We start from the raw sequence: 202,745 nt of genomic DNA, 5'->3' as shown, positions 1-202,745 counted from the left end.
CGATGCGGCACAAGGTGCTGATCACGCTCGGTGCGCTGGACGCCGTGCTGCGTGCCGAGGGCTATGCGCCGCCGCCCGGCGCGGCCATCGATGCCGCCCGCGCTGTTTATGAGGCCGCGTCATGACTGTGCCCTATCCCCGCGACCTTGTCGGCTATGCCGGCAACCCGCCTGATCCGCGCTGGCCCGGCCAGGCGCGGATCGCCGTGCAGTTCGTCATCAATTACGAGGAAGGGGCCGAAAATTCGGTCCTGCATGGCGATGCGGGGTCCGAAGCCTTCCTCTCCGAAATGGTTGGTGCGCGATCGGTGCCCGGCGCGCGGGCAATGGCGATGGAAAGCCTGTACGAATATGGCTCGCGTGCCGGGTTCTGGCGTCTGCGCCGGCTGTTCGTGGAGCGGGGGCTGCCCGTGACGATCTTCGGGGTTGCCGCCGCGATGGCCCGCAACCCCGACGCGGTGGAGGCGATGCTGGATGCGGGGTGGGAGATTGCCAGCCACGGCCTGCGCTGGATCGATTACCAGGACATTCCCGAGGCGCTGGAGTGCGCGCATATCCGCGATTGCATTGCGCTGCACACCCACCTGACCGGGTCGCGCCCGCTGGGCTGGTACCAGGGCCGCACCAGCCCGAACACCGCCCGGTTGATCGTCGAGGAAGGTGGCTTCGTCTATGATGCGGATTCCTACGCCGACGACCTGCCGTACTACGACCGCCGTTATGGGCGGCCGCAACTGATCGTGCCCTATACGCTGGATGTGAACGACATGCGCCATGTGGCGCTGAATGGCTTCACCGAAGGCGAGCAGTTCTTTCGCTATCTGCGCGATACGTTCGATACCTTGTACGATGAAGGTGACGTGGCGCCGAAGATGATGTCCGTCGGGTTGCATTGCCGCATCGCCGGCCGTCCGGGCCGTGCCCGCGCGGTGGCGCGCTTCCTGGATCATGTTCTGGCCCATGAACGGGTCTGGATGGCGACGCGCCTGGATATCGCCCGCCACTGGCTGGAGGTCCATCCTGCATGAGCCTGGTGATGCAGCGCGTGAACGAGATGGAACCCGCGCGGTTCGTCGAACGGTTCGGCGCGCTCTACGAACATTCGCCCTGGGTGGTGGAACGTGCGGCGGCCCTGCGCCCGTTCGCGGACCCGGGCGCGATGCTGGCGGCGATGACCGGTGTGCTGGACCGGGCGACGGTGGAAGAGAAGCTGGCACTGGTGCGTGCGCACCCCGAACTGGCGCGCCGGGCGGGGCTTGACCCTGACCTGACCCGTGCCTCGCAGGCCGAACAGGCTTCGGCGGGGCTGGATCGGCTGACGCCGGAGGAATATGCACGGTTCAACAGGTTGAATGACGGCTATGCCGCGCGTTTCGGCATGCCGTTCGTGATCTGCGTCCGCCTGTCGGACAAGGTGCTGATCCTGTCGGAAATGGAGCGCCGTCTGGCCCAGACGCCCGTGGAGGAACTGGACACCGCGATCGTGGAAATCGGCAAGATCGCGGCCCTGCGCCTGACCGATGCGCTGGGCGTGTTGGCACGGGAGGAGCCGGGATCATGAGCAGTCTGTCGAGCCATGTCCTCGACCTGGTCTCTGGCCGGCCGGCGGCGGGCATGGAGATCGTGCTCTGGTCGGGGGAGGTCTGCCTGTTCCGTGGCCGGACCAATGACGATGGACGGTGCCCGGATCTGGCCGGGGCAGGGGAATTGTCGCCGGGAGCCTATCGGCTGGAATTCGCGGTTGCCGCCTATTTCCGGGCGCAGGGCGTGGCGCTGAGCGACCCGCCCTTTCTGGACGTGGTGCCGATCGCGTTCGGGATTGCGGCTCCGGGGCCGGATGGCAAGGGCGGCCATTACCATGTGCCGCTGCTGGTCTCGCCCTATGGGTTTTCGACCTACAGGGGGAGTTAAAAAAACGCCCCGCCGAGGCGGGGCGCGGGGCCGCCGGTTCTGGGAGAACCGGCGGACGTGGATCAGACCAGGTGCTGCTTCAGCGCGGCGGTGAATTCGCGCGTGCCGCTATTGCCGCCCAGGTCGCGGGTCAGCAGTTCGCGCTTGGTGATCACGGCGCGGATGCCGCTTTCGATGCGCTTGGACAGGTCGTCGCGGCCGACATGCTCCAGCATCATGTTCGCGGCCAGCAGCAGGGCCAGCGGGTTGGCGAGGTTCTTGCCTGCAATGTCGGGGGCAGAGCCGTGGACGGCTTCGAACACCGCGGCCTTCTCGCCGATATTGGCACCCGGGGCCATGCCCAGGCCGCCGACCAGGCCAGCCGTCAGGTCGGACAGGATGTCGCCGAACAGGTTGGTGGTGACGATGACGTCATACTGCCAGGGGTCGATGACCAGCTGCATGGCGCACGCATCGACGATGCGCTCGTTGCATTCCACGCGGCCTTCATATTCCTTGGCGACCTTGCGGCCTTCTTCCAGGAACAGGCCGGTCAGCAGCTTCAGGATGTTGGCCTTGTGGACCAGCGTCACCTTCTTGCGGCCATGCTTGACGGCATATTCGAACGCGAAGCGGACGATGCGGTTACATTCGGCGCGCGAGTTGTAGCCGGCACCCGTCGCGATCCCGTGCGGGTCGTCGCCCACCGGGATGTAGCTTTCCATCGCCGCGTAGTACCCTTCCAGGTTCTCGCGCACCAGGACCAGGTCGATCTTGTCGAAACGGCCACCCGGAACGAATGTCCGCGTCGGGCGCAGGTTGGCATACAGCCCGAATTCCTGGCGCAGGGTCACGTTGATGGACTTGAAGCCGCCACCGACAGGGGTCGTCAGCGGGCTCTTCAGGGCCAGGCCGGTGCGGCGGATGCTGTCGATTGTCTGGGGGGGCAGCGGATTGCCGGTCGCCTCAACCGCCGCCATACCCGCGAGCTGCTTGTCCCAGGCGAACGGCGCGCCAACCGCGTCCAGGATCTCGGTCACGGCATCCATGATTTCCGGGCCGATCCCATCGCCGGGGATCAGGGTAGCCGGAATGGTCTTTTCAGCGGACATTGTCGAACGTCTCCCTCTGTGCTTTGCCAGGCCCGACCTGCCGACCGTGCGTTCGCGAGGCGGGGCAGCCGGGCCGGAACCCGTATGGTCCTAGGCCCGTGGCAGACGGGTGACAATTGCACTCGCCCCCGTCGCAGGGGCTTTCGCAGTCACATTATCTGGCGCTGTCCGGGGAGGTTTCGCGCTATTCCGCCACGATCGGGGCGCAGGCTGTCGCCAGCCATGCACGGGCGTCTGTATCCAGTTGCGGCGCGATAAGATCAAAAACGCGTGCATGGTACGTATCCAGCCATGCCGCCTCCTCGCCGGTCAGCAGCGCGGGGTCGATCAGCCGCCGGTCGAACGGTGCGAGGGTCAGAGTCTCGAACCCCAGGAAGGTCCGTCCGGCCTCGGCCGGGACCGGGTGGACCAGCAGCAGGTTCTCCAGCCGGATGCCGAAGGCGCCCGGCCGGTAATAACCGGGTTCGTCGGACAGGATCATGCCCGCCGCGACCGCCACCGGCCGATGAACGGGCGAGATCGAGCATGGGCCCTCATGCACCGAAAGGTAGCTGCCGATGCCATGGCCGGTCCCGTGATCGTAATCCAGCCCGTCCTGCCACAGCGCGTAGCGCGCCAGGGCATCCAGCGCGTGCCCCGTCGTGCCCACCGGAAAGCGGGCCCGCGCCAGAGCGATATGGCCCTTCAGCACGCGGGTGAAGGGGCCGCGCACGCTGTCGGGCCCCGGCCCCTTGCCGGTCCAGAGGGTGCGCGTCACGTCGGTCGTGCCGAACGGATACTGGCCGCCGCTGTCGATCAGATAGACTTCGTCGGCACCGATCGTGCGGGCGGATTCCGGGGTGACCCGGTAGTGGATGACCGCGCCGTTCGGGCCGGCCCCGGAGATGGCGGGAAAGCTCTCCTCGCGGTAATCGGGGCAAAGCGCGCGGAAGGCATCCAGCTTTGTCGCGGCCTGGAGTTCATTCTGCCCGACGCCCTGTGTATCGACCCAGTGAAGGAAACGGCATAGGGCCACGCCGTCGATCAGGTGCGCCTTGCGTGCGCCGTCCTGCTCCACATCATTCTTGCAGGCGCGGGGCAGCGCGCACGGGTCCGTGGCGCGGGCGATGGTGGCACCGGCGGCTTCCAGCGTCTGGATGAACCAGATTGCCGTGCCCACCGGATCGACCCGTATCGTCTGGCCGGCCAGTGCCGCCAGGGCCGCGTCGAGCCCCGAGGGAGGCACGATCCGCACCTGTGGACCCAGCCAGTCGGCGGCGTTGGGCGACACGCGCGCCGGCTCGATGAACAGATCCACCCGCCCGTCGGCATGCAGGATGGTGAAGGCCAGGCAGGCCGGGGTGTAGGGAATGTCGTTGCCGCGGATGTTCAGCAGCCAGGCGACCGATGTCGGGTCGCCCACGATGGCCGCGTCCTGGCCGGCGGCACGCAGGATGGCGGCCATGCGTGCCCGCTTGTCGGCGCTGTCCTCGCCCGCGAACGACAGGGGGTGGGGCTGGCAGGGCGTGCCGGGGGCGGCCGGCTGGTCGGTCCAGATCCGGTCTACCGGATTGGTCGCCAGCGGCACCATGTCCAGCCCGTGGGCGAGGTAAGGCTGCAGCCCGGCCTCGCCCACCAGACGGGGGTCGTAGCCGATCCGCAGGCCCCGGCCGCCCTGTGCCGCCAGCCATTCCGCCGGTGGGGTGTCGCGCATATGCAGGCGGGCCCAGGCCGTGCCGTCCACCTGCTGGTCCATCTGCGTGATGTATCGCCCGTCGGAGAATACGGCCGCCGGACCGTCGCGCAGCACGACGGCCAGGCCGGCGCTGCCGGTGAAGCCGCTGAGCCACGCCAGGCGTTCGGCGTAGGGGGCGACATATTCGCCCAGATGCTCGTCGCCGCGCAGCAGGACGAAGCCGTCGACATCCATCTCTTCCAGAACGCGGCGCAGCGCAGGAAGGCGGGCTTGGATCTCGGGCATTGTTATCGTCCTTATTGCTTTATAAACAATCTATTCTATCGTTTTTCTGTGGCGACGTACGATCTGTCAGGCGCCGGCGGACCCGTCGGGGCGGCGCAGGACGAGCGTCGACCAGTCGCCTTCGGTCAGGTGCCGTTCCAGGACCAGACCCTGCCGCCGGTGGGCTGCGACCACCATCCGGGCCTGGCTGTTCAGCAGGCCGGCCAGGATGGCGGTGCCACCGGGCGCCAGATGCGCCGCCAGGTCCTTCGCCATCAGGCAGAGCGGGCGGGCCAGGATATTGGCGAAGATCAGGTCGAAGGGGGCATGGCGCTTCAGGCCCGGTGTGCCCCAGCCATTGCCCAGCCGGGCCGTCACGAGTGCCGACAGGCCGTTCAGCGCGGCGTTCTGCCGGGTGGTGCGGACGGACCATGGGTCGATATCCACCGCCAGGACCGGGCGGTGCAGCAATGCTGCGGCGGCCATGGCCAGGATGCCCGAGCCGCAGCCCATGTCCAGGATCCGGTGCGGCCGGCGATGGGCTACCTGTTCCAGGGCGCGGAGGCAGCCGCGGGTCGATCCGTGCTCGCCCGACCCGAAGGCCATGCCGGCATCGAGGGTGATCGCGATGCGACGCGAGGTGGACGGACCTTCCAGATGGGTTCCGCGCACCACGAAACGCTTCCCGACATCCTGCTCGGGGAAGGATTCGTAAGTGCGGGCCAGCCAGCCTTCGGCCTCGGTTCGCGTGCGTTCCAGTTCGGCAGCGTATCCGCTGACGGCAGCGGCCAGGGCCAGGGCGGCCGTCAGTTCGGCCTCGCCGAAGCCGAGATCGCGCACGCCTTCGACCCGCCACAGGATCTGGGTATCGTCGACCTCGAAGATCCCGATTGTGGAACAGACGACCGAGAGCGCGTCCTCGTACGCCATGACGGCGTCGGCGGGGACGGTGACGGCAATGGTTTCCAGTTCCGTCGCGTGGCGACGGGTCAGACTTGTCATGGTGCTTTCTCGACAAAACTGTCCAGGAGACGTTTCGGTCCCGCCTTGTCGAAGGCGACTTCCAGCCGGTTGCCCTCGACGGACGACACCGTCCCGTATCCGAATTTCTGATGGAAGACGCGCGTGCCCACCGGCATCGCCGCTTTGGCGGGGGCCGCCGCGTCGCCCGCATCGGCCGCGCGCGGCCGGCGCGCGGTGATGGGGAAGGCGCTGGAGAAGGCCGGGGTCTGGCCTAAGCTCCGGCTGCGCGCCTGGCTGGCGGCGCCGGTCGTGGTCACGTATTCGTCCGGCAGTTCCTCGATGAAACGGCTGGGCATGGCCGATTGCCAGTTGCCGTAGATGCGGCGGCTGGCGGCATGGCTGATGATGGCCCGATGCCGCGCCCGGGTGATGCCGACATAGGCCAGGCGCCGTTCTTCCTCCAGCCCCTTCTGGCCGCCTTCGTCCAGGGTACGCTGCGAGGGAAACACGCCTTCCTCCCAGCCTGGCAGGAACACGGTGTCGAATTCCAGCCCCTTCGCGCCGTGGAGGGTCATGATGCTCAGGCGTTCGGTGCCCGCGCTTTCCTCGTTTTCCATCACCAGGGCGACATGTTCCAGGAAGTGGCCCAGGCTTTCGAAATCGGCCAGCGCGCGCACCAGTTCCTTCAGATTGTCCAGCCGGCCCGGTGCCTCGACCGAGGTATCGGCCTTCCACATGTCGATATAGCCGCTTTCCTCCAGCAGCGTGTCGACGACCACGACATGGCCTTCGCGCGGCAGGGCCTCGCGGCCTTGTGCGAGGCTGTTCAGCAGTGCAGCCAGGCTGTCGCGGGCCTTGCCCTTGATCTCGCCGCGTTCCAGCATGATGCTGATCGCTTCCGTCAGCGGCACGCCGCCGTCGCGGGCGGCCTGATGGAATTTCTGCATCGCGACGGCGCCGATACCGCGCCGGGGCACGTTGATGATGCGTTCGAACGCCAGATCGTCCGCCGGCTGGTTCAGCACGCGCATATAGGCCAGTGCGTCGCGGATTTCCGCGCGTTCGTAGAAGCGCAGGCCGCCGACGACCCGGTAGGGCAGGCCGAGCGCGATCAATCGCTCTTCGAACGCGCGGGTCTGGAAACCGGCGCGGACCAGGATGGCGATTTCCGACATGCGGTGGCCGCCGGCGCGCAGACGTTCGACTTCCTCGCCGACCAGTCGGGCCTCGTCGTCCGAATCCCAGACCGAGGCCACGCGGACCTTCTCGCCCGACGCGTCGTCGCGGCCGGGGCGCAGGGTCTTGCCCAGCCTGCCGTCGTTATGTGCGATCAGGCCGGAGGCGGCGCCCAGGATCTGGGCGGTGGAGCGATAATTGCGTTCCAGCCGGACGATGGCGGCGCCGGGGAAGTCGCGCTCGAAGCGCAGGATGTTTTCGACCTCCGCGCCGCGCCAGGAATAGATCGACTGGTCGTCGTCGCCGACGCAGCAGATATTCGCCTGCTGCCCTTCGCGCTGGGCCAGCAGGCGCAGCCACAGATACTGGATGGTGTTGGTGTCCTGGTATTCGTCGACCAGGATGTAGCGGAACAGCCGGTGATATTGCGCCAGCACGTCCGGCCGGGTGCGCAGGATCTCGGTGACATGCAGCATCAGGTCGCCGAAATCGCAGGCGTTCAACTGGACCAGCCGCGCCTGGTAGCTGGCATAGATCGCCCGGCACTGGCCATTGGCGAAATCGCAATCCTCGGCCGGGGTGACGCGCTCGGGCGTCAGTCCGCGATCCTTCCAGCGCTGGATCACGCCCAGGATACCCTGGGGGGGCCAGCGTTTGCTGTCGATGCGCAAGGGCTCGATCACCTGCTTGAGCAGGCGGAGCTGGTCGTCGGTATCGAGGATGGTGAAGCCCGAACTCAGCCCGACATATTCGGCATGGCGGCGCAGCATGCGTGCGCACAGGGCGTGGAATGTACCCAGCCACAGCCCTTCGACCGGTTCGCCCAGCAGGCTGCCGATCCGCTCGCGCATTTCGCGCGCGGCCTTGTTGGTGAATGTTACCGCCAGGATCTGGTAGGGCCGCGCGCGGCCCGACAGCAGGATATGGGCGAAGCGGGTGGTCAGGACGCGGGTCTTGCCCGTGCCGGCGCCGGCAAGGACCAGCAGCGGGCCGTCGGTTGTCTCGATCGCCATCCGCTGTTCGGGATTGAGGCGCTGGAGATAATCCGGAGCGTCGGGGGTGGGGGCTGGGGTCTGGTTCACGGTTTCGGTATAGGGCGTCGCGGGACTATGACCAAGCATTGCGACGACGCGTTGCGGACTGATTCCCGCGCCGGGGGGGACTGGTCCATCGGATACGGAGACAGGCAGCGTCATGACGCGGGTGGGCAGGAGCGGCGGAAAGGGCGCGGGGCAGGCAGTTCCCTTCAGGGAAACCGGGCCGAGCGGGCACCGGGCGCGGATGCGCGCGCGGGTTCTGGCCTCCGGCGCCGCGTCGCTCGCGGATTACGAGATCGTGGAGATGCTGCTGTTCATCGGTGTGCCGAGGCGGGACACCAAGCCGCAGGCCAAGGCCCTGCTGAACCGATTCGGCAGCCTGGGTGCGCTGCTGTCGGCCTCGGCCGATGTCCTGCGGGAAGCGGGCCTGTCGGATCGGGCGGCGGCGGCGCTGGGGTTGCCGGCTTCGGTGGCCGATTGCCTGTCGCGTCCCGATCCGTTGACCCGTACCCCGATGGGGGACTGGGATGCCGTGTTGGCCTATTGCGACACGCAACTGGCTGATGCGCCGCCCGGCCAACTGCGTGTTCTCTTCCTCGACAGCATCAACCACATCATCGCGGACGAAGCGGTGGACGATATGTGGGATGAGGGTACGCCCGAACTGACCCAGCGCCATATCCTGCTGCGGGCGCTCGACCTGCATGCCTCGGCGCTGGTCGGCGTCCGCATCGCGCCCTCATGGCCGCCGCCGGTTGCGATGATCGAAGGGGACGCGGTGCTGATGCAGGCCATTTCCTACCACGCGCAGAATCTGTCCCTGACGATCCAGGACCATGTGTTCCTGCGGCAGGGCCAGTGGCTCAGCCTGCGTCAGCAGCGGCGGCTCTAGATATTTTTACTCCGCCGGATGGATGTGCGCTGCCGCAAGCTGGCCCCGGATGGCGGCCATCAGTTCACCCGGATCGGTCACCAGCGCGTCTGCTCCGGCTTCGGTCAGTTCTTCCTCGCCGCCATATCCCCACAGTACGCCCAGCCCCCTGATATGGTTGGCATGCGCCCCGCTGATATCGAACCGGCGATCACCCACCATAATGGCGCGGTTTTTGGCGATCTGGTGTTCTTCCAGCAATTGCGCGATCAGTTCGGGCTTTTCCGCGCCGGTATCGTCGGGCCGTGCGCCGTACAGAGCCGTGAAATAGGGGGTCAGTTCCCGCAATTCCAGGATCGCGCGCGCCAGGTGAACCGGTTTGGAGGTTGCGAGGAACAGGCGGGCGCCTGATGCCGTCACCGCCTCGATCACCTCGCGCATGCCGGGAAAGACAGGGCTGCGATGCATGCCGCGCCGTTCGTAATGATAGCGGTAGCGGCGTACGGCTTCTTCGGCGCGGTCATCGCCATAACGCGTCAGGACGCGCGCCACCAGATCATGCAGGGGAGGGCCGACAACCCAGGTCAGGTCTTCCGCCGGATCGGGTTCATGGCCAAGATCGCGTATCGCGTCGTGCAGGGAACTGATAATGCCCGCGCGGGAATCGATGATGGTACCGTCGAGATCGAGAAGAATCGCGTCGTGATGGCTGAGAGACGACAGAACATTCATACCGGCGATGGTCCTTTTGGCTCCATGAAGACCCCTTATAGCCTCACCGCAGCCGCTTCGCGACCATTGCCGGCCTTCCTTGCGGGTGGCCGGGGGCGCGGGACGGCATGAGCGCCGCCGCGACCATTGCGGAGGATGCCGCGCTGCTGTCCACGATCCTGGCGCTGATCCTGCCGCCGGGCGCTGATCCGACGGCGCTGGCGCAGGCCCTCTTGAAACGATTCGGGACGGCCGGTGCCGTCTTCGCCGCGGATGCCGACGAATTGTCGGCGGTTGCCGACGGACGCCTTCAGGTGGTCGTCACCTTTCCGCTGCTGCGCGAGGCGGCCATCCGGCTGATGCGTACGCGAATTCGGCAGGGCAGCCTGCTGGCGTCACATGATGCGCTGATGGCCTATCTGCAGGCCGTTCTGGCGCGCGAGACGCTGGAACAGTTTCGCGTGCTGTTCCTGGACCGGAATGCCCGCCTGATTGCGGATGAGGTCCTGGCCCAGGGCACGATCGACCAGACGCCCGTCTATCCGCGCGAGGTCATGCGGCGTGCCATCCGCCTGAAGGCGAGTGAGCTGATTCTGGTCCACAATCATCCTGGCTGGAACCCCATGCCGTCGCGCGAGGACATCATGATGACCCGGCGGCTGGAACAGATTGCCACCGTGCTGGGGTTGACGGTGCGCGACCATGTCATCGTGGGCAATGGCGGCGCGACCAGTTTCCGGCAGTCCGGTCTGCTGTGAGAGCCCGTTCAGGCGCTGTCGGCTGGCTGTGAGATGAGGGTGGCGTCGGCGATCATCAACCGGTTGCGGCCCCCTCTCTTCGCGGCATAGAGCGCCTGGTCGGCGCGCTCGATCAATGCCGCACGGTCTTCGTCGGGCTGATGGCTGGCGATGCCCATGCTGATGGTGACATGCAGGATCGGGCCCGACGGGATCGCGATCGAATCCGACGAGACGGCGCGGACGAGGCGGCGCGCCAGGCTGATCGCCTGCTCCGGGTTCCGGTCGGTGATCAGGACCGCGAATTCCTCGCCTCCGATCCGGGCGACCATGTCGCCGTCGCGCACCGAGGCCAGCACCGTGGACGCCACCCGCCGCAGCACCACGTCCCCGACCGGATGACCGTAGCGGTCATTGACCAGCTTGAAATGATCGAGGTCGAAGATCGCGACCGCTATCTTCGATGTCCTCTGCGCCAGGCAGGCGTGGAGCGTCTGGAAGAATGCGCGCCGGTTGGGCAGGTCGGTCAGTTCGTCGGTGTTGGCGGCATGCTCGTTGGCTTCGGCGATCTGACGGTTCTGCTCGTTCTGCGTCAACTGGTCGGTCACGTCGCGGATCAGCCCGCCATAACCCAGATCTTCATCCAGGCGGTGGGCCAGGATTTCGACATGTCGGATCGTGCCGTCGCGACGGCAGATGCTGACGATCCGGCGCAGATCTTCACGGCTGCCCGATACGATTTCGGCCAGCACACGGCTGAGCGCCACGCGATCCTCGGGGATGACGCTTTCCAGCATGTGCTGGCCCAGCCGGTATTCGACCGGAACCCCGAATAATTGCTCGGACGCCGGGTTGAGGTAGCTCCACCGCCCGAATGCATCCACCCGGAACAGCACGTCGCCCACCCGGTCGGCCAGGTGACGGAAATCGCGCAGCCGCCGTTCGGCCAGTACGGCCTTCTGGTCGCGCTGGGTCAGCACGGCCCCCAGGGGCAAGGCACAGAAGAAGATCGTCGCCAGGTCGAGCTGGAAAATATAGACCCGCAGCGAGTCCGGCCCATGAAAGGGCATGACGGGACCGACGTCGGTGAAGATGAAATAGCTGCCGATCATGCCGATGATCGCAACGGCCAGCGCGGCGCCCTTGGCATAGAGATGGTAGGTGGCCAGGACCAGCGGAGGCAGGAGCAGGAACTGGAACGGATAATGTGACTGGCGATAGACCACGATCGCCGCGCCGGCGACCAGCGCCATCAGGCCGATGACCACCAGTCGCGAGGGGGCATCATGGTCTGCGCTCCCCTTGGTATCGTAGGGATTCAGGGCCAGAAGAACCGGAACGGTGATCAGCAGGCCGGGCAGGTGAGCCATCGTCCAGGCCATCGCACCGCCCAGCCAGTCGCGTCCCTCACTGAGGTAAAGCGCTTCCGCGGCGATGGCCGCAGAGCAGATCACGGCCGATACTGTCGCGACAGCGAAACGAAATGCCCATCCGGGATATTCGAAAAAGCCGGATATGGGGCTGAAACGGCGGGTCAGAAGAACGGCGAACAGGATTTCGACCAGATTGGCGGTGGCGAAGCCGATGCTGGTGACCCATGGGCGATGGTCGCCCAGATTGACCATCGTCGACAGGACCAGCAGCAGCGGGGGAAACAGCCGCCAGTTGAAATTCCGGACGCACAGGGCTGCCGCCACCAGGATTGCGTTGGCGGGCCAGATCATCGAGGAACTGCCGCCATGCCGGGTCCATCCGACACTGACAATGGCGGCAAGGCACCAGACCGTGCAGGTCAATATCGTCGACAGACTGCTCCGACCCGCCAGGATTCCCGTCATATTCCGCGACCCGCCTACTCTTGTAATTTCAATTATCATCACCGGGCAGTTGATGGACAGACGGCAAGAGCGCCAGCGAGCAGTCAATTGTCGTTTTCGGCGGTCCTGGTCTGGCGCTCGACATATTTCTGGACGCTGATCTTCGATGCGACCGGGAGGCGGCGATAAAGAGTGATGAGATCGTGTTCATCCACCGAGAGATCCGTGCGGAATGACTGTTCCGTCATGCCGCTGAGGAAGAGTTCCATGGGCACCTGGAACAGTTCGGCCAGTCTGGGGATATGGATGCGTGCGCTACTACGGCCGGTTTCCAGGGCCGCTATGGCGGAGCGGCTCAGGCCGAGCGCCGTGGCCAGTTCGGACTGGCTCATGCCGCAGGCCGAACGCAGGGTGGCGATTTTCTTGGCGAGTTCGGCAGAGGGGGAGGCTTTCTCACCGTCATTGCCGGCCAATGTTGCGCTGTTCTCCCGGATCCATTTGCGAAAGAGCTGTTGGGTAACCAGATGCTCGCCATCGTCCGCCGAAGGCGAAACCAGGGTGTAGGAGAGCATGCCCTTGGGGAAATCGCGTACCCGGCGGGCCGGGAGGGATGGATCTTCCGGGCTCCAGATCTGTCCGGGCTGGAGGAGAATTCTTTGCGCCATGGATGGTGGATAAAGCAGAAACCCTGCTCCCGTGAAGGGAGCAGGGCCCGGTCACGAAACGACCGTGCCAGGATTGTCAGGCCATTCGCACCGACGCGGCCCCGGCCGATCCGGTGGAGGTGACGTAAAGACCGGATTCCCGGACCTGAATGGCCAGCAAGGCAACGCCATTGGGGTATCGCTGGCCGAGCGGGAGCAGCGCGTTGCCGTCGGTCCAGCGCCGGTCAGCCTGTTCGAGCGCATTCCAGCCGGACAGGGTCGTGTCGGCCAGATGTGTCGTGACGTTCTGGGCATGATTGCCTTCGAACAGCATGATCTCGCCGACCGAGACACCGAACTGGCGGCGGTCGTCGACGAATGGGCCGATCGTGTCGCTGGGGCGGCCGGAGCGAGAGACCAGGCGCACCGATGCAACCCCGGTCGGGATCATGAAGCTGATATAGCCATTCGCCTCGCGGACCGGACGGAGGGTCTGGCCCCTGTCGGTGACGAGATGCAGGTCCGTGTCGGCCGTCAGGGCCGGCGCATCCGCGCGGTTCTCAAGGCCGGCCTGTGTCGCGCGGGTCTCGATCCGGCGGAACAGGGGTTCGGCGAAGCTCCGGTCGATGCCGAGGGGCGCCGCCGCGTCCTCGGCCCAATTCTTCGCGCGGCCGCCGATCCTGAGGACTGGCCCGTTCTGACGGAATGTGCCGCGATTGCCCGTGTCGAGATAGGTTTCGGTCAAAACGCCGTCCGCCATGATCACGGCGTGTTCTTCGGTCTCGACATGGTAATAGTCATAGGTGATGAAGGACTTGTCATAGAAAATCGATCGTCCGTTGACGAGCATGCGGGCCGGGATGAACTTGCCATCAAAGAACAGGCAATGTTCGGCGGTGATCAGCATGTCCTTGTAGGGCGTGCCATCGGCGAGCGCGTCCTTGAGGATGCGGATCGGGTAACCTGCTTCGTCATCCGGCAGGTCTGGATTGACAGTCGTCGTCCTGCTGCCGGCCCAGATTACCTTGCGGGTGATCGTCGTGTCGTTCTGCCAGTCGAAGACCGATACTTCGTCGCCGATACGCATCTCTTCGACCGCACGGTCACCGTCCGGCATCCGGATCATGGAGCCGGCGAGATAGCAGACACCGACATAAGTATTGCCGCTACTGTAGGTAATTTGCAGGGGGTTCGTCGCGGTATCTGTCGTCGTCAGGTTGTTATAAGTTCCGGCGGGAAGGTATGCACCTGCTGCGGGTGTTGCTGTGTAAGTTGCAATCTGTGTCCCGTCGCTTCCGAAAAGTGTAATTGTTTTATCTGTTCCTGAATTTGCTATGGTATAACCAGAAATTGTGGCGACTGTATTCTGGAGTTCTATGGTATCGTAATGCGGGTCGTAGCCGGTGATGTTTATGTTGGAAAGGTTAAGGAAGACGTTGTTCCCATTCAGGACAAGAGTTCCGCCTCCTGTCGTGAAGTTGATATTCGTTCCCTGAAGAAGGCTGACGAGCTGCGTTGAGCCGTTGTACTCCCCACCGTAACCGATGTTGATGTTCGAACCGGTGAGGGCGCCGGCCAGGATGCCACCAGAGAATGATGCAGTACCACCATAAATATTGACAGTTGCTACCGTCGCGGCGTTCGCAACAAAATTAATATCTGTCGTTCCGCCAATCGTGAATGTGGGGACAGACAAAAGGCCGAGAAGAAAATCGATGGTTCCGCTGGAACCGGGAGTGGAGACCCACGCCCCGCCAAGAACAGACACAAGGCTACCGTTGGTCGCATTCGTTCCTGTCTGAATATTTTCAGCCAGAAGATTATCCGGGACGCCGTTAATCGTAGAAATCGTATTTCCGCTTGCGTCTTTTATGACGATATTGGAGTTTCCGATGCCACCATTGAAGATGGTTCCATCAGTAATGGTCCACGTAGTTTCTACATGACCTGCTGCATCGTAAGTGTAGTATGTTCCTGCGCTCGACATGGTCGTGCTCCTCCAGAGATTGACGCTTCCCTTCGAAGGCCGGAGTTTCAGATTGTCATATAAAAGTTAACAAACGCCCCATATCGCGGGCGGCATGCGCGGCAGCCATAAGAAGCCATGAAACCTCCGGGCGTGCTTCAGGCCGGGGAACTGGTCATGGCGGCAGGGCAGGCCGAATGACGATCCGTGTTGGATCGAAATCCCTCAGAATGAGGACGTTCGATGGGAAAACGCTGGAATCGCCTGAGGCGCAGTTCCTGCGTTATTGCCCGTGGGAAGGAATGTGGGGATTTCTGGTGCCGGGTGAGGGATTTGAACCCCCGACCTTCGGTTTACAAAACCGCTGCACTACCGCTGTGCTAACCCGGCGGCGATGGGCGTTGCACCATCGTTTAGGCGATTCCACGACATCGTTGTCCGTCTGGACCCAAGTCGGGGACTGTCTGCTTTTGCCTTCGTCTCCCTGACGGGTCAAGAGGGGAGGGGGCGGAGACATCATGGCCCCGCCACCCTTTTCCGGTCAGGGCTGCTGGTACAGCAGGCGGGCGCGGATCGTGCCCTTCAGGTCGCGCAGACGGCGCAGGATGCGGTTGTCCTTGTCGGTATCGCGTCCCGTATCGGCCTCGACCACCACATAGCCCAGTTCGCCGTCCGTCTGGAGATACTGGGCCGTGATGTTGCTGTTCTCGGCCATGAAGATCTCGTTGATCTGCAGCATGATGCCGGGAACGTTGCTGTGGACGTGCATGAAGCGGGTGCCGCGCGGGCTTTCGGGCAACTGCACGGTCGGGAAATTGACGGCGCCCAGGGTCGAGCCCACGTCGGAATATTCGATCAGCTTCCGTGCGACCTCGACACCGATCCGCTCCTGCGCCTCGGCGGTGGAGCCGCCGATATGCGGGGTGAGGATGACGTTATCCAGCCCCTGGAGCGGCGAGGTGAAGGCATCGCCCGCGCCTTTGGGTTCGGTCGGGAACACGTCGATCGCCGCCCCCAGCAGGTGGCCGTCGCGCAGGGCGTCGGCCAGGGCGGCCAGGTCCACGACATTGCCGCGGGCGTTGTTGATCAGGAACGAGCCGGGCTTCATCGCGCGGATCTGCTCGGCGCCGATCAGGTTCGCGGTGCTGGGCAGTTGCGGCACATGGAGGCTGACCACGTCGCTCTGCGCCAGAAGATCGTTCAGAGAATCGACCGGGGTGGCGTTGCCGTGAACCAGCTTGTCGATCACGTCGTAATAGATCACCCGCATGCCGAACGCCTCGGCCAGGACCGAGAGCTGCGAGCCGATCGAGCCGTAGCCGACGATGCCGAGCGTCTTGCCCCGGACTTCCCAGCTATTGGCCGCCGATTTGTTCCAGCCGCCTTCATGGCACTGGACCGAGCGGGGGAAGATCCGCCGCATCAGCATCACGACCTCGCCCATCACCAGTTCGGCGACCGAGCGCGTGTTGCTGAACGGGGCGTTGAACACCGGAATGCCGTGGCCGCGCGCCGCCGTCAGGTTGACCTGGTTGGTGCCGATGCAGAAGCAGCCCACGGCGATCAGCCGGTCGGCGGCGGCAATGACCTCGTCGGTCAGCTGGGTGCGGGAACGGATGCCCACGATATGCACGCCTTCCAGCGCCTCGCGCAGGGCCGCCCCTTCCAGGGCGGTCTTCAGGCGCGTGACGTTCTCGTATCCGTTGGCCTTCAGCAGCGACACGGCGCTGTCATGTATGCCTTCGAGAAGCAGGATGCGGATCTTGTCCTTGGGGAGGGACAGGTGGGAGGTGGCTTCGCTGCTCATCTCGAATACTCGCGTTTATTCGGTGAAGATGGTGCTCCTATCCGATCCGCGGATAAATGGATAGGGGAAGGATGGCATCGGTGCCATGTGCCGGCCGGGCGGTGGCGTGGGTTCAATGCGCAGGCAGGCCGCTATTCAGCAGAGAGACAGCGTCCGCCAGGATCGCCGGATCGCCCACGGCCAGCACCGTGCCATCGCCCTCGGCCCGCAGCGGGCGGCCGTGCCAGTCCGTCACCCGGCCGCCGGCACCCTCGATAATGGGGACCAGGGCGGCCCAGTCCCAGACCTTCATCGTGCATTCCGCGATCACGTCAACCTGGCCGAGCGCCAGCAGGCCGTAGGCATAGCAATCGCCGCCCCAGGTCACGCGGCGGGCGGCGCGGCGCAGCGCGTCCCAATGCGGTGTCGGTGCGCCCTCGATCATCTCGGGCGAGGTGCAGGAGAGTTCGGCCAGCTTCAAATCGGTGCAGCGCCGGGTGCCGATGGCGCCGGGAAGGCGGGATTCGTAGCGCGTTGGCCGGCCACGCACGCCGATCCAGCGTTCGCCGGTGATCGGCTGGTCGATGATGCCCAGCACCGGAACCCCGTCATCCAGCAGGGCGATCAGCGTGCCGAAGGTTGGCCGGCCGGTCACGAATGCCCGTGTGCCGTCGATCGGGTCGATCACCCAGCACCAGCGGGAGCCTGCGCGTTCCAGCCCGAATTCCTCGCCCAGAACCGCGTGGTCGGGCAGGCGTTCGGCCAGGATTGCCCGGATGGTGCGTTCGGCGGTGCGGTCGGCGACGGTCACCGGGCTCTGGTCGCTCTTGTCGTCCACCGCGACCCCGGACCGGAAGAACGGACGGATCACGCATCCGGCGGCATCGGCGGCGGCGATCGCGGCTTCCAGCAGGCGGTCGGCATCGGGGAGGGGGATGTCGGCCTGGGGCGTGTTGGACCGGGTCATGGAAGGTGTCCTCCGTCGGACAGGGTGTGCAGATAGGCGATGATCGCCGCGCGGTCGCGGATATCGGGCAGGCCGGGGAATGCCATGCGGGTGCCGGGCGCGAAACGGGCCGGGCTTTCCAGCCACGTCGAAAGGGCGTCGTCGGTCCAGAGCTCCGACCGGTGTGCCGACAGCGCGGGGGAGAAACCATAGCCGGGAATGCCGGCGATGGGGGTGCCGGCGACGCCGAACAGGTCGGGGCCGACCGTGGGGGGCGCGTCCTTCGTGAAACTGTGGCACATCGTGCAGGATCGTGCCGCAAGAGCCTGTCCCGCCTTGGGATCGGCATGGGCAAGTGCGTCGGCGATCGACGGGCCGGCCGCTCCGTCGGGTGGTTCGGGCAGGGCGAAGGCCGGACGGAGCGGGATGGCGACGGGGACGGCCAGGCGCCCGACCCAGACACTGCCCGCGACGGCCAGCGCGGTCAGCAGGATCGCGGCGCCGATGCGATTGGCGTCGTGGCTGTCCATCCGGGATACGATGCTCCATCCGTGTTTCGGTTGCATGCGGGCCGGTCCTTACCTAGACTGCCGGCCGCCTTGTGTGAAGCAGCGTGGGATCGTGCCGATGGGCCGGAGCGCATGTCCGCAGCGGCGTTTCCCCGGCTGGACGTTTCCGCCGCTTCGTGTGTCAAGGCCCCCTGCGTGTTCGCATGAATCCAATCGTTATTATCCCCGCCCGCATGGCCTCGACGCGCCTTCCGGGCAAGCCGCTGGCCATGATCGGCGACCGGCCCATGATCCTGCATGTGCTGGAGCGTGCGCGCGCGGCCGATATCGGGCCGGTCGTGGTTGCGGTGGCCGAACCCGAACTGGCGCAGGTGGTGACCGACGCGGGTGGCACCGCGGTCCTGACCGATCCTGCGTTGCCGTCCGGCTCCGACCGGGTCTGGCATGCGCTTGCGACCGTCGACCCCGATGGCCGGCACGACGTGGTCGTGAATCTGCAGGGCGATCTGCCGGGGCTGGCGCCGGAGACCCTGGCCGCTGCGCTGCTGCCGCTGGCCGACCGGGCGGTGGATATCGGCACGCTGGTTGCCCCCGTCACCGAGCCTGGCGAGGCGCAGGCGGAATCGGTGGTCAAGGTTGCCTGCGCGTTTCCCGACGGCGCACCGCAGGCCGTGGCGCGGGCGCTGTATTTTTCGCGAGCGGCGGTTCCGTGGGGCGAGGGGGCGCTGTGGCATCATGTCGGGATTTACGCCTATCGCCGCGCGGCGCTCGCGCGGTTCGTGGCGCTGCCGGAAGGGGCGCTGGAGCGGCGTGAGAAACTGGAGCAGCTCAGAGCCCTGGAGGCAGGAATGATCATCGGATGCGCCCGGATCGGAGTCGCGCCGTTCGGCGTGGACACGCCGGCGGACCTGGAACGCGCGCGCCGCATTCTGGCAGGCGTGGCATGAGCGGCGCGCCTTCCATTCCGCCGACGGGGATCATCGCTTTCCAGGGGCGGCCGGGTGCCTATTCCGACCTGGCATGCCGGCAGGCTTTTCCGGGCTGGACCACGTTGCCGTGCGAAACCTTCGCCGACGCGATTGCGGCGGTGCATGACGGGCGCGCGGATCTGGGCATGCTGGCCTGCGAGAACAGCCTGGCGGGCCGCGTGCCGGATATCCATGCCCTGCTGCCGCGGGCGGGGCTGAACATCGTCGGCGAGCATTTCCAGCGGGTCGAACATTGCCTGCTGGGTGTACCCGGCAGCACGATCGCCCAGGCCCGGCGGGTGCATACCCATCCGGTCGCCATGGGGCAGATCCGGGGCGTTATCGAGGCGCTGAACCTGACTCCGGTGGTGGAATTCGATACGGCGGGCGCGGCCGAGCTGGTGGCTCGCTGGAACAATCCCGAGGACGTGGCCGTGGCGTCGGCCCTGGCGGCGGAACTGAACGGACTGGTGGTGCTGCGCCATAATGTCGAGGATGCGGCGCATAACACCACCCGCTTCTATATCACCTCGCGCGATGCCATTCGGCCGCCGGCGGGGCAGAAGGGGACCGTGACCACCGTGCTGTTCCGCGTCCGCAATACGGCGGGCGCGCTGTACAAGGTGCTGGGCGGGTTTGCCACCAACGGCGTGAACATGACGCGGCTGGAGAGCTACATGCTGGACGGGTCGTTCGCCGCCACGCAGTTCCTGCTGGATGTCGAAGGGCATCCCGAGGATGAGCCGCTGGGGCGGGCGTTGGCGGAGCTGGCCTTTTTTTCCGAAACATCCGCGATTCTGGGTGTTTATCCGGGTTCGCCGTTCCGTGAGGATGCGGCGTCGGGCCGATGATGGTTGCCTATCCCCCACGCCCGGCATTAACACGAGAGATCGGAGGCTGACTTTGCAAACAGCCTCTTAAAACGGAACAGGCAGGATCACCATCCTGCCGGGCCGGCCCGAGGGGGTGGCCCATGTCACAGCCTGCGAGATTCGAGTGGAAACGACTATGTTCAAGGGTTCGATCACAGCCCTGATTACGCCGATGAACGATGACGGATCGCTGGATTTTCCGGCTCTGGGCCGATTCCTCGACTGGCAGGTCACCGAAGGGTCGTCGGGCGTCGTGCCGATGGGCACCACGGGCGAAAGTCCCACCCTGACGCATGACGAGCATGCGCGCGTGGTCGAATATGCGGTGCAGGTCGTGGCGGGACGGGTGCCTGTCATCGCCGGTGCGGGTTCGAACAGCACCGCCGAGGCCGTCATCATGGCGCGCCACGCCAAGGAAGCCGGCGCCGATGCGGTTCTGGTCGTGGCGCCTTATTACAACAAGCCGACTCAGGAAGGGTTGTACCGGCATTTCATGGCGGTTGCCGATGCGACCGACCTGCCGTTGATCGTCTACAACATTCCCGGCCGGTCGGTGGTGGATGTCTCCGTCGAGACCATGGCGCGCCTGGCGCGGCATGCACGGATCGTCGGCGTGAAGGACGCCACCGCCAATCTGCTGCGGCCGATCCAGGTTCGCCGGGCGATTGGCCACAAGCCATTCAATCAGCTTTCGGGCGAGGATGGCACCGTGGTCTCGTTCCTGGCGGCCGGGGGCGATGGCTGCATCAGCGTGACCTCCAATGTCGCGCCGCGCCTGTGTGCCGAGCTGCATCGCGCATGGCAGGATGGGCGCGTGGCCGATGCGATGGCGCTGCAGGACCGGTTGTCGCCGCTGCATGACGCACTGTTCTGCGAAAGCAATCCGGCGCCGGTGAAATATGCCGCCAGCCTGCTGGGACTGACGGGCGAGACCTGCCGCCTGCCGCTGGCGCCGCTGACCGAGGATTCCCGTGCCAAGGTTCGTGAGGCGATGGCCGCTGTCGGCCTGCTGAACTGACGATCATGGCTGAAAAAAACAAGAGCGGCATGATCTCGCACGGTATCGCGGCGCAGAATCGCAAGGGCCGGTTCGATTACACGATCCTGGAAACGGTCGAGGCGGGGCTGGTGCTGAAGGGGCCGGAGGTCAAGAGCCTGCGCATGGGACGCGCCACGATCAACGAAGCCTATGCCGGTGACCGGAATGGCGAGATCTGGTTGTTCAACAGCTATATCCCCGAATATCAGGGTGGTGTGCTGTCGCGCTTCGAACCCCGCGCGCCGCGCAAGCTGCTGCTGCACGGCAAGCAGGTGAACAAGCTGCTGGGGGCCGTGGCGCGCGAAGGCGTGACGCTGGTGCCGCTGGATATCCATTTCAATGCCCGCGGTCTGGCCAAGGTCACGCTGGGAATCGGCGAAGGGCGCAAGAAGGCCGACAAGCGCCACGCGATCGCCGAACGCGACTGGCAGCGCGACAAGGCGCGGCTGATGCGCAACAAGGGCAAGGAATAGGCCCTTCGACAGCGTCTCGACGCGCTATCGCGTTGTTTTAAGGCGCATCGTCACGCGGGCGGACACTTTTGTGCCGGCAGTGGTCGGCTTTGGATTGAACGGCGCGGAGCGAAGGTGTGGGGGAGAAGTCCCCCAAACAAAAACAGGACCGCCCGAGGGCGGCCCTGCTTGTTGATTCGGCTGATGCCGGATCAGTCGACGCTGATGGACGCAGCCTCGGGGCCCTTCTGGCCCTGGACGACCTGCACGTTCGCCGTCTGGCCTTCCGTCAGGCCCGTCAGGCCCGAACGCTCCAGAGCCGAAGCGTGGACAAAGATGTCCTTGCCGCCGGTTTCCGGGGTGATGAAGCCGAAGCCCTTCGTGGCGTTGTACCACTTCACGATGCCGCGCATATCCTGCGCCTGCGACAGGTCGGGGGCCGGGCGGGCCGGACGACCGCCGAAGCCGCCGGGGGCACGCGGGGCGCCGGGGCCGGCGCCGAAGCCGCGCGGACGCTCCGGCTGGGCGGTGCTTTCGTCAACCGAGCTGACCGACGCGACCTGGCGACCCTTGGGGCCCTGGCCGATGCGGACGACCAGCGTCGTACCCGGCGAAACGGAGCTGTGGCCGCTCTGCGCCAGCGCGTTGGCGTGAAGGAAGACATCGCCCGAACCGTCTGCCAGTTCGACGAAGCCGAAGCCCTTCTCGCTGTTGAACCACTTGACGGAGGCGCTGATCTCCGGTCCCGAGGCGATCACCTGCGAGGGGGCGCCGCCGCCACCCATGGGGCGACGGGGAGCGCTGCTGCCACGATCACCAAACGTCGGCGGCGACATGAAATCGTCGTCAAATCCGCCGCGGCGCGGGGAACGGGGGCTGCGGTCGGTCCTGTTACTTCTCAACGGTCGTAATCCCGAGGTCTAGTTGGCGGGTCCTGTCCCAGGAGCCACCGGATGAAGAAATTTTGCTGGATCAAGGCATTACACAACCGTTCTCCGAACCGCCTGAGCGGCCGTGGCGGACAGCATCCTTTCCCCGCGCGGACCCTAGCACGAATGCGTCGGCATCCAATACAGATAAGCATAACTTCGGCTCACGGTTCCATCACCTCGTCATCTTTAATGTGACCAAGGATTAATGTTGTTGCCGCTGCGATGGGCGGCCTGGATGCTCGTCATGGCGGGCGGCCGGAGTGGACCGCTCGATCACGAAAAACATCCATGGGCTTTCTCGAAACGCCGGGACGTTTTAGACAGTCGATGAGCGCGGTAGACATGGCGTCGCGCAGGGGAAAGGGAAGCTGATGGGCCAGACAAAGACGGAAAGAACAGCCCTTTGGATGGCGCGGGCCGGTACGCTGGCCGGAATGGGGTGCCTCGCGGCAGTCATCTGCGCCCCGGCCCGTGCCACGCCGTTGCAGGACCCGTACGGAACCTGGACGCTCCAGGGGGAGAACGACGCGGTCAGCACCCTGAAGGGCACGTCGGACCAGTATTATACTAGCGGCCTGCGCATCAACTGGACATCGGGCACCGACAACCAGCCGGCCCCGATCGAGACGATCAACCATGCCATCATGGGTGCCGGCGTCACCCGCATCAGCCTGGGGCTGCAACAGCTCATCTATACGCCGACCGATACGCAGACCAGCGTGCCGTCATTGCGTGACCGGCCTTATTCCAGCCTGCTGCTGGGGACCGTCAACCTGATCAACGATACGGATCTGTCCCGCTCGGTCTTCGGTATCCAGGTCGGTGTCATGGGACCGGCGGGTCTGGGCCAGCAATTGCAGAATGGCTTCCACGGCGCGATCGGCGATACCAAGAACCTGGGCTGGAAGCATCAGCTGCAGAACCAGCCGATCTTCCAGGTGCAGGCCGGGCGGACCTGGCGGCTGCCGCTGGCTGACGTCTATGGCATCTCGATGGACATGCTGCCCGCTACCTCGGCCGCGATCGGTGATTACCGTATCTATGGTTCGGTGGCGGATACGTTCCGTATCGGCCAGGGGCTGAACAGCGATTTCGGCACGCCCACCATCGGGCCGGGCACTGACGGGACCGACGCCTATCGCCTGAGCCGGCCGGTGGCGTGGTACGTCTTCGGCAACGTGACGGGCTATGCGGTCGGGTATGACGCCACGCTGCAAGGCAACACGATGCGCAGCAATTCGCCGCATGTGCCGGTGAAGTGGGATGTGGGCGAGATCCATGCCGGTGTTGCGATCATGTGGCATGGCATGCGCCTGTCCTACAGCCAGGTGTGGCAAACCCAGCAATTCCAGGGTGCGCGCAGCGGGTTGTTCAATTACGGGTCGTTGGCCCTGTCCGCCAAATTCTGACAGGCCGAACGGAAATGCGCGCTGGTGGTGATCCGGCGCGCGTTTCCTGTGCTTCGGTGCTTACGGTTCATTACGTCCGGTCAGCCTCTTCGCGGCAAGGAGAGGGAGACCTAACCGGATCGTAAGGTTCTGGCAGCGTCGTGCCTGTCGAATAGTTCCACTGCCAGGGCGATTGCGCCACGCCTTGCCTCGGCGCTGCCTTCGATGATGCGTTGCGCATCCTGTGCGGCGATCGTCACCAGCAGGTCCAGCCGGGCGCCGGTTGCCAGTCGCAGGTCGGGCAGGCCGGACTGGCGGCGGCCCGTCAGGTCGCCGCCGCCGCGCAGGCGGAAATCCTCATCAGCGATCAGGAAGCCGTCCTCGGTATCGCGCAGCAGGGCCAGTCTGCGCCGCGCCGTCTTGCCCAGCGCGTCGTCATGCAGCAGCAGGCAAAACGATTCGGCACCGCCACGACCCACCCGGCCGCGCAGCTGATGCAATTGCGCCAGGCCGAACCGCTCGGCGTGCTCGATCACCATCACGGTGGCGGCGGGGATATCGACCCCGACCTCAATCACCGTCGTTGCAACCAGGATCTGGGTTCGGCCGGCGGCGAAATCGGCGATTGCGGCCTCGCGCACCGCGATGTCCTGCTGGCCGTGGGCCAGGCCTACGACAGGCCCGAATCGCTCGGCCAGCACAGCAAAGCGTGCCTCGGCCGCTGCGATGTCCAGTGCCTCGCTCTCGCTGACCAGGGGGCAGACCCAGAACACGCGTGCGCCCCCCGCGATGGCGCGGCCGATTCCATCCAGCAGGTCGCCCAGTGACGCCATGGCGTGCAGCGAGGTGCGGACCGGCAGCCGCCCCGCCGGCTTTTCGTCCAGGCGGCTGACCTGCATCTCGCCCCACTGGGTCAGCAGCAGGGTGCGCGGAATCGGGGTGGCGGTCATGACCAGGATGTCGGTCAGGTACCCCTTTTCGCCCAGCAGAAGCCGCTGTTCGACGCCGAAACGGTGCTGCTCGTCGATGACCGCCAGTGCCAGGTCGGCGAATACCACCTTGTCCTGGAACAGAGCGTGCGTGCCCACGACCAGCGGCGCGCGGCCGGTGGCGATGGCCTCCAGCACGTCGCGCCGGGCGCGGCCCTTGACGCTGCCGCTGAGGAAGGCGACCGGGACGGGCGCCAGTCTGGTGAAAGTCGCCAGATGCTGGCGGGCCAGGATTTCGGTCGGCGCCATCAGCACGGCCTGATGGCCGGCCTCTACCGCGCCCAGCATGGCCTGCAAGGCCACAAGTGTCTTGCCCGCACCGACATCGCCCTGCACCAGGCGCAGCATCGGGTTGGGGGAGGCCAGATCGGCATCGATCTCGCGCAGGGCGCGGGTCTGGGCGCCGGTGGGGGTGTGGCTGAAGCGCTCCAGCGCCGTGGTGCGCAGTGCCCCTGTCGGCACGACCGCGCGGCCGGGGCGGTTGCGGTTGCGCCGTCTTGCCTCGGCCATCGCTACCTGTTCGGCCAGCAATTCGTCGCAGGCCAGGCGCAGGCGCGCCCGTTCGGACGCTGCTGCGTAGGCGTCGTCCTTCAGCAGCTCGGGAAATTCATCGGGGCAATGCAATTGGCGCAATGCGGTTTCGAAATCGGGCCAATGCCGCCGGCTGACGAGCGTGGGGTCCAGCCATTCGGGCAGGGCGGGGAAACGCAGAAAGGCATGGCGCAGCGCATTGCGGATGTGGCGGGGGAAGAGGCCCGCCGTCAGCGGCCAGACCGGGTCCAGCATCGGGATGCGGCCGATATCGCCGTCCGGCACGATATGATCGGGGTTGGCGATCGAAAGCCGGTCGCCGAATTCGTCAAGCATGCCCGAGACCGCGACCTCGCTGCCCACCGTCATCTGCCGTGCCTGATAGGGCGAGAAAAAAGCCAGGTCGATCGTCCCGCTGCCATCCGACAGGCGGACCCGCCAGGGCTGGCGCCTGCCGCGCGCGGGTGCGTCCACCCGCTGCACCCTGCCATGCACCGTACAGATCCGCCCCGGAATGGCGTCGCGTATCAGGGGGCGATAGCGACGGTCGATCACGGACTCGGGAAGGTGGAACAGCAGGTCGGCCACGCGCGTGCCGCCGGTCGCGCGCGCCAGCAGTTTGGCGGTGGCGGTGCCAACCCCGGGCAGCGTGGCAAGCGGGGCCAGAAGCGGGCCGAGGAGGTCCCGTGAATCGTCCTGGATGATGATGTCGGACACGGTGGGCTCGATCGTCCTCAATTCCCCGGTTCGTTCTCTGCGGGGGCCATTTCTCCGGGCCGGTGCGACTGCCGGGCTGACAGGACCCTGACGGAGGGCTATAGGACAGCAACGCGAAGGAACAAAACGAAACCATATCCGGGCAGGTAGCATGTCCCTCGACACATCGGACTTTTCGACCCTCGATCCGCGCCGTCGCCGGATTTATTTCCGCGCCACGCATCGCGGTACGCATGAAGCGGACATCCTGATCGGCGGCTTTGTCGCCCCGCGCTTGGCTGCGATGTCGGATGCCGAAATGGATGCGCTGGAAGCGGTGATGGACCTGCCGGATGCCGATCTGGCGGACTGGCTGAGTGGCCGCAAGCCGGTGCCGGCCGAGGTCGACTGTCCGATGATGCGTGCCATCATCGCCGACGCGAACGATCCCGCCCGGCAGGCCGCGATCCGGGGAGAACGATGACAGCAGAGGGGAGGGACCACGCCGCTGCGGCGTCCGCCGGGCATGCCGGCTGGATGAATGTCTGGGGCGTGCCGGACGGGTACGACGCTTTCCTCGTCGCCCGGCGCGCGCGCGAGCATGACGGGCCGGTGCTGCATGTGGCGCGCGATGATGCAGGCATGGCGCGGATCGGCGATCTGCTCTCGTTCATCGCACCGAATGCCGAAATCCTGCGCTTTCCGGCATGGGATTGCCTTCCCTACGATCGGGTATCGCCCAATCCGGCGATCGTCGCCGAGCGGGTTGCCACCCTGACGCGATTGCTGGAACCCGCGAAGGGCCCGCGCATCGTGCTGACCACGGTCGGCGGGCTGGTTCAGCGGGTGACGCCGCGCGCTGCCTTTCGGGGCCAGTCGCTGACAGTGACCACCGGCGACAATCTGGATCAGGAATTCCTGATCGAACTGCTGGTGACCAACGGCTACAACCGCACCGATACGGTGATGGAACCGGGCGAATTCGCGACCCGGGGTGGTATCTTCGACATTTTCCCCTCCGGCGAGGCTGAGCCGGTGCGGCTGGACCTGTTCGGCGACGAGGTCGAGAATATCCGCCGCTTCGACCCCGCCACCCAGCGTTCCTCCGACCGGCTGGACCGGTTCGTGATGCGGCCGGTCGCCGATTTCAGCCTCGATCAGGCCAGCATTTCGCGCTTCCGCACCGGTTGGCGCGACCTGTTCGGGCCTGCCGCCGCCGGCGATCCGCTCTACCAGCATGTCTCCGACGGGCGACGCCATGCCGGGCTGGAGCACTGGCTGCCGCTGTTCTACGAGCATCTGGAAACGCTGGTCGATTACCTGCCGGGTGTCGCGGTGATCATGGCCCATCAGGCGGACGAGGTCCTGTCGTCGCGGCTGGAAATGATCGCCGACCATTTCGAGGCGCGGCGCCAGCCGGTGCGCGAGGGGGAGGTCCCGTACCGTCCGCTGCCGCCGCATCTGATGTATCTGGACCGCAAGGGGTGGGACGGGATGCTGTCCGGTCACCCGGTGGTGGTGTTTAATCCCTTCTCACGCCCGGATGGGGCCGAGGGCATTGATGCGCTCGGCCGGCCAGGAATCCTGTTCGCCCGGTCGGTCGGGGACGGATCGCGCGAAAACGTATTTGCCATGCTCGATGCGCAGGTTCGGCAATGGGCCGAGACCGGGCGGCGGGCCTATCTCTCGGCCTGGACGCGTGGATCGCGCGAGCGGATCGCGACGCTGCTGCGTGAGCATGGCATGCGGGCCGAGACGTTCGAGACCTGGGCCCAGGCGCAGGATCTGCCTGCCGGTACGGTCGGGCTGCTGACGCTGGGGCTGGAACGCGGCTTTATCGCCGATAATCTTGCCTTCGTCTCGGAGCAGGATCTGCTGGGCGAGCGGATTTCGCGTCCGCCGCGCCGCCGCAAGCGGGCGGACCAGTTCATCGCCGAGGCGTCGGAGATCGCCGAGGGCGATCTGGTGGTGCATCAGGATTACGGCATCGGCCGCTATGACGGGCTGGAGACGGTAGCGGTCGGCAGCGCGCCGCATGACTGTCTGCGCTTGGTCTATGACGGCAACGAAAAGCTGTTCCTGCCGGTCGAGAATATCGAACTGCTGAGTCGCTTCGGCTCCGATCAGGCCGGAGTGTCGCTGGACAAGCTGGGCGGGGCCTCCTGGCAGAACCGCAAGTCGCGGATGAAGCAGCGCATCCGCGATATGGCGGGCGAGCTGATTCGCACCGCCGCGATGCGGGCCCTGCGCGAGGCTCCGAGCCTGACCCCGGCCGAAGGCTTATGGGACGAATTCTGCAGCCGCTTCCCCTTCGCCGAGACCGAGGACCAGGCGCGCGCCATCGCCGATGTGCTGGAAGATATGGGCTCGGGCCGGCCGATGGACCGTCTGGTGTGCGGCGATGTCGGGTTCGGCAAGACCGAGGTTGCGCTACGCGCGGCCTTCGTGGCCGCGATGTCGGGCGCGCAGGTGGCGGTGGTCGTGCCCACCACGCTGCTGGCGCGGCAGCATTTCCGCACCTTTTCGGCCCGGTTTGCCGGGCTGCCGGTCACGGTGGCGCAATTGTCGCGCATGGTCACGGCGAAGGATGCGGCGGCGGTGCGCAAGGGGCTGGCCGACGGCAGCATCAACATCATCATCGGCACGCATGCGCTGCTGGCCAAGGGTGTGCAGTTCGCCGACCTGGAACTGCTGATCATCGACGAGGAGCAGCATTTCGGCGTCGCCCACAAGGAGAAGCTGAAGGCGCTGCGCGAGGACGTGCATGTCCTGACCCTGTCGGCCACGCCGCTGCCGCGCACGCTGCAACTGGCGCTGACCGGCGTGCGGGAGATGAGCCTGATCGCCACCCCGCCGACTGACCGGCTGGCGGTGCGTACCTTCATCATGCCTTTCGACAGCGTGGTGATCTGCGAGGCGATCCAGCGTGAGCGGTTCCGGGGCGGGCAGATCTTCTGCGTGGTGCCGCGGATCGAGGATCTGGACCGCATGGGGGCCCGTCTGCAGGAAATCGTGCCCGATGCACGGCTGGTGCAGGCCCATGGACGCCTGACCCCGACCGAGCTGGAACGGGTGATGACCGAGTTCAGTGACGGCAAATACGATATCCTGCTTTCCACCAACATCGTGGAAAGCGGGTTGGACATGCCGGCGGTGAACACGCTGATCATCCATCGGGCCGACATGTTCGGCCTCGGGCAGCTCTACCAGTTGCGCGGGCGTGTGGGGCGCGGCAAGCAGCGCGGCTATGCCTATCTGACCTGGCCGCAGACGCATGTGCTGTCGGCCGCCGCCGAAAAGCGGCTGGAGGTCATGCAGACGCTGGACACGCTGGGCGCGGGTTTCACGCTGGCGTCCCACGATCTGGATCTGCGCGGCGCGGGCAACCTGCTGGGCGACGAGCAGTCGGGCCATATTCGCGAGGTCGGGATCGAGCTCTATCAGCAGATGCTGGAAGACGCAGTGGCCGAACTGCGTGCCGAAAAGGGACGGCGCAAGGCCGAGGACCGGGATTGGACACCAAACATCATCCTCGGTCTGCCGGTGCTGATCCCGGAGGAGTATGTGCCGGACCTGCCGGTGCGGCTGGGGCTGTATCGCCGCATCGCCGCGCTGGCGAATGATGCCGAAATCGAGGCAATGGAGGCCGAACTGGTCGACCGGTTCGGCACGCTGCCTGATCCGGTGCGTAACCTGCTGGATGTCGTCGCGATCAAGCGCCTGTGTCGCGAGGCGGGGGTCGAGAGGCTGGAGGCCGGGCCCAAGGGAATGGTGATCCAGTTCCGGGGCAATCATTTCGCGAATCCGGCCGGGCTGGTCGCTTGGATGGCGACACAGAAAGAGGGCAATGTCCGACTGCGCCCCGACCATAAGCTGGCGCTGGTGCGGGAAATGACGAACGCACAGCGGATTCGGCTGGCAAAGGATACGGTCCAGGCGCTGGGCCGCCTGGCGGAACAGGAGAAGGCGGCCTGACGACACACCCCGCTTGTGGTGACGGACACGCGGAAGGAGGAAGCGGAATGAAAATCGATCTGGCAGGTAAAACGGCGATCGTCAGCGGCTCGACCGCCGGGATCGGGCTGGCCATCGCGATGGCCCTGGCCGAAACCGGGGCGGATGTCATCGTCAACGGCCGCAGCCAGGCCAGGGTGGATGAGGCGATGGCCTATATCCGGACCCGCATGCCCACGGCGCGGCTGCGCGGCGTGCCGGCCGACCTGGGAACGAAAGAGGGGATCGACGGATTCGTCCGCCTTGTTCCCCAGACTGATATCCTGGTCAATAATCTGGGTATTTTCGAGCAGAAGCCATTCCTTGAGACCCCTGACGAGGACTGGCAGCGTTTCTTCGACGTCAATGTCCTGAGCGGTGTGCGCCTGACGCGCCATTATCTGCCGGGCATGGTCGAGCGGGCGTGGGGCCGCGTGGTGTTCGTCTCCAGCGAATCGGCACTGAACATTCCGGCGGACATGATCGCCTATGGTTTTTCCAAGGCCGCACAGGTCGCGATTGCCCGAGGCATCGCCGAGAGCATTCCTGGAAGCGGTGTGACGGTCAATTCGGTGCTGCCGGGGCCGACCCGGACCGAGGGCGTGATGGAGATGTTTGCCAAGGCGGCGCAGGAGAGCGGCCGGCCGATCGAGGAGATCATGGCCGAATTCGTGCCGCAGCATCGCCCGGCCTCGCTGATCCGGCGGCTGGCGGAGCCGGAGGAGATTGCCAGCATGGTCGCCTATGTCTGCTCGCGGCAGGCCTCGGCTACCACCGGAGCGACCTTGCGGGTGGAGGGGGGGTTGCTGCGCCATCCAGGGTGAGGGGCGGCTCTGCCGGGTTTGCCGACGATCCGATGCGGGTTTCCTGTGCTGCGCTTTCTGGTTGGTGGACTGTTTTTTAAATACTGTCTGAGCGGGCGTATGGCGCGGTTTTGGGCATTGTGCGGACACTTTTTCGTCACAAAGCAAGTCCCGGAGAGGTGCGGCCCTTTTCGTGTTGTCGTGCCGGATGTTAAGAATAGTGACAATACAGGAAGGGAGCGATTCATGCCTGAGACCGAGGATCATGCGCCCCAGACCTCGCTACGCGACGTGTTTCAGCTTATGGGCGCGATTCTGTTCGTCATGGGCATGATTCTGGTCGGTTGGCGGGCGGCTTTCTTTTCTGGCGTCTGGCCCGCCTGAACTGGCTCCTTCTGCTTTCCCCTAGCGGGCGCGCGCCCGGTAACAATGTTCTGACCAGGCGGCATGATGGCCGGCCGGCCATGTCCGTCATTGCTGTGCGTCTGCCGATTCCGGTGATAGTGCGGCTGTGATCGCGTTGCGTTCCTCGGCCGTCAGCGGGTGGGCGGCGGCGGTAACGTTGGCCTCGATCTGGGCTGGACGGGTCGCACCGGCAATGACCGACCCTACGATATCGTGCGACAGCAGCCAGCCGAAGGCGAGTTCGGTCAGGCTGCGCCCGTTTGCATGTGCTACAGCGTCCAGCCGGTCGAGCAGGGTCCAGTTGGCGCCGGTCAGATAGCGATCGGCCAGGTGGGTCCAGGCGCTCAGTCGGCTGCCAGGGGGCGGGGGCGTGTTGCGGTGGTATTTCCCGGTCAGGACGCCGCTGGCCAGGGGGAAGTAAGGCAGCAGCCCCAATCCGTAATGACGGATCGCCGGCACCAGGTCGCGCAATGCGTTCCGTGCCAGCAGGGACAGTTCGTCCTGGCAGGAGATGAAGCCGGCATAGCCCGAAATGCGCGCGACGTGGCAGGCATCGGCGACCTGCCAGGCGGGGAAATTGGAACAGCCGGCATAGAGGATCTTACCCTCGCTGATCAGGTCGTCGAGCGCGCGCAGGGTCTCCTCGATCGGGGTGGCCGGGTCGGGGACGTGAACCTGGTACAGGTCGATCCGGTCGGTTCGCAGGCGTGACAGGCTGGCTTCGACGGCCTGGCGGATATAGCGGCGCGAGGCACCCTGGAGGCGGCCTTCGGCGTCCATGGGCATGCCGAACTTGGTGGCGAGGACGATCTCGTTGCGGCGCGGCCCTAGGATCGCGCCCAGCGTTTCCTCCGACGCGCCGTAATGGGCCTCGCGCCGTCCATAGACGTCGGCGACGTCGAACAGGGTGATGCCGCTGTCCAGGGCCTGATGGACCACAGCCCGGGATTCTTCCAGCCCGATACGGCCGCCCAGATTGTTGCAGCCCAGCCCGACGGTCGAAACGCGCAGGCCGGAACGGCCGAGGTGACGATATTCCATGAGCCTTTCGCCTGGTCAGGGCATCTCGAGCCCGACCGAGACCGGGCAATGATCGGACAGGTTCGGCGCCTGGGCGGGATCCTGCGCGTCATAGGTCAGGACCCGGAGGCTGTCGGGGCGGAGCCATGCGCGGGCCTGATTGCCCAGCAGGATGTGGTCGATGAAATAGGTGCCGTCCCAGCACGGGCTCGCCCGCCCGGCCGTTGTCAGCGTCAGGGGACCGTCGGTTTCCAGTTGCCGGAAGAACGGGTCGGACGGTGTCAGGTTGCGGTTGAAGTCTCCCATGACCAGGAAGGCTACGCCTTCGTCCTGTCGCTGGGCAATCCAGTCGTCCAGCACCGTCAGCTGACGCGCCAGCGTCCGGCAGGCTGGTCGACGGTCGGCCAGGGCCGCGTTACGGCATCCGGCCTTGAGATGCACGATCAGGATGCGCAGGCTGGCGGTGCCGTCGTCGATCGTGACATCCAGTCCCGCGCGTAAATGATGGGGCGCGTCGGGCGGATAGACATCGAGTTCCGAGATGTCGGGATGGCGGGTGACGGTCAGCCCGGTTGCCACGGCCAGTCCGACACGCTGGACCACATGATCGTCGCTCATGACGATCCGGTAGCGTGCGGGCGGGAACAGGCGGGCGGCCAGGGCTGGGGAATCCACTTCCTGAAACCCGACAATGTCGGCGCCGAGCCGCGTGGCATAGGCGGCCAGTTGGCGCAGCCCGGCGTCGCTGCGGTGGGGAAGGTCGCGGGGCAGGGCGGGGTCGCCCGGCGCCCGCGCCGTCAGCCAGTCCAGGTTCCAGGTCGAGACCTTGATCGTGCGCGCCATGGCCCCCTGAGTGGCCAGGACGGCCACCAGCCACCCGGCGCAGGCCAGGAGGCGGATGGCCGCCGGTCGCGGGTCAGGCCTGTTCAGTCTTCCCATCCACCTCGCGGGTCAGGCGGGCGATGGCTTCGTCCACATGGATGCTGGACCGCGTGGCTTCGTCCAGAATCACGACCTCCCCACTGGCGATATCGTAGAACCAGCCTTGCAGGATCAGCGTGTTGCGTGCCAGGGCGGCGGCGACCGCCGGGTGCGTGCGCAGATGCGCGATCTGCAGCACCACATTCTGTTCCGCCAGGCTGCGCACGGATTGCGGGCCGGCGTCGGTGGCCTGCAACGCACCCGCAACCGCTCGGGCCGCTTCGGCATTGCGCAGCCAGGACGCGACGGTGGGCATGTGCGCCAGTTTGGATGGATCGGGGTCCAGCAGGGCTTTCATCGCACCGCAATCGGAATGGCCGCAGACGATGATGGTCGACACGCCCAGCGCCAGGACGGCGTATTCGATTGCGGATGACACGCCGCCCAGCATTTCGCCGTAAGCCGGAACGATATTGCCGATATTGCGCAGCACGAACAGGTCGCCCGGCTGGGTCTGCGTGATCATGCTGGGATTCACGCGGCTGTCGGCGCAGGCGATGAACAGCGTGTCCGGAGATTGCTGGCCGGCCAGTTCCGCGAACAGTTCGCGATTCTGCGGAAAGACTTCGGCATTGAATTTCTCCACTCCATGCAGGAGCGAGATCAGCGTTTTCTTGGCATCGGTATCGGCCATCGAAGGTCCCTATGTCCTGAAGTCCGCCTGGGACTTCACAGTGGCGTTCGAACGGTCACCCGGACGGAAAAATCCCGTCATGGCATGCGGACGCCAGGGCGCCGACACAGCCGGGTCCGTCACAGATAGCATGGAAACGGGGACGGCACAGGTCCGGTTTCTCCCTCGGAGGCCCGGGACACACTATGTCAGGGGCCGGACACATCGCCGTGTGTGTGACACGGCAATATGTCCGGCCGGGAGATCAGGCCAGGGCCTTGCGTACTGCCTCGAGTGCCGCATCGGCCTGTGTCACGTCCGGACCGCCGGCCTGGGCCATGTCGCGCCGTCCGCCGCCGCCCTTGCCACCCATGGCAGCGCTGGCGGCCCGCACCAGTCCGACCGCGTCGAAACGTTCCGTCAGGTCGGCGGTAACGCTGACGACCACGCTGCCCTTGCCATCGGCGGTCGAAACCAGCGCCACCACGCCGGAGCCAACCTGCTGACGCAGGGAATCGGCCAGCGCTTTCAGCTCGCGTGCCGGCAGGTCACCCACATTGCGGGCGATGAAGCCCACGCCGTTGATTGTCTCGGTAGTCGCGCCGCCCTCGCCGCCACTGGCCAGCTTGCGTTGCAGGTCGGAGATCTGGCGCTCCATGACCTTGCGTTCTTCCAGAATCACCGCCAGCCGCTCCGGGGCTTCGGCGGCCGAGACACGCAGCATCGCCGCAACCTGGGTCAGGCGCTGCTCAGTGGCGATGGCGGCGGCCTCGGCGGCCTTGCCGGTTACCGCCTCGATGCGGCGGATGCCGGCGGATACGCCGCTTTCCGACGTAATGCGGAACAGGCCGATATCGCCGGTGCGGTTGACATGTGTGCCGCCGCACAGCTCGATCGACCAGGCCGGACGATTATCCTCGGGCGGGCCCATGAATACGACGCGGACCTCGTCGCCATATTTCTCGCCGAACAGGGCCATTGCGCCCTGCGCCACGGCTTCTTCCTGCGACATCGGGCGGGTGGTGACCGCACTGTTCTCGCGGATGCGGGCGTTCACCTCGGCCTCGACCTCGGCGATTTCCTCCGGTGTCAGCGGGCGGGGCTGGCTGATGTCGAAGCGCAGGCGGTCGGGCGCGTTCAGGCTACCTTTCTGCGTGACATGCTCGCCCAGACGCCGGCGCAGTGCCTCGTGCAGCAGATGGGTGGCTGAATGGTGGGCGCGGATCGCGCTGCGCCGTTCGTGATCGACGGTGGCGGTCACCGCCTGGCCGACGCGGACCGTGCCCTCGATCACCGTGCCGGAGTGAACCAGCAGGTCGCCCAGCCGCTTCTGCGTATCGGTGACGGCGATACGCAGGCCCGGAGCGGTGATCAGGCCGGTATCGCCGACCTGGCCGCCGCTTTCGCCGTAAAACGGCGTCTGGTTCAGCAGCAGCGCGACTTCGGTGCCCGCCGGCGCGTCATGAACAGACTGGCCGTTGCTGATGATGGCCTGGATCTCGGCATCGGCCTGCTCGGTCGCGTAGCCCAGGAACTCGCTGGCACCGAACCTGTCGCGCGCCTCGAACCACGCGGTTTCGGTCGCGCTGTCGCCCGAGCCGCTCCACGCGGCGCGGGCGCGTTCGCGCTGGACCTGCATCGCGCTGTCGAAGCCTGCGACATCGACCTCATGACTGCCGCCGCGCAGCGCGTCCTGCGTCAGGTCCAGCGGGAAGCCGAACGTGTCGTACAGCTTGAACGCCACGTCACCGGGCAGTTTCTGGCCGTCGCCCAGTTTCGCCGTCTCGTCGGCCAGCAGCGCGAGGCCACGTTCCAGCATCGCCTTGAAACGTTCTTCCTCGCCGCGCATCGTCTCGCGGATCAGGGCTTCGGCCTGGACCAGTTCAGGGTAAGCAGCCCCCATCTGGCGCACCAGGGCGGGGACCAGGCGATGGAAGACCGTTTCCTTGGTGCCCATCATGTGCAGGTGGCGCATCGCGCGGCGCATGATGCGGCGCAGGACGTAGCCGCGCCCGTCCTTGGAGGGCAGCACGCCGTCCGCGATCAGGAACGAAGTCGAGCGCAGATGATCGGCTACCACGCGGTGGCTGGCGCGGAACGGGCCGTCCGGGTCCTGACCCGTCGCCTCGGCCGAGGCCAGGATCAGCGCGCGCATCGTGTCCGTGTCGTAATTGTCGCGCTTGCCCTGCATGATGGCGGCGAAGCGTTCCAGTCCCATTCCGGTGTCGATCGAGGGACGCGGCAGCGGCGAGCGGACGCCCGGCGGGTCCTCGAAGAACTGCATGAACACGAGGTTCCAGATCTCGACGAAGCGGTCGCCATCCTCGTCCGGCGAGCCGGGCGGGCCGCCGGGTACGTCGGGGCCGTGATCGTAGAAGATTTCCGAACAGGGGCCGCAGGGGCCGGTATCGCCCATCCGCCAGAAATTGTCGGCGGTGCCGATGCGGATGATCCGCTGGTCCGGCAGGCCGGCGATCTTGCGCCACAGCGCGGCCGCTTCCTCGTCATCGGCATAGACGGTGACCAGCAGCTTTTCGGCAGGCAGGCCGAAATTGCGCGTGATCAGGCTCCAGGCGAATTCGATCGCTTCGGGCTTGAAATAGTCGCCGAAGGAGAAATTCCCCATCATCTCGAAGAAGGTATGGTGGCGGGCCGTGTAGCCGACATTATCCAGGTCGTTATGCTTGCCGCCGGCCCGAACCACCTTCTGTGCCGTGGTGGCGCGGGAATAGGGGCGGGTTTCCTGCCCCGTGAAGACGTTCTTGAACTGGACCATGCCGGCATTCGTGAACAGCAGGGTCGGGTCATTGCGCGGCACCAGCGACGAGGACGGCACGATCTGATGACCGTTGGCTGCGAAATAGTCGAGGAAGGTCGCGCGGATATCGTTTGTGGAGGTCATGGCGGAGGGCTGACGATCCTGAAATGGCGAAGGCTGGAAAGCTCGGATACCATCACCTAGCGCACGGCGTGCCCGGCAGGAAGAGCAAGGGCGCGCGGCAAAGCAAATCGGCGCCGCAAGAAAACACCGTAAGGAAGGATGAACCCATGAACTGGATCGCGGAACGGGACTGGCCCAGTCTGGAACAGGGCCTGGCCGGCAGGCTGCGGCGCGATTGCGGTAAGGATTGGGAGCGCTTCATCCACCACCCTTTCGTGTGCGGCATGGCGGACGGAACATTGCCGGAGGCGGATTTCCAGCGGTTCCTGATCCAGGATTATCTGTACCTGATCCAGTATGCGCGGGCCTATGCGCTGGCGATCTATAAGGCCGATACGATGGAGGACATGCGATCGGCCTCCGGCATCGTGTCGGGTCTGCTGGATACCGAACTGGCGCTTCATATTGCCTATTGTGCCGGATGGGGATTGTGCGTCGATGATTTGCACAATCAGCCTGAATCGCTGGAATTGCTGGCCTATACCCGTTTCATTCTCGACCGGGGACAGACGGGCGACCTGCTGGACTTGATCGTGACGCTGGCGCCCTGCTTGATCGGCTATGGCGAAATCGGCGCCAGATTGATGGCTGACCCCACGACCCGGCGGGAAGGCAACCCCTACTGGGAATGGATCGCCCTGTATGGGGGCGAGAAATTCGTCGGGCTGGTGGACGCGGGGCTGCGTACGCTGGAATCGCTGGCCGGGCGGTATGGTGCCGAAGGGCGGTATCCCGCGCTGCTCGCCGAATTCCGCACCGCCGTCAAGCTGGAGGCTGCGTTCTGGAATGCGGGCCGATCTGGGATGCTTTGATGAACCGGGTCAGGGGGGCGGCTGGCGATGGCGGAAGACCATTCGGTGGCTGAGCGTGAAGTTGGCCACCAGCCCCGTGAGTGAGCCCGCTGCCAGGGCCAGGACGGGGATGGTCCGGCAGAGTGGAGCCACCAGGAAGAGTGTGAAGACCATGCCCCGATTCATGACGAAACCCAGCGAATTGGCCATCAGGAACCGTGCCCACTGAACCAGGGGACGGTCGGCGTGAACGACGTGACGGAACGTCCAGAGCCGGTTGGCCAGCCAGTTCATGCTGGCCGCGATGAAATAGGCGAGCAGGGTGGCGCCTGTGAGGCCGAGTAGGGGTCGGAATCCGTACACGGCCAACGTATCCCACATCAACCCGGTGACCCCGACGATCCCGAATTTCAGGAACGGGACGATCCGGACGCGCGGGCCTCCGGTTCCGCCGGGGGAGGTGGCGTTTGCGGGGGAAGGGCAGGAATCCGGCACGTCGCGCGGTCTCGTCGTTAAGGGTAAGAAGGATCGTTTTCAGATCATAGCGCGCAATAAAAAAGGGATGCCCGAAGGCATCCCTCTTTACCCTGTCGAACCGGGCGAAAATCGCCAGGATCAGTGCAGGATGATTTCCACGCGACGGTTCTGCGGCTCGCGGGTGTTCGGGCCCGTCGGAACCAGCGGATGCGCCTCGCCGTAACCATGGATGTCGATCGCGTTCGCGGGCACGCCGTCACGGATCAGTTCGGCCTTCACGCTCTGCGCACGACGCTCGGACAGGCCGAGGTTGTACTTCTGACCGCGCGGACCCGGGTGAGCCGCCGAGTTGTCAGTGTAGCCGTTGACTTCGATCCGCGTCGTCTGGATGTGGGTCGAGGCCTGAGCGGCTTCGGCCACGATCTCACGCGCGCGGGCCGTCAGGTCCGAACGATCCCAGTCGAAGAACACCAGGTAGGTGCGCGCCGGGGTCGGGGCGGGCGGCACAACGACCGGAGCCGGCGGCGGCGGCGGCGGCGCGGTGTCGAACGCATAGCGCAGACCCAGGATGAACTGGTGGTTGAAGCGATGGTCGAAGTTCGCGTTGCCACGGCTCAGCCCAGCCGGGCTGTACGAAGACATCGTGAAGGAGCCGTTGTTGAACGTCTGGCCGACCATGCGATACTGCGCCGTGATCTGCAGGCCCGGAACGTTCGGGACGTCGAAGGCTGCACCGGCGATGCCCTGATAGGCAAAGCCGCCCGTCGTGCCGCCCAGGCGGTTGACGTTGCCGTTCATGTAGGTCGTCGTGGTCGGGTTGTAGTGCTGCCACAGATAGCCGGCACCGACACCGACGAACGGCGTCACCGGAACGTCGATCCCGAATTGCTTCAGGTCGATGTCATATAGCACGTTCACCAGGCCGCCATAGGACTGGTCGCTGCCGCTGGTGCGGTTCGGCGCGCCGCTGCGGTGGTTGAGCTGCGAATAGTTATACAGGCCCTCGACCTCGACGCGCAGGCCGTTGCCGAAGCCCCAGCCGAAGGAGCCGAAACCCGTGTAGCCGTCCTTGTGACGGTACTGCGACGAGCTGGTCATGCCGGCCGTCGGATTGTTGGCAAAATGGCCGTGCTGGTTCTGGACCAGATTATAACCAGCGCCCAGGTCGACGTACGGACCGGTAATGATTGTGGCGTTGGCTGCAACAGGAGCAGCCGCCATCAGCGTGGTGGCGAGTAATGCCGTGCGGAGACGCATTTTTTCGTCCTCTTGATCATCCGTTCGAGTAGCCGTCAAACCACAGACGGCTAACCTCAGCGTGATGCTTAACCCCCTATAGATCTTCCGGTTCCGGCTTAGGAACCCGCATCATAGGCAAAGCAGCCATTACCACTGAGCACCGTGTTGAAAAAGCAACAGTTTGTTTCGCTAAGATTACGTGCTGATTGCAACCACTTCCGGGCGGCGCGTATTCGGCAGCAGGCTCGGGGCGGCTCTATGGCAGGATTATGTGATATTCGCGCATCTGTGTTGCGATGTCGCAACCCATGACGGGCATGTCATGCAGCGCATCCTTCCCCCAGCAGAATTTCCCGCACCAGGCTGTCCGGTACGTCTCGGCAGGTAAAGGCCTGCCCGATGCCGCGCACCAGCACAAAGGACAGGCGCCCATCACGCATTTTCTTGTCACGCTGCATGTGGGCGAGCAGCCGTTCAGCCGAAAATGCCTGCGGCAGGTCACGCAGATGCACCGGCATGCCCAGCCGTTCCAGATGGCCGGTTACACGCTCGACATCCGCGCTGTCGCAGAAGCCCATGCGTTCTGACGTCAGGAACGCCAGACGCAGGCCGATCGACACGGCTTCGCCATGCAGCAGGCGGCCGTCATAGCCCAGTTCGGCCTCCAGCGCGTGGCCGAACGTATGTCCGAGATTGAGCAGGGCCCGACCGTCCGACTTTCTTTCCTCCCGTTCGTCGTCGCCCACGACGGCGGCCTTGAACGCGCAGGCCCGGCGCACGGCTTCGGCCTGGATGTCGGCATCGCCGTCCAGGACCGCCTGGCCATGGCTTTCGCACCATTCGAAGAGGGCGGCGTCGCCGATCAGGCCGGCCTTGACGATTTCGGCATAGCCGGCGCGGATTTCGCGCGGCGGCAGGGTGGCCAGGGTCGTGGTATCGGCCAGAACCGCCAGCGGCTGGTGGAACGCGCCAAGAAGATTCTTGCCGAACGGGGTGTTGATGCCCGTCTTGCCGCCGACGGAGGAATCGACCTGCGATAGCAGGGTGGTCGGAATCTGCACGAAGGGCAGGCCACGCATCGTGGTCGCCGCCACGAAGCCGGCCAGGTCGCCGACCACGCCGCCGCCCAGCGCGATGATCGTGGTGCCGCGTTCGACCCCCATTTCGAGAACGGCCCCCGTCACGCGCTCGTATTCCGCCAGCGTTTTCGAGCCTTCGCCCGGTGGCACAACGATGGTCCGGGCCTCGATTCCCCCTTGGGCCAGTCCCTGGAGCAGCCGGGGCAGGTGCAACGATTCGACGGTCGAGTCGGTGATGACCACGACTCGCTTCTGCGGCAAGATCGGCGAGAGCAGGGTTCCGGCGTGGCGCAGCAGATCCTCGCCGATCGTTACGTCATATCGCCAGCGGTCCAGCGTGACGGGAACGAGCCGCGGCTGCCTGCCCAGCGCCAGGGCGTTGATGACGGTCGCGGCACTCTGTTCCACGCTTTCTTCTCCACAATCCACGGTAATGTCGGCCTCGGCATAGGTCGGGTGACGGATGTCCATCAGTTGCGCCAGAATGTCGCGCGGGTTGCCGGCGTTCAGAAGCGGCCGGTGACCGCGCCCCTGCACCCGACGCACCAGGACCGGCAGCGGGCAACGCAGCCAGACCGAGGTGGCGCGGTCGCGGATGATCGCCCGGGTCATCGGGTCCATGAAGGCGCCGCCCCCGGTTGCCAGCACCACCGGGGGACCGTCGAGGATGCGGCGAATGACACGGTGTTCGCCCTTGCGGAACTCTGCCTCGCCATACTGGGCGAAGATGTCTGCGATGGAGCATCCCGCCGCACGTTCGATTTCCACGTCCGCGTCGATGAACGGCATGCCAAGGCGTGTTGCGATTCGCCGGCCGATCGTTGTCTTGCCGGCACCCATCAGTCCGACCAGGACGATGCTGTCGTCGCGGGAAGCAGGTCCCCGCGGGGAGGCAATAGCTGTCACGGCCTCGCGAATGGGAGGGGGGGATGATGTCGCCGGTCCTCCGGCAGAAGGCCGGGGGTTGGACTCGGGCGGATCGGAAGCGTTCTGGCGTGACATGAGCGCCAACCTACCATAGAGCAAAGACAACTCGCCATGTCGCATCAAGGCTGGCTCATCCGGCAAGGCGGCGGGCACCATCGCGTGGAGGTTTGGTCATGCGGCGCATCCTGTTGGCTCTTGCGGGCATTGTAGTCCTGGTCGGAATCGGCGGCTTTGTGTCGCTGGGTGTGTTTCCGCCACCGGCGCCGGCCATGTCGGTACACAAGGATCTGCCGCCGGACCGTTTCGTCCATTCATGAACGTGGCCGTCCAGGCCGAATCGTTCCTGGAAATGCTGGCGGCCGAGCGTGGGGCGGCCGTGAATACGCTGCGGGCCTATGCCCGCGACCTGCGCGACCTCGAATCGTTTGCGGCGCAGGCCGGGTGCGGGATAGCGGGCGCCGACGCGGGCGTGCTCCGCGACTACATGACGGGCTTGGCACGTGCGGGCCTGTCGCCACGGACGCAGGCGCGGCGTCTCTCCTGCCTGAAGCAGTTCTATCTGTTCCTGACGCGCGAGGGGATGCGGACCGACAATCCCGCCGCGTTACTGGATGCGCCCCGCCTGCCGGCCACGCTGCCGCGCTTCCTGACGGAAGAGGAGGTCGATGCGCTGCTGGGCGGGTGCGACGTGCCACCCGATGACGGGCGTCGCTGGCTGGTCGCGCGCGCGGCGCTGGAAATCCTGTATGCCTCCGGATTACGGATTTCGGAACTGCTGGTTCTGCCTCGCCGCGCCTTGGCGGGGGACGCGCGCATGTTGCTGGTGAGGGGCAAGGGAGGGCGGGAGCGACTCGTGCCGCTGTCCGTCCAGGCGCGCGCGGCGGCCGAGGCCCTGGCGGTGCGAGACCAGGCATTGCGCAGCCCGTACCTGTTTCCGGGCCGGGATGGACAGCGCCCCCTGACACGGCAGGGATTCGACCGGATCCTGCATGATGTCGCGCTGCGGGCAGGACTGGACCCGGCGCGCCTGTCGCCGCATGTGCTGCGCCATTCCTTTGCCACCCACATGCTAGCGCGTGGGGCCGATCTGCGCGCGCTTCAGATGCTTCTGGGCCATGCCGACATCGCCACGACCCAGATCTATACCCATGTACTGGCCGAGCGGCTGCGTACGGTAGTCGAGGCGCATCATCCGCTTGCAGGTGGTCGCAAGGGTGCGGACGAACAGCCGGATACGCAGCCATAGAGGTGTGCGGGCGTTGGGCGGGCGGTTGCGCTGCCCCCCATGGATTTGGGGGAGGCTGGACAGGGGGACTTGGCAGGATTCGTGGCTGTGCTATCCGCACGGGATGCGCCAGTTTCTAGATTTTGAAAAGTCGGTCGCCGAGCTTGAGAACAAGATCGACGAACTCCGTCATATGTCAGGCCCCGACGGCATCAATATCGCCGAGGAAATCGCCCGTCTGACCGAAAAGTCGGAAAAGCAGCTTCGTGCCGCTTACGCCAAGCTGACTCCCGGCCAGAAGGTCCAGGTCGCCCGCCATGCGCAGCGGCCGCACACGGTCGAATATATCGGCACCCTGATCCAGGATTTCACGCCGCTGGCCGGCGACCGCCTGTTCGGCGAGGACAAGGCCGTGGTCGGTGGTATCGGCCGTTTCCAGGATCTGCCGGTGGTGGTGATCGGGACCGAGCGCGGATCGGAGTTGGAAAGCCGACTGGAGCATAATTTCGGCATGGCGCGCCCCGAGGGCTATCGCAAGGCCCAGCGGCTGATGGAACTGGCGGGCCGTTTCGGCATGCCGATCCTGACCTTTATCGACACCGCCGGCGCGTGGCCTGGTATCGATGCCGAGGCGCGGGGTCAGGCCGAGGCGATCGCGCGGTCCATTGATACCTGCCTGTCGGCGCCGGTACCGGTGATTGCCACCGTGATCGGCGAGGGTGGATCGGGCGGTGCCATCGCGCTGGGCGCGGGCGACCGGGTGATGATGCTGGAACACGCGATCTATTCGGTCATTTCGCCCGAGGCCTGTGCGTCGATCCTGTGGCGCGACCCCAAGCTGGCGACCAGCGCGGCCGAGGCGCTGAAGCTGACGGCTCAGGACCTGCTGCAACTGCATCTGGTCGACCGCATCATTCCCGAGCCGTTGGGTGGTGCGCAGCGCGATCCTGAAGCCGCGATTCGCGCGGTGGGCGATGCGATTGCGGCCGAGCTTCCCGACCTGCTGTCGCTCAGCGCGGCCATGCTGGTGGCGCAGCGCCGGGAGAAATTCCTGGCCATGGGGCGTGACGGGCTGACCTGACCGGCCGGCCCTGCGGCCGTGGGGCTCTGGCGGTGATTTCTTCGTTGCGTTCGGAAACGCGCGGAGGATCGCCACCTGCACGCGGTTACGGACCAAAACTTATTGGCCGGGGCGGATGATCATGCAGTCCAGCCCCTGCTGGCGCAGGGACGAACAGGCTGTGGCGGCGTTGCTGCGTGCCAGGCCGGCCAGCCGGGCGCGATAGAGCGGATGCCCGTTGAACGAAGGGACGGGTTGTACGACGCTGCGTGCGCCATTCAGGTCGGTGAACGCCGCCTGGCGAGCCATGGTGTTGGCAAAGCGGGCCTGCCCTTCAGAAGTAAACGCGCCGACCTGAACCGCCCATTGACCGTAATTCACGCCGCCTGCGGCACTGCCGCCCAAGGGGGCGCGGGTCGCCGTCGGTATCGCGATGGCGGCGGGGGCCAACGGTTCGGCGACGGACGGCGCAGGCATGGGGGCCGCGTCGGCCCGGGGTGTGGGCGGCGGTAGCGGCGGCGACAGCGGGGGCGCCAGGGGTTGGCACGGGGCGTCGGGATCGTAGGCGGCGTCGGGGTCGTGCGCGCATTGCCCGGCGGGTGCGCGGGGTGGCACGTAGGCCGCATACTGGACAGGCTGGCCGCCCGTCGGATCGGCGATGGTTGGGGTGACGACGACCGGTTGGGTGACGCGAGACGCCGACGCCATGGCAACCGGCAGCGGGGTCGGCGTGGCCGAGACCATCTGGCTGCCGCTGCCATAGGCGGCCAGCGGGCCGCTGAGGGCGACCGCCGTGCCCAGGTTGGGTGTGACCGAGGCCAGATAGTTTACCGTCTCGTTCGGCAATTGCCGACCGGTCTGGAGATAATCATCCAGACGCTGTGGGCCGGCATTGTAGGCTGCGAGAAAGCCCGGCGCGCCATAGCGGTCGTACATCTGTCGGATATAGGCAGTGCCGGCGAGTATATTGTCGTGCGGTTCGTAAGGATCCGGTCCCAGCCCGTTCTGCGCCTGCATGTCGGCATAGGTCTGGGGCATCAACTGCATCAGGCCCATGGCTCCGGCCGACGAGGTGATCGGTTGTCCGTTCAGATATTCATGGCCGCCCGATTCCTGCTGCATCACAGCGCGCACCCATTCCTGCGGGACCGAGAAGCGGGTCGAGGCATCGGCGATATAAGGCCGCCACGGGTCCTGGGGCGGACCGGGGGCACGATAGGCACCATTGCGGGCGTAATAGCGGGAATAGCGCGAACCGGGCGTGCTGCTGCATGCCGCGAGGATGGCAGGGCCGATCAGGGCGAGCCCGATCATGGCGGCACGGCGGCCGCGCCGCCGGTGGGGGGGCGCTAGATCAGGCATAGGCCGGCCAGGTCCCGACGCAGCGATTCGGGGAGCGTTCCGCCATCGCCTCCGCCGACGGACAGGTCGGGCGGTGCGTCGGCGGGGGACAGGTAGCGCCAGCCCTGGAACGGGCGCATCGGACGCGGGGCAACCGGTATGATCTCCGGTGCCAGGACCACCAGTGCGCAGGCCACGCCGTCCTCGCGCGTGTCGGGACGAATCTCGACGACACGCTGGCGGCACAGGATCAGCCCGTTGATGACCCGGTAGAGCGAGCCGCGATCGAGGATCTCCGGTGCCCGGCGGGGGAACATGCGGGTCCGCAGCCAGGGGTGGCCGGATGGCTGGGTGCCGTCCAGCCCGTCCCCGGCCCCTTCGGCCATGGTACGCTGCCGGTGCGCCAGGTCCTCAAGCGAGGTGATTCCGACAGCGAGCTTGACCAGGTGCAGCATGAATCAGGGGTGACCGGCGGAACGCACGTCGCTCTGTGCCTCGTGCAGGAACGTATCCAGGAAACGCCGGGCATCGATCGACTGCACGATCCGTACCTTGCGGATGTCCGTCTCTCTGGGGGCGGTGGAATCGGGCCAGACGACCACATGACCGTAATGTGGCCCGTTGGCGATGTCGATGTCCATATAGGCGTCGAGCGACGTGGCGATCAGGCTGGGATCGGCGGCGATTGCCGTTGCCATTTCATCCCACATCGGCAGGGGATCGTAATAGGTGCCGATATAGTCGGTCATTGGCGTGCGCTTCTGCTGAATGCGTTTGAGATAATCGCGCGTCATCATCAGGTCGTTGGACACGTTGCCGACGACGGTGATCGACGGCCATGGGGCGGTCAGCGTGATATGCGCCGCCTCCGGATCGAAGATCATGTTGAAGTCCGAGGCGAAATCGACGTTTCCGGTCAGGGCGCGCATGCTGGTGTCCAGCAGGCCCCCCATGAAGATCAGCTCCTTTGCCGTGGCGGCAAAGGTCGGGTCGATGCGGATCGCCAGCGCCAGGTTGGTCATCGGGCCGGCTTCGACGATGGTGACTTGGTGCGGATGGGCATGGACCTGTTGGATCAGGAACAGGGCCGCACTTTCTGCCGTGGGCTTCAGGGTCGGAGCGCCGTCCTTCATCGCCGGCAGCGGCGGCTGTTCGGAGGGGACCTTGTCCATCGATCCCAGTGCGCCCCAGGCGCCCTTCCAGGGAATGGTGCCGAACTGTTTTTCACGCAGGCGCATCAGCTTCACGCTGTTGATCAGCGGGTAGACGGCACCGTCGGCGACCGGCACGTCGGTTCGGCCGATGATCTCGAGGAAGCGGCGCAGATGGGCGGATTCCTGATTTTCCCAGCCGTCGCCAGTTGCGACGGTAAAGCCCAGCACCTTGACGGCCGGATTGAACAGCAGGGGGATGACCGATTGCTGGTCGGAACCGCCCGGGCCGAGAAAATCATTGTCCTCGATTACCAGGCGCGGCTCTGCCGCATGGGCAGCCGGCTGAGTGGCCAGCAGGCCTGCCCCCAGGGCGAATGCCCGCAATGTGGCGGGCAGGAGGTGGCGGAGGCGTGAACCGGCGCGCGCCCGGCGCCGGAAGGGGGAAAATGGCATGCTGCGTCCTGTGTGCAAGAGCTCGGCTATCCGGTCGTCCTGCAGACTGTTTTAAAAGTGCCGCTGTTGGCAATCCGGGGCGTGTCTTAAGTGCTTCGCGGCAGACGGCTGCCAAGACGTTCCTGAAGCGCACCGACCCTTTTAAAACAGCTCGTTAGAGCACCACGGCGCCGAGCAGGGCTTCCAGTCGGAGGCGGCCCGCATTCGTGGCGCGCAGGGCGACGCCCTCCGTTGTCTCGTCGCGGACAAGATATCCTTCTTCCAGCGCCGCCGCCAGAATCACCGGATCGAGCGCATCGTTCATTGCCATGCCGGTGCGTTGTGCGAACCGGGTCTCGGCCACGCCCTCGGTCAGGCGCAGGCCCATCAGCAGCATCTCGCGGGCGCGGTCGCGGGCGGTCAGGGTATCGTCCTGTGTCAGGCCGCTTCCCGTCCGTTCCACGCGCTCCGCCCATGGTTCCGGAGCGCGGTGGCGGCGGGTGGCATGTAGCCCGTCCGCCAGGGTTATCCGCCCGTGGGCACCGGGGCCGATTCCCAGATAGTCGCCGTAACGCCAATAGGTCAGGTTATGGCGGCTTTCCGCTCCCGGCCGGGCGTAATTCGAGACTTCGTAGGCCGCCAGCCCGTGACCGGCGGCGACCATGGCGGTTTCCTCGTACATCAGCGCCCCCGATTCCTCATCGGGCAGGACCAGCAGCCCCTGGCGGTGCAGTCCCTCGAAACGGGTACCTGGCTCGATGGTCAACTGGTAAAGCGAGAGATGGTCTGAAACCAGGGCGAGGGCCTGATTCAACTCGGCCCGCCAGGAAGCAGGCGACTGGTCCGGCCGCGCATAAATGAGATCGAAGGAGATCCGGCTGAACAGATCGCGCGCCGTCTCGAGCGCCGCTACGGCCTGACCGGCGGAATGCTGTCGCCCCAGCCGGCGCAGCGCGTCGTCGTCCAGGCTCTGGATGCCCAGCGATACCCGGTTGACGCCGGCGTCGCGGAATGCGCGCAGCCGCCCGATTTCGACGCTGGTGGGATTGGCTTCCAGCGTGATTTCCAGATCGGGCGTCGTGGCGAACAGGGACCGGGCATCGGCGATCAGGGACGCGACCGTCTCCGGCGCCATCAGCGACGGTGTGCCGCCGCCGAAAAAGATCGACCCCAGCCGGCGCGGACCGTCTGCTGTCAGGCGGGCGGCCTCATGCCCCAGTTCGCGCCGCAGAGCGGCGGCGAAGCGGGCCTGCGGGATGGAGTCGCGTACATGGCTGTTGAAATCGCAGTACGGACATTTGGCCAGGCAGAACGGCCAATGGACATAGAGTGCGAGGGGTGCTGCGTCAGATGGCAAGCCGCACGCCCAGTTCCACCACCCGGTCGGGTGGAATACGGAAGAATTCGGTGGCGGGGATGGCGTTGCGCGCCATCAGCAGGAAGAGCGACATCCGCCAGCGCGACATCTTGGGCACCGAGGAGCGCACCAGCAGTTCGCGGCTGGTGAAATAGGAGGCCTGCATGGCGTCGAACTCCACGCCGTTTGCTTTCAGTTCCTCCAGCGCGCGGGGCAAGTTCGGAGTTTCCATGAAGCCGTAGCGCAGGACCACCCGATAGATGTTCGGGGCGAGCTGCTGCAGGGCGACGCGGTGGCCGCGCGTGGCTTCCGGCTGGTCCAGGGTCTGGACGGTAACGAACAGCACATGCTCATGCAGTACCTTGTTGTGCTTCAGATTGTGCAACAGGCAGGTCGGCACGAATTCCGGTGTCGCGGTCATGAAGACGGCCATGCCGGGGACGCGGATGGTACGTGACTGGGGCAGGCGGGCCAGGAAGGAGTTGACGGGCAGGCTGTCCAGTTTCTGCCGGGCCATGATCAGGCTGCGGCCGCGCTTCCATGTCGTCATCATCAGGGTCAGCGCGGTACCCAGCAGGACCGGCACCCAGCCGCCCTGCGGGATCTTGAGCGCGTTCGACGCGAAGAAGACGCTGTCCATGATGAAGAAGCCGCCGAACGTGGCTGCTGCAGCCGCCCGCGACCAATGGTACTGGCGGCGGAACACCACCATCGCCAGTACGCAGGTGCACATGAAGGTGCCGGTAACGGCGATGCCGTAGGCCGAGGCCAGTGCGTCGGAGCTGCGGAACGCCACCACCAGCAGCAGCGCGCCGACCATCAAGGCGCGGTTGAATTCGGGCAGGTAGATCTGCCCTTCCTCGTTCTTGTTGGTGTGGGTGATGCGCATGCGCGGTAGGTAGCCGAGCTGGATAAGCTGGCGGCAGAGCGAGAAGCCACCCGAAATTCCAGCCTGGCTGGCGATGACCGTCGCCATTGTCGACAGGATGATCATCGGGATCTGCAGCCAGTGCGGCCCCAGCAGGAAGAATGGATTGCTGATAGCCGATGGGTCGGAAATGATCAACGCGCCCTGGCCCATATAGTTCAGTGCCAGGCAGGGCAGGACGCAGAACAGCCACGCATAGCGGATGGGCTGTCGGCCGAAATGGCCCATGTCGGCATATAGCGCCTCGGCCCCGGTGACCGACAGCACGACCGAGCCGAGGGCAATGAAGGACAGCCAGCCATGATAGATGATGAACTGCACGGCATAGATCGGCGAAATGGCCATCAGGATATGCGGATGGCGTACGATGGCCAGAAGGCCGAGGACGCCGAGCATCGTGAACCACAGCACCATGACCGGCCCGAAGATCGCGCCGACCTTGCCGGTGCCGTAGGATTGCACGCTGAACAGGCCGATCAGTACCACGATTGCAATGGGAATGATCAGCTCGCGCGCGGCGGGGAAGCTGACCTCCAGGCCTTCGACGGCCGAGAGGACCGAAATCGCGGGTGTGATCAGCCCATCCCCGAAGAACAGGCAGGCACCGGCGATGCCGGCCATGCCCAGGACCAGCTTCAGCCGGCTATCCTGGGACACTTTCTGTGCCAGTGCCATCAGCGAGATGATGCCGCCCTCGCCATTATGGTCGGCGCGCATGATCAGCAGCACGTATTTTACGGTGACGATCAGGATCAGCGACCAGAGGATCAGGCTTTCGACGCCCATGACCTCCCACGCATCGATCTGGTGATGCTGCGAGACGACGAGGATGGTGGAGCGCAGGGCGTAGAGCGGACTGGTACCGATATCGCCGAAGACCACGCCGAGAACGGCCAGCAGGGCGGCGAAACCGACCGGGCTGGCTGCGTGTTCGTGCTGGTCGGCGCCGAATTCGGTAATCTTGGACGACGTGTCCGAATGGCCGCCGGTTTCGGCGGCCGTTGCGGCAGCCTGGGCGGGCGGCGTCGATCCGGCAATGTGGTCGACCGGGTCTGGCGTCATGTCGGGACGTCTCCGAGGACTGTTGGCAGGCAACGGCGCGCCGGCCGCGTTGTCTTCCGGCATAGCGTCATGATTCGGGGGCAGCAAGGCGAGCGGGCGGGATTGCGCTATTCGGTGGGCTGGCGGGTCGATGGCCGAAGATCGCGCTACCCACGCGCACATGGGTGGCTCCCGCCGTGATCGCCGCCTCGAAATCCGCCGACATGCCCATGGACAGCAGCTTCAGGTCGTGCGCCCGAGCCAGATCCGCCAGATAGCGGAAATGCGGCACCGGGTCCACGTCGGCCGGCGGAATGCACATGAGGCCCCGCACGGCGTCGCCGAAACGCTGGCGGCACGAGGTGATGAAACTGTCGGCCTGTGCGCGGGGGATGCCGGATTTCTGGGATTCGTCGCCGGTGTTCACCTGTACCAGCAGATCCGGCAGGCGTCCCGCGCGGTCGGCGGCCCGGGCCAGCGCGTCGGCCAGGGACGGGCGGTCCAGACTTTCGATCATGTCGGCGATCCGCACCGCCTCCAGGGCTTTGTTGGTCTGCAGGCCGCCGATGATATGCAGACGCAGGGCGGGCCAGGCGTCGCGCAGCGGGGGGAATTTCTCCGCTGCTTCCTGCACGCGGTTTTCGCCGAACACGGCCTGACCGGCTTGTAGAGCCTCCAGCACACTCGACTGGGGATGGAATTTCGAAACCGCGACCAGCGTGACCGTATCCGGCGCGCGGTGCGCGCGGTGGGCCGCCGCCGCGATCCGCTCCCGAATGTCGGCCAGGGCGGTGGCGATCGGGGATGGGCAGGACGGGGTGCCGGCCGTGGCGGCGGAGAACGTTGTCGTCATACCGTTACGGTTGGCCGGGGCCGGTCGTCGGTCAAGGGGAATAAGACGCAGATTCCCGGCCCGAAGGGGTGGCGGCGTGAAGACGGGCATGCCATCAGCACGCGGCATATGGAACGGGACGGGAGGAGCGGACGCACCATGAGCCAGGGCGCACCAGACGGACGGGGGCCGCGCGGACCGCGCGGGGCCGGGGCGGACCCGACACGGGATATCGCCTTCGATATCGTGCAGGGCGTTCTGGAACATCGCCGCATGCTGGAAAACAGCCTGGACCAGTCGCTGGCGGCGCGCGGTGCGGATGCACGCGACCGTGCCGCCGCGCACCGGCTGGCGGCGACCGTGCTGCGCCACCTGGGAACGGCCGGAATGGTGTTGGAACCTTTCCTGAAGAAGGAACCGCCGCTGCCGGTGCGGACGGTGCTGCTGATTGGCGTTGCGCAGATCCTGTTTCTGGACACGCCCGCACATGCGGCTGTCGGCACCGCAGTCTCCCTGGTGCGCCGGCGTGGCCTGACGCCGTTCGCCGGGCTGGTGAATGCGGTACTTCGCCGCGTCGCGCAGGCCGGCGCGGGTGCGCTGGATGGGTTGGACCAGGATCGGCTGGACGTGCCGCCGTGGCTGTGGAGCGCGTGGGGCGAATTGGCACGGCCCATCGCCGAAGCCCTGGGGCGTGAGGCGCCGCTGGATCTGACGATGCGTCCCGGTGCCGCATGCCCGCCCGGTGCGGAGCTGTTGCCCACCGGTACGGCGCGGCTGCCGGCTGGGACGCGGGTGGCGGAATTGCCGGGATATGCCGAGGGGGCATTCTGGGTTCAGGACGCAGCGGCATCGCTGCCCGCGCGTCTGCTGGCGGCGCAGCCGGACGAGCGGATTGCGGATCTGTGCGCGGCACCGGGGGGCAAGACGGCACAATTGGCCTTCGCCGGGGCCGAGGTTACGGCCATCGAGCGCGAGGCGGGCCGGATGGCGCGGCTGCAGGAGAATCTGGCGCGCCTCGCCCTGACGGAGCGGGTGACGACTGTGCTGGGCGATGCGACCACCTGGCGGCCTGACGCGCTGCTGGATGGCGTGCTGCTGGATGCGCCCTGTTCGGCGACCGGCACCGCACGGCGTCACCCAGATGTGTTGTGGATCAAGCGCCCACGCGACCTGCAGGCCCTGACCGAGGGGCAGGACCGGCTGCTGGCGGCCGCGCGGGACATGCTGCGTCCCGGCGGGCGCGTGGTCTATGCCGTCTGCTCGCTTCAGCCCGAGGAGGGGCCGGAACGTGCCCGCGCCGCGGCCGCGATGGGGCTGGTGCCCGACCCGTTCTCGGTGGAGGACCTGGCGATGCTGCCCGAGGCGCGCACCCCGGAAGGCTGGCTGCGGACCCACCCCGCACTATGGGCCGGAATGGGAGGGATGGACGGGTTCTTTGCCGCACGTTTCCGTCGCCCCTAGCCTCTCTTGAGAACGTGACGGAAATCGGTCACGACGGGCGGTACGCAACAGCTTGCATGCCGCCCGTGATTTCCTGTTACACTGCAAACCATGTCCATTCACTTCCCCCCCCTTATCGCGCCCAGTGTCCTTTCGGCCGATTTTTCCCGCATGGCGGAGGAAGTCGCAGCCGTCGAGCGGGCTGGAGCCGACTGGCTGCATCTGGATGTGATGGATGGCCATTTCGTGCCGAATCTGTCCTTCGGCGCGCAGCTGATCAAGGTGCTGCGCCCACAGTCAGGCCTGGTGTTCGACGTGCATCTGATGATGGCGCCGGTCGATCCGTATCTGGAGATGTTCGCCCAGGCGGGGGCCGACCATATTCATGTGCATATCGAGGCAGGGCCCCATACGCACCGGACTTTGCAGCATATCCGTGCGCTGGGCGTGAAACCGGGCGTCGCCCTGTGTCCGGCGACCCCGGCGCAGGCCGTAGAGGAAGTTCTGGACCTAGTGGATGTGATTCTGGTCATGACCGTCAATCCGGGATTTGGCGGCCAGAAATTCCTGACCGGCCAGTTGGACAAGATCCGCACGCTGCGCGGGATGGCGGAGGCGACTGGCCGGGACATCCGGATCGGTGTCGATGGTGGCGTGGACGTTCGGACCGCAGCGCTGGCGACCGAAGCCGGAGCCGACATGCTGGTGGCCGGGACGTCGGTCTATGGCCAGCCGGATTACGAGCGGGCGATTGCGGGCCTGCGCGGGGCGGCCAGACAGGCTGTATGATCCAGAGCGGGTGGTCATGCATGGGGTGGATGGATCTGTCTCGTGAAATGAGAGGGGCCTGATGGTCCTGCGACGTTGGAGCCAGGATGCGCGTCTTTCGCTGGCTCGCCTGCCGTCTCTGGCGGGGCTGGGGCGCGTTCCCGCCGCCCCGGTCCATGCCGTGCGCGATTTGTGGCCCGGAGACCCGACATCTGGGGCGCAACTGGCCCTTGGCAGCCTGACCTACGCCGGGGTTACGCGGCGAATCGGGCCGGGGCGATGGGAGGACCCGTCCTATCCCGATTCGTTCCGGGCCTATCTGCATGGCTTCACATGGCTGCGGGACCTGCGCGCCGTCGGAACCGATTCGGCGCGGCTCCAGGCACGCGCGCTGGTCAATGACTGGCTGGCCCATCCGCCGACCGACCCGATGGTGCGCGACTGCGCCGTGACTGGCGCCCGACTGGCCGCGTGGCTGGGGCATTACGATTTCTTCGCCGCATCGGCCGATGACGGGTTCCGCCAGCGTCTGATGCAGCGGCTGCTGGCCGAGGGGCGAACGATCGCAGCGCTGCTGCCGCCCGAGACGCATGACTGGCGGGCACTGATCGCCTTCAAGGGCCTGCTGGCCGCGGCGATCGCGATGCCCGAACATAGTGGCTTCCTTTCCCGGTTCATGCGCTATCTGGATGCCGAGCTGGCGCGGCAGATCATGCAGGATGGGTGTCACATCCAGCGCAGCCCCGAAATCCAGTTTCTGGCATTGCGCGAACTGGCCGAAATGCGGGCGATGCTGCAGGCGGCCCAGTTGCCGTTGCCGGACTCACTGGCGCTGGCACTCGATCGCATGAGCCCGGTGCTGCGGGCCATGCGGCATGGTGATGGGGGGCTGGCGCTGTTCAACGGCAGCCATGCCGGCAATGTGGCGATGATCGAGATGGTGCTGGCGCAATCGACCCGGTCGCGGGTGGTGGCGACCACCATGCCCGATGGGGGCTTTATCCGGTTGCAGGTCGGACGATCCCTGCTGCTGGTCGACGCGGCGGCGCCTCCGCCGCCTGGTTTCGATGCGCTGGCCCATGCGGGGACGTTGTCTTTCGAATTCTCGGTGGCGCGGCAGCGCGTGATCGTCAATTGCGGTGCCGGGCAAACGGCGGAATGGCGGCGTGCGCTGCGTGAAAGTGCCGCGCATTCGCTGTTGGTAATGGAAGGTCGGTCGTCTTCGGATATCGGGCCCGATGGTGATATTCAGCGTCGGCCCGCGCATGTGACCGCGGAACAGATGGGCCAGGACGGGGCCCATTGGCTGGACCTGTCACATGATGGCTATCACGCTCCGTTCGGTGCCTCGTGGCGTCGCCGGCTCTATCTGGGGGAGGGGGGGGAAGACCTGCGCGGCGAGGAAATCATCGAGGGTGAGCGGATGCAATCCTTCGATCTGCGTTTTCATCTTCATCCTTCAGTCGGGGCGGAATGGGATGCTGAGGGGCAGATCGTCGTCCTGGACGTCGGTGGCCGGATCTGGAAATTCCGGGCTGATGGCGGGACGCTCGCAGTCGAGGAGAGTATCTATTGCGGTGGGCTGAAACCCGAACGGACGCGCCAGATCGTCATCCATGTGCGTCCGGGCGACGAACTGACGGCTGAAGCGACGGAGGAGTCTCCACCGGATGCGGCGACGGAGATGCAGCCCGGTGAAGGGGCCCTGCCCGACAGGGACGGTGACAATGAGGCGCCTGAGACGAAAGCGGCGGATGTTCCGGCTCCTCCTGCCCGCGCAGCACGGACAGGAAGCGGGGAGCGGACGCGCCAGATCGTTCGCTGGGGATTGATGCGGATGGAAGGATAAGCCGGTCTCCGCATGGGCCATGCTGCCCGTCGCCGTGGCATTGCGTGTCCTGAACATGCCCGGAAAGGTTACCGGGAATGTAGGGTACGATGCTAAGAAATGAGGCATGGCGTGGTGACGAAGGGAAAGAATGTTCTGCATGCGGATGGTCGGTGCGGATCGCGTGTGAACGACGATGAAGATTCTTGAAGTTACCAACGTCGATTTTTCCCTTCGGCATTTTCTTCTGCCTCTGATGCGGGGATTGCGGGCCGAGGGGCATGAGGTCGTCGGCGTCTGCGCGGACGGGCCCTTGCTGGCCGAGGTGAGGGACGAGGGATTTCGGGTCGAGACGGTTCCGATGGTGCGGTCATTTTCGCCGCTGGCGCAGATCCAGGCGCTGACGGCGCTGATGAACCTGATTCAGCGGGAGCAGCCGGACATCGTGCATGCGCATATGCCGATCAGCGGCCTGCTGGGGCGGCTGGCGGCGAAGCTCTGCGGCGTTCAGTGCGTGGCCTATACCTGCCATGGATTTCTGTTCAACCAGCCTGGAGCAATGCCGCGGCGTGGCCTGTCGCTGGCTTTGGAATGGATGGCCGGCCGGATCACGGACCGCTATTTCACCGTTTCCACGCAGGAGGCCGAGGATGTGCAACGCCTGCGCATCCACCCAACTCCGCTCGCGCTAGGTAATGGCCGCGATCCGGCTAGCTTTCATCCCGACCCCGAATCGCGGCAGCGGATTCGCACTGAACTACGCGTGTCCGCGAGCGCGGTTGTGATCATCGTCGTTTCGCGACTGGTGCGACACAAGGGCTATCCGGAACTGCTCGAGGCCATGGAACAGGTCCCCGGGGCGGAACTTTGGGTGGTGGGGGAACGCCTGGCCTCGGATCACGGTCCGTCGCTGGACGAGAATTTCGCTCGGGCGGAGGCCGAACTCGGTGGTCGGTTGCGCCGGCTGGGATATCGTCGGGATATTCCGGCCCTGCTGGCGGCTGCGGATATCTTTGTCCTGCCCAGTCATTTCGAGGGCCTGCCGATGTCGGTGATCGAGGCGATGCTGAGCGGGTTGCCGGTCGTGGCAACCGATATCCGTGGTCCGCGCGAGCAGGTGGTGACCGGACGCACCGGACTTCTGGTGCCCGCCGGCGAGGTCGCCCCGCTGGCCCGGGCGCTGCTGCGTCTGGCACGGGATGGGGACCTGCGGTACCGGATGGGTGAAGCCGGGCGACAGCGTGCCCGCGGCCGCTATGATGAAGCGACAGTTACCGCCAATGCCGTCGCGGCGCTAGTGGGTTATGGCGGTGAGGAAAACCAAGAAAACAAAGTGCCTGGCAGTGAGAGCCCCCCCGTTTGAGGAACTGCCCGGGTGGCGCAAACGACATGACACTATCATGTGATTTTCCACGGGCCCCGTATGGACAGGCCCGGTTTTCGTGGCTAACATGTTAATATTGACTTGAAAAACGATTGAAAAGCCGGCCCGTTTCGGGGCATTCGGTATCGTGAATGCAATCGGTATTGAGTCTGTCCAGCGGATTTGTGGGCTCTCAAGAATATTTGGAGAGGGCGAATGTCATGCGGTTCATGCGGGAAATTGTGGCCCTGAAATGCGATCGTCGGGGCGTAACTATGCTGGAATATGGGCTGATCGCAGCGCTGGTTGCTGTCGTGGCCATTACCGCCTTGACGACTTTGGGCAAGAATCTGGGTAATACATTCAACAGCGTGGCGAGCCAGCTTCCGACGACCGACTCGACTACCGGGACCTCCCAGAATGGTGGTGTGAGTGCCCAGTAACGAGGGCGGGTAACCATGTCGGCTGCCCCTAGTCGGGGTCGATATCCTTCGTGATGTTTCATGTCGGAATGGCCGGGTGGTTTCTGACCTTGGCCTGTCTGGGCGGTGTGGTCGTGCTTTTGTTGCGGGCTGCTCTTCATGATATCGCAACCCGGCAGGTCTCCGACCAACTGGTTCTGGGCGTCGCAGGGCTGGATTTTCTCCTCGCCTGTCTGAACGGCCATCCGTGGCGCGGGCTCCTGTCCGGCCTGTGCCTGTTCGCATTGGGGGTAGCCTGCTGGTCGCGTGGCTGGATGGGGGGCGGAGACGCCAAGTTGCTGGGGGCCGTGGGGCTGGCGTTGCGCCCCGACCAGGTGCCGGTGCTGGTTATGGATATCGCATTGGCTGGCGGTGTGCTGGCGCTGGCTTATCTGTTGGGCAGGGCCAGCCTGCCGTCGCACTATGGGGGGACGGTCCCGCGGAACGGCATCGGACGTGTCCTGCGGATCGAGCGCTGGCGGCTACGTCGCGGATGCTCTCTACCCTATGTCTGCGCCATAACGGGAGGAAGTCTGATCGTCCTCCTGTAATCGGGTCCATGTGATGTTTCGTTCTGTTTTCTTTGTTCTTATGGCAACCGGGCTGGGGGGATTCGGGACGGTGGCATGGATTGCGACCCATCCTCCGATCGCGAAACCGGTGGTGCGGCAAGTCGTCATGGTCAGGGTACTGGCTGCGTCCCGGCCACTGGATGGAGGATATCTGCTGAAGCCGGAGGACGTAACCACGGTCGACATCCCCCGGGAACGGGCAGGTACCGATATGACAATTGATTCGCCCGAAGCACGTGAAGCGCTGACAGGTGCCATGCTGCTTCATGGCGCCGCGAGCGGGATGGTTTTGCGATCTGCAGATCTACTGCGTCCGGGCGACAGGGGGTTTCTGGCCGTCGCGCTGCATGGAGGCATGCGGGCGGTGACGGTCGGCGTCGATGCGATTACGGGAACGGCCGGGCTGATCTGGCCTGGTGACCATGTTGACCTGATCCTGACCCAGACTTTTCCCACCGAACCTCGGACCGAACGGCGCGTGGTGGCCGAAATCGTTTTGTCGAACGTGCGGGTGATCGCCATCGACCGCCGCCTGGTGCAGGGAGGCGATGCTGGCAGGCAGCCACAGGCGCGAACGGTGACGCTGGAGGTTACCGCAACCCAGGCGGAGCAGGTTTCTGTAGCGACGCATATGGGGCGCCTGTCGCTTGCGGTGCGCTCGGCACAGCCCGGCATCGGACCCGAACGGACACCGCCTGCCGCCTGGGCAGGTGATGTTTCGCGGACCATGCGCGATGGCACGGTACCGGCCCCGACTACCCGTTCGGTCATGCTCTATGAGGGCGGAGCGGATGGAAAGGAGGTTCGGTTCTGATGCGGGGTGGCATGGTTGCGGCCCGGGTCGCGGTGCGACTGATCGCGGCGGCGGCCCTTTGCGCCCTGCCGTTGACGAGCCCCCGTGGGCAGGAAACCGGCACGGGAGAAACGGCCGACGGGGTGCATGCTCTTCGCCTGGAGGCTGGCAGCGGGCACATGGAATACCTGTCTGGCCCTGCCGCAAGGATCTTCGTCGTTGATCCCAAGATCGTGCAGGTTCGTCCTGCAGGGGGGACGAGCATGGTTCTCTACGGCGTGGCAGCCGGCCGGACCACGGTCATGGCGAGCGATGCCAATGGTCGGGTGATCGCGCAATTTACGATCGACGTTACGCCGTCGCATTACGGGGCATCGCAGGCCGAAGCCGAGATCGCGCGACAACTGCCCGGCAGCCAGGTCCGGATTCAGACCGATCTGCGGAATCTGGTGCTGACGGGTGTAGTCGAAGCGCCCGAGGATGCGGCGAAGGCGGAAGAGATCGCGCGGGGGTTTCTGTCCGATGGCCAAGGGGTGAACAACCGGATCGCTATCCGTTCGGCTACCCAGGTCACGCTGGTCGTGCGGATCGCCGAGATGGACCGGAATGTTGTTCGTCAACTGGGCATCGACTGGCAGGCGGTCGGCAACATGGGAAAGTTCGGCAGTTTTCCGGCGCTGACGCTGAACATGAATGCCAGCACGGCTGCCTGCGTCGCCACCCGCAATCCGTTTTGCCTGGGCAGTAACGTTAACGGCGTAGTGGATGCGTTGGCTCAGGATAATCTGGTGCGTCTGCTTGCGGAGCCGAATCTGACGGTCATGAGTGGACAGAGCGCCAGCTTTCAGGTGGGAGGCCAATATCCCATTCCCTTGGCGCAGCAGGCCGGAGCCATTTCGGTTGCCTTCAAGAGCTACGGCGTCAGTCTGGCATTTCTGCCGACGGTCTTCAGCAACGGGCGGATCAACCTGCATGTGGTGCCGGAAGTAAGCCAGTTGAGCAACCAGAATAGCGTCTCGGTCACCACGTCTGGTTCTACCTCCGTCATTCCGGCCCTGACCGTCCGGCGGGCGGAGACGACGGTGGAGCTGGGTAGCGGCGAGACTTTCGCCATTGCCGGGCTGCTAGAGGACTCGCTGACGGATTCGACCAAGGCCATTCCCGGTGCCGGTGATATCCCGGTGCTGGGTTCGCTGTTCCGGTCTGGCAATTTCAACCGGCAGGAGACCGAACTGGTCATTCTGGTCACGCCGTATCTGGTACGACCGGTAGCTGATCGCACCCGCATGACGGCACCGACCGATATGGCGGAGGTGCCCGGCGAGTTGGACCGCCTGCTGTTGCTGCGGCAGGCGATGCCCACGCAGCCCGCCCGGCCGGTCGTTGTTCCCGGCAGTGCCGGTTTTTTCGTCGAATGAAGGGGAATGGCATGAGGCATTTCCGGCGCGATCTGCTGTTCTGTGCCCTGGCTTTTCTGGCGAGCTGCTCCTCACTGGAGCCATACCGCAAGCCCTATGCCTGGCATCCGGCTGGCGCCAATCAGGCAAATCTGGCGGCGATGGTGGCCGATCCGCATGATCTTGCGAGAGGAGGATCGGATCAGGAGACGGACGGGCAGGCTGCGGTGCTGGCGATCGAGCATGTATGGGAGGACAAGCCGAAGCGCCTGCCATCCACCAGCGGGATTTTCGGCGGTGGCATGGGATCCGGATCGGGATCGGCGGCCGGTGGAAACGGCAGCTTGCCCGTTTCCGCATACGGATACTGAACGATGACGGGCGGAATGGATACGGCGGGCCGGCATGACAGACCATTTCTGGTGGGTTTTGTAGGCGACGCCGCGACGGAGGCGATCATTCGCGACGGGCTGGGACCGTTCGTCGGTTTAACGATCGATCTTCGCCGTGGGTCTGTTCGGGCTGCCACCGCCGCTTTGCGCAAGCAGGCGACGCCGAAAGTACTGATTGTCGATATCGGGGACGAGAAGCAGCCGATTAGCGCCCTGCGCGAATTGGCCCATGTGGTTGAGCCGGATGTTTTGGTGTTGCTGATCGGCAGCATCGATAGTGCGGATTTCTATCGCGAGGTCACGCGCGGGCTCGGTGTGTTGGAATATCTGCCGCGCCCGTTGACGCGCGAGAAGATCGCGCGTGAATTCGGGCCGGTGCTGGTGGGTCAGATCCCTGAGCGCGACAATGGCGGCAGGTGCGTGACCGTTACGGGCGTGCGGGGCGGAGTCGGCGCTTCGACCATTGCCACCAATCTGGCCTGGTTATCTGGCGTGGCGATGCAGCGCCATACGGTAATGCTGGATGCCGACCTGTATCGGGGGATAGCGGCCCTGCTGCTGGATGTGGCAGCGGGAACGGGGTTGTGCCAAGCGCTGGAAATGCCCGAGCGGATCGACGTGCTGCTGGCGGAACGCGCAGCCGTCCCGGTGGCCGAAAGGCTTCATGTGCTGGCGGATCGCCTCGATTTCATGACCGAACTGAACTGCGCGCCAGGCGCGACGCGCGCCCTGTTGGGTGCGTTGCGGAATCGATATAATTTTATTGTGGCGGATGTGCCGTTCGTGCCGAATGCGTTCGGCCGTGACTTGCTGGTGGAGGTGCATCAGCGCGTCCTGGTTCTGGAGCCAACCCTGGCATCGGTGCGCGAGACCTTGAGACTGTTGGAGGTTCCTCCCGGCCCATTGCAGAAGCAGCGACCGGTTCTGGTCCTGAACCGCGTAGGCCGAGTGGGTGCGCTGAACCGCCGGCAGGTAGAGGACGCGCTCAAAAGTCACGTCGACCTAACCATTCCCGACCTGCCACGCCAGATCGGCAATGCCGAAACGCTGGGCGAGGCGGCGGCAGCCACGCGCGGCGCGTTCCGCAATGCAATGCTGGAACTGGCGCGGCAGGTCGACGCAGTGGGGATGCTGGATGTCGGGTCCGGATTGTCGGTGTCGGTGACAGCCGGGACCGGACGGCGCTGGCTGCCGTTCGGTTGGCGATGACGGGGTTTCAGCCTCCGCTCTTCGGCCGGCGTATGGTCGTGGGTATGCCGCTCTCGGCGCCCGATCCGGCCACGCGGGCAGAACGGTCCTCCGGTCAGGACGGAACCCGCCGGTGCCAGCCTGCCACTTCCGATCCTTGCCGATCTGCGTGCGATCTGTCTGGACCGGTTGGATCCGGCGGCTGTGGCCGTCATGGCGCCGGAGCGGCTGCGGGCGGATATGGAGCGGCTGATTTCCGAAATCGCGACCGAGCGGCGCATCCAGTTGAATAGTCGCGAGCAGCGGGTCCTGGCCGAGGAACTTGTCTTTGACATGCTCGGACTGGGTCCGCTGGAGCCGCTTCTGGATGATGAGGCAATCAGCGAAATTATGGTGAACGGACCTGAGAAGGTCTTCGTTGAAACGAGGGGTAGGCTGATCGCCTCTGGGGTGCGGTTCCGCGATACGGCCCATCTGGTGGCGGTCTGCCAGCGGATCGCGTCTGCCGTCGGGCGGCGGATCGACGAATCGAACCCGATGACGGATGCGCGGCTGCGGGACGGGTCGCGCGTCAATATTGTCTTTCCACCACTGGCCCTCGACGGCCCGTATCTGACGATCCGGAAATTCGGGCGGCAGATCATCGATTTCGAGCGGCTGCTCGCCTTCGGCACGCTGAGCGCGCCGGTCGCGCGCGTGCTGCGCATCGCCGCCCATGCGCGGCTGAACATTATCGTTTCCGGTGGCACTGGGGCCGGCAAGACGACGTTGCTGAACGCCCTCTCGCGGTTGATCGATTCCGGGGAGCGGGTGATTACCATCGAGGACGCGGCGGAACTGCAATTGCAGCAGCCGCATGTAGTGCGCTTGGAAACGCGGCCGGCGAACCTGGAGGGGCGCGGGGAAATCGCGCAGCGCGAACTGATGCGCAACGCGCTGCGTATGCGCCCCGACCGTATCATCATCGGGGAATGCCGGGGGCAGGAAGCCTTTGACATGCTGCAAGCGATGAATACCGGTCATGACGGCAGCATGTCCACGGTACATGCAAATACCACCCGGGATGCGCTGACGCGTATCGAGAACATGGTGCAGATGGGCAATATGGCTCTGCCTTTGCACGCGATCCGTACCCAGATCGTCGGTGCCATCGACTTGATCATTCAGGTGCAGCGCCAGCGCGATGGCGGCCGGCGCATTGTTCAGGTCACGGAAATCTGCGGCATGGATGGCGATGTCGTTACACTCAATGACATCTTCCGCTTCGAGATTCAGGGGGAGGGGGCGGATGGGCGCCTGATCGGGCGCTATGCGGTCAGTCGCATGCCGCCGGCTTTCCTGCGTCGGCTGGTCTGTTTCGGCCTGGAGCGCGAATGGCATGCCGCTCTTGAGCAGGCCGCTGGCGAATGCTGACGGGCGGGGCTTCACCGACGATGTTGCTGGTTCTGTCCGGCCTGTGGCTGCTGGCCATGAGCGCCACCGGCCTGCGGGCCGTGCGAACGCATAAGAGAAGCCGTCAGCGAGACGCACGGCTGGCGGCCGTGGCGCGCCCCCATCGCCCGGCACCTCATGTCGAACTGTCGGCGTTCAGGCGGCAGCAACGTATACGGCGTCCGCTGGCCCTAAGTGCAATTGGGCTTTTGGGCGTCGATATGGCTGGGGCGGATCTTTATCCCGTGCCGTGGTGGATGGTGCCGATCGGGGTATTCATTGCGGCGGGTTCTTTCATGATTATGATGAAAGAGGCTCTGGGCCTTCTTGCGATTCCGGTCATGATTATCGGTGGGATATGCCTGTGCCGCGCGACATTCGGCTGGATGATCGAAAGGCGGCAAGGGCGGCAGCTTCGCCAGTTTCCTGATGTACTGTCGACGATCGTCCGATCGGTCAGTGTGGGCATTCCGGTGCTGGAAGCGATGCGAGGGGTGGCTCGCGAGGCGCCGAAGCCGACGGGATCGGAATTTTCCCGCATGCTGGAGCAGCTTTCCATCGGGGTTTCGATGGAAGACGGGCTGCGCGACCTGGCCGTCCGATCGGGCCTGCCGGAATATCGGTTTTTTGCCACTGCCCTGGCGCTGCAAGCCCAGACCGGCGGCTCGCCTCGCGTCACACTGGAAGGGTTGGCCGATGTCATCCGTAAGCGGCTGGCCTTGAAAGCCCGTGGCTATGCTCTGGCGTCCGAGGCGCGGGCCAGCGCGGCGGTGCTGGCCGTACTGCCCCTGGTGTTGGGCCTGATGCTGTGGCTGACGAACCGGGCCTATATCCGCCTGCTATTCTCGGACCCGGCGGGGCATGCGATTCTGGCGCTCGCCGCCGGGTCGCTGACGATGGGCATTCTCATGATGCGCACGATCATCCGCAGGACCCTGAGATGACCGTCCTGATGCTCGCGCTAGGTGTGGCGACGGGTGCGACGCTGCTCGCGGCGGCGATGCTGGTACCGCTGACGGTAAGGAAGCGACGGATACAGCGACGATTGCACGACCTGCAAGCGCAACCGATGGCGCGTGCGGCATCGTTGGTAGGGGTTAGGGGATTGGGCACGTCCTCATTGCGCCTGGTTGCCGCCCTGGGCCAATGGATTGTCAGGCTGGGATTGTTGCCCACCGGCACGCTGGACGAACTCCGGGCATCCCTGGCCACGACGGGAGTGCGCGGTGCCAACACCGTCAGCCTGTTCATCGGAATCAAGATTCTGCTGGCGACGCTTTTGCCGCTGCTGGTGGTCGTCATCCTGTCCCGGTTGGGGGGTGACCTGCCGCCCTTGCTTCACCGGGCTCTTGCGGCGGCGGCCGCGATCGGGGGGCTGCTATTGCCGGATTTCATCATGCGGGCACGGCGCAACCGCTATCTGAGGCAGGTCGAACGCGGCCTGCCCGATGCGCTGGATGTGATGGTGATCTGCACTCAGGCCGGGATCGGGCTGGGGCCCGCTATTGTCCAGGTCAGCGTCGAATTGCAGAAGATGTCTCCTGCGATTGCCGGCGAGTTCGCCCAGACGGCCAGCGAACTGAGCGTGATTGCCGATACAAGGCAGGCGCTGATCAATCTCGGCGCGCGCACCGGAGTCGAGGGGCTGAGGCGGCTGACGACGACCCTGTTGCAGACGCAGCAATATGGAACGCCGATTACGGGCGCTCTGCGCGGATTGTCGGCAGAACTGCGGCAGGAAACCCTGACGCGCTACGAGGCCGGTGCTGCACGGCTGGCGGTTCTGCTGACGCTGCCCACGCTGCTGTTCATCATGCCCTGCGTGTTCCTGATCGCCGGCGGCCCCGCCGGGATTCAGGTGATGCATGTTCTTCATCATCGTCACCCCTGATGTATTAGGCGGAATATCGTTTGTGAGGTGGTTCTTGAGTAAGAGATGGGCCTTCGTCGTGCTGTTGGCAGGGGTTCTGTCCGCCTGTGCCGCCGGCGGTGGCAAGGATCATGATGAGAGCAGAAATCTGGAGGTCGCGCGGGCAGCGTTGCGGGGTGGTGCGCCGCAGATCGCTTTGCGCGCCACCACGGCTCGCCTGACTGATGATCCGACCGATGTGGAGGCCGCGTTGCTTCAGGGCGACGCGCTCACGGCACTTGGGCGGCTGGAGCAGGCGGAATGGAGTTATCGCGCGGCCCTGCGTGGGCGTCCGGGCCTGGCCGCCGCCCATTTGGGGCTGGGACGATGCCTGCTGGCGACCCATCCGGCCGAGGCCGAGCGGCAGTTCCAATTCTCGGTTGATCGGGAACCGGGCAATGCCGCCGCGTGGAACGATCTTGGCGTGGCGCGGGATCTGCTGCGCCGTCATGACGATGCCCAGATGGCATATCGCAGCGCGCTGGCGGCGAACCCGCAGATGATCGGCGCTCAGGTCAATCTGGCGCTGTCCCTGGCGATGAGCGGCGACGCAGGCGCAGCCGAGCGCATGGTTCGCCCCTTCGCCGAAGATGCCACGGCGAGCATTAAATTGCGTCACGATCTGGCAGCGGTGCTGGCGATGGGAGGCCAGCGCGACGAGGCGACGCGCATCTTGTCGTCCGATCTGTCGCCACAGCAGGTCGCCGAGGCTCTGTCGGCCTATGTGGCGGCGCGCGACACGAGGGAGCCATCGCAGAGCGCAGCACTTCGGAATGTGGCACCCCAGATGGCCCCGCCATAGATATGCCGGGCGCGGCGGCCAAGAGCAGATGGATACTGTCCGACCGGCGTGGGGCGGTGGCACTGCTGGCTGCCTTGGCTCTGCCGGTACTGATTGGCGTGCTGGGTCTCGGGATCGATGTCAGCTACTGGGCGATGACGCGCCTGGAATTGCAGCGTATAGCCGACACCGCCGCAGTGGCGGGCGTTGCGCGCTACGGGGCCAGCGGGCAGGCTACTGACGCACTGGACACGGCGGCGACCGTTGCCGAGTTGAACGGCCTGCCGGCCGGGATGCGTGATGGGGACGGGGCGACAACCCTGACGGACAATGCCGGCGCCTATGTGGCGACGATCACCTTTGTCCCGCCGGCCACCCTTACTGTAACGATCGTCAAGGAAGCGCCGCGCTTGTTCAGTGCATTGTTCCTGACTTCGGGCACCCAGCCGGTGTCCGCACGCGCCGTGGCGCGGTTGATGCCACGTGCCCACGGTGGAAACGCCTGTATCCTCGCCCTTTCGGGCATCGGCGAAACGGTTCTGGACGATGGCGCCAGCCTGAGCATGCCGGGATGCGACCTGCGCACCAACGGCGTGTTGACCCTGGGCACCGAAGCCGCAATCGACGTTGCGAACCTGGTCGCGGGCGGAACGATTGGGCCGGATGGCAATAATGCCTGTTCGGCACTCACCTGTGTACAGCATGCAGGGCAGGAGGCCGATCCTTATGCGGATCTCTACGGTGCGTTGCTGGAGGTGCCGTCACGGAGTGTGAACCTGCCGCCGGGCCAGACAATGCTCACGCCCCCGCCAACAGGGGCGGCCTATGCGTGGCAGCCGAATGGTGGGAGGTATACGCTGGCGCCAGGAGTCTATTACATCAATGGAGATTTCCGCGTGAACGCGGGTACGACGTTGAGCGGGACGGGGGTAACGATCATCGTCAACGGCAACATTGCTATCGACGGCACCGCCTCGCTCCATCTTGTGGCGCCGGCAACAGGGGCTACGGCCGGTCTGTTGTTTGCCTCGACCGGCGGACTATTCCAGTTCACTGGCGGGGTTGCGACCGCCTTGACCGGTGCGATTTATGCCCCGGGCGCCAATTTGGTCATTGATGGGGATAATGGGGCGGCGGGCGACTGTGTCTATGCCGTCGCCGCATTCGTGACACTCAAGGGAGGTGCCCTGTTCGCGGATGGCGACTGTGCGGCAGCGGGGATGATGCCGATTCATGACCTGTTGGGTGTCGCGAGCCTGGTGGAATGATGGGTGAGGGCCATTGCCGACCGGGCAGAGCCGGCGTGGCCGCATTGGAATTCGCGCTGGTGACGCCTTTCCTGCTCGCGATTCTGGCGGGGTTGGCGGATTTCCCGTTGGCCTTCTGGTATCGGATGGTCGTGATTTCGGCGGTTGAAAGCGGAGCAAACTATGCTTTCGCTGTCGAGCAGAATGCGTCGGGTACACACGGCTCGCTTTCGCCGGGCGATGTCAGGAACGCGGTGCTGGCTGCGGGTGGCCTGCCAGATATGAATGTTACCGTTGGGTCTGCCAGCACGAACTGCATTCAGTCGGGACCCGTCAGCAGCCTGATCGCGGTGCCAGCGGATGGTGTCTGTGCAGACGAGACCATGCCGGGAACCTACATGACCATCGCAGCATCCTACCGCTATGCTCCACTCATGCCGTTTTATGCGATGGTGGCCCCGACGAGCCTGACCGATAAGGCCACGGTCAGGCTGCAATGAGCCGTCGGCATGATCTGGCGCAGGATACGCGGGCTGCCGCCGCGGTCGAATTCGCCATCGTGGCCGGCCTGTTTCTAGTGACGCTGGTGGGTGCGATTGAACTCGGGCTGCAATGGTGGACGCGTGACTGCCTGCAGATGACGGCCGACCTGACGGCCCGGTGCATCGCGTTGGGCGCGTGCAGCGACGACCCGCTCGGTTTTGCGAAAGGGCAGGCCGCCGATTGGGCATTGCCTGGGGCAGTCGCTTCATTGTCGGTCGACGATAGTGCCACATCCTGTCACGGCATGGGCGTTCATGGCGGGCGGTTCGTCATCGTGCAGATCCGTTCAGATTTCTGGTCGGGTCTGCCGTTCCCGTTCTTTGCGCCGTCATTGTCGGTTTCGGCCTGCTATTCGCAGGTGTTGTGAAGGGGCGTCACCTTCATGGAGAGGGTGACGCCCCTTTGCTGAGCGTCAGTGGGACAGGAAGGCCCGGATCTTGGTGTTGACTGCTTCCGACCGTTCCATCTGGGGCATATGGCCGGTGTCGGGCAGGATCTCGACCGTGATTGCGTCGGGCAGGTCCGCTGCATGACTGGAAGGCAGGATTTCGTCATCCTTGCCCCAGATGATCAGGGTGGGCGGGGCCGTCTCCAGCACTGGTCGTAGATTGTCGGTCTGGCGGCCGTCGGTGAAGTTTGCTGCTGCCACATGGCGCAGGGCATCGGCGGCGCCGTCCAGCCGCTTGTAGCGCAGCACGTCGTCCGCCATCTTGCGGCCGATCAGGCCCTTGTCATGGACCAGATAGGACAGGGCCGGGATCAGGGTCTTCTGGCGGTCGGCTGTGATGAAGCCGTCGATGAAGGCCATGTTGATGTCCGGCCCCAGGCCAGCCGGCGCGAGCAGGGCCAGCGAGGCCACGCGGGACGGGGCATTCTTGACCGTGGCCAGCGCCACCGCACCACCGAGCGAATGGGCCACCAGATGGGCGCGTTCGATGCCCAGCGTGTCCAGCAGGTCGACGACGACCGAGGAGAAGAATTCCAGCGATCCGGGGCCGACATCCTTGGTCGAGCCGCCATGGCCGGGCAGGTCGAAGGCAATGACGCGCCGGCCCGCCGCGAGGGCGGCGTGATTGAACAGCCAGTTGCCGATATCGCCGCCGAAACCGTGGATCAGCACGATCGGGTCGCCCTCGCCATGTCCGATGTCCAGAACCCGCAGCGAGCGGCCCTTGACATCCATCACGCGTGGCTCGGGCGGGGTATCATCGGCTTCCTCGGCCGCTCCGGCCGAAAATTCGGCGTTGAACTGTGCGATGAAGGCATCGATGTCGGCGTCGGACGTGTCGGCATCGGCCAGAACGCCGATCAGAGCGCCGACGGCCAGCATTTCGCCTTCCTGCGCCACCTGGCGGCGTAGCACGCCGGCGGCCGGACTTTCGTATGCGTTGGTGATCTTGCTGGTTTCGATATCCGCCAAATCGTCACCGGCGCGGACGGTCGCGCCGGGACGGACCATCCAGCCGGCCAGTTTGCCCTCGGTCATCGCCAGACCGAATTTGGGCATGGTGATGGGGGTGATGGAAGCGTTCATGGTTCAGGCTGCCTCGGTGACTTTATGGTTCATGACGGCCTTGACTGCGGCCTCGATCTTCGCGGCGTCGGGCAGATAGAGGGCTTCCAGCACCGACGCGAAGGGCACCGGGGTATGGGGTGGGATCACCCGCCGGATCGGCGCCTTCAGGGCATCGAAGGCCTCTTCCGCCACCAGGGCCGAGACATCGGCGGCCATGTTGCAGCGCGGGCTGGATTCGTCGACGATCACCAGGCGGCCGGTATCGGCCACGCAGTCCAGGATGGTGTCGCGATCCAGCGGCGAGGTGGTGCGCGGGTCGATCACGGTGCAGCTGATGCCCTGGCGCTCCAGCTTGTCGGCCGCCTCATTCGCCAGCTTCACCATCCGGCCGAAGGCCACGATGGTCACGTCGTCGCCCTCGCGGGTCAGGTTCGCCTCGCCGAAGGGGATGGTGTAGGATTCGTCGGGAACATCCTCTTCGTCGTCATACATGACCTTGTGTTCCAGGAAGATCACCGGATCGTCGTCGCGGATCGCTTCGATCAGCAGGCCCTTGGCCTCGTAGGGCGAGGACGGGACGACGACCTTGAGGCCCGGAATGTGGGTGAACAGCGGATAGAGGGCCTGGCTGTGCTGGGCGGCGGCGTTGAAGCCGGCGCCGAACATGGCGCGGATGACCAGCGGGGTACGGGCCTTGCCGCCGAACATGTAGCGGAACTTGGCGGCCTGGTTCATGATCTGGTCGAGGCAGCACCCGACGAAATCGACGAACATCAGTTCGGCCACCGGGCGCAGGCCCGTAGCGGCGGCGCCGGCGGCGGCGCCGATATAGGATGCCTCAGTGATCGGGGTGTCGAGCACGCGTTCGGGGCCGAATTCCGTATACAGGCCCTTGGTGACGCCCAGCACGCCGCCCCAGGCGTCGACGACGCCCGAGGAACCGCCCTGGCCGCCGGCCACATCCTCGCCCATGATGATCACGCGCGGATCGCGGCGCATTTCCAGTCGCAGGGCCTCGTTGATGGCCTGCCGGTAGCTCTTCTTGCTCATGATGGTCTCTTTTCTGGCTCGCGGGAGGAGGCGGCGGGGCGGTCAGTACCGGACATAGACGTCGGCCAGCAGGTCGGCGGGCACAGGCAGTGGGGCGGCCTTGGCGGCGATGACCGAGCTTTCGATCTCGTCGCGGACGGCTTCGTCGATCGCGTCCAGTTCCGAATGCTCCAGCAGGCCGGCTTCGGTCACCTTTTTGCGGAACAGCTCCAGGCAATCATGGTCACGCTTGGCCTCGGCGACCTCGCCGCTGGCGCGATAGGTCATGGCATCGCCTTCGAAATGGCCATACCAGCGGGCCAGATGCACGTGCAGCATGACCGGCCCGTTGCCAGCGCGGGCGTGGGCGATGGCCTCGCCGGCCGTCTGGTAAACCGCGAAGAAGTCCGAGCCGTCGCATTCCATGTATGGCATGCCGAACCCTTCGGCGCGTGCCTTCTGGGTGCCCGCGACGGCGAAGGATGAACCCGTGGCTTCGCCGTAGCCGTTATCTTCCACCACGAAGACCACCGGCAGTTTCCACACCGTGGCGAGGTTGAGGCTTTCCAGCGTGCTGCCCTCGTTCGACGCGCCATCGCCGTAGAAGGCGACCGCGACGCCGCCGTCTTTCAGAAGCTTGTGCGACAGGGCCGCGCCGCACATCAGCGGCGGGCCGCCGCCGACGATGCCGTTGGCGCCCAGCATGCCGCGCGAGAGATCGGCGATATGCATCGATCCGCCCTTGCCCCGGCAGACGCCGGTGCTCTTGCCATAGATCTCGGCCATCATGCCCGAGACCTCGACGCCCTTGGCGATGCAGTGGCCATGGCCGCGATGGGTGCTGGAAATGGTGTCGTTGTCCGTCAGGTTGGCGCAGACGCCGACCCCTGAGGCTTCCTCGCCACAATAGAGATGGACGAAGCCGGGGATTTCACCCGTGGCGAATTCGACATGCAGCCGCTCCTCGAAATCGCGGATCGTGCGCATGGCCCGATAGGAGCGAAGCAATGTTTCCCGTGCGATCTGCATTGGAAATCTTCCCTGTTATTCCGGGGATATCGAATCCCGATATCCGTCACCGCAGGGGAACGCCGATTGACCCTGGCGACAAGAAACACTGTTATTCGAATAACGAATATGTGACGCTGTCTGTCCAGTCTGTCGCGTTCCTGCGACAGGGCGGGCGAGTTAAATAGGGACAGGCCATAACCGTTCGAAAGAGACGGATGATGTTGCAGATACCATCACCATGGGGGGCTGGCCCTGTCCCGGCCGGCAATGCTGCCCGGATGCTGCTGGCGGCGTCCTGGCAACGCTGCGAGGGCGATTACGCCCTGGACCCGGCGCAATCGGGGCTGTCGGACCTGCTGTCATGCTTCGAGCTGCGCCAATCCTGTGACGAGGCCGGGCCGCTGCTGCGGTTTGCCGATGCCGAGCTGGACCGGCTGCATGCGATCGTGCGCGACATGGAATACGCGGTTCTGCTGGCTGACCGGACCGGCACCGTCCTGACCCGCCGGACCGTGCGGGACAGCGAGCGCGGATGCCGGCGCTGGCATTTATGGCCGGGCGCGCGGTGGAACGAGCGCGAGGAAGGCACCAACGGCATCGGGACCTGCCTGGCGGAGCAGCGGCCCGTCACCGTGCATATGAACCAGCACTGGCGGGTGAACCTGCGCTATCTGACCTGCACCGCGGTGCCGGTCTATGACGCGCTGGGGCGTCTGGCAGGGGCGCTGGATGCCAGTTCGTACCATCCCGATCCGGATGCGCGCGATGTCGCGCTGATCCGCAACACGATCACCGACACGGCGCGGCGGATCGAGGCGCGCTGTTTCAGTGACCTTTATCGCGGGCAGATGATTGTGACGATGGGGGCGGATGACGGCAGTTCGGCGCCGCTGCTGGCGCTGGATGCCGACCGCCGCGTGGTGGGCGCGACCCATGCGGCGCGCCGGGAAATGGGGCTGAAGGACGGCGATGAGTTGCAATTCTGCCTAATGGACGAACGGGGCCCTGGCCGGGACGGTTTCCGCGCCGCCGAGAAGGCGGTGGTCGAGGCTGCCCTGGCCTCCGCGCGGGGCAATGTCAGTGCGGCGGCGCGGCAACTGGGGATCAGCCGCTCGACCCTGCACCGGAAGATCAGGGCCCTGTCGATCGAGGCCGAAGCCTAGGCGGGTTTTCCCCCGTCTTCGGCCAGCGGGCCCAGGGCGGCGTCGACGCCGAACTCTCCCGGTAGTGCGCCGGGGGGGAACAGCACGTTGACGTGTCCCATCTTGCGGCCGGGCCGGGCCTCGGTCTTGCCGTAATGATGCGGCAGCAGGCCGGGCGTTGCCAGGATGGCCGGCCAGAGCGCCATGTCGTCGGGACCGACCAAGTTTTTCATGACCGCGTCGGAATGCCGGACAGCCGGTGGCAGGGGTAGGCCGGCCACAGCGCGGACATGCATGGCGAACTGGTCGACCGGGCAGGCGTCCATGGTCCAGTGGCCGGAATTGTGCGGGCGCGGCGCGATCTCGTTCACCAGGACCTGCCCATCGCGATCGATGAACATTTCCACGCCCAGCAGCCCGACGAGCTCCAGCGCCGTGGCGATACGCAGTGCGATCGCGCGTGCATCGTCGCGGACTGTCTCCGGCACGCGGGCAGGGGCAAGGCTGAGATCGAGGATGCCGTTCCGGTGGCGGTTTTCCGTCACATCGAAGGTCACCGCCGTGCCGTCCAGGCCGCGGGCGACCATCACGCTGACTTCGCATGCGAAATCGACCATCCCCTCTGCGACCAGCGGGTGGGGGGCCAGACTGTCGAAGGCGGCCTGCATGTCCTCGTCGCGATGGATGCGGCTCTGGCCCTTGCCGTCATAGCCCAGGCGGGTGGTCTTGAGGATGAAGGGCAAGCCGAGTTCGGTCGAGGCGGACGAGAGGTCGTCCAGCGTGCGGATCTCGCGCCAGGGCGCGACCTGGATGCCGGCTTCGGTCAGGAAGCGCTTTTCGGCCACGCGATCCTGGCTGATGCGCAGGATGTGGCCGGACGGGCGCACCGGGCGGAGGGCCGCCAGCAGTTCCAGCCCATCGGCGCTGACATTCTCGAACTCGAAGGTGACGACATCGACCGCCATGGCGAAGCGGCGCAGGGCGTCCGGGTCGTCATAGGCGCCGATCGTGACGGCGTGGACGACCTGGGCTGCCGGGCCGTCCGGTTCGTCGGTCAGGATGTGGGCCCGATAGCCCAAGCGAGCGGCCGCGATGGCCGACATCCGGCCGAGCTGGCCACCGCCGACGATGCCCAGGACCGTGCCGGGCGGCAGGGGGGCGGGCACGCTCATCGGGACGGGCTGTCCGCGACCGCGTCCGTCTGGGCCTGACGCCAGGCTGACAGCCGGCCGGACAGGGCGGAATCGTTCAGGGCCAGGATCGAGGCCGCCATCAGGCCGGCGTTGGTCGCGCCTGCCTTGCCGATGGCCAGCGTGCCCACCGGCACGCCGCCGGGCATCTGGACGATCGACAGCAGGCTGTCCATGCCTTTCAGGGCGTGGGATTCCACGGGTACGCCCAGGACGGGCAGGATGGTCCAGGCGGCGCACATGCCGGGCAGGTGGGCGGCTCCGCCCGCGCCGGCGATGATGACCGAGAGCCCGCGTGCGGCGGCGGTGCGGGCATATTCGGCCAGGCGGTCGGGTGTGCGGTGGGCGGAGACGATCCGGACCTCATGCGCGATGTCCAGCGCCTCCAGCACCGATACGGCATGCCGCATGGTTTCCCAGTCGGACTGGCTGCCCATGATCAGCCCGACCCGGGGAGGGGTCTGGGAGGCGGAATGGGGGGATGGGGAGGGAGGCGTATCGGTCACGCTGGTCGGCTTTCGAGGGCTGCGGAGGGGATTTAGGCGATATTGTCGGGGATCAGGCGGCTTTCCAGCCACGAGATCTCGTCTTTCAGCAGCAGCTTGCGCTTCTTCAGCCGCTGGAGCTGGAGTTGATCCATCGGATGCAGCGCCAGCCGGCTGATGACGGTGTCAAGGTCGCGGTGTTCGCTGCGCAGTTCGTGCAGCTTGCGGAGCACGGTATCCCGGTCAGTCAGCATTGTACCCCGTCTGGCATGTGGTCGGCAGCCCATTCTATCGATTCCCGCAGCGATGGCGAGATCCCCGATAGCGCGCATGGCCGCCCCGACGAGTCCTGCAATTTTAGCATGCGCTGCGTCGGCACCGCTGGCTTAGGCTGCCTGATGTCGGAAACGCAAACTCGCTGGAGGCATCATGTCCCACGAACCCAGGATTCGTAGTCTGCGCCTGCGCCATGCCCGCCTTGATGACAGGATCTTCGACGAAGACCATCGCCCGTCGCCTGATCACAGCGTGCTGCGCCGGCTGAAGGTGGAGAAGCTGCGGATCAAGGAAGAGATCGAACGGCTGTCCCAGCCCTGACGGGACGCGGGCTGGCCGGGGGGCGGGCATGAGCCCGCCCGCGCGGATCAGGTGGCGTCTTCGCCGATTTCCAGCGGCACGGGAACGGAATGGCCTTCGCGGGTCAGGCGGTCGTTCGCTGCCTGGACCATCGCGTTCAGATCCGTCTGGCTGCACAGGCCCAGAATGACCGGGTCGCGCGGCTTGATGTTGGCGCTGTTCCAGTGCTGGCGATCGCGCACCTTGGCGATCGTGTCCTTGGTGGTGCCCAGCAGCTTGACGATCTGCGGCTCGGAAAGCTGCGGGAAATTGCGCAGGATGAAGGCGATTGCGTCCGGGCGGTCGTTGCGCTTGGCGACGGGCGTGTAGCGCGCGCCCTTCGCACGGCGATGGATCGGGTTGGGCGTCGACAGGACTTTCAGCCGCAGGTCGGGATTGGCCTCGCAGCGGGTGATGTCTTCCTGGCGGACCTGATGGTTGGCGACGGGGTCGTAACCGACGATGCCCTGCGCGACCTCGCCATCGGCGATGGCCTGGACTTCCAGCGGATGCATGCCGCAGAATTCCGCGATCTGGGTGAAGGTCAGTGCCGTCTTTTCGATGAGCCACACGGCGGTGGCCTTCGGCATCAGGGGCAGTGCGTTCATGATAACGGGTCCTAACTGCGCAATGGGTGGCGCCGCGCAGGCACCCGATCCATGTCAGCGTCCCGGAACCCGGTCCACCCCTGCGTGCCTGCAGACGCGCAATGACTTGATTACCGATATGGGGCCGTTCGGGGGGAGGGGTCAAGGGCAGGCGGGGCCTTCGGGCCATGAAAAAGGGGCCGGACTTGCGTCCGGCCCCCTGTTTCTGAACGGTACCTTGGACCTGCGCGGCTCTCAGGCCGCGTGTTCGGCCGTGGGCGCGGCGGTGCCGTCATTTGCCACTTCCGGCGCCGCCTGGGCCGGGATCGTGGGCGCGCCGGTGCCGATCGGAATACGGCGCGGCTTCAGAGCCTCCGGCACGAAATGCCTGACGGCGACGCGCAGCAGGCCGTTGGTCAGGTCCGCATTGTCGACCACGATATGGTCGGCGAGAACGAAGCGGCGTTCGAATGCCCGCGTGGCGATGCCGCGATGCAGGACCTCACCGGCCGGCGTGGCATTGGCCAGACGACCGGCCACGACCAGCGTGTTGTCCTGAACCGTCAGTTCGATATCCTCGGGCCCGAAGCCGGCGACTGCCATCGTCAGGACGTAGCTGTCCTCGCCAAGCTTTTCGATATTGTAGGGGGGATAGGACGGGCCCGCCGGGTTCTGGGCGGCATTGTCCACGAGGCGTGCCAGACGGTCGAAGCCGATGGCGGTGCGAAACAGCGGTGCGAAATCATAGGTCATGTCAACCTCCTCGACAGCAAGGTTCAATTCAGCAGGCGGAATGGTGACCCCTCATGGAGCGGATCGGTGCCTGACTGGCGGAAACCCGGATGGCGTTTCCGTATCCCTGATGTGAGAAACCCCGCCCCCCGGTTCAAGGGGCAGGGTTCTGCAAACATGACAATGTGGCGGGCGGGGGTGTTGCCCCCGCAGCCTTATTCCGCCTTGGCGCGGCGGCCCAGACCACCGAACTTCTTGTTGAACTTCGCCACCTGGCCCCCGGTGTCGAGCATGCGCTGCACGCCCGTCCACGCCGGATGCGACTTGGGGTCGATGTCCAGGCGCAGCGTCGCGCCGGCCTGCCCGTAGCAGGAACGGGTCTTGTATTCGGTGCCATCGGTCATGATGACATTGATTTCGTGATAGTCGGGGTGAATGCCGGATTTCATCGTCAAACCTTCATGTTGGGCCCGCCGATGCCGACCGGGGGCGTTTGCATGGCCGTATAGATGAGGCTCGATGCGGGATCAACGCCTATCTGCCTGACGGGTGAGGCAGTCGATCCGCGGCGGCACGGCCGCAACGGGCGTGTGGATGCTGCGTTTTCCTGTTCACGCGGTATCAACCGGGTTGCTATCAACTGTCTGTCGGCAATGCGCAAGGAGGCTTCATGTCCGTCAAGGCCCCGTCCATCCACACTCCGGGATGGATTTTGGAATTCCGCACCTTTCTCATGCGTGGGAACGTCGTCGACCTTGCGGTCGGTGTCATCATCGGCGCGGCCTTTACCGCGATCGTCAACAGTCTGGTCAAGGATATCTTTACCCCGTTCATCGGGCTGCTGATCGGTGGCTTCGATTTCACCAATGTCTTCTTTACCCTGCGCGGGCCGCATCTGCCGACCCTGGCAGATGCGCAGAAGGCCGGGGCGGTGACGATCAATGTCGGGCTGTTCCTGAATGCGCTGATCCAGTTCGTCATCATCGGCTTCGTGATCTTCTGGGTGGTCAAGGCCGTGAACAAGCTGACTGTGAAGCCCGAGGCGGCGCCGGCCGCCCCGCCGCCACCGCCGCGCAGCGAAGTGCTGCTGGAAGACATTCGCGACCTGCTGGCCGCGAAGAAGACCGTACCCTGAGCGTGCGCCGCCATCCGCCTGGCGGATGGCGGCCTTTGAATCAGGCGGTCAGGCCGCCATCGACGGCGAGGCAGGTGCCGGTGATGTAGCCGGCGCGGGGGCTGGCCAGGAACGACACCATATCCGCGATATCGGAGACCTTGCCGTAGCTGCCGGTGGCGGTGAAGCCGCGGATGGTCGCCGCTCCGTCGCCGTGCGCCGGGTTCAGGTCGGTGTCGATCGGGCCGGGTTCCACCACGTTGGCGGTAATGCCGCGCTCGCCCAGATCGCGTGCCACGCCGCGCGCGAAGCCGCCCAATGCCGCCTTGGTGGCGGAATAGAGCGAGATGCCGGGGAAGGGGGCGCGCTGGCCGAAAGCCGAGCCGATATAGATCAACCGGCCGCCTTGGCCCATATGCTTCACGGCTTCCATGGTTTCGACCATCACCGCACGCACGTTCAGGTGCAGCGTGCGGTCGATCTGTTCCACGCTCATCTCGCCGATCGGACCGTAGGGATACATGCCGGCGTTGCACACCAGGACGTCCAGCCGGCCGAGTGCCGCCACGGTCTGGGTGATGGCGGCGACGTTGCCTTCGGTGGTGGCGCCGTCGGCCTGGATGGCCACGGCGCGGCGACCGAGGGCCTGGACCTTGGTCACGACCTGGGTGGCAGCCGTGGCGTTGCTGGCATAGGTCGCGGCGACGTCGAAACCGTCTTCAGCCAGTTTTGCGGCGATGGCGGCGCCGATTCCACGGCTTCCGCCGGTCACGAGGGCGACACGCTGGGTCATGGATTTCATCCTTGGCTTCTGGTGGAGGCGGAGGTGCCGACTTGCCTGGGGCCGCGGGACATGTCCGTTGCCGAGCCGGCAAGGCGCCTCCATCTTCTATGCAGCGGGTTCCGCCGGGTCACAAGGAATTGGGCGGCAGGGAGGGTGCGGGCGCGGTATGTGCGGCCGGGAATTGACAGGGATGCCGCCCATCCGCACCGGTCGGCACGAGAGGTTTTGATCGGGGTCGATTCTGCTCTAGGCTTCGGCCATGACGAAGAGCTGGAACATGATCGGACGGCGGAAGCCCATGGCCTTGCTGGTGGCGGGCTTTATCGGGCTGGCGGGGTGCCATGCCGAAGTGCCGGCGGGGACGATCCAGCCGGTCAGTCAATTGCCATTGCCGTTGCAGGCGTATCTGAGCGTCGACGCTTATTTCATCGCCCAGGGGATGGTTCGGGGGCGGTTGTCGGATGGGCGGCTGATGCATGACCAGGCGCGGGACCTGGTGGCCAGCGCGCTTTATGCAAGGCAATTGACCGCCGGGAACCTGCTGCACCCGACGGCGGAGGGCCAGCGCCGGGTGCAGTTGGCCATCGAGACGATGCTGGCCTGTGTCCAGCAGGCAAACAGCGGGTCGACCGCTGCCTGCCTGGGGCCGTCGCCGGTCAGCGGGGAGGCCGGGCGTCCCGTCGCAGGCGCTTCTCGCCCAGCAACAGCAGAATCGGCGCCGCGATAAAGATCGAGGACGAGGTTCCGACCACGATCCCGAACAGCATCACCCATGCGAAGCTGGACAGGCTGGCGCCGAACAGGGCCAGCGGCAGGGCGGCCAGGAACACGGTCATGGATGTGCCCAGCGTGCGGCTGAGCGTTTCGTTGATCGACAGGTCGATCAGTTCGGCCAGCGGCATGGTGCGGTATTTGCGCAAATTCTCGCGCACCCGGTCGTAGACCACCACCTTGTCGTTGGTGGAATAGCCCAGGATCGTGAGGATGGCCGCGACCATCACCAGGTCGAACTCGAAATGCGTCACGACCAGGAAGCCGACGGCCTTGGTCAGGTCGAGGATGAGGGTGATCACGGCGCTGACCGCGAACTCCCATTCGAAGCGGAACCAGATATAGCCCAGGATCATCAGCAGGCTGATGCCGAGCGCCAGCATGCCGTCGCGGAACAGTTCGGCCGAGACCGAGGCGCCGACCGCATCGGCGCGCAGCACCTGCGCGCCCGGCAGGGTGGCGACCGCGTGGCGGACCGAATCGACCAGCGCCTGGGTGCGGGCTTCGTGATCGGCGCTGGCAGCGGGGGGCGCATCCAGGCGGATCAGCACGTCGTCGGGGGCGCCGAAGGACTGGACGCCGGCGGCATCGACATGCTGGGCCGCGAGGGCCGCGCGGACCTGGCCGAAATCGGCTGGCCCCTGGGTGCGGACCTCGACGACGATGCCGCCGCGGAAATCCAGCCCCAGCGTCAGGCCGGGATGGAGGAACAGGATGATGGACGCGATCGACAGCACGGCGGACGTGGCCAGGCCGATGAACCGGCCGCGCATGAAATTGATCCGGGTACCGTTGGGCACGAAGCGCAGAAGGGGGCGAGAGAACATGGGCAGGGCGCCTCAGACCGGCAGGACAGTGGGACGGGTGCGCGCGTACCAGCGCACCATCAGCATCCGCGACAGCAGCAGCGTGGTGAACAGCGTCGTGACGATGCCGATCATGATCGTCAGGGCGAAGTTCTGCACCGGGCCGGTACCGAAGGCGAACAGCATGATATGCGCCAGCAGGGCGGTCGCGTTGCTGTCCAGGATGGTGGAGGTCGCGCGCTCGAAGCCCGCCTGCATCGCGGCCAGGGGGGTGCGGTTGCGGGCGATTTCCTCGCGGATGCGTTCGTTGATCAGGATGTTGGCATCGACCGCCATGCCCAGGGTCAGCAGCATGCCGGCCATGCCGGGCAGGGTCAGCGTGGCCTGGAACAGCGACAGGATGGCGACCATCAGCACCAGGTTGGCCAGCAGGGAGACGTTCGCGTACCAGCCGAACCGGCCATAGAACAGGGCCATGAAGACGATCACCAGCCCGAAGCCGACGCCCAGGCTGATCATGCCGGCGCGGATCGAATCAGCGCCCAGGGACGGGCCGATGGAACGCTGTTCGATGACCGACAGCGGGGCGGGCAGGGCGCCGGCGCGCAGCAGCAGGGCGAGGTCGGTGGCCGATTGCGCGTCGAACCCGCCGCTGATCTGGCCGTTGCCGCCGGTGATGGCGCTGCGGATGACCGGAGCCTGCACCACCTTGTTGTCAAGCACGATGGCGAAGCGGCGGCCGACATTGGCCTTCGTGGTCGTGGCGAAGGCGCGCGCGCCCACGGAATCGAAGGTGAAATCGACGGCCCATTCGCCGGTCTGCTGGTCGATGGCGGCGGAGGCGTTGGTCAGGTCCGAGCCATCGACATCGACATGGTCCGCGATCGGCAGTTTCTGGTCCGGCGCGTTCATCATCGGCAGCAGGCTGACGCCGGGGCCGGGCATGGCGCCGAGCGCGCTGTCCTGCACCATGTGGAAGGTCATCTTCGCCGTGGTGCCCAGCAGGTGCTTGACGCGTTCCGGGTCACTGATGCCCGGCAGTTCGACCACGATGCGGTCGTCACCCTGGCGGGTGATCTCGGGATCGACCGCGCCGGTCGCGTCGATGCGGCGGCGGACGATTTCGATCGACTGGGTGACGGCCTCGGTCGCGCGCAGGCGCATGGCCTCGGGCGAGAGCGTGATGGCGATGGCGCCGTCGGGCCGCTGGGCGACCGCGAATTCATTGGCCACCGCCATCGGCATGGCGCGCAGGGTCTTGAGGTCGGCGTCAGTTTCGGACGGCGTGCGCGGCGTGAAAGTCACGGTGCCGGCATGCGCGTCGGTCGCGATGTCGCGATAGCCGAGGCTCGCGCCCAGCAGCGCCTGGCGGGTGCCGTCGGCCAGCGTGCGCAGGCGGTCGGCGGTGACGCTGTTCATGTCCACCTGCATCAGCAGGTACGAGCCGCCCCGCAGGTCGAGCCCCAGATGAATCTGTCGCCACGGAACCGTGGGCGCGGGCTGGCGCAGGGCATTGGGAAGGCAGAGCAGCACTCCCAGAAGGCAAACGGCGACGACCGAGGCCAATTTGAGCCGGCTGTAATACATCATGACTGAAAAGGGTGCTCCTTACGCCCGGCCCAGCCGGCTCCCTGTTCGCGTGTCGATGCCGCCGGACGGCCGGCGACGCGGGAACATGCCGGGCCGGCGCGCGGGATGCAACCGCTGGCGGGCACTGGTGATGCGGAATCCCTCCGTTTCGCACCCGTACTCGTCAGAACAGTGACAGTTGTGCCTCGGGAGGGGGCGGTGGCGGGGCGAAGCGCGTGCAGTCCAGGGGACGCCCACGGGTCAGGCCCAGCGCCCGGCGGGCGCGGGTGAAACGCTGGGCCAGCAGGTCGGCATGCACCCCCTGGCCACGGCCGCGCCAGCCGAAGGCCGAATCGTTCAGCTTGCCGCCGCGCACCGCGCGGATGCGCTGCAGGACGTGGTGCGCGCGATCGGGGTAATGGCGTGCCAGCCAGTCCTCGAACAGTGGCGCGACTTCCAGCGGCAGGCGCAGCAGGGCGTAGCCGGCATCGCACGCGCCGGCCCCGGCGGCGGCGGCGAGAATCGCTTCCAGTTCATGATCGTTCAGGGCCGGAATCATCGGCGCGGCCAGGACGCCTGAGGGAATGCCGGCGGCGGCCAGGGCGGATATGGCCTCCAGCCTGCGGGCGGGTGTGGAGGCGCGCGGTTCCATCCTGCGGGCCAGGTCGGTATCGAGCGTCGTCACCGACAGGCTGACGCGCACCAGATTGCGCGCCGCCATAGCCTTCAGCACGTCGAGGTCGCGCAGGATGCCGGCCGATTTGGTGACGATGGTGACCGGGTGAGAAAACCGGTCCAGCACCGTCAGGATGGCGCGGGTGAGGCCCATCTGGCGTTCCACGGGCTGGTAGGGGTCGGTATTGGTGCCCAGCGCGATCGGGCGCACCCGGTAGGCGGGGTAGCGCAATTCACGCTCCAGCAGGCGGGCGGCGTCGGGCTTGCAGGTCAGGCGGGTTTCGAAATCCAGCCCCGGCGACAGGCCGATCCAGGCGTGGGTGGGGCGGGCGAAGCAATAGATGCAACCATGTTCGCAGCCGCGATAGGCGTTGATCGACCGATCGAAACCGAGATCCGGACTCTCGTTACGGGTGATGATGGTGCGCGCGGGCTCGAATGTCAGTTCGGTGCGCGGAGCGGATTCGTCCTCGGCCAGGCTGTCCCATCCGTCATCGACCGGGGAGGATTGGTGCCGGGCGAAGCGGTCGGGCGGTGAGAGGGTGGCGCCGCGCCCGTGGCGGATGCCGGCCAGGCTGGACGATTCGCCCGCCAGTGTGCGCGGCGCGGCGCGGGTCGGCTGTCCGGGGCCGATGCGGATGGAGGAAGAGTCGGACATGGCGGGCTCCGGCGTGATGCGCCCGGTGGGGCAGGCGGCATGATGGCAGGCCGGTGTCGTGCCTTCAAGAACAAAAAGAGAACATGTGACCTTGCACCTGTCCTGTGCGGCTGGCGCCTCTGGCCCATGGGGCGCCGGTGCTCTAACCCTTCGTCATCCTGGATGCGGAGAGGATGCGATGGCGGGGCTGTTCGGTGGCGGAGCGGGACGGGGTGAGGCGGCGCGGCAATTGCGCGTGGGCGTCATCGGTGCCGGGCATTTCGGACGGTTCCATGCGCTGAAGGTGGCGGCGTCGCCGCGCGAGTGCCTGGTGGGCATCCACGATCCGGACCAGGCGCGGGCGGCCGCTGTCGGGACCGAGGCCGGCGGTGCGCCGGCGCTGGCGCTGGACGCGCTGCTGAAGTGTTGCGAGGCGGTGGTGATCGCGGCCCCGGCCGAACATCATTTTGCGCTGGCCGACCGCGCACTGCGGGCCGGCCGGCATGTGCTGGTGGAGAAGCCGATCGCCTCGACCCTGGAGCAGGCGGACCGGCTGGCGGCGCTGGCCGTGGAGACGGGGCTAGTGCTGCAGGTGGGGCATCTGCTGCGCTATTCGGCCGAGCACCATGCCATCGCGGCGCGGATCACGCGCCCGCTTTATATCGAGGCGACGCGCATCGCCCCCTTCAAGCCGCGCGGCACCGATGTGTCGGTGATCCTGGACCTGATGATCCATGATCTGGACCTGGTGCTGGCGATCGTGGACAGCGAGATCGTGGATGTGGATGCGCTGGGGGCGGCGGTGAGTTCGCAGCATGAGGACATTGCCAATGCCCGTGTCCGTTTTGCGAACGGGTGCGTGGCCACCATCACCGCCAGCCGGATCTCGCTGAAGACGGAGCGGCGGATGCGCCTGTTTTCGGAAGAAGGGTATCTCTCGGCCGATTTCGTGAAGCGCGAGCTGACGATGATCGGCCGGAAGAAGGGGCTGACGCTGCCCGGCACCGGGGGCTTCCGCCGCGAGGTCGTGAGCTGGGACGACCATGACACGCTGGCTGCCGAGCATGTGGCCTTCGCCGCCGCGTGCCTGGATGGGGCGCCTGTGCTGGTGGATGCGCAGGCCGGCCGGCGCGCGCTGGCGGCGGCGCTGGCGGTGACGGACGGTATCGCTTCGGTGCGGGCCCTGTGGGAGAAGTCGGGGCTGGTCAGCCCCGGCTGACGGGTGGCCAGAGCAGATCCTGTTTGAACGTGTGCGTTCGAACAGGTGAAGATGCTCGTAAAAACAATAAACTACAGCATTTCTACCGAACCTGTGTTCGGTGGAAATGCTCTAGTGGGGCAGGGTCTCGATGCGGGCCGCCATGATGAAATCGTTGCGGTGCAGGCCGCCGATGCTGTGGGTTTGCAGCGTGAGGCGCACATAACCCCAGCCGAAGGCGATGTCCGGATGGTGGTCGGCGGCCTCCGCCAGGGCCGCGATGCGTTCGACCAGCGCATAGGCGTTGGCGAAATCGGGCAGGACGCAGGATCGCATCAGCATCGTTGCGTCCGGTGACAGGGTCCAGTTGGGGATCTGGGCCAGCAGGGTTTCGGCCTCGGCGCGTGTCAGGGCCGGCGTGTTGCGGGGGCACGGGGCGATGACCTCGCGCGCGAGGGCGGCGGCGGAAAGAGGCATGGTCAATTATCCTTCAGCCGGTCGTATTGTCCGTGCGGCCGGAGTGCATGCCGCGCGGGCCGGGTCAGGATGAACCCAGCGACTCGCGCAGCATTTCCAGTTCCAGCCAACGTTCCTCGGCCGCTGTCAGTTCGGCCTCGGCGCGGTCCAGTTTTTCCGTCGTCGCGGTGAAGGAAGCCGGATCGCGGGCGTAGAGGCTGCCATCCGACAGGATCGTCCGCAACTGGCCGATCTGCTCCTCCAGGGTCGCGATCTGGCCGGGCAGGCGGTCCAGCGCGTGCTGGTCCTTGTAGGACAGTTTGCGCGCCGGGCCCTTTTCCGCCCGTTTCTGTGGCGCCGAAGGCGTGGCGGCGTCGGCGCGCCGGTCGCCCCGGCCCGCCGGGGCGATGCCCCCGCGCTGGGCGAGCATGTCGCTATAGCCGCCGGCATATTCAACCCATCGTCCGGCGCCCTCTGCCAGCAGCACCGACGTGGCCACCCGGTCGAGGAAATCGCGATCGTGGCTGACGAGCAGCACGGTACCGGCATAGGCGTCCAGCATCTCCTGCAGCAGGTCGAGGGTTTCCAGATCCAGGTCGTTGGTCGGTTCGTCCAGCACCAGCAGGTTGGAGGGGCGGGCGAGGGCGCAGGCCAGCATCAGCCGTCCGCGTTCGCCGCCCGACAGGGCGCTGACCGGGGTGCGGGCCTGTTCCGGGCGGAAGAGGAAATCCTTCATGTAGCCGATGACGTGGCGCTTCTCGCTGCCGACCTGGACCATGTCGCCGCCGCCGCCGGTCAGCGTATCGGCCAGCGTGCGGGTGGGGTCGAGCGTGCGGCGCTGCTGGTCGAGGGTGACGACCGACAGGGCGGTGCCGATGCGGATTTCGCCCGAATCGGGCTGGTCCTGACCCGTCAGCAGTCGCAGGAGGGTACTCTTGCCCGCGCCGTTGGCGCCGACGATGCCCAGCCGGTCGCCGCGCAGCACGCGCAAATCCAGCCCGTCGATGACCGTGCGGGGGCCGTAGGCCTTGCGCACATCCTCGGCCACGGCGACGAGCTTGCCGGACAATCCGTCTTCGTTGGCCAGCATCTTCACGCCGCCGGGGGCGCGCACCGCCTCGCGCCGTGCCTGGCGGAGGGCGGCGAGTTCGCCCACGCGGCGCACGTTGCGCTTGCGCCGGGCGGTGACGCCGTAGCGCATCCAGTCTTCTTCGCGCGCGATCTGGCGGTCCAGCTTGTGGGCGTCGCGTTCTTCCTGTTCCAGGATTTCTTCACGCCAGGATTCGAAGCGGGCGAAGCCCTGGTCCAGGCGCCGCGTGACGCCGCGATCCAGCCAGACGACGCTGCGGGACAGGGTTTCCAGCAGGCGGCGGTCATGGCTGATGATGACCATGGCCGAGGACAGGGACAGCAATTCGCGTTCCAGCCACTCGATGGTCGGCATGTCGAGATGGTTGGTGGGCTCGTCCAGCAACAGCAGGTCGGGTTCGGGCGCCAGGGCCCAGGCCAGGGCGCAGCGGCGGGCCTCGCCCCCCGAAAGGTTGGCCGGATTCTCTTCGCCCGTCAGGCCCAGTTCACCCAGCAGCAGGGCAGCGCGGTAATCGGGCCCGTCGGCGGGTATGCCGGAGCGGACGTAATCCAGTGTCGTGGCAAAGCCCGACAGGTCGGGCTCCTGAAGCAGGTATCGGACGGTGGTACCGGGCTGGAGGAATCGTGTGCCGTCATCGGCCGCCAGTTCGCCGGCCGCGATGCGCAACAGGGTGGATTTCCCGCTGCCATTGCGCCCGACGAGGCAGATCCGTTCGCCGGCCGAGACGCCGAAACCGGCGCCGTTGAGCAGCGGAGCGCCGCCGAGGGTCAGGGTGATGTCCTGAAGAAGAAGGAGAGGAGGCGACATGACCGGGTTCTGGACCATGGCAAGGGCGGCACGCAAGGGGAAAGGCCAAATCCCTGTTAAGGAGAAAACCTGCCTTGAGAGCCGGTCTGGCGAGCGGGAGCGGCCCAAAGGGCCGCCGTCGGCGTGCGTCTCCCGAGCCTCGGCGCGGAGCGGCCTTGATGGCCGTGAGCACCGGCGCGCAGGGAGCGCGCGTCGGACCGCCGCCAGACCGGCTCTCAAGGCAGGTTTTGGAGGCCGCCGGTGACTGCCTGGTAGGTCGCGATGGCGAGGGTCATCGGCTCGAACGGTTTGGTGACGACGAAGGCGGGTTCGATGGCCTCGCCCGTCAGCAGGCGTTCGGGGTAGGCGGTGACGAAGATGACCGGTGCCATGTGATGGCGCAGGATGCTGGCCACGGCGTTCGCGCCGTCGCCGCCCGTGCCCAGATTGATGTCCGCGAGGATCAGGCCCGGCTTGGTCTGGCGGGCCAGTTCGATCGCGTCGGCCTCGGTCGCGGCCACGCCGGCGACCTGATGGCCGCACCAGCGGACCAGGTCCTCGATATCCATCGCGATGATCGGCTCATCCTCGATGATCAGGATGGAGGTCTGGGCGACCTTGCGCAGGCCGGCATGGGCGCGGGCGAGGATTTCGGCGGCTTCGGCCTCGCCCAGGTCCAGGACCCGCGCGGCGTCGGCGATCGTGAGTTCTTCCAGCGATGTCAGAAGCAGGAGCTTGCGCTCCAGAATGTTCAGGGCTTCGGCCTCCGAGGCCGGTGCGGGCCTGAACTGCCGCGAGATCCACTGGTACAGGCATTGCCGTGCCGGCAATGGCCCGGCTTCCGCCACGGCCAGGCCCCGCAGGCTTTCGGCCACCAGGAGATCGCCGCGTGGCTGACTGCCGGTCAGGGCACGGGCATATCGCCTGGCATAGGGAAGGGCCCGGATCAGATCCTGCCGCCGCGAGAGGGGCATTGAACGGTCAACTCCGCAAGGAACACGTTACGTTAACAAGAAACACGTTACATTGTTGATCATGACAGCGTTAAAATTGTCCGCAAGAGGAACCAGGGAGTAGGCTCGCCCTTCGCCGGACGATCGTGTCGCTGTCGCGACATCCGGACGGCGGATGGAACGCTTCGCCCGCCCGCGGGTGGCGATCGGCAGGATATGTGCATAAACGGCGGCGGATGCTGGTTTCAAAGTATCGGATTGGGGTCACGACGGGATTTTCACGGTAGATTTGGGTTTTCTAAACGCTCTTCACGCTTTCGTCATGATTAAAACACAAGCCAGCCATTACACTGATGCAAGTTTCGGCAAGCGAGGAACAGAACAATGGCGAACAATTTCCATGACCAGGTCATCGCGATCCTCCCGCGTCTGCGCGTTCAGGCGCTTGCCCTGACACGGAACCGAACGATGGCTGAAGACCTGGTGCAGGATGCCGTGTGCAATGCGCTGGCCGCCCAGGACAGTTTCATCCCCGGGACCAATTTTTCTGCCTGGATGCACCGCATCCTCCGTAACCGCTTCATTTCCGACCTGCGCAAGCGGCGGGAGACCACCGATATCGAGGATATTCCCGCGTCGGTGCTGGCGACCACGGCCCCGCATGAGGACCGGCTGGCGCTGAAGGACCTTGCGATGGCACTGGACCGCCTGCCCGAAGACCAGCGCGAGGCCCTGATCATGGTGGTCCTGCACGGCATGAGCTACGAGCATCTGGCCGAGGCGACCGGCTGCGCGGTCGGCACGGCCAAGAGCCGGGTCTTCCGTGCCCGCCGCCAGCTGGAAAGCTGGATGATCGGGGAGGACCAGGAATCGCCGCAGATCAGGGCGCGGGTGGCCCGCATGCGTGGCCTGCTGGGCGCGCGGATGGGGACACGCGAGGCTGAAGCGACACATCCCTGATTCACGCCCCCGCAACCCTTCGCTTGCCTGATGGTTAAATCCTGAGTCGGACGGCTGGACGGTAGGTCGCGGGCTGTTTTACTGTCCGCCGACATCGACACGATCGGGATGCAGGTTTCAGAGGGTTGGCGGGGTATTAGTGGATCTCAGGGATCACCGATGACGTCCCGCAAGGATTCCCGTCCGACGCGGCCGTCGAAAGCCAGCAAGACCACCCAGCGAGACGATCCGTTCGAGCTATGGCTCAAGCGCGGGCTGCATGCGCTTTTCGATGAAGTCGCTTCCGAACCTCTTCCCGAGGAGCTGTTGCGCCTGATCGAGGAAGACCGCAAGACCAGGGGCTAGATGGACAAGGGTGGCGAGCGGAGGCAGCCGGGGTGGGGCGTGCCCTATAGCGGATGGTTTCTGCAGCTGTTCGGGACGGTGAGCGCGCGGATGATCGCGATCATCTTCTGCGCGGCCGGCCCGATGGCGATTATCGCCGGCTTTCAGGCATGGAACAGCTATCGTCATACGCTTCAGGCGCCGGCTTTCCGGGCGGACATGGCCATCAGCCGGATCGATCTGGAGGTGCGCCACGATGTCGATCACATCGGCGCCCTGCTGTCTTCCGTCAGTCGCATGTCGCTGGACGAGAATGGGTTTGTGCGGACCCTGCAGATGGCCCGCTCGCTGACCGGGGAATTCTATCGGCTGGCGTTGCTGGATGATGAGGGGCGCGTGCTGCTGGCGGTCAATGGCGACACGCCGCTGCCTCTGCCCGACCAGGTGCCATATGAGGACCTGCCGCGCTTCAGCGGGGATGTGCGGGTGGTGCAGCTGGATATCCCGTCGCCAGATACGGTCCGGCATTCCTATATACGGGTCACGCTTTCCACGCCGATCGCCGATTCATTGGGGACGGTGCGATCCGGCTTCCTGACCGCTGTCATGCCTGTGGTCTGGAGCCGGCATCATTTGCAGATCGGCGATCCGCGGCTGGATTTCATGCAGAAGAACGGAGCGATCGATGCGTGGATCATCGGTCGCGACCGCACGCTTTCTCCCTTGTGCGACGATTGCGCCTCTCCGGGGCCGCCGCCGCCGGATGTCGTGCGCTGGCTTGGAGGCATGACGTCCGTACAGCGCGATACCCGGCAGACCCTGAGCGTCGGGGATGCCGCATTCGCGTATGGCCCGATCGAAGGCGGTGTCGCGGCCCTGACGATGACCCGCCGCAACCCGGCCGAAACCCAGGCGCTGGTCATGTTCGTGATCTGGCTGTTCATCATCGTCAGCCTGCTGGGGCTCTGCCTGATCATGGTGACGCAGAGCGCCAATGCGCTGCTGATCGCGCCCTTGCGCCGGCTGACCGATTCGGTCGAGCGGTGGCAGGCGGGTGACGGCGTGTTCAATGCGCGTTCGAACTGGGTGGTGCCGGTCGAGATCCGCCAGCTGGCGCGGGCCTTCACGCAGGCGACCCGCAGCCTGGCCCGCGACGAACGGCGCCTGGCGCGCGCGGCGGTGAGGCAGGAGCTGCTGCTGAAGGAGATGCATCACAGGGTCAAGAACAACCTGCAGATCGTCGCCTCGCTTCTGAACCTGCAGGCCAACCGCATCCGCCAGACCGAGGCGCGCGAGGAATTCGCGCAGGCCCGCGACCGGGTGCGGGCGCTGGCGACCCTGCATCGTTACCTGTACGCCGAAGGCGAACTGTTCAGCATGAACATGGAGCATTTCGTCACCGAACTGTGCAGCCAGATCATGCAGGCGGCGGGGCATGCGGGCGGCGGGCGCCTCGACCTTTCGGTCCATGCGGCGACCCTGGAGCTGGAGCCCGACCAGGCGGTGCCGCTGGCGCTGATCATCACCGAGATTGTCAGCAATGCCATCAAGCATGCCTTTGCCGACGGGCGGCGCGGCACCATTTCCGTCAGGCTGGAGCGGGTGGAGCCCAGCCAGGCGCGGCTGGACATTGCTGATGACGGGATCGGGCTGGCCGGCGGATACCGGCTGTCGGGCGAGGAGCGAAGCGGGATCGGCATGCAGCTGATCCGCGGTTTCGCGCGGCAATTGGGTGGGAGCCTGAAGATCATCGAGGAGGACGGGACGCGCTATATCCTTCTGTTTCCTCTGAAAGCGGAAGAGACGGGCGATCTCGTCCGCTGAATCCGCATGGCGGGTGGCCGGATGGCGGGGCGATTCACGATCTGGAATGGGTGTCCCTGGCCGGGCGCTTCGATTATAGGTCGCGGTCATGAGCGGTGACAAAATGGTGATGCGTGCCTGGACACGGGCGCAGTCGCGCCTGGGACGAAGGCAGGCGATGCCCGTCATGGCCTGCGGCATGCTGGCAGGGCTGGTGGCCGTCGGCCAGGCATGGTGTGTGGCCTCCATCCTCGCGCGGGGGTTGGTCGGGCCCGGTACGGCCGTATGGCCCGGTGCCGGCCAGTTGCTGGCCGCCCTGGCGGGGCTGGCCTTGCTGCGCGCCCTGCTGCTGGCCCTGGGTGACGTTTCGGCGGCCCGGGCCGGGCGTGGTGCCCGCGCGCGGCTGCGCGACGAGGTACTGGGAGCCATCCTGCGGGGCGGGCCGGCGCTGTTGCGGCGTCGGCACAGCGCGGAACTGACGGCGCTGGCCGTCGACCGGATCGAGGCCCTGGACGGGTTCTTCGCGCGCTGGATTCCGGCCTCGGTTCTGTGGATCGCGGTTCCGGGGCTGATCGCGGCGCTGGCCGCGCTGGTGCAGCCGAGGGCGGGGCTGATCATGATCGTGTGCGGCCTGGCCGTGCCGGTGGGGCAGGCCGTCTTCGGCATCGGCGCCGCCGTGGCGTCGCGCAACCAGTTTCTGGCCATGACCCGGTTGCAGGCCCGGTTCCTCGATCGGGTGCGCGGAATTGCCACCATCGTCCTGCTGAACCGGGCCGATGACGAGGCAAAGCGGCTGGCCGATGCCGCCGACGAACTGCGCCGGCGAACCATGAAGGTGCTGCGGGTGGCGTTTCTGTCCTCGGCGTCGATCGATTGCGCGATGGTGGTGGCGCTGGTGCTGATCGTGGTGCGTGACGGCGGGATGGTGCAGGTTCTGCGGCATGGCGGCGCGTCGGCCGCGCTGGCCGATGCGGTGGCGCGCAGCCTGTTCGTGCTGCTGCTGGTGCCAGAATTCTTCGCCCCCCTGCGCGCGCTGGCCCTGGCCTATCAGGATCGCGCCCATGCGTCCGGTGCCGCGTCGGCGATGGGGGACCTGCCGGACGGGACGGTATCGGCCGCTACGGCACGGGGTGCGGTGCCTGTCCTCTCGGAGGGCGGGGTATCGGTGGCTTTCGAGAACGTCACCTTCGCGTGGGATGCCGCGCGCGGGCCGGTCTTCGAAGAGCTGAGCTTCACCGTTCCGGCGGGGGAGATCCTGACGCTGGTGGGGCCTTCCGGCGCCGGCAAATCGACGATCATCGAGATGCTGCTGGGCTTTATCGTGCCGGATAGCGGCCGCGTGCTGGTTGGCGGCGTGGACCTGGCCACCATGGCGCCGGCGGCCCAATCGGGGCTGATGTCGTGGATCGGGCAGAAACCGGTGCTGTTTGCCGGCACGCTGCGCGAGAATATTCTGTTCGCCCGGCCCGATGCCGACGAGGATACATTGCGCGCGGCCCTGCGCGCGGCAGCGGTCGACCGCTTTGCCGCGGATCTGCCCGAGGGGCTGGATACGCCGATCGGCGAAGGCGGGTTCGGCCTGTCGGGTGGGCAGGCGCAGCGGGTGGCGATTGCGCGGGCTTATCTGAAGGATGCGCCGCTGCTGCTGCTGGATGAGCCGACGGCGCATCTGGACCCGGAGACCGAGAGCGAGATCTTCGCCAGCCTGCGTATTCTGGCGCGGGGGCGGACGGTGATCCTGTCCAGCCATGCGGCGGGGGTGCGGGCGTTTGCCGGCCCGTGCCTCGATCTGGGAAGAATACGCTGTTCGCAGCCGGGCGCCGGCCTGATGGCGCCTGTCGAGGAGGGGCATGCCCATGTCTGACAGATCCCTGTCCGGCCGGGCGGCCGAGGATCGTGACGGCCTGGCGCCGGTGCTGCGCATTATGGGGTTGTGGAAGCGCCGCGCGCCGCGACTGGCTGCGGGTGCCGTATTGTCGCTGCTGGCGTTGCTGGCCGGGCTGGTGCTGATGGGTGGGGCCGGCGCGCGCATGGCCGGGCTGGCCTTCGGCGGCGCGGTGGTGGGGCTGGTGCTGCTGCGGGCATCGGGTGTGGCGCGCGTGGTGCTGCGCTATGTCGAGCGCCTGGTCACGCATGATGCGATGTTCCGGGCGCTGGCCGATATCCGCGTCTGGTTCTTTCGCCGCCTTGCCGGTGGGGCGGCGGCCGGGCTGGGCTTCCGCCGCGCGGGCGACCTGCTGTCGCGCCTGGTGTCGGATGTCGAGGCGCTGGACGGGCTGTATCTGCGGATCATGGTTCCGCTGGCTGGGGCGTGTCTGGTCCTGCCGTTTCTGGTGCTGACGGTTCTGCCGGTCGACCCGGTGCTGGCGGTGATCGTTGGCGGGTTGTTCGTGGTCGGCGCCTTTGTGCTGCCGCTGGCGGCGGCGCTGATGGGGCGGCGCGAGGCGGCGATCCTGACGCATCGTCTGGCCGATCTGCGGATCGGCGTGCTGGATCTGGTCACCGGGCTGCGCGAGATCCGGGCCTTTGGGGCTGAAGGACGCATGTTGGCGCATGCGCGGGCGCGCGATGCCGCGTTGCTGCGGGGGCAGGCGCGGCAGGCGCGGTTACTGGCGGTGATGGGCGGGGTGTCCTATCTGTGCGGTCAGGCGGCGGTGCTGGCGGTGCTGGCCGCGATCCTGGGTGTCGGGCTGGGGTCGATCCCGGCGGCGCGTGGGGTGGGGCTGCTGTTTCTTGTGATCGCGGGGTTCGAGAGTGCCGGTGGCCTGACGCGGGCCGGGGCGCTGGCCGGTGGGATCAGCCGTGCGGCGGCGCGGGTGGTTGCTGTTGGTGAGAGCGACGGGCCGGCGGTCAGCGTGGGTACGCGGCCGGCCCCGGCCGGTACCGATATCCGCTTCGAGCAGGTCTCGTTCCGCTGGCAGGCGGATCGGGCTGCCGTATTCGACGGATTGAACCTGGAGATCCGGCAGGGAGCGCGGGTTGCGATCCTGGGGCCGTCGGGGATTGGCAAATCCTCGCTCGCGGCGCTGCTGCTGAAGGTGGCGTCGCCGTCATCGGGGCGGATCATGCTGGGGGGCGAGGAGCTGGCGACGCTGGAGAGTGGTTCGGTGCGCCAGCGGATGGCGTGGCTGTCTCAGGCCACGCATCTGTTTGCCGATACGATCCGCGCTAATCTGTTGTTGGGTCGGCCCGATGCGACGGAGGCCGACCTGTGGACGGCGCTGGATCGTGCCCAGGTGGGCGATGTGGTCCGCGCGCTGCCCGAGGGGCTGGATGCCTGGCTGGGCGAGGGCGGGGCGTCGCTCTCGGGTGGCCAGGGGCGGCGGATCGCGCTGGCGCGGACCCTGCTGTCCGACGCGCCGATCCTGATTCTGGACGAGCCGGCGACCGGGCTGGATGCCGAGACCGAACGCGAATTCCTGACCACGCTCTATGACGTGACGGCCGGCCGCACGGTGATCCTGATCGCGCATCGGTTGGTCGGGGTGGAAAAACTGGACCGCGTCTGGCGCCTGTCGGACGGAAAGGCAGTCGCCGCCGCTGTTTGAAGCGGGCGGCTCGCTAATATCGAACAGGGGGCGCACGGGTTTCTGCCCGGAAATGGGGTTCTGGTGAGCGAGAGTGCCGCGCAGCGGCACGCCCGTCGTGTGTTTCCGAGCATCGAAGCGGAGCGGCCTTGATGGCCGTCTGCCGCGAAGCGCAGAAAACGGCGTCGGATTGCCGATGCAAATGTTTTCCAAGGGGCGCACGGGTTTCTGCCCGGAAAGGTGTGCTGGTGAGCGAGAGCGGTCCGGAACGGGCCGCGCCCGGCGTGTGTTTCCGAGCATCGGAGCGGAGCGGCCTTGATGGCCGTGAGCACCGGCGCACAGGAAACGCGCGTCGGATCGCCGACGCAAATGTCTTCCAAGGGGCGCATGGGTTTCTGCCCGGAAACGGGGTTCTGGTGAACGAGAGTGCCGCGCAGCGGCACGGCCGTCGTGTGTTTCCGAGCATCGGAGCGGAGCGGCCTTGATGGCCGTGAGCACCGGCGCACAGGAAACGTGCGTCGGATCGCCGACGCAAATGTCTTCCAAGGGGCGCACGGGTTTCTGCCCGGAAACGGGGTTCTGGTGAGCGAGAGTGCCGCGCAGCGGCACGGCCGTCGTGTGTTTCCGAGCACCGGAGCGGAGCGGCCTTGATGGCCGTGAGCACCGGCGCACAGGAAACGCGCGTCGGATCGCCACCAGAACCCCGTTTCCGGGCAGAAACTGTTGACGTGGGGGTGGGGAGGAGGCACCAAGGTCCCCTGTCCATATGTCGCTGACTTTCCCGCATTGTTAGCGGCGGATTCATCCGTAAGCCGTTCAAGCAAGGGGATCTGCCGATGCGTCGCCTCTCTCTGGTCCTGGGGTTGTGCCTGCTGGCGGGATGCGCCGACGGTCCGTCGCGGAAATATGTTGTGTTCTTCACGCGCGATTCCACGGCGCTGGAAGACCCGGCCCTGTGGGTGGTGCAGCATGCGGCGGAGCAGGCCGGGCAATATCCGCTCTCGGTCGTGACGGTCGAGGGGTATGCCTCGGCGCATGGCGACCTGTCGGCCGATGCCCTGCTGGCCATCGATCGGGTGAAGAAGGTCTCGGGACAATTGGTGGCTGACGGGGTGAAGGCCGACCGTATCCGGCAGCGGCCGCGTGCGCCCGCGAACGAGGACGGCGCTGTCGGGTCGCGCCGGGTCGAGATTGAGATTGCAGCACCCTGACGCCCCGGTTGCGGACCGCATGATGAGGTCGCCCCTTGCCGGCATGACGGGTGTCGAGGCGGAGGATACGCCCCGGGCGATCCTGTCGCGCGTGTTCGGATTCCCGGATTTCCGCGGCCTGCAGGAAGAGGCGGTGGATGCGGTGATGGCCGGGCGCGATTGCCTGGTGCTGATGCCGACCGGCGGCGGCAAGAGCATCTGCTACCAGGTGCCGGCCCTGGCGCGTCCGGGCACCGGGCTGGTGATTTCGCCGCTGATCGCGCTGATGGACGACCAGGTGGCGGCGCTGCGGCAGGTCGGGGTGAATGCCGGGGCGCTGCATTCGGAACTGGAGCCCGATGACGCGGCGCGGGTGCGGTCGGACCTGGCCGCCGGCCGACTGGATATCCTGTATGTCTCGCCCGAGCGGCTGCTGTCGCCCGGCACGCTGGATCGGCTGTCGCGGCTGACGATCTCGGTGATTGCGATTGACGAGGCGCATTGCATTTCGGCCTGGGGGCATGAATTCCGGCCCGAATATCGGGCGCTGGCCAGCCTGCCCGAGCATTTTCCCGGTGTGCCGCGCATTGCGCTGACGGCCACCGCCGATCCGCGCACCCAGACCGACATCCTGGGCGCGCTGGCGATGCCCGAGGCGCTGGTGCTGCGCGCCAGCTTCCATCGGCCGAACCTCGATATCGCCGTGCGGGCGAAGACGTCGGAGCTGCGGCAGGTGCTCGAAGTGCTGGGGCGGCATGCGGGCGAGGCGGCGATTGTCTATTGCGGCAGCCGCAACAAGACCGAGCGGGTGGCGAAGTCGCTCGCCGAGCGTGACTGGCCGGCGTTGCCGTTCCATGCCGGATTGTCGCCGATCGAGAAGCGCGCGGCCCTGGCCCGTTTCCGCTCCGGCGAGCCGGTGGTGATCGTCGCGACCGTGGCGTTCGGGATGGGGATCGACCGACCGGACGTGCGGACGGTGGTGCATCTGGACATGCCCTCGTCGCCCGAAGCCTATTACCAGCAGATTGGCCGCGCCGGCCGTGATGGCGAGAAATCGGAGACCGTCCTGCTCTATGGCGGTGACGATATCGCGCGGGCGCGGCACTGGCTGGAGCAATCGGCCGCGCCCGAGGCGCAGAAGCGGATCATGAGCGCCCGGCTGGAGGCGATGATCACCCTGACCGAGACCACGGGGTGTCGCACGCAGGCGCTGCTGGGCTGTTTCGGCGAGACGCTGGCCACGCCGTGCGGGCATTGCGACAATTGCCGCAATCCGGTCGCCTCGTTCGACGGTACCGTCGAGGCGCAGAAGGTCCTGTCGACGATCTATCGCATTGGCCAGAAATTCGGCGCCGTGCATGTGGCGGCGGTGCTGCGCGGCAAGGTGAACGAAATGGGGGCGCGCTACAGCCATGACCGGTTGAGCGTGTTCGGGATCGGCAAGGACAGGCCGGAGCAGTTCTGGCGCGGGGTGATCCGGCAGTTGATCGCGCGCGGGGCCATTCGGGTGACCGGCGATTACAATGCGCTGGCGCTGAACGAGCCGCTGGCCCGCCCGATCCTGCGGGGCGAGGAAAAGGTGCTGCTGCGCGACGATCCGGTTGAGGAACTGAAGACGACGCGCGGTGCGAAACCCGCCGGCACCGCCCGGCCGGCAATTGTCCTGCCGCCGGAGGCCGAGGGCCCGTTTGCGGCGTTGCGTGCCTGGCGGCTGGGGGAGGCGCGGGAACAGGAAATTCCGCCCTATGTGATCTTCCATGACGCGGTGTTGCATGACATCGCGATCGAACGTCCGGCGACGCTGGACGAACTGGGGCGGATCAAGGGTGTGGGGGCGTCGAAGCTGGACCGCTACGGCGACGCCGTGCTGCAGGTTCTGGCCGAGGCGGGCTGATTCCATGGCCGGGGTGCCGACCGAGGAACGCTATCGCGAGATCCTGTCGCTGGTGCGCGCGCGTGGCTATGTGGCGAACGAGGAACTGGCGCAGCGCCTGCGTGTGGCGGTGCAGACGATCCGCCGCGACGTGAACCATCTGGCCAGCATCGGGCAGTTGGCCCGGCATCATGGCGGGGCGGGGCTGGTCTCGTCGATCGAGAACATTGCCTATGCCGAGCGGCAGATCCTCAACCGGCGGGAGAAGGAGGCGATCGGCCAGATCGCGGCCCGGGAAATTCCGGACCATTCGTCGCTGTTCATCAATATCGGTACGACGACCGAGGCCTTCGCCCGCGCCCTGCGGCATCATCAGGGGCTGCGGGTCATTACCAACAATCTGCATGTGGCCTCGACCCTGGCGCCGGAATCCAGTTTTCGCGTTGTGGTGGCGGGGGGGACGGTGCGTTCGCATGACGGGGGCATCACGGGCCCGACCGCGACCGCGATGATCGACCAGTATCGGGCCGATTTCGGGGTGATCGGGATCAGCGGTATCGAGGAAGACGGCACGTTGCTGGATTTCGACCTCGATGAGATCGATCTGGCGCGGGCCATCATGCGTAATGCGCGCACCGTGTTCCTGCTGGCCGATCACACCAAGTTCGGGCGGCGGCCGATGGGGCGGGTGGGGCATCTGTCCGAGGTGCAGGCGCTGTTCACGGATCGGCCGCCGCCGCCATCGGTACGTGCGGTGCTGGAGCAGCATCAGGTCGCCCTGCATATCGCGGGTGTCGGCGCGTAAATGTCCGCTATGTTCTAAAACGAACATGGCGGCCGGGTCTTATATCAACGCGCCTTGAGAGTGACGCATAAGGCGGGCCGTTCCGGCTGAAGAAGCCTCGGCCAATTCCGGCTGAGACCCGGCAGAGCCTGAAGCTCCGCGCTCCAATCATTTGGTACCGAATGGATTTCCAAAGGCGACCGCCCTTTGGTGGGTCAAGGGCAACGCGCCTGCCGGGCATCAAGAGTTCGTAACCGCGCTTCGATGCTTCGTTTTGCGTTGATTCTTCCTTTTATGTTCGTTTACGAACATCGTTCAGGAGGAACGAGTCATGCTGTCCGATCCATCACGCGGGGCGAATGCCGCGCGGGAACCCTATGACCTGCTGATTGTCGGTGGCGGTATCAACGGCGTCGGTATCGCGCGGGATGCCACCGGACGAGGGGCGTCGGTGCTGCTGGTGGAGCAGCATGATCTGGCGTCCCATACCTCGTCCGCCAGCACCAAGCTGATCCATGGCGGGTTGCGGTATCTGGAATATTACGAATTCCGCCTGGTGCGCGAGGCGCTGATCGAGCGCGAGCGGCTGCTGGCGATCGCGCCGCATATCATCTGGCCGCTCTCGTTCGTGCTGCCACATTCCAGGCTGGTGCGGCCGGCCTGGATGCTGCGGATGGGGTTGTTCCTGTACGATCATCTGGGCGGGCGGATGACGCTGCCGCGCTCGCGCGGAGTGCGGCTGGACCGGGACCCGGTCGGCAAGCCGCTGCGGCCGGACTATCGGCGTGGCTTCATCTATTCCGACGGGCGGGTACTGGACAGCCGGCTGGTGGTGCTGAACGCCATGGATGCGCGGGCGAAGGGGGCCGATATCCGGACCCGCACCGCCTTGATTGGTGCCCGTCGGGTCGATGGTGTGTGGGAAGCGACGATCGAGGATGCGGCCGGGCAGCGGGTCGTGCGGGCGCGCGGGCTGGTGAATGCCGCCGGGCCGTGGGTGGAGCGCGTGCTGCGCGACAGGCTGGCGATCGGGACCTCCAAGCAGGTCCGGCTGGTCAAGGGCAGCCATATCGTGGTGCCACGGCAGTTCGAAGGCGAACAGGCCTATATTTTCCAGAATCCCGATAAGAGGATCGTGTTCGCGATCCCGTACGAGCGGGATTTCACGCTGATCGGTACCACCGACATTCCGTGGGCCGCCGATCCGGGCGAGGTCCGGATTACCGATGACGAGGTGCGTTATCTGTGCGAGAGCGTGAACCGGTATTTCCGCAATCCGGTCACGCCCGAGGATGTCGTGTGGTCCTATGCCGGGGTGCGGCCGCTCTATGACGATGCGGCGCAGAATGCCTCGGCGGTGACGCGCGATTATGTGCTGGATGTCGACGGGCCGCCGGGGGAAGGCGTGCTGCTGTCGATCTTCGGCGGCAAGATCACGACCTATCGCCGCCTGGCCGAGCATGCGCTGGAGAAGCTGGCGCCCAGCCTGCCGGTTCTGGGCGGGCAGGGATGGACCGCCAGCCGGCCATTGCCGGGCGGCGACCTGGGGCCGGGCGGGTTCGATGCCGCGTTGGCGCGGCTGCGTGCCGACGTGCCGTTTCTCTCGGCCGATGAGGCGTGGCGGCTGGTTCGCAGTTACGGCACGCTGGCCTGGGAGATCGTGGGGAAGGCGCAGCGCCGGTCCGATCTGGGCGAGGATTTCGGCGGCGGCCTGACGGCGCGAGAGGTCGAATATCTGATCGCGCGGGAATGGGCCGTGACTGCCGACGATATCCTGTGGCGCCGTTCGCGCCTTGGGCTGCATATCGACCAGGCGGGCAGGGCGCGGCTGGAACGCTATCTGGAGGCCCGGCGCGAGAATGTGCCCGACATCCGGCCCGCCATGGCGGGCTAGGACCGGCTGCCCGGTAGGGCATGGCGGCGGGTTCAGAGACCCCAAGAGCAATAACCCGAAAATCAATAACGAGAAGAAACGGGACCATGGACAGGAACAGGCAGTTTGTCGGAGAACTGATCTCCGAATTCATCGCCGTCTTCATCATCATCCTGATCGGTGATTCGGTGGCCGCGATGTATTCGCTGTACGATCCCAGCCCCTATCGCAACGCCTATTGGGGCGTGTGCATCGTCTGGGGGTTGGGAGTCACCATTGCCATCTATGTCACGGGCGCGGTTTCGGGCACCCATGCCAATCCCGCCGTCACGCTGGCGCTTGCGCTGTTTCGCGGTTTTTCCTGGCGCAAGGTGGTGCCCTATGTCGCTGTCCAGGTGCTGGGCGGCATGGCGGGGGCGGCCATCGTCTATGCCCTCTATGCGCCGGTGATCGATCATTTCAATCTGGCACATCATCTGGACCGCCTGCATGACGGTGGGGCGGCCGGGGTGTTCTTTACCCATCCGGGCGACTTCATCACGCCGCTCCATGCCCTGATGGATGAGACCATCCTGACGGCGGTACTGCTGTTCGGGATCTTCGCCGTGACGTGCGAGTACAATACCCAGGCGCCGCAGGCGAATTCCGGCGCGTTGATCATCGGGCTGCTGGTGGCGGCGATCGGCGGGTGCGCGGGCTATCTGGAGGCCTGGGCGATCAATCCGGCGCGCGATTTCGGGCCGCGCCTGTTCTGTTATTTCGCGGGCTGGGGGCCGTCCGCGCTGCCGTCGCCGGGCCATTACTGGTGGGTGCCCATCGTCGGGCCGCTGGCGGGCGGCGTGATCGGTGCCGGGGCCTATCAGTACCTGGTGCGTCCCTATATGCCGCGCCTGCGTGACCGGGTGACGTCGGAGGTCGGCCCCCTGGCCGACGCCCATGTGACCGACGCCCACGTTGCCGGCAAGCCCTGACATCGAGCGGAGACTCGGGAGGAACGACCATGAGCAAGAAGAACACCATCCTGGCGATCGACCAGGGCACGACCTCGACCCGCAGCATCGTCTTCGACCATGACGCGCGGCCCCTGGCGACGGCGCGCGCCGAATTCGCGCAGCATTATCCCGACCATGGCTGGGTCGAGCATGATGCGGAGGAAATCTGGCGTGACGTAGTGTCGACCGCGCGCGATGCGCTGGAGCAGAGCGGCGCCGGGGACAGCGTGGCGGCGATCGGCATTACCAACCAGCGCGAGACGATCGTGGTGTGGAACCGCGAGACCGGCAAGCCGGTCCACCGGGCCATCGTCTGGCAGGATCGCCGTACCGCCCCGCTCTGCGCCCGCATGCGGCAGGAGGGATGCGAGGGGCTGGTGCGCGAGCGGACGGGGCTGCTGCTGGACCCGTATTTCTCGGCCAGCAAGCTGGCCTGGATCCTGGACAATGTGGCCGGTGCCCGGCGGGATGCCGAGGCCGGGCGGCTGGCCTTCGGCACGATCGACAGTTTCCTGCTGTGGCGCCTGACGGGTGGGCGGGTGCATGCCACCGATGTGACCAATGCCTCGCGCACGCTGCTGTTCGACATCCATCGCCAGTGCTGGGATGAGGATCTGCTGCGCCTGTTCAATATCCCCCGGAGCCTGCTGCCCGAGGTGCGGGGCAATAGCGAGATCTATGGCGAGACCGATCCGGCGCTCCTGGGCCGTGCGATTCCGGTGGCGGGCATGGCGGGCGACCAGCAGGCGGCCCTGGTCGGGCAGGCCTGTTTTACGCCCGGCATGGCCAAGGCGACCTATGGCACGGGCTGCTTCGTGCTGCTGAATACCGGCGAGGCGCCCGTGACCTCGGCGAACCGGATGCTGACCACGATCGGCTATCGGATCGGCGGAAAGACGGTTTATGCCCTTGAAGGTGCGATTTTCGTCGCCGGGGCCGCGATCAAATGGCTGCGCGACGGGCTGCACCTGATCACCCATGCCTCGCAGACCGACGACATGGCGACGCGCATTCCGCACAGCCATGGCGTGTATATGGTGCCCGGCTTCGTGGGGCTGGGCGCGCCGCACTGGGACCCGGAGGCGCGCGGCCTGATCTGCGGCCTGACGCTGGATGCCACGGCGGCGCATATCGCCCGTGCAGCCCTGGAATCCGTGGCCTACCAGACCTATGACCTGATGGAGGCGATGGCGCAGGATGGGGGCGGGCTGGTCACCACCCTGCGCGTGGACGGCGGGATGGCGGCCAATGACTGGTTCTGCCAGTTCCTGGCGGACATTCTGCAGGCGGGCGTGGAACGGCCGGCGCATCTGGAGACCACGGCGACGGGCGCCGCCTTCCTGGCCGGGCTGGCCTGTGGTGTCTGGACCGACCTGGATGATGTGGCGGCGCGCTGGTCGCGCGGGCGCGTGTTCGAGGCCAGCATGGACGGTGCGCAGCGCCAGACGATGCTGGACGGCTGGCGCCAGGCGGTGCGTCGGACCCTGACGCCGAAGGCGGCCTGAGCGCGATCCGGGGAGGCTACGGTGTGGTTTCCTCGGTATTCGCCGCGGGGTGGACGGCGAAGGGGACGCTGCGGGTTGCGCCGCCCAGGAAGCGGAAGGTGATGGTGATCTGCTGGCCGGGGCGCACACTGTCGTCATAGCCGGCGCAGATGAGGTGATAGCCGCCCGGCGGGAAGACCAGGGTGGTCTCGGGCGGCAGGGCCAGATGCGTGAACAGGCCGGCGGTTTCGCCCGTGCTTTCCTGTTCCGTATGGTGGGCGAACAGATTGCGGCAGGCGGGCGACGAGACGCCGGCCAGCAGGTGGACGGCGCTGCCCCGGTTCTCGATCGTGAAATATCCGGCCGCGATCCGGCGTTCGGGGCGGAGGATCTGGATCGAGGTATCGCGGATATCGATATCCTGCCCGGCGGCGGCCTGGTCGTCGTCGGGCGTGAGCGGAGCGGCCCGGGCGGCCGAGAGGGCGGCCTGACTCATGAGGACCAGTAATCCGATCAGCAGCGCGTGTCGCGTCATGGGCTCCTCGGCTTCGGCATTTCGGAGAGGTTATCAGCATGCCGGGTGGGGACAAAGCGCACCCGGCATGTCCACACGGGCTTGCGTCCGGTTGATTTCGTGCGCATTTCCCGTGCCAGGAATACGCCGCGCAGGACTGAAGCCCGCATGAGATGCCCTTTTTGTGGTCATGACGATACCCAGGTCAAGGACAGCCGCCCGCATGAGGATGGGGCGGCGATCCGGCGCCGGCGGATCTGTGCCTCATGCGGCCAGCGCTTCACGACCATCGAGCGGGTGCAGCTTCGGGACCTGTATGTGGTCAAGGCCGATGGACGGCGTGTGCCGTTCGAGCGGGACAAGCTGGCGCGGTCGGTGCGTGTCGCGCTGCGCAAGCGCCCGGTGGACGACGAGCGGATCGAGCGAATCGTCAACGGCCTGGTCCGCAAGCTGGAAGCGTCGGGGGAAACCGACATTCCGTCGGTCGATATCGGCAAGCTGGTGATGGACACGCTGCGCGAGGTCGATATCGTGGCCTATATTCGTTTCGCCAGCGTACATTGGGATTTTCGTGAAACCAAGGATTTCGCGGCGATCCTGGAGTCGATCCCCGGAGCGGCCGAGGCCCGGGCGGCGGCCGGGGGACGGAAGAACGACGCGCCCGAGGAAGGTGGCTATGGACCTGGCGACGTAAAGAGGCGATGAAGCCGCCTCTCGCGGAATCGTGGCAGCAGGAGACAGGCGCATGAACGGATCGCAGGACGAAGACAGGACCCATGCGCGGACCCGCTCGCGGACCGCATCGCGCGTGGCGGTGGTGCAGGCCCTTTTCCAGATCGAACAGGCCGGCGACACGCCCGAGGCGGTGATCCAGCAATTCCTGCGTCATCGGCTGGGCGTGGTGCCGGCCGCGGACCATGGTGCCGAGTATGAGGACGGGCGTGTGCCCGAGGCGGATATCCGCCTGTTCGAGCAGGTGGTGCGCTCGGCGATGGCGCGGCGCGAGCAGATCGATGCCCTGATTGTCGACGTGCTGCCGGCCTCCTGGCCGGTGGGGCGGCTTGACCCGGTGCTGCGTGCCCTGCTGCGCGCCGCCGGCGGGGAACTGGCGGTGGTTGGCGGGGTGCCGACGCGGGTGGTCATCAACGAATATCTCGACATCGCCCACGGTTTCTTCTCCGGGGACGAGCCGAAGATGGTCAATGGCGTGCTCGACACGCTGGCGCGCCGGCTGCGTGCATCCGATACCGCGCCGGCGAGCGAGGCCGAAGCCGAGACCGTGGCCGAGGAGATGCCCGAGGACGCCCATGGAGCCGAAGGCGCCTGATCCGGCGGGGCGCGCGGCGCCCCTGCCGTCGGAATTCCGGTTCATCCGGCGGCATTTCCGCGCGCTTGCGGGCGAGGGGGCGCTTGGCCTGACGGACGACGCCGCGCTGGTGCATCCGCCGGAAGGCCGCGAACTGGTGATCGCGGTCGATACGATGGTCGAATCGGTGCATTTCCTGCCGGACGATCCGCCCGACACGGTGGGCCGCAAGCTGCTGCGCTGCAATCTGTCCGACCTGGCGGCGATGGACGCGACGCCGCTGGGCTATCTGCTGGCGCTCACCCGGCCGCATTCGCGCGATGAGGAATGGTTCGGCGCGTTCGCGGCGGGGCTGGGAGATGACCAGACCCGCTACGGCCTGACCCTGCTGGGGGGCGATACCACCGCGACATCGGGGCCGCTGGTCCTGTCCCTGACCATTCTGGGCCATGTCCGCCCGGGGGGTGCCCTGCGGCGCAGCGGGGCACGCGACGGGGACGATGTCTGGGTGACCGGCACGATTGGGGACGGGGCGCTGGGGTTGCGGGTGCTGCGGGGCGAACTGACGGATGCATCGGGCTTTCTGGCCCGTCGCTATCGCCTGCCGGAACCAAGGCTGGGGCTGGGGCTGGGGGGGATTGCCTCGGCGGCGATGGATGTGTCGGACGGGCTGGTGCAGGATCTGGGCCATCTGGCGCGGGAAAGCGGGCTGGGGGCGTGGCTCGATGCGTCATGCGTGCCGCTGTCGGATGCCGCGCGGCGGGCGGGGCCGGACTGGCTGGCGACCTGCCTGACTGGCGGTGACGATTATGAGCTGTTGCTGGCGGTTCCGCCGGAACGGGAGGACGGCCTGCGCGAGGCTGCCGCACAGGGCGGCGTGCCGGTGACCCGGATCGGCCGCTTTGATCGCGCGCTGCAAGGGGTCGAAGTGCGCGATGGGGCGGGCGGCACGCTGGCGCTGGATCGTACCGGCTGGAGCCACCTGTAGCCCCGGCCCCTTCAGTTCGCTGTCAGCGAACGGTCATACACGCGGTAGCGCTTGCAGGGCTCCGGGGTGAGGCGCTCGATGAGGCGCCGCATGGGCATGTTGTTTTCCACGATCCAGCTCATTTCGACCATGCGGTAGGGCAGGGAGTGGCCGCGCTGCATCAGTTCGGTAATGGCCAGGGCGGGCAGGATGGCGCCCAGTGCCGTTCCTTCCATCTTGGAGCTGACGCCCAGCAGGATGACGCGGGCGGTATGGAATTGGTGGCGCAGCAGTCTCGCCGCCAGCTTGACCCAGCCCAGCGGCGAGGGGGCGCCGCCGAGGTCGCCCGCGATGTCGTAGAGGTTCGGCACCACCAGGGCGACGGCCACGGGCTGGCCTTTCTGCTCGATCAGCACGAAATGCTCGGGCTTCAGGATCGGCTTCATCTGCGCGACCATCGCCGTCATCTCGTCCTGGGTCAGCGGCAGGGAGCCCCAATTGTTGCGCCAGGCATCGTTGTAGAGTCCGCGCAGGATCTCGCCGTCTTCCGCCATCCTGTCCTTGCGCATGGTGCGCGTCGTCACGCTGCCCAGTCGCCCTTCGCCCAGTCGCAGGCTGGAGGGAACCAGGTGCTTCGCCTCAGCCTGCGGGCCGATTTCCATCTGGTAGGCGAGGAAATCCATCGCCTTGGCGAAGCCGGCGGCCTCGATCAGCGGCGGCAGCCAGCGCGGGTGCCAGGGCATCGCGATCATCGGCGGGGCGTCATGGCCCTCGATCATCAGGCCCGTTTCACCGTTGGAATTCAGCGTGAAGGGGCCGCGGGCGGTGACCATGCCCCGCTCGCGCAGCCAGTTGCATGCGGCGTCCAGCAGGGCCGAGACCACCGCAGCGTCGTCGATCGCGTCCAGCGCCCCGAAAAAGCCAATATTTTCGCCGAGTCTCTCGATGGCCAGATCGTCGATCTGTGCGGAAATCCGGCCGACGGGCCGCCCGCCGCGCATGGCCAGGAAATATTGCGCCCGCCCGTGACCGAAGAAGGCGCTCTTGCGCGGGTGGAGCAGGTCCTTCTGCTCCATGTCCAGCGGCGGCGCATAGCCGGGCAGCCCGGCATAGAGCCGGCGGGGAAGGCGGATGAACTGCGACAGCTGACGAAGGCCGGATACGGGAGTGATGACAAGTTGATCCGCTTCGTTCATGACCGGTCCGTTTTCTGGCGGTGGGGTAGGCAAGTGGCTGAATGGATTGGCCGCAACGGCCAGCCTGTGCTGATGACATGGAATTGGTAGTCAAAGAAAGGGGCCCGATGGCCAAGACACATCAGGGTGGCGAAATCCGTTTCGATCCGGCGACCGTCCTGATTACCGGGGCTTCCAGCGGCATCGGGGCGGAACTGGCCCGCTTCTATGCCCGGTCCGGCCGTCGGCTGGTGCTGTGGGGGCGTGATCCGGCCCGGCTGGAACAGGTGGCGCGCGACTGCCGGACCATGGGGGCCACGGTGGCGACACGTACGTTGAATCTGGCCGACGGGGCCGCCGCGATAGCGGCCTTTCGCGAGGATGACGATGCGCATCCGGTCGATCTGCTGATCCTTGCCGCCGGGCTGGGGGACATGCGCCCGCAGACCGCGCTGACCGAGCGGGCGGAGACGGTGCTGGAATTGGGGCTGGTGAATTTTGCGACGCCGGCCGCGCTGGCGACCGCCGGGGCCGAGCGGATGGTGGCGCGGCGGCGGGGGCATATCGTGCTGCTGGGCTCGGTCGCGGCCTTTCATGCGTTGCCCTTCGCGGCTGGTTATTCGGGATCGAAAGCCGGGCTGGCGCGTTTCTCCGAGGCGCTGCGCAATGGGCTGCTGGAGCATGGTGTGGGCGTGACGCTGGTGTCGCCGGGATTTGTCGATACGCCGATGAGTCGTCGGGTCAGCAGTGCCAAGCCGTTCCTGCAAAGTGCGCCCCAGGCCGCGCGCCTGATCGCGCGGGCAGTGGAGGAGGAACGGCCGCATCTGATCTTCCCCCGGATCTTCGCGGGGCTGCGCCTGCTGGACATTGTGCTGCCGCGTCCGATACGGGATTTCGTGCTGAGGCGCCTGAAGGCTGAACAGGCGCCCCGACCGACGACATGAATCCTCCGGCGACGATGTGCGTCGGCATAGTACCCGCAGGGAGCCTGGCCAGGACATGAAAGAAATCGTCGCCGTGGATATCGGCGGAACCCATGCCCGATTCGCGATTGCCACGGTGGAAGCCGGGCGCGTGACCGCGCTGGGGGATGCGCTGACCCTGAAATGCGCCGAGCATGCCAGCCTGCAACTGGCGTGGGAGGCGTTCGGCCGGCAGATCGGGCGCGCGCTGCCGCGTGCCGCCGGCATTGCCGTCGCCTGTCCGGTTCAGGGCGATATCCTGAAGCTGACGAACAATCCCTGGATGATCCGGCCCGCCCAGCTTGGGGCGCAGCTTGGGGTGGACGAGCACGTCCTGGTCAATGATTTCGGCGCCATCGGCTATGCGGTGGCCCAGGTCGACGCGACGCATCTGCGGCACCTGTGCGGCCCCGACCGCGACCTGCCGGCCAACGGGGTGACGACCATCGTCGGGCCCGGCACGGGACTGGGCTCGGCCTATGTCGTGCGGCGCGACGGGCGCTGCCTGGTGTGCGAGACCGAGGGCGGGCATGTGGATTTTGCGCCGCTGGACAGTGTCGATGACCGGATTCTGCAGCGGCTGCGGCAGCGTTACCGCCGGGTTTCGGCCGAGCGGATCGTCTCCGGGCCGGGGCTGGTGAACCTGTACGAGACGATTGCCGAGCTTGAGGGCCAGCCGACCCGAATCCACGACGACAAGGAATTATGGACCCTGGGGCTGGAGAGGCGCGACCCGATGGCGTCGGCGGCGGTGGAGCGGTTCTGCCTGGCGCTGGGCGGGGTTGCCGGCGATCTGGCCCTGGCGCAGGGCGCCAATGGCGTGGTGATCGCGGGTGGGGTGGGGCTGCGGCTGGCGGACCATCTGCCGCGATCCGGATTCGCCGAGCGATTCGTGGCCAAGGGGCGATTCGAATCGATGATGGCGGGGCTGCCGGTGAAGCTGATCACGCATCCGCAGCCCGGCCTGCTGGGGGCGGCGGCGGCCTTTGCGGAACGGTTCCATTAACGGACGGTCTCCCTTGCATCATATCGGAAGCGGTAGGACAGTCGCCTCATCTTGTTGAGGGAAGAGACTGGCAGTGACGCATGACGGCGCCGGGGCAACCGGCTGGATCGACCGTTTTTTCCATGTGACGCGCCGAGGTTCGACCCTGTCGCGGGAATTGATCGCCGGGCTGACCACGTTCGGGGCCATGGCCTATATCATGATCGTCAACCCGGCGATCCTGGCCCTGGCGGGGCTGGACCGGCACGACATGATCATGACGACCATCGCGGCCTCGGTCTTCGGATCGCTGCTGATGGCGCTGCTGGCCAACCTGCCCATTGCTCTGGCCCCGGCCATGAGCAGCAACCTCATCTTCGCGCAGGTCGTGGTCGTGCAGATGGGGATCGCGCCGCCGGTGGCCTTTACCATGGTCTTCATCGGGGGGCTGGCCTTCGTCGCGCTGTCGCTGACGCGCTGGCGGCAGAAGATCGTGATGGGTTTTCCCGTGTCGGTCCGCACCGGCATTCACTGCGCGATCGGCGCCTTTATCGCCCATATCGGCATGGTCAGCGGCGGGCTGGCGGTGAAGAGCGCGGACGGTTTCGCCTTTGGCTCGCTGCGCGATCCGGCGGTGCTGCTGGCGGTCGGCGGGCTGTTCCTGGCCGGGGTGCTGCGGATGATGCGCGTGCCGGCCGGGATGCTGCTGAGCATCATTGCCGTCACCATCGCGGGGTGTTTCGTCCATCATCCCGGCGGCCAGCCGGTCACGGTCGGGCCGTCGGCGTGGCTGGAATGGCCGCATTATCCGGTCCACATGCTGTTTCCCTTCGATTTCCATGGGTTCGTCACGCATTTCGGCCTGGTGCTGCCGGTGACGCTGTATTTCTTCCTTGGGGATTTCTTCGATGCGACGGGCACCATGATGGCGGTGACGCGCAAGGCCGGCCTGTCGGTCGAGGACGGGCAGCCGGTACTGGGCCGGGCTGCCTTCGTCGCCGACGGTACCGCCAGCGTGGTGGGGTCGATACTCGGGACGTCGACCGTGTCGGCCTATCTGGAATCGCTGGTCGGTGCCGAGGCCGGGGGGCGGACGGGGCTGGTGGGGATTACGGTGGCCGCGCTGTTCGCGCTGTCGTCGGTCCTGTGGCCGGTCATTACCGCCGTGCCGGCGGTGGCGACCGCGCCGGTGCTGATCCTGGTGGGCTTGGGTATGCTGGCCGATATTGGGCGGGCGGAGCAGGAGGATGCAGGGGAGATTCTGACGCCGCTGCTGATGGTGCTGGTGACGGTCATGACCGGCAATTTCATGGTCAGCCTGGCGCTGGGGCTGCTGCTCTATACCGTTCTGGCGGTCGTGGGGCGGCGCTGGAGCGAGATTACGCCGATCCTGCTGCTGCTGGATGGGGTGTTCGTTTTCTATCTGGTGCTGGCCAGCGGTATCGGGGGCGGTGCGTGAAGGCGCTCCACGCATTCATGCTGCTGGCCGGCCTGTCCTGCGCAGTGCCCGCCGTGGCGGCGGAAGGAGGGACGATGTGGCCCGACACGCCGCGTGCGCGCCTGGAGTTGGAAACCCTGATTGCGACGCTGGATGCGCGTCTGCTTTCCCACCCCAGCGCGACCCTGACGCTGGAAGGGTGGTGCCGCGACCATGATCTGGCGCCGGTGGCCCATGTGGTGGCGCGGCGCATAGCGGGCGTGGTGCGGGTGCCGAGTGCGGAACAGCGGCGGGAACTGGCCGTGGGGCCGGACGAGGCGATCGCCTATCGCCGGGTGGCGCTGGCATGCGGGGGGCGCGTGCTGTCGATGGCGGATAATTGGTATGTGCCGTCGCGCCTGACCCCGGCGATGAATGACCTGCTGTCGCGGACCGACACCGCGTTCGGCCATGTGGTGGCCGACCTGCATTTCACCCGCCGGACGCTGGACAGCGCCCGCCTGTTCGCGCCGTTGCCCGACGATTGGGAGCGGCGGGGCCTGCCGCCGCCCGGCGCGGGCAGGATTGCGATTCCGGCCGAAATCCTGCGCCATCGTGCGCTGTTATATCGTCAGGACGGATTGCCGTTCAGCGAGGTGGTGGAGACCTATACCGGCGCCATGCTGGATTTTCCGCCGCCGCCCGCTGACGGCCCGTCGAAGTGAGGAGACGCCATGACCCGGCCTGCGATCGATCTGCGTAATCCCGACCTGCCGGCCGATGCCGTGCGCGAGGCGCTGGCCCTGTCGCCGCACCCGGAGGGCGGGTGGTATCGCGAATTGTGGCGCGATACGCCGCCGGATGGCGGGCGCGGGACGGCTACGACCATCCAGTTCCTGCTCGCGCGGGGCGAGCGGTCGCACTGGCACCGGGTCGATGCGGCCGAAATCTGGTGCTGGCAGGGCGGTGCGCCGCTGCGGCTGCGCATGGCGCGGGACGGGGTGGAAGAGAGCGTGATTCTGGGGCCGTGCCCGGGCGAAGGTCATCTTCAGCAGGCGGTGGTGCCGGTGATGGGCTGGCAGGCGGCCGAATCGCTGGGGGCGTGGAGCGTGGTGGGCTGCATCGTCGCCCCGGCCTTCCAGTTCTCGGGCTTCGAACTCGCCCCGCCGGGCTGGGCGCCGGAAGGAGCGGCGGCGTGAGCGGCAAGCCGGAGTGGCTGGTCTGGGGACGGGAGATCCAGGCCATTGCACAGACCGGCCTGACCTTTACCCAGGACCCGTTCGACCGCGAGCGGTACGTGATGCTGCGGGCGATCGCCGCGCGCATGATGGCGGTGGGCACCGGCGCGCCCGTGGCGTGGATCGAGAGCCTGTTTGCCGGGCAGGAGGGCTATGCGACGCCCAAGGTCGAAGTGCGCGCCGCCGTGTTCGACGCGGCGGGTCGTATCCTGATGGTGCGCGAAGTGCTGGACGGCGGGCGGTGGACGCTGCCCGGTGGGTGGGCGGATGTGAACCTGACCCCGGCCGAGAACGCTGTGAAGGAAGTGCAGGAGGAAAGCGGCTATATCGTGACGGTGCGTAGGCTGGCGGCGGTGTGGGATCGCGACCGGCAGGGGCATGAGCACAAGGCGTTTTCCTGCGCCAAGTTCTTCTTTCTGTGCGATCTGGCGGGTGGGGAAGCGGCCACCAGTATCGAGACCTCGGAGATCGGCTGGTTCGGCCCGGAGGAGATTCCGGCCGACCTGTCGCTGGGCCGGGTGCTGCCGGGGCAGATACGGCGCATGTTCGACCATTACCGGGAGCCTGGCCTGCCGGCCGATTTCGAGTGACGGAAGATGGATGGGCCGCAGGGCGTTGAAATCATGATGTTCGTGACCCATATGCTGCCACTGGATGATTTTACGTAACAGAGAGATTTCCGACATGGTCGATCAGGCGACGGGTGGCGAGGAACATGCTTTCAGCGCGGAGGTCGGGCGGCTGCTCGATCTGGTGGTGCATGCGCTGTATTCCGAGCGCGAGATTTTCCTGCGTGAACTGGTGGCCAACGCCGCCGACGCCACCGACCGGCGGCGCTTCGAGGCCCTGACCGATGCCGCCCAGGCGCTGCCCGAGGGCGCGAAGGTGCGCATCGAGCCCGACAAGGATGCACGGCGCCTGACCATCAGCGACGATGGCGCGGGCATGAGCAAGGACGAGCTGGCGCGCAATTTGGGCACCATTGCGCGCTCGGGCACCCGTGCGTTCGGCGAGGAACTGGCCAAGCACAAGCCGGACGAACGGTCCGGACTGATCGGGCAGTTCGGCGTCGGCTTCTATGCCGCCTTCATGGTGGCGGAGCATGTCGACGTGGTGTCGCGCCGTGCGGGCAGCGACGAGGCGTGGCGCTGGTCGTCGGACGGCAAGGGCAGCTTTACCCTCAGCCCCGCGACGCGCGAGCAGCCGGGCACCGACATCATCCTTTACATGAAGGAGGATGCCGACGAGTTTCTGGACGCGTGGCGGCTGGAAGCGATCGTGCGCAAATGGGCCGATCACATCGCCTGGCCGATCACGATCCGCAGCGATGGCGAGGACAAGGCGGCCAATGCGGGCACGGCCCTGTGGCGCAAGCCGCGCAGTGAGGTCACGGAAGAGCAGCTGACCGAATTCTATCGCCATGTCAGCCATAATTTCGATACGCCCTGGGCGACGCTGCACTGGCATGCCGAAGGGACGATCGATTTCACGGCCCTGCTGTTCATCCCCGGCAGCCGCCCGTTCGAGTTCGGCGAGCAGGTGCGCGAGAGCCGCGTGCGGCTGCATGTCCGCCGCATGTTCATCACCGACGATGCGGCGCTGCTGCCGCCCTGGCTGCGCTTTGTGCAGGGCGTGGTGGATACCGAGGATCTGCCGCTGAACGTCTCGCGCGAGATGCTGCAGGCGACGCCGGTGTTGCAGCGTATCCGCAAGGCCGTGACCAATCGGGTGCTGAACGAGCTGCGCACCCGCGCCAAGGATGTCGAATCCTATGCCGGCTTCTGGGACAATTTCGGCCCGGTGGTGAAGGAAGGGATCTGGGACGATGCGGAATACCGCACCGACCTGGCGGGTCTGGCCCGTTTCCGCTCCAGCACCGAGGAGGGCTGGACCACGCTGGCCGATTACGTGGCGCGGATGAAGGACGGGCAGGAGGCGATCTATTACCTGACCGGCGACAATCCCGACACGCTGCCTGCCTCGGCGCAACTGGAAGGGTTCAAGGCACGCGGGATCGAGGTGCTGCTGCTGACCGATCCGGTCGATTCCTTCTGGCCCGATCGTCTGGGCACGTTCGAGAGCAAGCCGCTGCGCAGCGTCAGCCAGAGCCATGCCGACCTGGAGAAGTTCGAGGCCCCGCTGTCGGAAGGCGAGAAGGCGGAGCTGGACACGCTGCTGCCGGCGCTGAAGGACGCGCTGGGCGATGCGGTGTCGGAGGTGCGCGGCAGCACGCGGCTGGTGAGCAGCGCGGTGGTGCTGGCGGCGGCCGGCCAGGGGCCGGACCTGCAATTGCAGCGCCTGCTGCGCCGCAGCGGGCAGGCGGTGCCGGACCTGGCGCCGGCGCTGGAGGTCAATCCGGCCCATCCGCTGATCCGCGACCTGGCGGCGCGGGTGGCGCGCGGTGAATCGGTGACCGATACGGCGCTGATCCTGCTGGATATCGCGCGGATCCAGGAGGGCGAGAGCCTGAAGGACCCGACGGCCTTTGCCAGCCGGCTGACGGCGACGCTGACCCATATCCAGGGCGGCGCGGCCTGACGCCTGCCATGACAGGTTCACGCGCATCTGCCGCGTGAACCTGATATTCTGTCGCGTGGAGCCCGCAGCCGGATGGTTGCGGGCTTGATGTCGCGGGGCTTGGGTGCTTCCCTGCGCGGCCTTTTTCCCAGCCATTGGAACATGCGACATGAAGATCGGTAACGTCCCTTATCGCAGCGTATGGGTGGACCAGGATGATGGCTGGTCGGTCCATATCTTCGACCAGACCCGCCTGCCTTGGGCGCTGGATATCCTGCGCCTGACCGAGCGGGACCAGGTGGCGCAGGCGATCCGCAGCATGCAGGTGCGCGGCGCGCCGCTGATCGGCGCGGTGGCGGCCTATGGGCTGGCGCTGGCGTTGCGCGTCGATGCCTCCGACGCCGCGATGGAGCGCGATGCCGCCTTGCTGGCGGATACGCGGCCGACCGCGATCAACCTGCGCTGGGCGATCGAGCGCATGCTGGCGCGGCTGCGTCCGCTGCCGGCCGAGGCGCGGGTTGCCGCCGCCTATGACGAGGCCGGGCGGATCTGCGACGAGGATGCGGCGCAGAACGAGGCGATCGGCCGGCATGGGCTGAGCCTGATCCAGGAGATTGCGGCGCGGCGGGGCGAGGGGGCGACGGTCAATATCCTGACCCACTGCAATGCCGGATGGATTGCCACCGTCGACTGGGGCACCGCGCTGGCCCCGATCTACATGGCCCATGACGGCGGGCTGAAGGTCCATGTCTGGGTGGATGAAACCCGGCCGCGCAACCAGGGCGCCGCGCTGACGGCGTGGGAGCTGGGCAGCCATGGCGTGCCGCATACGGTGGTGGCCGACAATGCCGGCGGGCACCTGATGCAGCACGGATCGGTCGATCTGGTGATCGTGGGCACCGACCGCGTGACGCGCGGCGGGGACGTGGCCAACAAGATCGGCACCTATCTGAAGGCGCTGGCGGCGCATGACAATGGCGTGCCGTTCTGGGTTGCGCTGCCGTCGACCACCATCGACTGGCGCGTGACCGACGGGCTGACCGAAATCCCGATCGAGGAGCGCGCGGGCGCCGAGGTGACGAGTGTGACCGGCCAGACCGAAGACGGGCGGGTCGAGACCGTGCGGGTGACGCCGCCGGGCAGCCGGGCGGCCAATCCGGCGTTCGACGTGACACCCGCGCGGCTGGTGACGGGGCTGATCACCGAGCGCGGGCTGTGCGCGGCCTCGCAACTGGGGCTGGCCGGGCTGTTTCCGGAACACGCCGAGGCGTAATGGCGGGGCGGCGGCTGGTAGGCGCAGGCAACCCTTGACAGGGGCGGCCCGGCCCGGCTTCCTCCGCCTTCGACCGAACGGGGCGCGTCGCGCCCCGTCCCTTGTTTTTTGGTGACACAGGACCGGACCATGCATCCCTACCGTACCCATAGCTGTGCCGCGCTTCGGGCCAGCGACGCCGGGCAGACCGCCCGCCTCTCCGGCTGGGTGCACAGCAAGCGCGATCATGGCGGTCTGCTGTTCATCGATCTGCGCGATCATTTCGGCATCACCCAGATCGTGATTCCCGCCGGCTCGCCGGTGCTGGAGGCGGTCGAGCGGGTGCGCGTGGAGAGCGTGCTGACGGTGACGGGCGAGGTCGTGCTGCGTGACGACGCGACGCGCAACCCGAACCTGCCGACCGGCGATATCGAGCTGCGCGCGCAGGCGGTGGACGTGCAGTCGGCGGCCGAGGTGCTGCCGTTCCAGGTTGCGGGGCACGAGAACTATCCCGAGGATCTGCGCCTGACCTACCGCTATATCGACCTGCGGCGGGACAAGGTGCATCGGAACATCCTGCTGCGCTCGCAGGTGATCGCCAGCCTGCGCCGCCGCATGACGGAGCAGGGGTTCATCGAGTTCCAGACGCCGATCCTGACGGCCTCTTCGCCCGAGGGCGCGCGCGACTTCCTGGTGCCGGCGCGGATGCATCCGGGCAAGTTCTATGCCCTGCCGCAGGCCCCGCAGCAGTTCAAGCAGTTGGCGATGGTCGCCGGGTTCGACCGGTATTTCCAGATCGCGCCCTGTTTCCGTGACGAGGCGGCGCGTGCCGACCGGTCGCCGGGCGAGTTCTATCAGCTTGATTTCGAGATGGCGTTCGCCACCCAGGAAGACGTGTTCGCGACCCTGGAGCCGGTGATGGAGGGCGTGTTCCGCGAGTTCGGCGGTGGGCGCACGGTCAGCGCGGCGCCGTTCGAGCGGATTCCCTATGCCACGGCGATGAAGCTGTATGGCAGCGACAAGCCCGACCTACGCAACCCGCTGCTGATCAGCGACGTGACCGAATCGTTTGCCGATTCGGGCTTCGGCCTGTTTGCCCGCATCGTCGCCGCGGGCGGCGAGGTGCGCGCGATTCCCGCGCCGGGGGCGGGCGACCGTCCGCGTGCCTTCTATGACAAGCTGAACGCCTGGGCGCGCGAAGCCGGGGCCGGGGGCTTGGGCTACATCATCTTCGACGAGGAAGGTGGCAAGGGGCCGATCGCCAAGAACCTGGAGCCCGAGCGCGTGGAGGCGATCCGTGCCGTGACCGGGCTGAAGGCGGGCGATGCCGTGTTCTTCGCGGCGGGCAAGGGCGACGAGGTCGTGAAATTCTCCGGCCAGGTGCGCACGCGCGTCGCGACCGAGCTGGAGCTGATCGAGCAGAATGCCTTCCGCTTCTGCTGGATCACCGATTTCCCGATGTATGAGCGCAACGAGGAAACGGGCCAGATCGATTTCTCGCACAACCCGTTCTCGATGCCGCAGGGCGGGCTGGAGGCGCTGAACAGCCAGGACCCGCTGACGATCACGGCCTATCAGTACGATATCGTCTGCAACGGTATCGAGCTGTCGTCGGGCGCGATCCGCAACCATCGTCCGGATGTGATGATCCGGGCGTTCGAACTGGCGGGCTATCCGGCCAGCGAGGTCGAGGCGCGGTTCGGCGGCATGCTGAACGCCTTCCGCTACGGCGCGCCGCCGCATGGCGGTTCGGCGCCGGGCGTGGACCGCATGGTCATGCTGCTGGCCGACGAGCCGAATATCCGCGAGGTGATCCTGTTCCCGCTGAACCAGCAGGGCGAGGACCTGATGATGGGGGCCCCGGCACCGGTGCCGCCCGAGCGGCTGAAGGAGCTGTCGCTGGCGCTCGACCTGCCGCGGCCCAAGCCATCGGCCGGCAAGGACGCCAAGCCGGCGGAATAGGCCGGAGATGGTGCGTTGCCAGCGGAGCATCATTGCGCGGAAAGGCGCGATGGGCTCTGCTGCGGTCATGAAACCAAGCATCCGATGCGCCGCCATGGCGCGGCCGGGCAGGGCGCTGCTGGCGGCGGTCCTCCTGGCTCTGCCGGGGGTGGGACGCCCTGCCCGGGCGGAGACGCCTGTCGTGCTGGCACCCCACCGCGCGGTGTATGACCTGACGCTGGTGGCCGTGACCGGCGGCGATACGATTTCCGCCAGCGGAACCATGACCTATACGGTCAGCGACGCGTGTTCGGCGTGGTCGACCCAGCAGCAACTGAAGCTGCAGACGGTCTCGCGCTCGGGCGCGGTGACCGAGATGGTGTCGGATTACGCGACGCTGGAGGCCAAGGACGGCCATAATCTGGTGTTCCAGACCGTCCAGACCGCGAATGGCCGTCCGGCCAGCCGGGTGATGGGCGAGGCGACGATGACCCCGACCGGCGGCGAGATCCGCTATACCCAGCCGCGCGCGCATACGGTCGGCCTTCCGGCCGGGGTGCTGTTCCCGATGGCCCATACCAGGGCGATCATCCGTGCCGGCGAACAGGGAAAGGCCTCTCTGGCGCCGGTGCTGTTCGACGGAACCGGCGAGGACGGGGCGCAGGATACGTATATCATGATCCTGGGGTGGAACCATCCGCCCTCGGCCAGCCCGTTTCCGGCGCTGGCCCGCCTGCCGTCCGGCCGGGTGCATGTGGCGTTCTATACGGCCTCGTCGCACGATATGCGTCCCGATTACGAGATCGGGATGCGGTATTTCGCCAACGGGGTATCCGACGATCTGGACATGGATTTCGGAGATTTCCGCATGCACGGCACGCTGCGCAGTTTCACCCCAGCCCCGGAAGGTCACCGATGCTGAACCCTACGCCGATCGAGGACAGCCAGCCGGACGCGGCGCCCGCCAACGGGGGCGGCCTGGCCCATTCGTTGCGGACCCGCCACGTTTCGATGATTGCCATCGGCGGGATGGTCGGGGCCGGGCTGTTCGTGAACACGTCGGTCATGATCCAGGGGGCGGGGCCGCTGGTGCTGCTGTCCTATCTGATGGCCGGGATGATCGTCTTCCTGGTCATGCGGATGCTGGGGGAGATGGCGATCGAGTGCCCGGAGGCGGGGTCGTTCGTCGGGCATGTGCGGCGGGGGCTGGGGCATCGGGCCGCCTTCGTCACCGGCTGGTCGTACTGGCTGTTCTGGGTGGTGGTGGCCTCGGTCGAGGCCAAGGCGGCGGCGCTGATCGTGGCGCCGATGCTGGGCGTTGCCCAGTTGCCGGTGGCGCTGGCACTGATCGGGCTGATGACGGCCGTGAACATGGGGTCGGTCCGGGGGTATGGCGAGTTCGAATTCTGGTTCTCGCTGATGAAGATCACGGCGATCGGCGTGTTCACGGTCGTTGCCGGGCTGGCGCTGTTCGGGGTGATCGGGTCTTCGCTGCATGGCGGGATCGCGCATCTGTGGGACCAGGGCGGGTTCATGCCGCACGGGTTCGGGGCCTCGCTGTCGCTGTTGCCGGCGATCCTGTTCACGTTCGCTGGTGCCGAGATTGCGACCGTCGCGGCGGCGGAGACCGATAATCCGGGCTATAATACCGTGCAGGCCATCCGCACCGTCGTGGTGCGGGTCATGCTGTTCTACATGGGCTCGCTGGGTGTGATCCTGTGCCTGATCCCGTGGAACCAGATCCGCTCCGGCCATTCGCCGTTCCTGGACGTGCTGCACCGGATCGGCATTCCGGGCGCCGAGGCCGCGATGACGGTGGTGGTGCTGGTGGCGATCGCGTCGTGCCTGAATTCCACGCTGTATGTGACCTCGCGCATCCTGTTCGAAATGGCGGCGCATGGCGATGCGCCGGCGGTGCTGGTGCGTACCGGGCCCAGCGGGGCGCCGCGCCGGGCGATTGCCATCGGCAGCCTGGTGGCCGTTGTGCTGACGGTGATTGCGGCGACCTTCCCGGGCGAGGTCTTCGGCTTTCTGCTCAATGCATCCGGGGCGATCATCCTGTTCGATTATCTGATGGTGGTCTTCGCCCAGATCGCGCTGCGCCGGAGGATGCATGGCGAGGGGCGGCAGCCGGCCTTTCCGATGCTGCTGTTTCCGTATCTGTCCTGGCTGACGGTGGGGGCCATTCTGCTGGTGATGGTGACGATGATGCTGACGCCGGACACGCGGGTGCAGATCGAGCTGGGCAGCCTGACATTGGTCCTGATCGTGGCGCTGGGTGCGGTTGCGCCGCGCCGGGGCGGCCGTGCGCCATCGTGATGGCTCGCTGTTCCATACGGTCATATTTCGCCATTCCAGCGCCATGATGGTCGGACCATATTGAGGCTGACGGGACGTGAAGATCCCGTGTGCAGACAGGAGTTGGTTCGCAATGAACAGGCAGATTGTCAGGGGTGCCCTTCTGGCGCTGGGCGTCGTCGCCGGGGGCGCGATGGTGGTGGATGCCGCCCCGGCCCGGGCGCAGGCCTATCGCTATGGTCCGGTGATGCCGGGCTGGGCGCCGCCGCCCATGCCGCCGCCGCGTTTTGAAAGAATGCCTCCGCCGCGCCCCGGCTGGGTCTGGGTCGGTGGCGGCTGGGACTGGGTCAATGGCGGATATGCCTGGGTACCGGGGCACTATGTGCGCCGTGGCCGGCATGGCGGCTGGGGACCGGGACGCTGGATGCAGCGCGGCCCGCGCTGGGTCTGGGTACGGCCCGGCTGGCGCTGACCGGACGATGTAACGGGGTCCCCGCCTGCGTGACCGTTGGCGGGGACCTCAGTTTCAGGGGCGTGCGTCTTCCAGGGTGACGACCAGCGGCACATGGTCCGAGGGCTGGTTGCGTCCGCGCTCGTCACGGTCGGGGCGGGCGTCGCGCAGGCGTTCCGCCAGACGCGGGGACAGCAGGGCGTGGTCGATCCGCAGGCCGCAATCGCGGGGCCAGGCGCCAGCCTGATAATCCCAGAACGTGTAATATCTTCCGTGCGGGTGCAGGGCCCGCACGGCGTCGGTCAGGCCCAGCCAGATCAGGCGGCGGAAGGCCGCGCGCGTTTCGGGGCGCACCAGCGCATCGGTGGGCGGCAGGGCGCCGGGGGCGCAATCTTCGTCGGTGGGGCAGACATTGTAATCGCCCGTCAGGACGAAATCCCGCCCCGCATCCAGCAGCGCGCGCGCATGCAGGGCCAGTGCCTCCATGAAGGCCAGCTTGGCCTCGTATCCCGCCTCGCCGCCGGAATTGCCGTTGGGCAGGTAGAGATTGCCGAAGACCAGGCCGTTCGCCTCGATTTCGAGGTAGCGTGCCTGGGGGGCGTCGTCGTTCAGGAACGGCAGGCATCGGGCCGTGACGGAGAAGGGCAGGCGCGACAGGATGGCGACGCCGTTATAGCTCTTCTGTCCGACCACGACCGATTCGTAACCGGCGGCGCGGAAGGCATCGGCGGGGAAGATGCCTTCCTCGCACTTGATTTCCTGAAGGCCGACCAGGTCGGGTTTTTCGCGCTCCAGCCAGTCCAGCACATGGGTCTGGCGCTGGCGGATGGAATTGACGTTCCAGCTTGCGATTTTCATCTTGGTAGGGCGGCCTGCTCAGTCGATCGAGAAGCTGGTGCCGCACCCGCAGGACGAGGTGGCGTTGGGATTGCGCACGGTGAAGTGCGCGCCCATCAGCGAATCGTTGAAATGCAGTTCCGCGCCGGACAGCAGGTCCAGGCTCGCCGGGTCGACCAGAACGCGGGCGCTGCCGGCGGGCACGACGATGTCGTCGGGGCGGGCTTCGCCATCCAGGGCGAAACTGTACTGAAAGCCGTTGCAGCCGCCGGCCAGGACGCTGACGCGCAGCCCGTTGGAGGTGGCATCGGCGCCGGGTTGGGCGGCAATGATCTCCTGCAGGCGGATGGCGGCCTGGGGCGAGACGCGGAAAGCCGTTTCGGGCGAGGAAGAAGAAGGGAGCGGCATGTCCATCGGGATCACCATCGTCGCGCGGCCCGGGTCGGCATGCTGAGCCAGCATGCTGGCCTTGCGGCGCCGGGCGGGTTATCGACAGGGGGCGGGTCCGGCTCGTCTGACGCCGGGCGGCCGCCACCCATCCGGGATTGGGGTTATATATGAGCGTCGCACCCTATGCTGTCCAGACCGCCACCGCCCGGGGGCGCCTGTATGCCGAGCCGGAATCCCCCAGCCGTTCGCCGTGGCAGCGCGACCGGGACCGGGTGCTGCATTCCGCCGGTTTTCGCACGCTGCAATACAAGACGCAGGTCTTCGTCAACCACCAGGGCGATTTCTTTCGCACCCGGCTGACCCATTCGCTGGAAGTGGCGCAGATCGCGCGCTCGATCGCCCGCAGCCTGTCGGTGGACGAGGACCTGACCGAGACCCTGTCGCTGGCCCATGACTTGGGCCACACCCCGTTCGGCCATGCGGGCGAGGATGCGCTGGCCGCCGCCATGAAGGATTGGGGTGGCTTCGACCACAATACCCAGACCCTGCGGCAGGTGACGAAGCTGGAGCGCCGCTATTTCGGCTTCGACGGGCTGAACCTGACCTGGGAGACGCTGGAGGGGCTGATCAAGCATAACGGCCCGGTGGATCACCCCACCGGCTATGTGGCCCGCTATGCGGAGGGGCTGGGGCTGGATCTGGGCAGTTACGCCTCGGTCGAGGCGCAGATTGCCGCCATGGCCGACGATATCGCCTATCACGCCCACGATCTGGATGACGGGATGCGCGCCGGCCTGCTGGATCTGGCGGATCTGGCGGACCTGCCGGTGGTGGGCGCGGCGCTGGCGCAGGTTCGGGAGATGGCGGGCGGAATCGCCATGTCGGGTGACGCTGCCGAGGAAGCGCATGTGCAGGACCGGATGCGGCATGAGACCATCCGGCGGGTCATCAACGCCCTGGCGGTGGACCTGACGGAGCAGACGAGACGCAACCTCGCCGAACTGGCCCCGCAATCGGCTGACGATGTGCGCCGTGCCGCCAGGCCGGTCGTGGCATACAGCCCGGCCATGGCGCGCGATAACGGGGAGATCCGTACTTTCCTGTATGCGCGGATGTACCGGCATTGGCGGGTGAACCGCATGACGCGCAAGGCAAGGATCGCGGTCGAATCGATCTTCTCGATTCTGGCCAACGATATCTCTCTGCTGCCCGACGGCTGGCGGCAGGAAGCGCGTGCCACCGATGCGATGGGTGCGCGGCGGATCGTGGCCGATTATATAGCCGGGATGACGGATCGATTCGCGATGGAAGAACATCGACGGTTGACGGATCTGTCCGTGCCGGGCTGAAACGCCCGACCAGATCATCATTCTGACGCGCCGGGCGGGGTATCCGCCCGCGCCGGTATTTCAGTGGGAAGCCGCATCGCATGTCCGACAGCCTGTACGTCCGCTATCTCTCGCATGTGCGCGATGCCCTGCGACGGATCGTTCCGGACCTGCCGGAGGAGGTGGCGGCGCGCGTGGAACTGACCCCGACGCGCGACCCGGCCCATGGCGACATGGCCACCAATGCCGCCCTGCTGGCGGCCAAGCCGGCGCGGCGGCGCCCTGCCGAGATCGCGGCCGAGCTGGCGGCGGCGCTGGTCGAGGTGCCGGGCATTGCCCGAGCCGAGCCCGCCGGGCCGGGATTCGTCAACGTGACGCTGGACGAATCGGTGCTGCGTGGGGTGGTGGGCGATGTGCTGCGCGCCGGCGAATCCTATGGTGATGCCGCGCTGGGCGAGGGCGTGCGGGTGAATGTCGAATATGTTTCGGCCAACCCGACGGGGCCGATGCATGTCGGCCATTGCCGGGGCGCGGTCGTGGGTGACGCGCTTGCCAATCTGCTGGCCAAGGCCGGCTATGCGGTCACCAAGGAATATTACATCAACGATGCCGGGGCACAGGTCATCGCCCTGGCCTGGGCGGCCTATTGGCGCTACCTGGAGGCCATCGGCACGACGATGGACCGGGAGGCTTTCGCGGCCCTGGTGCCTGGCGGCATCCAGTATGGCGGCGATTATCTGGTCCCGGTGGGGCAGGCGCTGGCCGAGCAGCATGGCACCGGCCTGGCCGGTCCGGATGGGCATCCGGCGGCGCCCGAGACCTGGATGGGGACGGTCAAGCCCTTCGTGGTGACCGCGATGATGGCCATGATCCGCGAGGATCTGGACGCGCTGGGCGTGCGGCATGACGTCTTCACCAGCGAGGCGAAGATCCTGGCCGATGGCGTGACCGACCAGGCCATTGCCCGGCTGGATGCGCAGGGCCTGCTGTACGAAGGCGTGCTGGAGCCGCCGAAGGGCAAGCTGCCCGACGATTGGGAGGCCCGGCCCCAGACCCTGTTCCGCTCCACCGCCTTTGGCGATGACGTGGACCGGCCGCTGCGCAAGTCGGACGGGTCGAACACCTATTTCGCCAACGATATCGGCTATCACGACGACAAGGTGCGTCGCGGTGCGGACCTGCTGATCGATGTCTGGGGCGCCGACCATGGCGGCTATGTCACCCGGATGAAGGCGGCGGTGCAGGCGCTGGCCGTGGGCGGGAAGAGCGTCGGGTTCGATGTGCTGCTGTGCCAGATCGTGCGGATCGTGCGCGATGGGGAGCCGGTGCGCATGTCCAAGCGCGCGGGGACCTTCGTCACGCTGCGCGACCTGATCGACGAGGTGGGGCGCGACGCGGTGCGCTTTACCATGCTGACGCGCAAGGCCGACGCGCAGATGGAATTCGACCTTGATCAGGTGGTGGCGCAGACGCGCGACAATCCGGTCTTCTACGTGCAGTACGCCCATGCGCGCTGCCGCTCCGTGCTGCGGGCGGCGCAGGAGATGCTGGGCGAGGCGGCGATCGCTCCCGTGGCGCTGGCCGAGGCCGGGCTTGACGGAATCGGGTCGGATGCCGAACTGGCGCTGCTGCGGCGAATTGCCCAGTGGCCGCGTACGGTGGAAGGTGCTGCCCAGGCGCATGAACCGCACCGGGTTGCCTTCTACCTGGGTGAACTGGCGGGGGATTTCCATACGCTGTGGAATCGCGGCCGCGATGATGCGACATTGCGGTTCCTGCAGGAAGACGACCCGGTTGCCACCCGTGCGAAGCTGGCGCTGGTCGAGGCGACGGCGACCGTCATCCGTTCCGGTCTGGCGGTGCTGGGTGTCGAGCCGGTTGAGGAAATGCGATGAGCGATACCGATCCGTCTGGCCGCGACCCGTATGAGGATCGCCTGAACCGCGTGCGCGAGCGCATGAGCGCTGATTATGGCGATGACGATCTGCCGCCGCCGCGTTCGCGCCCGGCCCGCCGGGCGGGCGGCATGCTGGATGGATTGCTGGGTGCCGACCCCACCACGCGGCGCCTGGCCTATGGCGCGGCCGGGCTGGGTGGCCTGCTGGTGATCGCCATCGGCGGCTGGGCGCTGCTGGGGCACCAGCAGACGGGTATTCCCGTTATCGGGCCGCCGCCCGGCCCGGTGCGGGTGCGGCCGGTCGATCCGGGTGGCATGCAGGTTCTGGGGGCCGAAGCGCCGAGCGGCGATGACGGCGCGGTTGCCCGTCTGGCACCGGGGCCGGAGCAGCCGCGCCCCGATCGTCTGGCCCAGCAATATGGTCAGCCGCCGGAAGCGCCGGCCACCGACGCCAAGGCATCCGGAGCATCGGCGGTCCCTGCGGCGCCGCCGGCACCCGCCAGCCCGCCTGTGGCCGAGGCTCCGGCGCCTGCTGCCAGCCCGGTGCCGGCAGGGCCGACTGCTGCCGCACCGGCGCCGCTGGCCGGGGTACCTTCCGCGCCCGTGGCAACGCCGCCTGCCGAACCGGCCACGCCTGTGCCGTCGGCCGCGAGTGCCGCGCCAGCGGCGGCTCCGGCTGCGGCTGCGGTGGGGCGCTATGGCGTGCAGCTTGCGGCGCTGGATTCGCAGCAGGCCGCCGAGAAGGAATGGGCGCGCCTGACGCAGCATTATCCGGACCTGTTCGGGAGCCACACGCCGATCATCGAGCGGACCGAGCGCAATGGGGCGGTCTTCTTCCGGCTGCGCACGCGCGGGTTTGCCAGCATCGCCCAGGCCACGTCGTTCTGCGAGCATGTGCGGCTGAACGGGCTGGCCTGCACCCTGGCCGGGTTCTAGGACCGGGGCGTTGGTGACGGAGCCCGTTGATCGCATGCTGGAGGAAGGGCAGGAGGGGGGCCTGCCCGATGGGCTGACCGCGCCCATGCTGCATCTGGACGGGTTCGAGGGGCCGCTGGACCTGCTGCTGGAGCTGGCCCGGGCGCAGAAGGTCGATCTGGCACGGATTTCGATCCTGCAACTGGTCGAGCAATATCTGGCGATCGTCGAATCCGCCCGCCGCATCCGCCTGGAACTGGCGGCCGACTGGCTGGTGATGGCCGCGTGGCTGGCCTGGCTGAAGTCGCGCCTGCTGCTGCCGGCCGAGGACGGCGAGGATGTGGACGCCGAGGAGGCGGCCGAACTGCTCCAGGCGCGGCTGGTCGAACTGGCGCGGATCGGGCAGGCGGCGGCGTGGCTGGGCGCGCGCCCGCAACTGGGCCGCGACGTGTTTGCCCGTGGTGAGCGCGAGGATCTGACGGAAATCGATCGCTCCGGGCTGGCGCTGGATCTGTCGCAATTGATGGGCGCCTATATGGCGGCCATGCGGCGGGGGGCGCGCAAGCGCGTCTACCAGCCCCGGCGGATGCATTTCTGGACGGTGCAGGATGCGCTGGCCCGCCTGCACCGGCTGCTGGGGGCGGACAGCATTCCCGGCGGAGGGGAGTGGTGCGAGCTTGGCGCCTTCCTGCCCGAGGGCGGGCCGGCCATGGAGGGCGAGGATGTGGAAGAGCGTATCCAGCAGCGCCGGGCGGCCATGGCCGGTACGCTGATCGCCGGGCTGGAACTGGCGCGCAACGGTACGATCGAGCTGCGTCAGGACGAACAATTCGGCCGGATCATGCTGCGCCCCCATGTGGGGGGCGAAGCAGCCAACGATCCGGACATGGACAGGATGGACGCGGCGGAATGACCGACGACAGCCAGCAGATTCCGGCCGCGCCGGCTTCCGGTGACGAATCGCATGCCGCGATTGCGGGAGCGCATGAGGAGTCGGGCGCGGGGGCCGTAGAGCTGGCGGTCCGGCTGGTGGAGGCGATGATCTTCGCCAGCCCCGACCCGGTGTCCGAACGCGCGATCGCCGACCTGCTGGAGGCGCAGGGGCTGGTGCCGCCCGAGGCGGAGGATCTGGCCGCCTATGTGCGGGGTGTGATCGACGGGGTGGTGACGCAATATGCCGGGCGGGGGGTGGCGCCCGTCCTGGTGGCGGGCGGATGGCAGTTCAGGACGGCGGCCGACCTGGCGCCGCGCCTGACCCGGGTGTTGCAGCGGCCCCGGCGGCTGCCCCGGGCCACGCTGGAGAGCCTGGCGATCATTGCCTATCACCAACCCTGCACCCGTGCGGAAATCGAGGAAATTCGCGGCGTGTCGCTTAGCCAGCAGGTGCTGGACAATTTGCTGGAGGCTTCGCTGATCGTGCCGCGTGGCCGCAAGGAGGTTCCGGGGCGGCCGATCCTGTGGGGCACGTCGGCCGATTTCCTGCGTTATTTCGGCCTGCGCGACCTGCGCGACCTGCCGCGCCGCGAGGAACTGCTGGTGGATGTGCCGGACAATCCGGCGCTGCGGGCCGCCGCGCCGGATGAGGCCAAGACGGATGGGGCGAAGACGGAAGCGGTTTCCGGCCCGCCGGGGGCGTGATAGGTGTCCATCCTTTCCGCGCATGTCGGTGCGTGCCGGCGCGCGGTTCGCGTCATGCCATGTCTGGGTCCGTTTTAATGTCCAAGTCTGAGAGCCTGACCGAAAATACGCGCTGGCGGCGATCCAACGCGCGTTGCCTGCGCTTCGGTGCTCATGGCCATCAAGGCCACTCCGCTCCGATGCTCGGCAACACACGCCGGGCGCGGCCCTGCGGGCCGCTCTCGCTCGCCAGCCCGCATTTTCCAGTCAGGCTCTGAGCCAGGGATCGGTCATGTTTGATTTCGCATGGTCCGAGATGGCGCTGATCGGTGTCGTCGCCCTGCTGCTGATCGGGCCCAAGGACATGCCGGTGGCGATCCGCACCATCACCGGCCTGATCAAGAAGGCCCGCAAGATGGCCTCGGAATTCCAGACCCATGTCGACGAGATGGTGCGCGAGGCGGACCTGACCGAGGCGCGGGACGCGCTGGGCGGCATCAGGCGCTTCAATGTCCGCAACCAGATCATGCGGGCGATCGACGATGACGGCGTGCTTCAGCGTACCTTCAACGAATCGCCGCTGGATGCTCGGCCTTCCGCGCCCCTGGTCCAGCCCCCGGCCGCGACGCCCGGTTTCGATCCGGACGGGCAGCATCGCTATGGCTACGTGCCGCCGGCGCAGCCCTATGAGGACGCCACGTTTCCGCCGGTCGCGGATGCCGGTCCGGCGCCGGCACTGCTGCCGCCTTCCGTCGCGCGGCGGCTGGCTGCCGACCGGGCGCGGCTGCATCCGCCCGCCTTCCTGCCGCCGGTACGGGTGATCCATGGGGCGCGACGGGTGCCCATGGACGGGCCGGCGGTGCCGCCCGCGCCTGCGGGAGAGCCGACATAATGGACCAAGCCAAGCCGGGAGAGACGATCCTGAACGACGATCCGGGCCATAACGATCCGATCCACGACCAGCCCATGCCGCTGCTGGAGCATCTGGTCGAACTGCGCCGCCGCCTGATCTGGTCGGCGGTGGCGTTCGGCCTGTGCTTCCTGCTGTGCTACCATTTCTCGGCGCGGATCTACCTGTTTCTCGCCCAGCCGCTGGGCGACGTGATGCGCGCGCAGGGCGAGCAGCCGCACCTGATCTATACGGCGCTGTACGAGGCATTCTTTACGTACATCAAGGTGGCGATCTTCGGGGCGGCGTTCCTGTCCTTTCCGATGGTGGCCATGCAGGCCTGGATGTTCGTGGCGCCGGGGCTTTATCGCAGCGAGAAGCGGGCTTTCCTGCCGTTTCTGGTCGCGACCCCGATCATGTTCGTGATGGGGGCGGCGCTGGCCTATTATTTCGTCTTTCCCTTTGCCTGGAAGTTCTTCCTCTCGTTCCAGACCGCCGACGGGCAGGACGGGTTGCAGATCCAGCTTCAGGCCAAGGTGTCGGAATATCTGGCGCTGGTCATGAAGCTGATCATGGCCTTCGGCGTGGCGTTCGAGCTGCCGGTGGCGCTGACGCTGCTGGCGCGGGTGGGGATCGTGACCGCCGCCACGCTGAAGCGCTTCCGGCGCTATGCCTATGTCGGTGCCTTCGTGGTCGCGGCGATCCTGACGCCGCCGGACATCATCACCCAGACCGGTCTGGCGGTGCCGCTGATCGGGTTGTACGAAATTTCCATCGTCTGCGCGCGTCTGGTCCAGCCCAAGCGCCCTGAGGATCTGGATCAGGAGAATATTCATGCATGATCTTCGCGCGCTTCGCGCCGATCCGGCCGCCTTCGACGCTGCCCTGACGCGCCGGGGGGATGCCCCCGTCGCCGCGCATGTCGTGCGGCTGGACGAGGATCGGCGCGCCGCCGTGACGGCGTTGCAGGACCGTCAGGCCCGGCGCAAGACGCTCTCGAAAGAGATCGGGACCCTGCGCCGCACGGGGGCCGACAGCGCGGCGCTGGAGGAAGAGGCTGTCGCGCTGCGCGCGGAGATCGAGCAGCTTGAGGCGGTGGTCCGGGACCGGGATGCGGAAATCCGCGACCTGCTGGTGACGCTGCCCAACCGGCTGGATGAGACCGTGCCCGACGGCGCGGACGAGGCCGCGAACGTGGTGGTGCATCAGGTGGGCGAGCGGCGGAATTTCGGCTTTGCTCCCCGCGAGCATTTCGCGCTGGGCGAGGCGCTGGGACAGATGGATTTCGAGACCGCGTCCAAGCTGTCGGGCGCGCGCTTCGTGGTGCTGCGTGGGGCGCTGGCGCGGATGGAGCGGGCGCTGGGGCAGTTCATGCTCGACCTGCATGCGCAGGAGCATGGCTATACCGAGACTTCCGTGCCGGTGCTGGTCAACGAGGCCGCGATGTTCGGCACCGACAAGCTGCCGAAATTCGCCGATCAGTCCTTCCGCACCGAGGACGGGCGATGGCTGGTGCCGACGGCCGAGGTGCCGCTGACCGCCAGCGTGGCGGGGGATATTCTGCCGGCATCCGCGTTGCCGCGTCGGATGGTGGCGCTGTCTTCCTGTTTTCGCAGCGAGGCCGGGGCTTCGGGGCGCGATACGCGGGGCATGCTGCGTCAGCATCAGTTCCAGAAGGTCGAGATGGTGTCTGTCACGCGGCCGGAAGACAGCGACGCGGAACTGGAGCGCATGACCCGCTGCGCCGAGACGGTGCTGGAGCGGCTGGGTATTCCCTATCGCCGCATGCTGCTGTGCGCGGGCGATACCGGCTTTGGGGCGGCGAAGACGTTCGACCTGGAAGCGTGGCTGCCGGGGCAGGATGCGTGGCGGGAGATTTCCTCCTGCTCCACCACGCGCGATTTCCAGGCGCGGCGGATGAATGCGCGCTTCCGGCCCGCCGAGGGCGAGGCGCCGGAGTTCGTCCATACGCTCAACGGGTCGGGTCTGGCGGTCGGGCGTACGCTGATCGCGGTGATGGAGAATTACCAGAACGAGGACGGCAGCATCACGGTGCCGGAGGTGCTGCGTCCCTATATGGGCGGGCAGGCCGTCATCACCGCCGGCTGACCTGTTTGCCCCCCGGACGCGCGCGTCCGGGGGATAGTTCAGGTGCGGGCAGCCGATCGGGGCTTGCGCCCGTTGCCGCCTGGGCCCTTGCCCGGCTTGTAGGGGCCGGAGCGCTTGTGTGCCGGCTGCTCGGCATTGTCCGCGCGGGCGCGGCTGCTCTGCTGGCGCAGCACGTCCTCGATCCAGTCGTTCAGGCGGGCGGTGGCGTCTTCGGCGTCTTCGTTCGCGCGGTAGGCGTCGGGGAAGCGGAGGGCCAGCCAGCGCCAGGCGACCAGGCGCTTGTGGCGTTTTTCCGCGCGTTCCAGTTCGATGCGGTCGGCGCTCTCGGCGGGGGGCAGGCGGCCGGTGCCGGGGGGGATGACCGGACGGCCGGCGGCGTGGTCCGCGGCCCATTGGACCAGGCGCTGGATGCCGTTGTCGCGGTCGTCGACCGGGCACATCGCATAGACCCAGCGCTGGGCCAGCGTGAGGCCGGTGACACCTTCCAGCGCGGTGGCGATGGCGAAGGCCTGTTCCATGTTCGCCAGGCGGTAATTCGGGTCGTCATGGCGCAGCACGGCGCGGCGGATGCGTGACAGCACGCCGAACAGGCTCTCCGACCCGATTTCGGCCGCGACCGCCTGGATGATGTCGGAATCGGGCTGGACCTGCGGGCGGAGGTCGGTGGGCTCGGCGGGTGGGGCGGCCAGCATGGCGCGCACGAAGCTGACGCTGCCCGCGCCGGCCAGCACGGCCACCACGCCCTGCTCGTGCTTGCCGTAGCGGCCGGCGCGGCCGCCGATCTGCTTGACCTCCTGCGCGTTCAGGTCGCGGGTCTGGGTGCCGTCGAACTTGCGCAGCGCGGTGAAGATCACGCGCCGGATCGTCAGGTTCAGGCCCATGCCGATGGCGTCGGTCGCGATCAGGATATCGGCGGCGCCGTCATTGAAGCGCTGGGCTTCGGCGCGGCGGACTTCGGGGCTGAGGGCGCCGTAGACCACGGCGACCTTGCGGCCGCGTGCCAGCAGCAATGCACGCAGGTCCAGCACCTCGCGCCGGGAGAAGGCGATCAGCGCGTCATGGGGTTTCAGGTCCTTGACCTGGACGGCTTCGCTGGCGGTGACCAGCGGGCCCTTGCGCTCCAGCCGCACCTCGTCCAGCGGGTCGCCGCACAGTTCGGCGATGCGGCGGACCATCGGCACGCAGTCCGGGGCGCCCAGCACATAGAGATGTCGTGCCGGGGCGCCCATGATCGCGGCCGTCCAGGCGGCGCCGCGATCGGGGTCGGACAGCATCTGGGCCTCGTCGATGATCGCGACATCGACGGGGTTGTGTAAGGGGCACATCTCGACCGTGGCGGCCAGGTGGCGGCTGCCCGGGACATCGATCCGTTCCTCGCCCGTGGCCAGGGATGTGGGCACGCCGCGCGCCGTCAGGGCTTCGCGGAATTCGTGGGCCAGCAGGCGCAATGGCGCCAGCGCCATGCCGCTTTCGGCGCGGGCCAGGGCTTCCAGCGCGGTGTGGGATTTGCCGCTGTTGGTCGGGCCGGTGACCAGCGTGATGCGGCGTTTCAAGGCCCGTGCGGTCTTGAAATGCGCGGCATAGCGATCGAGTGCCGCGACGCGGGCGATGACGGCGTTGCCGACCTTGCGGGTGCCGGCATCCGGGACCAGGGCAGGGGAGGTGGGGGCGCCGCCGCGCCATTCCGGCAGGTGCTTGCGCAGGGCCACCAGTTCCCTGGGGTCGAATTCCCAGTGTTCGGTGCCGTCCGGCTGCGGCACGCGGCGGGCGACGGGCAGGCGGTTCTCGGCGATCCAGCGCAGGGCTTCCTTGCCCGAGCAACGCAGCAGGCGCGGAACCTCGGAGAAGCCGACCAGGCTGGTTTCCCATTCCTGCAGCCGGCGTTCTTCCTCGGTGCGGCGGGTACGGGCGGCCTGTTCGATGGCCTCCTGTTCCTGCCGCCTGATGTCGGCGTCGCGCCGCATGCCCTCGACGAAGCCCGATTGCGGGTCCAGGGCGAAGGCTTCGGCCACCGCGCGGGACAGGGTTTCGGTCTCGGCCGGCGTCAGGACGCGGCCGGTGCCGTCGAACAGGTCGGCACGGACGGTCTCCACGGCCGCCTCGGGCGTGGGGGCGCTGGCGCGGAGGCGCGCGCGGACGACGACGCCGAGCGCGTCGAGCAGTTGGGCGTCGGCGGGTTCGGGCTCGTCGATGGTCGCGGCGGCGGCCTCGGTATCCGCGCGGGTTACCCAGACCTGGCCCGCGCGGCGGGTGAGGTCCATCAGGCGCGAGCCCCATGGCTTGCGGCGGACGGTGCAGAGGGCCGCGCGGAAGGTGGCGTCGTCGACGCGGTCCTGGCCCGGGACGAGGGCGCGGGCGACGGTGCGTTCCAGCTTGGGCAGTTCGCGGGTTTCGACCGTCAGGCCGGTTTCGGCGATGGCGGCGGCGACGGCGCTGGCGGCGGGAGAGTTGGATGTCATACCCGGTTTGTGCGCCATCGCGCGTCAAGTCTCAACGGTCGTGGTTGGGCAGACCTGACGCTGCCTCAACCCTCCGATCGCGGTTTTGTGCTGGCATCGGGGGCGTTGGGTGCTTAAACATCACTCCCTTCTGCACGAACGGGGCCTTGCCGCGGCTCGTGGCGTACTGAATCCCTGTGATGACGGAGAGTTCTGATCTCATGTCCGAGACGTTGACCATGCCTGTTGGGACCATGCCTGCCGGGACCGTGCCGAGCGGTCTGGAACCTGTTCCGGGTGAGGCGGGCGTGTATCATCTGGCCGAGCCGACCAAGACCTATGGCCACCTGAACGCCGAGACGGTGCTGACCGTCCATCACTGGACCGACCGCCTGTTCAGCTTCACAACCACCCGCGATGCGGCGCTGCGGTTCGAGAACGGGCAGTTCGCGATGATCGGCATCGAGGTCGAGGGCAAGCCGCTGCTGCGTGCCTATTCGATCGCCAGCGCGAATTACGAGGAACAGCTCGAATTCCTCTCCATCGCCGTGCCCGACGGGCCGCTGACCTCGCGCCTGCGGCACGTCAAGCCGGGCGACAAGGTGCTGATCGGCCGCAAGCCCACCGGCACGCTGCTGCTGGACAATCTGCGCCCCGGCCGCAACCTGTATTTCCTGTCCACGGGCACCGGGCTGGCGCCGTTCATGAGCCTGATCAAGGACCCGGCGGTCTATGAGCGGTTCGACAAGGTGATCCTGAGCCATACGGTGCGGATCTCGGGCGAGCTGGCTTATGCCAACCATATCCGCCACGAGTTGCCGCAGCATGAATTCCTGGGCGAGGACGTGTCGGGCAAGCTGCTGTACTATCCGGCGGTGACGCGCGAGGAGTTCGCCGTGACCGACCGCATTACCAAGCTGATCGAGTCCGGCAAGATCTTTACCGATCTGAACATTCCCGAGCTGGACCCCGAGCATGACCGCGTGATGATCTGCGGTTCGCCCGAGATGCTGGCCGATACCGAGGCGCTGCTGGAAGCCCGTGGCTTCGACGAGGGCAACAATTCCAACCCCGGCGCCTATGTGGTCGAAAAGGCGTTCGCCGAACGCTGAGCGGAAACCGACATGACGTATGATTTCGACCTGTTCGTCATCGGTGCGGGGTCGGGCGGTGTGCGCTGCGCGCGCATTGCCGCCGCGCACGGTGCCCGCGTTGCCGTCGCCGAGAACCGGCATTGGGGCGGCACCTGCGTCAATCTGGGATGTGTGCCCAAAAAGCTGATGGTCCAGGCCGCCGAATATGGCGACCTGGCCCGTGACAGCCACGGGTTCGGCTGGGATTTCGCCCCCGGCCATCATGACTGGGCGGCCCTGATCGCCGCCAAGGACCATGAGATCGCGCGCCTGAACGGCATCTATGTCTCGATGCTGGAAAAGTCCGGGGTGACGCTGTTGACCGGCACCGCCCGGTTCGAGGACGCGCATACGATCGTGATCGGTCCCGGCGAGCTGGCGCCGGAGGCGCCGGTGCGGCGCGTGACGGCGGCGCGGATCGTGATCGCGACCGGGTCGCGGCCCGATCTGCCCGAGATTCCGGGGATCGAGCATGCGATTTCCTCGGACCAGGCGTTTCATCTCGCGAAGCGGCCGAACCGGGTGTGCATGATTGGCGGCGGCTATATCGGGGTGGAGTTCGCCGGCATCTTCCAGGGGCTGGGGTCGGAGGTCGATCTGGTCTATCGCCAGCATCTGCCGGTGCGTGGGTTCGACCATGATCTGCGCACGGCCCTGCATCAGGCCATCGGGGACAGGGGTATCCGGCAGCATGAAGGGCGCTCGCCAGTTTCGATCCGTGCCCATGGTGACGGCTATACGGTCGTGCTGGACGATGGCGCGGAGATCGAGACCGATTGCGTGTTCTTCGCCACCGGGCGCAACCCGAATGTGGGTGCGCTGGGCCTGAACCATGCGGGCGTGTCGGTGACGGCAGGGGGGCGCATCGTCGTCGATGCCGTGGGCGAGACGAACGTGCCCGGCATCTTCGCCATCGGCGACGTGACGAACCGGCTGAACCTGACGCCGGTTGCCATCGCCGAGGGCCACTGCCTGGCCGATCGTCTGTTCGGCAAGGGGCGTCCGCGCGAGTGGTCGCTGGAGACCACGCCCAAGGCCATATTCTTCTCGCCGCCGCTGGCCAGCGTCGGGCTGACCGAGGATGAGGCGGCGCGGGACGGCACGGTCGATATCTATCTGGCGCGCTTCACGCCGATGCGCCACACGCTCAGCGGCCGGACGCGCAAGACGGTGATGAAGCTGGTGGTCGATCAGGCGAGCCAGAAAATCGTCGGCGCGCATATGCTGGGCGACGACGCGCCGGAGATGATGCAGGGGCTGGCCATCGCCGTGACGGCGGGACTGACCAAGCAGGATTTCGACCGCACGGTCGGCATCCACCCGACCTCGGCCGAGGAATTCGTGACCATGCGGGCCCGTACCCGCGTGACGGAACGCATCGCGGACTGACGCCGCGCGCTGCCCTGGCAGGCATCCGGTTTTTCGCCAGCCAGGGCGGCAATCAATGTTGCCGCATGCGAACGCTTGCGAAGCGTTCCGGCGTCAGCGTGAATGTTACGATCTTTCCCGAAGATTCCCCCGTGCTCCGCAGCCATGCGCGTGAGCGACGCCGATGCCGGCTGCCTATGGCAAAGCAATGCGCATTCGAATTTCCCATAGGAAAAACCTAATCAGAAGAAAATATTATTATTATTTCTGATGTTGAACATTTTTATTATGAAATGGAAGAGGACATCACGATGTCATAACAAAATCCGTAAAATCCGACAGCGAGGTACACTATGACGGTTGAGAAGGTCGATACGCTTGTCATCGGGGGCGGGCAGGCCGGCCTGGCCATGAGCGAGCATCTGGGCCGCCGGGGCATGTCGCACCTCGTCGTCGAACGGAGCCGGATCGCGGAACGCTGGCGTTCGGAGCGCTGGGATTCCCTCGTTGCCAACGGCCCCGCGTGGCACGACAGATTTCCCAACATGACGTTTCCCCATACCGATGGGGACGGTTTTGCGCCGCGCGACCAGATCGTCGAATATTTCGAAGCCTATGCCGGACAGATCAAGGCGCCGATCCGCTGCGGGGTCGAGGTGCTTGCCCTGCGCAAGGCGGATGACGGACAGGGGTTCCGGGCCGAAACGTCGCGGGGCGTGATCGACGCGACCAATGTCGTCGTAGCGACCGGTCCGTTCCAGAAACCTGCCGTTCCGCCCATCATCCCGGAAGATGCCGGAGTGATGCAGATCCATTCGAAGGATTACAGGAATCCCTCCCAATTGCCCGAGGGTGGCGTGCTGGTGATCGGGGCGGGATCTTCCGGCGCGCAGATCGCCGATGAATTGCGGCGCGCCGGCCGTCCGGTCTGGCTGTCGGTCGGCCCGCACGATCGGCCGCCGCGCCGTTATCGCGGCCGCGACTTCGTGTGGTGGCTGGGCGTGCTGGGCATGTGGAACACCGAAGTGCGTGATCCGGCGACGGCGCATGTCACGATCGCGGTCAGTGGTGCGCGTGGCGGGCATACCGTCGATTTTCGCGATCTTGCAGCATCCGGGATTACCCTGCTGGGCATGTGTGCGTCGTTCCGCAACGGCGTCATGGACATCATGCCCGATCTGGCCAGGAACATCGCCGAGGGCGATGCGAATTACCTGTCGATGCTGGATGCGGCGGATGCCTATTGCCTGAGCGAGGGATTGGATCTGCCGGAGGAGCCGGAAGCGCGCAGGATCGGCCCCGATCCTGCCTGCGTCACCGACCCTGTCCCGCAACTCGACCTGGCCGCTTCCGGCATCACCTCGGTCGTCTGGGCAACCGGCTACGCGCTCGATTTTGGATGGATCAAGTCGGACATTTTCGACGAGCGCGGGGCTCCGCGCCACCAGCGCGGCGTTTCGGAAGAGCCGGGGCTCTATTTCCTCGGCCTCGCGTGGCTGTCGCGCAGGGCGTCCCCCTTCATCTGGGGCGTGTGGCACGATGCGGACTATCTGGCCGGGCAGATAGAGGCCCGGAACGGAGGCTGACTGTCGCTGGGGCATCCAAGCGGGGTTTCCGCTTGATCATTGCCTGGCGATATGATGCACATGGCTGATGCGGGACGGAATGTGGGGCGCGACGCGCTATACGCTGCGACAATTGGAATATTTCATCGCCGCGGGTGATCTGGGGTCGATCACCCGTGCGTCGGAACGGCTTTCCATCTCGCAGCCATCGATTTCGACCGCGATCAGCCATCTGGAACAGGAGTTGGGCGTTCAGCTCTTCGTTCGCCACCATGCCCAGGGATTGTCGCTGACGCCGGCCGGGCACAGGATTCTGGCCGAAGCCCGGCATGTCATCGAACAGGCCGAAGGGCTGTATGCTGCGGCCTCGGAAGTGTCGGAACAGGTGAGGGGGCAGATTTCCGTCGGGTCGATGGTCACCCTTGCCCCGATGATCATGCCGGAACTGGCGCATCAGTTCACCTCGGCCCATCCGGCGACCGAGATCCGCCAGTTCACGGCGGATCAGGGACAATTGCTGGAAAGGCTGAGGCGGGCGGAAATCGATGTCGCCATCACCTATGACCTGCAGATTCCCGAGGGTATCCTTTTCTCGCCACTGGCGCGGCTACCGCCCCATGTGCTGGTCAGCGAGACGCATCCGTTCGCGGGGCGGGCGTCGGTCACTCTGGCGGAGCTTGTTGCCGAACCGCTGATCCTGCTCGATCTGCCGCTCAGTTCGGAATATTTTCTGGGCCTGTTCTTCGTCGAGTGCCTGCAACCCAGGATCCATTTGCGCTCGGCGCATCAGGATGTGGTGCGGACCATGGTCGCGAACGGGTATGGCTACACGCTTGCCAATGTGCGGCCGCGTTCGGATCTCGCCCTGGACGGCCGGCGGGTCGTCCGTGTTCCCGTCTCCGGGCAGCATCGGCCGATGGTGATCGGAACCGCGACGCTGGCCAATATTCGCCAGTCCCGGTTGCTGGAGACGTTCGAGGCCCATTGCCGGACCTGCATCTCGGACGATTACATCCCCGGCATGGACCCGCCTGCGGCCGAATAGCCCGGCTGACACAGCCCGTTCACCAGTTCGGCCAGGAAGCGGTCGGCTTCGGCAAGTTCGGCGCGGGTGACGTATTCGTCCGCCTTATGGGCCCTGCCGATGTCGCCGGGGCCGCAAATGATGCAGGGCAGGCCGAGTTCGTTCCGGAACAGCCCGGCTTCCGTGCCGAAATCGATCACACGCGTGGTGTTGCTGCGCGCGTGACGCAGGCCGAGAGACAGGAATTCGCTTCCGGGGTCGCCGGCAAGGCCCGGATAGGCGTTCGTGATGTCGATCTCGATCCGCCCGTGCGATCCGTCGCGGGTGAGCCGCTGGCCTGCCTCGTGCAGCCAGGCGATATAGGGCTGGGGCGAAATGCCGGGCAGCAAGCGGATTTCGGCCATGATTTCGCATCGGTCGGGCACGATGTTCAGGGCGGTGCCGCCCGAAATCAAACCGGTCTGGACCGTCGAGAAGGGGACATCGAAGCGCGGATCATGGGGTTCTGTTGACGCGATGTGCTTCTGGAGGGCCTGCATCGCGTCGACCATTCCCGCCGCCAGGACGATGGCGTTGATCCCGCGCAGCGGATTGGCCGAATGGGCCGCCCGTCCATGGCAGGTGAGGCGCAGTGCCACCTTGCCCTTATGTGCGACGGCGACTTCCATGCCGGTTGGCTCGCCCACCACGCAGCCTTGGGCGCCCATGCCTTCGTGACGCAGGAAATCCAGCAGCGAGCGCACGCCGACGCATCCCAGTTCCTCGTCATGGGAAATGGCCAGATGCAGTGGCCGGATCAGCGGCTGCGTCGCCGCGCGGGCGGCGGCGGTCAGCATGCAGGCGATGAAGCCCTTCATGTCGCTCGACCCCCGGCCGTATAACCGGCCGTCGCGTTCGGTCAGGGTGAATGGATCGGATGTCCAGGGCTGGCCGGCCACGGGCACCACGTCGGCATGAGCCGACAGCACGATTCCACCTTCGATGTCCGGCCCCACGGAGGCGAACAGGCTGGAGCGCCCTTCGTCGTAACCCGGCACCCGGTGGATGTGGGCGCCCAGCGCGGCAAGACGGTGCTCGATCCAGTCCATGATGGGCGCGTTCGAGGTTCCGCAGATGCTGGGAAAGGCCACGAGCGACGCCAGGGTGGAAACCGTATCATTCATTGGGCGTGCCTCCGCCGTGCCAGCAGCCAGTAGAGCGGTGCCGTGACCAGCAGGCCGACGATCCATGAGATGTCGGCCCCGTGCAGAATGCGCGCGATGGGGCCGGTGTAGAGATTGCCCGACAGGAAGGGGAACTGCACGAGCAGGCTGAGAAAGAAGCAGCCCATGGCGGCCTTGTTCACCAGGCCGTAGCGGCCCCCGTCGGGGCGGAAAAAGGCGTCGACGTCGTACACGCCGTGGTGGATGAGGTAATAATCGACCAGATTGATCGCCGTCCATGGCACCATGATTGCCATCAGCAGGTCCATGAATTCGAGATAGCTTTGCAGAAAGCCGTCGGCCATGAACAGGGCGGCCCAGACCGCCAGGCCGTACAGCGTCAGCGTGACCGCGATCCGCCATGACGCGCCGAAATGGCGCCGGGGGACGATGGTTTGCAGCACCGACAGCAAAGAAAGCGTGCCGCAATAGACATTCATGGCGACGGGGCCGGCGATGCCCAGGGTGAAGGCGCCGAAAACGGGCCATTTCAGCCAGCCCAGACGCAGGGCCAGCGCCGCGACCGGCGAGCCGCCGGCCGTCATTTCCAGCCCGACGCCGAGCCCGACGAGCATCGGCAGCGCGGCACCGAGGCAGGAACCCGCATAGGTGGCCAGGAAGGCGCCGCGGGTGCCGTGCGCGGTATCGGGCAGATAGCGCGAATAGTCCGAAACATAGGGTGCGAATGCGATCTGCCAGAGTGCGACGATCGAAAACGCGCCCAGAAAGCTGACGAAACCGCCGGAGGGAGCGGGTGGTGCCACCGGCGGGCCCGATGGGATGAGCAGAAACGAAAGGCCGCAGAGAGCGAGGGCCACCGCGCCCAGCACGGTGCCGACCTTGCCGGCAAGATGCAGCATGCGATAGCCGGCGATCGCGGGAACGAGGCAGAACAGGGCGATGAGAACCACGGCCACCGCACGCGCCCACGAGGGGAAGAGCAGGTTCAGCGTCGAACCGCCGAGGACGAGGTTCGAGGCGGTGAAGCCGACATACATCAGGACGACGAGGACGGTGATGAACGCCGCACCCCAGAGGCCGAACTGGCCACGGGCCTGAACCATCTGCGGTACGCCCAGCACCGGCCCCTGCGCCGCATGCAGCGCCATCAGCAGGCCGCCCGCGATATTGCCCGTCACAACTGCGAGAAGGGCGATCGCGGCGGACAGGTGGAAGACGGTGGACGTCAGCGCGCCGGTCATCACCGTCAGGATCATCAGGTTGCCGCCGAACCAGATGGTGAACAGGTCGCGCGCCGAGCCGTGGCGCCGGTTCCGCGCGATGGGGTAGATGGTTCCCGTTTCGATAAGTTCAGCGGGCATGCCGCGATCATTCCCTCTGGCCGGTGTGTCGTGATGCTGGCGGGGCGATTCAGTCGAGCTGCGCGATGATATCGACTTCGACCAGCCACTCCGGCCGTGCGAGGGCCACGACCACAAGGCCGGTAAAGACCGGGAAAACGCCATGCAGATGCCGGCCGAGCACGCGATAGACGGATTCGCGATGGCGGATATCCGTCAGATAGACGGTCACCTTGCAGATATGGCGCGGTTCGGCCCCGGCTTCGGCCAGCAGAAGCAGGATGTTCCGCGCCACTTGCTCGGCCTGTCCCACCGGGTCGCCGACGGCGATGTTCTCGCGGGTGTCGAGGTCCTGGGGGACCTGGCCCCGGAGATAGACCATCTTGCCTGCCACGACTGCCTGGCACAGATCGTTGTCGAGATTCTGCTCGGGGTAGGTGTCCTTCGTGTTGAAGGGCCGTATCCGGCGGTGCGTCATGTTCATGGGAAGATCAGCCATATCCAGTTTCATGTCCGAAGCACGATCGTCCGGCCAGCCGGATGCCGGCCCCGGTGGGTTATCCGGAACGATCCTTTTTCGGAATGAAGACAGATACCATCGCGCGTGCCGGGCAAAGAATTAAAAACCGAAGGGGAGCTTCGCGGATTCGGATGCAGCGCGGACGGTGCCGCGCATTGGATCGAAAATTCCGTATCAGTTCCTCCAAATCCAATTATTGCGTGCCGGGTATGATCCGATACGATAACGACATCAACATCAATATTTCCAGGCTGGCTGGATCAGTATTCAGTTGCCTTCAGATGTATTTTGACATTGTCGCAGAAAATAAATCGCCGGGGTGTAATATCCGTGTCCAAGTCTTCTGATTTTTGTGGCGCAGACATGAAGTGTCGGATCGCTGTTCGCAAGACGATCCGTAGCCGGCGACGGGGTGATCGTCGTGATCATATCGGTGCCGTCGCTGCGGCCCTGCTCCTGACGTCGGCGCTGACCGGCGTGGCTGCCGCCGCGCCCGTTCCGACCGAACGACCTGCTGCAAAAACGCAGGAAAGGCCGCATGCTGCCGGACGGGCCGCGGCAAGGCATGCCCGGCCGCTTCCGTCCGTTGTAGCACCGGAGGTGGAGAACATGACCGTTTCCGCCCGCCGTCGCGCCCATGGCACCATGATCACCCTGGGCAGCGCGGACATCCAGCGCGCCGTTGCCGGCACCAATCCGCTGAAGGTACTCGGTGCCCAGCCCGGCATCATGTTCCAGTCCGCCGATCCGCAGGGCGTGGATACGTGGTCGAGCCAGATCTACATGCATGGGTTCATGCAGAACCAGATCAGTACCACGCTGGACGACGTGCCGCTGGGTGAACTCGTCTATCGCAATTACAACGGCCTTAACCCGATCGAGGCGATTTCGTCGGAGAATGTCGGCCGTCTCGACGTCTCGACGGGGGCCGGTGCGGAATCTGTTGCCAGTACCAATAATCTGGGTGGTTCGATCGAATATGTCTCGTCCGATCCGAAGAAGAAGGCCGGCGGCCAGGTCAACCAGACCTTCGGCAGCAACAGCATGTTCCATACCTTCGCCCGCGTGGACAGCGGCGCGCTGAACGATACCGGTACGCGTTTCTACGTGTCCTATTCGCGCAATGACATGCATAAATGGAAGGGGGGCGGAAACGACTTCACCCAGCAGGTCAACGCGAAGCTCATCCAGCCCGTGGGGGCGGACAGCAGCGTGAGCGCGTATTTCGACTGGAGCGACCTGCACGAATATCTCTATCAGGATTATTCACTGGATATCCTGCATAATGGCGGGTATTTCGTCGATAATTATTACAATGGCCGGTATTCGGGGTATGCGAATGCCTATAATGCGGCGCTTGGAAACTATCCTTCTTCCCTCGACAGGATATCGGACAAGGCCGATGCGGCCTATTATGACGGTTCGTCGAACATCAACGATTATTTCGGCTATCTGAAGGGCGATTTCGCGCTGACCGATCGCCTGCGCTGGAAGACGACCGCCTATGGCCACGGCCAGGACAGCATCCTGACATGGAGCAATCCGTTCTACCCGTCGCCGAATGGTGCGCCGATGTTCGAGCAGGTCAAGCAGCCGAGCATCCAGCGGTTCGGCATTCTGTCGGCGCTGCATTACGACATCGCGCGCAATCATATCGAGGCGGGTGTCTGGTACGAAAATAACCGTTTTGTATCGAGCATGTTCGGCTACGAACAGCCTCTGCCCGGCCAGGGAAGCCCGATCAACTCGGTGGGCGGTTTTGCGAACCTGACGCCGTTCATGCAGCTTTACGGGCAGACGATCAATACCAATACCTTTACCACCTATGCCCAGGATACCTGGAACGTCCTGCCGAACCTGGCCCTGCATTTCGGTTTCAAGTCGCTTCTCAACGTCTCGCGCGCCGGGAATGCCTATTACAACACCGGTTATTATGGGAACGATGCGTCGGTCGGCGGTGTCGGGCTGACGACGTTCCGTGCCTTCCTGCCGCATATCAGCGGGGATTGGCATTTTCTCAAACATCATGAGCTTTATTTCGATATCGCTGAGAACGTGCATGCCTATCCGCAGGCGCAGTTCAAGACGGCAGCGTCGCCTTTCGCCGTGACCCAGTCCGCCTATGACATGGCGCGGCCGGGGCTGAAGCCCGAGAGCGACTGGGCCTATGCGGTGGGCTATCGGTACAGCGACAGGCTGATGGATGCGACGATCCATGCCTATCGGGTAAATTTCTTCAACCGGCTACAGATGATTTCGTCGGGTGCGATCATCAACCCGCAGACGATCGTCGCCAATGTGGGCGGGATCACGATGAATGGCGTGGATGCCGGCCTGACGCTGCGGCCGCTTCGCGGCCTCTCTTTTACGAACAGCGTCAGTTATAATCACGCCACCTATGACCAGAACGTGGAAAGCGGCGGGGTGGTGTACCATACGCGCGGCGTGCAGGTCGTGGCCTATCCGCGTGTGATGTACAAGACGGCGCTGAGCTATCGCTGGCGTGACCTGGAAGCGCATGTCGATGCGGCCTACACCACGCGGCGCAACCTCAGCTATGTCGGCGATGCGAAGGTGCCGGCCTACTGGATCGCGAATTTCGGCATGAATTACCGCCTGACGGATCTGGTGGCCTCGACCGCCGGAGGGCGGTTCCTGAAGGGGCTCGAACTGGGGTTCAACATCTATAACCTGTCCAACGCGCGCTATGTCTCGACGATGGGCGAAAACGGGTTCTCGCTGTCCGGCGACTACCAATCGTTCCTGGTCGGGGCGCCGCGACAGTATTTCGGCTCGATCAAGGCCGAGTTCTGAGGCAGGTCCACCGGACAGGAATTGTACCATGACGTTTTCCATCGTTGCCCGCTGCGCGCGGACCGGTCAGTTCGGTCTGGCTGTCGCATCGTCATCCCCCGCCGTCGCCAGCCGGTGCGCCTTTGCCCGGGCGGGGGTCGGCGCCGTCGCCACGCAGAACATCACCGACCCCACGCTGGGGCCGCGTGGCCTGGATCTTCTGGAGCGTGGCGCGTCGGCAGGGGAATGTGTGGCGATTCTCACCCGGAGCCGCCTTGCCGCATACCGTCAGCTTTCGGTCATCGACGTGACGGGCGATACGGACGTGTGGTCCGGGGCGCAGACCCTGGGCATCCACGGGTCGGCGAAAGGGCACAACGTTGCGTGCGCGGGCAATCTGCTGGCGGAAGCAGATGTACCCGTGGCGATGCGTGATGCCTTTGCCGGCGGTGACACCGGGCAGGAACTGGGGCAGCGCCTGCTGGAAGCGATGCAGGCCGGGCTGGCGGCTGGGGGGGAGGCAGGACCGATCCGGTCCGCGGGTCTGCTGGTCGTCGATGCCCATGCCTGGCCGCTGACGGACCTGCGGGTGGATTGGGACGAGCGGCCGATCGACCGCCTACAGGCGCTCTGGTCGCTTTGGGCACCTCAGGCACGCGATTATACGTTGCGGGCGATCGATCCTGCCACCTCGCCATCCTATGGCGTGCCAGGTGATGAATAGCCTGTAGCGGTAGCAGATTGCGGGTGAGGGCAAGCCTTCACCCGTCGGAAGAATCCGCGTGTAACCGGGCGGCTCAGCGCGGCGTGACCCAGCCGTTGCCGGTGGCGTCGCCAAGCTGGCCCTGGCCGTAGGGGCTGCTGCTCTGATAGGCGCTGCCGAAGCGCGAGAGGTCGGTGCCGGTGACGGAGTCGCGATGGACGTTGGCCTCGTGGTCCGGGTCGGGCCCGTGGGTCATGTCCATCGACGGGGCGTCCTGATATCCGGGCGGCAGACTGCGGCGGCCCTGGACGGTCATGTCTTCGCCGTGCTGGGCTTCGACACCCTCTTCCTGCGCGGGCTGGCGCTTGTTCGTGGCGTCTCCGGGGGCGGCAAGTGCGGGGCCGGCAAGCAGGCAGAAGCCGGCCAGGAGCGGAAGCAGGCGGGTGCGGAACGTGGCCGGCATGGGGAATCCTTCCATTTATATGGAACGCAGCATGTCATGTGTGCCGTGGCCCGTTAAGGCCCCCGTACCGCTATCGTGTCGAAGCGTCCCTGTGTCAGCCGGGTCTAGCCGATTGCGATGTATCGTTGCACGCCTGAAAAACATGGCAGGCAGGCACGAAAAGCGACGCATCCGAAGGCCCGGCGCACGAATATGTCGTGCGATCGCTGGCGGGCGATGATCGTCTTTGCGTTCAGGGACGATTTTCGACATAAAGGCTGCCCCTTTGCAAGGCCGGCCATCGGGGTGCGGGCTGGGGAAGATGGCGGCGCGCATCGCTGGGATGTCGCGACCGGACGATCAGAGGAATTTTAGGAAGCGACCATGAGTGCGACGCACAGCCACGACAAATCTTCCCGGCAGGCCTGGACGCCGGAAAGCTGGCGGTCGTTTCCCATCCGTCAGGTTCCGTCCTATCCCGACGCGGCCGCCCTTGGGGCGGTCGAGGAACGGCTGCGCCGATATCCGCCGCTGGTCTTTGCTGGCGAGGCGAGGCGGCTGAAGGCCAGTCTGGCCGCCGCGTCGCAGGGCAAGGCCTTCGTGCTGCAGGGCGGCGCGTGTGCCGAGAGCTTCAGCGAATTCACCGCCGACATCGTCCGCGACACGTTCCGCGTGCTGTTGCAGATGTCGGTGGTGCTGACCTTCGGCGCCAAGGTGCCGGTGGTGAAGATCGGCCGCATGGCCGGCCAGTACGCCAAGCCCCGTTCGTCGGACAGCGAGACGATCGATGGCGTCAGCCTGCCGTCCTATCGCGGCGACATCATCAACGGCGCCGCGTTCACGCCCGAGGCGCGGATTCCCGACCCGGTGCGCATGGAAACCGGCTATTTCCAGTCGGCCGGCGTGATGAACCTGCTGCGGGCCTTCGCCGGCGGCGGCTATGCCAACCTGCATCAGGTGCATCGCTGGAACCTGGGCTTTGTCGAGCGTTCGCCCCTGGCCCAGCGCTATGGCGTGCTGGCCGAGCGGATCGACGAGACGCTGGCCTTCATGGCGGCGTGCGGCGTGAATGGCGCGACCACCCGCCAACTGGACGAGACCGAGTTCTATACCTCGCACGAGGCGCTGCTGCTGCCCTATGAGCAGGCGCTGACGCGCGTCGATTCCACGACGGGCGAGTGGTACGACTGCTCGGCGCATTTCGTCTGGATCGGTGATCGCACCCGCCAGCCGGATGGCGCGCATGTCGAGTTCCTGCGCGGGGTGCGCAACCCGATCGGCATCAAGGTGGGGCCGACGACGACGATCGAGGATCTGGAGCGGCTGCTGGAGATCCTGAACCCGAAGGACGAGCCGGGCCGGATCTCGCTGATCTCGCGCATGGGGGCCGAGGGCGTGGGGCGGCATCTGCCGGCGCTGCTGCGCAAGGTCGTGGCCTCGGGGCGCACGGTCACGTGGTTGTGTGATCCGATGCACGGCAACACGATCTCGACCGTCAACAAGATCAAGACCCGCTCGTTCGAGGCGATTTTGACCGAGATTCGCGGCTTTTTTGACGTGTTCCAGGCCGAAAACGCCCACCCTGGCGGGGTGCATGTCGAGATGACCGGGCAGAACGTGACGGAGTGCGTGGGCGGTGCCCACCGCTTGACGGAGGCCGATCTTGGTGAGCGGTATGAGACCTTCTGCGACCCGAGGCTGAATGCCGAGCAGTCGCTGGAGATGGCATTCCTGCTGGCCGAGGAACTGACGGCACGCCTGCGCGGCGGGTCCGGGACGAAGGGCACGGAGGCCGCGTAACGGGAAGATCCTCGGAGGAACGATGTCGGCAGTCCAGTCTTCTACGGCATTCGGTCCATATCAGGCGCTGGATGACGCGACCATCCGGGCCCGGACCGATGCCTATTTCAACCGGACGCGCGACATCGTCACCCGCTTCGGCGACCAGCGGGTGACATATGCCCTGTTCGTCCGCCGCCCGGTCCTGTCCGCGACGCGGCTGATGACCGAGTGGCTGGACAATGTGGCGCGCGCGCGGGGGATTACCCTGACGCATGAAGTGATGTTTCCCGAGGGGGCCTGGGTCGGGGCGGGGGAGCCGCTGGTCTATATCACCGGCTCGTTCGCCGCGCTGGCCGACCTGGAGACGCTGCTGCTGCAGAAGCTGGGGCCGCCCTGCGTGGCGGCGCTGAATGCCTACCAGATGGCGATGGCGCTGCCGAAGGTGCGTTTTCTGGCCATGGAGGCCCGGCACTGCGCGGGCTTCGAGATGCAGGAACAGATGGCCTATGCCGCCTCGGTCGGCAGCCTGGCGGCCCGGAACGAGGGGGCCCTGGGGTTCGTCGGCGGGGCCAACGATGCCACGGCGGGCTTTTTCGGCCAGTCGGCCGGACTGGGCACCATGCCCCATGCCCTGATCGGCTATGCGGGATCGACCCTGCGTGCGGCCGAGATGTTCCACGAGGCATTTCCCGAATCCGACCTTGTGGTCCTGACGGATTATTTCGGGCGGGAGATCACGGATGGGCTGGCGGTGTGCCGCGCCTTTCCGGAACTGGCGGCGGCGGGACGGCTGGCGGTGCGGCTGGATACCCATGGCGGGCGGTTTCTGGAGGGGTTGGACCCGCAATTGTCCTACGCCGCGCTGGAGCGCAACACGCCCGGCACCATCCGGCGCTACCGGTCCGAGACCGAATTGCGCAATCTGGTGGGCACCGGCGTTTCGGCCGCCGCGATCTGGCGCATGCGCGAGGCGCTGGACGAGGCCGGCTTTCCCCGGGTGCGGATCATCGTCTCGTCGGGCTTCAACGTCGAGAAATGCCTGGCGATGGCCGATGCGCATGCGCCGATCGACGTTGTGGGTACCGGCTCCTTCATTCCCGATCGCTGGTCGGAGACCTATGCCACCGCCGACATCGTGTCGTATGACGGCGAAGCGCGCGTGAAGATCGGCCGTGAGTTCCTGCTGCGCCGCGCGGGTGCCCGGGCTGCTGCCGGCACTTGATCCCACTCTCCCGCCGGGGCATGCCCGTGCGGGCATCATCACAGGGAATTCCGCATTTGACCGATACTCCCCCCATTTCCGATTCCACGGCGGACGAATCGGGCTGGCGCGTCCGGATTCTGGATCTGTCGGGCGGCGCCGAGGATGGAATCGTCGAGGATGTCGGCGGCTTCGTCGATCTGTCCCATGCCAATGCCTTCGCGCGGGCCTATGTCCGTGACAGTATCGAACGGTGCCGCGTGCCCGGTGCCTCGCCGCGCGAGGTGCTGCAATCCTGGCTGTCATTCGGCGAGGATGCCGAGATCCTGGATGTGGGCGATGAGGGCTGGCGCTCGGCGAACGAACTGGACGATTTCACCGCCAATCCGGCCACGCCGATGGAGCGGGACTGGCGGGCGCTCGATCCGCGCCGGCTGGTCGAGGATGACGAGGACGCCGACGACGAATAAGGGATAGGTGGCGGCGGCGTTCCGGCTGGTCTTTCCGGCGCGCCCGACGCATATAGGCGGCATGAAACTCCGCTTCGCGCCCAGCCCGACGGGCCTGATCCATGTCGGCAACGCCCGTCAGGCGATTGCCAACGCCCTGTATGCGCGCCGCCATGGCGCCACGTTCCAGTTGCGCATCGACGATACCGACCGCGAGCGCTCGCGCGAGGAGTATGCCGATGCGCTGCGCACCGACCTGACATGGTTGGGCATCAACTGGGATGAGACGTTTCGCCAGTCGGACCGGCTGGACCGCTATGCGGCGGCGATCGAGACGCTGAAGGATAGCGGCCGCCTGTATCCGTGCTTCGAGAGCGAGCTGGAACTGGCCGCCAAGCGCGAGGCGCGCATCCGCATGCGCAAGCCCCCGGTCTATGACCGCGCGATGCTGCGCATGACGGCCGAGCAGCGTGCCCAGGCCGAGGCGAACGGCAAGGTGCCGTACTGGCGCTTCCGCCTGTCCGACGGGATGGTGGCGTGGGACGACCTAGTCATGGGCCGGTCGCAGGTCAAGCTGCCTTCCATTTCCGATCCGGTGCTGGTCCGGGCCGATGGCACGGTGCTGTATACGCTGGCATCGGTGGTGGATGACCTGGAAACCGGCGTGACGCATATCCTGCGTGGCGAGGACCATCTGACCAATACCGGCGTGCAGATCGACATTGCCGAGGCGCTGGGCGCCCGGCCGGGTCGCTTCACCTTCGCACATCTGCCGCTGCTGCTGGACGAGGCGGGGGGGAAGCTGTCCAAGCGCTTCGACGGGTTGTCGCTGCGTGCCCTGCGGCAGGATGGGATCGATCCCGGCGCCGTCGTGTCCTATCTGGCGCGGCTGGGCAGTTCGGACGATCCGGCGCCGCTCTCCTTCGAGGAACTGGCCGCCAGTTATGATGTCCGCCGTGTCTCGCGTTCGGCCGCGCGGTTCGACATGCGGCAGTTGCTGGCGCTGAACCGCAAGGTCATGCATCAGAAGCCGTTTGCCGAGATGCGCGATCTGCTGCCCGAGGGGGCCACCGAGGCGTTCTGGTTGGCCGTGCGCGGCAATGTCGACCTGCTGTCGGAACTGCGCCACTGGTGGGATGTGGTTGCCGGCACGATTGTCCCGCCGGTGCAGGACGAGGAGGGCGCGTATCTGCTGCAGGCCCTGTCGCTGCTGCCCAATGATCCGTGGGATTCCGAGACCTGGAAGACATGGACCGGTACGATCCGGGCTGCAAGTGGCCGTAGCGGCAAGGCGCTGTTCCACCCGCTGCGCGTGGCCCTGACCGGCGAGGAGAAGGGGCCGGAGATGCGTGACCTGTTGCCGCTGATGGGCCATGCGCGGGTGGCGGAGCGGCTGCGGATCGCGGCGCGGTAATGGCAGTCGGGGGGCTGGCGCCGATCCGTTCAATTACGGAATTCTCGGCGCCCCTCGGGGCCGGAACGCGCGACGCAGCAACAGCAGGCTTATCAATGCCTGGATAATGATCGAGACGTTCGAGAGCCGCCACAGGTCGTGGAGCGTTGCCTGCGGCCAACGAGCGAACAGGAGAGTGGGCAGGACGAAGGTGGCGAGGCGACTGGCGCTGGCGGCGAATGCTGGGCCGGTGTTGCCGAAACCCTGAAATATCGCCGAGCAGCTATAGACCAGCCCCATTGCGACGAAATTCCAGGACACGATACGAAGATATTCTGAAGCCACGGCGACGACGGCCGATTTGCGCGTGAAGACCAGAACCAGCAGCTCCGGATTGAGCTGGCATAACAGCGTCAGCGCCAGCATGATCCCGCTGCTGATCAGCACAGCGGTGTGGAATGTTGCGCGAACGCGATCCGCCCGGCCCGCACCGTGATTTTGTCCGGCGATCGGAGCGGCGGCGAAAGCCACGGCCATCGCCGGCAGGAAGATCGCCTGCATTATGCGCGAACCGATGCCGAATCCCGCTTGCGCGTCGGGTCCGAAGCGACGTAGCGCCCAATAGATCACGCCCGAGATCACGAACATCAGCAGGAACTCACCGGATGAGGGCAGGCCGATCGCCGCAATCCGCCGCCATGCCGCGAACCGAGGCGCCGCCACTTTCATCCGAAGCGCCATCTCAAGCCTGCCGAAAAGGACGATCAGGATTATCGTGCCGATGATCGTTGCAATTGAAGTCGCCAAGCCAGCGCCCGCGGTGCCGAGCGGATGATTCGTGCCCCATCCCGCGATCAGGACGGGAGCGAGTGCGATGTTGAGGAATACGGTTGCGGACTGAAGCAGCATCGGTGCCGCGACGATGCCGCTCGCCCTCAACACCGACCCGAGTGCGGCAGTTGGGAACATCAACGCCAACGAGGGTAGGGAAGCGAACAGATACGCGCGTGCCGCCATTCTAGTGGCATCGTCGGCCGACAGCACGGCCATGAACCGACCACCCGCAAGATAGCCGATCAGAAGCGTTGCGACGGCGGCGGTAAGCGCCATGCTCATGGCCTGTTCGAACACGGTCTGAGCCTCGGCAGCGTCCTTGCCGCCGATCGCGCGCGAGATCAGAGACAGTGCGCCCACCGACACGGCCTGGCTCAGGGCCATGACGAAGAGCAGCACGCTCCCACCCGTCGCCACTCCCGCAACTGCCTGCCCTCCGAGTTGTGCCACGAAGTAGAGATCGACAACCAGATACATGGTCTGGACGACCAGGCCGAAACCGATGAAGCCTGCCATGCCGGCAAGAAGCCGAGGAATGGAGCCTTGCGTCAGATCACGCATGTCGACAAACCTTCGTCCTGCAAGGCCCATCCCCGTGCCGACAGCCAATTGTCAGCCTGGGGATGAAAGAGGGGGTCGAGACGCATCGGATGAACGTCCATCGGGAAAGGTTCGCTGCGCAGATTGCCGTTTGATCTGCCAAACTCATATGCGCATAGCCTGGAGCTGGTCCTGCCATCGTTCTTGACGTTTCTTGAGCGCGACATTTCGGACATAGCCGGGATCGTCATCCTCAAGTCGTTCGACGATATCGAAGGTAAAGGCGTCACTGCCGTGGATGGTCCACGCCTGCTGAAGCGTTCGGTGCGTGTTGGACCCATGCCTGAGAGTGAACCAGAGCCGGTTCTGAATAGTGGAAAGATCGGGCGCGCTGCCCACCCACACCTGACCGGTCACAGAGCAGCGGACGGCGTAGATGCCAGCCTCGACCTTTCGTTCTTTGTACGCGGCTATTGCCGCCTTTCGCTCTTTTCCCTTCATCCGCGCCATCCTCGCTTTGAAAGCGTTGTTAGCGCAGCGTGAAGATGGAGACAATATCACCCGGGTATATTGACTTATTTTTACCCATTAATAAAATCAGGATATGTCGGAATATCTCTCAATCCCCTGTACCGCCTTCGATGGCACCCGGCAGCTCGCCAGTGGAGCGCTGATCGACGTGGCACTTGCGGTCAGGGCCGCCGCTACGGCCGGGACGCATGGTCCCATCCTGACGTTTGACGATGCATCGGGCGCTGTAATCGATTTCGATCTTCGGGGGAGCACTGCGGAGATTGTCGCACGGCTGACCCGCCAGGGCGGAGGTGGATTACCTGAATCCGGAACGCACGATCGGCCTGACGGCGCGACGTTCGCGCGATCGCGCGGGCGCCCGAAATTGGGCGTGGTCGCCCGCGAGGTGACGCTTCTTCCTCGCCATTGGGAGTGGCTTGGAACACAAGCTGGAGGGGCCTCTCAGGCATTGCGTCGTCTCATCGACGATGCGCGCCGTGCCGATGGCGGACGAAACCGGGATAGGGTTGCCCGCGAGCGGGCGTATCGTTTCTTGTCGGCGTTGGCCGGCGATCTTCCCGGGTTCGAAGAAGTGATACGCGCCTTGTTTTCAGGAGACGGCGATACCTTCGCCGACCGTATGGGCGTATGGCCAGCCGACGTGAGGGCTTATGCCTTGAAGCTCGCGCAGGCGAACCTCGGCGGAGCCGATCTTCCGGAAGATGGCAAAACATAAGCAGGGAGGCAGGAGGCATCGAAGCAGGCCATTGTCCTGTCCCCTGTCCCCTGTCCTATCCCCGGCCGGTCGCCCGTGCTTTGCGCCCGCGGGCCAGTTCCGTCACCACGCCGTGCAGGGTGCGGAGTTCCTGTTCCGTGACTTCGCCGCGGGTGAAGAAATGGCGCAGGTTGCGGACCATGCCGGGGCGCTTCTGCTCGTTGCGCAGGAAGCCGCATTCGTCGAGCTGGCCGACCAGGTTGCGCATGAAATTGTCCAGTTCGCCCTTGGTGGCGACATGGGTTTCGTTGGTCATCAGCGTGCGCGGCGGGGTGGCGTCTTCGGCCATCCACCATTCATAGGCCATGATCATGACCGCCTGAGCCAGGTTCAGCGACATGAAGGCGGGGTTCAGCGGGTAGCGGATCAGGGCGTCGGCGCGGGCCATGTCCTCGTTGTCCAGCCCGGCGCGCTCGGGGCCGAACATCAGGCCGGTGCGCAGGCCGCGGCTGCTCATCTGCCGCAGTTCGGCAGCGCCGCCGCGCGCGGTCAAGACCGTCTTGACGATATGGCGGGGGCGGGGGCAGGTGGCGAAGACATGGTGCAGGTCGGCCACCGCGTCATCGACGGTTTCATGCACCGTTGCGGCGTCCAGAATCCGGTCGGCGCCGGAGGCGGCGCGCCAGGCGCGTTCCAGCGGCCAGCCGTCGCGCGGGGCGACCAGGCGCATATGGAACAGGCCGCCATTGGCCATGGCGCGCGCCGTGGTGCCGATATTCTCGGCCATCTGCGGGCGCACGAGGATAACGACCGGGCTGTTGCCGATCGGGCCGATATCGGCCCCGCCGTCACGCCCGGTCATGCGCGCCTCCAGATGGTGCCGGTAGGGCTGTCTTCCAGCAGGATGCCGCGTGCCGCGAGGTCGTCGCGGATGGCGTCGGCGCGGGCGAAGTCGCGCGATTTGCGGGCGGCGAGGCGTTCGGCGATCAGGGTGTCGATCTCCGTTTCGTCGACGCCGGCGCCGGCGCGGAACCAGGCATCGGACGACTGGCCCAGCAGGCCCAGAAGGCGGCCGGATGCGCGCAGGCCGCGTGCGGCGGCGTGGTCGCCGGCCAGGGCGCGGTCGGCCAGGGCATGCATCCCGGCCAGGGCGCGCGGCGTGTTGAGGTCGTCGCACATCGCGGCCAGAACCTCGTCTGGGACCGGATCGGTCTCGTCGAGGGGCAGGTCGCCGATGGCGCGATAGAAGCGGTTCAGCGTCTGTTTCGCCTCGTCCAGCCCGGTGCGGGTGAAGTTCAGCACCGACCGGTATTGGGCGTGCAGCAGCAGCAGGCGCAGGGCTTCGGCCGGGGTGTCGGACAGCACGTCGCGGATGGTCAGGAAGTTGCCCAGGGATTTGGACATCTTCTCGCCATTCACCAGCAGCATCGCGTTATGCACCCAGTGGTTGGCGAAGCGGCTGTGCGGGAAGCAGCACTGGCTCTGCGCTCGCTCGTTCTCATGGTGGGGGAACAGCAGGTCGCTGCCGCCGCCATGGATGTCGAAGCTCTCGCCCAGATAACGGTGCGACATGGCCGAGCATTCGATATGCCAGCCCGGCCGGCCCCGGCCCCAGGGGCTTTCCCAGCCCGGCAGGCCGGGTGCCGACGGCTTCCAGAGCACGAAATCGCCGGCGTCGCGCTTGTAGGGCGCGACCTCGACCCGGGCGCCGGCCAGCAGGTCGTCGGGCGAGCGGCCGGACAGTTTGCCGTAATCGGGGAAGTGGGCAACGGCGAAGAGGACGTGGCCCTGGGCCTCGTAGGCGTGGCCGCTGGCAATCAGGCGCTCGATCAGCGTGATCATTTCGCCGATATGATGGGTGGCGCGGGGTTCGACATCCGGCGGCAGGACGCCGACGGCGGCCAGGTCGGCGTGGAAATCGCGGATCGTGCGTGTGGTCAGGCTGTCGATCGTCTCGCCGTTCGCGTGGGCGCGGGCGTTGATCTTGTCGTCGACGTCGGTGATGTTGCGGACATAGGTGACGCGCGGATACAGGTGCCGCAGCAGGCGCACCAGGATATCGGCGGTGATCATGGCCCGCAGATTGCCGATATGCGCCAGGTCATAGACCGTTGGACCGCAATAATAGACCCGTACATTCCCCGGATCGAGGGGCGCGAAGGGAACCGTCGTGCGGCTGCTGCTGTCGTGCAGGGTCAGTTGCGGCATGGAATCGGGCATGATGGCGCCTAGATGCGACAGGGACGGGGCGGACGCAACACCCTTATGTGTGGCGGCGGCCGAATAGAGGGATGCAGCGTGTCGCATCTGGCCTTTCCGGGGCCGATCTGCTCTGGATGCGGCCATGTCGGACCCAGCCCTGCCCAAATCGGAACTTCGTCTCCTGCTGCGTGTCGCGGCCCCCATTGCCCTGGCGCAGATTGCGCAGATGGCCATGGGCGTGACCGACAGCGTGCTGCTGGGCGGGCTGGGGGCGGATGCGCTGGCCATTGGCGGCCTGTCCACGACGCTGTTCTTTACCGTCCTTGCGGTGTTGCAGGCGATGCTGGGGGCGGGCGGGGTGCTGATCGCCCAGGCGCGTGGGCGAGGGGACCGGGAATGCATTGCGCCGATCCATGCCATGCTGCTGGTGATGGCGTTGCTGCTGTGCCTGCCGTGCCTGGCGATCCTGCATCAAGCGGGGGCCTTGCTGCGGCTGATGCACCAGCCCGAATCCTTTGTCGGGCCGGTCTCGTCCTTTACCCATACCCTGATGTGGGGTGTTCCGCCGGCACTGATCGGCACCGGGGTGGTGGAAGTGGTGCTGCCGGCGCTGGATGCGCAGATTATCCTGCTGCGGGTGATGCCGGTGGTGGCTGTGGTGAATGGCGTGCTGAACGCGGCGCTGATCCACGGATGGTTCGGCCTGCCGGCGATGGGGCTGCGCGGGTCGGCGCTGGCCACGGCGCTGACCATGTGGGGCAGTGCGCTGGTCCTGCTGGCGATGGTGCATTCCCGGCCGCATCTGCGGCTGCTGCTGTGGCCCCTGCGGCCGCGTGCGGCCGACATGGCGGTGCTTCTGCGGCTGGGGCTGCCGATGTTTGCGGCGGCGGGGGCCGAGATCATGCTGTTCGAGGTCACCGGATTACAGGCGGCGACGCTGGGGCCGCATGCGCTGGCGGCGTTCCAGATCGTGCTGAGCGTGACCGCCACCACCTACATGGTGACCATGGCGCTGGGGCAGGCCGCGAATGTGCGGGTGGCCTATTGGACCGGGGCCGAGCGGCCGGAGCGGGTGCGCCGTGCGGCGCGGGTGGCGGTGGGGACCGCGATCACCGGCATGGGGGTGGTGGGTTGCCTGATCTATCTGTTCCGAGCGCGGATCGTGGGCTTCTATCTGGACCCGTCGGTGCCGGGCAATGCGGACAGTGCGCGGATCGCGACAGCGGCGCTGCTGCTGGCGGCGATCTTTCAGGTGGCCGACGGGGCGCAGGCGGTGCTGGTGGGTGTGCTGCGCGGGCGGGGGGATGCCATGGTGCCGATGATGCTGGCGATCGCCGGCTATTGGGGTGTCGGCTTCCCGCTGGCCAACTGGCTGGCCTTCCGCTGCGGGTTTGGCGTGATGGGGCTATGGGGCGGCATCGCGACGGCGCTGGTGGTCGTGGCACTGCTGCTGGCGGCGCGGGTTGTTTACTCGTTGGGGAAGGGCCTGCGGGCGGCAGGGATGCCGCCCGAGGCGGAGATCAGCGGGATTCCACGCCGATCTGCTTGATGTCGTGGAAGGTCAGGTCGGGGTTCATCTCGGCCGTGCGGCGCATCATGAAGGCCGAGCCGGCGAGGAAGACCGGATCGCCGTCCAGATCGTCCGCCATGGCAGAGCGGTTGGCCATGGAGAACAGTTCCAGCTTCGCCTTGTCGCCCACCACCCAGCGCGCGAGATTGTAGGGGGTGGATTCGAAGCCGATGCTCACCCCGTATTCCCCGGCCAGACGGGCTTGAAGCACGTCGAGCTGGAGCGTGCCGACCACGCCGACGATGGGCGGGGCGCCGTCCTGCGGGCGGAAGAGCTGGACCACGCCTTCCTCGGCCAGTTCGGTCAGGGCCTGGCGCAGTTTCTTGGCCTTCATCGCGTCGTCCAGCCGGACGCGGCGCAGGATTTCCGGCGCGAAATGGGGCACGCCGGTAAAGCGCAGGTCTTCGCCCTCGGTCAGCGTGTCGCCGATGCGCAGCGTGCCGTGATTGGGGATGCCCACCACGTCGCCGGCGAAGGCTTCCTCGGCCAGCTGGCGGTCGCGGGCGAAGAAGAATTGCGGCGTGTGCAGGGCGAACTGCTTGCCGGTGCGGGTGTGCTTGAGCCGCATGCCGCGTTCCAGCCGGCCGGAGCAGATCCGCGCGAAGGCCATGCGGTCGCGATGGTTGGGGTCCATGTTGGCCTGGATCTTGAAGACCAGGGCGGTCAGGCCGGTCTCGTCCGCGCGGACGGTGCGGTTTTCGGTCGCCTGGTCGCGGGGCGGCGGGCCGAAGGCCACCAGCGCGTCCAGCAGGTCGGTCACGCCGATTTCCTTCATCGCGCTGCCGAAGAAGACGGGCGTGAGGTGCCCGGCATTGAAGCTCTCGCGGTCGAAGGTCGGCAGGGCGGCCTCGGCCAGTTCCAGCTCCTCGGCCAGTTGCACCATGCGCGGGTCCGACTGATCCAAGGGGGGCGATACATGAAGCTGGCGCGTGCGCAGATCGTAGGTGCCGGCGAACTGCGCGGCGCGGCCGACGGGCCAGGTGGCCGGCGCGGTGTCGAGCGCCAGCGCGGACGAGATTTCGTCGAGCAGCGTGAACGGGTCCTGCGCCTCGCGGTCCATCTTGTTGATGAAGGTGACGATCGGGATATCGCGCAGGCGGCAGATCTCGAACAGCTTGCGGGTCCGGTCCTCGATGCCCTTGGCGGCGTCGATCACCATCACCGCGGAGTCCACGGCCGTCAGGGTGCGGTAGGTATCTTCCGAGAAATCCTCGTGGCCCGGCGTGTCGAGCAGGTTGAAGATGCAGCCGCCATATTCGAACGTCATCACCGAGGTGACGACCGAGATGCCGCGATCGCGCTCGATGCCCATCCAGTCCGACCGGGTGCGGCGGCGTTCGCCCTTGGCCCGCACATTGCCCGCCATCTGGATCGCGCCGCCCGCCCGCAGGATGCGTTCGGTCAGCGTGGTCTTGCCCGCGTCAGGATGCGAGATGATGGCGAAGGTGCGCCGCCGGGCGATTTCGCGGGCGATGGTCGGGGCGAGTTCGGAAGAGGGCTCGGCGTTCACGGCAAAATCCCATGCGGGCTGTGGAATCGGGCAAGGCCGGCGGGCTGTTGCGTCAGCCAATAACTATAATCGGTAAGCCGGGCCGGACAGGCGGTCTGGTGAGCGAGAGTGCCGCGCAGCGGCACGCCCGTCGTGCGTTTCCGAGCACCGGAGCGGAGCGGCCTTGACGGCCGTGAGCACCGGAGCACAGGAAACGCGCGTCGGATCGCCGCCAGCGCGCCTGTCCGACCCGGCTTAAAATGCGGACGCCGGGCGTGGGGGGGTCCCCACGCCCGGCGCCGCGGTCGTTGGTCTGGAAGACCGGATCAGCGCGAGTAGAACTCGATGACCAGGTTCGGTTCCATCTGCACCGGGTAGGGAACGTCCGACAGCTTCGGCGCGCGCACGAAGCGGCCCTTCATCTGGCGGTGATCGACTTCCACATATTCCGGCACGTCACGCTCGCCGCTCTGGGCCGCGTCGAGGACGATGGCGAGCTGCTTGGACTTCTCGCGGACCTCGATCACGTCGCCATCGCGCACCAGGAAGGACGGGATGTTGACCTTGCGGCCGTTGACCGTGATGTGGCCATGGCTGACGAACTGGCGGGCGGCGAACGGCGTCATCGCGAACTTCAGGCGATAGACGACCGCGTCCAGCCGGCGCTCCAGCAGGTCGATCAGGTTCTCGGAGGTGTCGCCCTTGCGGCGCACGGCCTCGTCATAATACTTGCGGAACTGCTTCTCGCTGATGTTGCCGTAATAGCCCTTCAGCTTCTGCTTCGCCATCAGCTGGACCGAGAAGTCCGACGGCTTCTGCTTGCGGCGCTGGCCATGCTGGCCGGGGCCGTATTCCCGCTTGTTGACCGGCGACTTCGCGCGGCCCCACAGGTTGACGCCAAGGCGGCGGTTGATTTTGTACTTGCTCTCGAGGCGCTTGCTCATCGCGCGGTCTTTCATAGTCGGTGGGCGGCATCATGGCCCGAAGGCCGGCCACCGCCCTGTATTGCACCGGTAGGCCCTGTTCCGCATGAACAGGGCGGGCGCGAACCGCATTACCGGCGCCGGGGAGCAATCACCCGATCAGGCACCGGCCGGTCCGTCCACGTTCCCGGCAGTGGGGCTGGCGTATAGGCGGTCCGGCCCCGGCCTGTCAACCGGATGGGCGGCGGTGCGGATGCCGGCCATGCGCGGACCGGGCGGGCGAAAAAAGCCGGTGCCGCGGGGCGGGAAGTCCGTATACTCCGGAATATCTTCTGTTTCTGGCATCGAGGAGAGGTCATGGCCACCCCGTTCACGCAGCGCTGGGGACTGTTTGTCCTGCTGGGCCTGCTGTCCATCGCGCTGGGCGTCGTCGCCTGGATCGATGCGATTTCCGTCACCCTGGCCAGCACCGTCATTATCGGCATCGTGCTGGTGATCGCGGGTGGGGCGCAACTGTTCCATGCCTTCGCGGTGCGCGACTGGGGCGGCTTTGTCCTGTCGCTACTGGGCGGCGCGCTCTATGTCCTCGGTGGCTTCTCGCTGATGTACGAACCTGTCACCGGTTCGGTCGTGCTGACCCTGTTCATCGCCGCCTGTCTGATCGTGTCGGGGACCATGCGCATGCTGATCGCGGCGCGCCACCGCGAGCTGAACGGCTGGTGGATCATCCTGGGCGCCGGGCTGATCAGCCTGCTGGTTGGCGTGTGCCTGTATCTGACGCTGCCCTGGTCGGGATTGTGGCTGATCGGCATCTTCATTGCGGTGGAGCTGATCGCCGCCGGAGTGGGCTGGGTCCAGTTCGGCCTCGGGCTGCGCCGGGCGAACGCGCTGACCGGTCCCTGAAAGGAGCCGGTCCACGGGGACGGAAACGGGGGGCCTGCCCCCCCGTTTTCATGTACGGGGCAGGCCGAGGCGGGTGCGCAGTTCCGGTGCCGTCAGATTGGCTTCGAACCCGTTGGAGCCGGGCTGGAACAGGCGCGCGGTGGCCAGCGGGCCGACCGCGACCGGGTCGAACCCGGCCTCGGCAATCAGGCCGCCCACGGTGCGCATGGACGCCGGATCGTCACCGGCATAGGGAATGCCGAGTAGTGGCGGCGTGCGATGGGCCTCGGCCTGGATGGTCGACATGTCCTCGGAATTGAAGGCACGGACGACGTGGGCGCCGGGAAAGAGGGATTGGGTGAGGATGCCCGCGCCCTGCTGCCTGGCCGTGCGGGCGATGTCGCCGTCGCGCCACGGGTAGGGGTTGCAGGCATCGATCACGATCTTGCCAGCCAGCACGCCGTGCAGGCTGGCGCCGAGACCGGGCAGGGCGCCGTAAGGGACGGCCAGCAGGACGACATCGCCGAACCGGGCGGCATCCTGTGGCGTGCCGGCCTGGGCGTTTGCGCCCAGCGCCTCGGCCGCCGAGCGGGCCGAGCCGATATCGCTGGCCGAGAGCATGACCGGATGGCCGGCGCGCAGCCACAGGCCGGCCAGGGTGCTGCCGACATGGCCGGCCCCGATGGTGCCGATCCGCAAGGGTTGCGCCGCCACGGCAAGGCGGGCGGGGAGCAGGGCGCAGACGCCGGCGAGGAGCGTGCGGCGGTGCACGGGGCGATTCATGCCTGATGCCACAGGGCGGTCAGAGGGCCGCCGGCGCCTTTTGCCGGGTCGTTGGCGGGGAAGGGAACATGGTTCATCCGTGCAAGCTCCTCGGCTGACAGCGCGCCGCGGCGCAGGTCGAAATGCTGGTCGGGCGGATAGGCGCCGACGACCAGGAAATCGTCATCCGATCCCAGGTTGCGATGGCCGGTGCCGGCGGGCAGCAGCACGACGTCACCGGCGCGGACATCGACGACCCGGCCGCCGGGGCCGCCCAGCATCAGGCGCGCCGAACCTGAGGCGACGCCCAGCACCTCGTGCGCCGTGGAATGGAAATGGTGGAAATCATAGACGCCCCAGCGCCATTGGGGCGGCCAGCCATTGGCCGTGAACAGGTCCTCGAACGCCGAAGCCGGGTCATGGACCGGCAGCGCCAGCACGTTGCGGTAATAGAGTACCGGCAGATGGTCGTTGTTGGGCACCCAGTCGTTGCGCGGCAGCATGAAGGACTCGACGTCATGATCTGCGGCGCCGGCGGCGCAAATGTCGGTCCCGGCCAGCGACAGGCCGATTCCGGCGAGGAAGGTCTGGAAAGCGCGTCGCGAGACGGTCATGTCCGGTATCCTCCAGCGGCGGTTGGAGGCGCCAGTATGTCCCGTCCCCGAAACGGGCGAACAGTGAAAAGCAGTTTATGAACCGCTCGCGGCCGGTATCGCCGTGTTCAGCCTGTATTCAGCGCAGGGGCAGCGGGATGTGGTTGACGGTCAGGATGCCGCCCGCCCATTCGACGTCCCACGACGTATCGGCGGCATCGGCATGGTGCCCGACCAGGTTGGCCATGATCAGGGCGGCGGCCGGACGGGTCTGGCCGGCGGCGCGCAGGGTCTCGATCAGTTCGGGCAGGTTGCGCATGCTCATATGGCCGGTGGCGGACGCTGCGTCGGGGCTGCCGGTCAGTTCCGCCGAGCCGCTGCCTTCGAGCTGCATGTCGCCACGACGGGCGCGTAATGTCCGGATTGTGACCGGTACCGCCACGCTACGGGCCGGCCGGCCGGCGGTGGCGGCCAGCAGGGGGCCGAGCGCCTGTGCCGGCAGGGAGAAATCCGACCGCGCGTCCTGGGGCAGCAGCGATGCCAGCACGGTGTCGCCGGTCATGCCGGCGCCGCCCAAGTCCAGCGAAACCGCGATGGGCTGGGCCCCGCTGCCGCCCGCCAGGTGCAGGTGCAGGGCGCCGAAGCGGATCTGTTTCGCGCCGGTCTGGGCGACCGGCGACGACCAGGAAATATCGTAAGTTTGCCCGGTCTGGAGCCCTGCCAGGATCGGCTGGAGCGTCGCGAGGAAATAATCCGCCGTGCAGCCGGCGCCATGGTGATTGACCAGCGCGCCCAGCAGCACCACCGATGCGGCGTCCAGAATATCGCGCATGTCGCGCGCGCTGCCGCCGGCGCCGCTGACCGTGACCGATGCGGCATGCAGCGACGGGGCGTCCGTGCCGGGTGAGAAACGCAGGACATAATTGCGGGCCGTGGCCTCGGTCGGTGAGGCCGACAGGCTGCCGGCCCCGCCGACGGCACAGGCCGGCGGCAGGGGGGCGGCATGAGCGCCGGAACAGTTCATTGCCAGAACGGCGCCGAAAAGAGCCGGCAGAACGGGAATGCGCATGGTCATCGACTTGCCCCGGGAATTGCGATCTTATACCGCCCTTCCTTGGCACGGGATCGTGACCGAGGCGAGGCAGGCTGCGATGTTTCGGCAAACATCGCGCCGGTTCATGGTGCGCGCCAGTTCGTCTTCACTCCACCGCCAGCGGAATGTTTCCGATGCTCAAGCCCGATCCGTTTCTGATCAGCCTTATCTGTACCGTCATCATCGCCACCATCCTGCCCTGTCACGGCGCCGCCGTGCCGATCTTCCAGGACCTGGCGATCGCGGTCATTGCCGTGATGTTCTTCATGCAGGGTGCGCGCCTGTCGCGCCAGGCCGTGATGGGCGGCATCGTGAACTGGCGGCTGCACCTGGCCATCCTGCTGTGCACCTTCGCGCTGTTTCCGCTGCTGGGCCTGGGCCTGCATGCGCTGTTTCCCAACATGCTGCATCCGTCGGTCTGGCTGGGCATCCTGTTCCTGTGCTGCCTGCCCTCGACCGTGCAGTCCTCGATCGCCTTTACCTCGATCGCGCGGGGCAATGTGCCGGCTGCCGTCTGTGCGGCGACCACGTCCAATATCCTGGGCATCTTCATCACGCCGATCCTGACCGGGCTGGTGCTGGAGCGCCATGGCGCGGCATCGGGCTCGGGCGGTGTCGTGGCCATCATGCTGCAATTGCTGCTGCCCTTCGTGCTGGGGCAGGTGCTGCAGCCGTGGCTGGGTAAATGGGCGCATCGCAACAAGCGCCTGCTGTCCATGACCGACCGGGGGTCGATCCTGATCGTGGTCTATACCGCCTTCAGCGAGGCGGTGGTCCAGGGGCTGTGGCACAAGATGCCGCTCTCGCAGATCGGGTTGATCCTGCTGGCGGACAGTATCCTGCTGGCCTGTGTGCTGGTGATCACCACATTCGGCAGCCGCGCCCTTGGCTTCCCACGGGAGGACGAAGTCGCGATCGTGTTCTGCGGTTCCAAGAAGACCCTGGCCTCGGGCGTGCCGATGGCGAACGTGCTGTTTCCGCCCGCCACCGTCGGCCTGGTGGTGCTGCCGCTGATGATCTTCCACCAGGTCCAGCTCTTTGTCTGCGCGGTGCTGGCCCGGCGCTATGCCGCCGCCTGGGCGCGCCGGCAAGACGAGCCCGAGGCGCTGCCGAAGGCGTCCTGACGCGTCAGGACGTCAGGAACGCGCTCAGCGCGTCCAGAAGCGCCTGGGGCTGCTCCTCGGGGATATAATAGCCGCACGCGATTTCGGCCTGGTTGAGCGGGCCGGTCGCGTAAGGGCGCCACAGATCGGCGGGGTTGTACCAGCCGCCCAGCCGCCCGTCGCGGGACCAGACCACCAGCAGCGGGCAGGCTATGCGCAAATCCCCGGGATAGGGGGGGATGCGATGATGGCCGTTCGCCCCCGGGGTCTCGCCCGCCGGCATGGTTTCCAGATAGTCGGCCACCGCCGAGCGGCTGAACGGTGCCACGGAATGCGGTGCCGGGCGGGTCCATTCCTCGGGCACCGCCATCGTGGCCGATTCGGGCTTGGGATGAAGCTGGGCGAACCAGCAACTGCTGTAGCGCGACAGTTCGAAGGCCAGATCGGCGCGCCCCTGATGGCCCGGCGAGGGGATGCATTCGATCTCGGCCAGATGGGTCACCCGCTCCGGCGCCAGCCAGGCGGCATAGGCGGCGATGTGGCCGCCCGTGCCATGTCCCGCCACGGCTAGATGCTCGTGCCCCAGATCCGACGCCAGGCGCAGCAATTCCTCTGCCTGGCGCCGGAAATCCAGGTCGCGCGGCAGGTCCGGACACAGCACGGTGTGGGTGCGGGCCAGGTCGGGCGCGATGGCATGCCAGGCTGCGTGGCTTTGCATCTGGCCGTGCAGCAGGACCAGCAGCTTGCCTTGTCCCCCCAGCCTGGCCCGGCGCGGGCTGTCGCCCCACGCCACTTCCGTCAATTCGAGTTTGCCGAAGAACATGCAGGTTCCATTGAAGACTTGATGCGCCCGATGGCACACATATAGGCACGCATCAAATTATTGGACAGAACCGTGCGACTGGCCAGCCTGCCGATCGCCAATAAAGGAAACGGACGCGCCCATGACCGGTCTGGACCCCGACAATTGGGACGATCTGCGTCGTCTCGGCCACCGGATGATCGACGACATGGTCGACCGGCTGGCGACTCTGCGGGATGGACCGGTCTGGCGCCCGATGCCCGATGCGGTTCGCGACGCGCTGCATGATACCCTGCCGTCGGGCCCGACGTCGCCTGATATTCTCTACGAGCGGTTTCGCGCGTCGATTGCGCCCTATGCCACCGGCAACACGCATCCGGGCTTCATGGGCTGGGTCCATGGTGGTGGTACCGGGGTCGGCATGCTGGCCGAATTGCTGGCCGGCGGCCTGAATGCCAATTGCGGCGGCCGTGACCATGCGCCGGTCGAGATCGAGCGTGCGGTGATCGGCTGGGCGGCGCGGATCATGGGGTTCCCCGACGATGCCACCGGGCTGCTGGTCACCGGATCGTCGATGGCGAACATGATCGCGGTCGTGACCGCCAGCCGGGCGGCGCGCGACGGGCTGGCGCTGCGTCGGCAGGGTGTGGGGGGGCGAAAGCTGGTCGGTTACGCCGCCGCGACCGCCCATGGCTGTATTGCCCGCGCGTTCGACCTGACGGGGCTTGGGACGGATGCGCTGCGCGTGCTGCCGGTGGATTCGGAACATCGCATGGATCTGGCGGCATTGCGGGCGGCCATTGCGGCCGACCGCGCGGCGGGGCTGGAGCCGTTTATCGTCATCGGCACCGCCGGCACCGTCGATACGGGCGCGATCGACGATCTGGACACGATCGCGGAGATCGCGGCGGCAGAGGGGCTCTGGTTCCATGTCGATGGGGCGTTCGGCGCGCTGGCCATGCTGTCGCCGACGCACCGTCCGGCCCTGCAAGGGCTGGAGCGGGCGGACAGTGTGGCGTTCGATTTCCATAAATGGGCGCAGGTTCCCTATGATGCCGGCTGCATCCTGGTCCGCACGCCGGGGCGGCAGGCGGCGGCATTCGCGCAGTCCCTGGCCTATCTGTCGCGCGAGGATCGGGGCCTGGCGGGCAACGCGCCCTGGTTCTGCGATCTGGGGCCGGACCTCTCACGCGGTTTTCGCGCGCTCAAGGTGTGGATGACGCTGGGCACCTACGGCACCGACCGGATGGGCCTGATGGTCGATGAATGCTGTGCCGTGGCGCAGCATCTGGCGCGGCGCGTGGACCGGGAGCCACTGCTGGAGCGTCTGGCGCCGGTGGGGCTGAATATCGTGTGCTTCCGCGTGTGTGTGCCGGGTGTGGATCTGGACTTGCTGAACGGCGAGCTGGTGAAGGATCTGCACGAATCGGGTGTCGCCGCGCCATCCACCACCATGGTGGACGGCGTGCGCGCGATTCGGGCGGCCATCGTCAACCACCGCACGGTGGCGGCGGATGTCGATGCCATGGTTGACGCGCTGCTGCGGCTGCTGGCGGACCGGCTGGAAACATTGGCAAAATAAGAGCCTGACTGGAATACGCGCGTCGGATCGCCGCCGGCGTGCATTCCAGCCAGGCTCAGCCGCGCTTTTCAGGCGCGGCGGCGGGTGGGTGTGGCGGCCCGTTCGTCGAACAGGTCGGAGAGTTCCTGCATCATCGTGCCGCCCAGTTCCTCGGCGTCCGATATCGTGACCGCGCGCCGGTAATAGCGTGTCACGTCATGGCCGATGCCGATGGCTACCAGTTCGATGCCGCTGCGACTTTCGATCTGGCCGATGACCTGGCGCAGATGGGTTTCCAGGTAGGAGCCGGGATTGACCGACAGGGTGCTGTCATCGACCGGAGCGCCGTCGGAAATCACCATCAGGATCTTCCGGCTTTCGTGGCGCGTTTGCAGGCGCCGCCATGCCCAGAGCAGGGCTTCGCCGTCGATATTTTCCTTCAGCAGGCCTTCGCGCAGCATCAGGCCCAGATTCTTGCGCGCCCGGCGCCATGGCATGTCGGCCGATTTGTAGATGATATGCCGCAGATCGTTCAGGCGGCCGGGATTGGGGGGCTTGCCCTGTGCCACCCAGCGCTCGCGGCTCTGTCCGCCTTTCCAGGCCCGGGTGGTGAAGCCCAGCACCTCGACCTTCACTGCGCAGCGTTCCAGCGTACGGGCCAGGATGTCGCCGCACATCGCGGCCACCGAGATGGGACGGCCGCGCATCGAGCCCGAATTGTCGATCAGCAGCGTCACCACCGTATCGCGGAAATCGGTGTCGCGTTCGTGTTTGTAGGACAGCGACAAGGTGGGATTGACCACGATCCGCGACAGGCGGCCGGCATCGAGGATGCCTTCCTCCAGGTCGAATTCCCACGCGCGGGTCTGCTGGGCCAGCAGGCGGCGCTGCATGCGGTTGGCCAGGCGCGACACCACGCCTTGGAGGCTGAGCAATTGCTGGTCGAGCTGCTGGCGCAGCCGGCTCAGTTCCTCGGGGTCGCACAGATCCTCGGCCGCGATCTCTTCGTCGAACTGCGTCGTGAAGGCGTGGTAGGCGTTCGACGGGTCCTCTTCCGTCTGGTTGTCGGCGCCGCGTGGGCCGCCGGCTTCCTCCGACCCGGCGGCCTCGCCGGGTTCGGCATCGTCGGCATCCTCGTCGCCCATGCCGGTACCCTGCGCCAGCTGAGGTTGCAGGCCGGATTCGTCCTCCTGCAGTCCGGACGCATCCTCCTGTTTCTGCGGCTGCTGATCTTCGGGCGATTCGGAGGGCTGGTCTTCGGATTCGTCGGACGAGGCGCTGTCGCTGCCCTCCGCGTCTTCCTCGATTTCGGCTTCGCCCTCGATCAGTTCACAGGCCACCAGCAGGCGGCGCGCCGCCCGGGCGAAGGCCCGCTGGTCGTCCTGGGTGGCCGCCATGTCCTTCAATGCGCGCTGGGCGGAAGGTCCCAGATGCTCGCGCCATTTGTCGGCGATTGCGCGCATGGAGTCGGGCACCGGTTCGCCGGTCAGTGTCTCGCGCGCCAGCAGCGACAGGGCGACGGGCAGCGGTATCTGCTCGCGCCGTTCGGCACGGTCATAGCCGGAATCGTGATATTCGCGTTCGAGCTTATGTTTCAGGTTGGCGGCGACGCCGGCCATGTGGCGGGCGCCCACGCTTTCCACGCGGGCCTGTTCCAGTGCCTCGTAGGCTGCGCGGGCATCGGCCGGTTCGGGCCGGGTGGCGGCATGCAGCGCGGCATCGTGATGGCGCAGCCGCAGGGCCGCCGCGTCGGCAGCACCCCGGACGCGGTCGATATCGGCTTCCTGCAGGTTTGCGCCCGGCTGGGGCAGGCGCACATGCTCGCCGCTGACGGCGGCGGCGGCGGGAATCGGGCCGCTCTGGAAGATTACGTCGGCGTTCGCGCGGCCGCCCAGCGCGCGCAGCACGCCGACGGTCGCGCGCTTGAACGCGTCCGTCCGTTCGGCGGCGGCCTGGCGGGCGGACAGGATGTCGTTCTTACGTTCGCGCATGGCGGCGCCGGCCGATCAGCGCGCGCGCGGCGCGGTGCCGGTGGGGTCGACGTTGAAGCAGCGCTGGTAATATTCCGCCACCGTCTGCCGCTCCGCCTCGTCGCACTTGTTGAGGAACGTGACCCGGAATGCGAATTCCAGGTTCTGGAAGATCCGATAATTCTCCGCCCAGCTGATCACCGTGCGCGGCGACATGACGGTGGAGATATCCCCGGCGATGAAGCCCGCGCGCGTCAGGTCGGCCAGGGCCACCATGCTCTCGATCCGCTTGCGGGCCGGCGCGTCGTTAGGGTCCACGCCCATCTTGGCCATCACGATGGCCGTTTCCTGGGCGTGGGGCAGGTAGTTCAGGGTGGTCACGATGTTCCAGCGGTCCATCTGGCCCTGATTGATCTGCTGGGTGCCGTGATACAGGCCCGTCGTATCGCCCAGACCGACCGTGTTGGCGGTGGCGAACAGGCGGAAGAACGGGTGAGGGCGGATGACGCGGTTCTGGTCCAGCAGCGTCAGGTGGCCTTCGATTTCCAGCACGCGCTGGATGACGAACATCACGTCGGGGCGGCCGGCATCATATTCGTCGAACACCAGGGCGCACGGGCGTTGCAGGGCCCAGGGCAGCAGACCCTCGCGGAATTCCGTCACCTGCTTGCCGTCGCGCAGCACGATCGCGTCCTTGCCGATCAGGTCGATGCGCGAGATGTGGCTGTCGAGGTTGATGCGGATGCAGGGCCAGTTGAGGCGCGAGGCCACCTGTTCGACATGCGAGGATTTGCCGGTACCGTGATAGCCCTGGATCATGACCCGGCGGTTGAACGCGAAGCCCGCCAGGATCGCCAGCGTGGTGTCGTGGTCGAAACGGTAGGTCGGGTCGGCGTCGGGCACATGGTCGGTGCGGATCGAGAAGGCGGGGACCTGCAGGTCGCTGTCGATGCCGAAGATTTCGCGGGCCGAAACCATCAGGTCGGGGGCGCCGGACAGGGCCGAGATCGGCGGCAGCGCCTCTCCGTTCTCGTCTACGGCTCCGGCTGTCAGGGTGGCGAGGTCATTCATAAGGGTTGCATCCGTCACGGCTGGGAGGTCCGGACACGCCGTGATGTGGCGTCGTCCCGCATCCTGTTCTGGTCTCTGGCTTCCTGTCTTCGGCGCCCGGTTGGTGCCTGCGGCGTTCTCTCGACGTTTCCCGTATCCATTATAGACGCTATCGCCGGCAAGGCCATGCCTACGCGGTGCGTTCCAGGTCGGCTTCCCGTGCCGAGGCAAGGTGGGTGCGCAGTGTGGTGTAGGCGACATTGATGCTCTTCAGCAGTTCCTCCGACTGGCGGTCGCCGCCATTGGCGTCGGGGTGATGCCGTCGTGCCAGGTCCTTGTAGCGCATCTTCAGTTCGTCCATCGACAGCGGCCAGTCCAGGCCGAGCATGTCCAGCGGCTGGCGCAGTGCCTCGGGCATGTCGGGGCGGGCCGGGGTGCCGGCGCGTGGCCCGGGGCGGCGCGCGCCGTCCATCAAATCCATCGGGTCGATGAAATCGTCCGGCCCGAGGCGGGCGGCGCGCTGGCCCAGCCGCCAGGAGGGGCGGTTCCAGGACACGTCATCGCGGATATGGGCCTCGATCTGGCCGGGGGACATGCCTTTATAATAATCCCACCGTGCATTGTACTCGCGCACATGGGGCAGACAGAACCAGAAATACTCGTTCAGCGCGTCGCGTGACTTCGGTGCGCGGTAGCCGGCATTCTCGTCACATCCGGCCATGTCGCAGCACCGGGCCGGCGCATCCGGATCGGGGTCGAAAGCCCGGTGACGTGTGTTCTTTCGGGTCATCATCTGGCGTTATGTGCGTTCGAACCGTATTCGTGCAAGAGCCAAGAGAGTCAGTCAGCAGAGGGAACGGGAACAGTGAACAGCACGGAACATGCGCATGCGGCACCGCCTCTGGCCGAGGACAGGAGAGTGGACCGGATCGGCCGGGCGCTCCACGCGCAACTGGCCCCCAGCCTGATCGAAATCGAGGATGACAGCGGCCGTCATGCCGACCATGCGGGGATGCGCGGGGCCCCCGCTGGGGGCGAGACCCATTTCAATGTGCTGGTGGTCAGCGCCGCGTTCGATGGGTTGGCGCGCGTGCAGCGGTCACGGCTGGTGCATGAACTGCTGGCGCCGGAATTTGCCTCTGGCCTGCATGCGCTGTCGCTGACATTGCGCACGCCTGCCGAGCAGGCCCGGATCGCGGGCGCATGAGCCGTCGCGTCATTCTGTCGCGCCGGCTTTTCCTGGCCGCGCCCCTGGCCGTGGCGGCCTGCCAGGCATCGCCCGGCGCGGTGGACTTGCATGATGTCGCGCGGGTCGAACGGTACCTGAACACCACGCGCGGCCTGACCGCCCAGGTTGTTCAGACCTGGCCCGATGGCGGGGTTGGGGAAGGCACGCTTTCCTACGAACCGGGCAATCTGCGCCTGGATTACCGGACGCCGCACCCGATGCGGCTGGTGGCGGCGGGCGGGCACCTGGTGTTTCGTGATGCGCAGCGCCAGTCGGTGACGCGGATGAACCTGTCGCACCAGCCGCTGGGGCTGTTGCTGGCCACCCCCGTGCATCTGGGGGGCGCGGTGGTCGTTACCGCGATCCGGCATGGTGCCAATGTGCTGCAGATCTCGATGGCGCGCAGCGACAATCCGTCGCAGGGCCTGTTGACGCTGGGATTCTCCGATTTCGCCGGGCAATTGTCGCTGGTCGCGATCGACCTGCTGGATGCGCGGCGCAACAGCACGCGCCTGCATCTGACCGATGTGCGGACCGGGACGGACTTCCCGCCCGATTTCTTTTCACTGAGCGCGCCGCTGTAACCCGGCGCGCTCTTTGCCGTCAGGCATCCCCGATCGGCGTCGGGGTGCTGCCGAACAGATCCTGCCAGTTGGCGCGCAGCGCCTCGTCCACGGTGGCCATGTCCACGTCGCGGCCCAGTTCGTGCAGGCTGGTCACACCGTGCTCGCGGATGCCGCAGGGCACGATGCCCTCGAAATGGGCCAGGTTCGGTGCCACGTTCAGCGCCACGCCATGCCAGCAGGTCCAGCGCGTGACCCGGACGCCCAGGGCCGCGACCTTGCTCTCGCGCCCGGTGAGGGGATCGACGACCCAGACGCCGATTCTGTCCGCGCGTCGTTCGCCCGTCACGTCGAACCGGCGCAATGTCCGGATCAGCCATTCCTCCAGCGCATGGACATAGGCCCGTAGATCACGTGGTGGGACCGTACCCTGCTGGCTGGTGAGGTCCAGCATCACATAGGCCACCCGCTGGCCCGGGCCGTGATAGGTCCATTGCCCGCCCCGGCCGGCGGCATGGGTGGGGAAACCGGATGGATTGAACAGATCTTCCTGCCGGGCCGATGTGCCGGCCGTGTAGGTGGGGGGATGTTCCAGCAGCCAGACCCGCTCGGGCAGGCTGCCATCGCGGATTCCCGCCACCTGTCGCTCCATCCCCGCGATCGCGTCGGGGTAGGGAACCGGTACCCGGCTTGAATTCCACAGAATTGTCTTTTCGGTCATTGCCCCTCGAACCTGCATCGTCTATACGGCCTTCCGTCACACGGTATCGCTCAGGCGGTAACCGATGTCACGGTGCGGTCGTGGCGGAATGGTAGACGCGCAAGCTTGAGGTGCTTGTGGGGGCAACCCCGTGGAAGTTCGAGTCTTCTCGACCGCACCAATCGATATGCCGGCATGGCCGGCATGCGATTGGCTCTCAGCCGAAATCAAAACAAACGGAATGCTGCTCCACCCTGTCGGTGGCCCGGTGGCGTGTGCCATTTTAACGGCGATCTCACGCGGCATGATGGCCGGCCGAAGAAGCCTGGGAGGACCATCCTTCTAGCCCATCATCTTATTTTGCCTCGCTTAAGTCTTTTTTTTCCGTTTATAGGTTAGAACGAAATGCGAGCACGGTCGTTGTTTTAACGCGCCGCGACCGTTCGTGACGCGTTCGAGCGCTCTGAATGTCAACGATGGATCGAAGGTAACGCTTGTGATCAAACCCTTGCGAAAAGCCGTGCTTCCGGTCGCCGGTCTCGGCACCCGTTTCCTCCCGGCGACCAAGGCCATGCCCAAGGAAATGCTGACGGTCGTCGACAAGCCGCTGATCCAGTATGCCATCGACGAGGCCCGCGCCGCCGGTATCGAGGAATTCTGCCTGATTACCGGCCGGGGCAAGGATTCGCTGATCGATTATTTCGACGTCGCTTTCGAGCTGGAAACGACGCTGCGCGAACGCAACAAGCAGGAAGCGCTGGACGCGCTGGCGCCCAGCAGCATCGACGCCGGCGCGCTGATTGCCGTTCGCCAGCAGGAGCCGCTGGGCCTGGGTCATGCGATCTGGTGTGCGCGCAGCTTTATCGGTGACGACCCGTTTGCGATTCTGCTGCCCGACGATCTGGTCAAGAGCAACGTGCCCTGCCTGAAGCAACTGGTGGATGCCTATAACCAGACCGGCGGCAACGTCGTCGCGGTGACCGAAGTGCCGCGCGAGCATACCAGCCGCTATGGTATCCTGAAGACGGGCAAGGATGATGGCCGCATCGTCGAGGTGACGGGACTGGTCGAGAAGCCCAAACCCGAGGAAGCGCCGTCCAACCTTTCGATCATCGGGCGCTATGTCCTGACGGCCGACGTCATGACGCATCTGGCCAAGCTGGAGCGTGGCGCGGGCGGCGAAGTGCAGTTGACCGATGCGATGGCCAAGGTGATCGGGCATGTTCCCTTCCATGGCCTGCGCTATGAGGGGCAGCGTTTCGACTGCGGCAACAAGCTGGGTTACCTGGAGGCGCAGATCGCCATGTCGATCGATCGGCCCGATCTGGGCGATTCGGTGCGTGCGTTCCTGAAGAACTATACCGGCGCGTGATGGTGGCGTTCGCGCATGGCTTCGATTCCACGAGCCTGCGCGAATACGATATCAGGGGAATCGTCGGAAAGACCCTGCATCCGCGTGATGCCTATGCGATCGGACGGACGTTCGGCAGCATGGTGGCACGCGGGGGCGGGCGGACGGTCGCGGTCGGCTATGATGGCCGGCTATCCTCTCCCGAACTGGAGGCAGCCCTGGTCGGCGGGGCTGTCGCCTCGGGTGTTGAAGTGCTGCGCGTCGGTCTCGGGCCGACGCCGATGCTGTATTTCGCGTCGACCGTCCTGGACGCTGACGGCGCGATCATGGTGACCGGCAGCCATAATCCGCCCGATCATAACGGGTTCAAGATGATACTGGCGGGCCAGCCTTTCTTCGGCCCGCGCATCAGGGAGCTGGGGGATCTCGCGGCACGTGGTGACGTGGTGCCCGAGCGTGCTGGCAGCGTGCGGGATGTCGATATCCGACAGGCCTATGTCGCGCGTCTCGCACAGGACTGGGATGGCGGCGCGCGCCGGCTGAAGATCGTCTGGGACAATGGCAATGGCGCCGCCGGCGAGGTCCTGGCGAAACTGGTGCGGCAGATCCCCGGTGAGCATACGATCCTGAACGGAGCGATCGACGGCCGCTTTCCAGCCCATCATCCGGACCCGACCATTCCGCGGAACCTTGCCCAATTGATCGCCACCGTGCGCGATACGGGTGCCGATATCGGCATTGCCTTTGATGGCGATGCCGACCGGATCGGCGTGGTGGACGACAGGGGCGAGATCCTGTGGAGTGACCAGCTTCTGGTGCTTCTGGCGCGCGATGTGCTGCGTGCCCGGCCGGGCAGCACGGTCATTGCCGATGTAAAGGCCAGTCAGGTTCTGTTCGGCGAGGTGGGCATGGCGGGTGGGCAGCCGCTGATGTGGCGCAGCGGCCATTCGCCCATCAAGTCCAGGATGGTGGAAACCGGCGCGCCTCTGGCCGGCGAGATGTCGGGTCATTTCTTCTTTGCCGACAGATGGTTCGGGTTTGACGACGCGCTGTATGCGGCGGTTCGCGTGCTGGGGATGTTGGCCCGGATGGAAACGACGCTGTCTGCGGCGCGCGAGGCTCTGCCCAGGATGGTCAGCACGCCTGAACTGCGCTTCGACTGTCCCGATGCGCGCAAATTCCTGGTGATCGAGGATGTTGCAGCGCGGTTGGCTGAAGAGGGCGCCGACATGTCGACGATTGACGGCGTGCGGGTGAACAGCGCGGATGGATGGTGGCTGCTGCGGGCCTCCAACACCCAGGCCATGCTGGTGGCACGGGCGGAAAGCGCAACCCAGGAGGGGCTGGAACGACTGAAGGCGGCCCTGACCGCGCAACTGGAACGCGCAGGCGTGGCGGCGCCCGATTTCGCTGGCGAAGGACACTGAGTGGGACGGGTCTCCGGCCTTTGAATATCTCGGCGCAGGCTGGTAACCTGCCTGGTAGCCGGTTTCCGGAGGCTTATGTCGCGTGACCGATGCGCTGCCTTTTCGTTCGTTCCTGGAGCCGGGGCAGTTCGTTCGTCATCCCGATCATCCGGAATGGGGAGTGGGCCAGGTGCAGTCGGCCATTGCCCATCGGGTTACGGTCAATTTCGAGGATCAGGGCAAGGTGCTGATCGATGCGTCGGTCGTCATGCTGACGGTCATTTCCTGAAGGGTGGGCATGGGTACGCCGTTCCTCGATTCCCTCGGCCGGACTGTCACTTATCTGCGGGTTTCCGTCACCGACCGGTGCGACATGCGCTGCGTGTACTGCATGGCGGAAACCATGTCGTTTCTGCCCAAGGCCGAAATCCTGACCTATGCGGAACTGGAGCGGCTCTGTGCGGCCTTTATCCGCAGTGGCGTGACGCGGCTGCGCGTCACCGGGGGCGAGCCGCTGGTGCGGCGGGATATCGGCAGTTTTTTCCAGACGATGGGGCAATGGCTGAACCGGACGGGCGGGGACGGCCATCTGGACGAACTGACCGTAACGACCAACGGGTCGCGGCTGGCGGAGCATGCCGACATGCTGGCCCGGTCGGGGGTACGGCGTGTCAATATCAGCCTGGATTCGCTTGATTCTGAAAAATTTCATCGCATAACCCGGCGCGGCAATCTCGATCAGACCCTGGCGGGTGTCCGGGCGGCGCGGGCGGCCGGGCTGGCGATCCGCATCAATACGGTGGCGATGGCCGGGGTGAATGACGACGAATTCGACACGCTGTTGGCATGGTGCGGCGAAATCGGCGCCGACCTGTGCCTGATCGAGACCATGCCGATGGGCGAGACGGGCGAAGACCGGTCCGATCGGTACCTGCCGTTGTCGAGCGTGCGCGCCGACCTTTCGCGGCGCTGGACGCTGGAGCCGCTGTCTGAGCGTACAGGAGGGCCGGCGCGCTACCTGCGGGTGCGGGAGACCGGGCGCAGGTTGGGGCTGATCACCCCGATGACCCATAATTTCTGTGAAAGCTGCAACCGCGTGCGGCTGTCCTGCACCGGGCAACTTTATCCGTGCCTGGGGAACGAAGGGGCAACGGACCTGCGGCAGCCCCTGCGGGACGGGGCCAGTGATGCCGACCTGCTGCGCCTGGTGCAGTCGGCCATCCTGCGCAAGCCGAAGGGGCATGATTTCGTCATCGGACGGCGGGTGGACGACCCTGCCGCCATACGCCGGCATATGAGCGTGACCGGCGGTTAGTCCGATTGGAGACGTGCCTCCAATCGGCTTCAGTTATTTTTTTATATTCAATTGATTATTCAATTTTCTTTATCGCATCCTCAAGCGATATCGAAAAGGCGCCGGGCTGCAGGGGCTGGGGTTGGCTGTCTGCCGGGGCCCAGCCGGTCATGATTGCCACGCGCAGCGGGACGGACAGATGCGCATCGTCGGCCTCCGGCGTCAGGCTGGCGAGGGCGGCGGGAAACAGTTCGGGGCGCGGACTCTGCCGGCTGCGCAGTCTCAGGGCATTGGTCTCGCCAGCCGCACGCAGGTCGCACAGCAGGGCCATGGATGAGCGATAGGCCAGGGTCAGCGTCTCCACATCCGCGACCGGCAGGGCGAAACCCGCGCGCTGCAGCAGGGATGCGCAGTCCCTCAGGTCCGGGAAAGGGGAGACCCTTGGTGCGGCGCCGCCGGTCAGCGCGCATTCGGCCTCGGTCAGGGCGCGGCGCAGTTCTGCCAGGGTCGGCAGGACGGGGATGCTGGCCAGGAACAGCCCGTCGGGCTTCAGCGCATGGCGGATCTGCGCCAGCGCGCCGGGCAGGTCGTTGACCCAATGCAGGGATAGGTTGGCGACGACCAGGTCGAAGGTACCGGGGCCGAAGGGCAGCCATTCCTCGTCCGCGCACAGGACCGTTCCGCCGTTCACCTGTGCCATCTTCGGGGAGAGGTCGCACGACACGACGCTGTCGATCCCACGTGCGCGCAGTTGAGGCCCCACCACACCACGGCCGCCGATATCCAGCGCCGCGCTGAAGCGGTAGGTCGTGTCATCCAGCCGGTCCAGCAGCCTGTCCGCGACTTCCTGCAGGACGGGGGCCACCCTGTGCACCAGCGGGGCGGCGCGATCGCGGTGACGGCGCACGGCGGCACGGTCGAAAATCACGGGATCGTTCATGGGGTGCATGTGCCCTTCCGGATCGGTGATGCCAATGGCACCTTTGCGTGATGGTTGGCACGATAGGCGATGCGGGGGAAACCCGATCAGGACGGGGCGAGGCAGGCGGCTTGCCACGACGCATGGCCGGGCGTGTGCTCGACCTTCTCCTGCCACCCGACTGTCCGGCCTGTCACCAGCCGGTCGACCGCGCTGGCCTGTTGTGCCCGGACTGCTTCAGCTCGATGCGCTTCATTGCCGACCCATGCTGCGCGCGGTGCGGCCAGCCCTTCGCGGCATCGGCCCCCGGTGGCGCGGGCCGCGTCTGTGCCCCGTGCCTCGATACGCCTCCGCCGTGGCGATCGGGCCGGGCGGCGCTGAGCTATGACGAGTGGTCGCGCCCCCTGATCCTGCGCTTGAAATACGCCGATCGCACGGACCTGGCCCCCTTGCTGGCGCGGCATATGGTGCGTGCTGGTCGCGACCTGCTGGGTGAGGCCGATCTGCTGGTGCCGGTGCCGCTGCACAGGGGCCGACTGTTCCGCCGCCGCTACAACCAGGCCGGGCTGCTGGCGGCGGCGATCGGCCGGATCGCGCACCTGCCGGTGCTGCCGGATGCGCTGGTTCGCGTGCGAAAGACGCCGGCGCTGGCGCGGCTGGGAGCGGGCGCGCGCCAGGAGATAGTGCGGGGGGCGATTGCCGCGCGGCCGTCGCGCCGGGATCGTCTTGCCGGCCGGCGGATCGTCCTGATCGATGACGTGATGACGACGGGGGCGACATTGGGCGCCTGTGCGCGGGCCGTGCTGGCGGCCGGCGCGGCATCGGTGGACGTGCTGGTCGCCGCCCGCGCGCCGGACCCGGCGCGGGTCGACGCGAATGGTTGGAGGGCATCTGTCGGGTAACGGTATAGTGCCGGGGCACAAATGCGCTATGTCTTCAAAATCGGTTACTTTCCTTGTCCGAGGATCGGAATGTCCAGCATCGAAGTCTATACCCAGCCAGGCTGCCCCTATTGCGTTCGTGCCGTGCGCCTGCTGCAGCAGAAGGGTGCGCATTTCACCGAAATCCGGGCCCTGCACGGCACGCCCGAGCGGCTGGAGGCCAGGGAGCGGTCTGGCGGCCGGACAACCGTGCCGCAGATCTTCATCAACGGGCAGCATATCGGCGGCTGCGACGATTTGATGGCGCTGGAACAGCGGGGCGAACTCGATCCGCTGCTGCGGGCGGCCTGACGGGGCATCGGGGGGCGGCGTGATCTGCTATCAGCTGCGGTGCGACGTGGGGCATGAATTCGAAGGCTGGTTTCCCGGCAGTGCCGCGTTCGACGATCAGGCGCGCCGGAACCTTCTGTCCTGTCCGCAATGCGGCACGTCCGATGTCGTGCGTGCCCCGATGGCACCGGCCGTGCGGACCGCGCCGGCCCGCGTGCCGGAGGCGGAGCGGCCGCGCCCCGAGGCAGGGGCGGCCGTTCCCGCCACGATGATGGCCGCGATGCAGCGCCTGAGACAATATGTCGAGGAACGATGCGAGAATGTCGGCGATAAATTCGCCGACGAAGCGTTGAAGATCCATCACGGGGATGCCGAGCAGCGCGGCATCTACGGGCAGGCATCGGAAGAAGAGTGCGATCGCCTGGCCGATGAGGGAGTCGAGATCATGGCCATACCATGGGTTCCGCGTGCCGACGGCTGATCGCACGCAGGGACGGGGACCGGAGCCGGGGGCCGGAAGCAAGGTGGAACGCATGCACGACAGAACAAGCCGATGGGCTGGCATGATCCCATTCCCGCAAGGGCGGCGTCATGGATTGCGGCTGTTGGCGGCCCTGGGGGGGCTGGCCCTTCTGGCGTCGAATCCGTGGCCGTCGCGGGGGGGGGGGGGGTGCCCCCCGCCCGCCGCGGCGCCCCCGGGGGGGGGCCGGGGACCCCGGGGGCCGGGCGGCCGCGTGGCGGTAAACCCCCCGGGGGGGGGGGCCGGGGGGGCGGGGGGGGGGGGGGGGGGCCCCCCCCCCGCGCGACGCGTCGCCCGTGCTGGGGCAATGGGAAACGCGGGAGCATGACGGCGTCTTCGAGATCAAGCCCTGTGGTGGCGAACTGTGCGGCCGGCTGGTTGGCATGCGTTATACGGGCGAGATTCCGAAGGCCAAGGACGGGACATCGGAATGCGGCCTGCTGATGCTGACCGGATTCGTTCCCGATTCGGACGATGCCGGACGCTGGAACGGGCATATCCTCGATCCCGATAGCGGGAAGGTCTACCAGGCGCAGATCTGGTCGCCGCGCGATGGTGTGCTGAAACTCAGGGGCTATGTGGGCATTCCTCTGTTTGGCGAAACCCACACCTGGGCACGCTATGGCGGCACGATCGGAGCGCGCTGCCAGATGCCGTGAGCCGCCTCTTTCTCAACTGAATTCGTGAGCGACATGAACCCATTCCTCTCACGACGCGCCCTGCTGACTGGGCTGGCCGCGTCGGGCATTCCCCTTGCCGCATCGTGGCCAGCCCGGGCCGCCATCCCGGCCCGGGCGCGGACATTGTGCTATATTGGCGGCTACAACAAACATGCGCCGCCCGGAGGGGCGGGGAATGGGCAGGGTATCGCGCTCTTCGAGATGAACCCGACGACCGGCGCGCTGGCACCGGTTTCGACCTTCACGGATATTGCCAGCCCGTCCTTCATTACCCTGTCCGCCGACCATCGCTTCCTGTACGCGCTCAGCGAGATCGACGATTTCAACGGCAGGAATGACGGCAGCGTCACCGCGTTTGCGGTCGACCGGCTGTCGGGCGAACTGACCCGGCTGAGTGTCGTGTCGTCGGGCGGGGCGGTGCCGGCCCATCTCAGCGTCCATCATTCCGGGCAGTACGTCCTGGTGGCCAATTATGTCGGTGGCAGCGTGGGCGTCCTGCCCATCCGTCCGGATGGCAGTTTGGGCGAACCGACGGACATCGTACAGAATTCCGGCCCGCGCATGCCGGAACGGGCACAGGACAATCCGCCGGGCAATTTCGCGGTCAGCGACCATTCCGGGCCGCATGTGCATATGGTGGCCAGTGACCAGTCGGGGAATTTCGTCCTGGCCTGCGACGCCGGGCTGGACCGGGTCTATGTCTGGACGCTGGATCTGGCGACGGGCAAGCTCAAACCCGCCGCGAAACCTTTCCTCTCGCTGATGCCCGGATCGGCCCCGCGCCATTTCTCCTTCAGCCACGATGGGCGGACGCTGTACATCCTGTGCGAACAGGATTCCAAGATTGTCGTGGCCGCGTTCGATCCCACGACCGGCACGATCACCCCGCAGCAGCGGGTCAGCACCGTCACCTCCTATTTCCAGGGCAGCACGCTGGCGGCGGGAATCCTGCTGTCACCCAACGGCCGGTATATCTATGCGTCGAACAGGTTAGGGGATTCCCTGGCCGTCTTCCGTGTCGGCCCAGATGGATTGCTGACCCTGGTCGACGAAGTCTGGATGCATGCCGATTACGGGCGGGCCATGATGTTCGACCCGTCCGGCACGTTTCTGTTCTGCGCCAACCAGCGCAGCGATTCTGTCACGTCGTTCCGTGTCGACCCCGAAACCGGCGCGCTGGATTTCACCTGGCACTTCACCGCCGTCGGCAGCCCCACCACCTTCGCGTTCCTCCAGCTTTAACCGGACGCGCCGGAGCCGGGATATTATCCCGGCACGGCCAGGCTGGCGATATAGTTGACACCCAGGTCGCGGCTTTCGCGCCAGCCGGTCAGGCCAGGTGTCATGCCGGCGATGTCCGATACCCGCAATCCGGCCTGGCCGGCGAAGGTGCCGAGTTCGGCCGGCGTGATGAATTTCCGCCATTCATGGGTGCCGACGGGTAACAGGCGCAGGATGTATTCCGCGCCGATCTTTGCCGTTGCCAGCGAGCGCAGCGTGCGGTTGAGGGTCGAGACGATGATGACGCCGCCTGGTTCCACCATGTCGGCCAGCAGGCGCAGGAAGGCGGCGGGGTCGGCGACATGCTCGATCACCTCGAGTGCCGAGATCGCATCGAAGCGTGCCCCTTCGGCCCGCAATTCCTCGGCGCTGCCGGTGCGATAGGCGAGGCGGCCCGCGCCGGGCGGCAGCGGGTGGGCCTGCACATGGGCGCGCGCGGCCTCGATCGCGGCCTCGGACGCGTCCAGGCCCAGCACGTCATAGCCCATGCGGGCCAGCCCCTCGCTGGCCAGGCCGGCGCCGCAGCCGATATCCAGCAGGCGGGTCACGGGCGCGGATTCCCCGGCGCGCGGTGCCGGCAGGTGGCGCCTCGCCCAGTCCAGGCGCAGGCCGTTCATGGCATGCAGGGGCCGCATCGGGCCGGACGGGTCCCACCAGCGATCGGCCAGGGCGCTGAAGCGGGCGATTTCGTCCGGAACGACGGACGGGCCGCCCGAATGGATCGAATCGTTGACCTGCATGGCGTCAGCACCTCCACATCTGGCTTCTCCCGCTGGACGGCGCAGCGGGGGAAGGGTATGTGACGCGCCTTGCAGATAACCGCAATGCCCCGTCCGATGCCCCAGCGGCCCCAGACGGGCTGGAACGGCCCCCGCGCCGAACTGGAGAGCCCTTTCGATGTCCCGTCATACTCCGCGGATCGTCATGAAATTCGGTGGCACCTCTGTGGCCGACCTCGACAGAATTCGCGCGGTGGCGGAAAAAGTACGCAAGCAGGTCGAGGCGGGATGCGAGGTCGCTGTGGTGGTCTCGGCCATGTCCGGCGTCACCAACCAGCTGGTCGGCTATTGCCAGTCGCTGTCGCCGCTGCACGATGCCCGGGAATATGACGCGGTCGTCGCCACCGGCGAGCAGGTCACCAGCGGCCTGCTGGCCATTGCGCTGCAGACGATCGGCGTCGAGGCCCGGTCCTGGCTGGGGTGGCAGATCCCGCTGCGCACCGATGCGGCGCACGGCAAGGCGCGTATCGGCTCGATCGACGGCGAAGCGCTGGTGGAACGCATGCAGGCCGGCCAGGTGCCGATCATTGCCGGCTTTCAGGGCGTGGCCGCCGACGGGCGCATCACGACGCTGGGGCGCGGCGGGTCCGATACCTCGGCCGTCGCCATTGCGGCTGCCATCGGGGCCGACCGGTGTGATATCTATACCGATGTCGACGGGATCTACACGACCGACCCGCGCATTGTTGCGAGGGCGCGGAAGCTGGATAAGATCACGTATGAGGAAATGCTGGAGCTGGCGTCGGTCGGGGCGAAAGTCCTGCAGACCCGCAGCGTCGAGCTGGCAATGAAGGAACGGGTGCGCGTGCAGGTGCTGTCGAGCTTCGTCGATGGCCCGGCCCCGTCGGAAGGCAACCTGCCCGGATCATTAGTGGTGGATGAGGACGAGATCGTGGAAAAGGAACTGGTCGCCGGCATTGCCTATTCGCGCGACGAAGCGAAGCTGTCGGTCCGGCGCATTCCGGACCGTCCCGGGATCGCGGCCGCGATCTTCGGCCCGCTGACGGCGGCGAACGTGAATGTCGACATGATCGTGCAGAGCACCGGCGCCGACGGCCTGACGAACATGACCTTCACCACGTCCAGGACCGATCTGGCCCGCGCCATCCAGTCGCTGGAAGCGTCGCGGGATGTCATTCAGTACGGCGAGCTGGTGACGGATGACGACGTGGTGAAGATCAGCGTCGTCGGCATCGGCATGCGTTCGCATGCCGGGGTGGCGAACCTGATGTTCCGTACCCTGTCGGACCGCAACATCAATATCCAGGTCATCTCGACCAGCGAAATCAAGGTTTCGGTGCTGATCGCCGCGGAATATGCCGAACTGGCCGTGCGGGCGCTGCATACGGCCTACGGCCTCGACGCGGCCTGACGGGGATGGAGATACTCGTGACGCAGCCTGTGGGCGACGCGACGCAGCGGGAAGCGGCCCGCGCCCGGCTGGACCGCCTGTGGGCGCCCGGCACGCAGTTCCTGGGGAGCGAGGTCGCGATCCTGGGTGGCGCCATGTCGTGGGTCAGCGAACGGAACCTGGTCTCGGCCATTTCCAATGCGGGCGGTTTCGGCGTGCTGGCCTGCGGGGCGATGGAGCCCGACCGCCTGGCCGAGGAAATCGCCGCGACCCAGGCGCTGACCAGCCGCCCCTTCGGCGTCAACCTGATCACGATGCATCCGCGCCTGGACGATCTGGTCCAGGTCTGCCTTGCGGCCGGTGTGTCGCATGTCGTGCTGGCCGGCGGGATTCCGCCCGGCCCGGCGATCCGGGCGCTGAAGGATGGCGGGGCGAAGGTCATCGCCTTTACCCCGGCGCTGGTCCTGGCCAAGCGGCTGGTGCGCATGGGCGTCGATGCGCTGGTGATCGAGGGAGCGGAGGCCGGCGGGCATATCGGGCCGGTGTCGCTGACCGTGCTGGCACAGGAAGTGCTGCCCCATATCCGCTCGGTTCCCGTCTTCGTGGCGGGCGGGCTGGGACGGGGCGAGGCCATCCTGTCCTATCTGGAGCAGGGTGCGGCCGGCGCGCAGCTCGGCACGCGTTTCGCCGCTTCGGCGGAAAGCATCGCCCATGAGCGTTTCAAGGCGGCCTTCGTGCGTGCCAATGCGCGTGACGCGGTGACGTCGGTCCAGCTTGACGAGCGTTTCCCGGTCATTCCGGTGCGGGGCCTGTCGAACGAGGGTGGGCGGGCGTTCCTGCGCCATCAGGCCGAGACGATTCGCCGCTATCTGGACGGGGAACTGACCAAGGAAGCGGCCCAGCTCGATATCGAACATTTCTGGGCGGGTTCGCTGCGCCGAGCGGTGATCGAGGGCGACGTGGAAAACGGCTCGGTCATGGCCGGCCAGTCGGTCGGCATGATCACGTCGGTTCAGCCTGTGGCCGCCATCATCGCCGAGCTGGTCGAGCAGGCCGTCGATGCCCTGGTCCGACGCGATAAGGCCGCGGGTGAGCCGTGAGTGACGAGGACGCCCGGACGACGCTGAACGATTCCGGCGCCAGGGCCCCGACGGGGGCGCCGGGCGTTGGACCGGCCCTGCGGGCGCGGCGCGAGCAGCTTGGCTGGGCGCTGCCCGACGTCGCGACCTGGCTGCGGATACGCCTGTCGTTTCTCGAGGCGATGGAAGAGGGGCGGGTCAAGGACCTGCCGGGGAATGTCTATACGCTCGGCTTCCTGCGCACCTATGCGCAGGCGCTCGGCCTGGATGCCGACGCGGTGGTCACGCGCTTCAAGGCCGATGCGCGGGGCAGCATCGACTACAAGCCCGAACTGTCCTTTCCGGCCCCGGCATCCACTGGTGCGATGCCGGTCGGCGTCATGGTACTTCTGGGCGGGGTGATCATCGTGCTGGCCTATGTTGGCTGGTACCGGATGACCGATGGGCAATCCGCGCCGCCGCAGGCCGTTCCCTCCGTTTTCTCGGCCATTCCGGGCATGACGCGCCAGGCGCCGACCTCGCCGCAGGTCGCCTCGGTCCTGCCGCCGGAACGTGCGCCCATTCCGCCGCGACCGCTGCCGGAGCGGGAGAAATCGGCGATCACCGATGGGGATATTCCCGCGGAGCCCACGCCGGTGCCGGGCATTCAGGTCGAGCAGGGCGCGTCTCCGGCCGCGCCGGGCACGGCGCCGGGCGCCGTGACGCCGGCTCCGGCGCAGCCCCCCGTTCAGGCCCCGGCCCCAGCGGCTGCCACGCCTGCCGGGCAGATCGTCCTGACCGCGTCGGCCCAGACCTGGGTGCAGGTCAGGGTTGCTGGTGGATCAGTGATTTACGACCATATCCTGCAAGCTGGTGAGAGCTGGTCCGTGCCGCAGGACAAGACCGATCTTCTGCTGACGGTCGGCAATGCCGGCGGGCTGGTGGTCAGCGCCGATGGTGTGACGACCCAGCCTCTGGGCCGAAACGGCGCGGTGCGCCGCAATCTGCCGCTGACGCGCGATGCCGTTCGCAGCGGCAGCATCGTGGCTGCGGCGCCTGCGCCGGTGGTGCGCCCGGCCCCGGCCGTAGCCCCGGAGCGGGTGGACGGCGCGGGGCATCCTCCGGCGCCGCAGCCCGTGCCTGCGAAAGGCGGGGAGTAAAAGGGCGGGGACCGGCTGCGGCCGGTCTGGCCAAACCGAACGGTTTTTGGCAGGAAGCATGCACGGAAAGGCGGCGCGCCGTCATGCCGGCGGATAGAACAATGTTATCATCGCCTCATCCGGAGGGCAGACAATGAGCAGCTATCGTCCCTATCAGTATATCGAACGGCGCAAGTCGCGGCAGATCCATGTCGGCAAGGTGGCGGTGGGCGGCGACGCGCCGATTTCCGTCCAGACCATGACCAACACGCTGACGACCGACGCCGAGGCGACGATCGCGCAGATCCGGCGGGCGGAGCTGGCAGGCGTCGATATCGTGCGCGTGTCGTGCCCCGACGAGGAGAGCACCGCCGCGCTGGCGGAGATCGTGCGCGAGGTCAACGTGCCGATCGTTGCCGACATCCATTTCCACTATAAGCGCGCGATCGAGGCCGCACAGGCCGGCGCGGCCTGCCTGCGCATCAATCCGGGCAATATCGGCAGCCCCGAGCGCGTGCGCGAGGTGGTGAAGGCGGCCAAGGATTATGGCTGCTCGATCCGTATCGGCGTGAATGCAGGCTCGCTGGAAAAGCATCTTCTGGAAAAATATGGCGAGCCCAACCCCGAAGCGCTGGTCGAAAGCGCGCTGGAGCACGCCAAGATCCTGGAAGATCACGATTTCCACGAGTTCAAGATCAGCGTGAAGGCGTCGGACGTCTTCATGGCCGTTGCCGCCTATCAGCAACTGGCCGAGGTCTGCGACCATCCGCTGCATATCGGCATCACCGAGGCGGGCAGCAAGCGGGCCGGCACGGTCAAATCCTCGATCGGGCTGGGCAACCTGCTGTGGGCCGGCGTGGGCGACACGATGCGCGTGTCCCTGTCGGCCGAGCCCGAGGAAGAGGTGCTGGTCGGCTGGGATATCCTGAAATCCCTCGGCCTGCGCCATCGCGGCGTGAAGATCATTTCCTGCCCGTCCTGCGCGCGGCAGGGCTTCAACGTGATCCAGACCGTGCAGACGCTGGAAGATCGTCTGGCGCATATCCAGACGCCGCTGACGCTGTCGATCATCGGCTGCGTGGTCAACGGGCCCGGCGAGGCACTGATGACCGATATCGGCGTGACCGGCGGTGGTTCGGGTCGTCACATGGTCTATGCGGCCGGCCGGCAGGATCATACGATCGCGGCGGATTCGATGATCGAGCACATCGTGGAGATGGTCGAGAAGAAGGCCGAGATCCTTCGTGCCGAGGAAGAGGCCGCGAAGGCGGCGGAGGCGGTCGTCGCCGCCCAGTAAGGACGTGCCCGGCCGGCAGGGCCGGGCACGCAAACCTGCCGTCCTTTACTGTGTTCCGTCCCGTTCGGGACGGAACACATATGAGATTTAGAAACAGGAACATCGATCCGTGAGCAGCCTGCAACCCGTCCGTGGTACCCATGACCTGATCGGCGAGGGGCAGCGGCGCCATGCCCATGTGGTCGATACCGCGCGGCGCATCGCGGGCCTGTATGGTTTCGATGAATGGTCCACCCCGATTTTCGAGGATACGCGGGTTTTTGCGCGCTCGCTGGGCGATACGTCCGACGTGGTGTCGAAGGAGATGTACTCCTTCGAGGACCGGGGCGGTGAATCCCTGACGCTGCGGCCCGAGGGCACGGCGGGCGTGTGCCGCGCCCTGGTGACCAACGGCCTGACCCAGTCCCTGCCGCAGAAAGTGTTCTATGCCGGGCCGATGTTCCGCTACGAGCGCCCGCAGAAGGGACGGTATCGCCAGTTTCACCAGATCGGTGCCGAACTGATCGGCGCGGCCGAGCCATTGGCCGATGCCGAAGTGATCGCGATGGGGCGCGATATCCTGAAGGCGCTGGGCATTGCCGACGATACGGTGGTGGAACTGAACACGCTGGGCGATACGGAGAGCCGCGCCGCGTGGCGTGCCGCGCTGATTGCCTATTTCACAGAATACAAGGACCAGTTGTCCGACGACAGCCGCGCCCGGCTGGAGCGCAATCCGCTGCGTATCCTCGACAGCAAGGCGCCGCAGGACCGGGCGCTGGTGGCCGATGCGCCGCTGATCGGTGCCTTCCTGACCGACGAAGCCCGGACCTTCTGGGACGATCTGCGCTCGGCGCTGGATCTGCTGGGCGTGCCGTTCCGCGAGAATCCTGGCATCGTGCGCGGGCTGGATTATTACGGGCACACGACCTTCGAATTCGTGACCGAGAAGCTGGGCACCCAGGGCACGGTGCTGGCCGGCGGCCGCTATGATGGGCTGGTGGCCGAAATGGGCGGCCCGCGCACGCCGGCCATCGGCTGGGCCGGGGGGATCGAACGGCTGGCCCTGCTGCTGGACAGTGCGCCGGCGGCGCCTCGCCCGGTGGCGGTCGTGCCGATGGGCGAAGGTGCTAGCGGTGCGGCGGTGACGCTGTTGCAGGCCCTGCGTGCCCATGGCGTGCGGGCGGAAATCGCCTATCGCGGCAATGCCAAGCGTCGGATGGAGCGGGCGAACCGGATCGGTGCCACCCATGCGGTACTGATCGGCGATGACGAAGTGGCGCGTGGCGTGGCGCAGGTGAAGGCGCTGGATGAAGGGTCGCAGAACGAGCTGGCGCTGGACGCGGTCGCGCCCTATCTGGCCGGGGCGGCTGGCCGCTAAATCATGAGTCTCGACGACAGGCTGGACCGGATCGTTGGCCGGTCGGAAGAGTTGCAGGATATGCTCGCCCAGGGGCTGGTGGGCGAGGCGTTCAGCAAGGCATCGCGCGAATATGCCGAGCTGGAACCCATCGTCAGCCGCATCGGCGCGCTGCGCCAGGCGGAGCGGGAGGCGCTTCAGTCCGAATTGCTGCTGGCCGATCCGGAAATGCGCGAACTGGCCGAGGCTGAACTGGGCGAATTGCGCGGCCGGATTGTGGAACTGCGCCAGGATATCCGCATTGCCATGCTGCCGCGCGACGAGGCTGACGAGCGCAGTGCCATCCTGGAAATCCGTCCCGCCGCCGGCGGGGACGAGGCGGCCCTGTTCGCCCGGGAACTGTTCGACGCCTATCGCCGCTATGCCGCCCTGCGCGGCTGGCGCTTCGAGGTGATGGAATTCGACGAATCGGAACTGGGCGGCCTGCGCGAAGGGATCGCCACCATCGCCGGGCGGGGCGTGTTCGCTCGCCTGAAATACGAATCGGGCGTGCATCGGGTGCAGCGCGTGCCCGCCACCGAGAACCAGGGGCGCATCCATACCTCGACCGTGACGGTCGCCATGCTGCCCGAGGCGGGCGAGGTCGATGTCCAGATCAACGACAGCGACCTGCGGATCGATGTCTACCGTGCCTCGGGCGCCGGTGGGCAGCATGTCAACAAGACCGAAAGCGCGGTGCGCATCACCCATCTGCCGACCGGCGTGGTGGTGGCGATGCAGGAAGAGAAAAGCCAGCACAAGAACCGTGCCAAGGCGATGAAGATCCTGATGTCGCGTCTGTACGAGCGCGAGCGCGCCACCGCCCATGCCAGCCGGGCCGCCGACCGTAAGTCACAGGTCGGCACCGGGGACCGGTCGGAGCGCATCCGGACCTATAATTTCCCGCAGGGACGGGTGACCGACCACCGGATCAACCTCACGGCCTACAAGATCGATCGGGTGATGCTGGGTGAGTTCGACGAATTCATCGACGCCCTGATCCAGGACGAACAGGCCAGCCTGCTGGCCGCCGAAGGCTTGTAAACGCGCGTCGGATCGCCACCAGCGCGCATTTTCAGCCAGGTTCTCAGGAGGTGGGGACTGAGCAGATTGAGGACCGGCCCGGTTGGCGTTCGACCACCGTCGGGTCGTCCGGGTCGGCCAGGTAGAATTCGGTGAAATTGCGGGTGCCCAGCGCGTTCAGCGTGCGCCCGTCCGGATGGTGCAGCATGCCGCCGCCATTGACCTCGTGCGTTTCCGTCCGCCCGTCGGGGGTGCGTATGGTAATTTCGCCGCACAACGCATAGGTGTGGTTGACGCGCCCGGCCGCGGTCTCAACCTGGACGGCGCGTTGCGGCATCGTTGCATCGAGCCGGATCGTGGCGGCAAGCTGTTCGTCGACATACAGGCGGGAGATCTCGGAAATCTCGTTATCCGCGCGACCGTCGATGACGGTGAACGTGCCTGCCCGGGCGGAGCGGGCCGCCGAGGCCAGGACCGCGCCGGCCCCCAGAAATACAAGGATTTTCCATGAACGAGACTGCGGCATCATGGTGCCAGAGTAGGACGGATGTCGCCTGAAATGAAAGAGGATGCGCTGGCCGTGCCGGGCGAGGGGGCCGACCTGCGGACATGCCTCGGCTGGGGTGCGGCGCAATTGCGCGACGCCGGCGTGGACGATCCGCGTCGTGAGGCACGACTGCTGATGGCCCATGTCCTCGGGACCGATCTGGCCGGCCTGCTGGCCCGCGAGCGGATCGGCGATTCCGAGCGGACAGCTTTCCTGTCGGCGGTGCGGCGCCGTGCGGCGCGCGAGCCGATGGCGCATATTACCGGCCGGGCTGGATTCTGGTCGCTGGAACTGGAAACCTCGCCCGCGACGCTGATCCCCCGTGCCGACAGCGAAACGCTGATCGAGGCCCTGCTGGATTATCGTCCCGCGCGCGAACAGGTCAGCAGCGTGCTCGACCTGGGAACCGGGACCGGGTGCCTGCTTCTGGCGGCGCTGAGCGAGTATCGCGGGGCATGGGGGGTGGGGGTGGATATCGCGCCCGATGCCGCGCGCCTGGCCGCGCGTAATGCCCGGCGGGCGGGGCTGGATGGACGGTGCGTTATGCTGGCCGCTGACTGGGCATCGGCGATTCGGGGGACGTTCGATGTGGTGTTCAGCAATCCGCCCTATATCCCGCATGGCGATCTGGCTGGCCTGATGCCCGATGTGCGGGAATATGAGCCCGCCCGCGCGCTGGATGGCGGCCGGGATGGGCTGGATGCCTACAGGGTGTTGACGGGGGCCTTACCCTTGCTTCTGGCGCATGATGGGGTTGCTATTTTCGAGATCGGGATCGGGCAGGAGCACAGCATGCCGTCCCTGGCGCGGCAGTCCGGGCTGGAAATCGTGGATATCCGCGCCGATCTGGGGGGCGTTCCGCGTGCTGTACTAATGCGGCATCGGCGGAATGCGTGAAAAACCATTTGGCAGACCGGATATAAGAGCATAGATTACCGATGGAATGCGGACGGGGGTTTTTACCTTTCCGAGATGCCGCATGCCGATCCTGAATGCATGAAAACAGAAATGGCCGCACGGGTGCGTGCAGGGACCCGGGTCGTTGTATCATGCCGCAGGATCAGATGCCGGGCTGCACGCCAGGCGCTCAGAATGACAATAGGGGATGGTTGGCCCCGGCGGTCGCAGGCAAATGGCGGCCGTTAACAGGAAAGTGCTGCGACAGCTTATGAACATGAAACGCATGCGGGGCCGGCACCATCGTTCGGGCGGCAGCAATGGCGGAAGTGTACGCCAGCAGAACGGCCAGATCCCCCTCAATCGTAACCATGTGTTCGACAGTAATGGGCCGGATCTGCGCATTCGTGGCACCGCCCAGCAATTGTTTGAAAAATACCTGCAGCTTGGGCGCGATGCCAGCGGCGCGGGCGACCGCGTGATGGCCGAGGCCTATTTCCAGCATGCCGAACATTATTTCCGCATCCTGAACGCCATGACCCAGGCGGCGCAGCAGAACCAGCAGGAACGCCAGGAGCGGCATGTCCGCCAGCGCCCCATGGCGGTGAGCGACGGAGATGACGTGGCCGAGGAGGGCGCCGAGGAATCGGCCTCTGAAAAAGCCCGTCCCGGATCGGACACGGAACTGGCGCCGGTCGAAGCCTGATCTGTCGCGGGACCGGCGGTCAGCCGCCGGTCCAGGCGCTTATTATGTCACGGGGCGTCGGCCAGAACGGTGCGGATGGCGCCTGTCAGCCGTGCGAGTTCCGGCTTTGTCACCGTGAAAGCCGGTGTCAGATAGACGATCGAGCGGAAGGGGCGCACCCAGACACCCTGCTCGACCAGCCTGGCCTTCAGGCGGTTCATGTCGTTGATGCGCTCCAGCTCGACCACGCCGATCGCGCCCATGACCCGTACGTCTCGCACGGCGGGCAGGTGACGACATGGCTCCAGTTCATCACGCATCTGCGCCTCGATCGCCGCGACCTGTTCCAGGCGCGGTTCGCGCTCGAACAGGTCCAGCGAGGCGTTGGCGCAGGCGCAGGCCAGCGGATTGGCCATGAAGGTCGGGCCGTGCATCAGCGCATGCATCGGGTCATCCGACAGGAAGGCCGCGAAGACGTGGCGCCGCGCCACGGTGGCGGCCAGCGGAACCGTCCCGCCCGACAATGCCTTTGAGAGCGTGACGATATCCGGCACGATATCGGCCTGCTGACAGGCGAACATCGTGCCGGTGCGGCCGAAGCCGGTAAAGATCTCGTCCAGGATCAGCAGCACGCCATGCCGGTCGGCGATGTCGCGCAGGCGCCGCAGGGTTGCGGCGTCATGGAACAGCATGCCGCCCGCGCCCTGGACCAGCGGTTCGACCAGGATCGCGGCCACGCGCGGACCTTCGGTTTTCATCAATTGTTCCAGCGCGGCGGTGGACTGGTCGTCGCGCGGCAGGTCGGTGATGAAATGCTGGGGCAGGATGCCGGCGAACAGGCTGTGCATGCCTTCCTCGGGATCGCACACCGCCATCGTCGCCAGCGTGTCGCCATGATAGCCGCCGCGAAATGCGACCAGGCGGGTGCGCCCCTTCTGGCCCCGGTTCAGCCAATATTGCATCGCCATCTTGATCGCGACCTCGACCGCGACCGAGCCGGAATCGGAAAAGAAGACGCGCTCCAGATCGCCGGGCAGCAGATCGGCCAGTCGCCGCGCCAGGCGCAGCGCGGGCTCATGCACCAGCCCGCCGAACATGACATGGGGCATGCGCGTGAACTGCTCGGTGGCCGCCTGGCGGATATGCGGGTGATTATAGCCATGGCAGGCGGTCCACCAGGATGCGATGCCATCGACCAGTTCCCGCCCGTCGGCCAGGCGAATCCGGCACCCCTCCGTCGATATGGCGGGCAAGGGGGGCGAGACCGTCTGCATCTGGGTATAGGGGAGCCAGATATGCGGCAGGCCGGCTTCGAACCAGTCCGGTCCGGTCATGGGCTTACTCTCCTTGCCGGGACGGGACGGCAGACTGGAATTGACCGGGTTCATGGGGTCCGGCACAAACCATCGCTTCATGACCCGTTTCGATCAATTTTTCCAGACCGCGCTGGAGGGGCTGTCCCGCCGGCATCTGCGGCGCGAACTGCGGCCGCTGGAACGCGACGGGCCGGTGATCGTCCGGCGCGACGGCGGAACGCTGCTGAATTTCTCGTCCAACGATTATCTGGGCCTGTCCATCCATCCGGACCTGAAGGCGCGGTCCATCGAATGGACGCAGCGTTTCGGCACCGGCAGCGGGGCGTCGCGCCTGGTGACGGGCACCAGCGAACAGCATCGGCTGGTCGAGGAGAAGCTCGCGCGCTTCAAGGGCACCGAGACGGCGTTGCTGCTGGCATCGGGGTGGCAGGCCAATGCCGCGATCCTGCCCGCTTTGTTTCGCCTGTCGGTGGAAGCCAGCGGCGCGCCGGCCGTGGTCTTTACCGACCGGCTGAACCACGCCAGCCTGCATCATGGCTGCCAGGCGGCCGGTATCCGCCAGATCCGCTTCGCCCATAACGATCTCGGCCATCTGGAGCAGGCGCTGGAGCGCCATGGCGACCAGAAGGGCCTGCGCTTCATCGTCACCGAAAGCGTGTTCAGCATGGATGGCGACCGTGCCGACATTGCGGCCCTGAAGGCGCTGGCCGATCGGTACGACGCCTTCCTGTATCTGGACGAGGCGCATGCGACCGGGGTGCTGGGGCCGCAGGGCAGGGGCCTTTCCGCCGAAATCGGAGGCGTGGACCTGGTGATGGGCACGTTCAGCAAGGGGCTGGGCGGGTTCGGCGCCTATGTCGCGGGTTCGCGCCCGCTATGCGACTGGCTGGTCAGTACCTGCTCGGGCTTTATCTATACCACCGCGCTGCCGCCCTCCCTGCTGGGGGCGATCGATGCGGCGCTGGACCTGGTACCGACGATGGATGCGGAGCGCCGGCATCTGGCGGCGCTGGCGGCGCAATTGCGGACGGATCTGGCCCGTCGGGGCTGGTCCACCGGCTTGTCCTCCACGCAGATCGTGCCGGTCATGGTCGGTGACGCGGAACAGGCGCTGGCTCTGGCCCGCACGCTGGCCGCGCAGGGGGTCCTGGGCGGTGCGATTCGGCCACCGACGGTCCCGCCCGGAACGGCCCGCATCCGGCTGGCGTTGAGTGCGGCGCATGATGCCGGGATGCTCGACCGTCTGCTGCGGGCACTCGACGAGGGGGCACGGGAGCATGGCATTGTCCGATGATCCGGTGCCGACGGCGCTGTTCCTGGTCCATGGCTGGGGCTTCACGCCCGATTTCTGGCAACCGGTCCTGACGCGACTGGGTGGGGTCGAGGCGACGGCTCTGGATTTCGGCTTCTTCGGTCCCCCGAGCATGACGGCGCGGCCGTCCGGGCGCCATGTGGCGGTCGGTCATTCGCTGGGTGCCCTGTGGCTGCTGCTGAACCCGCCCGCCGAGTGTGCCGGCATGCTGCTGATCAACGGTTTCGCACGTTTTGGTGCCACGGCCGATTATCCTGAGGGGATTCCGCCCCGCGTGATCGAACGCATGGCGCGCGGGTTGGACCATCATCCGGATGACGTCGTCGCCACCTTTCGCGGCCGGGCGGGAATCGCGACGCCGGCGCCGGGCCCTGCCCGGGCCGAGCGGCTGGCCTGGGCGCTGGCGTTGCTGCGCGATGCCGATGCGCGCGACTTATTCGATGTGGAATCGGGCGATGCCGAATCGAACGCCGCTCTGCCGCCGATTCGCGTGCTGGCGGGTGGGCAGGATCCGATTGTTCCGCCTGCGATGACCGAGGCCGGTTTCCGCGGCCCCGTGCCGGTCGAATGGGTGGAGGATGGGGGGCACCTGCTCCCGCTGACCCATCCTGACCGATGCGCCGCCGCGATTGCCGGCCTGATCGCGGAAGTGGGGCGGCCATGACCGTGCGCAAGCAGCAAATCGCCGCCCGTTTCGGCGCCGCCGAAACCTATGACGATGCGGCGCGGGTGCAGCGCCTGGTCGCCGAGCGGCTGGCCGAGCGGATCGCCGCTGCCGGCATCGCGCCTGCCCGCATCCTGGAACTGGGGTGCGGCACGGGGCTCCTCAGCCAGCATCTGCGCCGCCTGTTTCCGCATGCGAACCTGACGGTGAGCGATCTGGCGCCGGAAATGCGCGACCGCGCCTGCCGCCGGCTGGAGGGCATGCTCGGGGAAGGCGATGTGCGTTCCCTGGTGCTGGATGCCGAGGCGCCGGAAGCGGCGGGCGGGGGGTATGACCTGATCTGTTCCAGCCTGTCGATGCAATGGTTCTCGGACCGCGCGGCGACACTGGGGCGGCTGACTGCCATGCTCGCGCCCGGTGGCATGATGGCGTTCTCCACCCTCTGCGCGGGCAGCTTTGCCGAATGGCGGCGCGTTCATGCGGCGGCCGGGCTGGACTGCGCGATCCCGGCCTATCCGGCCGCAACGCAGCTCGCGGCCGAGTGGCCGCCGACGGGCCAGGGCTTGTGGCAGGTCGAGACGATTCTCGACCGGCCGGAGACGGCGCTGGCCTTCGTGCGCGAACTGCGCCAGATCGGCGCATCCGTGCCGCGCGAGGGCACGCGCCCGGTTGCGCCGGGTGCGATGCGCCGGCTGCTGCGTAATCTGGAGACGCCGTCGGGTGTGACGACGACTTATATGGTCGGTTACGGCCTGTTCCGGGAACCTGCCCGTCGGGGGGTCTTCGTGACGGGCACCGATACCGGTGTGGGCAAGACGCTGGTTTCAGCCTGTCTGGTCCACGCCTGGGCGGCGGAATACTGGAAGCCTTTCCAGACCGGGATTGCCGAGGACATCGCCGACAGTGTGACGGTTGCGGCCCTGGCCGGGCTGGAACCGACGCGCATCCATCCGCCGGCCGCTGTGCTGTCGGCCCCGCTTTCGCCCTTCGATGCCGCCGAGCGGGAGAATATCGTCCTCGACACCTCCGGGCTGGGTCTGCCCGAGCCGCGGAGCGCGCAGCCGCTGGTGGTGGAAGGGGCGGGTGGGGTGATGGTGCCGGTGGCGCCGGATTGCATGATGATCGACCTGATCGCCCGCTTCGCGCTGCCGGTGGTGCTGGTCGCGCGCAGCCAGCTTGGCACGATCAACCATACGCTGCTGACCTTGCAGGCCCTGCGCCAGCGGGGAATCGCCATTGCCGGCGTGGTGCTGAACGGCCCGCCATCGCCCGAGGCGCGGCGGGCGGTCAGCCTGTTCGGTGGTGCGCGGGTGCTGGCGGAATTCCCGCATCTGGACCGGATCGGCCCGGCGCAGATCGAGAAATTGGCCCGGCTGCTGCCGCCGTTCGCGCGCCTTTAGGTCAGTAGCGGCGCAGCAGCCCGACCAGAGAGCCCTGGATACGCACCCGGTCGGACGGCACGATGCGCGATTCGTAGCGCGCATTGGCGGGCTCCAGGGCGATGGTGCTGCCGCGCCGGCGGAGCCGTTTCAGCGTGACTTCCTGATCGTCGATCAGCGCCACCACGATCTGCCCGTTATCGGCTATGTCGCCGCGACGGATGATGACGGTGTCGCCATCGAGAATCCCGGCCTCGATCATCGAATCGCCGGCGACTTCCAGCGTGTAATGATCGCCACGGCCCAGCAGGTTCATCGGCACGGAGACCTGTGCCCCGGTCTCGCGCAGTGCCTCGATCGGCTGGCCGGCGGCGATGCGCCCGTAGAAGGGCAGGCTGACGGCATCGGCGTCGGTCGCGATCGGTGCGCCCACCAGGCGGCCGGCGAAATCGCCCTTGATGACGTTGGGCACAAAAGAATGATCGGCCGGGTCGGGGGAGGGCCTGGCGGGAGCAGCCTCTTCCTGAGAGACTGGGGGGGATGCCATCTCCGGCAGGCGCAGCACCTCCAGCGCGCGGGCGCGATGATGGCGGCGCTGCAGGAAGCCGCGCTCCTCCAGCGCCGAAATCAGCCGGTGGATGCCGGATTTCGACCGCAGGTTCAGCGCATCCTTCATCTCGTCGAAGGAGGGTGAAAACCCCGTCTGCTTCAGGTGCCGGTCGATGAACAGCAGCAGTTCATGTTGCTTGCGTGTCAGCATTGGCACCCCGTGACCCAATCGTTCCGTCAGTCGGCCAATCCGTTGTCAGCAGAAGGGAACAAACAGGAAACCGCCTTGTTGCGTTCTATATTGGTTCACGCCCGGCCGTCAATATCATTGCCGTAACCAAAAATGGAGCGGTCAGATTGCCAGCGTGTCCAGCCTGACCACCCGGCAGGGCTCGCCCGCCCGTGCCGGGGGGGCGTGCGGCGGGCGCAGGATCAGGGCCTGGCTGCGGGCCAGCGTGTGCAGCATCGCGGAATCCTGGCGGCTGAAGGCGGTGGCCAGCAGGCTGCCATCCGGGGCGCGGGACAATGTTGCGCGCAGATAATCGGCCCGGCGGTCATTCTCCGGCAGGTCGCCGCCCAGGATCGCGACATCCTCGGGCAGGCTCCGTTCCGCATGGCCTGCCAGCGCGCGGATCGCCGGCAGGGCGAAGATCAGGCCGCAGACCAGGGCCGCCACCGGGTTGCCGGGCAGCCCCAGGACGGGGACCCGGCCGATCCTGCCATGCATCAGCGGCTTGCCGGGGCGCATCGCGATCTTCCAGAAATCCACCGTCAGCCCGATCCGTTCCAGCCCCTGCTGCACCAGGTCGTAGCGGCCGACACTGGCGCCCCCGGCAGTCAGCAGCAGGTCGGCGGTTTCGATCCCATGCGCCAGGCGGGCGATGTCGGATACGGTATCCCGCGCGGAGGGCAGCATGACCGGCACGCCGCCACAGGCGCGCACCAGGGCGGCCAGCATCGGGGTATTGGAGTTGGCAATGCCGCCCGGCGCGATCGGGTCGCCCGGCAGCGCGATTTCATCGCCCGTGGACAGGATGGCGACGACCGGGCGACGACGCACGGTAACCCAGGCATGGTTCGCTGCGGCGGCCAGCCCGATATCCCGCGCCGTCAGTGCGCGCCCGGCGGGGACGACGATCTGGTCCACGGCGAAATCCTGACCCCGCCTGCGAATATGCTGTCCGGCCCCGGGAGGAACGGCGACCGTGACGATGCCGCCATCTTCCTGCGCGTTCTCCTGGATCAGAATCGCGTCGGCGCCATCGGGGACGATGCTGCCGGTATAGATCCGTACGGTCTCACCGGGCCCGACCCGGCCGGGAAAGGGATGGCCCGCCGGGCTTTCGCCCACCAGCGACAGGGCGCCGCCGGGCGCGCAATCGCCCGCCCGGACCGCGTAGCCGTCCATGGCCGACACATCGGCCGGCGGGTTGTCCAGCCGGGCCGCGATATCGGCGGCAGCGATTCGCCCCCAGGAATCGGCCACGGGTACCAGCTCCGGCCCCGTGGGTATGAGGTCCGCCAGGATACGCGCCTGGGCTTCGGCGACACTCAGCATCGGTCCCAATCTCCCCCATTCGACGGTCATGCGCACATATCTGCTCGATTCGTGCGACTAACGCTTGACCTCAGGGCTCTGTATGCGCATTTTCCGCCGACTTGAACCACTGCTGCACCTGATTGTTCCAGCAGCGGCGGAGCAGTGCTGAGGATTCCATGGCCAAGACCAACACCATTCAGATCAAGCTCGTCTCGTCGGCAGACACCGGGTATTTCTACGTCACGAAGAAGAATGCCCGTGCCCAGACCGGCAAGCTCGAGATGCGGAAATACGACCCCGTTGCGCGCAAGCACGTGGCCTTCCGCGAAGCGAAGATCAAATAATCCGTTCTATCCCGTGCATTGCGTGCGGGATAGGCACACAGAAAGGCCGGGTGCCCTGAGGGTGCCCGGCCTTTCTGCGTTTCAGGGATTGGCTGGATAGGTGCGCTTCGGTCAGAACAGCCGGTCGTGCTGACCGTAGGGGATGACCAGTTCGCCGGGGCGGGCCAGGTTCAGCATCGCACGCGACCGCTCGTCCAGCGTGTCGCGGTCCAGCGCCTTTTCCTTCAGTCCGCTGACCCGGCGGGCCCAGGCATTCTGTTCCGAGACCGCGTCGACCTGTGCGGCGCGGGCTTCGTCCAGCAGGCGCAACTGCGCCTGGTAGCTGTGGATGCCATGGTCGCCCTGCATGGCGTTTACGCCGAAATAGGCGGTCAGGCCGATGAACAGGGAAGGGGGGATGACCATACGGAGGGTCCGCCGCACAATCCGGCCGATCTGCATGGTCCGTCTCTCTCCGTTTCAGCAGGGTGCCAATAGGTACATCACTATTCCCGATTCGGCGGCGGCGGGAAACTGTTTTCCTCGTCATGCCGCCGAATCGGGTCGTGTCGCGTGATCAGGCGGTCTTCAGAATCGTCCGGCCGGCATAGCGGGCGGCGGTGGCCAGCTCGTTTTCGATGCGGATCAGCTGGTTGTATTTCGCGGTCCGGTCGGAACGCGACAGGGAACCGGTCTTGATCTGCCCGCAATTGGTGGCCACCGCCAGGTCGGCGATGGTCGAATCCTCGGTCTCGCCCGAACGATGGCTCATGACGGCGGTGTAGCCGGCGCGATGGGCCATCTCGACGGCTTCCAGCGTCTCGCTCAGCGTGCCTATCTGGTTCACCTTGACCAGCAGCGAATTGGCGACCCCGGCCTTGATGCCGCGACGCAGGCGCTCCGGATTGGTCACGAACAGATCGTCACCGACCAGCTGGACCGTCTTGCCCAGCGCCGCGGTCAGGGCGGCCCAGCCTTCCCAATCGTCTTCCGCCAGCCCGTCCTCGATCGACACGATGGGGTAGCGGGCGGCGAGGTCGGCCAGGTAGCCGACCATGCCGGCCGAATCCAGGCTCTTGCCTTCGCCTTCCATGACATAGCGGCCGTCGCGGTAGAATTCGGTCGCGGCGCAGTCGAGCGCGAAGGTCACGTCCTCGCCCGGGCGATAGCCCTCGGCCTCGACGGCCTTGGTGATGAAGCCCAGCGCCTCGTCGGCCGATTTCAGGCCGGGGGCGAAGCCGCCTTCGTCGCCGACATTGGTGTTGTGGCCCGCCGCCGACAGGTTCTTCTTGAGCTGGGCGAAGATCTCGGAGCCCACGCGCACCGCGTCGGCCAGCGTGGGTGCGCCCACCGGCTGGATCATGAATTCCTGGATGTCGATCGGGTTGTCGGCATGCTGGCCGCCATTGACGATGTTCATCATCGGCACGGGCAGGGTGCGGGCGTAGACGCCGCCGACATAGCGATAGAGCGGAACCTGCAGTTCCTCGGCCGTGGCCTTGGCCACCGCCAGCGACACGGCCAGGATCGCGTTGGCGCCGAGCCGGCCCTTGTTGGGGGTGCCGTCCAGATCGATCATCGCTTCGTCGATCGCGACCTGATCCGACGATTCGGCGCCCTGCAGGGCTTCGCGGATCTCGCCTTCGATATTCTCCAGCGCCTTCAGCACGCCCTTGCCGCCGTAGCGGGACTTGTCGCCGTCACGCAGTTCGACCGCCTCATGCGCGCCCGTCGACGCCCCGGACGGAACAGCGGCCCGGCCTTTCGCACCGGATGCGAGTTCGACATCGACCTCCACGGTCGGATTGCCACGGCTGTCCAGGATTTCACGCGCGACGATATCGACGATAGCACTCATGGATCTGCTTCCTCGGTTTATGACTATTGGGCCCGCTGCAGGTCTGCCGCGACGTGCAACGGCGATCAGGATGTCCTCGCGGCCATCCCGACATGCCAGACAAGATTCTTCCGCCGCCTGTGATCGGTATCATGGGCAGGCGGCCAGCCGCGCGATAATAGCAGGGCAGGAGGAAGATAAACATGAAACGCCTGCCGCTTCCAACGGTTCTGATGGGAATTGTCAGCCCCGTTCCGGCCATCATCTTCGCGGTGGGAAGCCTGTTCTCCACCTCTGCCGTGCCGGGCATGACCATGGGCCTGGTGGAATATGCCGCCCTGCTGCTGGCTTTCAGCGGCGCGGTCCATTGGGGGCTGGCGCTCGACCGGCCGACCTTGATCATGGGGGCGCGCCACGATGCGCGGGGCGACCGGCTGCGGCTGGTGCGGGGCGCCCTGCCGCTGCCGGTCGGCTGGCTGGCCTGCCACGCGACCTTCCTCGGTCATGTCGCGATCGGGCTGGCCGTGCTGCTGGCGGGGTTCTTCGGGCTGTTCCTGGCGGAGCGGGCGGCGTGGCGCAGGGGTGAGCTGCCGTCGGGCTATCTGGCCTTGCGACTGTGGGTCACGTCGGTGTTCATGGCCTGTCTGGGGCTGGCGATGCTGGTACGCATCGCCTGATCCCGACAGGCCATGGCCACGGGTCAGAGATCCTTGGTCATGCAGTCGTAGCGCATCAGGCGCTCGATCAGCGGCTTCATCTCCCGGATCGGGATCATGTTCGGGCCATCGCTGGGGGCTTGGTCCGGGTCCTGATGGGTTTCGATGAAAACGGCCGCCACCCCGATCGCCAGGGCTGCGCGGGCCAGGATGGGGGCGTATTCACGCTGCCCGCCCGATGATCCGCCCAGGCCGCCCGGCTGCTGGACCGAATGGGTGGCGTCATACACAACCGGATAGCCGGTCTCGGCCATGATCGGCAGGCCGCGCATGTCGTTGACCAGCGTATTGTAGCCGAAGCTGCTGCCGCGCTCGCACAGCATGATCCGGTCGTTGCCGGTCGAGGCGATCTTGGCCGCGACATTCTTCATGTCCCACGGCGCCAGGAACTGCCCCTTCTTGACGTTGATCGCGGCCCCGGTCTCGCCCGCCGCCAGCAGGAGGTCCGTCTGGCGGCAGAGGAAGGCCGGGATCTGCAGCACGTCGACGGCCTCGGCCACCGGCGCGCATTGCTCGGCGGCGTGCACGTCGGTCAGGACCGGCACGCCGAATCGCTCGCGCACGCCGGCCAGGATCTCGAGCCCTTTCGCCATGCCGACCCCGCGCGCCGCACCGATGCTGGTGCGGTTCGCCTTGTCGAACGAGCTTTTATAGATCAGGCCGACCCCGGTTTCGCCCGCGATCGTCCACAGCGCCTCGGCCATTTCCATGGCGTGGGCTTCGGATTCGATCTGGCACGGGCCGGCGATCAGGACGAAGGGCCGGTCGTTGCCGACCACAAGGTCTCCGATCGCGACCGGGCGGGGCGCCGTCATACCAGCCGCATCTTCTTGACCGCCGCGCCGACGAAGCCGGAGAACAGCGGATGCGGATCGAACGGCTTGGAGAGCAGTTCGGGATGGTACTGCACGCCGATGAACCAGGGATGGTCGGGATATTCGACCACTTCCGGCAGGATATCGTCGGGCGACATGCCCGAGAACCGCATGCCGGTCTGTTCCAGCTTCTCGCGGTAATGGACATTGACCTCGTAGCGATGGCGATGCCGCTCGCGGATATCGGTCCGGCCGTAGGTCTCGGCCACCCGCGACCCTTCGGCCAGCTTGGCGGGGTAGGCGCCCAGGCGCATCGTCCCGCCAAGCTCCCCGCCTTCGCGCCGGCGCAGCAATTCGTTGCCACGGGCCCATTCGGTCATCAGGCCGACCAGCGGTTCGTCCGTCGGGCCGAACTCGGTCGAGGAGGCATCGGGCAGGCCCGCCAGATTGCGGGCGCACTCGATGACCGCCATCTGCATGCCGAAGCAGATGCCCAGGAACGGGATATTGTGCTCGCGCGCGAATCGCACGGCCTGGATCTTGCCTTCCGCGCCGCGCTCGCCGAATCCGCCGGGTACCAGAATCGCATGGACGTTGTGCAGGGCCTCGAGCGCGTCTTCCGATTTCTCGAACGTCTCGGCCTCGACCCAATCCAGCTTGACCCGCACCCGGTTGGCGATGCCACCGTGCAGCAGGGCTTCGATCAGCGACTTATAGGCGTCCAGCAGGGCCGTATATTTACCGACGACCGCGATCCGGACCTCGCCTTCGGGGTAGCGAATCGCGTCCAGCGCCCGGTGCCAGCGCGACAGGTCGGGTTCCTGGTCGAAGGGCAGGCCGAAATGGCGCAGGACCTCATTGTCCATGCCTTCGGCATGGTACGAGATCGGGCAGGCATAGATCGTGTCGACATCCAGCGCCGCGATCACGGCTTCCGGGCGCACATTGCAGAAATTGGCGATCTTCCGGCGTTCGGTATCCGGAATCGGCCGGTCCGACCGGCACAGCAGCATCTGGGGCTGGATGCCGACATTCTGCAGTTCCTTGACGGAATGCTGGGTCGGCTTCGTCTTCAGTTCGCCGGCCGAGGGAATCCACGGCAGCAGGGTCAGGTGGACGAACATCGTCTGCCCGGTGCCCAGATCGTTGCGCAACTGGCGAATGGCTTCGAGGAAGGGCAGGCTTTCGATATCGCCCACCGTGCCGCCGATTTCGACCAGCACGAAATCCAGGTCTTCGGTGCCCGCGACCACGGCTTCCTTGATGGCATCCGTGATGTGGGGGATGACCTGCACCGTGGCGCCCAGATAATCGCCGCGCCGTTCGCGCGCGATCACGTCCGAATAGATCTGGCCGGTGGTGGCGTTGTCGGCCCTTGTGGCATGCACGCCTGTGAAGCGTTCATAATGCCCGAGGTCGAGGTCGGTCTCCGCGCCGTCATCGGTCACGAAGACTTCGCCGTGCTGATACGGGCTCATGGTGCCCGGATCGACGTTGAGATAGGGGTCGAGCTTGCGTAGCCGGACCCGGTAACCGCGCGCCTGCAGCAGCGCCGCGAGGGCTGCGGAGGCAATGCCTTTACCGAGAGAGGAGACCACGCCGCCAGTGATGAATACATACCGCGTCATGGATGGCCTCCCTACACCGTTTCGACCTGCCGGGCAAAGCGAATAACGGCGCCTCTGCCCTGATAGAAAAAAGGCTGCCTTCCCACAGGAAAGGCAGCCGATCGTTCAGTGCGTAGCCGCTGGCGCCGCCGGCGGAGCCGCGGGCAATGCCGGGGCGGATGTCGCGGCAGCAGGGGCCGGCGGCTGGGCCAGGATATCGTGGCCGCTACCGGTCGAGGCGCCACGGTTCAGCACCGCCAGAGTCAGCGACAGCAGCATGAAGATGCCTGCCAGGACCGACGTGGTGCGCGTCAGCAGGTTGGCCGTGCCGCGGCCGGACATGAAGCTGCCCATGCCCTGGCTGCTGCCGATTCCCAGGCCACCGCCCTCGCTGCGCTGGATCAGGACCGTTCCGATCAGGGCCAGGGTGACGAACAGATGCAGAAAAAGCAGGACGGTGATCATTCTCGACTTCCGATAGGGCGGCGCAGACCGACCGTTTACAGATCTATGGCGGCGCGGACAATCGGCAGAAACGCGTCGGCCTTCAGGCTGGCGCCACCCACCAGCGCGCCGCCGACCTCGGCAATCGGCAGGATGCTGGGGGCCTCGCGCCCGCTGACGGAGCCGCCATAGAGAATCCGCGTGGTCTTTCCCGTCTCGCCGAACTGGCGTGTCAGTTCGGCGCGGATGAAGCCCATCATGTCCGCGATGTCCTGGGGCGATGCCGGCACGCCCGAGCCGATGGCCCAGACCGGCTCGTAGGCCACGATGCCGTTGAAATTGTCGGGCAGCGAGCCCTTGATCTGCCAGCCGACGACATCCTGATATTCGCCGGCGGCCCGCTGGTCGGCGCTTTCGCCGATGCAGACGATCGGCGTCAGGCCGGCGTCCATCGCGGCCACGGTCTTTTCGCGCACCGTCTCATCCAGTTCGCCATGCTCGCGCCGCCGTTCGGAATGGCCGAGAATGACATATTCCACCCCCATCTCGGCCAGCATGGCGGCCGAGATGTCGCCGGTATGCGCGCCCGAGGGCGCGTGATGGCAATCCTGAGCACCCAGCGCGATGCCGGTGCCTTTCAGCAGGGGGGAAAGGGCTTCGAGCTGTGTGAAGGGCGGGCAGACCACGACCGGCGGCGGGTTGGCAATGGCCTTCAGACCCTGTGCGATGGCGCTCACGAGGTCCCGCGAGGGGGCGCTCAGCCCGTTCATCTTCCAGTTGCCGACGATCATCTGCTTCATGTGGCTTGCCCCCTTGATTTTATATTATGGGGCGGTCGAGCCGCCCGGTTGCCGATACCGTACACCATGCGTGCCGCACCAGCACAATGCCCACGCGCCAACGCGGTGCCCGCGCATAGGGTTCTGGTCAATCGCGGGGTGTATCCCTATGGTGCCCCGCCGAATAAGGCGGCCGTCCGGCCGCCATAGTCGCTTGTGCCGCCTTCGTCCGGATATTGTCGTTCATGATTTCCTTCCTGCGTCACGTCTTCGTCGATTCCTGGCTGGGTCGCGTCATTGCCGGCCTGCTGTTCCTTGCCTTCGTCGGCTGGGGTGTGGGCGATGTCCTGTCGAATATCGGCAGCGAGCGCGCCGACGTCATCGTGCGGGTGGGCGGCCAGACCGTCACCACCAACGATTTCCTCTCGGCGGTGCAGAATGAATTGCAGCAGGTCGCCCGCCAGGCGGGCGTGAGCGATCCGTCACAGCTGCCGGTCGCGACGCGGCGCCAGGCGGCGGAACAGGTGCTGCAGCGGCTGCTGATGCAATCGGAAATCACGCTGTCGGCCGACCGGCTGGGCGTGACCGTTCCGGACGATGCGCTGCGTGAGGAAGTGTTCGGACTGCCGGCCTTCAAGGGGCCGGACGGGCGATTCGATCGCAAGCTGTTCGATTCGCGCCTGCAGCAGATCGGCATGACCGAGGCGCGCCTGCTGGAGCTGATCCGGGCCGACCTGGCGGTGCGCGCGCTGATCGAACCGATCCAGAACGGTGCCCGCGCGCCGGAAGTCATGGTCCGCCAGGCGTTCGATTTCGATGCGCAGACCCGGACCATCGACCTGGTCCGCTTTCCGCTGACCGCCCAGGCGGCGCCCGAGCCCGACGCGACGCAGCTGCACCGTTTCTACGACAATCATCCCTGGCTGTTTCAGACGCCCGAATACCGCCATGCGCGGGTGGTCGTGCTGTCGCCCGACAGCGTGGCCCAGTCGGTCGAGATCCCCGATGCCGACCTGAAGCGGCTGTATGAGGCCGAGGCGTCGAAATACCACGTGCCCGAGACCCGCAGCGTGCAGATCGTGACCGCGCCGAGCCAGGCCCGTGCGCAGGCGATCGCCGACCAATGGAAGGCGGGTGCCGATTGGGGCCGCATCCAGGCCGATGCCAAGGATTCCGCCACGGTGCAGATGGACAATGTCCGCCAGGCGGGGATTCCCTCGGCGGGTCTGGCGAAGCTGGTCTTCGGTGCGCCGCCGTCCGACCTTCAGGGGCCGACGCAGGTCGATACCGGCTGGGTCGTTTTCAAGGTCACGCTGATCACGCCGCCGCACGATACCGATTTCGCGACGGCACGGCAGGAGTTGCGCGAGCAGATGGCGCGCGGCCAGGCCGTGGAACTGATCGGCCAGCGCGTGCAGAAGCTCCAGGACGCGATCGCCGGCGGCGGGCTGGACCATATTCCCGATAATCTGGGGGCGGCGGCCATCGCCGGCACGCTGGACGCGCGGGGCATGACCCAGGGGGGTGAGGCGGCGCCGATTCCGGCATCTCCCGCCCTGCGCCAGGCGATCATCGAGAAGATCTTCAGCGCGGCGAAGGGGGCGAACCCGACGCTGGTCCAGGGGCCGGAGAATGGCTGGTTCGCGGTTGCGGTCGACAGCATCACGCCCGCCCAGCTTCAGCCCTTCGATGCGGCATCCGCCCAGGTCCGCGCCGCGTGGGATGACGAGGCACGCCGCCATGCGGCCAACGTCGCGGCCACCGCGCTGTATCTGGCCGCCAAGGCGCATGGCGCCGTCTCGGCTGCCGCCGGCGGCCAGCAGGTGGAGCATCCGGCACCACTGGCGCGCGGGCGGGCGGTGGATGGCGTGCCCGACGAGCTGGCGCGCCTGGTCTTCCGCTTCGACAAGGCCGGGCAGACGGCCATGCTGGATGGCCCGGACGGTTTCTATGTCGCGACGCTGACCGCGATCACGCATCCCGATCCCGGCACGCAGGCGATGCAGGTTGGCCGCATCCGCAGCGGCCTGTCGCAGGCTCTGGCGGACGATATCGGGATGTCCTACGCCGCAGCCCTTCAGCAGGTGGTCAAGCCCAAGACCAATATGAGCGCCCTGAAATCAGCCCTGTCCTCGGTCACCGGGACGGGCGGCGCCGGAGACACCAGCCCGTGACGACCATTATTCAGACCATTCCCGCCGCGCCGACCCTTGCGGAACGCGATGCGGCACTGTCCGCCCTGCGACAGGGAGAGGGCAGCGTGGTCTGGAGCGTGGAGGCCGCCGACCTGCTGACGCCGGTCGCCGCCTATATGCGCCTGTCGCGCCTGGCCGGCGCCACGGATGCCAGCCAAGCCCGCAATGCCTTTCTGCTGGAAAGCGTCGAGGGCGGGGTGGCGCGCGGCCGCTATTCGGTCATCGGCCTGCTGCCGGACCTGGTCTGGCGCTGCCATGACGGGAAGGCGGCGATCAACACCGCGCCGGATGCCGACCCGGAACGCTTTGCCCCGGTGGCGGAGGCGCCGCTGGATTCGCTGCGCGCGATCATCCGGGACAGCC

Annotated in this window: 192 protein-coding genes and 2 tRNA genes (1 of these 194 cut by a window edge); 116 read left to right on the top strand and 78 right to left on the bottom strand. The window is 66.5% G+C overall.

All coding sequences use genetic code 11. The features are described 5' to 3' along the window. The first annotated feature begins 121 nt into the window (after positions 1–121). Genes puuE through uraH form a run of 3 tightly spaced genes read left to right on the top strand, consistent with a single transcriptional unit; the run spans position 122 to position 1,910 of the window. A complete protein-coding gene (gene puuE, locus HLH29_RS03800; protein ID WP_182964670.1) occupies positions 122–1,027 on the top strand; it encodes an allantoinase PuuE in 906 nt (301 codons plus the stop codon). Continuing rightward, positions 1,024–1,560 carry a 2-oxo-4-hydroxy-4-carboxy-5-ureidoimidazoline decarboxylase gene (gene uraD / locus HLH29_RS03795; RefSeq protein ID WP_246373723.1) on the top strand — a complete coding sequence of 179 codons (537 nt, stop codon included), beginning with the start codon at positions 1,024–1,026 and terminating at the stop codon, positions 1,558–1,560. The genes puuE and uraD overlap by 4 nt, the downstream gene beginning before the upstream one ends. Beyond that, positions 1,557–1,910 carry a hydroxyisourate hydrolase gene (gene uraH / locus HLH29_RS03790; protein ID WP_182964669.1) on the top strand — a complete coding sequence of 118 codons (354 nt, stop codon included), beginning with the start codon at positions 1,557–1,559 and terminating at the stop codon, positions 1,908–1,910. Before uraD ends, uraH begins: the two co-directional genes overlap by 4 nt. A 62-nt stretch (positions 1,911–1,972) precedes the next feature. On the opposite strand, the gene HLH29_RS03785 is transcribed toward uraH, so the two are convergent. From HLH29_RS03785 to HLH29_RS03770, 4 genes are all read right to left on the bottom strand, one after another. Then, positions 1,973–3,001: an isocitrate/isopropylmalate dehydrogenase family protein gene (locus HLH29_RS03785; RefSeq protein WP_182964668.1), complete on the bottom strand. Its 1,029-nt coding sequence runs from the start codon at positions 2,999–3,001 to the stop codon at positions 1,973–1,975. 184 nt (positions 3,002–3,185) lie between these two features. Beyond that, positions 3,186–4,961 carry an aminopeptidase P family protein gene (locus HLH29_RS03780; RefSeq protein ID WP_182964667.1) on the bottom strand — a complete coding sequence of 592 codons (1,776 nt, stop codon included), beginning with the start codon at positions 4,959–4,961 and terminating at the stop codon, positions 3,186–3,188. A gap of 66 nt (positions 4,962–5,027) precedes the next feature. Continuing rightward, on the bottom strand, positions 5,028–5,942 hold the full coding sequence (locus tag HLH29_RS03775; RefSeq protein ID WP_182964666.1) for a 50S ribosomal protein L11 methyltransferase: 915 nt from the start codon (positions 5,940–5,942) through the stop codon (positions 5,028–5,030). After that, positions 5,939–8,200, bottom strand: coding sequence for an ATP-dependent helicase (locus HLH29_RS03770; RefSeq protein WP_182964665.1), 2,262 nt, complete (start codon positions 8,198–8,200; stop codon positions 5,939–5,941). Before HLH29_RS03770 ends, HLH29_RS03775 begins: the two co-directional genes overlap by 4 nt. Before the next feature lie 73 nt (positions 8,201–8,273). On the opposite strand from HLH29_RS03770, the gene HLH29_RS03765 reads away from it, so the two are divergent. Beyond that, positions 8,274–9,008: a JAB domain-containing protein gene (locus HLH29_RS03765; RefSeq protein WP_182964664.1), complete on the top strand. Its 735-nt coding sequence runs from the start codon at positions 8,274–8,276 to the stop codon at positions 9,006–9,008. A 6-nt stretch (positions 9,009–9,014) separates the two neighbouring features. On the opposite strand, the gene HLH29_RS03760 is transcribed toward HLH29_RS03765, so the two are convergent. Then, positions 9,015–9,719: an HAD hydrolase-like protein gene (locus HLH29_RS03760; RefSeq protein WP_182964663.1), complete on the bottom strand. Its 705-nt coding sequence runs from the start codon at positions 9,717–9,719 to the stop codon at positions 9,015–9,017. A 107-nt stretch (positions 9,720–9,826) separates the two neighbouring features. On the opposite strand from HLH29_RS03760, the gene HLH29_RS03755 reads away from it, so the two are divergent. After that, positions 9,827–10,456 carry a JAB domain-containing protein gene (locus tag HLH29_RS03755; RefSeq protein ID WP_182964662.1) on the top strand — a complete coding sequence of 210 codons (630 nt, stop codon included), beginning with the start codon at positions 9,827–9,829 and terminating at the stop codon, positions 10,454–10,456. An 8-nt stretch (positions 10,457–10,464) separates the two neighbouring features. On the opposite strand, the gene HLH29_RS03750 is transcribed toward HLH29_RS03755, so the two are convergent. The 7 genes from HLH29_RS03750 to HLH29_RS03720 all read right to left on the bottom strand — a co-directional run bounded on the left by HLH29_RS03750 (position 10,465) and on the right by HLH29_RS03720 (position 18,160). Continuing rightward, positions 10,465–12,273, bottom strand: a complete 1,809-nt coding sequence (locus HLH29_RS03750; protein WP_182964661.1) for a sensor domain-containing diguanylate cyclase — start codon at positions 12,271–12,273, stop codon at positions 10,465–10,467. An 83-nt stretch (positions 12,274–12,356) separates the two neighbouring features. Then, positions 12,357–12,917, bottom strand: coding sequence for a helix-turn-helix domain-containing protein (locus HLH29_RS03745; RefSeq protein ID WP_246373721.1), 561 nt, complete (start codon positions 12,915–12,917; stop codon positions 12,357–12,359). Between the two features lie 76 nt (positions 12,918–12,993). Continuing rightward, positions 12,994–14,883: a Hint domain-containing protein gene (locus HLH29_RS03740; RefSeq protein WP_182964660.1), complete on the bottom strand. Its 1,890-nt coding sequence runs from the start codon at positions 14,881–14,883 to the stop codon at positions 12,994–12,996. Positions 14,884–15,177: 294 nt separating this feature from the next. Then, positions 15,178–15,252 (bottom strand) — tRNA-Thr (locus tag HLH29_RS03735). A gap of 151 nt (positions 15,253–15,403) precedes the next feature. After that, a complete protein-coding gene (gene serA / locus HLH29_RS03730; RefSeq protein WP_182964659.1) occupies positions 15,404–16,669 on the bottom strand; it encodes a phosphoglycerate dehydrogenase in 1,266 nt (421 codons plus the stop codon). Between the two features lie 112 nt (positions 16,670–16,781). Then, entirely contained in the window at positions 16,782–17,615 is an 834-nt protein-coding gene (locus tag HLH29_RS03725) for an inositol monophosphatase family protein (protein ID WP_182964658.1), read from the bottom strand. Continuing rightward, positions 17,612–18,160: a c-type cytochrome gene (locus HLH29_RS03720; RefSeq protein WP_246373719.1), complete on the bottom strand. Its 549-nt coding sequence runs from the start codon at positions 18,158–18,160 to the stop codon at positions 17,612–17,614. The genes HLH29_RS03725 and HLH29_RS03720 overlap by 4 nt, the downstream gene beginning before the upstream one ends. 146 nt (positions 18,161–18,306) lie before the next feature. Here HLH29_RS03720 and HLH29_RS03715 point away from each other — a divergent pair, with 146 nt between their 5' ends. The 4 genes from HLH29_RS03715 to smpB all read left to right on the top strand — a co-directional run bounded on the left by HLH29_RS03715 (position 18,307) and on the right by smpB (position 21,455). Beyond that, on the top strand, positions 18,307–19,050 hold the full coding sequence (locus HLH29_RS03715) for a 3-deoxy-manno-octulosonate cytidylyltransferase (protein WP_182964657.1): 744 nt from the start codon (positions 18,307–18,309) through the stop codon (positions 19,048–19,050). Beyond that, positions 19,047–19,922, top strand: coding sequence for a prephenate dehydratase (locus tag HLH29_RS03710; protein ID WP_182964656.1), 876 nt, complete (start codon positions 19,047–19,049; stop codon positions 19,920–19,922). Before HLH29_RS03715 ends, HLH29_RS03710 begins: the two co-directional genes overlap by 4 nt. 157 nt (positions 19,923–20,079) lie before the next feature. Next, positions 20,080–20,961, top strand: a complete 882-nt coding sequence (dapA, locus tag HLH29_RS03705) for a 4-hydroxy-tetrahydrodipicolinate synthase (protein ID WP_220790588.1) — start codon at positions 20,080–20,082, stop codon at positions 20,959–20,961. A 5-nt stretch (positions 20,962–20,966) separates the two neighbouring features. After that, positions 20,967–21,455, top strand: a complete 489-nt coding sequence (smpB, locus tag HLH29_RS03700; protein WP_182948475.1) for an SsrA-binding protein SmpB — start codon at positions 20,967–20,969, stop codon at positions 21,453–21,455. 191 nt (positions 21,456–21,646) lie between these two features. Here smpB and HLH29_RS19810 read toward each other — a convergent pair whose 3' ends face one another. Then, positions 21,647–22,336: a cold-shock protein gene (locus HLH29_RS19810; protein ID WP_182964654.1), complete on the bottom strand. Its 690-nt coding sequence runs from the start codon at positions 22,334–22,336 to the stop codon at positions 21,647–21,649. A 437-nt stretch (positions 22,337–22,773) separates the two neighbouring features. Between HLH29_RS19810 and HLH29_RS03690 the strand changes: the two genes are divergently transcribed. Next, positions 22,774–23,775 (top strand): lipid A deacylase LpxR family protein, encoded by a 1,002-nt coding sequence (locus HLH29_RS03690; RefSeq protein ID WP_408871939.1) that lies wholly within the window; start codon positions 22,774–22,776, stop codon positions 23,773–23,775. Between the two features lie 110 nt (positions 23,776–23,885). Here HLH29_RS03690 and recG read toward each other — a convergent pair whose 3' ends face one another. Further along, positions 23,886–26,012 (bottom strand): ATP-dependent DNA helicase RecG, encoded by a 2,127-nt coding sequence (recG, locus tag HLH29_RS03685; protein ID WP_182964652.1) that lies wholly within the window; start codon positions 26,010–26,012, stop codon positions 23,886–23,888. Positions 26,013–26,142: 130 nt separating this feature from the next. Here recG and HLH29_RS03680 point away from each other — a divergent pair, with 130 nt between their 5' ends. The 4 genes from HLH29_RS03680 to HLH29_RS03665 all read left to right on the top strand — a co-directional run bounded on the left by HLH29_RS03680 (position 26,143) and on the right by HLH29_RS03665 (position 31,150). Next, positions 26,143–26,454: an FAD assembly factor SdhE gene (locus HLH29_RS03680; RefSeq protein WP_182964651.1), complete on the top strand. Its 312-nt coding sequence runs from the start codon at positions 26,143–26,145 to the stop codon at positions 26,452–26,454. A gap of 53 nt (positions 26,455–26,507) precedes the next feature. Next, the gene (gene mfd, locus HLH29_RS03675) at positions 26,508–29,945 is read left to right on the top strand and encodes a transcription-repair coupling factor (protein ID WP_182964694.1); all 3,438 of its coding nucleotides are present in this window, start codon (positions 26,508–26,510) and stop codon (positions 29,943–29,945) included. 47 nt (positions 29,946–29,992) lie between these two features. After that, complete coding sequence (locus HLH29_RS03670; protein WP_182964650.1) at positions 29,993–30,787, top strand: SDR family NAD(P)-dependent oxidoreductase; 795 nt, start codon at positions 29,993–29,995, stop codon at positions 30,785–30,787. Between the two features lie 225 nt (positions 30,788–31,012). Beyond that, the gene (locus HLH29_RS03665) at positions 31,013–31,150 is read left to right on the top strand and encodes a hypothetical protein (protein WP_182964649.1); all 138 of its coding nucleotides are present in this window, start codon (positions 31,013–31,015) and stop codon (positions 31,148–31,150) included. An 87-nt stretch (positions 31,151–31,237) separates the two neighbouring features. Here HLH29_RS03665 and HLH29_RS03660 read toward each other — a convergent pair whose 3' ends face one another. From HLH29_RS03660 to alaS, 4 genes are all read right to left on the bottom strand, one after another. Then, on the bottom strand, positions 31,238–32,212 hold the full coding sequence (locus tag HLH29_RS03660; RefSeq protein ID WP_182964648.1) for an aldo/keto reductase: 975 nt from the start codon (positions 32,210–32,212) through the stop codon (positions 31,238–31,240). A 15-nt stretch (positions 32,213–32,227) separates the two neighbouring features. Continuing rightward, positions 32,228–33,034 carry an endonuclease/exonuclease/phosphatase family protein gene (locus HLH29_RS03655; RefSeq protein WP_246373759.1) on the bottom strand — a complete coding sequence of 269 codons (807 nt, stop codon included), beginning with the start codon at positions 33,032–33,034 and terminating at the stop codon, positions 32,228–32,230. Between the two features lie 73 nt (positions 33,035–33,107). Further along, entirely contained in the window at positions 33,108–33,806 is a 699-nt protein-coding gene (locus HLH29_RS03650) for a carbonic anhydrase (protein ID WP_182964646.1), read from the bottom strand. Between the two features lie 244 nt (positions 33,807–34,050). Beyond that, a complete protein-coding gene (gene alaS, locus HLH29_RS03645) occupies positions 34,051–36,687 on the bottom strand; it encodes an alanine--tRNA ligase (RefSeq protein WP_182964645.1) in 2,637 nt (878 codons plus the stop codon). 146 nt (positions 36,688–36,833) lie between these two features. Between alaS and tenA the strand changes: the two genes are divergently transcribed. Beyond that, positions 36,834–37,538, top strand: coding sequence for a thiaminase II (gene tenA / locus HLH29_RS03640; protein WP_182964644.1), 705 nt, complete (start codon positions 36,834–36,836; stop codon positions 37,536–37,538). Between the two features lie 9 nt (positions 37,539–37,547). Here tenA and HLH29_RS03635 read toward each other — a convergent pair whose 3' ends face one another. The 3 genes from HLH29_RS03635 to aroB form a co-directional block, all read right to left on the bottom strand. Then, the gene (locus tag HLH29_RS03635) at positions 37,548–37,880 is read right to left on the bottom strand and encodes a GtrA family protein (RefSeq protein ID WP_338030168.1); all 333 of its coding nucleotides are present in this window, start codon (positions 37,878–37,880) and stop codon (positions 37,548–37,550) included. A 252-nt stretch (positions 37,881–38,132) separates the two neighbouring features. Continuing rightward, on the bottom strand, positions 38,133–39,251 hold the full coding sequence (locus HLH29_RS03630) for an OmpA family protein (RefSeq protein WP_182964643.1): 1,119 nt from the start codon (positions 39,249–39,251) through the stop codon (positions 38,133–38,135). A gap of 302 nt (positions 39,252–39,553) precedes the next feature. Then, positions 39,554–41,314, bottom strand: a complete 1,761-nt coding sequence (gene aroB / locus HLH29_RS03625) for a 3-dehydroquinate synthase (RefSeq protein WP_182964642.1) — start codon at positions 41,312–41,314, stop codon at positions 39,554–39,556. A gap of 98 nt (positions 41,315–41,412) precedes the next feature. Here aroB and HLH29_RS03620 point away from each other — a divergent pair, with 98 nt between their 5' ends. The 3 genes from HLH29_RS03620 to HLH29_RS03610 all read left to right on the top strand — a co-directional run bounded on the left by HLH29_RS03620 (position 41,413) and on the right by HLH29_RS03610 (position 43,545). Next, positions 41,413–41,556, top strand: coding sequence for a hypothetical protein (locus HLH29_RS03620; protein ID WP_182964641.1), 144 nt, complete (start codon positions 41,413–41,415; stop codon positions 41,554–41,556). Then, positions 41,553–42,485 (top strand): site-specific tyrosine recombinase XerD, encoded by a 933-nt coding sequence (locus HLH29_RS03615; RefSeq protein WP_182964640.1) that lies wholly within the window; start codon positions 41,553–41,555, stop codon positions 42,483–42,485. Before HLH29_RS03620 ends, HLH29_RS03615 begins: the two co-directional genes overlap by 4 nt. Positions 42,486–42,588: 103 nt before the next feature. Beyond that, the gene (locus HLH29_RS03610; RefSeq protein WP_182964639.1) at positions 42,589–43,545 is read left to right on the top strand and encodes an acetyl-CoA carboxylase carboxyltransferase subunit alpha; all 957 of its coding nucleotides are present in this window, start codon (positions 42,589–42,591) and stop codon (positions 43,543–43,545) included. Positions 43,546–43,644: 99 nt separating this feature from the next. On the opposite strand, the gene HLH29_RS03605 is transcribed toward HLH29_RS03610, so the two are convergent. From HLH29_RS03605 to HLH29_RS03580, 6 genes are all read right to left on the bottom strand, one after another. After that, a complete protein-coding gene (locus HLH29_RS03605) occupies positions 43,645–44,886 on the bottom strand; it encodes a transglycosylase SLT domain-containing protein (RefSeq protein WP_182964638.1) in 1,242 nt (413 codons plus the stop codon). After that, on the bottom strand, positions 44,874–45,320 hold the full coding sequence (locus tag HLH29_RS03600) for a DUF1489 family protein (protein ID WP_182964637.1): 447 nt from the start codon (positions 45,318–45,320) through the stop codon (positions 44,874–44,876). Before HLH29_RS03600 ends, HLH29_RS03605 begins: the two co-directional genes overlap by 13 nt. A gap of 3 nt (positions 45,321–45,323) precedes the next feature. Next, positions 45,324–46,472: a nucleoside hydrolase gene (locus HLH29_RS03595; RefSeq protein WP_182964636.1), complete on the bottom strand. Its 1,149-nt coding sequence runs from the start codon at positions 46,470–46,472 to the stop codon at positions 45,324–45,326. Positions 46,473–46,626: 154 nt separating this feature from the next. Then, complete coding sequence (gene hemW, locus HLH29_RS03590; RefSeq protein WP_182964635.1) at positions 46,627–47,808, bottom strand: radical SAM family heme chaperone HemW; 1,182 nt, start codon at positions 47,806–47,808, stop codon at positions 46,627–46,629. Then, the gene (locus HLH29_RS03585; RefSeq protein ID WP_182964634.1) at positions 47,798–49,798 is read right to left on the bottom strand and encodes a potassium transporter Kup; all 2,001 of its coding nucleotides are present in this window, start codon (positions 49,796–49,798) and stop codon (positions 47,798–47,800) included. The genes hemW and HLH29_RS03585 overlap by 11 nt, the downstream gene beginning before the upstream one ends. A 67-nt stretch (positions 49,799–49,865) precedes the next feature. Beyond that, positions 49,866–50,630 (bottom strand): YggS family pyridoxal phosphate-dependent enzyme, encoded by a 765-nt coding sequence (locus HLH29_RS03580; protein ID WP_182964633.1) that lies wholly within the window; start codon positions 50,628–50,630, stop codon positions 49,866–49,868. A gap of 138 nt (positions 50,631–50,768) precedes the next feature. Between HLH29_RS03580 and HLH29_RS03575 the strand changes: the two genes are divergently transcribed. The 17 genes from HLH29_RS03575 (at position 50,769) to HLH29_RS03495 (ending at position 67,089) form a co-directional block, all read left to right on the top strand. After that, the gene (locus HLH29_RS03575) at positions 50,769–52,070 is read left to right on the top strand and encodes an RsmB/NOP family class I SAM-dependent RNA methyltransferase (protein ID WP_182964632.1); all 1,302 of its coding nucleotides are present in this window, start codon (positions 50,769–50,771) and stop codon (positions 52,068–52,070) included. A gap of 150 nt (positions 52,071–52,220) precedes the next feature. Next, positions 52,221–52,838, top strand: a complete 618-nt coding sequence (gene rpe, locus HLH29_RS03570; protein ID WP_408871938.1) for a ribulose-phosphate 3-epimerase — start codon at positions 52,221–52,223, stop codon at positions 52,836–52,838. Positions 52,839–52,899: 61 nt separating this feature from the next. Next, complete coding sequence (locus HLH29_RS03565; protein ID WP_182964630.1) at positions 52,900–54,666, top strand: heparinase II/III family protein; 1,767 nt, start codon at positions 52,900–52,902, stop codon at positions 54,664–54,666. 175 nt (positions 54,667–54,841) lie between these two features. After that, complete coding sequence (locus HLH29_RS03560) at positions 54,842–56,008, top strand: glycosyltransferase family 4 protein (RefSeq protein WP_182964629.1); 1,167 nt, start codon at positions 54,842–54,844, stop codon at positions 56,006–56,008. Positions 56,009–56,229: 221 nt separating this feature from the next. Further along, the gene (locus HLH29_RS03555) at positions 56,230–56,451 is read left to right on the top strand and encodes a Flp family type IVb pilin (RefSeq protein WP_182964628.1); all 222 of its coding nucleotides are present in this window, start codon (positions 56,230–56,232) and stop codon (positions 56,449–56,451) included. A 53-nt stretch (positions 56,452–56,504) separates the two neighbouring features. Next, on the top strand, positions 56,505–57,020 hold the full coding sequence (locus tag HLH29_RS03550; RefSeq protein WP_246373746.1) for an A24 family peptidase: 516 nt from the start codon (positions 56,505–56,507) through the stop codon (positions 57,018–57,020). A gap of 13 nt (positions 57,021–57,033) precedes the next feature. Next, positions 57,034–57,855, top strand: a complete 822-nt coding sequence (gene cpaB, locus HLH29_RS03545; protein ID WP_338030167.1) for a Flp pilus assembly protein CpaB — start codon at positions 57,034–57,036, stop codon at positions 57,853–57,855. Beyond that, a complete protein-coding gene (locus HLH29_RS03540) occupies positions 57,855–59,252 on the top strand; it encodes a type II and III secretion system protein family protein (protein ID WP_182964625.1) in 1,398 nt (465 codons plus the stop codon). Before cpaB ends, HLH29_RS03540 begins: the two co-directional genes overlap by 1 nt. An 11-nt stretch (positions 59,253–59,263) precedes the next feature. Continuing rightward, complete coding sequence (locus tag HLH29_RS03535; protein WP_182964624.1) at positions 59,264–59,602, top strand: hypothetical protein; 339 nt, start codon at positions 59,264–59,266, stop codon at positions 59,600–59,602. Positions 59,603–59,605: 3 nt separating this feature from the next. Further along, positions 59,606–60,832 (top strand): AAA family ATPase, encoded by a 1,227-nt coding sequence (locus tag HLH29_RS03530; RefSeq protein WP_182964623.1) that lies wholly within the window; start codon positions 59,606–59,608, stop codon positions 60,830–60,832. A gap of 168 nt (positions 60,833–61,000) precedes the next feature. Beyond that, positions 61,001–62,224: a CpaF family protein gene (locus HLH29_RS03525; RefSeq protein ID WP_246373717.1), complete on the top strand. Its 1,224-nt coding sequence runs from the start codon at positions 61,001–61,003 to the stop codon at positions 62,222–62,224. A gap of 314 nt (positions 62,225–62,538) precedes the next feature. Further along, positions 62,539–63,186 (top strand): type II secretion system F family protein, encoded by a 648-nt coding sequence (locus HLH29_RS03520; RefSeq protein WP_182964622.1) that lies wholly within the window; start codon positions 62,539–62,541, stop codon positions 63,184–63,186. Then, positions 63,183–64,133, top strand: a complete 951-nt coding sequence (locus HLH29_RS03515; RefSeq protein WP_182964621.1) for a type II secretion system F family protein — start codon at positions 63,183–63,185, stop codon at positions 64,131–64,133. The genes HLH29_RS03520 and HLH29_RS03515 overlap by 4 nt, the downstream gene beginning before the upstream one ends. Positions 64,134–64,167: 34 nt before the next feature. After that, on the top strand, positions 64,168–64,953 hold the full coding sequence (locus HLH29_RS03510; RefSeq protein WP_182964620.1) for a tetratricopeptide repeat protein: 786 nt from the start codon (positions 64,168–64,170) through the stop codon (positions 64,951–64,953). 2 nt (positions 64,954–64,955) lie between these two features. Continuing rightward, on the top strand, positions 64,956–66,200 hold the full coding sequence (locus tag HLH29_RS03505) for a pilus assembly protein TadG-related protein (RefSeq protein ID WP_220791347.1): 1,245 nt from the start codon (positions 64,956–64,958) through the stop codon (positions 66,198–66,200). A gap of 35 nt (positions 66,201–66,235) precedes the next feature. Then, positions 66,236–66,679, top strand: a complete 444-nt coding sequence (locus HLH29_RS03500; RefSeq protein WP_182964618.1) for a TadE/TadG family type IV pilus assembly protein — start codon at positions 66,236–66,238, stop codon at positions 66,677–66,679. After that, on the top strand, positions 66,676–67,089 hold the full coding sequence (locus HLH29_RS03495) for a TadE/TadG family type IV pilus assembly protein (RefSeq protein ID WP_182964617.1): 414 nt from the start codon (positions 66,676–66,678) through the stop codon (positions 67,087–67,089). The genes HLH29_RS03500 and HLH29_RS03495 overlap by 4 nt, the downstream gene beginning before the upstream one ends. Before the next feature lie 45 nt (positions 67,090–67,134). On the opposite strand, the gene HLH29_RS03490 is transcribed toward HLH29_RS03495, so the two are convergent. The 3 genes from HLH29_RS03490 to HLH29_RS03480 are packed head-to-tail and all read right to left on the bottom strand — an operon-like array spanning position 67,135 to position 70,296. After that, positions 67,135–68,256 (bottom strand): acetoin dehydrogenase dihydrolipoyllysine-residue acetyltransferase subunit, encoded by a 1,122-nt coding sequence (locus tag HLH29_RS03490; RefSeq protein WP_182964616.1) that lies wholly within the window; start codon positions 68,254–68,256, stop codon positions 67,135–67,137. A gap of 3 nt (positions 68,257–68,259) precedes the next feature. Next, the gene (locus HLH29_RS03485; protein WP_182964615.1) at positions 68,260–69,288 is read right to left on the bottom strand and encodes an alpha-ketoacid dehydrogenase subunit beta; all 1,029 of its coding nucleotides are present in this window, start codon (positions 69,286–69,288) and stop codon (positions 68,260–68,262) included. A 42-nt stretch (positions 69,289–69,330) separates the two neighbouring features. Then, positions 69,331–70,296 carry a thiamine pyrophosphate-dependent dehydrogenase E1 component subunit alpha gene (locus HLH29_RS03480; RefSeq protein WP_182964614.1) on the bottom strand — a complete coding sequence of 322 codons (966 nt, stop codon included), beginning with the start codon at positions 70,294–70,296 and terminating at the stop codon, positions 69,331–69,333. A 197-nt stretch (positions 70,297–70,493) separates the two neighbouring features. On the opposite strand from HLH29_RS03480, the gene HLH29_RS03475 reads away from it, so the two are divergent. After that, the gene (locus HLH29_RS03475) at positions 70,494–71,441 is read left to right on the top strand and encodes a helix-turn-helix domain-containing protein (protein ID WP_182964613.1); all 948 of its coding nucleotides are present in this window, start codon (positions 70,494–70,496) and stop codon (positions 71,439–71,441) included. Here the strand turns inward: HLH29_RS03475 and HLH29_RS03470 are convergent. From HLH29_RS03470 to HLH29_RS03460, 3 genes are read right to left on the bottom strand one after another with little or no spacing between them, the layout of a single operon-like run. Beyond that, on the bottom strand, positions 71,438–72,592 hold the full coding sequence (locus tag HLH29_RS03470; RefSeq protein ID WP_182964612.1) for a 5-(carboxyamino)imidazole ribonucleotide synthase: 1,155 nt from the start codon (positions 72,590–72,592) through the stop codon (positions 71,438–71,440). The two genes, HLH29_RS03475 and HLH29_RS03470, sit on opposite strands and share 4 nt — an antisense overlap. Beyond that, positions 72,589–73,116 carry a 5-(carboxyamino)imidazole ribonucleotide mutase gene (purE, locus tag HLH29_RS03465; RefSeq protein WP_338030166.1) on the bottom strand — a complete coding sequence of 176 codons (528 nt, stop codon included), beginning with the start codon at positions 73,114–73,116 and terminating at the stop codon, positions 72,589–72,591. The genes HLH29_RS03470 and purE overlap by 4 nt, the downstream gene beginning before the upstream one ends. A 32-nt stretch (positions 73,117–73,148) precedes the next feature. After that, the gene (locus tag HLH29_RS03460; protein ID WP_182964611.1) at positions 73,149–73,349 is read right to left on the bottom strand and encodes a YdcH family protein; all 201 of its coding nucleotides are present in this window, start codon (positions 73,347–73,349) and stop codon (positions 73,149–73,151) included. Between the two features lie 175 nt (positions 73,350–73,524). Between HLH29_RS03460 and HLH29_RS03455 the strand changes: the two genes are divergently transcribed. Beyond that, complete coding sequence (locus HLH29_RS03455; protein ID WP_182964610.1) at positions 73,525–73,692, top strand: YdcH family protein; 168 nt, start codon at positions 73,525–73,527, stop codon at positions 73,690–73,692. A 47-nt stretch (positions 73,693–73,739) separates the two neighbouring features. Here the strand turns inward: HLH29_RS03455 and HLH29_RS03450 are convergent, their stop codons facing one another. From HLH29_RS03450 to rpmE, 3 genes are all read right to left on the bottom strand, one after another. Continuing rightward, entirely contained in the window at positions 73,740–74,318 is a 579-nt protein-coding gene (locus HLH29_RS03450) for a DUF1013 domain-containing protein (RefSeq protein ID WP_182964609.1), read from the bottom strand. 234 nt (positions 74,319–74,552) lie between these two features. Beyond that, positions 74,553–75,050, bottom strand: coding sequence for an Hsp20 family protein (locus tag HLH29_RS03445; protein WP_182964608.1), 498 nt, complete (start codon positions 75,048–75,050; stop codon positions 74,553–74,555). 194 nt (positions 75,051–75,244) lie between these two features. Then, positions 75,245–75,478, bottom strand: a complete 234-nt coding sequence (gene rpmE / locus HLH29_RS03440; protein ID WP_182964607.1) for a 50S ribosomal protein L31 — start codon at positions 75,476–75,478, stop codon at positions 75,245–75,247. Positions 75,479–75,699: 221 nt separating this feature from the next. Here rpmE and mscL point away from each other — a divergent pair, with 221 nt between their 5' ends. Then, the gene (mscL, locus tag HLH29_RS03435; protein ID WP_182964606.1) at positions 75,700–76,164 is read left to right on the top strand and encodes a large conductance mechanosensitive channel protein MscL; all 465 of its coding nucleotides are present in this window, start codon (positions 75,700–75,702) and stop codon (positions 76,162–76,164) included. A gap of 40 nt (positions 76,165–76,204) precedes the next feature. Here the strand turns inward: mscL and HLH29_RS03430 are convergent, their stop codons facing one another. Further along, positions 76,205–76,936 carry an SDR family NAD(P)-dependent oxidoreductase gene (locus HLH29_RS03430; RefSeq protein ID WP_182964605.1) on the bottom strand — a complete coding sequence of 244 codons (732 nt, stop codon included), beginning with the start codon at positions 76,934–76,936 and terminating at the stop codon, positions 76,205–76,207. A 268-nt stretch (positions 76,937–77,204) separates the two neighbouring features. On the opposite strand from HLH29_RS03430, the gene HLH29_RS03425 reads away from it, so the two are divergent. Continuing rightward, on the top strand, positions 77,205–77,654 hold the full coding sequence (locus tag HLH29_RS03425) for a hypothetical protein (RefSeq protein WP_182964604.1): 450 nt from the start codon (positions 77,205–77,207) through the stop codon (positions 77,652–77,654). Here HLH29_RS03425 and secF read toward each other — a convergent pair. The 3 genes from secF to HLH29_RS03410 all read right to left on the bottom strand — a co-directional run bounded on the left by secF (position 77,584) and on the right by HLH29_RS03410 (position 81,406). Further along, the gene (secF, locus tag HLH29_RS03420) at positions 77,584–78,525 is read right to left on the bottom strand and encodes a protein translocase subunit SecF (RefSeq protein WP_182964603.1); all 942 of its coding nucleotides are present in this window, start codon (positions 78,523–78,525) and stop codon (positions 77,584–77,586) included. The genes HLH29_RS03425 and secF overlap by 71 nt on opposite strands. A gap of 12 nt (positions 78,526–78,537) precedes the next feature. Beyond that, positions 78,538–80,094 (bottom strand): protein translocase subunit SecD, encoded by a 1,557-nt coding sequence (secD, locus tag HLH29_RS03415; RefSeq protein WP_182964602.1) that lies wholly within the window; start codon positions 80,092–80,094, stop codon positions 78,538–78,540. 163 nt (positions 80,095–80,257) lie between these two features. Then, complete coding sequence (locus HLH29_RS03410) at positions 80,258–81,406, bottom strand: PA0069 family radical SAM protein (RefSeq protein WP_182964601.1); 1,149 nt, start codon at positions 81,404–81,406, stop codon at positions 80,258–80,260. Between the two features lie 178 nt (positions 81,407–81,584). On the opposite strand from HLH29_RS03410, the gene HLH29_RS03405 reads away from it, so the two are divergent. Further along, positions 81,585–82,604 (top strand): Gfo/Idh/MocA family protein, encoded by a 1,020-nt coding sequence (locus HLH29_RS03405; RefSeq protein ID WP_182964600.1) that lies wholly within the window; start codon positions 81,585–81,587, stop codon positions 82,602–82,604. 111 nt (positions 82,605–82,715) lie between these two features. Here HLH29_RS03405 and HLH29_RS03400 read toward each other — a convergent pair whose 3' ends face one another. The 3 genes from HLH29_RS03400 to HLH29_RS03390 all read right to left on the bottom strand — a co-directional run bounded on the left by HLH29_RS03400 (position 82,716) and on the right by HLH29_RS03390 (position 85,889). Beyond that, on the bottom strand, positions 82,716–83,060 hold the full coding sequence (locus tag HLH29_RS03400; RefSeq protein WP_182964599.1) for a 4a-hydroxytetrahydrobiopterin dehydratase: 345 nt from the start codon (positions 83,058–83,060) through the stop codon (positions 82,716–82,718). A gap of 64 nt (positions 83,061–83,124) precedes the next feature. Further along, positions 83,125–84,936 (bottom strand): ABC-F family ATP-binding cassette domain-containing protein, encoded by a 1,812-nt coding sequence (locus HLH29_RS03395; RefSeq protein ID WP_182964598.1) that lies wholly within the window; start codon positions 84,934–84,936, stop codon positions 83,125–83,127. Between the two features lie 215 nt (positions 84,937–85,151). Next, a complete protein-coding gene (locus HLH29_RS03390; protein WP_182964597.1) occupies positions 85,152–85,889 on the bottom strand; it encodes a response regulator in 738 nt (245 codons plus the stop codon). A 363-nt stretch (positions 85,890–86,252) separates the two neighbouring features. On the opposite strand from HLH29_RS03390, the gene HLH29_RS03385 reads away from it, so the two are divergent. The 11 genes from HLH29_RS03385 to glpK all read left to right on the top strand — a co-directional run bounded on the left by HLH29_RS03385 (position 86,253) and on the right by glpK (position 100,699). Beyond that, positions 86,253–86,828 carry a sigma-70 family RNA polymerase sigma factor gene (locus HLH29_RS03385; RefSeq protein ID WP_182964596.1) on the top strand — a complete coding sequence of 192 codons (576 nt, stop codon included), beginning with the start codon at positions 86,253–86,255 and terminating at the stop codon, positions 86,826–86,828. Positions 86,829–86,987: 159 nt separating this feature from the next. Further along, positions 86,988–87,173 carry a hypothetical protein gene (locus HLH29_RS03380; protein WP_182964595.1) on the top strand — a complete coding sequence of 62 codons (186 nt, stop codon included), beginning with the start codon at positions 86,988–86,990 and terminating at the stop codon, positions 87,171–87,173. Further along, positions 87,174–88,976 (top strand): sensor histidine kinase, encoded by a 1,803-nt coding sequence (locus tag HLH29_RS03375; protein ID WP_182964594.1) that lies wholly within the window; start codon positions 87,174–87,176, stop codon positions 88,974–88,976. Between the two features lie 88 nt (positions 88,977–89,064). Further along, positions 89,065–90,819, top strand: coding sequence for a thiol reductant ABC exporter subunit CydD (gene cydD / locus HLH29_RS03370; RefSeq protein WP_182964593.1), 1,755 nt, complete (start codon positions 89,065–89,067; stop codon positions 90,817–90,819). Continuing rightward, positions 90,806–92,503 carry a thiol reductant ABC exporter subunit CydC gene (gene cydC / locus HLH29_RS03365; RefSeq protein ID WP_408871937.1) on the top strand — a complete coding sequence of 566 codons (1,698 nt, stop codon included), beginning with the start codon at positions 90,806–90,808 and terminating at the stop codon, positions 92,501–92,503. Before cydD ends, cydC begins: the two co-directional genes overlap by 14 nt. 815 nt (positions 92,504–93,318) lie before the next feature. Then, positions 93,319–93,693 (top strand): OmpA family protein, encoded by a 375-nt coding sequence (locus tag HLH29_RS03360; RefSeq protein WP_182964592.1) that lies wholly within the window; start codon positions 93,319–93,321, stop codon positions 93,691–93,693. Between the two features lie 22 nt (positions 93,694–93,715). Then, entirely contained in the window at positions 93,716–95,566 is a 1,851-nt protein-coding gene (recQ, locus tag HLH29_RS03355) for a DNA helicase RecQ (protein ID WP_408871940.1), read from the top strand. A 4-nt stretch (positions 95,567–95,570) separates the two neighbouring features. After that, positions 95,571–96,350 carry a DeoR/GlpR family DNA-binding transcription regulator gene (locus HLH29_RS03350; RefSeq protein ID WP_182964591.1) on the top strand — a complete coding sequence of 260 codons (780 nt, stop codon included), beginning with the start codon at positions 95,571–95,573 and terminating at the stop codon, positions 96,348–96,350. 310 nt (positions 96,351–96,660) lie between these two features. Then, positions 96,661–98,223: a glycerol-3-phosphate dehydrogenase gene (gene glpD, locus HLH29_RS03345; RefSeq protein ID WP_182964590.1), complete on the top strand. Its 1,563-nt coding sequence runs from the start codon at positions 96,661–96,663 to the stop codon at positions 98,221–98,223. 86 nt (positions 98,224–98,309) lie between these two features. Then, a complete protein-coding gene (locus tag HLH29_RS03340; protein ID WP_182964589.1) occupies positions 98,310–99,173 on the top strand; it encodes an MIP/aquaporin family protein in 864 nt (287 codons plus the stop codon). A gap of 29 nt (positions 99,174–99,202) precedes the next feature. Beyond that, positions 99,203–100,699 (top strand): glycerol kinase GlpK, encoded by a 1,497-nt coding sequence (glpK, locus tag HLH29_RS03335; protein ID WP_182964588.1) that lies wholly within the window; start codon positions 99,203–99,205, stop codon positions 100,697–100,699. Positions 100,700–100,715: 16 nt separating this feature from the next. On the opposite strand, the gene HLH29_RS03330 is transcribed toward glpK, so the two are convergent. Further along, positions 100,716–101,213, bottom strand: a complete 498-nt coding sequence (locus HLH29_RS03330; RefSeq protein ID WP_182964587.1) for a copper chaperone PCu(A)C — start codon at positions 101,211–101,213, stop codon at positions 100,716–100,718. 147 nt (positions 101,214–101,360) lie between these two features. Here HLH29_RS03330 and nrdR point away from each other — a divergent pair, with 147 nt between their 5' ends. Genes nrdR through thiL form a run of 3 tightly spaced genes read left to right on the top strand, consistent with a single transcriptional unit; the run spans position 101,361 to position 103,486 of the window. Further along, the gene (gene nrdR, locus HLH29_RS03325) at positions 101,361–101,897 is read left to right on the top strand and encodes a transcriptional regulator NrdR (protein WP_182964586.1); all 537 of its coding nucleotides are present in this window, start codon (positions 101,361–101,363) and stop codon (positions 101,895–101,897) included. A gap of 40 nt (positions 101,898–101,937) precedes the next feature. Next, positions 101,938–102,519 (top strand): transcription antitermination factor NusB, encoded by a 582-nt coding sequence (gene nusB / locus HLH29_RS03320; RefSeq protein WP_182964585.1) that lies wholly within the window; start codon positions 101,938–101,940, stop codon positions 102,517–102,519. Continuing rightward, on the top strand, positions 102,500–103,486 hold the full coding sequence (gene thiL, locus HLH29_RS03315) for a thiamine-phosphate kinase (protein ID WP_182964584.1): 987 nt from the start codon (positions 102,500–102,502) through the stop codon (positions 103,484–103,486). The genes nusB and thiL overlap by 20 nt, the downstream gene beginning before the upstream one ends. A gap of 11 nt (positions 103,487–103,497) precedes the next feature. Here the strand turns inward: thiL and HLH29_RS03310 are convergent, their stop codons facing one another. Then, positions 103,498–104,661 carry a hypothetical protein gene (locus HLH29_RS03310; protein WP_182964583.1) on the bottom strand — a complete coding sequence of 388 codons (1,164 nt, stop codon included), beginning with the start codon at positions 104,659–104,661 and terminating at the stop codon, positions 103,498–103,500. 107 nt (positions 104,662–104,768) lie between these two features. Here HLH29_RS03310 and HLH29_RS03305 point away from each other — a divergent pair, with 107 nt between their 5' ends. The 12 genes from HLH29_RS03305 to HLH29_RS03250 all read left to right on the top strand — a co-directional run bounded on the left by HLH29_RS03305 (position 104,769) and on the right by HLH29_RS03250 (position 117,722). Next, a complete protein-coding gene (locus HLH29_RS03305; RefSeq protein ID WP_182964582.1) occupies positions 104,769–105,584 on the top strand; it encodes an SDR family NAD(P)-dependent oxidoreductase in 816 nt (271 codons plus the stop codon). A gap of 55 nt (positions 105,585–105,639) precedes the next feature. After that, positions 105,640–106,608: a glucokinase gene (gene glk, locus HLH29_RS03300; RefSeq protein ID WP_182964581.1), complete on the top strand. Its 969-nt coding sequence runs from the start codon at positions 105,640–105,642 to the stop codon at positions 106,606–106,608. 73 nt (positions 106,609–106,681) lie between these two features. After that, positions 106,682–108,046, top strand: coding sequence for a solute carrier family 23 protein (locus HLH29_RS03295; protein WP_182964580.1), 1,365 nt, complete (start codon positions 106,682–106,684; stop codon positions 108,044–108,046). After that, positions 108,043–108,729: a hypothetical protein gene (locus tag HLH29_RS03290; RefSeq protein WP_338030165.1), complete on the top strand. Its 687-nt coding sequence runs from the start codon at positions 108,043–108,045 to the stop codon at positions 108,727–108,729. The genes HLH29_RS03295 and HLH29_RS03290 overlap by 4 nt, the downstream gene beginning before the upstream one ends. Positions 108,730–108,738: 9 nt before the next feature. Next, positions 108,739–109,203: a cupin domain-containing protein gene (locus HLH29_RS03285; protein ID WP_182964579.1), complete on the top strand. Its 465-nt coding sequence runs from the start codon at positions 108,739–108,741 to the stop codon at positions 109,201–109,203. Next, the gene (locus HLH29_RS03280; RefSeq protein WP_182964578.1) at positions 109,200–109,832 is read left to right on the top strand and encodes an NUDIX hydrolase N-terminal domain-containing protein; all 633 of its coding nucleotides are present in this window, start codon (positions 109,200–109,202) and stop codon (positions 109,830–109,832) included. The genes HLH29_RS03285 and HLH29_RS03280 overlap by 4 nt, the downstream gene beginning before the upstream one ends. Before the next feature lie 94 nt (positions 109,833–109,926). Continuing rightward, a complete protein-coding gene (htpG, locus tag HLH29_RS03275; RefSeq protein WP_182964577.1) occupies positions 109,927–111,780 on the top strand; it encodes a molecular chaperone HtpG in 1,854 nt (617 codons plus the stop codon). A 148-nt stretch (positions 111,781–111,928) separates the two neighbouring features. Next, positions 111,929–113,032, top strand: a complete 1,104-nt coding sequence (gene mtnA, locus HLH29_RS03270) for an S-methyl-5-thioribose-1-phosphate isomerase (protein WP_182964576.1) — start codon at positions 111,929–111,931, stop codon at positions 113,030–113,032. A gap of 129 nt (positions 113,033–113,161) precedes the next feature. Next, complete coding sequence (gene aspS, locus HLH29_RS03265) at positions 113,162–114,973, top strand: aspartate--tRNA ligase (RefSeq protein ID WP_182964575.1); 1,812 nt, start codon at positions 113,162–113,164, stop codon at positions 114,971–114,973. Between the two features lie 67 nt (positions 114,974–115,040). Further along, on the top strand, positions 115,041–115,874 hold the full coding sequence (locus tag HLH29_RS03260; protein WP_182964574.1) for a cell envelope integrity EipB family protein: 834 nt from the start codon (positions 115,041–115,043) through the stop codon (positions 115,872–115,874). Further along, entirely contained in the window at positions 115,868–117,271 is a 1,404-nt protein-coding gene (locus tag HLH29_RS03255; RefSeq protein ID WP_182964573.1) for an amino acid permease, read from the top strand. Before HLH29_RS03260 ends, HLH29_RS03255 begins: the two co-directional genes overlap by 7 nt. A 112-nt stretch (positions 117,272–117,383) precedes the next feature. Next, positions 117,384–117,722 (top strand): YXWGXW repeat-containing protein, encoded by a 339-nt coding sequence (locus HLH29_RS03250; RefSeq protein WP_182964572.1) that lies wholly within the window; start codon positions 117,384–117,386, stop codon positions 117,720–117,722. Positions 117,723–117,776: 54 nt separating this feature from the next. Here HLH29_RS03250 and HLH29_RS03245 read toward each other — a convergent pair whose 3' ends face one another. Beyond that, positions 117,777–118,559: an exodeoxyribonuclease III gene (locus HLH29_RS03245; RefSeq protein ID WP_182964571.1), complete on the bottom strand. Its 783-nt coding sequence runs from the start codon at positions 118,557–118,559 to the stop codon at positions 117,777–117,779. 18 nt (positions 118,560–118,577) lie between these two features. Further along, complete coding sequence (locus HLH29_RS03240; protein ID WP_182964688.1) at positions 118,578–118,946, bottom strand: HesB/IscA family protein; 369 nt, start codon at positions 118,944–118,946, stop codon at positions 118,578–118,580. 149 nt (positions 118,947–119,095) lie between these two features. On the opposite strand from HLH29_RS03240, the gene HLH29_RS03235 reads away from it, so the two are divergent. From HLH29_RS03235 to serS, 8 genes are all read left to right on the top strand, one after another. Beyond that, positions 119,096–120,277 (top strand): deoxyguanosinetriphosphate triphosphohydrolase, encoded by a 1,182-nt coding sequence (locus tag HLH29_RS03235; protein ID WP_182964570.1) that lies wholly within the window; start codon positions 119,096–119,098, stop codon positions 120,275–120,277. A gap of 80 nt (positions 120,278–120,357) precedes the next feature. Continuing rightward, positions 120,358–122,151, top strand: coding sequence for an arginine--tRNA ligase (argS, locus tag HLH29_RS03230; RefSeq protein ID WP_182964569.1), 1,794 nt, complete (start codon positions 120,358–120,360; stop codon positions 122,149–122,151). After that, the gene (locus HLH29_RS03225) at positions 122,148–123,089 is read left to right on the top strand and encodes an SPOR domain-containing protein (protein WP_182964568.1); all 942 of its coding nucleotides are present in this window, start codon (positions 122,148–122,150) and stop codon (positions 123,087–123,089) included. Before argS ends, HLH29_RS03225 begins: the two co-directional genes overlap by 4 nt. 34 nt (positions 123,090–123,123) lie before the next feature. Next, positions 123,124–123,981: a segregation and condensation protein A gene (locus HLH29_RS03220; RefSeq protein ID WP_182964687.1), complete on the top strand. Its 858-nt coding sequence runs from the start codon at positions 123,124–123,126 to the stop codon at positions 123,979–123,981. Next, positions 123,978–124,706 carry an SMC-Scp complex subunit ScpB gene (gene scpB / locus HLH29_RS03215; RefSeq protein ID WP_182964567.1) on the top strand — a complete coding sequence of 243 codons (729 nt, stop codon included), beginning with the start codon at positions 123,978–123,980 and terminating at the stop codon, positions 124,704–124,706. Before HLH29_RS03220 ends, scpB begins: the two co-directional genes overlap by 4 nt. A gap of 271 nt (positions 124,707–124,977) precedes the next feature. After that, positions 124,978–125,577: a Sec-independent protein translocase protein TatB gene (tatB, locus tag HLH29_RS03210; protein ID WP_182964566.1), complete on the top strand. Its 600-nt coding sequence runs from the start codon at positions 124,978–124,980 to the stop codon at positions 125,575–125,577. Next, entirely contained in the window at positions 125,577–126,416 is an 840-nt protein-coding gene (gene tatC / locus HLH29_RS03205; protein WP_182964565.1) for a twin-arginine translocase subunit TatC, read from the top strand. Before tatB ends, tatC begins: the two co-directional genes overlap by 1 nt. After that, a complete protein-coding gene (serS, locus tag HLH29_RS03200; RefSeq protein WP_182964564.1) occupies positions 126,409–127,683 on the top strand; it encodes a serine--tRNA ligase in 1,275 nt (424 codons plus the stop codon). Before tatC ends, serS begins: the two co-directional genes overlap by 8 nt. A 38-nt stretch (positions 127,684–127,721) precedes the next feature. On the opposite strand, the gene HLH29_RS03195 is transcribed toward serS, so the two are convergent. Beyond that, a complete protein-coding gene (locus HLH29_RS03195; RefSeq protein ID WP_182964563.1) occupies positions 127,722–130,142 on the bottom strand; it encodes a helicase-related protein in 2,421 nt (806 codons plus the stop codon). Positions 130,143–130,342: 200 nt separating this feature from the next. On the opposite strand from HLH29_RS03195, the gene HLH29_RS03190 reads away from it, so the two are divergent. From HLH29_RS03190 to HLH29_RS03175, 4 genes are all read left to right on the top strand, one after another. Then, entirely contained in the window at positions 130,343–131,233 is an 891-nt protein-coding gene (locus HLH29_RS03190; RefSeq protein ID WP_182964562.1) for a ferredoxin--NADP reductase, read from the top strand. Between the two features lie 12 nt (positions 131,234–131,245). Next, on the top strand, positions 131,246–132,643 hold the full coding sequence (gorA, locus tag HLH29_RS03185) for a glutathione-disulfide reductase (RefSeq protein ID WP_182964561.1): 1,398 nt from the start codon (positions 131,246–131,248) through the stop codon (positions 132,641–132,643). A 332-nt stretch (positions 132,644–132,975) separates the two neighbouring features. Further along, positions 132,976–134,208, top strand: coding sequence for a flavin-containing monooxygenase (locus HLH29_RS03180; protein ID WP_182964560.1), 1,233 nt, complete (start codon positions 132,976–132,978; stop codon positions 134,206–134,208). 67 nt (positions 134,209–134,275) lie between these two features. Then, complete coding sequence (locus HLH29_RS03175; protein WP_246373711.1) at positions 134,276–135,232, top strand: LysR family transcriptional regulator; 957 nt, start codon at positions 134,276–134,278, stop codon at positions 135,230–135,232. Here the strand turns inward: HLH29_RS03175 and argE are convergent. From argE to HLH29_RS03160, 3 genes are read right to left on the bottom strand one after another with little or no spacing between them, the layout of a single operon-like run. Beyond that, the gene (gene argE, locus HLH29_RS03170; RefSeq protein WP_182964559.1) at positions 135,196–136,374 is read right to left on the bottom strand and encodes an acetylornithine deacetylase; all 1,179 of its coding nucleotides are present in this window, start codon (positions 136,372–136,374) and stop codon (positions 135,196–135,198) included. The two genes, HLH29_RS03175 and argE, sit on opposite strands and share 37 nt — an antisense overlap. Continuing rightward, complete coding sequence (locus HLH29_RS03165) at positions 136,371–137,735, bottom strand: purine-cytosine permease family protein (protein ID WP_182964558.1); 1,365 nt, start codon at positions 137,733–137,735, stop codon at positions 136,371–136,373. Before HLH29_RS03165 ends, argE begins: the two co-directional genes overlap by 4 nt. A 49-nt stretch (positions 137,736–137,784) precedes the next feature. Next, the gene (locus HLH29_RS03160; RefSeq protein WP_182964685.1) at positions 137,785–138,192 is read right to left on the bottom strand and encodes a RidA family protein; all 408 of its coding nucleotides are present in this window, start codon (positions 138,190–138,192) and stop codon (positions 137,785–137,787) included. 651 nt (positions 138,193–138,843) lie between these two features. On the opposite strand from HLH29_RS03160, the gene HLH29_RS03155 reads away from it, so the two are divergent. Both HLH29_RS03155 and HLH29_RS03150 read left to right on the top strand, forming a co-directional pair. Then, positions 138,844–141,048: a TonB-dependent receptor gene (locus HLH29_RS03155; RefSeq protein ID WP_246373709.1), complete on the top strand. Its 2,205-nt coding sequence runs from the start codon at positions 138,844–138,846 to the stop codon at positions 141,046–141,048. Positions 141,049–141,076: 28 nt separating this feature from the next. Next, positions 141,077–141,751, top strand: coding sequence for a DUF1028 domain-containing protein (locus tag HLH29_RS03150; protein ID WP_182964556.1), 675 nt, complete (start codon positions 141,077–141,079; stop codon positions 141,749–141,751). Between the two features lie 73 nt (positions 141,752–141,824). On the opposite strand, the gene HLH29_RS03145 is transcribed toward HLH29_RS03150, so the two are convergent. Then, the gene (locus HLH29_RS03145; protein WP_182964555.1) at positions 141,825–142,193 is read right to left on the bottom strand and encodes a hypothetical protein; all 369 of its coding nucleotides are present in this window, start codon (positions 142,191–142,193) and stop codon (positions 141,825–141,827) included. 363 nt (positions 142,194–142,556) lie between these two features. Between HLH29_RS03145 and HLH29_RS03140 the strand changes: the two genes are divergently transcribed. From HLH29_RS03140 to gltX, 4 genes are all read left to right on the top strand, one after another. Next, positions 142,557–143,972 (top strand): class II 3-deoxy-7-phosphoheptulonate synthase, encoded by a 1,416-nt coding sequence (locus HLH29_RS03140; RefSeq protein WP_182964554.1) that lies wholly within the window; start codon positions 142,557–142,559, stop codon positions 143,970–143,972. A 22-nt stretch (positions 143,973–143,994) separates the two neighbouring features. Beyond that, positions 143,995–145,176, top strand: a complete 1,182-nt coding sequence (locus tag HLH29_RS03135; protein WP_182964553.1) for a nicotinate phosphoribosyltransferase — start codon at positions 143,995–143,997, stop codon at positions 145,174–145,176. Positions 145,177–145,232: 56 nt separating this feature from the next. Continuing rightward, positions 145,233–145,625 (top strand): hypothetical protein, encoded by a 393-nt coding sequence (locus tag HLH29_RS03130; RefSeq protein ID WP_246373708.1) that lies wholly within the window; start codon positions 145,233–145,235, stop codon positions 145,623–145,625. Between the two features lie 61 nt (positions 145,626–145,686). Then, positions 145,687–147,018, top strand: a complete 1,332-nt coding sequence (gene gltX, locus HLH29_RS03125) for a glutamate--tRNA ligase (RefSeq protein WP_182964683.1) — start codon at positions 145,687–145,689, stop codon at positions 147,016–147,018. A 33-nt stretch (positions 147,019–147,051) separates the two neighbouring features. Here gltX and HLH29_RS03120 read toward each other — a convergent pair whose 3' ends face one another. Then, positions 147,052–148,392 carry an MATE family efflux transporter gene (locus tag HLH29_RS03120; protein WP_182964552.1) on the bottom strand — a complete coding sequence of 447 codons (1,341 nt, stop codon included), beginning with the start codon at positions 148,390–148,392 and terminating at the stop codon, positions 147,052–147,054. 144 nt (positions 148,393–148,536) lie between these two features. Next, on the bottom strand, positions 148,537–148,872 hold the full coding sequence (locus tag HLH29_RS03115) for a GIY-YIG nuclease family protein (protein WP_182964551.1): 336 nt from the start codon (positions 148,870–148,872) through the stop codon (positions 148,537–148,539). A gap of 103 nt (positions 148,873–148,975) precedes the next feature. On the opposite strand from HLH29_RS03115, the gene HLH29_RS03110 reads away from it, so the two are divergent. Further along, positions 148,976–149,620 carry a DUF2239 family protein gene (locus HLH29_RS03110; protein WP_182964550.1) on the top strand — a complete coding sequence of 215 codons (645 nt, stop codon included), beginning with the start codon at positions 148,976–148,978 and terminating at the stop codon, positions 149,618–149,620. A 55-nt stretch (positions 149,621–149,675) separates the two neighbouring features. Here HLH29_RS03110 and HLH29_RS03105 read toward each other — a convergent pair whose 3' ends face one another. Then, positions 149,676–150,461: an RNA methyltransferase gene (locus HLH29_RS03105; RefSeq protein WP_182964549.1), complete on the bottom strand. Its 786-nt coding sequence runs from the start codon at positions 150,459–150,461 to the stop codon at positions 149,676–149,678. Beyond that, positions 150,458–151,819, bottom strand: a complete 1,362-nt coding sequence (gene cysS / locus HLH29_RS03100; protein WP_182964682.1) for a cysteine--tRNA ligase — start codon at positions 151,817–151,819, stop codon at positions 150,458–150,460. Before cysS ends, HLH29_RS03105 begins: the two co-directional genes overlap by 4 nt. Positions 151,820–151,943: 124 nt before the next feature. Between cysS and HLH29_RS03095 the strand changes: the two genes are divergently transcribed. Continuing rightward, entirely contained in the window at positions 151,944–153,350 is a 1,407-nt protein-coding gene (locus tag HLH29_RS03095) for an MATE family efflux transporter (protein WP_182964548.1), read from the top strand. Here HLH29_RS03095 and HLH29_RS03090 read toward each other — a convergent pair. Together HLH29_RS03090 and rpsD are read right to left on the bottom strand one after the other, a co-directional pair. After that, positions 153,322–154,881 carry a GTP-binding protein gene (locus tag HLH29_RS03090; RefSeq protein ID WP_182964547.1) on the bottom strand — a complete coding sequence of 520 codons (1,560 nt, stop codon included), beginning with the start codon at positions 154,879–154,881 and terminating at the stop codon, positions 153,322–153,324. The genes HLH29_RS03095 and HLH29_RS03090 overlap by 29 nt on opposite strands. A gap of 305 nt (positions 154,882–155,186) precedes the next feature. Next, on the bottom strand, positions 155,187–155,804 hold the full coding sequence (rpsD, locus tag HLH29_RS03085; protein ID WP_114726960.1) for a 30S ribosomal protein S4: 618 nt from the start codon (positions 155,802–155,804) through the stop codon (positions 155,187–155,189). Positions 155,805–156,140: 336 nt separating this feature from the next. On the opposite strand from rpsD, the gene HLH29_RS03080 reads away from it, so the two are divergent. Further along, on the top strand, positions 156,141–156,686 hold the full coding sequence (locus HLH29_RS03080; protein WP_182964546.1) for an HdeD family acid-resistance protein: 546 nt from the start codon (positions 156,141–156,143) through the stop codon (positions 156,684–156,686). Between the two features lie 48 nt (positions 156,687–156,734). Here HLH29_RS03080 and HLH29_RS03075 read toward each other — a convergent pair whose 3' ends face one another. The 3 genes from HLH29_RS03075 to HLH29_RS03065 all read right to left on the bottom strand — a co-directional run bounded on the left by HLH29_RS03075 (position 156,735) and on the right by HLH29_RS03065 (position 159,095). Then, positions 156,735–157,448: an NADPH-dependent F420 reductase gene (locus HLH29_RS03075; RefSeq protein ID WP_182964545.1), complete on the bottom strand. Its 714-nt coding sequence runs from the start codon at positions 157,446–157,448 to the stop codon at positions 156,735–156,737. Beyond that, complete coding sequence (locus HLH29_RS03070; protein WP_182964544.1) at positions 157,445–158,041, bottom strand: cupin domain-containing protein; 597 nt, start codon at positions 158,039–158,041, stop codon at positions 157,445–157,447. Before HLH29_RS03070 ends, HLH29_RS03075 begins: the two co-directional genes overlap by 4 nt. Positions 158,042–158,159: 118 nt before the next feature. Next, positions 158,160–159,095, bottom strand: coding sequence for a hypothetical protein (locus HLH29_RS03065; RefSeq protein WP_246373706.1), 936 nt, complete (start codon positions 159,093–159,095; stop codon positions 158,160–158,162). A 152-nt stretch (positions 159,096–159,247) separates the two neighbouring features. Between HLH29_RS03065 and HLH29_RS03060 the strand changes: the two genes are divergently transcribed. After that, entirely contained in the window at positions 159,248–160,237 is a 990-nt protein-coding gene (locus HLH29_RS03060) for a bile acid:sodium symporter family protein (protein WP_182964543.1), read from the top strand. Between the two features lie 4 nt (positions 160,238–160,241). Here HLH29_RS03060 and HLH29_RS03055 read toward each other — a convergent pair whose 3' ends face one another. Then, positions 160,242–161,039, bottom strand: a complete 798-nt coding sequence (locus HLH29_RS03055) for an alpha/beta fold hydrolase (protein WP_182964542.1) — start codon at positions 161,037–161,039, stop codon at positions 160,242–160,244. 121 nt (positions 161,040–161,160) lie between these two features. Here HLH29_RS03055 and HLH29_RS03050 point away from each other — a divergent pair, with 121 nt between their 5' ends. Continuing rightward, positions 161,161–162,600 (top strand): pyridoxal phosphate-dependent decarboxylase family protein, encoded by a 1,440-nt coding sequence (locus HLH29_RS03050; RefSeq protein ID WP_182964541.1) that lies wholly within the window; start codon positions 161,161–161,163, stop codon positions 162,598–162,600. Between the two features lie 68 nt (positions 162,601–162,668). Here HLH29_RS03050 and cobT read toward each other — a convergent pair whose 3' ends face one another. The 3 genes from cobT to HLH29_RS03035 all read right to left on the bottom strand — a co-directional run bounded on the left by cobT (position 162,669) and on the right by HLH29_RS03035 (position 166,392). Then, positions 162,669–164,570: a cobaltochelatase subunit CobT gene (gene cobT / locus HLH29_RS03045; RefSeq protein WP_182964540.1), complete on the bottom strand. Its 1,902-nt coding sequence runs from the start codon at positions 164,568–164,570 to the stop codon at positions 162,669–162,671. A gap of 15 nt (positions 164,571–164,585) precedes the next feature. Then, entirely contained in the window at positions 164,586–165,620 is a 1,035-nt protein-coding gene (gene cobS / locus HLH29_RS03040; RefSeq protein ID WP_182964539.1) for a cobaltochelatase subunit CobS, read from the bottom strand. A 169-nt stretch (positions 165,621–165,789) separates the two neighbouring features. Next, positions 165,790–166,392, bottom strand: a complete 603-nt coding sequence (locus HLH29_RS03035; RefSeq protein ID WP_182964538.1) for a J domain-containing protein — start codon at positions 166,390–166,392, stop codon at positions 165,790–165,792. A 72-nt stretch (positions 166,393–166,464) separates the two neighbouring features. On the opposite strand from HLH29_RS03035, the gene HLH29_RS03030 reads away from it, so the two are divergent. Beyond that, positions 166,465–166,806, top strand: coding sequence for a BolA family protein (locus HLH29_RS03030; RefSeq protein WP_408871936.1), 342 nt, complete (start codon positions 166,465–166,467; stop codon positions 166,804–166,806). Then, positions 166,803–167,411 carry a LolA family protein gene (locus HLH29_RS03025; RefSeq protein ID WP_182964537.1) on the top strand — a complete coding sequence of 203 codons (609 nt, stop codon included), beginning with the start codon at positions 166,803–166,805 and terminating at the stop codon, positions 167,409–167,411. The genes HLH29_RS03030 and HLH29_RS03025 overlap by 4 nt, the downstream gene beginning before the upstream one ends. A 19-nt stretch (positions 167,412–167,430) precedes the next feature. Here HLH29_RS03025 and lipB read toward each other — a convergent pair whose 3' ends face one another. Then, complete coding sequence (gene lipB, locus HLH29_RS03020) at positions 167,431–168,129, bottom strand: lipoyl(octanoyl) transferase LipB (protein ID WP_182964536.1); 699 nt, start codon at positions 168,127–168,129, stop codon at positions 167,431–167,433. Between the two features lie 56 nt (positions 168,130–168,185). Between lipB and HLH29_RS03015 the strand changes: the two genes are divergently transcribed. The 5 genes from HLH29_RS03015 (at position 168,186) to moaA (ending at position 172,162) form a co-directional block, all read left to right on the top strand. After that, positions 168,186–168,271, top strand: a tRNA-Leu gene (locus HLH29_RS03015). Between the two features lie 315 nt (positions 168,272–168,586). After that, positions 168,587–169,462, top strand: coding sequence for a UTP--glucose-1-phosphate uridylyltransferase GalU (galU, locus tag HLH29_RS03010; protein ID WP_182964535.1), 876 nt, complete (start codon positions 168,587–168,589; stop codon positions 169,460–169,462). 2 nt (positions 169,463–169,464) lie between these two features. After that, entirely contained in the window at positions 169,465–170,868 is a 1,404-nt protein-coding gene (pgmG, locus tag HLH29_RS03005; RefSeq protein WP_182964679.1) for a phosphoglucomutase/phosphomannomutase PgmG, read from the top strand. A gap of 82 nt (positions 170,869–170,950) precedes the next feature. Then, complete coding sequence (locus tag HLH29_RS03000) at positions 170,951–171,136, top strand: DUF3553 domain-containing protein (RefSeq protein ID WP_182964534.1); 186 nt, start codon at positions 170,951–170,953, stop codon at positions 171,134–171,136. A gap of 9 nt (positions 171,137–171,145) precedes the next feature. Then, positions 171,146–172,162: a GTP 3',8-cyclase MoaA gene (moaA, locus tag HLH29_RS02995; RefSeq protein WP_182964533.1), complete on the top strand. Its 1,017-nt coding sequence runs from the start codon at positions 171,146–171,148 to the stop codon at positions 172,160–172,162. Between the two features lie 55 nt (positions 172,163–172,217). Here the strand turns inward: moaA and HLH29_RS02990 are convergent, their stop codons facing one another. Beyond that, positions 172,218–173,090, bottom strand: coding sequence for a methyltransferase domain-containing protein (locus HLH29_RS02990; protein WP_182964532.1), 873 nt, complete (start codon positions 173,088–173,090; stop codon positions 172,218–172,220). A gap of 113 nt (positions 173,091–173,203) precedes the next feature. Here HLH29_RS02990 and HLH29_RS02985 point away from each other — a divergent pair, with 113 nt between their 5' ends. The 5 genes from HLH29_RS02985 to HLH29_RS02965 all read left to right on the top strand — a co-directional run bounded on the left by HLH29_RS02985 (position 173,204) and on the right by HLH29_RS02965 (position 176,713). Beyond that, a complete protein-coding gene (locus HLH29_RS02985; RefSeq protein WP_182964531.1) occupies positions 173,204–173,962 on the top strand; it encodes a ComF family protein in 759 nt (252 codons plus the stop codon). Between the two features lie 69 nt (positions 173,963–174,031). Continuing rightward, on the top strand, positions 174,032–174,292 hold the full coding sequence (gene grxC, locus HLH29_RS02980; protein WP_182964530.1) for a glutaredoxin 3: 261 nt from the start codon (positions 174,032–174,034) through the stop codon (positions 174,290–174,292). A gap of 19 nt (positions 174,293–174,311) precedes the next feature. Beyond that, positions 174,312–174,752: a DUF1178 family protein gene (locus HLH29_RS02975; RefSeq protein WP_182964529.1), complete on the top strand. Its 441-nt coding sequence runs from the start codon at positions 174,312–174,314 to the stop codon at positions 174,750–174,752. Positions 174,753–175,087: 335 nt separating this feature from the next. Continuing rightward, positions 175,088–175,450 (top strand): DUF2147 domain-containing protein, encoded by a 363-nt coding sequence (locus tag HLH29_RS02970; protein ID WP_182964528.1) that lies wholly within the window; start codon positions 175,088–175,090, stop codon positions 175,448–175,450. A 33-nt stretch (positions 175,451–175,483) separates the two neighbouring features. Beyond that, positions 175,484–176,713, top strand: a complete 1,230-nt coding sequence (locus HLH29_RS02965; RefSeq protein ID WP_182964527.1) for a lactonase family protein — start codon at positions 175,484–175,486, stop codon at positions 176,711–176,713. Positions 176,714–176,736: 23 nt separating this feature from the next. Here HLH29_RS02965 and ubiG read toward each other — a convergent pair whose 3' ends face one another. Then, positions 176,737–177,492: a bifunctional 2-polyprenyl-6-hydroxyphenol methylase/3-demethylubiquinol 3-O-methyltransferase UbiG gene (ubiG, locus tag HLH29_RS02960; protein WP_182964526.1), complete on the bottom strand. Its 756-nt coding sequence runs from the start codon at positions 177,490–177,492 to the stop codon at positions 176,737–176,739. Positions 177,493–177,649: 157 nt separating this feature from the next. On the opposite strand from ubiG, the gene HLH29_RS02955 reads away from it, so the two are divergent. From HLH29_RS02955 to prfA, 6 genes are all read left to right on the top strand, one after another. Next, on the top strand, positions 177,650–178,903 hold the full coding sequence (locus HLH29_RS02955; RefSeq protein ID WP_182964525.1) for an aspartate kinase: 1,254 nt from the start codon (positions 177,650–177,652) through the stop codon (positions 178,901–178,903). Positions 178,904–178,920: 17 nt separating this feature from the next. Continuing rightward, complete coding sequence (locus HLH29_RS02950; RefSeq protein ID WP_338030164.1) at positions 178,921–179,982, top strand: NAD(P)H-dependent flavin oxidoreductase; 1,062 nt, start codon at positions 178,921–178,923, stop codon at positions 179,980–179,982. After that, positions 179,979–181,100 (top strand): helix-turn-helix domain-containing protein, encoded by a 1,122-nt coding sequence (locus HLH29_RS02945; protein WP_338030163.1) that lies wholly within the window; start codon positions 179,979–179,981, stop codon positions 181,098–181,100. The genes HLH29_RS02950 and HLH29_RS02945 overlap by 4 nt, the downstream gene beginning before the upstream one ends. Before the next feature lie 133 nt (positions 181,101–181,233). Then, a complete protein-coding gene (gene ispG / locus HLH29_RS02940; RefSeq protein WP_182964523.1) occupies positions 181,234–182,376 on the top strand; it encodes a flavodoxin-dependent (E)-4-hydroxy-3-methylbut-2-enyl-diphosphate synthase in 1,143 nt (380 codons plus the stop codon). Between the two features lie 109 nt (positions 182,377–182,485). Further along, positions 182,486–183,736: a histidine--tRNA ligase gene (gene hisS, locus HLH29_RS02935; RefSeq protein ID WP_182964522.1), complete on the top strand. Its 1,251-nt coding sequence runs from the start codon at positions 182,486–182,488 to the stop codon at positions 183,734–183,736. Between the two features lie 3 nt (positions 183,737–183,739). Further along, positions 183,740–184,798: a peptide chain release factor 1 gene (prfA, locus tag HLH29_RS02930; RefSeq protein ID WP_182964521.1), complete on the top strand. Its 1,059-nt coding sequence runs from the start codon at positions 183,740–183,742 to the stop codon at positions 184,796–184,798. Positions 184,799–184,841: 43 nt separating this feature from the next. Here prfA and HLH29_RS02925 read toward each other — a convergent pair whose 3' ends face one another. Then, positions 184,842–185,306, bottom strand: a complete 465-nt coding sequence (locus HLH29_RS02925) for a hypothetical protein (protein WP_182964520.1) — start codon at positions 185,304–185,306, stop codon at positions 184,842–184,844. Positions 185,307–185,336: 30 nt separating this feature from the next. Here HLH29_RS02925 and prmC point away from each other — a divergent pair, with 30 nt between their 5' ends. Continuing rightward, the gene (prmC, locus tag HLH29_RS02920; protein WP_182964519.1) at positions 185,337–186,221 is read left to right on the top strand and encodes a peptide chain release factor N(5)-glutamine methyltransferase; all 885 of its coding nucleotides are present in this window, start codon (positions 185,337–185,339) and stop codon (positions 186,219–186,221) included. Positions 186,222–186,492: 271 nt separating this feature from the next. Then, on the top strand, positions 186,493–186,927 hold the full coding sequence (locus tag HLH29_RS02915) for a DUF4167 domain-containing protein (RefSeq protein ID WP_338030162.1): 435 nt from the start codon (positions 186,493–186,495) through the stop codon (positions 186,925–186,927). A 47-nt stretch (positions 186,928–186,974) separates the two neighbouring features. Here HLH29_RS02915 and HLH29_RS02910 read toward each other — a convergent pair whose 3' ends face one another. Further along, positions 186,975–188,240, bottom strand: coding sequence for an adenosylmethionine--8-amino-7-oxononanoate transaminase (locus HLH29_RS02910; protein WP_182964518.1), 1,266 nt, complete (start codon positions 188,238–188,240; stop codon positions 186,975–186,977). A 52-nt stretch (positions 188,241–188,292) separates the two neighbouring features. On the opposite strand from HLH29_RS02910, the gene bioF reads away from it, so the two are divergent. From bioF to bioD, 3 genes are read left to right on the top strand one after another with little or no spacing between them, the layout of a single operon-like run. Continuing rightward, complete coding sequence (gene bioF, locus HLH29_RS02905) at positions 188,293–189,516, top strand: 8-amino-7-oxononanoate synthase (protein ID WP_408871935.1); 1,224 nt, start codon at positions 188,293–188,295, stop codon at positions 189,514–189,516. Next, the gene (locus HLH29_RS02900; RefSeq protein ID WP_182964517.1) at positions 189,500–190,198 is read left to right on the top strand and encodes an alpha/beta fold hydrolase; all 699 of its coding nucleotides are present in this window, start codon (positions 189,500–189,502) and stop codon (positions 190,196–190,198) included. Before bioF ends, HLH29_RS02900 begins: the two co-directional genes overlap by 17 nt. After that, positions 190,195–191,598, top strand: coding sequence for a dethiobiotin synthase (bioD, locus tag HLH29_RS02895; RefSeq protein ID WP_182964516.1), 1,404 nt, complete (start codon positions 190,195–190,197; stop codon positions 191,596–191,598). The genes HLH29_RS02900 and bioD overlap by 4 nt, the downstream gene beginning before the upstream one ends. A gap of 1 nt (position 191,599) precedes the next feature. Here the strand turns inward: bioD and lexA are convergent, their stop codons facing one another. After that, on the bottom strand, positions 191,600–192,337 hold the full coding sequence (gene lexA, locus HLH29_RS02890; RefSeq protein WP_182964515.1) for a transcriptional repressor LexA: 738 nt from the start codon (positions 192,335–192,337) through the stop codon (positions 191,600–191,602). A gap of 141 nt (positions 192,338–192,478) precedes the next feature. Further along, complete coding sequence (locus HLH29_RS02885; RefSeq protein ID WP_182964514.1) at positions 192,479–193,684, bottom strand: molybdopterin molybdotransferase MoeA; 1,206 nt, start codon at positions 193,682–193,684, stop codon at positions 192,479–192,481. 158 nt (positions 193,685–193,842) lie between these two features. Here HLH29_RS02885 and rpmG point away from each other — a divergent pair, with 158 nt between their 5' ends. Then, the gene (gene rpmG / locus HLH29_RS02880) at positions 193,843–194,010 is read left to right on the top strand and encodes a 50S ribosomal protein L33 (RefSeq protein ID WP_114728317.1); all 168 of its coding nucleotides are present in this window, start codon (positions 193,843–193,845) and stop codon (positions 194,008–194,010) included. A 111-nt stretch (positions 194,011–194,121) separates the two neighbouring features. Here rpmG and HLH29_RS02875 read toward each other — a convergent pair whose 3' ends face one another. Beyond that, positions 194,122–194,451: an FtsB family cell division protein gene (locus HLH29_RS02875; RefSeq protein ID WP_182964513.1), complete on the bottom strand. Its 330-nt coding sequence runs from the start codon at positions 194,449–194,451 to the stop codon at positions 194,122–194,124. Positions 194,452–194,566: 115 nt separating this feature from the next. Then, positions 194,567–195,847 (bottom strand): phosphopyruvate hydratase, encoded by a 1,281-nt coding sequence (gene eno / locus HLH29_RS02870; protein WP_182964512.1) that lies wholly within the window; start codon positions 195,845–195,847, stop codon positions 194,567–194,569. Between the two features lie 182 nt (positions 195,848–196,029). Here eno and HLH29_RS02865 point away from each other — a divergent pair, with 182 nt between their 5' ends. Next, entirely contained in the window at positions 196,030–196,503 is a 474-nt protein-coding gene (locus tag HLH29_RS02865; RefSeq protein WP_182964511.1) for a DUF3429 domain-containing protein, read from the top strand. A gap of 23 nt (positions 196,504–196,526) precedes the next feature. On the opposite strand, the gene kdsA is transcribed toward HLH29_RS02865, so the two are convergent. The 4 genes from kdsA to tpiA all read right to left on the bottom strand — a co-directional run bounded on the left by kdsA (position 196,527) and on the right by tpiA (position 200,208). Continuing rightward, complete coding sequence (gene kdsA / locus HLH29_RS02860; RefSeq protein WP_182964510.1) at positions 196,527–197,357, bottom strand: 3-deoxy-8-phosphooctulonate synthase; 831 nt, start codon at positions 197,355–197,357, stop codon at positions 196,527–196,529. Continuing rightward, entirely contained in the window at positions 197,354–198,985 is a 1,632-nt protein-coding gene (locus HLH29_RS02855; protein WP_182964509.1) for a CTP synthase, read from the bottom strand. Before HLH29_RS02855 ends, kdsA begins: the two co-directional genes overlap by 4 nt. A 105-nt stretch (positions 198,986–199,090) precedes the next feature. Beyond that, entirely contained in the window at positions 199,091–199,429 is a 339-nt protein-coding gene (gene secG, locus HLH29_RS02850) for a preprotein translocase subunit SecG (protein WP_182964508.1), read from the bottom strand. Between the two features lie 35 nt (positions 199,430–199,464). After that, a complete protein-coding gene (gene tpiA / locus HLH29_RS02845; protein ID WP_182964507.1) occupies positions 199,465–200,208 on the bottom strand; it encodes a triose-phosphate isomerase in 744 nt (247 codons plus the stop codon). Positions 200,209–200,432: 224 nt separating this feature from the next. Here tpiA and HLH29_RS02840 point away from each other — a divergent pair, with 224 nt between their 5' ends. Next, the gene (locus HLH29_RS02840) at positions 200,433–202,361 is read left to right on the top strand and encodes a peptidylprolyl isomerase (protein WP_182964506.1); all 1,929 of its coding nucleotides are present in this window, start codon (positions 200,433–200,435) and stop codon (positions 202,359–202,361) included. Next, positions 202,358–202,745 carry the 5' end (the start) of an anthranilate synthase component I gene (trpE, locus tag HLH29_RS02835; RefSeq protein ID WP_338030161.1) on the top strand. Its footprint extends 1,181 nt past the window's final position, so only the first 388 of its 1,569 coding nucleotides appear in the window; its start codon is at positions 202,358–202,360; its stop codon lies off the right edge, out of view. Before HLH29_RS02840 ends, trpE begins: the two co-directional genes overlap by 4 nt.

The organism is Gluconacetobacter tumulicola, from assembly GCF_014174215.1.
Lineage (GTDB): Bacteria > Pseudomonadota > Alphaproteobacteria > Acetobacterales > Acetobacteraceae > Gluconacetobacter > Gluconacetobacter tumulicola.
This window is presented reverse-complemented; position numbering and strand designations above follow the sequence as displayed.

Excerpts from the sequence above, each read along its gene's own strand:
- puuE (WP_182964670.1), top strand. The coding sequence starts at position 122 with ATGACTGTGCCCTATCCCCGCGACCTTGTCGGCTATGCCGGCAACCCG.
- uraD (WP_246373723.1), top strand. The coding sequence starts at position 1,024 with ATGAGCCTGGTGATGCAGCGCGTGAACGAGATGGAACCCGCGCGGTTC.
- uraH (WP_182964669.1), top strand. The coding sequence starts at position 1,557 with ATGAGCAGTCTGTCGAGCCATGTCCTCGACCTGGTCTCTGGCCGGCCG.
- HLH29_RS03785 (WP_182964668.1), bottom strand. The coding sequence starts at position 3,001 with ATGTCCGCTGAAAAGACCATTCCGGCTACCCTGATCCCCGGCGATGGG.
- HLH29_RS03780 (WP_182964667.1), bottom strand. The coding sequence starts at position 4,961 with ATGCCCGAGATCCAAGCCCGCCTTCCTGCGCTGCGCCGCGTTCTGGAA.
- HLH29_RS03775 (WP_182964666.1), bottom strand. The coding sequence starts at position 5,942 with ATGACAAGTCTGACCCGTCGCCACGCGACGGAACTGGAAACCATTGCC.
- HLH29_RS03770 (WP_182964665.1), bottom strand. The coding sequence starts at position 8,200 with ATGCTTGGTCATAGTCCCGCGACGCCCTATACCGAAACCGTGAACCAG.
- HLH29_RS03765 (WP_182964664.1), top strand. The coding sequence starts at position 8,274 with ATGACGCGGGTGGGCAGGAGCGGCGGAAAGGGCGCGGGGCAGGCAGTT.
- HLH29_RS03760 (WP_182964663.1), bottom strand. The coding sequence starts at position 9,719 with ATGAATGTTCTGTCGTCTCTCAGCCATCACGACGCGATTCTTCTCGAT.
- HLH29_RS03755 (WP_182964662.1), top strand. The coding sequence starts at position 9,827 with ATGAGCGCCGCCGCGACCATTGCGGAGGATGCCGCGCTGCTGTCCACG.
- HLH29_RS03750 (WP_182964661.1), bottom strand. The coding sequence starts at position 12,273 with ATGACGGGAATCCTGGCGGGTCGGAGCAGTCTGTCGACGATATTGACC.
- HLH29_RS03745 (WP_246373721.1), bottom strand. The coding sequence starts at position 12,917 with ATGGCGCAAAGAATTCTCCTCCAGCCCGGACAGATCTGGAGCCCGGAA.
- HLH29_RS03740 (WP_182964660.1), bottom strand. The coding sequence starts at position 14,883 with ATGTCGAGCGCAGGAACATACTACACTTACGATGCAGCAGGTCATGTA.
- serA (WP_182964659.1), bottom strand. The coding sequence starts at position 16,669 with ATGAGCAGCGAAGCCACCTCCCACCTGTCCCTCCCCAAGGACAAGATC.
- HLH29_RS03725 (WP_182964658.1), bottom strand. The coding sequence starts at position 17,615 with ATGACCCGGTCCAACACGCCCCAGGCCGACATCCCCCTCCCCGATGCC.
- HLH29_RS03720 (WP_246373719.1), bottom strand. The coding sequence starts at position 18,160 with ATGCAACCGAAACACGGATGGAGCATCGTATCCCGGATGGACAGCCAC.
- HLH29_RS03715 (WP_182964657.1), top strand. The coding sequence starts at position 18,307 with ATGAATCCAATCGTTATTATCCCCGCCCGCATGGCCTCGACGCGCCTT.
- HLH29_RS03710 (WP_182964656.1), top strand. The coding sequence starts at position 19,047 with ATGAGCGGCGCGCCTTCCATTCCGCCGACGGGGATCATCGCTTTCCAG.
- dapA (WP_220790588.1), top strand. The coding sequence starts at position 20,080 with ATGTTCAAGGGTTCGATCACAGCCCTGATTACGCCGATGAACGATGAC.
- smpB (WP_182948475.1), top strand. The coding sequence starts at position 20,967 with ATGGCTGAAAAAAACAAGAGCGGCATGATCTCGCACGGTATCGCGGCG.
- HLH29_RS03690 (WP_408871939.1), top strand. The coding sequence starts at position 22,774 with ATGGCGCGGGCCGGTACGCTGGCCGGAATGGGGTGCCTCGCGGCAGTC.
- HLH29_RS03680 (WP_182964651.1), top strand. The coding sequence starts at position 26,143 with ATGTCCCTCGACACATCGGACTTTTCGACCCTCGATCCGCGCCGTCGC.
- mfd (WP_182964694.1), top strand. The coding sequence starts at position 26,508 with ATGAATGTCTGGGGCGTGCCGGACGGGTACGACGCTTTCCTCGTCGCC.
- HLH29_RS03670 (WP_182964650.1), top strand. The coding sequence starts at position 29,993 with ATGAAAATCGATCTGGCAGGTAAAACGGCGATCGTCAGCGGCTCGACC.
- HLH29_RS03665 (WP_182964649.1), top strand. The coding sequence starts at position 31,013 with ATGCCTGAGACCGAGGATCATGCGCCCCAGACCTCGCTACGCGACGTG.
- HLH29_RS03660 (WP_182964648.1), bottom strand. The coding sequence starts at position 32,212 with ATGGAATATCGTCACCTCGGCCGTTCCGGCCTGCGCGTTTCGACCGTC.
- HLH29_RS03655 (WP_246373759.1), bottom strand. The coding sequence starts at position 33,034 with ATGGCGCGCACGATCAAGGTCTCGACCTGGAACCTGGACTGGCTGACG.
- HLH29_RS03650 (WP_182964646.1), bottom strand. The coding sequence starts at position 33,806 with ATGGCCGATACCGATGCCAAGAAAACGCTGATCTCGCTCCTGCATGGA.
- alaS (WP_182964645.1), bottom strand. The coding sequence starts at position 36,687 with ATGACCTCCACAAACGATATCCGCGCGACCTTCCTCGACTATTTCGCA.
- tenA (WP_182964644.1), top strand. The coding sequence starts at position 36,834 with ATGAACTGGATCGCGGAACGGGACTGGCCCAGTCTGGAACAGGGCCTG.
- HLH29_RS03630 (WP_182964643.1), bottom strand. The coding sequence starts at position 39,251 with ATGCGTCTCCGCACGGCATTACTCGCCACCACGCTGATGGCGGCTGCT.
- aroB (WP_182964642.1), bottom strand. The coding sequence starts at position 41,314 with ATGTCACGCCAGAACGCTTCCGATCCGCCCGAGTCCAACCCCCGGCCT.
- HLH29_RS03620 (WP_182964641.1), top strand. The coding sequence starts at position 41,413 with ATGCGGCGCATCCTGTTGGCTCTTGCGGGCATTGTAGTCCTGGTCGGA.
- HLH29_RS03615 (WP_182964640.1), top strand. The coding sequence starts at position 41,553 with ATGAACGTGGCCGTCCAGGCCGAATCGTTCCTGGAAATGCTGGCGGCC.
- HLH29_RS03610 (WP_182964639.1), top strand. The coding sequence starts at position 42,589 with ATGCGCCAGTTTCTAGATTTTGAAAAGTCGGTCGCCGAGCTTGAGAAC.
- HLH29_RS03605 (WP_182964638.1), bottom strand. The coding sequence starts at position 44,886 with ATGCCTGATCTAGCGCCCCCCCACCGGCGGCGCGGCCGCCGTGCCGCC.
- HLH29_RS03600 (WP_182964637.1), bottom strand. The coding sequence starts at position 45,320 with ATGCTGCACCTGGTCAAGCTCGCTGTCGGAATCACCTCGCTTGAGGAC.
- HLH29_RS03595 (WP_182964636.1), bottom strand. The coding sequence starts at position 46,472 with ATGCCATTTTCCCCCTTCCGGCGCCGGGCGCGCGCCGGTTCACGCCTC.
- HLH29_RS03585 (WP_182964634.1), bottom strand. The coding sequence starts at position 49,798 with ATGACGCCAGACCCGGTCGACCACATTGCCGGATCGACGCCGCCCGCC.
- HLH29_RS03580 (WP_182964633.1), bottom strand. The coding sequence starts at position 50,630 with ATGACGACAACGTTCTCCGCCGCCACGGCCGGCACCCCGTCCTGCCCA.
- HLH29_RS03575 (WP_182964632.1), top strand. The coding sequence starts at position 50,769 with ATGAGCCAGGGCGCACCAGACGGACGGGGGCCGCGCGGACCGCGCGGG.
- rpe (WP_408871938.1), top strand. The coding sequence starts at position 52,221 with ATGGCGGAGGAAGTCGCAGCCGTCGAGCGGGCTGGAGCCGACTGGCTG.
- HLH29_RS03565 (WP_182964630.1), top strand. The coding sequence starts at position 52,900 with ATGGTCCTGCGACGTTGGAGCCAGGATGCGCGTCTTTCGCTGGCTCGC.
- HLH29_RS03560 (WP_182964629.1), top strand. The coding sequence starts at position 54,842 with ATGAAGATTCTTGAAGTTACCAACGTCGATTTTTCCCTTCGGCATTTT.
- HLH29_RS03555 (WP_182964628.1), top strand. The coding sequence starts at position 56,230 with ATGCGGTTCATGCGGGAAATTGTGGCCCTGAAATGCGATCGTCGGGGC.
- HLH29_RS03550 (WP_246373746.1), top strand. The coding sequence starts at position 56,505 with ATGTTTCATGTCGGAATGGCCGGGTGGTTTCTGACCTTGGCCTGTCTG.
- cpaB (WP_338030167.1), top strand. The coding sequence starts at position 57,034 with ATGTTTCGTTCTGTTTTCTTTGTTCTTATGGCAACCGGGCTGGGGGGA.
- HLH29_RS03540 (WP_182964625.1), top strand. The coding sequence starts at position 57,855 with ATGCGGGGTGGCATGGTTGCGGCCCGGGTCGCGGTGCGACTGATCGCG.
- HLH29_RS03535 (WP_182964624.1), top strand. The coding sequence starts at position 59,264 with ATGAGGCATTTCCGGCGCGATCTGCTGTTCTGTGCCCTGGCTTTTCTG.
- HLH29_RS03530 (WP_182964623.1), top strand. The coding sequence starts at position 59,606 with ATGACGGGCGGAATGGATACGGCGGGCCGGCATGACAGACCATTTCTG.
- HLH29_RS03520 (WP_182964622.1), top strand. The coding sequence starts at position 62,539 with ATGATTATGATGAAAGAGGCTCTGGGCCTTCTTGCGATTCCGGTCATG.
- HLH29_RS03515 (WP_182964621.1), top strand. The coding sequence starts at position 63,183 with ATGACCGTCCTGATGCTCGCGCTAGGTGTGGCGACGGGTGCGACGCTG.
- HLH29_RS03505 (WP_220791347.1), top strand. The coding sequence starts at position 64,956 with ATGCCGGGCGCGGCGGCCAAGAGCAGATGGATACTGTCCGACCGGCGT.
- HLH29_RS03495 (WP_182964617.1), top strand. The coding sequence starts at position 66,676 with ATGAGCCGTCGGCATGATCTGGCGCAGGATACGCGGGCTGCCGCCGCG.
- HLH29_RS03490 (WP_182964616.1), bottom strand. The coding sequence starts at position 68,256 with ATGAACGCTTCCATCACCCCCATCACCATGCCCAAATTCGGTCTGGCG.
- HLH29_RS03485 (WP_182964615.1), bottom strand. The coding sequence starts at position 69,288 with ATGAGCAAGAAGAGCTACCGGCAGGCCATCAACGAGGCCCTGCGACTG.
- HLH29_RS03480 (WP_182964614.1), bottom strand. The coding sequence starts at position 70,296 with ATGCAGATCGCACGGGAAACATTGCTTCGCTCCTATCGGGCCATGCGC.
- HLH29_RS03475 (WP_182964613.1), top strand. The coding sequence starts at position 70,494 with ATGATGTTGCAGATACCATCACCATGGGGGGCTGGCCCTGTCCCGGCC.
- HLH29_RS03470 (WP_182964612.1), bottom strand. The coding sequence starts at position 72,592 with ATGAGCGTGCCCGCCCCCCTGCCGCCCGGCACGGTCCTGGGCATCGTC.
- HLH29_RS03460 (WP_182964611.1), bottom strand. The coding sequence starts at position 73,349 with ATGCTGACTGACCGGGATACCGTGCTCCGCAAGCTGCACGAACTGCGC.
- HLH29_RS03455 (WP_182964610.1), top strand. The coding sequence starts at position 73,525 with ATGTCCCACGAACCCAGGATTCGTAGTCTGCGCCTGCGCCATGCCCGC.
- HLH29_RS03450 (WP_182964609.1), bottom strand. The coding sequence starts at position 74,318 with ATGAACGCACTGCCCCTGATGCCGAAGGCCACCGCCGTGTGGCTCATC.
- HLH29_RS03445 (WP_182964608.1), bottom strand. The coding sequence starts at position 75,050 with ATGACCTATGATTTCGCACCGCTGTTTCGCACCGCCATCGGCTTCGAC.
- rpmE (WP_182964607.1), bottom strand. The coding sequence starts at position 75,478 with ATGAAATCCGGCATTCACCCCGACTATCACGAAATCAATGTCATCATG.
- mscL (WP_182964606.1), top strand. The coding sequence starts at position 75,700 with ATGTCCGTCAAGGCCCCGTCCATCCACACTCCGGGATGGATTTTGGAA.
- HLH29_RS03430 (WP_182964605.1), bottom strand. The coding sequence starts at position 76,936 with ATGACCCAGCGTGTCGCCCTCGTGACCGGCGGAAGCCGTGGAATCGGC.
- HLH29_RS03425 (WP_182964604.1), top strand. The coding sequence starts at position 77,205 with ATGATCGGACGGCGGAAGCCCATGGCCTTGCTGGTGGCGGGCTTTATC.
- secF (WP_182964603.1), bottom strand. The coding sequence starts at position 78,525 with ATGTTCTCTCGCCCCCTTCTGCGCTTCGTGCCCAACGGTACCCGGATC.
- secD (WP_182964602.1), bottom strand. The coding sequence starts at position 80,094 with ATGATGTATTACAGCCGGCTCAAATTGGCCTCGGTCGTCGCCGTTTGC.
- HLH29_RS03410 (WP_182964601.1), bottom strand. The coding sequence starts at position 81,406 with ATGTCCGACTCTTCCTCCATCCGCATCGGCCCCGGACAGCCGACCCGC.
- HLH29_RS03405 (WP_182964600.1), top strand. The coding sequence starts at position 81,585 with ATGGCGGGGCTGTTCGGTGGCGGAGCGGGACGGGGTGAGGCGGCGCGG.
- HLH29_RS03400 (WP_182964599.1), bottom strand. The coding sequence starts at position 83,060 with ATGCCTCTTTCCGCCGCCGCCCTCGCGCGCGAGGTCATCGCCCCGTGC.
- HLH29_RS03395 (WP_182964598.1), bottom strand. The coding sequence starts at position 84,936 with ATGTCGCCTCCTCTCCTTCTTCTTCAGGACATCACCCTGACCCTCGGC.
- HLH29_RS03390 (WP_182964597.1), bottom strand. The coding sequence starts at position 85,889 with ATGCCCCTCTCGCGGCGGCAGGATCTGATCCGGGCCCTTCCCTATGCC.
- HLH29_RS03385 (WP_182964596.1), top strand. The coding sequence starts at position 86,253 with ATGGCGAACAATTTCCATGACCAGGTCATCGCGATCCTCCCGCGTCTG.
- HLH29_RS03380 (WP_182964595.1), top strand. The coding sequence starts at position 86,988 with ATGACGTCCCGCAAGGATTCCCGTCCGACGCGGCCGTCGAAAGCCAGC.
- HLH29_RS03375 (WP_182964594.1), top strand. The coding sequence starts at position 87,174 with ATGGACAAGGGTGGCGAGCGGAGGCAGCCGGGGTGGGGCGTGCCCTAT.
- cydD (WP_182964593.1), top strand. The coding sequence starts at position 89,065 with ATGAGCGGTGACAAAATGGTGATGCGTGCCTGGACACGGGCGCAGTCG.
- cydC (WP_408871937.1), top strand. The coding sequence starts at position 90,806 with ATGCCCATGTCTGACAGATCCCTGTCCGGCCGGGCGGCCGAGGATCGT.
- HLH29_RS03360 (WP_182964592.1), top strand. The coding sequence starts at position 93,319 with ATGCGTCGCCTCTCTCTGGTCCTGGGGTTGTGCCTGCTGGCGGGATGC.
- recQ (WP_408871940.1), top strand. The coding sequence starts at position 93,716 with ATGAGGTCGCCCCTTGCCGGCATGACGGGTGTCGAGGCGGAGGATACG.
- HLH29_RS03350 (WP_182964591.1), top strand. The coding sequence starts at position 95,571 with ATGGCCGGGGTGCCGACCGAGGAACGCTATCGCGAGATCCTGTCGCTG.
- glpD (WP_182964590.1), top strand. The coding sequence starts at position 96,661 with ATGCTGTCCGATCCATCACGCGGGGCGAATGCCGCGCGGGAACCCTAT.
- HLH29_RS03340 (WP_182964589.1), top strand. The coding sequence starts at position 98,310 with ATGGACAGGAACAGGCAGTTTGTCGGAGAACTGATCTCCGAATTCATC.
- glpK (WP_182964588.1), top strand. The coding sequence starts at position 99,203 with ATGAGCAAGAAGAACACCATCCTGGCGATCGACCAGGGCACGACCTCG.
- HLH29_RS03330 (WP_182964587.1), bottom strand. The coding sequence starts at position 101,213 with ATGACGCGACACGCGCTGCTGATCGGATTACTGGTCCTCATGAGTCAG.
- nrdR (WP_182964586.1), top strand. The coding sequence starts at position 101,361 with ATGAGATGCCCTTTTTGTGGTCATGACGATACCCAGGTCAAGGACAGC.
- nusB (WP_182964585.1), top strand. The coding sequence starts at position 101,938 with ATGAACGGATCGCAGGACGAAGACAGGACCCATGCGCGGACCCGCTCG.
- thiL (WP_182964584.1), top strand. The coding sequence starts at position 102,500 with ATGGAGCCGAAGGCGCCTGATCCGGCGGGGCGCGCGGCGCCCCTGCCG.
- HLH29_RS03310 (WP_182964583.1), bottom strand. The coding sequence starts at position 104,661 with ATGAACGAAGCGGATCAACTTGTCATCACTCCCGTATCCGGCCTTCGT.
- HLH29_RS03305 (WP_182964582.1), top strand. The coding sequence starts at position 104,769 with ATGGCCAAGACACATCAGGGTGGCGAAATCCGTTTCGATCCGGCGACC.
- glk (WP_182964581.1), top strand. The coding sequence starts at position 105,640 with ATGAAAGAAATCGTCGCCGTGGATATCGGCGGAACCCATGCCCGATTC.
- HLH29_RS03285 (WP_182964579.1), top strand. The coding sequence starts at position 108,739 with ATGACCCGGCCTGCGATCGATCTGCGTAATCCCGACCTGCCGGCCGAT.
- htpG (WP_182964577.1), top strand. The coding sequence starts at position 109,927 with ATGGTCGATCAGGCGACGGGTGGCGAGGAACATGCTTTCAGCGCGGAG.
- mtnA (WP_182964576.1), top strand. The coding sequence starts at position 111,929 with ATGAAGATCGGTAACGTCCCTTATCGCAGCGTATGGGTGGACCAGGAT.
- aspS (WP_182964575.1), top strand. The coding sequence starts at position 113,162 with ATGCATCCCTACCGTACCCATAGCTGTGCCGCGCTTCGGGCCAGCGAC.
- HLH29_RS03260 (WP_182964574.1), top strand. The coding sequence starts at position 115,041 with ATGAAACCAAGCATCCGATGCGCCGCCATGGCGCGGCCGGGCAGGGCG.
- HLH29_RS03255 (WP_182964573.1), top strand. The coding sequence starts at position 115,868 with ATGCTGAACCCTACGCCGATCGAGGACAGCCAGCCGGACGCGGCGCCC.
- HLH29_RS03250 (WP_182964572.1), top strand. The coding sequence starts at position 117,384 with ATGAACAGGCAGATTGTCAGGGGTGCCCTTCTGGCGCTGGGCGTCGTC.
- HLH29_RS03245 (WP_182964571.1), bottom strand. The coding sequence starts at position 118,559 with ATGAAAATCGCAAGCTGGAACGTCAATTCCATCCGCCAGCGCCAGACC.
- HLH29_RS03240 (WP_182964688.1), bottom strand. The coding sequence starts at position 118,946 with ATGCCGCTCCCTTCTTCTTCCTCGCCCGAAACGGCTTTCCGCGTCTCG.
- HLH29_RS03235 (WP_182964570.1), top strand. The coding sequence starts at position 119,096 with ATGAGCGTCGCACCCTATGCTGTCCAGACCGCCACCGCCCGGGGGCGC.
- argS (WP_182964569.1), top strand. The coding sequence starts at position 120,358 with ATGTCCGACAGCCTGTACGTCCGCTATCTCTCGCATGTGCGCGATGCC.
- HLH29_RS03225 (WP_182964568.1), top strand. The coding sequence starts at position 122,148 with ATGAGCGATACCGATCCGTCTGGCCGCGACCCGTATGAGGATCGCCTG.
- HLH29_RS03220 (WP_182964687.1), top strand. The coding sequence starts at position 123,124 with ATGCTGGAGGAAGGGCAGGAGGGGGGCCTGCCCGATGGGCTGACCGCG.
- scpB (WP_182964567.1), top strand. The coding sequence starts at position 123,978 with ATGACCGACGACAGCCAGCAGATTCCGGCCGCGCCGGCTTCCGGTGAC.
- tatB (WP_182964566.1), top strand. The coding sequence starts at position 124,978 with ATGTTTGATTTCGCATGGTCCGAGATGGCGCTGATCGGTGTCGTCGCC.
- tatC (WP_182964565.1), top strand. The coding sequence starts at position 125,577 with ATGGACCAAGCCAAGCCGGGAGAGACGATCCTGAACGACGATCCGGGC.
- serS (WP_182964564.1), top strand. The coding sequence starts at position 126,409 with ATGCATGATCTTCGCGCGCTTCGCGCCGATCCGGCCGCCTTCGACGCT.
- HLH29_RS03195 (WP_182964563.1), bottom strand. The coding sequence starts at position 130,142 with ATGACATCCAACTCTCCCGCCGCCAGCGCCGTCGCCGCCGCCATCGCC.
- HLH29_RS03190 (WP_182964562.1), top strand. The coding sequence starts at position 130,343 with ATGTCCGAGACGTTGACCATGCCTGTTGGGACCATGCCTGCCGGGACC.
- gorA (WP_182964561.1), top strand. The coding sequence starts at position 131,246 with ATGACGTATGATTTCGACCTGTTCGTCATCGGTGCGGGGTCGGGCGGT.
- HLH29_RS03180 (WP_182964560.1), top strand. The coding sequence starts at position 132,976 with ATGACGGTTGAGAAGGTCGATACGCTTGTCATCGGGGGCGGGCAGGCC.
- HLH29_RS03175 (WP_246373711.1), top strand. The coding sequence starts at position 134,276 with ATGCGGGACGGAATGTGGGGCGCGACGCGCTATACGCTGCGACAATTG.
- argE (WP_182964559.1), bottom strand. The coding sequence starts at position 136,374 with ATGAATGATACGGTTTCCACCCTGGCGTCGCTCGTGGCCTTTCCCAGC.
- HLH29_RS03165 (WP_182964558.1), bottom strand. The coding sequence starts at position 137,735 with ATGCCCGCTGAACTTATCGAAACGGGAACCATCTACCCCATCGCGCGG.
- HLH29_RS03160 (WP_182964685.1), bottom strand. The coding sequence starts at position 138,192 with ATGACGCACCGCCGGATACGGCCCTTCAACACGAAGGACACCTACCCC.
- HLH29_RS03155 (WP_246373709.1), top strand. The coding sequence starts at position 138,844 with ATGACCGTTTCCGCCCGCCGTCGCGCCCATGGCACCATGATCACCCTG.
- HLH29_RS03150 (WP_182964556.1), top strand. The coding sequence starts at position 141,077 with ATGACGTTTTCCATCGTTGCCCGCTGCGCGCGGACCGGTCAGTTCGGT.
- HLH29_RS03145 (WP_182964555.1), bottom strand. The coding sequence starts at position 142,193 with ATGCCGGCCACGTTCCGCACCCGCCTGCTTCCGCTCCTGGCCGGCTTC.
- HLH29_RS03140 (WP_182964554.1), top strand. The coding sequence starts at position 142,557 with ATGAGTGCGACGCACAGCCACGACAAATCTTCCCGGCAGGCCTGGACG.
- HLH29_RS03135 (WP_182964553.1), top strand. The coding sequence starts at position 143,995 with ATGTCGGCAGTCCAGTCTTCTACGGCATTCGGTCCATATCAGGCGCTG.
- gltX (WP_182964683.1), top strand. The coding sequence starts at position 145,687 with ATGAAACTCCGCTTCGCGCCCAGCCCGACGGGCCTGATCCATGTCGGC.
- HLH29_RS03120 (WP_182964552.1), bottom strand. The coding sequence starts at position 148,392 with ATGCGTGATCTGACGCAAGGCTCCATTCCTCGGCTTCTTGCCGGCATG.
- HLH29_RS03115 (WP_182964551.1), bottom strand. The coding sequence starts at position 148,872 with ATGAAGGGAAAAGAGCGAAAGGCGGCAATAGCCGCGTACAAAGAACGA.
- HLH29_RS03110 (WP_182964550.1), top strand. The coding sequence starts at position 148,976 with ATGTCGGAATATCTCTCAATCCCCTGTACCGCCTTCGATGGCACCCGG.
- HLH29_RS03105 (WP_182964549.1), bottom strand. The coding sequence starts at position 150,461 with ATGACCGGGCGTGACGGCGGGGCCGATATCGGCCCGATCGGCAACAGC.
- cysS (WP_182964682.1), bottom strand. The coding sequence starts at position 151,819 with ATGCCCGATTCCATGCCGCAACTGACCCTGCACGACAGCAGCAGCCGC.
- HLH29_RS03095 (WP_182964548.1), top strand. The coding sequence starts at position 151,944 with ATGTCGGACCCAGCCCTGCCCAAATCGGAACTTCGTCTCCTGCTGCGT.
- rpsD (WP_114726960.1), bottom strand. The coding sequence starts at position 155,804 with ATGAGCAAGCGCCTCGAGAGCAAGTACAAAATCAACCGCCGCCTTGGC.
- HLH29_RS03080 (WP_182964546.1), top strand. The coding sequence starts at position 156,141 with ATGGCCACCCCGTTCACGCAGCGCTGGGGACTGTTTGTCCTGCTGGGC.
- HLH29_RS03075 (WP_182964545.1), bottom strand. The coding sequence starts at position 157,448 with ATGAATCGCCCCGTGCACCGCCGCACGCTCCTCGCCGGCGTCTGCGCC.
- HLH29_RS03070 (WP_182964544.1), bottom strand. The coding sequence starts at position 158,041 with ATGACCGTCTCGCGACGCGCTTTCCAGACCTTCCTCGCCGGAATCGGC.
- HLH29_RS03065 (WP_246373706.1), bottom strand. The coding sequence starts at position 159,095 with ATGACCATGCGCATTCCCGTTCTGCCGGCTCTTTTCGGCGCCGTTCTG.
- HLH29_RS03060 (WP_182964543.1), top strand. The coding sequence starts at position 159,248 with ATGCTCAAGCCCGATCCGTTTCTGATCAGCCTTATCTGTACCGTCATC.
- HLH29_RS03055 (WP_182964542.1), bottom strand. The coding sequence starts at position 161,039 with ATGTTCTTCGGCAAACTCGAATTGACGGAAGTGGCGTGGGGCGACAGC.
- HLH29_RS03050 (WP_182964541.1), top strand. The coding sequence starts at position 161,161 with ATGACCGGTCTGGACCCCGACAATTGGGACGATCTGCGTCGTCTCGGC.
- cobT (WP_182964540.1), bottom strand. The coding sequence starts at position 164,570 with ATGCGCGAACGTAAGAACGACATCCTGTCCGCCCGCCAGGCCGCCGCC.
- cobS (WP_182964539.1), bottom strand. The coding sequence starts at position 165,620 with ATGAATGACCTCGCCACCCTGACAGCCGGAGCCGTAGACGAGAACGGA.
- HLH29_RS03035 (WP_182964538.1), bottom strand. The coding sequence starts at position 166,392 with ATGATGACCCGAAAGAACACACGTCACCGGGCTTTCGACCCCGATCCG.
- HLH29_RS03025 (WP_182964537.1), top strand. The coding sequence starts at position 166,803 with ATGAGCCGTCGCGTCATTCTGTCGCGCCGGCTTTTCCTGGCCGCGCCC.
- lipB (WP_182964536.1), bottom strand. The coding sequence starts at position 168,129 with ATGCAGGTTCGAGGGGCAATGACCGAAAAGACAATTCTGTGGAATTCA.
- moaA (WP_182964533.1), top strand. The coding sequence starts at position 171,146 with ATGGGTACGCCGTTCCTCGATTCCCTCGGCCGGACTGTCACTTATCTG.
- HLH29_RS02990 (WP_182964532.1), bottom strand. The coding sequence starts at position 173,090 with ATGCACCCCATGAACGATCCCGTGATTTTCGACCGTGCCGCCGTGCGC.
- HLH29_RS02985 (WP_182964531.1), top strand. The coding sequence starts at position 173,204 with ATGGCCGGGCGTGTGCTCGACCTTCTCCTGCCACCCGACTGTCCGGCC.
- grxC (WP_182964530.1), top strand. The coding sequence starts at position 174,032 with ATGTCCAGCATCGAAGTCTATACCCAGCCAGGCTGCCCCTATTGCGTT.
- HLH29_RS02965 (WP_182964527.1), top strand. The coding sequence starts at position 175,484 with ATGAACCCATTCCTCTCACGACGCGCCCTGCTGACTGGGCTGGCCGCG.
- ubiG (WP_182964526.1), bottom strand. The coding sequence starts at position 177,492 with ATGCAGGTCAACGATTCGATCCATTCGGGCGGCCCGTCCGTCGTTCCG.
- HLH29_RS02955 (WP_182964525.1), top strand. The coding sequence starts at position 177,650 with ATGTCCCGTCATACTCCGCGGATCGTCATGAAATTCGGTGGCACCTCT.
- ispG (WP_182964523.1), top strand. The coding sequence starts at position 181,234 with ATGAGCAGCTATCGTCCCTATCAGTATATCGAACGGCGCAAGTCGCGG.
- prfA (WP_182964521.1), top strand. The coding sequence starts at position 183,740 with ATGAGTCTCGACGACAGGCTGGACCGGATCGTTGGCCGGTCGGAAGAG.
- HLH29_RS02925 (WP_182964520.1), bottom strand. The coding sequence starts at position 185,306 with ATGATGCCGCAGTCTCGTTCATGGAAAATCCTTGTATTTCTGGGGGCC.
- prmC (WP_182964519.1), top strand. The coding sequence starts at position 185,337 with ATGAAAGAGGATGCGCTGGCCGTGCCGGGCGAGGGGGCCGACCTGCGG.
- HLH29_RS02915 (WP_338030162.1), top strand. The coding sequence starts at position 186,493 with ATGAACATGAAACGCATGCGGGGCCGGCACCATCGTTCGGGCGGCAGC.
- HLH29_RS02910 (WP_182964518.1), bottom strand. The coding sequence starts at position 188,240 with ATGACCGGACCGGACTGGTTCGAAGCCGGCCTGCCGCATATCTGGCTC.
- bioF (WP_408871935.1), top strand. The coding sequence starts at position 188,293 with ATGGGGTCCGGCACAAACCATCGCTTCATGACCCGTTTCGATCAATTT.
- HLH29_RS02900 (WP_182964517.1), top strand. The coding sequence starts at position 189,500 with ATGGCATTGTCCGATGATCCGGTGCCGACGGCGCTGTTCCTGGTCCAT.
- bioD (WP_182964516.1), top strand. The coding sequence starts at position 190,195 with ATGACCGTGCGCAAGCAGCAAATCGCCGCCCGTTTCGGCGCCGCCGAA.
- lexA (WP_182964515.1), bottom strand. The coding sequence starts at position 192,337 with ATGCTGACACGCAAGCAACATGAACTGCTGCTGTTCATCGACCGGCAC.
- HLH29_RS02885 (WP_182964514.1), bottom strand. The coding sequence starts at position 193,684 with ATGCTGAGTGTCGCCGAAGCCCAGGCGCGTATCCTGGCGGACCTCATA.
- rpmG (WP_114728317.1), top strand. The coding sequence starts at position 193,843 with ATGGCCAAGACCAACACCATTCAGATCAAGCTCGTCTCGTCGGCAGAC.
- HLH29_RS02875 (WP_182964513.1), bottom strand. The coding sequence starts at position 194,451 with ATGCAGATCGGCCGGATTGTGCGGCGGACCCTCCGTATGGTCATCCCC.
- eno (WP_182964512.1), bottom strand. The coding sequence starts at position 195,847 with ATGAGTGCTATCGTCGATATCGTCGCGCGTGAAATCCTGGACAGCCGT.
- HLH29_RS02865 (WP_182964511.1), top strand. The coding sequence starts at position 196,030 with ATGAAACGCCTGCCGCTTCCAACGGTTCTGATGGGAATTGTCAGCCCC.
- kdsA (WP_182964510.1), bottom strand. The coding sequence starts at position 197,357 with ATGACGGCGCCCCGCCCGGTCGCGATCGGAGACCTTGTGGTCGGCAAC.
- HLH29_RS02855 (WP_182964509.1), bottom strand. The coding sequence starts at position 198,985 with ATGACGCGGTATGTATTCATCACTGGCGGCGTGGTCTCCTCTCTCGGT.
- secG (WP_182964508.1), bottom strand. The coding sequence starts at position 199,429 with ATGATCACCGTCCTGCTTTTTCTGCATCTGTTCGTCACCCTGGCCCTG.
- tpiA (WP_182964507.1), bottom strand. The coding sequence starts at position 200,208 with ATGAAGCAGATGATCGTCGGCAACTGGAAGATGAACGGGCTGAGCGCC.
- HLH29_RS02840 (WP_182964506.1), top strand. The coding sequence starts at position 200,433 with ATGATTTCCTTCCTGCGTCACGTCTTCGTCGATTCCTGGCTGGGTCGC.